Origin of the sequence: Roseburia sp. AF12-17LB (assembly GCF_003479605.1) — a bacterium.
In the GTDB taxonomy this organism is placed as follows: Bacteria; Bacillota; Clostridia; order Lachnospirales; family Lachnospiraceae; genus Roseburia_C; species Roseburia_C amylophila.
Genome location: NZ_QUHR01000001.1, coordinates 288079 through 518764, shown reverse-complemented (window position 1 = coordinate 518764; position 230686 = coordinate 288079). Strand labels below are relative to the sequence as shown.

General features: G+C 39.6%; 192 protein-coding genes and 2 pseudogenes (2 of these 194 running past the window's edge). 23 read left to right on the top strand and 171 right to left on the bottom strand.

Features of this window, described 5'->3' with window-relative positions:
* From fucO to DWV68_RS02270, 4 genes are all read right to left on the bottom strand, one after another.
* Positions 1 to 1079: the 5' portion of a lactaldehyde reductase gene (gene fucO, locus DWV68_RS02285; protein ID WP_022243917.1), read on the bottom strand. 67 nt of this gene lie to the left of the window's left edge; 1079 of the gene's 1146 nt are visible here — the first part of the coding sequence; its start codon is at positions 1077 to 1079; its stop codon lies off the left edge, out of view.
* 144 nt (positions 1080 to 1223) lie between these two features.
* Positions 1224 to 1793 carry a TetR/AcrR family transcriptional regulator C-terminal domain-containing protein gene (locus DWV68_RS02280; protein WP_118664926.1) on the bottom strand — a complete coding sequence of 190 codons (570 nt, stop codon included), beginning with the start codon at positions 1791 to 1793 and terminating at the stop codon, positions 1224 to 1226.
* A gap of 82 nt (positions 1794 to 1875) precedes the next feature.
* Positions 1876 to 3204: an MATE family efflux transporter gene (locus DWV68_RS02275; protein ID WP_117697641.1), complete on the bottom strand. Its 1329-nt coding sequence runs from the start codon at positions 3202 to 3204 to the stop codon at positions 1876 to 1878.
* A 73-nt stretch (positions 3205 to 3277) separates the two neighbouring features.
* Positions 3278 to 3694 carry a MarR family winged helix-turn-helix transcriptional regulator gene (locus DWV68_RS02270; protein WP_117840584.1) on the bottom strand — a complete coding sequence of 139 codons (417 nt, stop codon included), beginning with the start codon at positions 3692 to 3694 and terminating at the stop codon, positions 3278 to 3280.
* A 336-nt stretch (positions 3695 to 4030) separates the two neighbouring features.
* On the opposite strand from DWV68_RS02270, the gene hcp reads away from it, so the two are divergent.
* Positions 4031 to 5704 (top strand): hydroxylamine reductase, encoded by a 1674-nt coding sequence (gene hcp / locus DWV68_RS02265; protein ID WP_118664924.1) that lies wholly within the window; start codon positions 4031 to 4033, stop codon positions 5702 to 5704.
* 53 nt (positions 5705 to 5757) lie between these two features.
* Here the strand turns inward: hcp and DWV68_RS02260 are convergent, their stop codons facing one another.
* The 8 genes from DWV68_RS02260 to DWV68_RS02225 all read right to left on the bottom strand — a co-directional run bounded on the left by DWV68_RS02260 (position 5758) and on the right by DWV68_RS02225 (position 13707).
* Complete coding sequence (locus tag DWV68_RS02260) at positions 5758 to 6837, bottom strand: HD-GYP domain-containing protein (RefSeq protein WP_117946503.1); 1080 nt, start codon at positions 6835 to 6837, stop codon at positions 5758 to 5760.
* 15 nt (positions 6838 to 6852) lie between these two features.
* Entirely contained in the window at positions 6853 to 7422 is a 570-nt protein-coding gene (locus DWV68_RS02255; RefSeq protein ID WP_158551983.1) for a PilZ domain-containing protein, read from the bottom strand.
* Positions 7423 to 7519: 97 nt separating this feature from the next.
* Positions 7520 to 7789, bottom strand: a complete 270-nt coding sequence (locus DWV68_RS02250; protein WP_118056430.1) for a DUF1294 domain-containing protein — start codon at positions 7787 to 7789, stop codon at positions 7520 to 7522.
* A 624-nt stretch (positions 7790 to 8413) separates the two neighbouring features.
* Positions 8414 to 10564 (bottom strand): protein translocase subunit SecD, encoded by a 2151-nt coding sequence (gene secD / locus DWV68_RS02245; protein WP_117697530.1) that lies wholly within the window; start codon positions 10562 to 10564, stop codon positions 8414 to 8416.
* A gap of 22 nt (positions 10565 to 10586) precedes the next feature.
* A complete protein-coding gene (gene scfB, locus DWV68_RS02240; RefSeq protein WP_022244182.1) occupies positions 10587 to 11942 on the bottom strand; it encodes a thioether cross-link-forming SCIFF peptide maturase in 1356 nt (451 codons plus the stop codon).
* 92 nt (positions 11943 to 12034) lie between these two features.
* A complete protein-coding gene (scfA, locus tag DWV68_RS02235) occupies positions 12035 to 12178 on the bottom strand; it encodes a six-cysteine ranthipeptide SCIFF (protein ID WP_022244181.1) in 144 nt (47 codons plus the stop codon).
* Positions 12179 to 12250: 72 nt separating this feature from the next.
* A complete protein-coding gene (locus DWV68_RS02230) occupies positions 12251 to 12631 on the bottom strand; it encodes a TIGR04086 family membrane protein (RefSeq protein ID WP_117840576.1) in 381 nt (126 codons plus the stop codon).
* Positions 12632 to 12777: 146 nt separating this feature from the next.
* Entirely contained in the window at positions 12778 to 13707 is a 930-nt protein-coding gene (locus DWV68_RS02225; protein ID WP_118664922.1) for a GNAT family N-acetyltransferase, read from the bottom strand.
* A gap of 103 nt (positions 13708 to 13810) precedes the next feature.
* Here DWV68_RS02225 and DWV68_RS02220 point away from each other — a divergent pair, with 103 nt between their 5' ends.
* Positions 13811 to 14332 (top strand): peptidylprolyl isomerase, encoded by a 522-nt coding sequence (locus DWV68_RS02220; RefSeq protein ID WP_118664920.1) that lies wholly within the window; start codon positions 13811 to 13813, stop codon positions 14330 to 14332.
* A gap of 68 nt (positions 14333 to 14400) precedes the next feature.
* On the opposite strand, the gene DWV68_RS02215 is transcribed toward DWV68_RS02220, so the two are convergent.
* The 8 genes from DWV68_RS02215 to DWV68_RS02180 form a co-directional block, all read right to left on the bottom strand.
* Positions 14401 to 17091, bottom strand: a complete 2691-nt coding sequence (locus DWV68_RS02215; protein ID WP_118664918.1) for a transglutaminase-like domain-containing protein — start codon at positions 17089 to 17091, stop codon at positions 14401 to 14403.
* Entirely contained in the window at positions 17088 to 18158 is a 1071-nt protein-coding gene (locus tag DWV68_RS02210; protein WP_118541304.1) for a DUF58 domain-containing protein, read from the bottom strand. The genes DWV68_RS02215 and DWV68_RS02210 overlap by 4 nt, the downstream gene beginning before the upstream one ends.
* 3 nt (positions 18159 to 18161) lie before the next feature.
* Entirely contained in the window at positions 18162 to 19121 is a 960-nt protein-coding gene (locus DWV68_RS02205) for an AAA family ATPase (RefSeq protein WP_117840567.1), read from the bottom strand.
* A 67-nt stretch (positions 19122 to 19188) separates the two neighbouring features.
* Positions 19189 to 19740 carry a phosphatase PAP2 family protein gene (locus tag DWV68_RS02200; RefSeq protein WP_118664916.1) on the bottom strand — a complete coding sequence of 184 codons (552 nt, stop codon included), beginning with the start codon at positions 19738 to 19740 and terminating at the stop codon, positions 19189 to 19191.
* A 202-nt stretch (positions 19741 to 19942) separates the two neighbouring features.
* Positions 19943 to 21331 (bottom strand): uracil-xanthine permease family protein, encoded by a 1389-nt coding sequence (locus DWV68_RS02195; RefSeq protein WP_117946494.1) that lies wholly within the window; start codon positions 21329 to 21331, stop codon positions 19943 to 19945.
* A gap of 176 nt (positions 21332 to 21507) precedes the next feature.
* Complete coding sequence (locus tag DWV68_RS02190) at positions 21508 to 22278, bottom strand: Mrp/NBP35 family ATP-binding protein (protein ID WP_242988692.1); 771 nt, start codon at positions 22276 to 22278, stop codon at positions 21508 to 21510.
* Positions 22279 to 22414: 136 nt separating this feature from the next.
* Complete coding sequence (mtnA, locus tag DWV68_RS02185) at positions 22415 to 23503, bottom strand: S-methyl-5-thioribose-1-phosphate isomerase (RefSeq protein WP_118664914.1); 1089 nt, start codon at positions 23501 to 23503, stop codon at positions 22415 to 22417.
* An 11-nt stretch (positions 23504 to 23514) separates the two neighbouring features.
* Positions 23515 to 25413, bottom strand: a complete 1899-nt coding sequence (locus DWV68_RS02180; protein WP_118639119.1) for an ABC-F family ATP-binding cassette domain-containing protein — start codon at positions 25411 to 25413, stop codon at positions 23515 to 23517.
* Positions 25414 to 25536: 123 nt separating this feature from the next.
* Here DWV68_RS02180 and DWV68_RS02175 point away from each other — a divergent pair, with 123 nt between their 5' ends.
* The gene (locus DWV68_RS02175; RefSeq protein WP_118664912.1) at positions 25537 to 25890 is read left to right on the top strand and encodes a cupin domain-containing protein; all 354 of its coding nucleotides are present in this window, start codon (positions 25537 to 25539) and stop codon (positions 25888 to 25890) included.
* Here DWV68_RS02175 and DWV68_RS14635 read toward each other — a convergent pair.
* From DWV68_RS14635 to DWV68_RS02080, 18 genes are all read right to left on the bottom strand, one after another.
* A complete protein-coding gene (locus tag DWV68_RS14635; RefSeq protein ID WP_022244168.1) occupies positions 25887 to 27047 on the bottom strand; it encodes an N-acetylmuramoyl-L-alanine amidase in 1161 nt (386 codons plus the stop codon). The genes DWV68_RS02175 and DWV68_RS14635 overlap by 4 nt on opposite strands.
* 28 nt (positions 27048 to 27075) lie before the next feature.
* Entirely contained in the window at positions 27076 to 28008 is a 933-nt protein-coding gene (gene arcC, locus DWV68_RS02165) for a carbamate kinase (RefSeq protein WP_022244167.1), read from the bottom strand.
* Between the two features lie 17 nt (positions 28009 to 28025).
* The gene (locus DWV68_RS02160; RefSeq protein ID WP_117697503.1) at positions 28026 to 28946 is read right to left on the bottom strand and encodes a sugar phosphate nucleotidyltransferase; all 921 of its coding nucleotides are present in this window, start codon (positions 28944 to 28946) and stop codon (positions 28026 to 28028) included.
* 131 nt (positions 28947 to 29077) lie between these two features.
* Positions 29078 to 29584, bottom strand: a complete 507-nt coding sequence (purE, locus tag DWV68_RS02155; RefSeq protein WP_022244165.1) for a 5-(carboxyamino)imidazole ribonucleotide mutase — start codon at positions 29582 to 29584, stop codon at positions 29078 to 29080.
* A gap of 49 nt (positions 29585 to 29633) precedes the next feature.
* Positions 29634 to 31727, bottom strand: coding sequence for an aminopeptidase (locus tag DWV68_RS02150; RefSeq protein ID WP_118664910.1), 2094 nt, complete (start codon positions 31725 to 31727; stop codon positions 29634 to 29636).
* 30 nt (positions 31728 to 31757) lie between these two features.
* Positions 31758 to 32090: a DUF6142 family protein gene (locus DWV68_RS02145; RefSeq protein ID WP_117697499.1), complete on the bottom strand. Its 333-nt coding sequence runs from the start codon at positions 32088 to 32090 to the stop codon at positions 31758 to 31760.
* 33 nt (positions 32091 to 32123) lie between these two features.
* Positions 32124 to 32594, bottom strand: coding sequence for a VanZ family protein (locus tag DWV68_RS02140; RefSeq protein WP_117697497.1), 471 nt, complete (start codon positions 32592 to 32594; stop codon positions 32124 to 32126).
* Between the two features lie 28 nt (positions 32595 to 32622).
* On the bottom strand, positions 32623 to 33300 hold the full coding sequence (pyrE, locus tag DWV68_RS02135; protein WP_117697495.1) for an orotate phosphoribosyltransferase: 678 nt from the start codon (positions 33298 to 33300) through the stop codon (positions 32623 to 32625).
* Between the two features lie 101 nt (positions 33301 to 33401).
* Positions 33402 to 34736 carry a sensor domain-containing diguanylate cyclase gene (locus tag DWV68_RS02130; RefSeq protein WP_242986067.1) on the bottom strand — a complete coding sequence of 445 codons (1335 nt, stop codon included), beginning with the start codon at positions 34734 to 34736 and terminating at the stop codon, positions 33402 to 33404.
* Between the two features lie 545 nt (positions 34737 to 35281).
* Positions 35282 to 36187 carry a dihydroorotate dehydrogenase gene (locus tag DWV68_RS02120; RefSeq protein ID WP_117697493.1) on the bottom strand — a complete coding sequence of 302 codons (906 nt, stop codon included), beginning with the start codon at positions 36185 to 36187 and terminating at the stop codon, positions 35282 to 35284.
* Positions 36187 to 36954: a dihydroorotate dehydrogenase electron transfer subunit gene (locus DWV68_RS02115; protein WP_022244410.1), complete on the bottom strand. Its 768-nt coding sequence runs from the start codon at positions 36952 to 36954 to the stop codon at positions 36187 to 36189. Before DWV68_RS02115 ends, DWV68_RS02120 begins: the two co-directional genes overlap by 1 nt.
* Positions 36955 to 36963: 9 nt before the next feature.
* On the bottom strand, positions 36964 to 37890 hold the full coding sequence (gene pyrF, locus DWV68_RS02110; protein ID WP_118664908.1) for an orotidine-5'-phosphate decarboxylase: 927 nt from the start codon (positions 37888 to 37890) through the stop codon (positions 36964 to 36966).
* 21 nt (positions 37891 to 37911) lie between these two features.
* Complete coding sequence (locus DWV68_RS02105; protein WP_118664906.1) at positions 37912 to 39195, bottom strand: dihydroorotase; 1284 nt, start codon at positions 39193 to 39195, stop codon at positions 37912 to 37914.
* A 57-nt stretch (positions 39196 to 39252) separates the two neighbouring features.
* Positions 39253 to 40503, bottom strand: a complete 1251-nt coding sequence (gene hflX, locus DWV68_RS02100) for a GTPase HflX (protein ID WP_118664993.1) — start codon at positions 40501 to 40503, stop codon at positions 39253 to 39255.
* Between the two features lie 25 nt (positions 40504 to 40528).
* A complete protein-coding gene (locus DWV68_RS02095; protein ID WP_197420796.1) occupies positions 40529 to 41965 on the bottom strand; it encodes a methyl-accepting chemotaxis protein in 1437 nt (478 codons plus the stop codon).
* 127 nt (positions 41966 to 42092) lie between these two features.
* A complete protein-coding gene (locus DWV68_RS02090; RefSeq protein WP_118664902.1) occupies positions 42093 to 43367 on the bottom strand; it encodes a M18 family aminopeptidase in 1275 nt (424 codons plus the stop codon).
* 14 nt (positions 43368 to 43381) lie between these two features.
* Positions 43382 to 44191: a Cof-type HAD-IIB family hydrolase gene (locus tag DWV68_RS02085; RefSeq protein ID WP_118088247.1), complete on the bottom strand. Its 810-nt coding sequence runs from the start codon at positions 44189 to 44191 to the stop codon at positions 43382 to 43384.
* 65 nt (positions 44192 to 44256) lie between these two features.
* Positions 44257 to 45213: a tetratricopeptide repeat protein gene (locus tag DWV68_RS02080; protein WP_197420795.1), complete on the bottom strand. Its 957-nt coding sequence runs from the start codon at positions 45211 to 45213 to the stop codon at positions 44257 to 44259.
* Between the two features lie 687 nt (positions 45214 to 45900).
* Between DWV68_RS02080 and DWV68_RS02075 the strand changes: the two genes are divergently transcribed.
* Complete coding sequence (locus tag DWV68_RS02075) at positions 45901 to 46824, top strand: 30S ribosomal protein S1 (RefSeq protein WP_118664898.1); 924 nt, start codon at positions 45901 to 45903, stop codon at positions 46822 to 46824.
* Between the two features lie 87 nt (positions 46825 to 46911).
* Here DWV68_RS02075 and DWV68_RS02070 read toward each other — a convergent pair whose 3' ends face one another.
* Positions 46912 to 49167, bottom strand: a complete 2256-nt coding sequence (locus tag DWV68_RS02070; protein ID WP_118056451.1) for a glycogen/starch/alpha-glucan phosphorylase — start codon at positions 49165 to 49167, stop codon at positions 46912 to 46914.
* 171 nt (positions 49168 to 49338) lie between these two features.
* Here DWV68_RS02070 and DWV68_RS02065 point away from each other — a divergent pair, with 171 nt between their 5' ends.
* Complete coding sequence (locus DWV68_RS02065; RefSeq protein WP_118056452.1) at positions 49339 to 50220, top strand: AraC family transcriptional regulator; 882 nt, start codon at positions 49339 to 49341, stop codon at positions 50218 to 50220.
* On the opposite strand, the gene DWV68_RS02060 is transcribed toward DWV68_RS02065, so the two are convergent.
* The 9 genes from DWV68_RS02060 to DWV68_RS02025 form a co-directional block, all read right to left on the bottom strand.
* Positions 50183 to 50953, bottom strand: a complete 771-nt coding sequence (locus DWV68_RS02060) for an HAD family hydrolase (protein WP_242988688.1) — start codon at positions 50951 to 50953, stop codon at positions 50183 to 50185. The genes DWV68_RS02065 and DWV68_RS02060 overlap by 38 nt on opposite strands.
* Before the next feature lie 21 nt (positions 50954 to 50974).
* Complete coding sequence (locus DWV68_RS02055; protein ID WP_118664991.1) at positions 50975 to 51919, bottom strand: magnesium transporter CorA family protein; 945 nt, start codon at positions 51917 to 51919, stop codon at positions 50975 to 50977.
* A gap of 116 nt (positions 51920 to 52035) precedes the next feature.
* Complete coding sequence (locus tag DWV68_RS02050) at positions 52036 to 52758, bottom strand: SigF/SigG family RNA polymerase sporulation sigma factor (RefSeq protein ID WP_118056454.1); 723 nt, start codon at positions 52756 to 52758, stop codon at positions 52036 to 52038.
* 7 nt (positions 52759 to 52765) lie between these two features.
* Positions 52766 to 53197: an anti-sigma F factor gene (gene spoIIAB, locus DWV68_RS02045; RefSeq protein ID WP_117697634.1), complete on the bottom strand. Its 432-nt coding sequence runs from the start codon at positions 53195 to 53197 to the stop codon at positions 52766 to 52768.
* A gap of 17 nt (positions 53198 to 53214) precedes the next feature.
* Positions 53215 to 53541, bottom strand: a complete 327-nt coding sequence (locus tag DWV68_RS02040; protein ID WP_117840527.1) for an STAS domain-containing protein — start codon at positions 53539 to 53541, stop codon at positions 53215 to 53217.
* A 210-nt stretch (positions 53542 to 53751) separates the two neighbouring features.
* Positions 53752 to 55134, bottom strand: coding sequence for a tetratricopeptide repeat protein (locus tag DWV68_RS02035; RefSeq protein ID WP_118088242.1), 1383 nt, complete (start codon positions 55132 to 55134; stop codon positions 53752 to 53754).
* A gap of 22 nt (positions 55135 to 55156) precedes the next feature.
* Positions 55157 to 55297, bottom strand: coding sequence for a hypothetical protein (locus tag DWV68_RS14515; RefSeq protein ID WP_022244427.1), 141 nt, complete (start codon positions 55295 to 55297; stop codon positions 55157 to 55159).
* A complete protein-coding gene (locus DWV68_RS02030; RefSeq protein ID WP_118639108.1) occupies positions 55294 to 56583 on the bottom strand; it encodes a bifunctional folylpolyglutamate synthase/dihydrofolate synthase in 1290 nt (429 codons plus the stop codon). Before DWV68_RS02030 ends, DWV68_RS14515 begins: the two co-directional genes overlap by 4 nt.
* Positions 56584 to 56710: 127 nt before the next feature.
* A complete protein-coding gene (locus tag DWV68_RS02025) occupies positions 56711 to 59359 on the bottom strand; it encodes a valine--tRNA ligase (RefSeq protein ID WP_117697463.1) in 2649 nt (882 codons plus the stop codon).
* A gap of 605 nt (positions 59360 to 59964) precedes the next feature.
* Between DWV68_RS02025 and DWV68_RS02020 the strand changes: the two genes are divergently transcribed.
* Entirely contained in the window at positions 59965 to 60588 is a 624-nt protein-coding gene (locus tag DWV68_RS02020) for a chemotaxis protein CheC (protein WP_117840517.1), read from the top strand.
* Positions 60589 to 60654: 66 nt separating this feature from the next.
* Here DWV68_RS02020 and DWV68_RS14860 read toward each other — a convergent pair whose 3' ends face one another.
* The 5 genes from DWV68_RS14860 to DWV68_RS02000 all read right to left on the bottom strand — a co-directional run bounded on the left by DWV68_RS14860 (position 60655) and on the right by DWV68_RS02000 (position 67201).
* Positions 60655 to 60789 (bottom strand): hypothetical protein, encoded by a 135-nt coding sequence (locus DWV68_RS14860; RefSeq protein WP_022244432.1) that lies wholly within the window; start codon positions 60787 to 60789, stop codon positions 60655 to 60657.
* A 38-nt stretch (positions 60790 to 60827) separates the two neighbouring features.
* Positions 60828 to 61505, bottom strand: a complete 678-nt coding sequence (locus tag DWV68_RS02015; RefSeq protein WP_117840515.1) for a GTP pyrophosphokinase — start codon at positions 61503 to 61505, stop codon at positions 60828 to 60830.
* Positions 61506 to 61926: 421 nt separating this feature from the next.
* Positions 61927 to 63414 (bottom strand): S1C family serine protease, encoded by a 1488-nt coding sequence (locus tag DWV68_RS02010; RefSeq protein WP_118056457.1) that lies wholly within the window; start codon positions 63412 to 63414, stop codon positions 61927 to 61929.
* A gap of 505 nt (positions 63415 to 63919) precedes the next feature.
* Positions 63920 to 65746 carry a glutamine--fructose-6-phosphate transaminase (isomerizing) gene (gene glmS, locus DWV68_RS02005; protein ID WP_118056458.1) on the bottom strand — a complete coding sequence of 609 codons (1827 nt, stop codon included), beginning with the start codon at positions 65744 to 65746 and terminating at the stop codon, positions 63920 to 63922.
* A gap of 135 nt (positions 65747 to 65881) precedes the next feature.
* Complete coding sequence (locus tag DWV68_RS02000) at positions 65882 to 67201, bottom strand: ArnT family glycosyltransferase (RefSeq protein ID WP_158551977.1); 1320 nt, start codon at positions 67199 to 67201, stop codon at positions 65882 to 65884.
* Positions 67202 to 67394: 193 nt separating this feature from the next.
* Here DWV68_RS02000 and DWV68_RS01995 point away from each other — a divergent pair, with 193 nt between their 5' ends.
* Positions 67395 to 68369, top strand: coding sequence for a glycosyltransferase family 2 protein (locus DWV68_RS01995; protein ID WP_117697452.1), 975 nt, complete (start codon positions 67395 to 67397; stop codon positions 68367 to 68369).
* On the opposite strand, the gene DWV68_RS01990 is transcribed toward DWV68_RS01995, so the two are convergent.
* The 75 genes from DWV68_RS01990 to DWV68_RS01620 form a co-directional block, all read right to left on the bottom strand.
* Positions 68350 to 69801, bottom strand: coding sequence for an MBOAT family O-acyltransferase (locus tag DWV68_RS01990; RefSeq protein ID WP_118664896.1), 1452 nt, complete (start codon positions 69799 to 69801; stop codon positions 68350 to 68352). The two genes, DWV68_RS01995 and DWV68_RS01990, sit on opposite strands and share 20 nt — an antisense overlap.
* Positions 69798 to 70859, bottom strand: coding sequence for an SGNH/GDSL hydrolase family protein (locus DWV68_RS01985; protein WP_118664894.1), 1062 nt, complete (start codon positions 70857 to 70859; stop codon positions 69798 to 69800). The genes DWV68_RS01990 and DWV68_RS01985 overlap by 4 nt, the downstream gene beginning before the upstream one ends.
* Before the next feature lie 142 nt (positions 70860 to 71001).
* Positions 71002 to 72150 (bottom strand): LCP family protein, encoded by a 1149-nt coding sequence (locus DWV68_RS01980; RefSeq protein WP_118088235.1) that lies wholly within the window; start codon positions 72148 to 72150, stop codon positions 71002 to 71004.
* Between the two features lie 101 nt (positions 72151 to 72251).
* The gene (locus DWV68_RS01975) at positions 72252 to 72956 is read right to left on the bottom strand and encodes a glycosyltransferase family 2 protein (protein ID WP_118664892.1); all 705 of its coding nucleotides are present in this window, start codon (positions 72954 to 72956) and stop codon (positions 72252 to 72254) included.
* Entirely contained in the window at positions 72953 to 74119 is a 1167-nt protein-coding gene (gene cps2T / locus DWV68_RS01970) for a beta 1-4 rhamnosyltransferase Cps2T (RefSeq protein WP_117699310.1), read from the bottom strand. The genes DWV68_RS01975 and cps2T overlap by 4 nt, the downstream gene beginning before the upstream one ends.
* Before the next feature lie 3 nt (positions 74120 to 74122).
* A complete protein-coding gene (locus DWV68_RS01965; RefSeq protein WP_118664890.1) occupies positions 74123 to 75571 on the bottom strand; it encodes a glycosyltransferase family 2 protein in 1449 nt (482 codons plus the stop codon).
* Positions 75572 to 75574: 3 nt separating this feature from the next.
* Positions 75575 to 76981, bottom strand: coding sequence for a sugar transferase (locus tag DWV68_RS01960; RefSeq protein WP_118664888.1), 1407 nt, complete (start codon positions 76979 to 76981; stop codon positions 75575 to 75577).
* Positions 76982 to 77101: 120 nt separating this feature from the next.
* Entirely contained in the window at positions 77102 to 77299 is a 198-nt protein-coding gene (locus DWV68_RS01955) for a hypothetical protein (protein WP_022244445.1), read from the bottom strand.
* Positions 77300 to 77380: 81 nt separating this feature from the next.
* On the bottom strand, positions 77381 to 79024 hold the full coding sequence (locus DWV68_RS01950; RefSeq protein WP_118664886.1) for a glycosyltransferase family 2 protein: 1644 nt from the start codon (positions 79022 to 79024) through the stop codon (positions 77381 to 77383).
* A 77-nt stretch (positions 79025 to 79101) separates the two neighbouring features.
* A complete protein-coding gene (locus DWV68_RS01945) occupies positions 79102 to 80286 on the bottom strand; it encodes a nucleotide sugar dehydrogenase (RefSeq protein ID WP_118056466.1) in 1185 nt (394 codons plus the stop codon).
* A gap of 11 nt (positions 80287 to 80297) precedes the next feature.
* On the bottom strand, positions 80298 to 81770 hold the full coding sequence (locus DWV68_RS01940; protein ID WP_118172998.1) for a flippase: 1473 nt from the start codon (positions 81768 to 81770) through the stop codon (positions 80298 to 80300).
* A gap of 15 nt (positions 81771 to 81785) precedes the next feature.
* A complete protein-coding gene (locus tag DWV68_RS01935; protein WP_158564702.1) occupies positions 81786 to 82703 on the bottom strand; it encodes a glycosyltransferase family 2 protein in 918 nt (305 codons plus the stop codon).
* 26 nt (positions 82704 to 82729) lie between these two features.
* Positions 82730 to 83737 (bottom strand): glycosyltransferase family 2 protein, encoded by a 1008-nt coding sequence (locus DWV68_RS01930; RefSeq protein WP_118088230.1) that lies wholly within the window; start codon positions 83735 to 83737, stop codon positions 82730 to 82732.
* Between the two features lie 15 nt (positions 83738 to 83752).
* A complete protein-coding gene (locus DWV68_RS01925; RefSeq protein WP_118173000.1) occupies positions 83753 to 84742 on the bottom strand; it encodes a GNAT family N-acetyltransferase in 990 nt (329 codons plus the stop codon).
* Between the two features lie 13 nt (positions 84743 to 84755).
* Positions 84756 to 85853: a DegT/DnrJ/EryC1/StrS family aminotransferase gene (locus DWV68_RS01920; protein ID WP_118056467.1), complete on the bottom strand. Its 1098-nt coding sequence runs from the start codon at positions 85851 to 85853 to the stop codon at positions 84756 to 84758.
* Between the two features lie 12 nt (positions 85854 to 85865).
* The gene (locus DWV68_RS01915) at positions 85866 to 86279 is read right to left on the bottom strand and encodes a sugar 3,4-ketoisomerase (protein WP_022244453.1); all 414 of its coding nucleotides are present in this window, start codon (positions 86277 to 86279) and stop codon (positions 85866 to 85868) included.
* A 104-nt stretch (positions 86280 to 86383) separates the two neighbouring features.
* Positions 86384 to 87352 (bottom strand): glycosyltransferase family 2 protein, encoded by a 969-nt coding sequence (locus DWV68_RS01910; protein WP_118056468.1) that lies wholly within the window; start codon positions 87350 to 87352, stop codon positions 86384 to 86386.
* A 56-nt stretch (positions 87353 to 87408) separates the two neighbouring features.
* Positions 87409 to 88317, bottom strand: a complete 909-nt coding sequence (locus DWV68_RS01905; protein WP_118056469.1) for a glycosyltransferase family 2 protein — start codon at positions 88315 to 88317, stop codon at positions 87409 to 87411.
* Positions 88310 to 90088 (bottom strand): hypothetical protein, encoded by a 1779-nt coding sequence (locus DWV68_RS01900; RefSeq protein WP_118056470.1) that lies wholly within the window; start codon positions 90086 to 90088, stop codon positions 88310 to 88312. Before DWV68_RS01900 ends, DWV68_RS01905 begins: the two co-directional genes overlap by 8 nt.
* A 90-nt stretch (positions 90089 to 90178) precedes the next feature.
* The gene (locus DWV68_RS01895; RefSeq protein ID WP_118056471.1) at positions 90179 to 92131 is read right to left on the bottom strand and encodes a DUF2142 domain-containing protein; all 1953 of its coding nucleotides are present in this window, start codon (positions 92129 to 92131) and stop codon (positions 90179 to 90181) included.
* Between the two features lie 5 nt (positions 92132 to 92136).
* Entirely contained in the window at positions 92137 to 95073 is a 2937-nt protein-coding gene (locus DWV68_RS01890; RefSeq protein ID WP_197420794.1) for a YfhO family protein, read from the bottom strand.
* Complete coding sequence (locus DWV68_RS01885; RefSeq protein WP_118056473.1) at positions 95054 to 95998, bottom strand: glycosyltransferase family 2 protein; 945 nt, start codon at positions 95996 to 95998, stop codon at positions 95054 to 95056. The genes DWV68_RS01890 and DWV68_RS01885 overlap by 20 nt, the downstream gene beginning before the upstream one ends.
* Before the next feature lie 12 nt (positions 95999 to 96010).
* On the bottom strand, positions 96011 to 96343 hold the full coding sequence (locus DWV68_RS01880) for an EamA family transporter (protein WP_117698686.1): 333 nt from the start codon (positions 96341 to 96343) through the stop codon (positions 96011 to 96013).
* A 3-nt stretch (positions 96344 to 96346) separates the two neighbouring features.
* Entirely contained in the window at positions 96347 to 96703 is a 357-nt protein-coding gene (locus DWV68_RS01875) for a transporter (protein WP_117698685.1), read from the bottom strand.
* Positions 96700 to 97845 (bottom strand): ATP-grasp domain-containing protein, encoded by a 1146-nt coding sequence (locus tag DWV68_RS01870; protein ID WP_118056474.1) that lies wholly within the window; start codon positions 97843 to 97845, stop codon positions 96700 to 96702. The genes DWV68_RS01875 and DWV68_RS01870 overlap by 4 nt, the downstream gene beginning before the upstream one ends.
* Before the next feature lie 19 nt (positions 97846 to 97864).
* On the bottom strand, positions 97865 to 98881 hold the full coding sequence (locus DWV68_RS01865; protein WP_118056475.1) for an NAD-dependent epimerase/dehydratase family protein: 1017 nt from the start codon (positions 98879 to 98881) through the stop codon (positions 97865 to 97867).
* A gap of 29 nt (positions 98882 to 98910) precedes the next feature.
* Positions 98911 to 100044, bottom strand: coding sequence for a dTDP-4-amino-4,6-dideoxygalactose transaminase (gene rffA / locus DWV68_RS01860; protein ID WP_118056476.1), 1134 nt, complete (start codon positions 100042 to 100044; stop codon positions 98911 to 98913).
* Positions 100045 to 100109: 65 nt separating this feature from the next.
* On the bottom strand, positions 100110 to 102548 hold the full coding sequence (locus DWV68_RS01855; protein ID WP_118056477.1) for a glycosyltransferase family 2 protein: 2439 nt from the start codon (positions 102546 to 102548) through the stop codon (positions 100110 to 100112).
* A 102-nt stretch (positions 102549 to 102650) separates the two neighbouring features.
* Entirely contained in the window at positions 102651 to 105860 is a 3210-nt protein-coding gene (locus DWV68_RS01850) for an N-acetylmuramoyl-L-alanine amidase (protein ID WP_118056478.1), read from the bottom strand.
* 72 nt (positions 105861 to 105932) lie between these two features.
* Positions 105933 to 107798, bottom strand: coding sequence for a hypothetical protein (locus DWV68_RS01845; RefSeq protein ID WP_118056479.1), 1866 nt, complete (start codon positions 107796 to 107798; stop codon positions 105933 to 105935).
* Between the two features lie 185 nt (positions 107799 to 107983).
* Positions 107984 to 110236, bottom strand: coding sequence for a transglutaminase domain-containing protein (locus DWV68_RS01840; RefSeq protein ID WP_118664882.1), 2253 nt, complete (start codon positions 110234 to 110236; stop codon positions 107984 to 107986).
* Positions 110237 to 110308: 72 nt separating this feature from the next.
* Entirely contained in the window at positions 110309 to 111088 is a 780-nt protein-coding gene (locus DWV68_RS01835; RefSeq protein WP_118056481.1) for a hypothetical protein, read from the bottom strand.
* Positions 111078 to 112211, bottom strand: a complete 1134-nt coding sequence (locus DWV68_RS01830; protein ID WP_242988686.1) for an AAA family ATPase — start codon at positions 112209 to 112211, stop codon at positions 111078 to 111080. The genes DWV68_RS01835 and DWV68_RS01830 overlap by 11 nt, the downstream gene beginning before the upstream one ends.
* Before the next feature lie 98 nt (positions 112212 to 112309).
* Positions 112310 to 113377: an N-acetylneuraminate synthase family protein gene (locus tag DWV68_RS01825; protein WP_118056482.1), complete on the bottom strand. Its 1068-nt coding sequence runs from the start codon at positions 113375 to 113377 to the stop codon at positions 112310 to 112312.
* Positions 113378 to 113390: 13 nt separating this feature from the next.
* Positions 113391 to 114404 (bottom strand): acyltransferase family protein, encoded by a 1014-nt coding sequence (locus DWV68_RS01820; RefSeq protein WP_118056483.1) that lies wholly within the window; start codon positions 114402 to 114404, stop codon positions 113391 to 113393.
* Between the two features lie 79 nt (positions 114405 to 114483).
* Positions 114484 to 116115 (bottom strand): cytidylyltransferase domain-containing protein, encoded by a 1632-nt coding sequence (locus tag DWV68_RS01815; RefSeq protein ID WP_118056484.1) that lies wholly within the window; start codon positions 116113 to 116115, stop codon positions 114484 to 114486.
* 37 nt (positions 116116 to 116152) lie between these two features.
* Positions 116153 to 117868: a hypothetical protein gene (locus DWV68_RS01810; protein ID WP_118664880.1), complete on the bottom strand. Its 1716-nt coding sequence runs from the start codon at positions 117866 to 117868 to the stop codon at positions 116153 to 116155.
* 69 nt (positions 117869 to 117937) lie between these two features.
* Positions 117938 to 118591: a D-sedoheptulose-7-phosphate isomerase gene (locus tag DWV68_RS01805; RefSeq protein WP_118056486.1), complete on the bottom strand. Its 654-nt coding sequence runs from the start codon at positions 118589 to 118591 to the stop codon at positions 117938 to 117940.
* A gap of 19 nt (positions 118592 to 118610) precedes the next feature.
* Positions 118611 to 119966: a D-glycero-beta-D-manno-heptose 1,7-bisphosphate 7-phosphatase gene (gene gmhB, locus DWV68_RS01800; RefSeq protein WP_118056487.1), complete on the bottom strand. Its 1356-nt coding sequence runs from the start codon at positions 119964 to 119966 to the stop codon at positions 118611 to 118613.
* Between the two features lie 13 nt (positions 119967 to 119979).
* Complete coding sequence (locus DWV68_RS01795) at positions 119980 to 120804, bottom strand: SDR family NAD(P)-dependent oxidoreductase (RefSeq protein ID WP_118664878.1); 825 nt, start codon at positions 120802 to 120804, stop codon at positions 119980 to 119982.
* Complete coding sequence (locus DWV68_RS01790; RefSeq protein ID WP_118664876.1) at positions 120801 to 121763, bottom strand: hypothetical protein; 963 nt, start codon at positions 121761 to 121763, stop codon at positions 120801 to 120803. The genes DWV68_RS01795 and DWV68_RS01790 overlap by 4 nt, the downstream gene beginning before the upstream one ends.
* Positions 121764 to 121780: 17 nt before the next feature.
* Complete coding sequence (locus tag DWV68_RS01785) at positions 121781 to 123289, bottom strand: oligosaccharide flippase family protein (protein ID WP_197420793.1); 1509 nt, start codon at positions 123287 to 123289, stop codon at positions 121781 to 121783.
* The gene (locus DWV68_RS01780; protein ID WP_118056491.1) at positions 123279 to 124472 is read right to left on the bottom strand and encodes a Coenzyme F420 hydrogenase/dehydrogenase, beta subunit C-terminal domain; all 1194 of its coding nucleotides are present in this window, start codon (positions 124470 to 124472) and stop codon (positions 123279 to 123281) included. The genes DWV68_RS01785 and DWV68_RS01780 overlap by 11 nt, the downstream gene beginning before the upstream one ends.
* A gap of 24 nt (positions 124473 to 124496) precedes the next feature.
* Positions 124497 to 125255 (bottom strand): acyltransferase, encoded by a 759-nt coding sequence (locus DWV68_RS14630; protein ID WP_242988684.1) that lies wholly within the window; start codon positions 125253 to 125255, stop codon positions 124497 to 124499.
* Entirely contained in the window at positions 125252 to 126304 is a 1053-nt protein-coding gene (locus DWV68_RS01770) for a polysaccharide pyruvyl transferase family protein (protein WP_118056492.1), read from the bottom strand. Before DWV68_RS01770 ends, DWV68_RS14630 begins: the two co-directional genes overlap by 4 nt.
* Positions 126305 to 128125, bottom strand: a complete 1821-nt coding sequence (locus DWV68_RS01765) for a hypothetical protein (protein ID WP_118056493.1) — start codon at positions 128123 to 128125, stop codon at positions 126305 to 126307.
* 8 nt (positions 128126 to 128133) lie between these two features.
* The gene (locus DWV68_RS01760; protein ID WP_118056494.1) at positions 128134 to 129345 is read right to left on the bottom strand and encodes a glycosyltransferase; all 1212 of its coding nucleotides are present in this window, start codon (positions 129343 to 129345) and stop codon (positions 128134 to 128136) included.
* Between the two features lie 21 nt (positions 129346 to 129366).
* Complete coding sequence (locus tag DWV68_RS01755; RefSeq protein ID WP_118056495.1) at positions 129367 to 130236, bottom strand: glycosyltransferase; 870 nt, start codon at positions 130234 to 130236, stop codon at positions 129367 to 129369.
* A gap of 12 nt (positions 130237 to 130248) precedes the next feature.
* On the bottom strand, positions 130249 to 131286 hold the full coding sequence (locus tag DWV68_RS01750) for a GDP-mannose 4,6-dehydratase (RefSeq protein ID WP_118056496.1): 1038 nt from the start codon (positions 131284 to 131286) through the stop codon (positions 130249 to 130251).
* A gap of 2 nt (positions 131287 to 131288) precedes the next feature.
* Positions 131289 to 132146 carry an NAD-dependent epimerase/dehydratase family protein gene (locus tag DWV68_RS01745; RefSeq protein WP_118056497.1) on the bottom strand — a complete coding sequence of 286 codons (858 nt, stop codon included), beginning with the start codon at positions 132144 to 132146 and terminating at the stop codon, positions 131289 to 131291.
* A gap of 3 nt (positions 132147 to 132149) precedes the next feature.
* Positions 132150 to 133151 (bottom strand): GHMP family kinase ATP-binding protein, encoded by a 1002-nt coding sequence (locus tag DWV68_RS01740; RefSeq protein WP_118056498.1) that lies wholly within the window; start codon positions 133149 to 133151, stop codon positions 132150 to 132152.
* Positions 133151 to 134278: a glycosyltransferase gene (locus DWV68_RS01735; protein WP_118664872.1), complete on the bottom strand. Its 1128-nt coding sequence runs from the start codon at positions 134276 to 134278 to the stop codon at positions 133151 to 133153. Before DWV68_RS01735 ends, DWV68_RS01740 begins: the two co-directional genes overlap by 1 nt.
* 63 nt (positions 134279 to 134341) lie before the next feature.
* Positions 134342 to 135337 carry a glycosyltransferase family 2 protein gene (locus tag DWV68_RS01730; RefSeq protein WP_118056500.1) on the bottom strand — a complete coding sequence of 332 codons (996 nt, stop codon included), beginning with the start codon at positions 135335 to 135337 and terminating at the stop codon, positions 134342 to 134344.
* A 16-nt stretch (positions 135338 to 135353) separates the two neighbouring features.
* Complete coding sequence (locus DWV68_RS01725) at positions 135354 to 137105, bottom strand: hypothetical protein (RefSeq protein WP_147404526.1); 1752 nt, start codon at positions 137103 to 137105, stop codon at positions 135354 to 135356.
* A complete protein-coding gene (locus DWV68_RS01720) occupies positions 137098 to 138096 on the bottom strand; it encodes a metallophosphoesterase family protein (protein WP_197420792.1) in 999 nt (332 codons plus the stop codon). Before DWV68_RS01720 ends, DWV68_RS01725 begins: the two co-directional genes overlap by 8 nt.
* 27 nt (positions 138097 to 138123) lie before the next feature.
* Positions 138124 to 139683 (bottom strand): glucosaminidase domain-containing protein, encoded by a 1560-nt coding sequence (locus DWV68_RS01715; RefSeq protein ID WP_118664866.1) that lies wholly within the window; start codon positions 139681 to 139683, stop codon positions 138124 to 138126.
* Positions 139680 to 142037 carry a glycosyltransferase family 2 protein gene (locus tag DWV68_RS01710; protein WP_197420791.1) on the bottom strand — a complete coding sequence of 786 codons (2358 nt, stop codon included), beginning with the start codon at positions 142035 to 142037 and terminating at the stop codon, positions 139680 to 139682. Before DWV68_RS01710 ends, DWV68_RS01715 begins: the two co-directional genes overlap by 4 nt.
* A gap of 209 nt (positions 142038 to 142246) precedes the next feature.
* The gene (locus tag DWV68_RS01705; protein ID WP_118056505.1) at positions 142247 to 143680 is read right to left on the bottom strand and encodes a hypothetical protein; all 1434 of its coding nucleotides are present in this window, start codon (positions 143678 to 143680) and stop codon (positions 142247 to 142249) included.
* 6 nt (positions 143681 to 143686) lie between these two features.
* On the bottom strand, positions 143687 to 144586 hold the full coding sequence (locus tag DWV68_RS01700; protein ID WP_118056506.1) for a class I SAM-dependent methyltransferase: 900 nt from the start codon (positions 144584 to 144586) through the stop codon (positions 143687 to 143689).
* Positions 144587 to 144608: 22 nt separating this feature from the next.
* Positions 144609 to 145919: an ABC transporter ATP-binding protein gene (locus DWV68_RS01695; RefSeq protein ID WP_118177098.1), complete on the bottom strand. Its 1311-nt coding sequence runs from the start codon at positions 145917 to 145919 to the stop codon at positions 144609 to 144611.
* Positions 145920 to 145932: 13 nt separating this feature from the next.
* Positions 145933 to 147345: an ABC transporter permease gene (locus DWV68_RS01690; RefSeq protein ID WP_243089418.1), complete on the bottom strand. Its 1413-nt coding sequence runs from the start codon at positions 147343 to 147345 to the stop codon at positions 145933 to 145935.
* Positions 147346 to 147378: 33 nt separating this feature from the next.
* Positions 147379 to 147969, bottom strand: coding sequence for a dTDP-4-dehydrorhamnose 3,5-epimerase (gene rfbC / locus DWV68_RS01685; RefSeq protein WP_118639078.1), 591 nt, complete (start codon positions 147967 to 147969; stop codon positions 147379 to 147381).
* Positions 147970 to 148011: 42 nt separating this feature from the next.
* Positions 148012 to 148890 (bottom strand): glucose-1-phosphate thymidylyltransferase RfbA, encoded by an 879-nt coding sequence (gene rfbA, locus DWV68_RS01680; RefSeq protein ID WP_118639077.1) that lies wholly within the window; start codon positions 148888 to 148890, stop codon positions 148012 to 148014.
* Between the two features lie 207 nt (positions 148891 to 149097).
* Complete coding sequence (rfbB, locus tag DWV68_RS01675; RefSeq protein WP_022244503.1) at positions 149098 to 150183, bottom strand: dTDP-glucose 4,6-dehydratase; 1086 nt, start codon at positions 150181 to 150183, stop codon at positions 149098 to 149100.
* 105 nt (positions 150184 to 150288) lie between these two features.
* Entirely contained in the window at positions 150289 to 151230 is a 942-nt protein-coding gene (locus DWV68_RS01670; RefSeq protein WP_118639076.1) for a glycosyltransferase family 2 protein, read from the bottom strand.
* A gap of 16 nt (positions 151231 to 151246) precedes the next feature.
* Positions 151247 to 152077 (bottom strand): glycosyltransferase family 2 protein, encoded by an 831-nt coding sequence (locus tag DWV68_RS01665; RefSeq protein WP_117842153.1) that lies wholly within the window; start codon positions 152075 to 152077, stop codon positions 151247 to 151249.
* An 11-nt stretch (positions 152078 to 152088) separates the two neighbouring features.
* Positions 152089 to 152964: a dTDP-4-dehydrorhamnose reductase gene (rfbD, locus tag DWV68_RS01660; protein WP_117842152.1), complete on the bottom strand. Its 876-nt coding sequence runs from the start codon at positions 152962 to 152964 to the stop codon at positions 152089 to 152091.
* Positions 152965 to 152967: 3 nt separating this feature from the next.
* The gene (locus DWV68_RS01655; RefSeq protein ID WP_022244507.1) at positions 152968 to 153231 is read right to left on the bottom strand and encodes an HPr family phosphocarrier protein; all 264 of its coding nucleotides are present in this window, start codon (positions 153229 to 153231) and stop codon (positions 152968 to 152970) included.
* Between the two features lie 17 nt (positions 153232 to 153248).
* Positions 153249 to 154598 (bottom strand): phosphoglucosamine mutase, encoded by a 1350-nt coding sequence (glmM, locus tag DWV68_RS01650; RefSeq protein WP_022244508.1) that lies wholly within the window; start codon positions 154596 to 154598, stop codon positions 153249 to 153251.
* A 3-nt stretch (positions 154599 to 154601) separates the two neighbouring features.
* Positions 154602 to 155984 (bottom strand): CdaR family protein, encoded by a 1383-nt coding sequence (locus tag DWV68_RS01645; protein WP_118664862.1) that lies wholly within the window; start codon positions 155982 to 155984, stop codon positions 154602 to 154604.
* Entirely contained in the window at positions 155950 to 156861 is a 912-nt protein-coding gene (cdaA, locus tag DWV68_RS01640) for a diadenylate cyclase CdaA (RefSeq protein WP_330414758.1), read from the bottom strand. Before cdaA ends, DWV68_RS01645 begins: the two co-directional genes overlap by 35 nt.
* Before the next feature lie 21 nt (positions 156862 to 156882).
* Positions 156883 to 157884, bottom strand: coding sequence for a hypothetical protein (locus DWV68_RS01635; RefSeq protein WP_117698437.1), 1002 nt, complete (start codon positions 157882 to 157884; stop codon positions 156883 to 156885).
* 1 nt (position 157885) lies between these two features.
* Positions 157886 to 158308 (bottom strand): hypothetical protein, encoded by a 423-nt coding sequence (locus tag DWV68_RS01630; RefSeq protein WP_118173021.1) that lies wholly within the window; start codon positions 158306 to 158308, stop codon positions 157886 to 157888.
* 97 nt (positions 158309 to 158405) lie between these two features.
* Positions 158406 to 158807 carry a flagellar protein gene (locus DWV68_RS01625; protein WP_117698439.1) on the bottom strand — a complete coding sequence of 134 codons (402 nt, stop codon included), beginning with the start codon at positions 158805 to 158807 and terminating at the stop codon, positions 158406 to 158408.
* 11 nt (positions 158808 to 158818) lie between these two features.
* A complete protein-coding gene (locus DWV68_RS01620; protein WP_227700511.1) occupies positions 158819 to 159517 on the bottom strand; it encodes a ComF family protein in 699 nt (232 codons plus the stop codon).
* Positions 159518 to 159742: 225 nt separating this feature from the next.
* Between DWV68_RS01620 and DWV68_RS01615 the strand changes: the two genes are divergently transcribed.
* The 3 genes from DWV68_RS01615 to DWV68_RS01605 are packed head-to-tail and all read left to right on the top strand — an operon-like array spanning position 159743 to position 162523.
* Positions 159743 to 160753, top strand: coding sequence for an ABC transporter substrate-binding protein (locus DWV68_RS01615; protein ID WP_330414759.1), 1011 nt, complete (start codon positions 159743 to 159745; stop codon positions 160751 to 160753).
* A gap of 50 nt (positions 160754 to 160803) precedes the next feature.
* On the top strand, positions 160804 to 161733 hold the full coding sequence (locus DWV68_RS01610; RefSeq protein ID WP_117698468.1) for an ABC transporter permease: 930 nt from the start codon (positions 160804 to 160806) through the stop codon (positions 161731 to 161733).
* Positions 161726 to 162523 carry an ABC transporter ATP-binding protein gene (locus DWV68_RS01605; RefSeq protein WP_022244517.1) on the top strand — a complete coding sequence of 266 codons (798 nt, stop codon included), beginning with the start codon at positions 161726 to 161728 and terminating at the stop codon, positions 162521 to 162523. Before DWV68_RS01610 ends, DWV68_RS01605 begins: the two co-directional genes overlap by 8 nt.
* Before the next feature lie 180 nt (positions 162524 to 162703).
* Here DWV68_RS01605 and recD2 read toward each other — a convergent pair whose 3' ends face one another.
* From recD2 to secA, 9 genes are all read right to left on the bottom strand, one after another.
* Entirely contained in the window at positions 162704 to 164908 is a 2205-nt protein-coding gene (gene recD2, locus DWV68_RS01600) for an SF1B family DNA helicase RecD2 (RefSeq protein ID WP_118664858.1), read from the bottom strand.
* A 197-nt stretch (positions 164909 to 165105) separates the two neighbouring features.
* Positions 165106 to 165465 (bottom strand): rod-binding protein, encoded by a 360-nt coding sequence (locus DWV68_RS01595; RefSeq protein ID WP_118664856.1) that lies wholly within the window; start codon positions 165463 to 165465, stop codon positions 165106 to 165108.
* Positions 165466 to 165485: 20 nt separating this feature from the next.
* On the bottom strand, positions 165486 to 166301 hold the full coding sequence (locus DWV68_RS01590) for a flagellar hook-basal body protein (protein ID WP_117698443.1): 816 nt from the start codon (positions 166299 to 166301) through the stop codon (positions 165486 to 165488).
* Positions 166302 to 166412: 111 nt separating this feature from the next.
* Positions 166413 to 167213, bottom strand: coding sequence for a flagellar hook-basal body protein (locus DWV68_RS01585; protein WP_117698444.1), 801 nt, complete (start codon positions 167211 to 167213; stop codon positions 166413 to 166415).
* A gap of 19 nt (positions 167214 to 167232) precedes the next feature.
* Complete coding sequence (locus DWV68_RS01580; RefSeq protein WP_022244522.1) at positions 167233 to 168228, bottom strand: rod shape-determining protein; 996 nt, start codon at positions 168226 to 168228, stop codon at positions 167233 to 167235.
* Between the two features lie 481 nt (positions 168229 to 168709).
* Positions 168710 to 171544, bottom strand: a complete 2835-nt coding sequence (uvrA, locus tag DWV68_RS01575) for an excinuclease ABC subunit UvrA (protein ID WP_117698445.1) — start codon at positions 171542 to 171544, stop codon at positions 168710 to 168712.
* A gap of 22 nt (positions 171545 to 171566) precedes the next feature.
* Complete coding sequence (uvrB, locus tag DWV68_RS01570) at positions 171567 to 173549, bottom strand: excinuclease ABC subunit UvrB (RefSeq protein WP_022244524.1); 1983 nt, start codon at positions 173547 to 173549, stop codon at positions 171567 to 171569.
* A gap of 173 nt (positions 173550 to 173722) precedes the next feature.
* Positions 173723 to 174922, bottom strand: a complete 1200-nt coding sequence (locus tag DWV68_RS01565; protein WP_118664854.1) for an FprA family A-type flavoprotein — start codon at positions 174920 to 174922, stop codon at positions 173723 to 173725.
* An 82-nt stretch (positions 174923 to 175004) separates the two neighbouring features.
* Positions 175005 to 177575, bottom strand: a complete 2571-nt coding sequence (gene secA, locus DWV68_RS01560) for a preprotein translocase subunit SecA (protein WP_118664852.1) — start codon at positions 177573 to 177575, stop codon at positions 175005 to 175007.
* A 709-nt stretch (positions 177576 to 178284) separates the two neighbouring features.
* Between secA and DWV68_RS01555 the strand changes: the two genes are divergently transcribed.
* The gene (locus DWV68_RS01555; protein ID WP_118664850.1) at positions 178285 to 178548 is read left to right on the top strand and encodes a TIGR03905 family TSCPD domain-containing protein; all 264 of its coding nucleotides are present in this window, start codon (positions 178285 to 178287) and stop codon (positions 178546 to 178548) included.
* Positions 178549 to 179276: 728 nt separating this feature from the next.
* Here the strand turns inward: DWV68_RS01555 and DWV68_RS01550 are convergent.
* Together DWV68_RS01550 and DWV68_RS01545 are read right to left on the bottom strand one after the other, a co-directional pair.
* Positions 179277 to 179705, bottom strand: coding sequence for a hypothetical protein (locus tag DWV68_RS01550; protein ID WP_118664848.1), 429 nt, complete (start codon positions 179703 to 179705; stop codon positions 179277 to 179279).
* 180 nt (positions 179706 to 179885) lie between these two features.
* On the bottom strand, positions 179886 to 180647 hold the full coding sequence (locus tag DWV68_RS01545) for a LysM peptidoglycan-binding domain-containing protein (protein WP_118664846.1): 762 nt from the start codon (positions 180645 to 180647) through the stop codon (positions 179886 to 179888).
* 135 nt (positions 180648 to 180782) lie between these two features.
* Here DWV68_RS01545 and DWV68_RS01540 point away from each other — a divergent pair, with 135 nt between their 5' ends.
* A complete protein-coding gene (locus DWV68_RS01540) occupies positions 180783 to 181901 on the top strand; it encodes a DUF4422 domain-containing protein (RefSeq protein WP_118664844.1) in 1119 nt (372 codons plus the stop codon).
* A 50-nt stretch (positions 181902 to 181951) separates the two neighbouring features.
* Here the strand turns inward: DWV68_RS01540 and DWV68_RS01535 are convergent, their stop codons facing one another.
* A complete protein-coding gene (locus DWV68_RS01535) occupies positions 181952 to 182218 on the bottom strand; it encodes an RDAC family protein (protein ID WP_117698453.1) in 267 nt (88 codons plus the stop codon).
* Positions 182219 to 182898: 680 nt separating this feature from the next.
* On the opposite strand from DWV68_RS01535, the gene DWV68_RS01530 reads away from it, so the two are divergent.
* The gene (locus tag DWV68_RS01530) at positions 182899 to 184494 is read left to right on the top strand and encodes a zinc ribbon domain-containing protein (RefSeq protein ID WP_118664842.1); all 1596 of its coding nucleotides are present in this window, start codon (positions 182899 to 182901) and stop codon (positions 184492 to 184494) included.
* A complete protein-coding gene (locus DWV68_RS01525; protein ID WP_158561564.1) occupies positions 184487 to 185311 on the top strand; it encodes a TPM domain-containing protein in 825 nt (274 codons plus the stop codon). Before DWV68_RS01530 ends, DWV68_RS01525 begins: the two co-directional genes overlap by 8 nt.
* 159 nt (positions 185312 to 185470) lie before the next feature.
* Here DWV68_RS01525 and DWV68_RS01520 read toward each other — a convergent pair whose 3' ends face one another.
* Positions 185471 to 186856 (bottom strand): MATE family efflux transporter, encoded by a 1386-nt coding sequence (locus DWV68_RS01520; protein ID WP_330419922.1) that lies wholly within the window; start codon positions 186854 to 186856, stop codon positions 185471 to 185473.
* Between the two features lie 793 nt (positions 186857 to 187649).
* Between DWV68_RS01520 and DWV68_RS01515 the strand changes: the two genes are divergently transcribed.
* Both DWV68_RS01515 and DWV68_RS01510 read left to right on the top strand, forming a co-directional pair.
* On the top strand, positions 187650 to 189602 hold the full coding sequence (locus DWV68_RS01515; protein ID WP_118056527.1) for a helicase-related protein: 1953 nt from the start codon (positions 187650 to 187652) through the stop codon (positions 189600 to 189602).
* 18 nt (positions 189603 to 189620) lie between these two features.
* Positions 189621 to 190499, top strand: coding sequence for a YitT family protein (locus tag DWV68_RS01510; RefSeq protein WP_118056528.1), 879 nt, complete (start codon positions 189621 to 189623; stop codon positions 190497 to 190499).
* 21 nt (positions 190500 to 190520) lie between these two features.
* Here the strand turns inward: DWV68_RS01510 and thiM are convergent, their stop codons facing one another.
* The 5 genes from thiM to thiE form a co-directional block, all read right to left on the bottom strand.
* Positions 190521 to 191321 (bottom strand): hydroxyethylthiazole kinase, encoded by an 801-nt coding sequence (thiM, locus tag DWV68_RS01505; RefSeq protein ID WP_117946333.1) that lies wholly within the window; start codon positions 191319 to 191321, stop codon positions 190521 to 190523.
* 3 nt (positions 191322 to 191324) lie between these two features.
* Positions 191325 to 191840, bottom strand: a complete 516-nt coding sequence (thiW, locus tag DWV68_RS01500; RefSeq protein WP_118056529.1) for an energy coupling factor transporter S component ThiW — start codon at positions 191838 to 191840, stop codon at positions 191325 to 191327.
* A gap of 42 nt (positions 191841 to 191882) precedes the next feature.
* Positions 191883 to 193067 carry a putative hydroxymethylpyrimidine transporter CytX gene (cytX, locus tag DWV68_RS01495; RefSeq protein ID WP_117698459.1) on the bottom strand — a complete coding sequence of 395 codons (1185 nt, stop codon included), beginning with the start codon at positions 193065 to 193067 and terminating at the stop codon, positions 191883 to 191885.
* Positions 193060 to 193863 (bottom strand): bifunctional hydroxymethylpyrimidine kinase/phosphomethylpyrimidine kinase, encoded by an 804-nt coding sequence (gene thiD, locus DWV68_RS01490; RefSeq protein WP_117841259.1) that lies wholly within the window; start codon positions 193861 to 193863, stop codon positions 193060 to 193062. The genes cytX and thiD overlap by 8 nt, the downstream gene beginning before the upstream one ends.
* 400 nt (positions 193864 to 194263) lie before the next feature.
* On the bottom strand, positions 194264 to 194911 hold the full coding sequence (gene thiE, locus DWV68_RS01480; protein ID WP_118664838.1) for a thiamine phosphate synthase: 648 nt from the start codon (positions 194909 to 194911) through the stop codon (positions 194264 to 194266).
* 320 nt (positions 194912 to 195231) lie between these two features.
* On the opposite strand from thiE, the gene DWV68_RS01475 reads away from it, so the two are divergent.
* Positions 195232 to 197316, top strand: a complete 2085-nt coding sequence (locus DWV68_RS01475; protein ID WP_118664836.1) for a methyl-accepting chemotaxis protein — start codon at positions 195232 to 195234, stop codon at positions 197314 to 197316.
* 117 nt (positions 197317 to 197433) lie between these two features.
* Here DWV68_RS01475 and DWV68_RS01470 read toward each other — a convergent pair whose 3' ends face one another.
* The 17 genes and pseudogenes from DWV68_RS01470 to DWV68_RS14625 form a co-directional block, all read right to left on the bottom strand.
* Positions 197434 to 197970, bottom strand: coding sequence for a TIGR00730 family Rossman fold protein (locus DWV68_RS01470; RefSeq protein ID WP_118664834.1), 537 nt, complete (start codon positions 197968 to 197970; stop codon positions 197434 to 197436).
* A 13-nt stretch (positions 197971 to 197983) separates the two neighbouring features.
* Complete coding sequence (locus tag DWV68_RS01465) at positions 197984 to 199315, bottom strand: uracil-xanthine permease family protein (RefSeq protein ID WP_118664987.1); 1332 nt, start codon at positions 199313 to 199315, stop codon at positions 197984 to 197986.
* Positions 199316 to 199441: 126 nt separating this feature from the next.
* Positions 199442 to 201175 carry an ABC transporter ATP-binding protein gene (locus DWV68_RS01460; RefSeq protein ID WP_118664832.1) on the bottom strand — a complete coding sequence of 578 codons (1734 nt, stop codon included), beginning with the start codon at positions 201173 to 201175 and terminating at the stop codon, positions 199442 to 199444.
* A gap of 1 nt (position 201176) precedes the next feature.
* Entirely contained in the window at positions 201177 to 202943 is a 1767-nt protein-coding gene (locus tag DWV68_RS01455) for an ABC transporter ATP-binding protein (RefSeq protein WP_118664830.1), read from the bottom strand.
* Positions 202944 to 202982: 39 nt separating this feature from the next.
* Positions 202983 to 204527, bottom strand: coding sequence for an ABC transporter ATP-binding protein (locus DWV68_RS01450; protein ID WP_118056535.1), 1545 nt, complete (start codon positions 204525 to 204527; stop codon positions 202983 to 202985).
* A gap of 17 nt (positions 204528 to 204544) precedes the next feature.
* On the bottom strand, positions 204545 to 205276 hold the full coding sequence (locus tag DWV68_RS01445; RefSeq protein ID WP_118056536.1) for an energy-coupling factor transporter transmembrane component T: 732 nt from the start codon (positions 205274 to 205276) through the stop codon (positions 204545 to 204547).
* Positions 205276 to 205863 (bottom strand): MptD family putative ECF transporter S component, encoded by a 588-nt coding sequence (locus DWV68_RS01440; RefSeq protein WP_118056537.1) that lies wholly within the window; start codon positions 205861 to 205863, stop codon positions 205276 to 205278. The genes DWV68_RS01445 and DWV68_RS01440 overlap by 1 nt, the downstream gene beginning before the upstream one ends.
* Before the next feature lie 125 nt (positions 205864 to 205988).
* Positions 205989 to 206612, bottom strand: coding sequence for a TetR/AcrR family transcriptional regulator (locus DWV68_RS01435; RefSeq protein WP_118056538.1), 624 nt, complete (start codon positions 206610 to 206612; stop codon positions 205989 to 205991).
* 86 nt (positions 206613 to 206698) lie between these two features.
* Positions 206699 to 209710, bottom strand: coding sequence for an AAA domain-containing protein (locus DWV68_RS01430; RefSeq protein WP_118056539.1), 3012 nt, complete (start codon positions 209708 to 209710; stop codon positions 206699 to 206701).
* 158 nt (positions 209711 to 209868) lie between these two features.
* Positions 209869 to 211362 (bottom strand): DNA/RNA helicase domain-containing protein, encoded by a 1494-nt coding sequence (locus DWV68_RS01425; protein WP_118056540.1) that lies wholly within the window; start codon positions 211360 to 211362, stop codon positions 209869 to 209871.
* Between the two features lie 250 nt (positions 211363 to 211612).
* Positions 211613 to 212776 carry a DUF3800 domain-containing protein gene (locus DWV68_RS01420; RefSeq protein WP_118056541.1) on the bottom strand — a complete coding sequence of 388 codons (1164 nt, stop codon included), beginning with the start codon at positions 212774 to 212776 and terminating at the stop codon, positions 211613 to 211615.
* Positions 212777 to 212953: 177 nt separating this feature from the next.
* On the bottom strand, positions 212954 to 214906 hold the full coding sequence (locus DWV68_RS01415) for a DUF3732 domain-containing protein (RefSeq protein ID WP_118056542.1): 1953 nt from the start codon (positions 214904 to 214906) through the stop codon (positions 212954 to 212956).
* A gap of 1 nt (position 214907) precedes the next feature.
* Entirely contained in the window at positions 214908 to 215396 is a 489-nt protein-coding gene (locus DWV68_RS01410) for a three component ABC system middle component (RefSeq protein ID WP_118056543.1), read from the bottom strand.
* Entirely contained in the window at positions 215389 to 216594 is a 1206-nt protein-coding gene (locus tag DWV68_RS01405; protein ID WP_118056544.1) for an ABC-three component system protein, read from the bottom strand. Before DWV68_RS01405 ends, DWV68_RS01410 begins: the two co-directional genes overlap by 8 nt.
* A gap of 301 nt (positions 216595 to 216895) precedes the next feature.
* Positions 216896 to 217642: a nucleoside phosphorylase gene (locus tag DWV68_RS01400; RefSeq protein ID WP_118664828.1), complete on the bottom strand. Its 747-nt coding sequence runs from the start codon at positions 217640 to 217642 to the stop codon at positions 216896 to 216898.
* A 27-nt stretch (positions 217643 to 217669) separates the two neighbouring features.
* Complete coding sequence (locus DWV68_RS01395) at positions 217670 to 218161, bottom strand: GNAT family N-acetyltransferase (RefSeq protein WP_117841274.1); 492 nt, start codon at positions 218159 to 218161, stop codon at positions 217670 to 217672.
* Between the two features lie 433 nt (positions 218162 to 218594).
* A pseudogene (locus tag DWV68_RS14625) lies at positions 218595 to 218690 on the bottom strand (IS200/IS605 family transposase); the annotation flags it as partial.
* A 34-nt stretch (positions 218691 to 218724) separates the two neighbouring features.
* Between DWV68_RS14625 and DWV68_RS01390 the strand changes: the two are divergent.
* The 6 genes and pseudogenes from DWV68_RS01390 to DWV68_RS01365 form a co-directional block, all read left to right on the top strand.
* Positions 218725 to 218874, top strand: a pseudogene (locus DWV68_RS01390) (conjugal transfer protein); the annotation flags it as partial.
* 169 nt (positions 218875 to 219043) lie between these two features.
* Positions 219044 to 219730 (top strand): response regulator transcription factor, encoded by a 687-nt coding sequence (locus DWV68_RS01385; RefSeq protein ID WP_117828252.1) that lies wholly within the window; start codon positions 219044 to 219046, stop codon positions 219728 to 219730.
* Between the two features lie 101 nt (positions 219731 to 219831).
* Complete coding sequence (locus DWV68_RS01380; protein ID WP_118639049.1) at positions 219832 to 220770, top strand: ABC transporter ATP-binding protein; 939 nt, start codon at positions 219832 to 219834, stop codon at positions 220768 to 220770.
* The gene (locus DWV68_RS01375) at positions 220748 to 221443 is read left to right on the top strand and encodes an ABC transporter permease (protein ID WP_118639048.1); all 696 of its coding nucleotides are present in this window, start codon (positions 220748 to 220750) and stop codon (positions 221441 to 221443) included. The genes DWV68_RS01380 and DWV68_RS01375 overlap by 23 nt, the downstream gene beginning before the upstream one ends.
* Positions 221444 to 221458: 15 nt before the next feature.
* Positions 221459 to 222196 (top strand): ABC transporter permease, encoded by a 738-nt coding sequence (locus DWV68_RS01370; RefSeq protein ID WP_055303142.1) that lies wholly within the window; start codon positions 221459 to 221461, stop codon positions 222194 to 222196.
* Positions 222197 to 222205: 9 nt separating this feature from the next.
* Entirely contained in the window at positions 222206 to 223105 is a 900-nt protein-coding gene (locus DWV68_RS01365) for a sensor histidine kinase (protein WP_118639047.1), read from the top strand.
* 231 nt (positions 223106 to 223336) lie between these two features.
* Here DWV68_RS01365 and DWV68_RS01360 read toward each other — a convergent pair whose 3' ends face one another.
* The 8 genes from DWV68_RS01360 to DWV68_RS01330 all read right to left on the bottom strand — a co-directional run.
* Entirely contained in the window at positions 223337 to 223696 is a 360-nt protein-coding gene (locus tag DWV68_RS01360; protein ID WP_005342894.1) for a helix-turn-helix transcriptional regulator, read from the bottom strand.
* Between the two features lie 470 nt (positions 223697 to 224166).
* Positions 224167 to 225336: a hypothetical protein gene (locus DWV68_RS01355; protein WP_118664826.1), complete on the bottom strand. Its 1170-nt coding sequence runs from the start codon at positions 225334 to 225336 to the stop codon at positions 224167 to 224169.
* Between the two features lie 132 nt (positions 225337 to 225468).
* The gene (locus DWV68_RS01350) at positions 225469 to 226413 is read right to left on the bottom strand and encodes a hypothetical protein (RefSeq protein ID WP_118639045.1); all 945 of its coding nucleotides are present in this window, start codon (positions 226411 to 226413) and stop codon (positions 225469 to 225471) included.
* 29 nt (positions 226414 to 226442) lie between these two features.
* A complete protein-coding gene (locus DWV68_RS01345; protein WP_118664824.1) occupies positions 226443 to 227615 on the bottom strand; it encodes a hypothetical protein in 1173 nt (390 codons plus the stop codon).
* 234 nt (positions 227616 to 227849) lie between these two features.
* On the bottom strand, positions 227850 to 228815 hold the full coding sequence (locus DWV68_RS01340; protein WP_158577459.1) for an IS3 family transposase: 966 nt from the start codon (positions 228813 to 228815) through the stop codon (positions 227850 to 227852).
* On the bottom strand, positions 228812 to 229282 hold the full coding sequence (locus tag DWV68_RS01335) for a helix-turn-helix domain-containing protein (protein WP_330419805.1): 471 nt from the start codon (positions 229280 to 229282) through the stop codon (positions 228812 to 228814). The genes DWV68_RS01340 and DWV68_RS01335 overlap by 4 nt, the downstream gene beginning before the upstream one ends.
* The gene (locus tag DWV68_RS14940; RefSeq protein WP_330419804.1) at positions 229279 to 229488 is read right to left on the bottom strand and encodes a transposase; all 210 of its coding nucleotides are present in this window, start codon (positions 229486 to 229488) and stop codon (positions 229279 to 229281) included. Before DWV68_RS14940 ends, DWV68_RS01335 begins: the two co-directional genes overlap by 4 nt.
* A gap of 541 nt (positions 229489 to 230029) precedes the next feature.
* Positions 230030 to 230686, bottom strand: partial view of a hypothetical protein gene (locus tag DWV68_RS01330; protein ID WP_118639042.1) — the 3' portion only. 177 nt of this gene lie beyond the right edge of the window; only the last 657 of its 834 coding nucleotides appear in the window; the start codon falls outside the window, past its right edge; the stop codon is at positions 230030 to 230032.

The following is a 230686-nucleotide window of genomic DNA, read 5'->3' as shown; positions in this document are numbered from 1 at the left end:
CAGGCATCAGCAAAAGCGGATTCTGCAAGGAATTCTAAGTCTTCTTCCTTTAACGCCTCTAATTTTGTTGGAATTCCAACATCTACAGATAACTGCTGTACCGCATCAATGGCTGCCTTTCTGTATTCTTCTACAGACATGTCATCTACGCCTTTTACACCCATTGCTCTTGCAATCTCACGATATTTCTCACCAGTGCATTCTGCGTTATATTCCATTACGATTGGAAGCATCATTGCACAGGCAACTCCATGTGGAGTATCATATACAGCACCTAATGTATGTGCCATGGAATGTGCAATTCCAAGTCCTACATTAGAAAATCCCATTCCTGCAATATACTGTCCTAATGCCATTCCTTCACGGCCTTCTTTTTCATTTGCAACTGCACTTCTTAAAGATCTGCTGATAATTTCAATCGCTTTCAAATGGAACATATCAGTCATTTCCCATGCAGCCTTTGTAGTATATCCTTCAATGGCATGTGTCAGTGCATCCATTCCGGTGGAAGCTGTCAGTCCCTTTGGCATAGATGACATCATCTCCGGGTCAATTACTGCGATAACCGGCATATCATGCGGGTCTACACATACAAATTTTCTCTTACGCTCTACATCTGTAATTACATAGTTAATGGTAACTTCTGCTGCAGTTCCGGCTGTTGTCGGTACAGCAATAATCGGAACACAAGGCTTCTTTGTCGGAGCTACACCCTCTAAGCTTCTGACATCCTCAAATTCCGGATTTGCAATAATGATACCAATTGCTTTTGATGTATCCATAGATGAACCACCACCAATTGCAATGATATAATCTGCTTTTGATGCTTTAAATGCTTCCACACCATGCTGTACGTTCTGAATGGTAGGATTTGCCTTAATATCTGAATAGATTTCATAAGCAAGTCCTGCTTCATCCAATACATCGGTTACTTTGGATGTTACACCAAACTTAATCAGATCCGGGTCAGAACAGACAAATGCTTTCTTAAATGCTCTTGCCTTTGCCTCGTTTGCGATTTCTTTAATTGCTCCTGCGCCATGGTAGGAAGTCTCGTTTAACATAATTCTGTTTGCCATTTTATCTTCTCCTTTGTCCTTTATTGATACCTCTATTTTACCAATGAAAAAGACAAATAAAAAGTTACAAAAAGGCAACTCTGTCACTTGATTTTTCAATATCTGTCATGGGCAAATTCCACTCTCAATCATCATCCGTCACCACTATATCATCTGCAATTTTTCAAATACTGCTTTCAGTTCTGCCGGCACCGCTTCCGTCAGTGCCTTTGCCAGTTCCCTCGGTGTAGTCTTCTTTCTTCCAAGCACCCACTGAATTGTCATATAAACTGAACCCTGGCAATACATTTCCAGAAGGAAATGAAGATGCTCCGATAATTTCTGTCCTGATTTCTTTTCTATTTTATCCGTATAAAACCGGGTAATCAGTTCAAAATCATGGTCTCTTAAGCAGTTCTGGCTGTCTGATTTAAATGCAGCCCGGAAAAATAATTTTTCCTGCTCAATATATTCAAATTTCTTTACCAGCCCCTCACATACCGTCTTTCCCTCTCCCATATGTTCAAAGGATTCTGCTAAAATTTTGTCAAAATACCAGTTTATCAGATCATATTTATCCTGAAAATGACGGTAAAATGTCTGTCTTGTCGTTCCGCTCAGTTCCACAATCTGCCGGACTGTAATCCGTTCTATCGGCATCTTCGCCATACACTGCTTCATGGCATCTGCCAGCCGGTATTTCATCTGTTCTGCTTTCTGAACATTCTGCTCCATGCCTTCTCCTCCACTTACTCTGCCAATCTACTATCGTCAGCATAGCACCAACCTGTGAAAAAGGCAACCTGACCATTTTCGCCTATAAAGTTTTCCTGCGTTTCCAACGCCAGATTACAATAGAAAGGAGAACTGCCACATAATCCGTCAATGCCTGTCCGTAGATAACACCGTGCAGACCGAGCAATGCATTCAAGCCGTAAAGCACCGGAATCAAAAGTACGCCCTGTCTCAATATAGAAAGAATCGTTGCCGGAAGTGCATTTCCGGTAGACTGCATACAGTTCATATTCATAAATAAAATGCCAATGACCGGACCGGAAATCATATAAGCAATCAGCATTTCCACACCATAATTTATGACCTCTGTATCAGAAATAAACAGGCGGATAATCGGCTCCCGGAAAAAGAAAAACAGTGCTGTCGCCAATACACCTACAATCAGACAGCATTTCTTCGTATAACGTTCCACTGTAATAAAACGCTCCCTGTTCCCTGCACCGTAACTATAGCCTAATAACGGTTGTACTCCATTTGCCAGTCCCATCTGTAAAAATGTGATAAACATATTTGCCTTAAATACAATTCCAATAGCCGCTACCGGTGCATTTCCATATGCCACCAGAATCTGGTTTAAAATAATCGTAGAAATGCTCATCAATGCAGAAAAAATAGCTGTTGGAAGTCCTGCCGAGCATACCTGGGACAGAATTCTGTCCCCACATTTAAAATACCGGAATGCCATAGACATGTTCCTGCTCTTTCTACAGAAATACCAAAGATAATATACACTCGCCATTATATTTCCAATAGTCGTTGCAATGGCTGCGCCTGCTGCACCCATACCAAATCCACTGATAAATATCGGGTCTAAAATAATATTGGCCACGGTTCCTATCATACTTCCTGTCATAGCTTCCCGGCTGGCTCCGTCCGCACGCACAACAAAGCTTGCTGCCGCAGACCAGATAATAAACGGTGCACCATAAGAAATGTATGTTGTGTATCCTTTCGCCAGTTCATAAGTATCTGCATCTGCTCCAAACAATTGTAAAACCGGCTGCATTCCAACCAGTAAAATTGCAGCAAAAACAATTCCCACGATAAGTGATGCATAGGTAATAAAAGAAGAAACCTGCTTTACTCTTTTTTCCTTCTTTTCGCCCAATGCCATAGATGCCGCTGCGCTTCCGCCCATACCAAACATATTGGCAAATGCCATGAATAATATAAAAATCGGATTCGTCAGACTGACTGCTGCCACCTGCAACGGATCCCCTGTCTGCCCTACGAAAAATGTATCCGCCATATTATAAACGACAGTAACCAGACTGCTGATGACACTTGGAATTGCCATCTTTGCTACTGCCTTCGACACCTTCATGCTGCCCATTAATTCATTTTCGTCCATTGTAACCCTTCCTTTCTGCCGGTAAAATCTGCTTCCCAAAGACACTCATTGGCCTCTTGTAACTTTAAATTTCTCATTCCAGATTCCGAAGCATCTTCTCGGCAATTCTTAAAAATTCTTTTCTTTCTTCTTCCTTAATTCCCTGTAATAAAAGTTCTTCCGATTCCGTAATTTCCTTTCGCAGAATATGTTCAATCTTCCGCGCCTGTTCTGTAAAAACAATCTTCTTATATCTTCCATCCTCTGATTCCGGCACCCGACAGATTAGTTCTGCCTGCTCAAGATTCTTTAAAGTCTCTGTTGCAGTAGACGGACGCAAGCCAAATTCTTCCTCAATCTCTTTCTGGTATACCGGATGGTTTTCTGATTCCACCAGAATATAATTTAAGATGTTACCCTTTGCTCCGCTGATTCCGATAGATTCCTGTATTTTCTTAGAACGTCTGCGGAGCCGGTTGGATATTTTATTAATTACCTTTCCTGTTTCCATGGCAAATCTGTTCCTTTCTTTAAACTTATTACTATTTCTAATTAGTTCGGTTCCTAAGTATTTTAGTCAGATTTTATTCCATTGTCAACTTTCTATTTTATCTACTCTATTTCTTCATGCATAATATTCCTTTTCCCGGCTCATGCTAATGCCGATATATAAACTTTTCTTAGGCGATTATGAAAAAGAACGTAAGAATTTATTTCAAAAATTTTAAATATAGAAGGGCATTGGAAGTAATTTGTGCTGAAATGCCCTTCTATAGTAAAAATTTTGAAAGAAAAATATATCTTTTCGCAATCGTCCAAAAAATTTTCTATAAAAGGAGATTATCGTATGGGAAATAACATGGATTTAAATTATGAAATGTTCTGCTATCAGTGTGAACAGACAGCCGGTGGCAAAGGCTGTACAAAGCTTGGCGTATGCGGAAAGACACCGGAAATTGCCAACCTGCAGGATTTACTTATTTTTCAGATAAAGGGAATCAGCTGCTACGGAAAAGTGCTGGTGGAGCAGGGACAACATATGGACAAATCGATTGTAAGCTTTATTGAAAATGTACTTTTTACGACACTTACCAATGTAAATTTTGATGCAGATGTACATGTGGCACTGCTCCGGCAATCACAGCAAATCAAAGAAGAACTTCACAATTTGGTAGGTGAAATTTCGAATTCCACACTCCATGCCACCTATCATCTGCCGGATTCAAAAACGGATATGTTAAAGGATGCTCCTATGGCGGGCATTATGTATGACAAATCCTTAGACCCAGACATCCGCTCCCTCCGTCAGACTATTCTCTACGGTTTAAAAGGTATCAGTGCCTATGGTCATCAGGCAAGAGAATTAGGTTACTTCAGTGATGAAGTGGATGACTTTTATATACTGGCATTAGAAGCCATTACCGATGACCGGCTGACTGTCGAAGACCTGATCCGTCTGACCATGCGTACCGGTGAAATGGCTATTGAAGTCATGAAAAAACTGGACGATGCCAATACCACTATTTATGGCAATCCTTCCCCGCATAAGGTAAATGTTACTATTAAAAAGGGGCCATTTATCATTGTCTCCGGCCACGACTTAAAGGATTTGGAAATGCTGTTGAAGCAGACGGAAGGCACCGGCATCAACATCTATACCCATGGTGAAATGCTGCCCTGCCACGGTTATGATGGACTGAAAAAATATTCTCATCTTATAGGTAACTTCGGTGGAGCCTGGCAGGATCAGCAGAAACAGTTTGACAACATTCCAGGCTGTATCCTGATGACCACCAACTGCCTGATGCGCCCGAGAGATTCCTACAAAGACAGGATTTACAGCACGAATGTAGTGGGCTGGGATGGTGTGAAACATGTCGGTCGGAAAGAAAATGGAGACAAAGATTTCAGTGAAATCATAAAACAGGCAATTGAACTTGGCGGTTTTCAGGAAGACCAGCCGGCAAAAGAGATTCTGGTAGGTTTCGGACACCACGCTGCCTTAAGCTATGCCCCACAGCTTGTGGAAGCTGTTAAAAGCGGACAAATCCGCCATTTCTTCCTTATCGGCGGCTGTGACGGTGCCCGTCCGGGTCGAAATTACTACACTGACTTTGCCCAAATGGTTCCATCTGACTGTATGATTCTAACGCTTGCCTGCGGAAAATACCGTTTTAATAAACTAGATTTTGGTGAAGTAGCAGGGCTTCCACGCCTTTTAGATGTGGGACAGTGTAATGATGTCTACTCTGCCATCCGCATTGCTACTGCACTTGCAGATGCTTTTGAAACGGACGTAAACGGACTTCCACTGTCACTGATTATATCCTGGTATGAACAGAAAGCGGTTGCTGACCTGCTTGCCCTTTTAAGCCTTGGCATTCATGATATTTATTTAGGTCCAACGCTTCCTGCCTTCATCAGTCCAAATGTGCTGCAGTATCTTACCGATACCTTCCACCTGAAACCAATCAGCAATGCTTCCGATGATATCAAAACCTGTCTGAAACAGAGCCTGTAAACAAAAACCTCCTTACCAGTTTTCTGGTAAAGAGGTTTTTATTTATGCAAAATCTATTTTCCTGTCTGATTTGCAATGCAGACGCAATACCATTTATCATCTGTCTGACTGACATCATGATTACAGTTGATAATCGGATGATTCAGGTCATTTGGTGGAATGTAACGCACCACACCGATTCTTCCATCGGACATCTGTACCTTTACATCCCGGTAATTTTCCACCATATTTTTCACAAATAAGTCTACCAGGCGTTCATCCAGTCCCGGAAATTCACCCTTTTTAAATTTCTCCAACACATCAAAAGGAATCATGGATTCCTTATAACTTCTCTGGGAAATCATGGCATCATACACATCGGAAATGGCGGTAATCCTTGCCAGCAGAGAAATCTCATCTCCTGCAATCTGATCCGGATAACCCTTGCCATCCAGCCGCTCATGATGATGTCTTGCCGCTAACCGGATATCTTCATCTACATTATCCCAAAGCAGCTCATATGAATAAACGGGATGAGCTTTTATGATTTCAAATTCTTCTTCCGTAAGTCTTCTCGGTGCATTTAAGATTTCTTCCGGTATCTTCGTCTTTCCGATATCGTGCACTAATCCGGCGCATACCAGCTTTTTAATCACCGGTTCCGGAAGCTTCAGCCACTGCCCGATAACACCATTGGTAAATGCTACGTTCAGGGAATGGCGCTGCAAATTCTCATCCATCTCTCTCGGTGCATCAATACACTGAAATATTTTAGGAAAATCCAATACCTTAATCTTAGTAAAAATATCCTTTGTAACAGTCTCCGTTGCTTCCATATTAATTTCGGAAGCATTTCTGGTTACAGAAAAAATACTGTCTACATCGTTTTTTAATGCTGTATAGCCGATTGCTTCTTCGTATACTCTCTGCAATGCAGCTCTTGGTGCTTTTCCACTGTTGAGAATTTCCTGATAAGTTTCCTCACTGGTTGTAATATATCCACCACGTTCAAACTTGGAAAGTTTATCTAACCGGTCCTGTGTCAGGACTTCGCCCCGTTTCAAAAGCAGCACCGAACCTCTGTCATTATAAATATCTCCGGAAAGTTCCAGGCCTTCCCATAAAAAATCAATTGGAATTTTTCTAAGTCTCATTCTGTCACTCCGCCCTTATATATTCCTGTCACGAATCATCATGCAGCCATACTCTTCTGTCTTAAGATTTGCATTCTGTATCCGGACAATCCGATATGTCTTCTGTAACATTGTATCTCCAAGTTTCACGCAAATCCGCAGTTCCGTTCCAACTGTCCCGCTTCCTGCCATTGTCTGAATCAGAATTCCATTTCCACTGATATTACAGGTTTCCATTTCAATTGGCTTCTGCAATTCAATTAATGTTCCATCCACAATAACAGATTCTATATATCCCTTTTCTTTTAATGGATAACGGGCATGCTTCCGCTTCTCACCATTCTTACTCCTGCCCAGCTCGATTTCTACTTCATTGGCAATTATAACCTTCCGAAGATTACCGGTAGCTTCTACCAGGCTCCCATTCGGTCCAAATATGATAACCGTCACTGCATGCTCCATCCGGTTGTCCAGGCTTCCTGCACTAACCTTTACTACTTTACGGATCGGATCATAAGATTTAATTCTTGTATCTAATACCCTCTTCCCGCCGGCAATTTCCTTTACAATAATCCGGCAGCCATTTAACTCCATCATTCCTGCCATAATTTGCATTTCTCCCTGATACTGTTGTTCACCTATTATCCATATCTCATTTCTGTTTGATATATTTTATCACGCCTATCCCGGTTTGAAAATATTTTTACCAAAAATAATAGTATAAAACCAGTTGCACAATCAGTATAAATGGCATTCCTATTACAAAGTACCAATGTTTTGTCTTATGACGGAACAGATACATACCTGCCCATGTCCCAATGCTTCCTCCCAGTATGCTTACCAGAAATAATGTTTTTTCCGGAATACGCCATTTATGACAGATGGCTCTGCGTTTATCTATTCCCATGACGGATAGCCCGACAATATTTGCAATTATTGCATATGTAATTGCTATTTTCTGAATTGTAGTCATTCTTTTCTCCTTTTTCAAATATTAATTTTTGGCAATTGCAAACGGAAATAATCTTTGCTGGAAAATATTACGGAGATTTACAGCGGATTATCTTTATCCGTTATGAAATGCCAGCAGTTCTTAGAATGCGTGTTTTTCTTGCATATAAACTGTCTTTCCGGTTGCTTTGACTGAATAGCTGCACTGTCCGTCGAGAACAGATGCCGCATAACGCCTGCAAGGGGCACAGGGAATTTCGGCATAATTATACTTTCATCTGGCAACCGGCACAAATTCACGTCCATGTTCAAATGTGCCTCGCTGGTACATCCCTGTACCAGCGTTGCCTGTTGCCAGATGAAATTCCCAGTGCCCCTAACAGCCCTTATCAGGCATCTGTACTTCGACGAACCGTGTAGCTATTCTGGCAAACATTGGAAAGACTGTTTTCATAACCAAAAGAAAAACACGCATTTTAGAACTGTGGTATTTCATAACGAAAGATAATCTGCTGCGAATCAACGTAATATTATTGTAACAAATCTCTTCTATCCTTTTGCAATCCCCGGATATTAATTTTTAAACAACGCCCAAATGTAAAAATCCCCTCTTCCAAATCAGAAGAGGGGAAATCATTTCTGTTACTTATGCATTCTTCTTTGCAAAGCGTGTTTTGAATACAAACCACAGCTCTGTTGCAATACAGATAGAAGAATAAGTTCCACTCACAATACCTACCATAAGAGGAAGTGAGAAATCTTTAATGGATGCAACTCCAAGGATATAAAGCAGGAATACCATTACAAAGGTTGTAATTGAAGTATTTAAGCTTCGGGAAATTGTCTGGGAAATGGAGCGGTCAGCTATTTCGGTTAAGCTTTCCTTATCCACATTTCTTACCAGATGCATATTCTCACGGATTCGGTCAAAGATAACGATGGTATCATTGATGGAATATCCGATGATTGTCAGCATTACTGCAATAAATGTGCTTCCTACAGACAGCCGCAGCAGAGAGTAACAGGTTAAAATAACCAATACATCATGAATCAGTGCTAAAATAGCAGAGGTTGCAAAACGAATGTCTTTAAACCGGAACCAGATATAAACCAGCATACAGATTGTTGCAATTACTACTGCCCAGACTGCATCTTTTGTCATTTCACCACTGATAGTGGAACTGATATTAGTAGAGGAAACAGTTGAAGTATCTACACCAAGATTTTCTTCTAATGTAGTATTTAACTGCTCTCTTTCGTCCAAATCAAGGCTTCTGGTCTTAAATACAACCTGTGTACTTCCTTCTACCTTCTGAGCCTGTACACTGGAATCTCCAGTCACATCCTCAATCAGAGGAATTACTTCAGAATCTAATTCTGCAAGAGTATAATCTTTACCCATATCTACGGTTGTAGATGTACCACCGACAAATTCAAGGCTTAAGTTCAATGCGCCCTTGCCATTGGCTTTGTTTACGCCCATTCCCACAAATCCGGCAATGATAATTACTGCTGAAACAATAAAGAATACGTGGCGTTTTGCAATAAAATGCATTGGACGGCGGTCTTTCTGTCTTCCATAGAATTTTGCATCACGGAAACCAATTACATACAGTCCATGTAATACCAGTCTTGTTACAACTAATGCAGTAAACATAGATAATACGATACCGATTGCCAGTGTATAAGCAAATCCTTTTACGAAACCGCTTCCCTTAAATGCCAGCACTGCTGCAGCAATCAGGGTGGTGATATTTCCGTCTAAAATTGCAGATAACGCTTTCTGGAATCCGGTCTTAATCGCTGTCGAAACAGTCTTGCCGGATGCAATTTCTTCCCTGATACGGGCGAAGATAATAACATTTGCATCTACCGCCATACCAATGGAAAGGATGATACCTGCGATACCCGGAAGGGTAAGTGTAATTTCAAAAAGATAAATAACTGCAACTACCATTGTAGTATAAATTCCAAGTGCTATGGTTGCTGCCACACCTGAAATCCAGTAGTAAGCAATCATGAATACCGCAATCAGGGCAAGACCGATTGCTGCTGCCTTTAATGCCGTTGAAATTGCTTCTGTACCAAGCTGTGCTGCCACTATCTGGGACTGTAACTCAGATAACTCTAAGGAAAGAGAACCGATACGGATATTAGAAGCTAAAGTCTCTGCTTCTTCATAGGAACTCATTCCATCGATTACTGCGCTTCCGCCGGTAATTGCTTCTTTTACACGAGGTGTACTGATTGCCTCATCATCGTATACAATTGGGCAGACCTTTCCAACGTTGGCAGTGGTTGCATCTGCAAATTTCTGTGCGCCTTCATCGGTAAGTGTAAGCTGGACCACATACTGCTTGTTGCCAAGGTTGTCCTGCTGTGTTGCAGCCTGTGCATCCTTTACATCATTACCAGTCATGTAAACATTTCCGTCCGGATCCCGGAACTCTAAGGAACCCGGTTTTCCAAGTTCGTCCAGAATCTTGTTTGCATCCTTTACTCCTGGAATTTCAACGGTGATACGGTCATCACCTTCCTGATATACAGATGCTTCTGTACTGTAGCCTTCCACACGCTTCTGAAGCTTGTAAATAGTATCCTTCATCTGCTCGGAAGTCGGATTCTCGGATTCCACCTGATATGTGATGCTGACACCACCTGCCAAATCCAATCCAAGCTTAATGTTCTTATCTTCACCTTTTCCGGTTGAAGATAAGATGATAGACGCATAATACGACAGTCCTGCTAAAACCAAGAGAACTGCAAGTAATATGGCTACGCCCTTACTTTTCTTCATTTTCTTCTTCCTTTCTCCTGACTTAAATTTCCGCCTCTGCGGCTTTTATCATAATTGCGCATTCCACACGTTTCTTCTGCAATGCACAACCAATGTCATAGGTATTATGAATATCACCATGGAAATTATAAGAGTTCGCTGCACATCCACCGCTACAGTAGAATCTTGCAAAACACTCTCTGCATTTTTCCTTGGAATAAACATTACAGCTCTTAAAGGAATCCCGGATATCGGTACGTTTTAAGCCTTCAAAAACATTTCCCATCAGGAAATCTTCATTTCCAACAAACTGGTGACATGGATACAAGTCTCCCCAAGGTGTTACTGCCAGATACTCGGTTCCGGAACCACATCCGGAAAGTCTCTTGGCAACACAAGGACCGCCCTCCAAATCAATCATAAAATGGAAGAAGTTGAATGCTTTTCCCTCTTTTTTCCGTTTTACCATCTCTTTTGCCAGTGCATCATATTCTGCAAAAAGCTGTGGCAGGTCTTCCTCACGGATGGCATAATCATCTGTCTCCTGTGCCACAACCGGCTCTACGGAAATCTGCTTAAACCCAAGGTCTGCCAGATGCAGTACATCCTTGGAAAAATCTAAATTATGATGGGTATAGGTTCCACGCACGTAGTAGCGTTCCTGATTTCTGCTGTCTGCAAATTTCTGGAATTTCGGAACAATCACATCATAGCTTCCCTGACCACCACGGAACGGACGCATATAATCATTGACTTCTTTTCTTCCGTCAATACTTAATACAACATTGTCCATCTCTTTATTAGCGAACTCCATAATATCATCATTTAAAAGAACGCCATTTGTGGTCAGTGTAAACCGGAAATTCTTATTATGTATTTTTTCCTGCTCTCTTCCATATGCTACCAAATCTTTTACCACCTGGAAGTTTAAGGTAGGTTCTCCACCGAAGAAGTCCACCTCTAAGTTCCGGCGGTTGCCGGAATTGGCAATCAGGAAATCCAATGCAGCTTTTCCTACTTCATAGGACATTAACGCACGTCTGCCGTGATATTCTCCCTCTTCTGCAAAACAGTATCTGCAGGCAAGGTTACAATCATGGGCAATATGCAGACACAGTGCTTTTACTACAGTAGGACGTTTTGTTACATCACCGATGTATTCTTCATAATCATCCGGTGTGAACAAATCTCCGTTCTTCTGCAATTCCTCTATCTCTTCAATTGCTTCTTTTATCTCCGCCTCATCATAGGTCTTATTCAGTCTCTGTATGATTTCTTCACGGCTTGTCTCTTCCCACAATGCAATGACATCATAGGTTAAGTCATCCACAATATGGATGGCGCCGCTGTTTACATCCAGGACAATATTATAGCCGTTGTTTTTATACTGGTGAACCACTACAATATTTCCTCACTTTCTTACAACATTATAACGACCGTCCGCGCAGGCGTACGGTCGTTTCGTTCGTTCTCAATCTGAACTTTGGGTAATTATTTGCAATGCTCGCAAGTCTGGTTTCCTACAGTACAGGAAGTCTTGCATGCTGACTGACAAGATGTCTGGCACTCGCCGCATCCGCCCTTCTTTACTGTATTCTGTAACTTTCTTGTATTCAGGGTCTTAATATGTTTCATCTCGTTATCTCCTTTCGAAAAAATACCTCTAGTTAGTATAACACATAGTCTTTCATAAGAAAAGCACTTTTTTTAACTGAGCATTCCTCCCACAGTTCCCGAAGCAGTGCATAAAATCAGTGTTGTAAGGATGTGCTGCATTCCGGAATCCAGTCCCTTTTTCAATATCAGGGACACAATGAGCAGCACTGCAAAATATAATAGCCCCATCACGGCTCCCCACAGATATTTCCGGCTCTTCCTAATCTTTCCAATGATGAAGCCGCCGACAAATCCCACTACAATATAGCTTATGATAATGCTGATATTTACCGCAGCTTCGCTTAATTCCATTTTATATAAGACTGCCGCCAGAATAAAAAGCAGTATTCCCGTCAGAATATACATGACCAGCAACACTTTGCCCATTGTCGTAAAAAGATTTCCTTTTCCTGCCACCTTCTCTTTTCCCATATATCCTCCATCCATCTTCGTACCTTGTGCCTGCATCCGTAACTTATTTTTTATATCATGTTCCGGATACATTTTCGCTTTGTACTATATATGAAAAAAAGATTTATATTATGTATAAAAATGTCTCCTGCCGCTTAACTTTCCAATCACGGATAAAAATACCAGAAATGCCGGAATATTTTTCCATCCTGTTTTATCTTCTCTGTTTCCTGAAAGCCAAGTTTATGAAGCAGTCCCAACGATGCTTCATTCCCCGGCTCCACCAGACAGTCAATTCTTCGAAATTCAAGATTATTTTTTACCCATGCCATGATTGCCTGACAGACCTCATATGCATAACCCTGCCTCTGGTATTCCGGTGCAATGACATAGCCCATCTCAATAATTTCTTCTTCTCCTAGCATGCGATAGTCGATTCCGGCTCTTCCAATCAGCCGGTGGGTATCTTTTTCCCTTACCAGCCACATGCCATATCCATAGTAGCCATACATATTTTCAATATATGCTCTCTGGTACTCCTCCTCTTCCTGCCTTTCGTAAAGGGGCTCGATATAATCGGTGATTCCCTTCTTATTATATAAATCAAATAAATCGTCCATGTCATCTAACGTAATCTCTCTCAGATAGCACCGCTTTGTCTCTAGTATCCGCCACGGCAGGTGATGCTTCCGCTGAAATGTCCGAAGTAAAAATTCTGTGTCCACTTCTTCCAGTCCAAGAAGCAGCATATCCACATTGCTTAAAGGCATCTGTTTTGAAAAATCCGGTACTTCATAGCCAATGATGGTAAGCTGGTCTGAGTCTGAGTCTGCATCTGCATCCTTTTTCGCCCATGCCACTTCTTCCGGTTCTGTTGCAAGCAGCATACATTCCTCCGGCTTTACATGATGTCCGCTCAGGAAAAATGTGATATCTTTTTCCAAATCAGCATCTGTAAAAAGAAGTTCCACTTTTTTCTGCTCTGACAGTTCTTTTTGCAGGCGGCTTAATGCATGTTTCTCTTCTTCAGAAATTTTTTCTTCTAATGTTTCTTTTCGTATGATACAGTTCCAGTTTACAGTATTCCAGTGACACATATTTCCTTCTCTCTTTCTTTACAAAAAAGCCTTTTTCCGCTATAGTAGAACTACATTCTGTTATGCAGGATGAATTCAATGAACAGAAATGAGGTATCTTACAATGGCTCAGAATCCTATTATTACATTTGAAATGGAAAACGGAGATATTATGAAAGCGGAATTATATCCGCAGGTTGCTCCTAACACAGTAAATAACTTTATCAGCCTTGTCAACAAGGGATTTTATGATGGACTTATCTTCCATCGTGTCATCAACGGTTTTATGATTCAGGGTGGTGACCCGGAAGGAACCGGAATGGGCGGTCCAGGATATGGTATCAAGGGTGAATTTGCACAGAACGGCTTTGCAAATGACTTAAAGCATTCTGCAGGCGTTCTTTCCATGGCTCGTTCCATGATGCCAAACTCTGCCGGCTCCCAGTTCTTTATCATGCATAAGGATGCTCCACACTTAGATGGTGCTTACGCTGCTTTCGGTAAAATCATCGAAGGCATGGATGTGGTAAATAAAATTGCAGAAGTTGCAACCGACTACAGCGACCGTCCAATGGAAGACCAGCGAATGAAAACCGTTACCGTAGAAACCTTTGGTGTTGATTACGACGAACCGAAAACCGTATAATGCCATCGCAACAGCCGTATCAGTGTATACACTGGCACGGCTGTTGTTTTTTTGCAAAGCTTCTCTTTTTATTCTTTCAGTTTCCGGTAAAGCTTCTGTACAAACTGCACATCCTCTCTGGTAAGTTTCTTATGGCTATACGCTGCCACTTCAAGAATCTGAAGATAACGCTCCTTTTCTTCCATGCTCCAGCCCCCATAATTTAAAAGCTGTTCCCTGAATGTCCGGTCGGATTGTACTTTTGCATTTACAATGCCCTTCCGCCGTAAAATGCGATAAATCTGGTTTGAATTCCAAAGGATGATACGCTTGTAACTATGTGTTCCCTTCTTCCGTTTTCCTTCTATCTCTCTTAAATAATACCAGATACCTGCTGCAAGAAGCAGAATGATGATTACCACAGCAATCAAAATGACCTTTAAACTGTTTCCCTTTTGATTCTGTTTTCCTGCCTTATTGCCATCCTGCATGGAATTTTCTGTATTTTGATTTTCCGTATCCGGGTTTTCTGTGTTCTGACTTTCTGTATCCTGACTTTCTATGTTTTGATTTTTTGTATTCTGATTTTCCGTATTTTGCATTCCGCTGCCGGATAAATCCGACTGATTGTCATCTTTGGAACTGTCCTGATAATCACTTCGCTCCAGCGTAATTAGGTCTGCTGTTCTGCCATCATTCATCCGGATGGTAATGCTGTCACTTTCCTGCTGAATCTCCAGACGGTCAATGCCGGTTTTATTTCCCGGCGTCATCTCCACCGGCACCCAGCCAACACTGTCTATATAAATTTCCGTCCATGCATGTGCCTGATTATCAAGAACCTCTGCCGTATAATTCCCATCACTGTCCTTTTTAAACTCTGATGTACTTACAGCATAGCCGCTGACATACCGTGCCTTAATTCCCATCTGCCGCAGAAGCAGTGTTCCAGCACTGGCAAAATGCTGACAAAAGCCTTCCTTCGTATCAAACAGAAAATGTTCTGTTACATCCTGTCCCCATGGCACATTGTCCAAATCCAGATTATAGTTACACTTCGCCAGTTCCCGTTTCACCAGATAGACTGCATAGATTTCCTTAAAGTTATAAATATTATCATAATAAGTACCATTCTCAGTAAATCGGTTATCTACAAAATCCGAATAATCTCTTTCATACTCCGCTTCCAACTGATTTCCCAGTTCCCGGATTCTTGTGAGATTTTCCGGCACATACGTATATTTTTCCGTATACTCATTATATTTCTTTATAAATGCCCATTCGTCTTCCGGTAATTTGCTGTTAAACCCAGCCAAATCATACCGCCAGCTATTCATATTCTCTATAATTTCATTTACTTCCGATTCGCTCAGTGTCTCATTCCGGTCCACATAAGCACCATCTGCCAAATCTGCTGTAAACAAAGCATTCATATAAAGATGTGACATGCTGTTTCTTATGGTTCCGTCTACTTCCAGAACGTCATTGCCATTTCGGAGCACAGTACGGTCTCCATCCATAAGAACCCCGGCGGGCTGCCGTTCATCCTGATAATAGCTTGCCAACGTATAGTATGGCAAGTATGCATAGGGGTCTTTCTTATCAAAATACTGCACCCGGTAAATGGTATCCCAGTAATAGGTATAATAGCTCTGGGTATATGCCAGAATATTCTGTACCTGTTGTCCCGCGGTCTGTTCCTTAAGACTGCTGTCCGCTTCCTGCATGGCAGATACAAAATCACTGGAATCATAAGTCTTCCAGTTTCCATTTTTGTAATAATCGCCTACATAACCTCTTAAATATACCGTATCATCCGGTATCTGATAAGCAGTCACTTCCATAACCGGCTTGTCCTCAAATTCCGGTGCCATATTGCTGACCCGTCCCGGCTGATGGAAGGAGAAAATATCTTTACCAAAAGGAATTTCTGCCAAAAGATTGGCAGCTGTCATTGCCATTTCTGTTACCATATCCTGTGCCGTTTTTTCAATTTCACTTCTTCTTGCCACCATTTCTTTGGCTTTCGGTTCTGCCACTCTAAATACCAGCGAAGAAACAGCTACCGCCACCACCAGAAAAAGGCATACTGCTTTCTGCCTTAGATATTCCAACTGCTTTAATTCCACCCGGCCGGCAGCCCAGTAACCAAAGCTTCCTGCTGCAGCCAGTGAGAAACAAATCAATGCCCGCTTTGATGGTGCATAGCCCACCGCAAAATCCAGCATTATAAGAAGTAGCGGTGGAATCAACACTCCAGCCAGCCGTTTTCTTACCACCAGAAAATAAATCTGCAGAATAGACAAGATAACTAACAGCCATGCTGTTACTGCTACCACCGGATTTAAATCAAGATACCGTTCAAATCCGGATACAATCTGCACATTATAGTACATATTGATTTTCTGCACTACCAGCCGGATCAGTCCTGCCATCCCGGGATAAAGTTCCTTCCTGCCAAGCACCAGTCCCACCAGCAGTTCTCCCACAGGCAGCAGCCACTTGTCCGCCTTCTTAAAATAGGAAAAAGAAAACGTCAATGCTGCCGCAGAAACAGAAACCCATATCAATACAGGCTTTCCAAACCGGTTAGTCAGAAAGATGTCTCCAAATATAAAGAACATGGAAAGCTCCCAAAGTACAGCCAGCAGGCTCTGCATTCCCACACGCATGACCTGCGGCGGCAATGCAATTTTTCCTGCCCGCCGTCCTTTCTGCGAATACCGTATGTTTCCGGTCTTTTTCATAACCGATGCATATGTTTTCTTCTTTTTTCTCATACTCTAATCTCCGCTTTTGCGAAATCTTCTATTTCCGTTCCTGCCACAATAAGTTTTCCTGCAAGGTTCATTTCTATCTTTGTAACTGCTGTCTCACCCCGGTATTTCTCCTGATATAAAAGTGCAATATCCATCTTTTCCCGGCTCTGAACCGCTCCATACAAAAGCAGAATAAAATAATATACCTTCTCTTCCTTATCTACCCTTACCCGGATGAGGTCATGTTCCTTTTCATCATACCATGCGATATAATGAGGGCACTGTTTTTCCACCAGTCCAAAAGAAATCGAAATTACCATTTCAAAAAAGTGGTTTCTCTGCTTCTCCGTCTCTTTCTGTCCTCCGCTGATGTCAAGAAGAATCACCACCGGACAGCCCATCGGCTGGCTGTTTTCCCGCACCATCAGTTCATCTTCTTTTGCCGATAATTTCCAGTGAATATTCTGGATTTTATCTCCCGGCTGAAAGGAACGGATCTGAAATACCTCAGATACGTCATCTCCCCCGGTTTTATCATCATATACTTCCGATTCTCCCTGAAAATACCGGGAAGCTAATCCCACCTCTATCATTACCGGTGTTATCTTTGGCATAATGGAAAGCCGTTCCTCATAGCGCACATACCTGGTCAGATAGCCGATTCCAAGCAGGCCATAAAATCTTACCCGAACCAGCCGGAATGTATAATTTCCACTGCTTTTTGCTGCTACCTCCACGCTCATCCGGCTGCTGCTCTTTGCATCCGCCGCCGTCTGTATGGATAACTTTCTCTTTTTCCTGCCAAAGGAGTTCTGATAATCCATCCGGTATACCACCTTCGGCAATGGCAGCCTGCTCCGGTTTTCCGTCACCGCACAGATCATAACGCCTTCTTCCTGCTCTGCCATAACAATCGGAATCTGAATCCGGCATTTTACCCGAAGCATCATATATAAAATATAGCCATAGCCTAAAAACAGCATTACTCCGCAGCAAATCGACAAAAGCATCAATGCCGGGCTGGTATAAATGATTCCAAGATATCCTAATGCACCAACAATAAGTACAAGTATCAGTCCTGTTGCCATAGGCTACTCTTTTCCCTTAAATGAAGTTGGTTTTGTGGTATCTTCCATAATTTTTTCAAGAACTGCTTCCCCGGACACCCCGGTGACCCGTGCTTTGGTATTTAATACGATTCTATGCTTTGTGACATCATAAAAAACATCCTCTACATCAGCCGGAATCACATAATCTCTCTCATTTAAAAATGCATTGGCACGCACCATTTTCGTCAGAGCCACCATTCCACGCGGACTGACGCCCAGCTCAATATAAGGATTTTTTCTGGTGGCATGAATCAGCGCCATCATATATTCATAAATTCTGTCATGTATAAAAATATTTTCTACGGTTTCTTTCATTGCCTGCAGCTGCGCCCCTGTCATCACACCTTCTATGCTCTCATAGCTCTGTCCGATGCTCTTTCCTTTGGCAATCTCAATCTCACTTTTCAAATCCGGGTATCCCATGCTCATACAAATCATGAAACGGTCTAACTGGGATTCCGGCAGCATCTGTGTCCCGGCACTTCCCTTCGGATTCTGGGTTGCCATTACAAGAAATGGTTTCGGAACCGGATGACTGATGCCATCTACCGTCACTTTTCCCTCTTCCATAACCTCTAACAGGGCTGACTGGGTCTTTGGAGAAGTCCGGTTGATTTCATCTGCCAAAAACAGATTGCACATGACTGCACCCGGATGATAATAAAAGCCGCACTGCTCCTTATCATACATAGAAAATCCCAAAATATCTGCCGGCAGTACATCCGGTGTAAACTGTACCCTGTGATTTTCAAGGCACAATGCCCTCGAAAAAGCCAGTGCCAGCGTTGTCTTTCCCACTCCCGGTACATCTTCAATTAAAATATGTCCTCCTGCTAAAATTGCACAGAATGCCTTCCGGATACAATCATCTTTTCCTTTTACGCTTTTTTTGATTTCATTTTGAACCCGCTTTGATAATTCCACCGCCTGCTGTAATTCCATCCTTCTCCTCCTGCCTTGAGTCTGTTTCCTGACTCTACTTTTTTCTCATCCGGTTTAGAAACATTTTTTATTTCACAAGTTTCTTCTGTCCCTGAATCTTTTTTACCAGCCATACCGAAACTAACGCCAGTACGGTTCCAATCACCACTCCTGCCAACACATCCGACGGATAATGCACCCCTACATATAACCGTGAATATGCAATCAGAACAGCTACAATTAATGCCATTACTCCATATTTTTTAGGAAGCTCTTTCCATAATACAATTGCTGATGCAAAAGAACTTCCGGTATGTCCCGATGGGAAAGAATAATCTGGCTGCTTTTCAATTAAAAGCTTCAATCCATCAACCACTTCATAGGGTCTGGTTCTTGCCACCAGATTTTTAAGTAAAATATTGTCTACAATTAACGAACCAATTAAAGCCAGTGCCGACATATAGCCTACGTTCCTCGTCTTCTTGTCCAACAAAAGCACAATGGTTATCAGAATCCATAAGATTCCAGCATTTCCAAGATTTGTAATATCCTTCATCACGGAAGTCAGTGCCGGGAATCGCAGATACTCCTGTATCCATAATAAAATCTGCCCATCTATATGTAATAACTGTTCTAACATGATATGTTCCTCTTCTTTCCGTACGTTTTCATCACTTTTACTGCTGCTTATAGTATACCGTGTTTCCTTTGATTTCGAAACAACTTAATGAAATATTAAAAAACTAAACTCCAGCCATTCCCAAGCAACGCAAAACAGGTCATCCCAGCCCTCACAAGCTGAATATGACCTGTTTCTTTCTACATAAATTGCTTTTTATTACTTACTGAATATCTTCTTCCTGAATCGGATTCATGTCAAGTCCACGGTTGGCATCTGCCTTTGGATCATCTCCGAAATGATAATCTTTACCAGGTAAGATTGCATTTAAGATAATTCCGGCTAAAGCTGCGATTGCAAGTCCGGTTAAGGTAATGCTGGTTCCTGCAATGGTAAAGGTAAGTCCATTGGAAAATCCAAGTCCGCTGACTAAGATTACTGCTGCAATGATTAAGTTACGGGATTTGGTAAAATCAACGTGATTTTCTACTACGTTTCTGACACCGATTGCAGAGATCATACCATAAAGCATGAAGCTGACACCACCGATGATTGCAGATGGCATGGAGCCAATGATTTCAGCCATTTTCGGAATAAAGCTTAATATAACTGCAAATACAGCTGCAATACGGATCACTCTAGGGTCATGCACACGGCTTAATTCCAATACACCGGTATTCTCACCATATGTAGTATTTGCAGGACCACCAACCATACCTGCAAATGCGGTTGCAAGTCCGTCACCGATTAAGGTTCTGTGAAGTCCCGGATCTTCGATGAAGTTCTCACCAACAGTTGCAGAAATTGCAGACATATCTCCGATATGCTCCATCATAGTTGCCAGTGCGATTGGTGCCATAACCAGGATTGCAGTCAGGTTAAATTTGCATAACTGGAATGGAGGAAGTCCTACCCAGCTTGCAGATGCTACTTCGGTAAAGTTTAAGATAGCACTTCCATCCGGATTAGTCAGTCCTGCTGCCTGCATAATCAGTGCTGCTGCATAGGAAATGACAACACCTAAAAGAATCGGGATAATGCGGAACATTCCTTTTCCCCAGATGTTAAAGATAATGATAACTGCCAGTGCAATCAGTGCAAGAATCCAGTTGGTGGATGCATTGTTTACTGCAGATGGTGCAAGGGAAAGGCCGATACAGATGATGATTGGTCCTGTTACAACAGGTGGCAGGAAACGCATTACTTTCTTTACTCCTACGACCTTGATAACAAGTGCAAGAATCAGATATAAAGCTCCTGCAACAACAATACCACCACAGGCATATGGAAGCTTCTCTCCCATGGTCATGTCTGCAAAGACTCCGGTATCCAACTGTGCAATCGTAGAAAATCCTCCTAAGAATGCAAAGGATGAACCTAAGAATGCAGGTACTTTTAATTTGGTACAAAGGTGGAAGAATAAAGTTCCAAGACCGGCACAGATTAAAGTAACCTGTACGGAAAGGCCTTCTCCCTCAAAATAGCTGTTCACCAGAATCGGCACAAGAATGGTTGCGCCAAACATTGCGAACATGTGCTGAAGTCCTAACAACAGCATCTTCGGAACACCAAGTGTCCGTGCGTCGCGAATTGCGTCTTTTCGTTCGTTCATAACGAAAGCTCCTCCTTAAAATATAATGTGTGATATCCGTGGAATTTTATTTTCCACTTCTGCGGTGCTTTTCATGCATTTTTCTGTTGCTATGCTGCATCCGCTTTAACTACGGGAAACATATTTTCCCGCATAAAACAGGTAACCCACCGAAATGGCAGATTACCTGTTATTATCTAAATTTGTTCCAACGTCTCAATTGCTTTGGCAATATATGGGTTGTCCATAGTATAAAATTGTCCTGCATCGGCAGCTTTTGCATATGCCGGATCCAATGGAAGTTTTCCAAGAACGGACAAATCAAGGTCTGCTGCGATTTCATCAATATGGCTTTCTCCAAATAAGGAAATCTCTTTTCCACAATCCGGACATTTTAAATAGCTGTAATTTTCAACGATTCCAAGGACAGGAACATTCATCATCCCTGCCATGTTATATGCTTTCTTTACAATCATCTGAACCAGTTCCTGCGGAGAAGTTACGATAATGATTCCTTCTACCGGAAGAGACTGGAATACAGTCAGTGGAACATCTCCGGTTCCCGGTGGCATATCTACGAAAAGGTAATCAATGTCACCCCATACCACGTCACTCCAGAACTGCTTTACTACGCCGGCAACGACTGGTCCACGCCATACAACCGGTGTTTCTTCTGTATCAACCAATAAATTTACAGACATAATCCTGGTTCCGTCTTCTGCCACTGCCGGAAGAATCTCTTTTCCATCTCCGACTGCTTTTCCGTGAATTCCATACATCTTTGGAATGGATGGTCCGGTAATGTCGGCATCCATAATACCTACTTCATAACCTTTCTTACGCATAGCGGCTGCCATGGATGCTGTGACAAAAGATTTTCCAACACCACCTTTACCGCTGACTACGCCGATTACATGCTTTATGGATGAATGTGCATTCATTGGCTCTTTCTGAAACTTTATTGCCATTTCTATTCCCTCTTTTCGCTAAACAGGCGGTGTACGTGATCGACACCGCCTATATTTTTATTTAAACCTCATTATTACTATCATACCTTACTGATAGATACTTTTCAAGATATCAGTTTGCACAAAAATTGATACCTTATGCATTTCTCTTCGAAAGGATTTCTTTTAAGCTCTCCGTATATGGCTCTCTTGCGATTCCATACTCTGTTACAATTCCGCTTATTAAATCGTGATCTGTCACATCAAATGCCGGATTGTATACTTTGACGCCTTCCGGTGCCATCCGCTCCTGATACCACATCTCCGTCACTTCCTCTGCCGGACGCTCTTCAATGCAGATATCATCTCCGGTTGCTGTATTTAAGTCAATGGTAGAGGTCGGTGCACAGACATAAAAAGGTACATGATACCGCTTTGCTACCGTTGCCACAACGGAGGTTCCGATTTTATTTGCGGTGTCTCCATTGGCTGCCACCCGGTCGCAGCCTACAAATACTGCCTGTACCAGTCCCTGTTTCATAACGGTGCCAGACATATTATCACAAATCAGAGTCACATCCACCCCTGCTGCATGCAGTTCAAAAGAAGTAAGTCTCGCCCCCTGCAAAAGAGGTCTTGTCTCATCTGCAAATACATGAAAATGATAACCTCTTTCCTCCCCCAGATAAATCGGTGCTGTAGCAGTCCCATATTTACTGGTGGCAAGCTGTCCGGCATTGCAATGGGTCAAAATACCATCACCCGGCTTCACCAATGTCAGCCCGTGTTCTCCGATGCTTTTGCAGACCCTGATATCTTCTTCCTGAATCTCAAGGGCTTCTTTATGAAGCAATTCTTTTATCTCTGCAACCGGCTTATTTTTATTTGCAATGCAGACTCTCTCCATCCGGTTTAATGCCCAGGAAAGATTGACTGCGGTCGGGCGGGAAGAATTCAAATATTCTTTCTGTTTCTGAAAAGTTTCATAAAAGACTTCATAATCCTCTGTTTCAATTTCTTTTGCCAGAAGATAAATGCCAAAGCCTGCTACTACACCAATTGCCGGTGCGCCACGGACTTTTAATAAATAAATGGCATCCCAGATTTCCTGTGCACTCTTTAACCGGATCAGTTCTATCGTTCCCGGCAGCTTTGTCTGGTCGATGATTTCAATGGCATTCTCTGCATCTAAGAGTGTAACCGTTGCATAATCCATAATATTCTTACTGTTTTTTTCCTTCTCCATAGCCTTATCTCCTACTTGTCCTGAGCCTTTATTCTGGCATTCAGTTCTTCTAAATACTCCCAGCGTTCCATCTTATGCTCTAATTCATCTTCCACTTTTATCTTCTCCTGGGTCAGCTCATTTAACTTTACAAAATCACTGGCAAAGCTTCCCATCTTCTCATCCAGTTCTTCTAACTTTGCTTCCAAAGCTGCAATATCGTCCTCAATGGTCTCATAATCCTTCTGCTCCTGCCAGGTAAATTTCAACTTCCTGCCGCTCTTCCAGGTCGCCCTGGAATCCTTCTTTTCGGTATTCTCTATGGTGTCCGCATTTTCCTCCTGATCTGCTTTTTTCCTGGAAGTCTCTGTGCCTGCATTTCCTGCTGCAGTCTCTTCCTCCGGCCGCTTGGCAAGATAATCCGTATAACCGCCCTCATACTGTCTTATGTTTCCCTGTTCAAATGCAAAAATCCGCTTTGCGATACGGTCAAGGAAATACCGGTCATGGGATACCGTAATGACGATTCCATCATAATTATCAAGATAATCCTCTAAGATTGCCAGTGTGGTAATATCAAGATCATTGGTCGGCTCGTCTAAAATCAGTACATTCGGTGCTTCCATCAATACACGAAGCAGATTCAGTCTCCGCTTTTCTCCACCGGAAAGTTTTCCGATAACGCCATACTGTTCTTCCGGTGGAAATAAGAAACGCTCCAACATGGCTGATGCGGACACCAGTCCATCCTCTGTCCGGACATATTCTGCAGTATTGCGGATATATTCAATAACCTTTAAAGACGGATCCATATAGGCAACTCCCGCCGATGCATCCTTTTCAATCTCCTGGGAATAATAGCCTATCTTTATGGTCTGTCCGATAACCAGTTCTCCGGCATCCGGCTTTACCCTGCCATCGATAATCTTCATCAAAGTGGTCTTACCGCATCCATTATGTCCCACAAATCCGACTCTGTCATTCTTAAGAAAGATATAGGAAAAATCCTCAATCAGCTTTTTTTCTCCATAGGATTTACTGATATGATGAAGCTCTACCGTCGTCTTTCCCATACGGCTGGAAACCGAGCTTAATTCCACCTGCTTATCAAACTGTGGTCCCGCCTGGTCTCTAAGATTCTCATAGCGCCTGATATGTGCTTTCTGCTTGGTAGACCTTGCCCTTGCGCCCCGCTGCATCCAGGCGATCTCCTTGCGAAGGATGGACTGCCGCTTCCGTTCCCCGGCAACTGCCATATCCATACGCTCCTGCTTCAAATTCAGATAACCGGAATAATTTTCCTGATAACTGTAAATGGAGCCTTTATCAATTTCTGCAATACGGTTACATACGCTGTCCAGAAAATACCGGTCATGGGTTACCATAATCAGTGTTCCCTTAAAGCCCTTTAAGTATCCTTCCAGCCACTCTGCCATATCTGCATCCAGGTGGTTGGTAGGCTCGTCTAACAGCAGAATATCGCAGGGTGTTAAAAGCACTGCCACAAGAGCCAGACGTTTTCTTTCTCCACCGGATAAGTTTTTCGTCTTTTCCTCAAAATTATATACGCCAAGTCTTGTGAGCATGGATTTTGCCTTGCTCTCTAAATTCCACATCTGATAATCTTCCCCGGAAGCATCTGCCTGATTTTTCCGGTGTGCCGTTACCAGTACACTTTCTAAAACAGTCTCTTCTTCTCCAAATTCCGGCATCTGCGGAAGATAGCGGATTACCGCATGATTTGCCTTGGTGATTTCTCCAGCATCCGGTTCTTCTAAGCCTGCCAGCATTTTCAGTAAAGTGGATTTTCCGGTTCCGTTAATTCCCACAATTCCGACTTTCTCTCCTTCCTGCAAATAAAAGGAGGCATTGGAAAATAACTTTCTTCCGGTAAATGTCTTGGTTATATTCTCTGCTGATAATAAATTCATAAAGGTCTCCTGTATTTCTTTTTCATTCTTATTGGCAATAATTTTCTATCACAATACATATTTACATTTGACTGCTCACTGACTATACTGTAATGCATAGCACAACTATTCAGGAGGTAATATATGTATCATAGAACATCTGAATTAAAACATATTTTTAACGAAAATATGAAAGGCGGAACCGGCACCGTTGAGATTATCCGTTCCGTCAATCCTATAGACTATGAAAGCCCAGCCAAGATGATTGCAAAACTCATCTTAAGACCGGGCTGTTCTCTCGGAAAGCATATGCATGAAGGGGAAGAAGAAATCATCACCATTCTCTCCGGTCATGCAGCCTATGACGATAACGGAACCATCGTTGCTTTAGAAGCCGGTGATACCTGCGTCTGCAAAAGCGGAGAGTCCCACAGCATTGCAAATGCTTCTCCAAAAGAAGATCTCATTCTCTTTGCTGTCATTAACTATCTTGCCTAATTACCGGCAAAATAAGCATCAATCCCATTGGCGATTCCCTGTGCAATCTGAGTCTGATAAGAGTCCGTTGCCATGTTGGAATCTTCGGTGGGATTTGTCATATATCCCATTTCTACAATCGTTACCGGCACGGTACTCCAGTTAATTCCACTCATGGTATCCGTCTCCCACACATATTCCTTCTTTGCACCTGTCTGGGCACACAAACTATCCAGTATATTCTGGGAAAGGGATCGGCTCTGACTGTAAAAGCTTCCTACATATGGATTGGATGCGGTCTGACAGATTGTCATAGCCCCATTGGCTCCGCTGTTGGTAGATCCGTTGGCATGTATACGGACAAATGCTTCTGCTCCCGCATTGGTTGCAATGGCTGCCCGCTCGCTGTTACTGAGATTCACATCATTGGTTTCTCTTGTCATGACTACGGTATAACCTCTTGCTACCAGTTCATCCCGCAATTTTAAGCTGACGGATAAGTTAAGCTGATATTCTGTCTGTCCGGTTGCAACGCCGGATGTTCCTCCTGTTACTCTTGCCTTGGTCTCAGAAGATCCCGGTGCTACCGGCTCCGGTGTACTGTCTCCTCTGCTCTGATGTCCCGGGTCAATGCAGATGACATGTCCACCGCTTCCGGATGTAATTCCGGTTCCCGCACTTCCAGTCAATGCTACCGGCTCCTGCGGCTTCTCTGTGGTCAGATAATCGGATGCTATATAATAAGTTCCTTCATCCAATGAAACCTGGCTCCAGCTTCCATCATTTGCAGTGCGGGTAAGTTCTTTTCCCGCAGATAATTTCTTATAAACCTCTGCATCGGTAGAAGGTTCTACCCTCACATTGACTCTTGTTGTCGTATAAACAGTCTCTTCTGCATAAACTACCGTATCCGGATTCAATACTGCCGGAACATGCTCTGTTTCCGTCTCTGTTTCTGTTTCCGTATCTACAACTTCTTCGGTGTCAATTACATTTTCTGTTGTTGGTACCTCTGTATTTGTTAATGTTTCTTCGGTATTCACATTCGCAACTGTATCGTCTTTTTTATCCTTCCCGCAAGCGGTCAGAAATACCAGACACATAACAAGCAACAGGCATACGGTAACTGCCGAGTGCCTGCTGCCCTTATGGAATGTGCTTCTTTCTGATGTTCTCATAGATTCCCTCACATTTCCCTATATCATCTTACTTATGAATCAAAGTTCCCTTTAATCCGCTGACACCATCTAATGCTTCCTCCAAGTTGGCAATCAGTACGGAACGGACTGCAGAATTGCCGATGTAATCGATTGCTGCCTGAATCTTCGGAAGCATGGTTCCTTCTTCAAACTGACCCTCGTCCATATACTGTTTTGCTTCTTCTACGGTCATCTCATCCAATGGCTGTTCATTGGCTGTACCATAATTTAAGCATACCCGCTCTACACTAGTTAAGATAATGAGCTGGTCAGCATCTAAAAGCTCTGCAAGTCTGCCTGCTGCAAGGTCTTTTTCAATGACTGCGCTGGCACCTTTTAGATTATTATCCTGCTCTAATACAGGAATACCGCCACCACCACAGGCAATTACTACCTGGTCTGCATCGGAAAGTGCACGGATGGCATCAATTTCTACGATGTCCATTGGCTTTGGAGCTGCTACGATACGGCGGTATCCATCGCCCTGTTTTACCGTATGGTTACCTTTCTTCTCTTCTGCTTCTGCCTCTTCCTCTGTCATGACACGGCCGATAATTTTGGTTGGATGATAAAATGCTTCATCGTATGGGTCTACGGTTACCTGTGTTAAAACAGTAGATACCGGTTTGTAAATTCCACGGTTTAATAATTCGGTACGAATGGCATTCTGCAAATCGTATCCGATATAGCCCTGACTCATAGCAGAGCAGACAGACATCGGAGTAGCAGTATATTCCGGATAAATTCTTGCGAATTCAGCCATTGCAGTATGTATCATTCCCACCTGTGGTCCATTGCTGTGGGAAAGAACTACCTGACAGTCATCCTTAATATAATCTCCGATTGCTTTTGCGGTAAGCTTGGTTGCTTTCTTCTGTTCCGGAAGTGTTGTTCCCAATGCTTCATGTCCTAATGCAATCACAATTCTCTTCTTTTTCATGTTACAATCCTCCAATTCTATGCCCAAAGATTTTCCGGATAGACACCGTCTTTAATCAGTCCGCGGATGGAATCCACAACAAATGGTTTGTCCTCTAAATAAGTAACTCCAAACCAGCGGTCTGCTGTCTCATAAACTTTTACGGTTGCCTTATCCTGATTCAAAAGCAATTCCACAATATTTGGCAGCAGATACTCTTTCTTCATCGGATTGTCTTCAATATGTGCTAAGAACTCACGGAAGCCCTCTTCCAGATAATCAATAAAATCCGGATAGCCAGCCCACATGTTCATAGATACATTTACATCCGGGTGAATCCATTCTGCCACATCAGCTTCTTCACAATGTACTTTTCCTTTTTCATCGGCATAGATGCTGTGTGTCTCTAAAATTTTTTCAAGATAGCCACTCTTTTCATCTACCACACAGACACCACGGGTAACGGTTCCGTTATCACTCAGTGTGTTCTTCAGGATATATCCAGCCATTCCAAGGCGGAATCTTTCCTTATCCTCTTCATGATTTACCAGAAAATCATGCATCTTTACAAATGCTTCTTTTCCGTAATAATCATCTGCATTGATGACTAAAAATGGTTCCTTCACTACGCCTTTGCAGCATAATACTGCCTGACCGGTTCCCCATGGTTTTGTTCTGCCTTCCGGCACTGTAAAGCCTTCCGGTATATCATTGATATCCTGGAATACATAATCTACTTCTACCTGTTTTCCGATTCTGTTTCCAATGATTTCTTTAAAATCCGCCTCAATATCCTTGCGAATGATAAATACAACCTTATCAAAACCTGCGTCCACCGCGTCATAAATGGAATAGTCCATAATAATCTCGCCATTTGGTCCCATTTTCTCAAGCTGCTTAATTCCGCCGCCAAAACGGGAGCCAATGCCTGCCGCCATAATAATCAGTGTTGTTTTCATTCGTATTCTCCTCAACCTTATTTTTAAAACTTTTTTCTCTCTACCCTTTTCTTTTTCCTCTATTTCACTATTCTTATCTAATGATTTCGCCGCTCGTCAACGATAAAGGCATACTGACTCACTTACGCCTGCTATTTCATGTATTCTTTGTAGCCGACTTCCTGAAGCTTCTTATCCTTTGCTTCTACCTGCTCTTTTAAATTCTTAGAATATTCTTTTAATCGTGCCAATAATGCATCATCTGATGTTGCAAGAATCTTTGCTGCAAGAATTCCTGCATTTGCGCCACCATTGATTGCAACGGTTGCTACCGGAATACCGGTCGGCATCTGTACGATAGAATAAAGAGAATCTCTTCCGCCTAAAGATGTGGTATGCATTGGAATTCCGATTACCGGCATAGGGAAGATTGCTGCACACATTCCCGGAAGATGTGCTGCCATTCCTGCTCCTGCGATAATTACTTTAAATCCTTTGCTCTCTGCGCTCTTTGCATATTCAAAAAATACATCCGGCTCACGATGTGCGGAAATAATTGTCATCTCATACTCGATTCCAAGCTGTTCCAAAATATCTGCTGCTTTTGCCATTACAGGCATATCTGAATCACTGCCCATTACAATTCCTACTTTTGCCATTTTCTTTCTCCTTTTCTCATAGATACTTGTCCTTTTAGTATACACTGTTTTACGCCGGAAATGAAGTCTTATTTTCCAACGGCTCATTCAGTTTTTCTGTGCCCGGTACTACAAACCTGCCATCTCTTATAATATCCCCGGTACTGCCATCTGCCCGTTCAATATAAATGCAGTCTAATTCATCATACGGTATCGTAATATCCGTATGGCAGTTAAAGTATGCCTTACTTTCGTCTTCTTTCCGAAGAATTGAGATTTCATTATCCCTTGCCACAATTTCTTTGCCATCCGGATTATAAACCGGCGTATCCTCTGCCTGGGAATAACAGGTATCTCCCACTGCAAAATGTGGACCTGTCTTCTCTGCAATCAGAATCGGCAATTTATCTGCAATATCAAAGTCCTTTGCCATCCGGTATGCCGTGGTGTTGGTTCCAATAGCAAACTCCCCTAACGGCAGCGTATCATGGTGCATCAGCACATTATCATAAATATATTTATGGTTCTCTTCTTCACTGTCAAAATTACTGCAGCTGTAATCCACAACTGTTCCATCTTTAAACGTCATTTTCAGGTTCTCATACCGGAGTCCGTTAAGATAGACATAAGATACATGCAGTACTCCGTGGGTTCCGGTCAGCACCGGTGAAGTAAACACTTCCCCTACCGGAATATTGACATCTGCCACGCAATTTTCAAAGATAGTCTCTTTCTGTGGATTCTTAAGGTGGTATAATTCCACGGTCATATCTGTTTCGTTATCGCCTTTTCCTCTGATATGTGCCCTGACTCCCTGGTCTAATACTTCAATAATTTTCGCCTGCATATCCCGGTACAGGGTATAATCCAGTGTATTTAATTCTACCGTCTTATCAAAGATTTCTTCAAAGTTGCTGCCAATCTGCGGGAGCGGATAAGCAATAATCGTAAAGCTTCTTTCCTCTCCCTTAATATACTGATTGGTAATCTGCCCAGCCTGTGACGCATAATAGACATTTAATTCATTCTGCTTGTCGCTGTAATGGCAGGCAGTTTTTTTATTTTCCGGTTCAAATAACGGTTCTCCAAACACTTCGATTACTGCCGGGCCTGCGTAGCCTGCTGCAAGATTTTTCTTATCTTCATATACGGTCCGGAGTGTCTCTAATCGGCGTTCCACAAAGGCTTTATCTAAATATACTGCTTTATCTGCTTTATGGTCATAATCAAACTGACGGTTCACAGAAACCGCATAGCAGCCCCGCTTGGAATTGCCGCGGTTACGGAAGGAAGAAAACGCATCCCGGTAAATCGTCGGTTTTAATCCCATCTTCTCAAAATTTACAATCGCTGCCCGCACCATGCGTTCCATTCCGATGGCATATTCCACATTTACGGTAGATTTTATGGATAAGTCTTTTCCAGTGGTAACAAAGCCAATCCGGTAGCCTTCCGTATAAGTATCTGCCATTGCCTGAATCTTCTCCTGCGGAAGCTGGTTCATATACTCTGCCATACGGATTTCATTTTCTCCGACTGGTTCTCCATAATAATAAAGGTATTTTAAATCCTGTAAATCAGAATCCATTACAATCCGGGTAAAGAAATCCCGGCTGGCATCTACCATTTCACAGACGCTGCGCTCTGTAAATAATTCACTGTAATCGTGGAAGAACCAGTAAATTGCCTGCTGCACTTCTTTCGGGGTTGTTCCCTCTTCGTCATTAAAACAGGTATAAACCTGGATAAACAATTCACAGAAGCAGGTATAGGCTTCCACATCGCCCTCATAAGCATAAGGAATCAGGCTCCGAAGCTCTGCGTAAAGCATACTAAGCAGTGTACCGTATTCCTCTCCCAATGTTTCACAGGCATAATCCGGGTTGGCATAGCTTTCTTTATAATGCTCCGGCAAAATATCCTCATACAATGCTTCATTTATCTTCTGTAATGTTTCCCTGCTCTGGCTGCAGAAGCTGTCATTTAATACCTGCCGCAATACTTCTTCCGTTTTTACAATAAATGCTGCCGTTCCTTTAAAATAAGCACGGAACGGCTCACAAACCTCCGGTTCTGCCGCAAGTTCATGTATCCGTTCCGTTACCAAATCCAGTCGTTCTGTAATTGCTTCTCTTTCTTCTGCGTTTAAATTCTGATATTCCATACTTTATATCCTTTATATTTCTAATTTTGCCTACAACAGAATACCGCCTGCATAGACAGCTATCCAGATAAGCAGTGAAAAAATCGAGAAAAATGTAGCAGCATACGGAATGCTGCGAAATGAATTTTCCTCCTTCAGGCTTATAATTGCAAGAATCACTGCGGCTAATGCTGCAAAAAAAGCGAGGATTCCATAGCAGGCTATGTATATGCTTAAATTACCGGCACTTCTGAATGCAAGAACTACCATCACCACAAAACTGACCAGTGACAGTAATGCCAGAACAAGTGCTGTAATTCCTCTTTTCGAAAGTGTTTTTTCTGTAAATTTATATTTTCTGTATCCTCTTCGTCTTTTTCTCATGTTCTTTCTCCCGATACCATATTGTACCGAAGTCTATTCTTTCTGCTCAAATTTGTGACACCGGATATGATTTGCCAGCAAAAATCCAACATATCCAATTGCCCCGCCGATGGTATTTAAAATCAGATCATCTACATCAAAGCTTCCTACCTTGGATACAAGCTGTACCAGTTCCACCAGCAGGCTGAAGTCAAAACTCAAAAGCACTATCCGGTAGAACTTTCTCTGATTATGTGCCAGTAATGGCAGCAGCATTCCATAAGGAATAAAAGCGACAATATTTCCCAGAAGGTTAAAGCAGACTGCTTTCGTCCCCAGTACCTTCCGGTAAATAATAAACCGCTTGATTTCTTTTAAGGGCATAAGATTATAATGGTAGCTTCTTTCGGAATAGGTTCTTCCCATCATTTCTGAGAAGAACAGGAAATAGCAAAGCAGACCCAGATATATTACGAATAAAATCCATGCTCCGATACGAAGCAGTTTTCTCGTCTTCTGACTCAATTCCTTTTCCCCATTTCATTTTTGCTGTTTATTTTGCCCCATACTGCTCATAATATTTATCAATTGCTTCTTTCATCTTATCATCAATGATAAGCCTGCCCTGACAAGGACGGTTGTATAAACACTCTACCACATCTGCCATGCTGACAATTGCATTTGCAGGAAAACCATATTTCTCCTGAATCTCATCCAATGCGCATTTGTCTGTCTCAAGTCCTTTTTCCATACGGTTTAAGGATACCATCAGTCCAAGAATGGTTACATCTCCCTGTGCCTGAATGATTGGGAATGTCTCCTGAATAGATTTTCCGGATGTCGTTACATCCTCAATAATAACAACACGGTCACCATCTTTGATTTTGCTTCCAAGCAAAATTCCGGTATCGCCATGGTCTTTTACTTCTTTACGGTTAGAACAGTAACGAATCTCTTTGCCATAAAGACGGCTGAATGCGATTGTTGTTGCAACAGAAAGCGGAATTCCCTTATATGCCGGTCCAAACAGCACATCAAAATCGGTACCATAGTGGTTGTGAATTGCTTTTGCATAATATTCTCCAAGGCGGGATAACTGTGAACCGGTTACATATGCACCTGCATTCATAAAGAATGGAGACTTTCTTCCACTCTTTAATGTGAAGTCACCAAATTTCAAAACCTCACTCTCCACCATAAATTCAATAAACTCTTTCTTATATGCTTCCATGTATGAAACCTCCTGAATATGTCAACAGTGAAATATCACTTTTTTCTTTTACCTAATTTTTTATGCTACCATACTTCCCTGAAAACCTCAATGCATTTTTCTTAATGGCGCCGGTCTATACCTGCATTATTATAATAAGCTGCTTTTTCCTGATACATTCTGCGTTCAGCTTCCATCAGCAAGAGGTCAAATCCACGCTCCCAGCTTTCCTGCCATACTGATCCGACTGCCATTACTACATCCTTTTTCTTCATGCCAGCCTTCATACGTTCTATCCGCTGCTTCAGTTCCTCTTCTCCGATACCTGCACACAGTGCCAGAAGTTCATCCCCTCCAATACGGAACAGTCCATAGTCTGAAAATTCCTCACGGAGTAATTCGCCGGCACGCAGAATGAGCTGGTCACCTGCCTGATGACCTAAAGTATCATTTACCCTTTTCAGTCCTGTAATATCGCAATACACCACACCAAAGCATGAAGTCCCTGATGCATCTGTAACATACTGTTCCATGGCGAACCGGTTTCCAAGTTTCGTAAGCTGGTCACTATAGCTCATCCGTTCCAATTCCCGCACCAGATTACGCCTTCTGATGCTGGAGACAATAAAATATCCCATAATCTGAAGCATATTAGAAGTATAATCCAACATTTTTTCGGGAGGATTATCAACTCCATAAAAACCGATGATTTTCTGACCTTCATACAGTGGAACTACTACCAGCGTTGAAATATTCTGTTGTTTCAGATTCTCATACTGCAGTGGATCACTCTCACGTATATTTTCCAGATTACCAATGATAATATTTTTGCCTTCCCTAAAATTGCGGTACCAGTTCTCGCATACTTCAGCCGGAACATTCTGCAAATTATCTTTCTCAGGCCTGATACCATTCGCTACCCATTCATAGGTGTTATCGTCATTTCCCAATAAGTTTTTTTCAAAAATATAGGTACGTTCTCCATTCAATGCCTTTCCAAGATATTCCAGGATAATTTCCAGCGACTGTTCTGATGTAGGGGCATTTAACGAAATTCTTATGCCCTCATTTATAATAGCCTCCATATTTTCATAGTTTTGAATCAGACTTCCCTGTTTTTCTTCGTTGCTGACATCCAGTGCAATTTCTACCCGGTAACGTCGACCATCCTGTTCCAGCATAGTATCCTTCAACAACAGATGTTTGCCAAGAACCGGATTATAATACTTCCATTCTTTAAACTCACCTTCTACCAGTTCCTGATTATTGCACATACTACAAGGGGCGGCATTATGCTGCATCACCTCATAACATTTCTTTCCTTTTATTTCCTCCTGGGTCTGAAATCCAAAGTTTTCCCGTGTTTTCCGGTTCATATACACAAGCTCATATGTATCAACATCTGAGACATATACAAGTTCATCAAGATTTTCAAAGAAATTCCAAATCTTTTCCACTGTTTCTATCCTTTCTGGCAATTACATTCCTTTAGGCGGTTGCGAAAGGGGACAAAAAGATGATTGCCCCAATAATATCACGGGATTACAGGAGATTTATCTTTATCCGGTATGAAATGCCAACAGTTCTTATAATGCGTGTTTTTCTTGATTATAAACTGTCTTTCCGGTTGCTTTGGCTGAATATCGACGCTGTCCGCCGGGTACAGATGCCACATAATGCCTGCAAGGGGCACAGGGGATTTCGGTATGCGTTGCTTTTTGTCTGGCAACCGGCACAAATTCACATCCATGTTCAATTGTGCCTCGCTGGTACATCCCTGTACCAGCGTTGCCTGTTGCCAGACGAAATTCCCAGTGCCCCTAACAGCCCTTATCAAGCATCTGTGTTTCGGCGAACTGTGTCGATATTCTGACAAACATTGGAAAGACTGTTTTCATAACAAAAAGAAAAACACGCATTTTAGAACTGCGGTATTTCGTAGCAAAAGATAATCCCCTGTGAATCCCGTGATATTCTTCCGGCAGCATCAAAAACAGTCCCATTAATCAGTGACTGCACCAATCAGTTCATTGATATCTTCAACTCCATTATTTTCCATATAATCCTGTATACCATTGATAATATCAATCGTTGCGGTAGGATTGGTAAAGTTTGCAGTTCCCACAGATACTGCGGTTGCTCCTGCCAGTATCAGTTCCAATGCATCTTCCGTGCTCTGTACACCTCCCATTCCGATAATCGGAATATTCACTGCCTGAGCTGCCTGATATACCATACGCACTGCAATTGGATGCACTGCCGGTCCGGACATCCCACCAGTTCTGTTTGCCAAAGCAAATTTTCTGCGGTTTACATCAATCTTCATTCCAGTCAGTGTATTAATCAGGGAAATTACATCTGCTCCGCCTGCTTCTGCCGCTTTTGCCATCTCTGTAATATCCGTTACATTCGGGCTCAATTTCATAATAACCGGCTGTCTTGCATATTTTTTCACTTCTTTTGTAATTTCTTCTACAGAAGCTGCATTCTGTCCAAAGGCAATACCGCCTTCTTTGACATTTGGACAGGAAATATTGATTTCCAGCATATCTACCGGCTGATCGGAGAGTCTTTCCACAACTTCTATATAATCGGAGGTTGTTTTACCACATACATTTACAATAATGCGTGTGTCATAGTGGGTAAGAAACGGAATATCACGCTGTACAAATACATCAATACCAGGATTCTGTAAACCGATAGCATTTAACATTCCACCATACACCTCTGCCACACGAGGGGTCGGATTCCCCGGCCATGGTACATTGGCAACACCTTTCGTCACTACTGCACCCAGTTTATTCAAATCTACAAATTCACTGTATTCCTGACCGGAGCCAAAGGTTCCGGATGCTGTCATAATCGGGTTCTTCAATAATACTCCTGCCAGATTCACTCTTGTATTCATTAAAGTTCCACCTCCTCAGCCCGGAAAACCGGTCCTTCTTTACATACACGTTTATTATTGACATTGGAATGTTCGTCCTTGTCCTTAGACTGGCACACGCAGGCTAAGCAGGCTCCGATTCCACAAGCCATACGTTCTTCCATGGAAATCCAGCACTCAATCTGTTTCTCTTTTGCATATTCCTTAATAGCTGCCAGCATCGGCTTTGGTCCGCAGGCATAGATAATATCTGCTGTCAGCCCATTTTCACGGATGGCATCCAATACATTTCCTTCTGTCCCGGCACTTCCGTCCTCAGTTGCCACATAGACTTCTCCTTCTTCACGGAATTCATCCATCAGGAAAAGCTCATCCCGGAAACCAAGTACCATCTGCTTTTCACAGTCCAATTCTTTTGCCAGCTCTAACATTGGTGGAATACCAATTCCACCACCAATTAAGAACGCTTTCTTTTCTTTCTTCGGAAATCCATTTCCCAGCGGTCCTGTTATATTAAGAATTCCGCCGGTATGCATACCGGAAAACTCTTCTGTTCCCTTTCCAACTTTACGGTATACCAGACGGATGGCATTATCCTTTTTATCAATTTCACAGATACTGATTGGTCTTGGAAGCAGTCTGCTTCCTTCATTACAATATACAGATACAAACTGACCTGCTTTTGCATGTGCTGCAATCTCTTCCGTACGCAGCCACATACTGTAAATGTCATCCGCAATTTCTTCCTGGCGGATAATAATCGCCTGTTCCTTAAACTTCTCTGCCATCTTCTTCTCCTATCTTGCCTGTAAAGCTCCATCGATATCTTTTATCATTGCCTCTACTGCTGCTCTGGATGCATCTGCAAAATGTTCTGCTCCAAAAGATGCATATGCTTCCTGCTTATATGCGGCAATGATTCCACGGGATGAATTGACAATTGCACCCAGTCCGTTTTCGTCGAAGTAATGTACTAAGTCCGCTCCTTTTCCACCCTGGGCACCGTATCCCGGAACCAGGATAAAGCTCTTTGGCATTACTTTACGAAGGACTTTTCCGATCTCCGGATAGGTTGCTCCTACTACTGCTCCCACATAGCTGTAGTTATCTCCCATGACTTCTTCGCCCCACTGCGCTACCTTTTCACCGACATATTCATACAGTGGTCTGCCATCAATTAATCTGTCCTGGAATTCTCCACTGGATGGATTGCTGGTCTTAACTAAAATGAAGATACCTTTTTTCTCTTCTTTACATACTTCCAGGAAAGGCTTGATTCCGTCTGAACCCAGATATGGATTAACGGTTGCAAAGTCTTCATCAAAAGCAGAAAGCTTTTTGCTTCCCACCTGGACTTTACCAAGATGTCCCACTGCATAAGCTGCGGATGTAGAACCGATATCGCCACGTTTTACATCTCCAATTACCACAAGGTCTTTGGAGTGGCAGTAATCTACTGTCTTCTGATATGCTTTCACACCCTCTGTTCCAAACTGCTCATACATGGCAATCTGTGGTTTTACAGCAGGAATCAGATCATAAGTGGCATCTACAATTGCTTTGTTAAACTGCCAGATTGCTTCTGCTGCACCCTCTAAAGTCTCACCATGCTCCTTAAATGCTGCTGCCTTAATATGTTCCGGAACATAATCTAACATCGGGTCTAAGCCGACAACGATTGGTGCATGGGTTTTCTCGATTTTTTTAATTAATTTGTTAATCATATCTTTAAGCCTTTCTTTTTCTTATTCTTCTGCTGCATCATATACAATTCTGCCTTCACAGATAGTCATCATTACTTTACCAGTTACTTTTCTGCCGTGGAATGGTGTATTCTTTGCTTTCGACCAGAACTTGTTCTTATCAATGGCATAAGTGCATTCCGGATCAAAAAGCATGACATCTGCCATACTTCCCTCTTCCAAAGTTCCTTTCTTCAAATGAAGAATCTGTGCCGGGTTATAGCTCATCTTCTCTACCATCTGCATCGGTGTTAAGTATCCCCCCAGCACAAGTTCTGTATAAGTCAGTGCTGCTGCAGTTTCCATTCCAACAATTCCGAATGGAGCCTTTACCATGCTGTTATTTTTTTCATCTGCTGTATGCGGTGCATGGTCTGTAGAAATGACTTCCATGGTTCCGTCGGAAAGTCCCTTTTTCAATGCCTCCACATCCTCTTTACGGCGAAGTGGCGGATTCATCTTATAATTGGTATCTCCCTCTACCATATCATCTGATGTCAGTGTGAAATGATGCGGACATACCTCTGCGGATACCGGAATATGCTCTAACTTGGCATATTTTACCATGTTTACACTGTTCTTTGTGGAGCAGTGGCAAAGATGCAGGTGTGCACCGGTATCTTTGGATAACAGGATATTTCTTGCAATCATGATATCTTCTACGGAATTGGTAATTCCAGCCAGTCCCCACCGTTTTGCATTCTCATCCTCGTTGACCACGCCGGAGCCAACCAGATTCTTATCTTCGCAATGTGACAGTACCGGAATGTTACAGTCTCTTGCTACCAGCATGGCATCTCTTGCAAGAAGTGAATTCATGACTGATTTGCCATCTTCACTGATTGCAGGGCTTCCTGCCTCCGCCATCTCTTTGATGTCAGCTAATTCCTCTCCCTGCTGTCCTTTTGTTATAGCGCCAACCTGTAATACATGCACCAGTCCGACACTTTCTGCCTTATGATGTACATAACGTACCACATCAGCATTATCTACCACCGGCTTGGTATTTGGCATTGCAAGTACCGTGGTATATCCGCCTCTTGCTGCGGAACGGGTTTCTGTTTCAACATCGCCCTTATGGGTAAATCCTGGATCCCGCAAATGCACGTGCATATCAACGAGTCCCGGCATTACATACAGTCCTTTGGCATCAATAGTCTTCTCTGCCTTTTTTTTAATATTTTTCCCTCTTTTGGTAATGACTCCATCTTCTATGAAAAGGTCCATTACATCATCTGTTTTCGTAGCCGGATCTAAAATGCGGCCACCTTTTATTAAGATTGTCATGTGGAATACCTCCTGTTGCTCCTATTTTAGCATACAAGCAGTTCTGGGGCAATCTGCTCATGCATGTATTTTCTCAAATAGCGCCGGAGGTACATATGCTTCTATACGGATTCCCTCCGGCAGATATTCTTCTGCTATTAATTCTCCTGTTTCTCTTATCTGCTGCAGCAATCCACCCTTGTCATATGGCAGCACTGTCTCAAGATAGCGCTTGTTCTCCCGCAGTATCCGGGCGAGGCAGTCTTTCAGTTCTTCTAGTCCATCACCTCTTGCTGCAGATACCCGTAAAGTAATATCTGCCCTGCCATCCCGCAATGGTTCCCGGTCTGTAATAGCATCCTGCTTATTAAACAATGTCAATATCTTTTTATCTGTAACCTCTAACTGGTGCAATGTCTCATATACAATATGCATCTGCTTGGCAGCCTGTGGATTGGATGCATCCACCACATGAATGATAAAATCTGCATACTTAGCTTCCTCTAAAGTACTACGGAAGGCATCAATCAGATGATGCGGCAGTTTCCGGATAAACCCTACCGTATCCGTAAGCAAAAGCTTCTGGCTTCCCGGAAGTTCTAACATTCTGGTAGTCGGGTCTAAGGTTGCAAAAAGTTTATCTTCTGCAAGAATTCCAGCTCCGGTCAGAGCATTTAAAAGGGTTGATTTACCGGCATTGGTATACCCTACAATCGCTGCCACCGGAACATGATTCCGCTGTCTTGCCACACGATTCACTTCCCGGTGCCTTTTCACTTCCTCTAACTCCCGTTTGAGCTGGCTGATTCTTGATGCAATCAGACGACGGTCTACCTCTAACTTTTTCTCTCCCGGACCTCTCGTTCCAATTCCTCCTCCCAGCCTTGACATACTCTTTCCTATGCCGGAAAGACGACTCATGCGGTAACGAAGCTGTGCCAGTTCCACCTGTATCTTTCCTTCACTGGTAGATGCTCTGGCAGCAAAAATATCAAGGATAATTAAGGTTCTGTCCATCACTTTTACGTTCAGGGCATCTGAAAGATTCCGAAGCTGTGCCGGGCTTAGTTCGTCATCGCAGACAATTCCTGTTGCATTGGTCCATGCAATTTCATCCAGCAGCTCTTCTACTTTTCCGCTACCAATATAAAGCCCCGGATGTATTGTCTGACGGTTCTGGATTACCCTGCCCACCGTTACTGCTCCGGCAGTCTTCACCAGCTCCTCCAATTCATCCAGGGAGTCTTCTGTATCATCGCCATCCTGGCTGCTTACGCCAACCAGGATGACTCTTTCTTCCATTTCATTGTTTTCAAAAAATTCAGGCATAAAATATCCTTTTCTTACTTTCTGTTTATGCAAACACACTCTGTCCGTTCTGGGATAATCCTGCAGAAATATTTAAAATTGCAGCAAAATCATTCTGTAATTCATTTGAGCATTTCTCTGCTTCCAGATAAATTTCTTCTGCTTTTTCAGCGTTCTCATCAAACAGTGCCTGCTGCACTTCTTTTCCATATCCATGGAATCTTCTGTGTTTCTCTGCCAGTGCATTCCAGGCCGGTGCAATTGCCGGATTTTCCGGATGCATGGAATAGTAAAAATGACCAAAGCCGCATTTTGTATCATCAAATTGTAACGTAAGGACATTCTTCTCAGTTACCATGGTATGTAAAGTCTCAAGCCATGCCCTATGTGCTTCCATTGCTTTTTGTACATAAGCATCAAAAACTGCATTATCCATACGGTAAAATGCATCACGGCTCATTTCTCCTATAACCTTCGCCACATTATCCATACCCGTTTCAACCTGGGTTAATGGTTCTACCGAACCTTTTAAATTTCCATTTATAACGGTCAGCAATTCTGCATCATTGCTGAGATTACTGCACTGGTCCTCAATACAGGACACCTGGGTTTCCAGCACATTCATGGAGCTGCTGATTTCTTCACTGATACCAGCAAGGGAACCAATCGATTCGCTGATGGTTCCAACATTTTTCTTGTTCTCGTCATTAATATTCCATACAGCATTAATCTTCTGATCAATATTGTCAAGAGATGTAATTGCAACATCCACACTCTTAGAACTCTTCTCAGAAGCATCGCGGATTCCTTCTACGAATTCACCCATATTTCCGGTTAACTGCTTGGTTCCCTCTGCCAGCTGACGGATTTCTTCCGCTACAACGGCAAATCCCTTTCCTGCTTCTCCTGCTCTTGCTGCCTCAATTGATGCGTTCAATGCCAGCAGGTTGGTCTGTTCGGAAATTGCATTGATGCCTTCAATGACTTCATTCATATGATTGATAACATCCATCAATGCATCCATATTCTTCTTCATTTCTGTGGATTCTGAGATTGCATCTTTGGATAAATCACGGATAGCGGTCAGTTCTTCCTGGCCATTCTCTATCTTCTTATAAATATCCGTAGTTTTCTCTGATACATCAATAATTGTATTGGTCAGACCCTCATGGGCATTTCTTACTTCCTCTGCAATACTGGATGTTTCTGTTGTTGCATCATGGATTGCCTTTGTTGCTGTATTGACATCCTCTGCTGCCGTTGTCATCTTTACGGTATCATGTTCAACTTTCAGACCTAAGGCACTCATTGTCATAACTGCCTGCATATCTTCCCCATATACCTGTGCAAGCTGACGTCTGCCAGCGTTCATTCGCTCATACATATTCTGCAGTTCCGGTGAACCTGCAGCATAATTCTCTTCTTTCATCTCACTGATTGACTGAACCAGATTTACAATTTTTTTGTTCTTTCCCAACGCCATATATTTCCTCCAATCAATGCACTTTCTGTGCATTACGTTATACTACTAATTTTGTACTGAATCCTGCCGATTGTCAACGACATTTTGTGATATTTTTCCAAAAAGTCCAACCTTTTTTGCAATTTCTTTATGCAGAAAATATTTTCAAAAACATTACCAATGCCTGATAATCTCTCATATCTGCCAGTTCTCTTGCTGAATGCATGGCAAGCATTGGAATTCCAATATCCGCCCCCTGCATTGGCAGGTAGGAAACCGCAATTGGTCCAAGGGTCTGTCCACCCGGCATTCCAGAACGGTTTACCTGCACCTGATATGGAATATCTGTCTTTTTACAAAGCTGCATCACCACCGCTGTTGCCTCACTGTCAGAAAGATACCGCTGGCTGGCAGAAGTCTTTACGGTAATTCCTTTTCCCAATATCACATCATTCGTAATATCTGATTTATTTGTGTAATTCGGGTGTACGGCATGAGCTCCGTCTATAGACAAGAGAAAGCCTCCCCGGAGCATATCATTTACCTCTGTTTCTGCCATTCCAAAGGCTGCACCAATCTTCATTATGATATCCTTAAGAAGACTGCTGTCTGCTCCCTGCTTGGAGCGGCTGCCGATTTCCTCATTATCAAATAATCCTGCCACAACCAGTGAATCTCCGGTCGTTTTTTCACACATTGTCTCCACAATTGCTGCTACCGATGCCAGATTATCGATTCTCGGAGAAGAAAGAAGCTTCTTATCACTTCCTATTAATTCCGGTTCATCCATATTGACCAGGAATAAATCATAGCTTAAAATCTCATTTGCCTCTGCCCCAAGATGTTCTTTTAAGTAATCCGCAAAAAAATTCTCTGTAACGTCTCCGTCCTGCCCTATTCCAAGCAGTGGAAGCAGTTCTCTTTGCACATCATATTCCTGTTTTCCGCCTGCCTCACGGTTCAGGTGTGGTGCCAAAGACGGAATCACTGCTGATGGTTCCTCACTTCCGAAAAGCTTTACTTCCGGTGCAAATGGATGTTCCGATTCTAATACCACTTTCCCATAAATTCCAAGTGGACGGTCAAACCATGTATTTTTGAGCATACCGCCATATGGCTCCACATTTAACTGCCTGTAATCCTTCGTCTTCACCTCAGGATTCGGTTTTATTTTAAAACATGGGAAATCTGTATGGGCCAGCATCAGGCGGAGCGCCGTCTTTCTATCCAGCTGTTCTGGAACAGCAAATGCCGCTACCATACCGGAATACGGTCTTACATAGTATTTACCGCCTGCATGAAGCTGCCAGGATTCCTGCAGCTTTAATTCTTCATACCCTGCCTCCTGTAACTGCTTTCCTGTCCATTCTGTCACATGATATGGTGATTTTCCCTTTGACAATAGTTCTGTTATTTTCTGCATGCCATACGCCTTCCTTACATGAATCTGTCTATTACAAGCGCCACTCCGTCTTCATCATTGGAAGTGGTAATATAATCTGCGACCTCTTTTACCTCCGGCTGTGCGTTTGCCATTGCCACACCAAGCCCGGCAAATGCAATCATAGACTTGTCATTAAAGCCATCTCCACAGCAGATCATCTGCTCCTTCTTTTCTCCCAGATATTCTAACAGTTTTCCAAGAGAATATGCCTTATCAATGGATGGTGGAACAATTTCTAAGAAAAACGGTTCTGAGCGAAAAATGTTTAATTGTTCTCCAAAGGTCTGCCGCATCACATCCTGTGCTTTTGCAATCTTTTCCGGTTCTCCTGTCATCAGGAATTTATTTACCGGATAATCTACATATTCTGCGAAATTATCTACCTCTTCCATCGGCATTCCATTAATTTTTGCCTCGATACTGCTGTATTCATTCACTCCGTTTCCATGGATGATGGTATTTCCTTTATAAGTAAGCACGCCCACACCCAGTCTGCATGCCTGCTCATACACTGCCGGCACCAGTTCTACCGGTATTGTCTTATTGTATACAATCTCTCCGGTCTCATAATTAATAATCTTTCCACCATTAAATGCCAGTACAAATCCGCCATAGCTCTTCAAATCCAGTTCGTCTGCCAGCTTTACGATGCCCCCGGTAGGACGGCCGGATGCCAGCACTACTTTTTTCCCTTCCTTTTGAATCCGCATCAGTGCGTCTTTCGTCTTTGGTGTAATGACTTTCTTTGAATTAGTTAAGGTGCCATCTAAATCCAGCACGATAATCTCATAGGTTTCGCTCATTTTCGTATTGTTCCTCTCTGCCTTTTTCCCTCGTTTTCCTGTCCCATACATTTTGCCCTTTTTGCTTAACGTGTCATCAAAAACAAGTATTCCCGGGCAGCTTCTTCGTCATTCGGATAATTCTTTGTATAATCCTCCATCTCGCTTTTTGCAGATGCGAAATCTCCGCTCTGTTCATATGCCAGTATCAGATTACGCTGCGCCTCCTGCTTCTGTGAGCCTGCATCTAAATCCAGTGCCATCTTAAGATAGTTTATTGCACTGTCATAATTACCTTTTTCTAATTCCATTCCTCCCAGACAAATCAATGCTGTCGGATTATCCTGATTTTCATCAATATATTCTTTATATAATCCGGCTGCCTTCTCATCTTCGCCTTTCACTTCATAGAGCTGTGCCATATACAAAGAAGCTTCCGTGCTCTTTTTATGAATAGCTGTCGTAAGCTCTGTTTCCGCATTATCATAATCTCCCAGTAATAGATAAATTCTGCCTCTCTGGGCATAGTCCTCCGCTGATTTACCACCTGCTTCAATACCTTTTTTCAGATACTCCTGACCTTCGGTCTGCATTCCTGCGGCATAACACTCCTGGTACAAAGCAATATACATTTCATAGTCACTGCCGGCATACTGTGCTGCCAGATTAAAATTTTCTTTTGCTTTATCCATGTCATTTTCTTTCCGGTACAGTTCTCCTAACAGGAAATATGCCTGGGCATTTTTCTTGTCATAATTGATTAATGCCTGATAGGTCTCAATGGCATCCTCTTTCTTTCCTGCGTCATACTGTGCTGCTGCTTTATAATAACAGGTATCTATTTCTTCTTCTCCCACAACTGCCAGCGACTGGTCCAGTGCATTCTGAAATGCATCAATGGCGCCTTCATAGTCACCCTCCTGCATACAGTTGATGCCTATCTGCCGATATGCATCTTTATTATTCTGTGTCTCATCCTCCTCACAGCCGGCCAACAGTAGTCCTGTGGCAAGTACAACTGCCATATATTTTATTTTCTTCATAATTGCCTCGCTTTCATCCGCTTTAGTATAGCAAATTAAGGTTCTTCTTTCAACCTCGCCCCGGCTTGTTTTTCTTCGTTTCCTGTGATACACTGCAAGAAAAATCATGAGTTATTCTCATGCATATGGTTAGGCGATTGCGAAGCGGGACAGAAAGGATTCCGGCAAAAAAATTTTGCGGCATTCCAAGGGAATCTGATTTTCTTTGATGTGAAATGCCAACCGTTCTTAGTGGTTTATTTTTCTTGATTATAAACTGTCTTTTCACTTGCTTTGACAGAATCGGGGCACTGTCCATCAAGGGCGGATGCCACATAATGTCTGCAAGGGGCACTGGGAATTTCGGCATACTTTTTCTTTCATCTGGCAACCGGCACAAATTCACATCCATGTTCAATTGTGCCTCGCTGGTACATCCCTGTACCAGCGTTGCCTGTTGCCAGGCGAAATTCCGGTGCCCCTAACAGCCCTTATCAGGCATCCGTACTTTGACGGACAGTGTCCCGATTCTGCTCAAACATGGAAAAGACTGTTTTTATCGTAAAAAGAAAAACGAACCACTTAGAACGGTGGTATTTCATCATCTGAAAATCAGTGTCTTGGAATACCGTAAAACTTCTTTACTGGCAGCTCCTGTCCCCTTTCGCAATCGCCCAACCAGAATCAGATAAGAAAAGAGGTTTTACTATGTCAGAAAACGAAGCAAAAGAAACCATGCAGGACTTTGAAGCAGAGCTTGAGGCTTCCTTCCGGAAAATCAACGAAGGAGACATCTTAACCGGAACCGTTATCTCTGTGGATGAAGACGCCATCACATTGGACTTAAAGTATTATGCCCCGGGAATCATCAAAGCAGATGAAGTCAGCAACGACCCATCCTTTGTCATTGACGAACACATTCATCCGGGAGATATCTTAGAAGCAACGGTCATCCGCCGGGATGATGGAGAAGGCAACATTTTACTTTCCATGAAAGAAGCCAACGAAGTGCTTGCCTGGGATAAGTTAAAAGAGCTGTTGGAAAACGAAACCGTTGTTACCGTAAAGGTCAGTGAAGCGGTAAAAGCCGGTGTGGTTGCATACCTTTATGGCATTCGCGGATTTATTCCGGCTTCACAGATTACCACAGCCTATGTAGAAGATACCGAAAGCTATGTTGGAAAGGAATTAGAAGTCCGTGTCATTACTGTAGATGAGGAAGATGACCGTCTGGTGCTCTCCGGTAAATCCGTTGCTCTTGAAAAAGAAGCAGAAGAGAGGAATCACAAGATTGCCATGTTAGTTCCGGGCAGTATTGTAGAAGGAACCGTGGAAAGCCTGATGCCATATGGTGCATTTATCAACCTTGGGGACGGACTTACGGGACTTGTCCACATTTCCCAGATTTGTGAACGCCGTATCAACAAACCATCCGAAGTATTAAAGGAAGGCCAGCATGTAAAGGCTAAACTTTTAAATACCAACGACGGCAAAATCAGCTTAAGCATGCGCGCATTGGAAGAAGAAATGATAGATACTTCTGCAGAAGAAAAAGAAGACTTATCCGCCTACACCTCTGATGAAAGTGCTTCTACCAGCCTTGGCGCACTGTTAAAAGGATTGAAGCTCTAAGTCGTATTTCATAAAACGCAACAAGGGACAGATATTTCTATCTGTCCCTCATTGTTTTTAAAGGTTGGAGAATACTTTTATCAAAATTTAGTCTAATTTCCAAATATCTTTGTTGTACTGCTCAATTGTACGGTCAGATGAGAAGAAGCCGGCTTTGCTGATGTTTGTCAGCATCATTTTTGCCCATGCTTTTCTATCTTCATAATCTGCAAGCATTTCATCTTTCTTTGCACGATAAGATTCGAAATCCGGAAGAGTCATGAACCAGTCTTTATTGATTAACTCATTGAAAAGTCTCTCTAAGTTCTCTGCATTTCCGATTGCTTTCATTTCATCACTTACGATGAAGTCGATTGCACGTTTGATATCTGCATCATTATCATAATACTTGCGTGATACATAATCAGCTTTTGCGTAATGCTCAATTACTTCGTCAGAAGACTCTCCGAAGATGTAGATGTTATCATCTCCTACTAACTGATGCATTTCTACGTTTGCTCCGTCCATGGTTCCGATTGCTACTGCACCATTTAACATGAACTTCATGTTAGATGTTCCGGATGCCTCTTTAGAAGCTAAGGAAATCTGCTCATGGATATCTGCTGCCGGGATTAATTTCTCAGCTAAAGTAACATTGTAGTTCTCTACCATAACAACCTGTAAGTATGGGCTTACTTCCGGGTCATTTGCAATTAACTGCTGTAAGCAGAGAATTAAATGGATAATGTCTTTTGCAATAATGTAAGCCGGAGCTGCCTTTGCGCCAAAGATTGCAGTAATCTTTCTTGCCGGTTTCTTTCCTGCTTTGATTTCAAAATATTTGTTAATTACATAGAGTGCATTCATCTGCTGTCTCTTGTACTCATGTAATCTCTTAATCTGAATATCAAATACTGAGTTCTCATCTAAGTCGATGTTCTGTGTTGCCTTTAAGTAGTTCTTAAGAACAACTTTGTTCTCAGTCTTGATTGCAAGTAATTTATCTAATACTGCATCATCATTTACGAACTGTCCTAATTTTTCCAGTTCCATTGCATCTTTCTTGAATCCTGGTCCAATCAGTTCTTCGATTAAGGATGTCAATCCCTTATCACAGTGTAATAACCAACGACGGAATGTGATACCGTTTGTCTTGTTATTGAACTTCTCAGGATAAATCTTGTAGAAGTTATTTAACTCAGAATCTTTTAAGATTTCTGTATGAAGGTATGCAACACCATTTACGCTGAATCCGTAGTGGATATCCATATGAGCCATGTGTACACGTTTTTCATCATCAATGATGTATACAGACTTGTCATCATATTTAGCAACTACACGGTTGTTTAATTCGTAGATGATTGGCATTAACTGTGGAACAACTTTCTCTAAGAAAGAGATTGGCCATTTCTCTAATGCTTCTGCTAAGATGGTGTGATTGGTATATGCACAACACTTGGAAACGATTGCAATAGCCTCGTCCATGCCGATTCCTCTTTCCATTAACAGACGAATCATCTCCGGGATTACCATAGATGGATGGGTATCATTAATCTGGATTACTGCATAATCAGCAAGATCATGCAAGTTACATCCTCTTTCTACTGCCTCATCTAAGATTAACTGTGCAGCGTTGCTTACCATGAAGTACTGCTGGTAAACACGAAGGAGACGTCCCTTGTCATCGCTGTCATCCGGATATAAGAATAATGTCAGGTTTTTCCTGATATCCTCTTTGTCAAAGTCAATTCCATCCCCAACGATGCTCTCATCTACTGTTTCGATATCGAATAAATGAAGCTTGTTGGTTGTGTTTTCATATCCGGTAACATCAATATCATATAATTTTGAAGTTACATTAAATCCACCAAACTGTACCTGATAGCTCTTATCTGTCTTTGTCAGCCAGCTTTCATCCTGAATCCAAGGATTCTTGGTTTCTTTCTGAAGGTTGTTTTCAAATACCTGTTTGAATAATCCGTAATGATAGTTAAGTCCAACTCCATCACCGTTTAATCCTAATGTTGCAATAGAATCAAGGAAGCATGCTGCAAGTCTTCCAAGACCACCGTTACCAAGTGATGGTTCCGGTTCAACCTCTTCAATTGCACAGATGTCTTTGCCATTTGCTGCAAGTACATCTCTCACTTCATCATATACGCCTAAATTAATCAGGTTGTTGGAGAGAAGTTTTCCAATTAAGAACTCTGCGGAAATATAATATAATTTTTTCTTTCCGTTGTGGTTTTCTTTCTTCTCAGCCATTGCTTTTGTCATCTCTAATAATGCGAAGTATAATTCTTCATTAGAGCAATCAGCAATTCCCTTGTTATATTTCTTTGTTACGATTTCCTGTAAATTCATTTTTGACCCTCCGTAAAATTTGAATTCAGTTCGTTCTCTTATGTATGCATTATCTAACATTTCTTTTACATTTTCTTGTAATATACCGGTCAAAAGTGGTACAATACTATCATATTTCGATATTTTTAGAAAAAATCACTTTTTTGTACATTTTGACGAAAGGCGTTTCCCATGAATATTCTCGAATATGAAAATTACCAGGAAAAAAAATCACATGGTTCAGAAAGTTTCCCATATATCACCTATCCCTGTTCAATTCCCTTAGATTTTGAGCGGGTGCCTGCCCACTGGCATGATGAAACGGAAATTATCTACATCAAAAAAGGCTGCGGACTGATTACCGTAGATTTGGAAGAATACCCGGTTCAGGAAGGAAGTATTCTTCTGATTCTTCCGGGACAGGTTCATTCCATTGAACAGTATCTCGATTACAAAATGGAATATATTAATATTATTTTTAAACTGGAAATGCTCCTTGCCAAACAGACAGACATCTGTAACAGCCGCTACTTTACACCGCTTTTAGACGGCACACTGCGGCTTACCACACATTTTACACCGGGTATGCCATTCTATAACGAGGTTGCCGGTTGTATCAATGCTGCGGATGCAGTCTGCAGGACCAATCCCCCGGCCTTCCAGCTTGTGATTAAAGGACAGCTTTTCCTGCTCTTTTCCATTCTGATCTCTAACTGCTGCGAAACAAGCGTCTCCCGCAAGAACCAGAAATCCCTGGAAAAGATGAAACGCATCATTAAATATATTGAGACAAATTATGCCAGTAAAATTTCCATTGAAGAAATGGCAGATGCGCTGGACTTAAGCCAGTCTCATTTTATGAAGTTTTTCAAAAATACCATGGGAACTACTTTTACAGAATATTTAAATGATTACCGGCTGACCATGGCCAGCCGGCTGCTTATTTCGTCTGAAGCTTCTATATTAGACATTGCCGCTGAAGTAGGCTTTGACAACCTCTCTTACTTCAACCGGCTGTTTAAGAAACGCTTTTATGTTACACCCCGTGAGTACCGAAAGCGTTTTGCAGGATAAGTTCTTTTACTTTTTTCATATCCATTGCAGGCAGGTAATAGGTACTGTCCGGCTTTTGGTCATCTTTTGGAGAAATATTCGAATGAATGTAAAAAGTGTCAAGGCCTGCCTCTTTGGCCCCGTTGATGTCACAGCGCACATCATTTCCTATCATCAGTGTTTTCTTCACATCCAGATGATACTTCTCTATCAGTTGTTCAAAAAAGCGGATGTCTGGTTTCTTGGTTCCATAATCGGATGAAATTAAAATATCGTCAAAATATTTTGTAATATCCAAATAATTCATCTCATATTCCGTAAAGATTCTCTGGGCATTGGATAAAAGATATACCTTTTTACCACATTTTTTCAATGCTTTTAATAATTCTCTTACGCCATCATAAATCCGCACATACTCCATGGTCAGTACCCGGAAGAACTGTCCGGTATGAACTGCCAGCGCATCCTCAGCCTTTATCCCCTTCTTCGCATAAAGCTCTTTGAATACTTCTTCAATGCGAATCTCCGGAAATGCCTCATGGGCATAGTGTGGCTCCTTTTCCAACTCTCCCTTTAAATCTGTCTCTTTGCTTTGAATCAATGCCAGATAAGATTCCTGTAATTCCTGCGGGGCATATAAAGCTCCATGAAATCCGTAAAACAGACTCAGTTTTTCCCATACCTTAGCATCGTTTTCCTCTGTATGGATATCTACCAGTGTTCCATACAGGTCAAACACATAATTGTCGTACATATTACCTTCCATTTCCTGCTTTTATTTAAACATCTTTGTCTTAGCAAAGATTAATGCAACAATAAGACTGCATACCACTGCAATTAATACGATAACAACAAATCCATAAGGACTCTCTGCGAACGGCATTCCCTTTGCAGCCACATTCATGCCATACGCTGAGAATATCATAGTCGGAACAGAAAGTACAGCTGTTATTATGGCAAGCACCTTCATTACCACATTCAGATTGTTGGAAATAACTGATGCAAAAGCATCCATCATTCCGCTCAAAATGCCGCTGTAAATATTTGCCATCTCAATTGCCTGCTTGTTTTCAACAATAACATCCTCAAGAAGTTCTTCATCTTCCTGATATTTTTTAATATTGTCATTTTTAAATAATTTTTCCAGTACCACCTCATTGGAGCGGAGTGCTGTCGTAAAGTAAACCAGACTCTTTTCCAGTTTCAAAAGCTCGATTAACTCCCGGTTCTGTGTGGACTTGTGCAGCTTGTTTTCCACAATTTCACTCTGGCGGTCAATACTTCTTAAGTACTGTAAGAAAAGAGAGGATGTCCGGTACAAAATCTGAAGCACAAAGCGGGAACGCATGGCAGGATTAAAATCCCGCACCGTGCCATTGGCAAATGCTTCTAATATCGGAGTCTTCTCAAGACTTACTGTAATGACTGCTTTTTTTACCACAAAAATAGAAAGTGGAATGGTATCATAAAGTTCCTTATCATTATGGGTTTCAATATTCGGGATATTAACCAATACCATGGTATAATTCTCGTCTGTTTCAATACGCGAGCGCTCGTCCGTATCCAGTGCAGAACGCATGGCATCTGCATCAATTCCATACTGATTTACCATTGCTGCGACTTCTGCCTCTGTTGGATTTACAAGGGAAATCCAGCAATCCTCCCCTGGTGATTCAATTTCGGTGATACGGTTCTGTTCACTGCAATAGTACTTAATCATCTTTCCACTTCCTTTCTCTTCATTTCCTGTAAAAAAAATCCCCATCAAAGCCGGAACACTTTGACAAGGGAATCTCACTTAATCCTTTTTTAGTATATTTCCACCCCCTTTGTTTGTCAACCCTGACTCATGTATTTTCTCATCTGCAGTAATATTTTCTTCTCCATGCGGCTGACCTGCACCTGACTGGTGCCAAGCTTTGCTGCAATCTGGCTTTGCGTGGCATTTTCAAAATAACGCATCTTAATCAGCTGCTGCTCCCTTCCGGATAACTGTTGCAGCAATTCTTCTATCAGAAGCTTATTTTCCAGTTCTTCCTGCGCATTTTTCTTATCCTTTAACCGGTCCAATAGATAGATTTCACTGCCATCTGACTGATAGACGCTCTGGTAAATGGATTCTACTTCTCCATTGGCTTCCACTGCAAGGACAATCTCTTCCTCCGAAAGCCCGGTTTTTTCTGCCAGTTCCTTTAACTCCGGCTCCCTTCCAAGCATGTCTGTCAGTTCCTTTCTTGCATTGCTGATAAGATAGCCTTTTTCTTTCATGCTCCTGCTGACCTTCACCATGCCATCATCCCTCAGGAAGCGGCGGATTTCTCCCATAATCACCGGCACTGCATAAGTGGAAAAGCATACCTCATAACTTACATCAAATTTATCCACTGCCTTCATCAGTCCAATGCATCCGATCTGAAACAGTTCTTCTTTATCATGTCCTCTTCCTAAAAATCTTTGTACCACACTCCAGACCAGTCCCTGATTTCCAAGCACCAGCGTATCTCTTGCCTGCTTATCCCCTTTGTGTGCCCGTTTGATATAAGCAATTGTCTGTTCCATTCTCCACTTAACTTTCCCGCACCAGATTTTTTTTCATTTTTATAACAGTTCCTTCTCCGACCTTTGAACGTACTTCTACTTCATCCATGAAAGCCTCCATAAAAGAAAAGCCCATACCGGACCGTTCCAGCTCCGGCCTTGTCGTAAAAAACGGCTCCTTTGCCCGTTCAATATCCGCAATTCCCTTCCCGCTGTCTTTTACGGTAATATGTACGGTACTTCCGGAAAGACAGCACTGCATCACTACCGTTCCTTCCTTTTCTTCATAGCCATGGATAATGGCATTGGTTACCGCCTCCGATACCGCAGTTTTAATATCCTCTAACTCATCCAGTGTGGGATTCATCTGGGCGCAAAATGCTGCTACCGCTACTCTGGCAAATCCTTCATTTACGGATAATGCCTCAAATTCCAGTTTCATCTCATTTCTTCTTTCCATATTTACAGCCTCCATTTTCATACCTCCTTCTTCTCCCCTTCTTTCATCTGAACCAGTTTATGCAGACCTGATACCACAAAAATTTTCCGGATCCGCTCATTCATATTCTCTGCCACCACTTTTCCGCCGCTGTAATTCATGTTCCGGCACCTTCCGATTACCACGCCAATCCCTGAGCTGTCCATAAATTCTGTACCGGCAAAATCAAAAACCAGTTTGTTAACCCGGTAAGAATCAATCAGTAAATCTGCCTCTGCCCGCAGCTGTGTGGCGCAATGATGATCCAACTCCTTTGGTACCCGGATGGTAAGACATCCATTTTCTAATTCATACTTAAATTCCATTCTTCTATCCTCCATATACATTACGAAAAAAGAATCTGCCCTGGCACATTCCCGCGCCTGCGGCGGTCGCTTGCGACATCTACCTTATACGCCGCAGTGTGCATCCTCGCGGTGCGTTTTGTAGTTTACAGGAAAGCAATTTCCTGTAAACTACAAAAGACGCCCGGCAATCTGCCTGACGTCTTTTGTAAACTGTTTTTCTTTATTCTGTTACTGTTCTGCATTCTGTAATTCTTCCAGATAGCGGGAAGAATTGGCTGCACGTTCCGTATTCGGATAACCATCAATCACTTTCTGATAGTATTCGATGGCTTTTTCATTCTCGCCCAAATTCCGGTAGGTCTGTGCCAGATAATAAATCGCATTGCCATCCTGGTATGCCTCATCCATCTCTACTACCTTTTCAAATCCGTTCTTCGCTTCTTCATAGTTATAATTACTGTATGCCTGATAACTGTCTGCATAAGTCACCTGAAGATACTGGTCATTTACAGTTGCGTTGATATTCTGATAAATTTCCTTTGCGGTATCGGAAAGGTTTTCTTCCTTCACACCGGAAAGTGCATCTCCTGCTGCTGTAATATCTCCCTCCTGGAAGGATTTATATGCTGAAAGCAGCTGGTCATAGCTGTTAATCTTATTGGAAGTCTCCTCGGAATCGCTTTTTGCAGAAGACACCTGCTGGTTCAGGTCATCAATCTGATTTTCCAGATTGGTAATCTGCTGATTCTTCGTGGTTATGGTATCATTTGCCTGAACCACTGATGTATTGGCATCACTCTTTGCCTTCTGTCTTACACTTGGCACTACAAGGAAACAGGTGACTGCAACACCAATTGCCACCCCAAGCAAAATGGTCAGTATCGTGGCAAAACCTGAAGTATCTTTGAATTTTGTCGGCTGGATAATGAGGTCATTTCCACTCTTATAGGAAATAAGGTCATCTTCTTTCTTTTTCTTCTTACCGCTGTTGGCACTGCGCAGCATCTGATTGGTCTCTTTCATGTAACGCAGTGTAATCGTATTGCTGGAATCAATTTTCATAGCTGCCCGCAATGACTTCTTTGCCTGCTCGAATTTATTCTCTTTCATGTACAAAAGAGCCAGCAGCTGATGTCCCTTTACCAGTCTCGGGTTTAAGGACAATACCTTCTTCAACTGGATAATTGCAAGATCTGTACTATTCTGTCTGCAATATAACAATGCCTGATTGTATTTCTTAATGGTCTGATTTACCGTTTCTAACTGTGCCGGATTCTTCTGCACAGCGTCCAGATAACGTCCTGCATCATTATCCTTTGGCTGAAGGCTCTTACTAATTACCCATTCACCCATGGCAGATACCGCCTCACCGGTCTCAAAAAGTACCAGTCCCAGGAGATTTCTTGCCTGAATGTTCGTCTTATCAAACCGAAGACTCTTCTTAAGACTTTCAATCGCTCCGGATAAATCACGGACATTGCTTCGCTCTAATCCCTGATTATAATAATAATTAGAGGTCATCACAATTTTCTTATATACTTTTACATCAATTCCACAGTTCGGACAACGGTTGTCCCCTGTCAGATCTGCTCCGCAATTATAACATTTCATACTTTACCTCACTTAACGAATTCTACTGTCGTCTTGCTTCTTTCATCATTTCTCTTAAAATGTCTGTCATATCCGTTAAGTCCTGATTGTAAATAGCTTCCTCTGCCTCTTCTACTTCCAGGCTTGGTTTGAATTTCTTTAATTCTTCTTCAAAATCTATCATGCTTCATTTCCTCCTGCTATCTTTTCCAATTCTCCAATCAAATACAGGGAACCCGCACAGAATACCATCTGGTTGTCCTTCCTGTATTCCTTTACATATCTGTATGCCTGTGCACAGTCTTCTATTACTACTGTTTCCCGGCCGTTTGCCATAAATTCATCCTGCAATTTCAATGGGTCAATTCCACGGCTGTCCGGGATGCGGGTCAGTACAATACTATCCCACGAAACTTCCTTGCACAGTACTTTTACTGCTTCTTTATGATTCTTCTCTTCCATCATGGAAAAAAGAAGAACTGGCTTTTCTTCCGCAATCTTCTGCACATTTTTCACAAAGTGGGCAATACCATCTGCATTATGTGCTCCATCAAAATAGATAAATGGCTCTGCCTGCTGCATTCTGCCCATCCATCTGGTATGTTCCATTGCAGAGATAATCTCTGCTTTTCCAATTCCGGTTTCCACCTGAAGGACAGATAACGCCCGATATGCCAGTGACGCATTCATCATCTGATATTCTGCCGGAAACGGGATTTTCAAATCAACAACATCATACCCATTGGTATAACAAAAATCAATAGTTTTCCCGGTTATTTTATGAATTTTAAGACTTTCTAAAGAAATACAGTAATAAGGTGCTCTTTTTGCCCTTGCAGTCTGCCTTATCACTTCTGCCGCTGTTTCATTACTTCCATCAAAGATAACAGGAACGCCTTCTTTGATAATCCCTGCCTTTTCTCCTGCAATTGCTTCAATGGAATCTCCTAAAATCTGTGTATGCTCGAGACTGATAGATGTAATAATCGTAAGCAACGGTTCCTCAAATACATTCGTTGCATCTAACCTTCCGCCAAGTCCGGTCTCTAAAATAAGATAATGTACTTTCCGCTTCTGAAAAAGATACATGCCCATGGCAAAAAGATATTCAAAAAATGCTGGATGCGGCAGTCCTTCTGCTTCCATCTGCTCTACCACCTTCTGCACTGCCTCAAAGCTTTCTACAAATTCTTCCTGGCTGCACTTTTCGCCATTGATTACGAAACGTTCTTCCATGCATACAAGGTGCGGAGAAGTAAAGAGTCCCACTTCACATCCATGTTCCACCAGCACCTGATTGATAAATGCACAGACACTTCCTTTGCCATTGCTTCCTGCCACATGGATGATTTCAAACTGATGCTCTCTGATAGAAAGTCTCTGCAGCATTTCTTTCGTATGCTCTAAACTGTTTTTCTTTGTGAACTTTGGTATTTCATATATATAATTGCAAATCTCTTCATAAGTCATTTTTGTCACCACTTTTCTAAGTATAATATAGTGGAAAATTTTTTCAAGAGGTTATCCTGTTTCCATAAAAAGTTTTCGCCGCAGAAACTGCGGCGAATCGACAATACCTGTCTTTTAACTTTTGTAACTATTTCATCTGAGCCAGACGCTCCTGTACGGTAGCCATCATCTGCTCATATTTTGCAAGCTTATCTTTCTCTTCCTGAATCTTTGCAGCAGGTGCCTTGCTTACAAACTTCTCATTATTTAACATGCCATGGGAGCGGGCAAGTTCTTTCTTAAGACGCTCTTCTTCTTTCAAAAGACGCTCTTTTTCTTTTTCCATATCTACCAAGTCTTCCAACGGCATGTATACAACAGCTCCCGGAATAACTACGGATACTGCATCTTCTCCGATTCCTGCCTTATCGGACTGGACATCAATCTCGCTGGCACTGATAAGATTCTGGTATGTTTTCTTCATGCTCTCGAAGGTCTCACAAAGTGCTTTGTCTTCAGATACGATAAATACCTTTGCCTTTCTGGATGGTGGAACATCCATCTCTGTTCTTAAGTTACGGATGCCTTTTACCAGCTCTTTTACATGAGCAAGCATCTCTTCTTCTGCCGAGAAATTCCACTCTTCTTTGTAAACCGGCCAGTCAGCCAGCATAATGGTCTCTTCCTGCGGATTTAAGGTACAGTAGATTTCTTCTGTGATAAATGGCATATATGGATGTAATAATTTTAATGCCTGTCCTAATACAGTACGAAGTGTCCAGAGTGCACTGTTGGCAGCCCTGGCATCCTCGTCTTTCTTATAAGTACGAACTTTGGCAATCTCGATATACCAGTCACAGAATTCATCCCAGATAAAGTCATATACTTTCTGTACTGCAATACCAAGTTCGAATTTATCCATATTTTCTGTTACATCTTTGGTCAATGTATTAACTGCTGAAAGAATCCATTTATCTTCCGGTGCCAGGTCAGAAATTGCAGGCTCTGTTACCTCCATGCCCTCTAAGTTCATCATAATGAAACGGGATGCATTCCACACTTTATTGGCAAAGTTACGGGATGCTTCTACACGCTCCCAGTAGAAACGCATATCATTTCCCGGTGCATTTCCGGTAATCAGCGTCAGTCTCAAGGCATCTGCACCATATTTATCAATAACCTCTAACGGGTCAATTCCATTTCCAAGAGATTTGCTCATTTTACGGCCCTGGGAATCACGAACCAGTCCGTGGAATAATACAGTATGGAATGGTGCTTTGCCCATCTGCTCATATCCTGAGAAAATCATACGGATTACCCAGAAGAAAATAATATCGTATCCGGTTACTAATACATCATTCGGATAGAAATAATCTAAGTCTTCTGTTTTCTCCGGCCAGCCTAAGGTTGAGAATGGCCATAATGCAGAAGAGAACCAGGTATCCAGAGTATCCGGATCCTGTGTCATATGGGTGCAGCCGCACTTCGGGCATTTCTCCGGTGCGTTCTTAGATACTACCATTTCTCCGCATTCATCACAGTAATATGCAGGAATACGATGTCCCCACCAGAGCTGTCTGGAAATACACCAGTCACGGATATTATCCGTCCAGTTGAAGTAGGTTTTCTCCATACGTTTTGGAAGGAGCTTGATATCTCCATTCTTTACACCTTCTACTGCCGGTTTGATTAAATCATCCATTTTTACAAACCACTGCTGTTTAATCATTGGCTCTACGGTTGTGCCACAGCGGTCATGGGTTCCTACGTTATGGGAATGCGGAACAACTTTTACCAAAAGTCCTTCCTTCTCTAAATCCTCTACCAGTGCTTTCCGGCATTCGTATCTGTCCATGCCCGCATATTTGCCGGCTTTGCTGTTCATGGTTGCATCATCATTGATAACAACGATTTCTTCCAGATTATGACGTTTTCCAACTTCAAAGTCGTTCGGGTCATGAGCCGGTGTAATCTTTACACATCCGGTTCCAAATTCTTTATCTACATAGGAGTCTGCAATAACCGGAATCTCACGGTCTGTCATCGGAAGCTTTAACATTTTTCCGATAATATCCTGATAACGTTCATCATCCGGATTTACTGCTACTGCAGTATCACCAAATAAAGTCTCCGGACGGGTGGTTGCGATTTCTACGAATCTTCCCGCTTCTCCTACTACCGGATAATTGATATGCCAGAAGAAGCCATCCTGTTCTTCATGTTCTACCTCGGCATCGGAAATAGATGTCTTGCAGACAGGACACCAGTTTACAATACGGGAGCCTTTATAAATAAGACCTTTTTCATATAATTTTATAAATACTTCAAGAACTGCATCAGAGCATCCTTTATCCATGGTAAAACGTTCTCTGCTCCAGTCTGCGGAAGAACCCATTTTCTTTAACTGGTTGATGATGCGGCTGCCATACTCATCCTTCCACTCCCAGCATTTTTCTAAGAAGCCTTCTCTTCCGAGGTCATTCTTGTCAATTCCCTGCTTCTTTAAGGAATCAATAACCTTTACCTCTGTTGCAATGGCTGCATGGTCTGTTCCCGGCTGCCATAATGCATTATATCCCTGCATTCTCTTGTAACGGATTAATATATCCTGCATGGTATTATCCAATGCATGTCCCATATGAAGCTGTCCGGTAATATTTGGCGGCGGCATTACAATGGTAAACGGTTTCTTGCTGCGGTCAGCCTGTGCATGGAAATATCCATTGTCTTCCCATTTCTTATAAAGTCGGTCTTCAATCCCTTTTGGGTCGTAGGTTTTTGCAAGTTCTTTGCTCATAATTGTTCTCCTTTTTCTAAATTGGACGTTTCGTAATTTATAAAAGTGCTATCTTTATTAGTAGACATTTCAGTTATCTGAAAGGTATAGGACTTGGTGCATCCTCGCGGAGCGTTTTTAACTTTACAGAAAAGCAATTTTCTGTAAAGTTAAAAAGCCCTCCCTATCCAGCTGGATAAGAAGGGCGAATCAGCGCGGTACCACCTTCGTTATACATAGTATCTATGCATATCTCTTCTCCGTAACGTGGAGTGCCGGGAAAACTTATGCCTTGTTGAAATTCTTTATATGATTCCGGTTACAGGCTTTCTGGGTCTTCCGGTTCGAAAGCTACCTTCCATCTGTCGTATTCAGACAACCTTTCAGCCGATGAGCCGTCCTCTCTTAGAACCGTACCGATGTACTCCTCTTTCTCATTACCTTTATCTCTAGGCATTATATTAAATTTGCCAGGCACTTTTGTCAAGGGTGAGTTTTTTATTCTTCAAAATTCTTTATAATTCCTTTCGAAATGCCATAAAAATCCATTCTCATTGCCTGTATCCTATGTTATAATAAACGAAAACGAGAAAAATTTATACTGTAATGACAAAGGGAGAGTTTTTATGTCTATGCTAAATTTAAAAGAACTGGATTCTATGCATTTAAGCGTTCTAGCTGAAATTGGAAACATCGGTTCCGGTAATGCTGCTACTGCACTGGCAGGCCTCTTAAATACACCGGTAGATATTGAAGTGCCAAATATCTGCCTGATGGATTATACCAAAGCTGCAGATTATCTTGGTGGGGCAGATAAAACTGCTATTGGTATGACTGTAAATGTAAAAGGTGATATGAATGGTGTTATGCTTCAGATTGTGGAGAAAGAATTTGCCAGCCGGCTTATCAACACCTTTTATAAAAAAAATGTCGCTTCCATTGATTCACTGGATGATATGGATTTATCCGTATTGCGCGAAATGGCAAACATCACAACTGCTGCTTATGTAAATTCTATTGCAAAAATGACAAATACCTTTATTGATATTGAACCACCGCAGAACCATCTTGGTACCATTGGTGAAATTCTGGCTGTCCCGGAAAAAGAATTTACAAAACTGGATTATCAGGTTCTCTTTATTGATGAACGGTTAAGTTTTGCCCATACCCAGATTAAAAGTGCCATGATTCTGATTCTTGAAATAGACTCTATGAAAGTGCTTTTTGAAGGACTTGGTATCGATTTATAACATTGTAAAAGACAAAAAAGGACGTTCCCGTCTGGAATAATTTCCATTCAGGAACGTTCTTTTTCTCTACTCTTCTTCTTTGTCCTCATCTGCAATTGCCGCTGCGGCCCCGGATACTGCGGCTACTACCGCTATTACAGCTACAATTATTACAAATAAGATTAAAATTCCAAGGAAAATCAGAAGTCCACCCTCTGTCATCTTATTACCTCCTCCTTGTGCCAGATATCTATAGTATACTACGATTCTGTATTATCGTCTATAAATTCTATCATATGACGGATATCCTGCATCTCGCAGTCCATTTCTGTAATTACATCTGCAACATGCTTTAATTTATCTGCTATTTCTTCTGAATTATTAATATGTTTCTTATAGCGAAGCTTGTGCTCAAGACTCGCCCAGAAATCCATGGCAATGGTCCGGAGCTGCACCTCCACTTTCATATGGCGCTTCTCGTTCGATAAAAATATCGGCACATCTACAATCAGATGCAGACTACGGTATCCGTTATCCTTCGGATGTGCAATATAATCTTTCTTCTCTACCAGAATGATATCATCCTGCTGCAGCAGCAAATCTGCCATAGTATAAATATCTTCCTGAAAAGAACAGATGACACGCACTCCCGCAATATCAAACATATTCTCCTCAATTGCTTTCATGGAAAATCCAATGTTCTTCCGTTTGATTTTTTCAATAATACTTGCCGGTTTCTTCAGTCTTGTTTTTATGGACTCAATCGGATTCCTGTTATATTGTGTGGAAAACTGCTCATTTAATACCTTAAACTTTGTTTCCACTTCCATCATGGCACATCGGTAATACATCATCAAATCCCCAAAGGGTTTCATCTCACTTAAAAAATCCTCCGGATGTGCCTCGTCTTTTATTCTGCTAAAATCTAATGGATTCATCTTTTACTTTCCTCATAAGTTTATTTTTCTTACTTTTCTATCATATCAGAAAATACCCGAAACAACTATTAATTTTTTCTAAAGTTATCGCAGCGCTTACCAAAGTCTGGCAGAAAAGAAGTTCGCTCAAACAAACCTGGCTCCTTCTTTTCTGCTAGATTTTTTCTCGCTACTTGCGTAACAAAGAATGTGCCTTGGCACATTCTCGCGCCTGCGGCGGTCGCTTGCGACATCTACCTTATACGCCGCAGTGTGCATCCTCGCGGAGCGTTTTTTACTTTACAGGAAAGCAATTTCCTGTAAAGTAAAAAAACAGCAGTGTCCATGTTTTCTTCAACATATTTAAGACACTGCTGTTTTATCTGCCTTATCGGTAGCTTTGCTTTATAGATGACTAAGGATTACATTTCGTTATCCGTTTTTAGTTTTTCTGCCCTAAAGTTACGGTTACCGTCTGTTCCTGATACTGTCCATCTGTCTGACGTTCAAATACAACTTCTACAGAATCACCTGCTGCACAATACTTAATCGCATCATTTAATTCTGTTGTAGATGAAACCTTGCTTCCATCAAAGGATGTGATAATATCTCCTGCCTGTAAGCCTGCCTGCTCTGCCGGTGAACCTTCCTTTACCTGATAGAGATATATTCCTTCCGGCATATTATAGGTCTGTGCAACGGTGGAGGATACATCTACACCTGAGATTCCAAGATATGCGGAACGGGATTCATCCACCTGTTCCCGGTTGATTAATTTTTCAATAATCGGAGACGCTGTATTAATCGGGATAGCATAGCCCATACCTTCTACACTGGTATCAGAATATTTTACAGAACTGATACCGATTACTTCACCCTTGGCATTCAGTAATGCGCCACCACTATTACCAGGGTTAATAGCCGCATCAGTCTGTATCAGTTCATTGGTGGTGGTAGAACCGTCATCATTTTCTACGGACACCTCTCGGTTCAATGCACTGATAACACCGGTTGTAACAGACTGCCCATAACCTAACGCATTTCCGATTGCGACTGCTGCCTGACCTACACTTAAGTCATCAGAATTGCCAAGGGTTGCAACCTTAATGGTACTTAAGGTGTCTGCGCTGATATCGGAAATCGGAACTGCAACGACTGCTAAGTCACTTCCTGCATCTGTTCCTTTTACTTCTGCGGCTACTGTGCTGTCATCTGAGAACTGCACGGTAATACTTTGGGCACCGGATACCACATGATTATTCGTTGCTACATAGATGTACTGGTCATCCTGGCTTACTATGATTCCGGAACCACAGCTTTCCTGTGGCTGTGATGCAGTATATCCATACCAGGTGCTTACCTGTTTTTCACTCATATTCGTAATTGCAACAATAGATGGCATTACATTATCTGCAATATCTGAGACATCCGTCAAATCGGTTACTGCTTTGGATGAAGTATTTGCTGCCTTAACGGTATCTCCGCTGCTGCTCTTATTCAGGGAAGCCTCTGTCTTAGCAGATTCAGAGTTGCTCCACTTCGTTCCAAGCAGCTGATTTGTTCCCGCAAATACGCTTCCTGAAATCAATCCAAAGACTAATGCAATAGCTGCACATTTTGCAAGTTTTACACCAAATCCACCTTTACCATGTTCTTTCTTTACTTTTTCTTTCCGTTTTTTCTTCTGCTGATTCTGTCCATATGGCTGTGTTCCCTGACTATAATAGGCATTTCCCTGTCCATACTGGGTTCCCTGACTATAATAGGCATTTCCCTGTCCATACTGGGTTCCCTGACTGTAGCCCTGTGAAGTATTTCCGTTCACCTGACTGCTCCATGAAGTATTTGTTCCGTCTCCTGTCTGCTGGTTCGTCTGATTATATGAATAAGGAGAGCTGGAGTTAAAATTGTTGTTATAATTGTTTTCCATAAAGATTACTCCTTTCATCTCTTTGTTACTTTCTGATTATGATAATATCCATAAATTGTGTCAGTTCTGTGTTTATTTATTGAGAAAAATATGTTTCTTTTATGTTTAATTTGTAAAAAGCTCTGCAAAAGAGGATATATTTTACATTAGAATTTTTTCTATAAAAAAGGACATTTTATTTTCACACCGAAATACCACCGTTCTTAATATTTCGTTTTGCTTTTTGCTATAAAAACAGTCTTTCCAATGTTTGACATAGATAGCTCCACCGTTCGTCGAAGTACGGATGCCTGATAAGGACTGTTAGGGGCACTTAGGATTTCGTCTGGCACCCGGCAACGCTGGCACAGGACGTGCCAGCGAGGCGCATCTGAACATGGATGTGAATATGCGCCGGTTGCCAGATGAATTAAACTTTATCCGAAATCCTTAGTGCCCCTTGCAGGCATTATGTGGCATCCGTATTCAACGGACGGTGGAGCTATCTTAAGTCAAAGCACTGGAATTACTCAACCGTAACAGATTTTGCAAGATTTCTTGGTTTATCCACATCACAGCCCTTTCCAACTGCTACATAGTAGCTGAACAGCTGTAATGGAATAATTGCCAGTGAATTGGCAAAATATGCATTGGTCTGTGGAATATAGATGACATAATCTGCTGTCTTTTCAATCTCTGTATTGCCTTCATTGGTGACTGCCATGACAAATGCGCCTCTGGTCTTCACTTCTACAATATTGCTGATGGTCTTTTTCAGCAGTGCATCCTGTGTTGCCACTGCAACGACCGGTGTACCATCTTCAATCAGAGAAATGGTTCCATGCTTTAACTCACCTGCTGCATATGCCTCAGAATGAATATAGGAAATCTCCTTTAATTTTAAAGAGCCTTCCATGGAAATCGCATAATCAATTCCTCTTCCGATAAAGAAAATATCCTTAGCTGCAATGAAACGGTTGGCAAATTTCTGGATCTTCTCTTTATGGCTCAGTAACATTTCTACCTGATCCGGCAGTTTCTTAAGGTCACGAAGCATTTCTCCTACTTCTGCTTCTGAAACTTTACCACGAACCTGTGCAAATTTAATTGCCAGAAGATATTGTGCCACAAGCTGTGCACTGTATGCCTTTGTAGTTGCAACTGCAATTTCCGGTCCAGCCCAGGTATACATTACTTTATCTGCCTCTCTTGCAATGGAGCTTCCAACTACATTTACAATACCAAGGGTCTTAACGCCACGCTCTTTTGCCATACGGAGTGCCGCCAGGGAATCTGCTGTCTCTCCGGACTGACTGATAATAATGACAAGGGCTCCGTCCTCTAAAATCGGATTCCGGTAGCGGAACTCAGATGCCACATCTACTTCTACCGGAATTCTTGCCATTCCCTCGAAAATATACTTACTGGTAAATCCGGTATGATAAGCAGAACCGCAGGCAACAATGTGAATTCTGCTGATATTTCTGATTTCTTCGTCACTCATTCCAAGCTCATCGATGACAATTCTGCCATCCTTGATACGCGGACTGATGGTATCTCTTATGGTCTTTGGCTGTTCATTCATTTCTTTTAACATGAAATGCTCATAGCCGCCTTTTTCTGCTGCATGAATATCCCACTCGATATGTTTGCATTCTTTTTCGATAGATTCCCCGTCTACATTAAAGAATTCTATTTTTTCCTCGGAGAGGCAGGCAATTTCTTCATTTTCAATAAAATATACATCTCTGGTATATTTTAAAATTGCCGGGACATCGGATGCAATCAGATTCTCCCCCTCACCTCTTCCTACAATCAGAGGACTGTCCTTACGGACTGCATAGATAACATCCGGATTCTCTGCAAAGATAATTCCCAGTGCATAAGAACCTTCCACACGATGCATGACCTTGGTAATGGTCTCCAATGGATTCCCGGTATAGTAATAATCCAGCAGCTGGGCCACAACCTCAGTGTCCGTGTCTGACTGGAACTTATAGCCTTTTTCTAATAACTTTTTCTTTAATTTCATATAGTTTTCAATGATACCATTGTGTACCACAGCAATCGTACCGGCTTCATTGAAATGTGGATGCGCATTGATATCACTCGGTGCACCATGGGTTGCCCAGCGTGTGTGACCGATTCCAACCGTTCCCGGCAAGGTAGCACCCTCATGGGTCAGCTCAGATAATACCTTTAATCTTCCGGTCGCCTTAGCCATGTTAATCTTCTTCCCATCAAAGATTGCCATACCTGCCGAATCATAACCACGGTACTCCAGTTTTGAAAGTCCATCCAACAAAATTGGTGCAGCCTGTTTCTTCCCTATATATCCAACAATTCCGCACATAATTCTTCCTCCTGCTTTTCTTTTACATTCTATTCCAATTGCTGTTGTTTCATCCTATCTTTTATAGAACTGTCTTTATCGTCCTTTTGACATTATATAAGAATAACCGGGGATTATCCAGCCCTTTTTTGAAATCTATATCAGCGCATGAACATAATAAAAACTTGCTGCAGATATCAATATGAAAAACATATAAATTCCACCGTATAACATACGATTTACTTTTTGTGGTATCTTTTCAAGTACCAAAGTCAGTCCTGTCGTGACAAAATAAAGAAACGGAATCAGCATCGGCATCAGATACCGCCCCTGTGGCTGATAGTCACTATAAAAAGAATAATAAATACTCAATCCGCATGGAATTACCATGCATATCAGAAATGTGATATGCAGCAGTCTGTCTGACGAAAATATTTTTCTTTTCCACCCGCCTGCCAGATAGCCAATGATTCCAGCAAGAAAAAGTATTCCAATCCCCAGATAGCCCCTGCCCATCAGATTCCAGTCGCAGGTCCTTAATATTCCAATAAAGCTGATCAGTGATGTTCTCAGCCAGCCGGAAGTAAATAACATCTGGTACCATGACCAGCCCTGATGATATGGCGTCGGCCGTTCTGACGGACGGAATCCCGGCTGTGCATACATTTCCCCATATTTATCCGTTGTTCGAAGTCCAAGGAAATCACCATCATATAATATTGCACTCCGGATAAACCACCAGCCAGCTAAAAGTATTGCTACAATAGCAATTACTGCTGCCATCCTGAACATCCGATGCATGTCAGTTCTTTTTCCTTCACCTTCTATTTGCCTTTCCTTCCAGTAGGAAATAAAGAAAAACGGTATACTCATCAAAAGATAACCGTAGGCATTATAATAAGATAATGCACATAACCCTATTCCAGTTCCTAATAGGATACAGCTTTTCCAGTCCCAGTGTCTGTCCCTGCCCCTAAGCCAGGCATAAATAATCCATGCAATTGTAAATAATGCAAAGGAATCATTATTCAGATAACTTCCAAGATACATTACCTGGGGCAGCAGGGTTCCAGACATTACGAACAAAAATCTGCTTCTATTGGTTTGAAATAAGTACTCTCCTATCTGAAACATCAAATATGCCATTCCGGTTATGGAAAGTACACTGGTGAATCTGACTGCCACATACAGCCAATACGCATTTGTGGTAAATAAAAAAGCTATTTTCAAAAAAACTCCGCTTATCATATATGACAGAATCGGAGTAAATCCATATGATATTCCCCAGATTGGATTTCTTAGCGCCGGGTCCGTTCCATCAGGAAGCTTTCCATGGGACGCTATATAATTACAGATATCATATTTCATTGCTTCATCCGGCCCGCTTCCGGAAGTAGTTGCCATACTCCAAATTGTCAATGCCAGAAATAAACATATTAAATACCCTCTTTTCAGAGTCTGATTTGTCTTTTCCATTCTCATTTCCTTTTCATTATTAATTTCTTCTTCATGATGAATCGTTGGTATTATACTCCTGAAAACTTATCCAGACAACTAAGAGTTCTCTTACTATTTTCTTAAGACTTTCTTTACCCTATTGATTTTACAAAAACATACGTTATCATAATAAAGAATCAAGAAGTAATACTTTATGAAAGGAGCCAATGTTATGAAACTATCCATTGTAATACCAGTGTATTTTAACCATGATAACCTTCTTCCACTTTACAATGATCTGCGGGAAAAGGTTTTATGTAAACTAGATTGTGACTATGAAATTCTCATGGTTGATGATGGTTCCAAAGATAAATCCTATGATGTCATCTGCGAGCTTGCCCGCCTGGATACACATATTATCCCATTAAAATTATCCCGTAATTTTGGTGAACATGCTGCCATTCTTGCAGGACTCTCCCGCTGCAGTGGCGATTGTGCTGTCCGCAAAGCTGCAGACTTACAGGAACCGTCAGAATTAATCTTAAGTATGTTAGAAAAATACAGGGATGGTAATAAAGTAGTACTTGCTACCCGTGCTGACCGTGAAGAACCTCTTACACAGAAAGCTGTTTCTTCCCTTTATGCCTATATTATGAAGGAGGTTGCACTTCCCACCATGCCCAAAGGTGGATTTGACAGTTTTCTGATTGACCGCCAAATCATTGACCTGCTGGTCGCAATGAAGGAAAAAAATACCTCTCTTATGGGACAGGTCCTGTGGAGTGGCTTTCAGACTGCAACTGTTCCTTATATCCGGAAAAAAAGAACCATCGGACATTCCCGATGGACTCTTCACAAAAAAATAAAACTTGCCACGGATTCCCTGATAGGATTCTCCAGCTTTCCGATTACCATGGTCACTGCAGCCGGTGCCGGAGTATTTCTCTTTGCACTCATTCTGTTCTTTATTACAATTTACCGGAAAATGACCGGAATTATAACTGCAGAAGGCTATACCTCATTATTAATCGTACTTTTAATGGGTATGGGAATTATTATGCTTTCCATCGGTATTATTGGTTCCTACATCTGGCGTATTTATGATGCCACCAGAAACCGTCCACCATTCATTATTGATGAACCGATGACACCAAAGACCTCCATGGCAGACACACAAACTGCCTTACCTAAAACTGAAAATAAATAAACGGACTGCCCTTCACATAAGCCAGACCAAGGATAAGGCCTATCTCAACAAAGAAAATCACAAGAGACCAGAAATGATTTAAATCCATAACCGGATAAAAACCATTGACGGTCTTTTCTTTTTTCTTTGCTGCCCTAAGATATGCAGCCACTGTTGCAATGCAAAGAATAATAATTGCTGCAATGGCAAAGCTGTACGGATGTGTAATGCCCGCCCGGAAGCCAAATAACTGTTTTAATACCAGCCATGCCTTCGGCACATTTTCTGCCCGGAAGAATATCCAGCAGATGCAGACAAAAATGTCCGTTCCGAGGATGGATAAGGTATCCACCAGAACATTTTTCTTTCTCTCCTGCCCTTTCTGATACCCAGCCAGTTTCCGGAAGCCCTTATGGATACAAAGAGCCAGTCCATGGAGACCACCCCACAATACAAAGCTCCATTCTGCACCGTGCCAGAGTCCCCCTAAAAGCATCGTTATCATCAGGTTTACATAAGTACGAATACGTCCCTTGCGGTTACCACCCAGCGGAATATAAAGATACTGCATCAGCCAGCTTGAAAGGCTGATATGCCACCGTTTCCAGAACTCGCTGACATTATGGGATATATATGGAAGGTTAAAGTTCACCGGTAATTCATAGCCCATACATTTTGCACAACCGATTGCCATATCCGAATAACCGGAAAAATCCATATAAATCTGAATGGAATAGGCTGCTACTGCCAGTGCAACCGTTCCGGAACCAAATATCTGAGGACTACGATATACTTCATCCACAAATACAGAAATATTGTCCGCCAGTACCACTTTCTTAAACATACCAAATACAAATATCTGTATTCCACTTTCCAGTCCCACAAGTGTAACCTTCCGGTTCTCCTTAAGCTGTGGCAGAAACTCCGATGCTTTTACAATCGGTCCCGCTACAAGCTGTGGAAAAAAACTTAAGTACAATGCAAACTGCAAAAAGCTTTTTTCTTTTTCTATCTTCCCGGTATAGACATCAATGGTATAGCTCAATGCCTGAAAGGTATAAAAGGAAATTCCTACCGGAAGAATCAGATTCAGTACTCCCGGTGTCAGATGAAACACATCACAAAAGGAAGTCACAAAGAAATCATAATATTTAAAAATTCCAAGGACCGCCAAAGGCGTGCCTACTCCAATCAGAAGAGAAATCCGGCTCTGCCGCAGATGCTTTTCATCTTTTTTTACCGCGGTAAAAAAGGAAATCCATGTAATTCCCATTAAAAGCAGGCAAAGCCGCATATTCCACCAGCCATAAAAAACATAACTGGCTATCAGAAGGATTCCCTGGCATATGATGCGGCACTTTATTTCCGCAAAAGGCAGCACCCTCTGTACAAGAAGTAAAAGAAGAAGCACTACAAGAAAAAACAGTAAAAAGCTTACACTTGCAAAACTCATCTCTGCTCCTCCTCTCCGATTGCATCATAAATGCACTGTGCCAGAAGCTCATGTCCATATGCATTAAGATGCCCATAGCCAACTGTTGTATTATCAAATCCACTGGCTACAATATGCTCTTTCACATAAGCTTCCTCTACGGAATCTGTCATGTCCGCAAAAATAATATTATATTTTCCACATAATTCTGCAAAAGTATCTCTGGTGTCCACACTTGCAGAGCATTCATAACTGCCATCCTCTGTCAATGTCATATCCGGAATATAATAAATCACCGCCTGAACATCTGCTTCTTCCGCTGTCCTGCTGATATAAGAAAGCAGTTCCTCCGTGGCCGCATAGGTGTCATCACCAAATACATCATATCCGGCATTTTCCGTAATTGTTACATCTGCTTCTCCATTGTTCTGGCTCTGCAGATTCTTATACTGCTGATACAATAGCTTGATATAAGGATTCTTTTCTAATACTTCCAGTGCCGGTATTCCGCTTCCCGCTGTCAGCTCCGGCATTTCATGATTTAATGCCTGAGCAGCTTCTACCGGATTCATTGCCAGTGTTCCGGTCTCTAACGCAACATATTCAGCAGGCTGATAAACCTTAAGGGCATTTTCCAAATTACTGATATTACGGTAAATGGTATGGGCTGACATTCCCACATTGTATACATAGCGGCTGCTTCCATCTTCGTCGTATTTCTCATTTAGCAAATAAGATACACAATCATCCTCGTTGACATACAGTCCTTCCGTCTGGGAAGAACCCATCATTAAAATAGCAGTCTTTCTTCCCTCAGAAGGATAACTGTTGTTATAACCATTGTTATCGGTAGTTCCCATGGCAAAACCTTCCGTTCCTCTCGCCCAGAACGTATCTGCCTGTCTTACATAGCTGGTCACTCCATTTCCACATGGTTCATGTACCGGAGGGTTGTAATAAAATACGCAAAAAAGCGCCAGAATTGCAAATGCTGTAATTCCGGCTCCTATCACCTTTCCGATAAAGCAGAATATTGTTTTTCCTGTTGTATTCCCTTTTTCCGATGTTCTTCCCGCCATGGAGAACCTCCTGTCATGATATAAGAAACAACTTTTCTGAATTCATTTTCCGTCTCTTTTTCGTCTCTTCCTTATTTCCTGCGAAAGAAAAGCTGTCCTATTCCAGACAGCTTTTCTTATGAATATTTTTATTTATCTTTCTTTACTGTGTCTGGGTATCCGCCTCTGTGTCCTCTGCCGTAAACGGATTTGTATCCCTTACTGTATCCGAAGCAGTCTTTCCAGTCTCATTGATTACGGATTTACTGATATTCTTTACGGTCTGTGTTGTCTCATAATCTTCTACATCAAATAAATACTGATGCAGTAAATTTACATTAGTTTCCAGATCTGTAGGAACTACTACATCGCCAAGCTTTCCTCCCATACGCTCTGTGGTAAGCTGGAATGGCCATCCCTGTGTATCTGCCAGTTCGTAGTCTTTGATGCCTGCTGCCAGTCCCAATATTTCAGAACTGCTAAGACTTGTGGAAATATCCGGGAATAATTTATCAATCACCTTATTTAATGTAGGAAGACTGGCTGCTTTTGCCTTCTCGACTATTTTACTGATAACAGTTCTCTGACGCTCGGTACGGCCGTAGTCATCACCACCGCTGTAACGGTCACGGCAATAAGCCAATGCCTGGATTCCGTTCACTGTCTGAAGTCCAGGTCCGGAAACTGCTGTTCCATTGGTTCCCATTACCTCATTCATCTCATTGATATATATTTTCATGGTTTCTGCTTCTTTGGAACTAATATCAAGTTCAATTCCACCCAGTGCATCTACCACTTCCATAACTGCATTAAAGTCCACAGCTACATACTCTTTAATATCCAGATCAAGATTCTTATTCAATGCTGCAACTGCACCGGTCGGACCGCCTTTTGCATATGCTGCATTGAGTTTTCTTAAATCGTCATCATCATCTACTGCCAGGAAAGAATCACGGTAAACCGATATCAGTCTCACTTCCTTCGTATCATTATTAATACTTGCAATCATGATACAGTCACTGTTTCCGGACTCATATTTACCGGTACTGCGGTTATCAATACCAAATAATGCAATGTTCGTATAACCATCTAACAATTCCTGGGTTTTGGCATCAATATTAATATTCAGCTTATCTTCATCCAAATCACCTGTATTATTGAGTTTATTTAATTTAATAATTACAAATAATGCTGCCAGAAGAATTAAGATAACCAGTACTTCTACTATAAAAAGCATCAATTTTCTCTTTCTTCTCTGACGTCTGGTCATTTTCTTTCTTTTACGGTTTCTATTATTACTACTTGTACTCATAAGTCATCTCCATTATCTTATTTTCCTGATGTTAAACAGTTTTTATTCATTTTTCAAAACAATTGAAATTAATATATAACAAAACACTTTTTGTGTCAATATTATCCATGATAGCTTAAGATCCGTTTCAGAAAAATTAAGCGATTCTTAATCATTACACCCACGCTGTTATGGGAAAAATCGGATACATTCTTTTCATGCCTCCGGTAAAGAATCAATGGTTCCTTTAAAAATACCGTGCGGTGATATTTCAAATCACATTTCACACCAATCCACTGATCATGCATGGTAACATCCTTCGGAATCGGAAGTACTGCATCCAATACCTCTTTCCGAAATGCCATGCAGCAGCCCATATAGGTATTCTTAATCATATTTTTAATCGCACCTCTTCCACTGTGGCGGTAAACAAAAAAGGACGGCATCAGTGTCTCTTTGCATGCAGCATCTGTCACTCTGGCATCATGAACCACAACCATGGCTTTCTTCCTCCGGAATACTTCCATGACTTTCTCTACTTTATCCGGCATCCAGACATCATCCTGGTCTGCAAGGAAAATATAATCGCCCCGGCACGCCCTAAGTCCTGCTTCCACATTGGCAATAACGCCTTCACCCGGTCCTTCCATAACACGGATTCTGGCATCCTGTTCCTGATAGGACATAAGGATTTCCCTCGTAGTATCCAGTGAACCATCATCCGATACCACCAGTTCATCACCCAGTCCGATATTTTTAAGTATGCTGTCTATCTGTTCTCTGATATAGGTTTCTCCGTTATAGGTTACTACTAAGACCGATATCATTCTCTCTCTTCCTCTCCTGTAAGAAACAGTGTTTCATACTGCTGTACAATTGCTTCCCAGCTATACCATTTCTTCATTCTGTCCTTCGCTTTCCGGCCAAGCTCCTCCCGCTCTGCTTCATCCATAGTATCCGCCTTCTGAATCAGTGTGGCAAGATTTCCGTTTTCCTTATTCCAGTACAGTGCGGCATCTTCTCCCACTTCTTTATTAAAACCCACATCTAAAAGCAGGTTCAGTTTTGTGGTGCTGAGTGCCTCAAGAAGGGATGGATTGGTTCCTCCCACCTCATGTCCATGGAAATATCCATAAGCAAAGTAGCGGATTTCTGCCAGCAATGCAGCATCATACACGGTTCCTGCAAATTTAATCCGCTTATCATTTAAAAAGCCGGTTTTTTCTTTTAAGCTTTCATAAAAAGCATTTTCTTCCACATTTGTAATAATTACAAGATCTTTTGTGGAATCAGATGCCATAAATTCCCGAATCATTGTCTCGTAATTATTTTCCGGAACAAATCTCCCGACGATAAGATAATAATTTTCCTTTCTGATATCAAACTTCTGATACCATACAAGTAAATCCTCTGTTGGTTCACCTGCTTTATAAGATAGTGTTCCATATGCGATAAATGTGGTCTTCGGCTGATATTTATGATATTCATCCCTGATATACTGTTCAATATTCTTTGAATCACAGACTAATAAATCTGCGTGCTTTACCATTCCCTTTTCCGAATATTTCCAGTATTTACGAATCCATTTATTCCATTTTGCCCGCATAAATTCATGTCCATCCGGGTTTACATAAAGTGTACCAGACAACCGGTGCAGCTGCCTTTTAAAGTGCCCCACAAATGGTCCGATTCTGCATGCCAGCACATAGACAACGGCATCCTCTATCTTTTCTTTTTTAATTTTCTGAATGCAGTAACGAAATGCTGCCAAATCATAATACACGGCTCTCGCTGGTCCGATATCCGGCACCTTCACCCGGAAGCATTTCGCATTATGATAAGTAAATTCTTCATTATGGTCGGACATACACGCCACATGGTACTGAATGTCTTCACTGACTGCCTGTCCGGTCAGATTCTCTACAAATGTCTCGAACCCGCCGTAAGCCGCAGGAATTCCTTTACTGCCTATAATAAATACATGTTTCATTTTCTATCCCTTATAAACTGCTGTAAGTTTTGCATCCAGCATAATCTGATATCCCACTTTTTTCAGACGTCCGGCAAAATCTATTGCTCTCTCTAACGGTTCTTTATCCAGCACAATTCCGCCAGCCTTAAGATATGCTTCTTTCTTTATGATACACTGTTCCAGCGGAACGGCGCTGACATTCTGCGGAAGCACTGCCCGGTTGAAATATCCCTTGAAGCAGACCGGAAGTTTTTCAAAAAGATATCCCATCTTTCCATCCGGTAATACGCCAATGCCTGCCGAAACTAACTTCCGGTGTTTTTTAAACCGGACACCTGTCAGTCCCACTTTATTTAAGCAGGCATATTGTGCCAGTTCTTTTCGTTCTCTCTCCCCAAGCAATCTGGTGCGACGGCTGTCATAAATGAAAAGATATTCCCTTGTGCTGTTTTCTACCAATTCATTTAAAGCATCTTTTTCCTTTATTTCCGCAAGATTAATAAGCTCCGGCTCCGGAACTTCCTGTTCATAAATCACTTCATAAGAATTATGCCCCTGGGCTTCTTTAATCTCTGCCGGGATTTTCCGCCTCTGCACGTAAGCTTCCAATGCCCGCTTTCCCGCATCATAGGCATAATCCTTTGACAGGGAACTGCCTGCCGTGGAACCACTGTGTATTCTCCAATGATAAAGAATCTTTCGAATATGATAAATGGCATCCGTCTGCTCCGTCAGGCGGAGCACCAGTTCATAGTCCTGGGCACCATCATAGCAGGGATTGAAATCCCCCACCTTCTCTAACATGGTCTTCTTTACCACCAGAAAATGGCAGATATAATTATAATGCATCAGCAATTCCGGATTATAATCCGTCTTAAAATGTGGCCGGCTGTGTATCCCGGATTCTGCATCAATCTTATCTTCATCGGAATAAATCACCTGTGCATCCGGATGGGCATTTAACATCCGCACCACTTCATAAAGGGCATTGGGAGCCAGCACATCATCATGATCCAATAATCCGATATATTCGCCCATTGCCATCGCAACTGCCTCATTGGTATTCTCTGAAATCCCACCATTTTCCAACAGTCTGCGGTAACGTATTCTTGCATCCTCTTTATAATTTTCCGCAAGAAAACGTTCGATTTTATCGGTAGGGCTTCCATCTGCAAGACACAGTTCCCAGTTTTCATAGGACTGTCCCAGCATGCCCTCTATCAGTTCCCGTAAGAAGCATTCCGGTGTCTCATATAATGGTACTACAACAGAAACCAGCGGCATATGTTCAAACAACGTATTCCGCTGCACCTTCCATTCTTCTTTTGTCACCATATAATTCTGCCAGTTTTTCGTATATTCATGGTCTATGGGCTCATATTTTGTTTCCATTACTTTAATCGCCAGTCCCCGGAGTCCATGCTTGCGTATCATTCCAACTGCATATGCAGCCTTTTTCGTTAATCCCATTGCTTACTTCGATCCTTTTCCTGTTATAACAACCTGAATGGTCTTAAACAAGATTTTAATATCCAATGCCAGTGACCAGTTTGTAATATAGTAGGTATCCAGCTGTACCACTTCTTCAAAATCCGTAATGTCACTTCTTCCACTGACCTGCCACATTCCGGTAAGCCCCGGCTTAATTCCGAGTCTTGCCCGGTGCCTTGCCTCATATCCGGCAAATTCTTCCTCCGTTGGCGGTCTTGTGCCTACCAGACTCATATCCCCTTTTAAAATATTCCAGAACTGTGGCAGTTCATCAATGGAAAACTTCCGCATGAACCTGCCAACCGGAAATACTCTCGGATCATCTTCCATCTTAAACATCAGCCCTGACATCTCATTCTGCCCCATCAGCTCTTTTTTCTGTTCTTCTGCATTTACATTCATGGAACGGAATTTATAAAAGCGGAATTTCCTGCCATTTTTCCCCACACGAATCTGGGAAAAGAAAATCGGTCCCGGTGACTGTTTCTTAATAATCGGTGCAAAAATAATGGTAGCAATACCGGCAATCACCAATCCCACAAAACCGCCTACAATGTCCATCAGACGTTTAAAAAACAACTGACGTGGTGTTGCAATACACATACTGGAAGTTAAAACCATATAATTTCCACACTGCTCGATTACTTTATTCGGCATCAGCTTGGAAGCATGTACCAGATTAAAATGTACCGTAACGCCCATTTCCAGCAGATCATCTGCCAGTGCCTGGCTGCTGGCTATCGTATTGCCATTGATAAATACTTCATCTACCACATTATTTTTTACATATTCAAAGAAATCATCTGCATTTGCCACCACCGGAATGCCCCGTATAGTTTCTCCCTTACGCATTGCATCCACTACAACAACTCCACGCACGGCAAATTCCCGGTATGGCAGATTTTCAAATTCCTTAAGACAACTCTCCACCAGTTCATCCGTCGTTACCACTATCATGGCAGACAGATTTCTGTCATTCATCATCTTTTTCTTAATAAAATTCTTAAGCCCGGAACGGCCGACAAATTCAAAAATCATAGACAGTCCCCAGAACATCAGGAAAATCTGTCTGGAAAAGTCAGACTGTCTGGTCCAGTATCCATATACCATCATTCCGGCAACAATGATTGTTGTATGAACAACAACATGCTTAAATTCCTGCGTATTCTTTCTCCGCAGAATGCTCTTATAGGATTCGCCGAAAAATACCACGCAGATATCAATCAAAATAAGGACTACCGCTAATCGCTGATATTCCTCATTTAAAAACTCATTTTTTCTTCCAAAACGCATAAAATAGGATAAGGCATATGCAAGTTCCAGACAAATAATATCCAGAATCGTAAAGTCAAGATGCTTCATCCAGCTTTTTCGTTCTTTTTTATACATAATCTATTCCCTCTTATGCAATACAAGCCATCTTTTTAGGAATATTATACCAGTCCTACCCTGGCAGGTACAACCGAATTCTTTCTTAATTTTCTGTGAAAAAAGTATGTTCTTCTTCTGTCAAATGCTGTTTCTGTGAATATACAGCCAGCTTTCCGAATAGTCTTTCCGTTCTTTCTCACTCATCTTCCCATATTTCTCATAAGGAATCTTTGCCAGAACCATCTTTTCATTTCCACATTTAAAACATTCCACTTCATTTCTTCTTGAAACCGTCCGTATCCAGCCACATTTCGGACAAATATAAACTTTCATCATGTGTAACTCTACCTCCCTGTTACTTGTTTTTCTCTATACTCAGTTACAAAGTTACCACTTTCTTACAAATTCTGCAATGCCTTAGTGCTTTTGTCCCAAGGAATAATCTGTCCGGTAACGGGTCAGTCCGGGATGATAATAGGGATCTCCCTGCTTTAAAATATCAATCCAGCGGGTTCTCATATATTCAATCTCTTCCTGAAAACGGCGTACTTTCTCCTCTGTATCCTCCTGTCCTCTGGACTTTGATTCATAATGGTACGCTTCTACGAATGGTTCATATATAATAAGATAACCCTTCTTCCGGATTTTAAGACACAAATCCACATCATTAAATGCTACTGATAAAGCTTCGCAGAATCCGTCCACCTCACGGAACACCTTTGCCGGCACCATAAGAAATGCTGCTGTTGCTGCACTTAAATTCTGCCGCAGGCTGGCTCTATACATATACCCACTATCGCTGCGTACCTGTCCTACACACATATTGGCTGCAATTCCTCTGGCATGTCCACCGATGCCTATGACAATTCCGGCATGCTGTATCGTATCATCCGGGTAATAAAGCTTTGCTCCCACTGCTCCGGTATTTTCTTTTCCGCACAGGGTAAGCATCCGTTCCATGTAATCCTTTGTTATAATCTCAATATCATTATTTAAGAATAAAAGATATTCTCCTTTTGCATAGGATGCTCCATAGTTATTAATGGCTGAATAATTAAAAGTACCCGGTATCTCAGGTTTCCATTCTACCACGCGGATATCCGGATACTGCATCTGCAGCTCTTTATAATAATCAAAGATTTCTTCGCTTTTACTGTTATTTTCTATAATGATAATCTCATAATTCCGGTAGCTGCCCTGCCGAATGGATGTGATGCATTTTTCCAAAGAAGCTTTTTCGTCTTTATTCGGTATCAGAATGGATACCAATGGCTGCTTCTTTTTGTGACTGCCTGCTGCCATAGATGCATGCTCTACTCTCGGTGCATGCTCCGCCTTTGTATGATAAAGCACTTTGGGAATATGGATGATACTATCGGACTGCTTTGCCGCCCGGCAGATCAGTTCTTCTATTGCAGGATTTCCGTCATTTTCTTTTAGTGCCTGCAGGAATACCGTTTTTCTGATGCAGCATAAATGTCTGATATAACAGTAGTTTTCCAGATAATCCGGGCTGAAGTCCGGCTTTAAAAGAGGCTCTGCTGTCTCCGTTGTCTTTGATTCATCCGGACATCTGACATCTTCATCCGTATAAACCAAATCCGGCTTTCCGATTTCTTCCCAGTGAATTCCTGACTGCTTTGTCTCTTTTGGAAAAGCAATGGCATGGGCAAGCTCGTATAAAGCATCCGGTTCTATGGTGTCACCCGCCTCAATAAGCGCTGTATATTCCCCGGAAAGTTCTATTTCTTTTCCGGTACAAAGCTTATCGATACAGGTTAGATTCCAGTTGGTATAGCTCTGCTGTTCTAACATAGCCAACGCATCTTCTCTATTTTCTCCCATATAAACACAACTGATAAGCGGTCGATAAGACCACTTATCAGATTCTTTTGTCTGTATCTTAAGTTGTGCTTCTGTTACCTTATGGCCTACTGCATATTCCGCATAGGAAATCTGCTCCGGTTCTCCTTTTTCTTTCAGGCGGATGAAGAATTCCTTTAAACCATAATTTTTTAAATATCGGAAACCTTTTCTGAGGTTATAAAGGCTCAGTTTCATCTTGTCTCCTTTTTTCACTGCTCTAATCTCACTGCGCTAATCTCGTCGTTCTAATCAGGCAGCTTTATTTTCTAAAATTAATCTCTGTCATAAATATCTCTGGTATATACCTTGTCCTGCACGTCCTCTAAGTCTGCACTGTTACGGTTGGATACAATAACATCGGACATCTTCTTGAACTCATCTAAGTCACGGATTACTTTGGAATTATAGAAGCTGTCATCCTTTAAGGTTGGCTCATAAATCACTACTTCAATGCCCTTTGCTTTCAGACGTTTCATAACGCCCTGAATAGAAGACTGGCGGAAGTTATCGGAATTGGTCTTCATGGTCAGACGATAAATACCTACTACAGAAGGATTTCTATCTAAAATCTGCTGTGCAATGAAATCTTTTCTTGTCGTATTGGCTGCAACGATTGCTCCGATAATATCATTTGGAACGTCCGCATAATTTGCCAGTAACTGCTTGGTATCCTTTGGCAGGCAGTATCCGCCATATCCGAAGGATGGATTGTTATAATAATTACCGATTCGTGGGTCTAAGCCTACGCCTTCGATAATCTGTCTGGTATTTAATCCTCTTACCTCTGCATAGGTATCCAGCTCATTAAAATAGGAAACACGCAGTGCAAGATAAGTATTTGCAAATAATTTGATTGCTTCTGCCTCGGTGAGGTGTGCTAATAATACCGGAATATCCTCTTTGATAGCACCCTGTTTTAATAAGCCGGCAAACTCTTCTGCCTTTGCCCTTAAGCTTTCATCCTCTTTCGGATATCCCACTACGATACGGGATGGATAGAGGTTATCATATAATGCTCTTCCTTCTCTTAAGAATTCCGGAGAGAAGATGATATTTTTGCTGCCAAACTGCGCTCTTACTTTTTCGGTATAGCCAACCGGAACTGTAGATTTGATAACCATAATTGCATCCGGTGCATATTCCATAACCAGCTTGATTACGGCTTCTACGGATGATGTATCAAAGTAATTCTTCTTCTCATCATAGTTGGTCGGAGTGGAAATGATAATAAAATCTGCTCCTTCATATGCTGCCTTTGCATCTGTGGTAGCCCGCAGATTCAATGGTTTCTCTGCTAAATATTCTTCAATCTCCTTATCGACGATTGGAGATTTCTTATGATTAATCAGATCGACCTTCTCTTCAACAATGTCGACTGCCCATACCTCATTATTCTGTGCTAATAAAATGGAATTTGACAATCCCACATAACCGGTTCCTGCTACTGCAATTTTCATGTGTATCCTCCTTATTTTTCATTGTGTTTCAATTTTCCAAATATCATGCGTACTTCTTCACGCACCAGTTCATCCCCTAAGATTAAAAGCATAATGCCATAGGTTACTACTCCAATTATAATCATCAGTAACATATAAATCAAATAACTGCTGAAAGTTACCTTCTGAAACAGCACATATGCAATGACCATCGGAACGGATGCGATGACATATTTCCAGACACCCTGCATCATTCCCTTAAACGGTATCATCTTATGTCCTAAGATAATGCAGATTAACATTACCATTGCCTCTGCCAGTACGGTAGCAATTGCTGCTCCATCGTAGCTTAATACCGGAATCAGCAGGTAGTTAATGATAAGGTTACTGATTGCGCCACCCAAGGTTGCCCAGAAAATAATCTTCTCTTTCTTCTTTGGCATAAATATCTGATATGCAATAAAGCCGTTAATCGGCGAGAAGAACAAATTGATGGCAAGAATTCTCGATGTTGTAACACTCGGGAAAAACTCGCTGTAATTCTTACCGGATATCAGATGAATGACTTCCGGCGAAATCAAAAGCATACCCACCATACATGGTACAATTAACATCATCATAAAACGGAATGCCTGTTTTAACAGTCGGTCAAAGTTATCCTTCTGGTCATTTTCAAGATAATATGCCATCCGGGGCATGATAACCGTACTCAGAGATTTAATCAGCGTACACAAAACCTGATTCATCTTCGATGCCGTTGTATAGATTCCCGCATCCTTATCTCCCTTCATCCATCCCAACATTGTAATATCGGAATTGAGATAAATAACAGATGCAATCGAAACGCCAAACATATATACCATCGGTTTCATATGAACCTTGATATCAGCCCAATGGACTCTTGTTTCAAATAAATGGATGTAATGTCTGCTGTGAATAAAATTCAGCACACCGGAGCCAACGGTAGATACCGCAGTCAATGCCACATACCATGCCACATCACCTTCATTCCGTACCAGCACAAATAGCATTACAAGTGCTACTACCTGGAAAATGACAGAACGAATCGTAATATACTCATACTCTTCCAACAGTTCATAGAGCCATTCCATACCAAGGGTGGTAAATAGAACCGTAGAACTGCTGATTAACAGCAGCATTTCATAGCCGTCAAACTTCGGCAGGAACAACGCACCTGCAAATCCGATATAAGCAAGCACCGTAAATACCAGATTGATGAAAAACATCTCCGAAGCAAATTTATTTAATTTTGCCTTATCGTCACGGATTTTTGCACCCTCTGTAATGGCATAATTATTAACACCAAAGGATGCTACCAGCTGAAAATAGCTGACAATGGATGCTACATAGGCAGCCCGTCCCACTCCGGCAGAATTCAGTACCCGCGTTGCATATGGATAGGTAATCAGCGGGAATACTATTGTCATCAAAACCCGAATCAGATTCATTATAAAGTTAAATTTGATTGATTTTACTTCTTTCACAATATGTCCTCGCTGTTACTTCTGCATTGCCTCTAAATGTTCCAAGAGAATTCCAAGCGATTTAATCTGATTCTCCAGATTAAAGATTTCTTTTTTGCGCTCGGTCTTATAAATATAATCCGTAGAGATATCCTCAAGATGAAGAATTCTTACCTCCGGACAGTATACCATCGGTATTCCCGCTTCTTTACATCTTAAATATAAAAGTTCCTCTTCCCGGAACATAAAGGTATCCGGTACGAATGCATCTTTATATTTTGTAAGATAAATCGGCGAGAAAATCAGACAGCAGCCATGCAGTACCAGCTCATCCTGATATTCCAAGGAGCCTTCTGTGCAGTCTTCATGTTTCTTTAATTCCGGCATGACATGAATCTTTCCAAGGAAGATGCGAAGCAGCAGCTTTGCTCTGTCCCAAAGATTCCAAAGCGGATAAATGGAAGAGGTAATGTGTTTTAATCTCGTCTCATATACATGGCGTTCTTTTTTCAAACCCTCAATGGATGCAATTTCATAATACATGGCATTTTCCCTGCCATCCTTTAATTCAATATGCGGTCCCATTACTGCAAACTGATGTGCTTCATAGGCTGCCTCCACCAGCTGTGCAAAGTTATCCTGCAATAAAATCACATCATTATTCATCACGCAGATAAAATCACAGTGCAGATCTTCTCTTGCATATACATAGCCAAGATTGTTGCCTTTGGCAAAGCCGAGATTTTCCTTACTCAAAAGAACACTTACATGCTCTGTGTCTTTATAGCACTCTGCTAAATCTTTACCGGTTCCGTTGCCGGACGCATTATCTACTACCACAATTTCATAATCAGCCTGTGCCATTTTCTCCTGAATTGCCGCAATACACTTCTTTGTCATATCAAGAGTGCAATAATGCAATACCACAAAGCCAAATTTTTTCTTCTCACTCATCTTTGATTCCATCCATTCCAGATATCCTAATTGTGTAATAATAAACTGTCAATGAACAGCCATTTTACATGGCATACAAAATACCAAAGCATTGCCTTCCGGTATAATTTTAATGCCTTTTTATCAGACATCTTTCCGGTCTTGCAATATTCTAACCACGCCTCGGATACTGTAAGTCCGTCTTTTTTTATCTTTTCCTCATAGAAAGCCACCTTTTCTCCGGCTGGCTGTTCCTTACATTTATGCATGAAACTCATATCTGCCCGGTGACGTACGAGACTGTAGCGGATAAATTCCGGTGCAATCTTCTGCTCCAAGTCATAGTCCATCAAATTTCTAAGATAGTTGATAAACCTGGAATTTCCCGTCCAGATGCCGTCTCCGGTCTGACGATAGCTCGCCATAATATCCGGCATATAATATACATCCCCATGCTTGATAAAACAGAACGTAATGGTATTATCATTAAAATAATCTGCTACCACATCCATCGGAATATCCTTGATATAGGCACTTCGCATCAGAATAGAATCCGGATGGAAATAGAAACGTCCCCAATAGGTTGTTCCCTTTAATTTCATCGTATGATTGCAGTTTAAAAATGGTGTATTTTCTTTCGTCTTCTCATCATAGGCATAGACATTGTGGGCACAGACTGCATATTTTGCATTTTCCGGCTGATCCATAATCTCTACCTGCTTCTGCAGTTTATGGTCATCGATATAGAAATCATCCCCATCGAGATAAGCAAAATACTCTCCCTTTACATACTGCAAAAGATTCAGACGGTTTCTTGATGCCCGCTGGCTGCTGTTGTATTTCACACCAGGTTCCCGGTCCATCACATAGATTTCCATTCTGTCCGGATATTTCTGCTTCCATTTCTGTAATTTTGCCATGGTGCCATCGGTAGAACCATCGTCACCAATCAGCACCTCAAAATCAAAATCACATTTCTGGTCAAAGACACTCTGCAATGCCTCATCCACATAATCTTCCTGATTATAAAAAGTCACAAGGACGCTTACTTTCATACTATCCTCCAGTGCCTACAATGTAATGGAGTAGGTCAGGTTATTACAATAGGAGCTTCCGAAGTCTTCTTTGCTGGTAATCAGTCCCATATTCAGATAATTACCTAAATCTTCGGTTGCTGTTCCCCAGGAAATCCGTTTATAGCCACGATTCTTCATTTCCACAATCATGGAATAATACATAAAGGTCATCGGGCTTAATTTATTAAACGCCTGTCTTGCAGCAAGATACTGTGTATGGGCACAGCCTACTTTATCGAAATAAAACATCATGGAGCCAGCTAACATTTCATCCTCTTTGAAAATGCCAAAGAAGCCACATTCCTTCGGAAAACGGTCATTCTTGAAATCTAAGAGCTCTGCTAAAGTATGTACCGGTCTGGTATCATACTTGGAAAGGTTCTCACAGAGAATATCATAGAATTCTTTAATCTCATCATCTGTCGTCAGCGGTCTGCATTCCAGACCTTCCTTCTCACAGTTGTGTACATTGGTACGTTTTCCCTGTGCAAAGTTAGATAGAATTGCCTCTTTATAGGTAGCATAGTTTACATAAGTGCTCAGTTCCTTATGCTCCGTATAGCCTGCATGCTGGAATGCATACTGGAATAAATCACTTTCTACTTCTGAGAAAATATCGGAAGTCATCTTAAGATAAGCCTCGTTATAGCCCTGCTCCTTAAGATAATCTTTTAATTCTTCTACTAATACCACTACATGTTTGGCATTGTGATGCTTCTTGTCGATAATGATACCGCCAAAGGTGGTTCCTTTGTGGGAGAAAAATACCTTTTTTCCATCCTGCTCCAATTCACATGCAGGAATCAGGGCTGCGATATTATTTTTCTCATTATATACTACCAAAGATACATCTTTAAATCTGCCTGCCGGATGATAATTGAAGAACCGGCGGCTCTGTAAAAAGGTTCCGTTTATGGATTTTTCTGTGATAAATTTATCCCACTGTTCCTCTAAACTGTCCTCATATTTTTCAAATCGAAACATAGTCTCTCCTCTTCTATTTGAATGCATTGATTGCATCAATGACATATCCGGTTTCTTCCTCTGTCATTCCATAGTACATCGGAATGCTAAGCTCTGTTGCAGAAATCTCTTCTGCCAGTGGAAGCTCTCCCTTTTTGATGCCAAGGCTTTCATATGCGCCCTGCAGATGCATTGGAATCGGATAATGTTTATTGGTTCCAATTCCCTTTTCATTTAAGAACTTCTCTAATTCATCCCTGCGTGCACAGCGGATTGCAAAGATGTGGAATACATGCTTCGTATCCGGCATTATAGTTGGCAGAGCGATTTCCGGATTCTTAATTCCGGCAAGATATTTCTCTGCTGTCTCAATACGGTTTGCATTCCAGCGGTCTAAGTTCTTTAATTTAATTCTTAAGAAAGCTGCCTGCATCTCATCCAGTCTGGAGTTATTTCCCTGATAGATATGATGATATTTATAATCAGAACCGTAGTTGCCAAGGGCACGTACTTTATCTGCCAGCTCTTTATCATTGGTTACAAAAGCTCCTGCATCTCCTAATGCGCCTAAGTTCTTGCCCGGATAAAAGCTGAATCCGGCTCCGTCTCCAAGACTTCCCACATGTTTTCCCTTATAGAGTGCACCATGTGCCTGTGCAGAATCTTCAATTACTTTCAGATTGTGACGTTTTGCAATCTCCATGATTTCATCCATTGGTGCCGGCTGTCCATAAAGATGTACTGCCATAATTGCTTTGGTCTTATCGGTAATCTTCTCTTCGATTCTTGCCGGGTCAATGTCAAAGGACTCTAAAGTCGGCTCTACAAATACCGGAGTTGCACCTGTATAAGAAACTGCCAGTGCAGTTGCAATAAAGGTATTGGATGGAACAATGACTTCATCGCCTGTCCCGATTCCATATGCTTTCAGTGGAAGGAACAGTGCATCCAGTCCGTTGCCTACACCGACACAGTATTTCACGCCACAATATGCGGCATACTCTTCTTCAAACTTTGCTAATTCTTCTCCCTGGATAAACCAGTTTTTCGCTAAAACCTGCTGAAATTTTCCGGTAAGTTCGTCCTTAATTTCATCATGCATTTTCTCAAATGACACAAATGGTATTTTCATGGCAATTCTCCTTTACTTATCCTTATTTTCCTCTTTTACAAATGCAAGGAATTTATCGTAATCCCTGATATAATCATTTTCATCATAATATTCTGATGCCAGTACCATCAGCACTGCATCCTCGGAGAAATCATACATTTCCCGCCACATATTATTTGCAATATATAAGCCTTCATATGGCTTGTCCAATAAGACCTCTGCCGTCTCACTGCCGTTATCCAGATGAATCTTACAGGTTCCATGAATCGGAATCAGAATCTGTTCTAAACACCGGTGTGCATGATAGCCTCTTCGTACACCATCGACGGTATCATACATATAGTAAACACGCTTAATTTCAAATGGAATATCACGCATCTCTTCCAATGCTACCAGCTGACCGCGTTCATCCCCATGCTGCTGAAATCTGTACTTAATCACTTCCATGGACATTCTCCTTCTTCCACATTCCTGTGTTCTGCTTTTCTCGTTTCTTTTCTATGTTACTTTCTATTTTCGCTCTTATTTTAGTTCCTGTTTCAATTCTCTTCTTACTCTGCTTTTTCTTTGCCGAATTCCGGATTATCTAAAAATCCCTTCTGCTGATGTAATGGCCGGTATGCGCCTTTTCGTGCCTGCAGCATATGGCTTATAAGATAACGGATGGCATCCGGATTGCGGAACAGCCGTAACAAAGTACGAAGATAAAGGTTTCTGATTTTATATAATCCCAATACCTTTTTCTGCTTCTTCACATATGGATTATCGCTGTACTGCTCCTGAATCATGGCATAGAAACGGTCTACATCCTGTGCAAGAAGCTCCGAGAAGCTGCTTTTCTTCTTAGTGGATACTCCGGTATCGGCTTCATACCATACCAGATAATCCGGGAAGAAATGCATCGGTCTGCCATCTAAGCCTGCCATCATCTGAAAAATATCTTCTGCATAAATGACCGTTCCCTCTATCTTCTTAAGATAAGTCATATAATAGTCTACGGTATAACAGGTACATGCACCGGAAGCATTGTCCCGATACAGCACCAGATTCTTTACAATCTTATCCTCATTCCAGTTCTTATACGGAGATAAATCAAAGGGATGCGGAAATTCCACATAATCTACACCGTCATCTTTCCTGCGGCAATACCCCCGCATCAGACCAAAGCAGGACTCATACCGGTTCTCTTCCATAAAGTCATACACCTGCTGCAGGGTATGTTCATTATAGAATGCATCTCCCGGGCCAAAATCCCGGACATATTTTCCTTTTGCTTTTGCCAGACCATCTATGAGATTTTTTACCGTTCCCTGATTCTTCTCATGAGGAACAAGGGTATAATCTGCAAACTGATGTGCTGCAAAATATGCTTCTATCTTATCAAAACAGTTTTCTTCTGAACCATCATCTGAGACTACGATTTCATAATCCTTAAAGGTCTGTGCCATGACAGAATCCAGAGTTACTAACAATTTCGTCCAGTCTGGATGATAAGTTACAATTAAAACAGTAAATTTCATCGTTGCTCCTTCTTGTTAACTTATACAGTTTACTATGTTTTCTTAAAATTTGCAACTTACAGTCTGCCGATGAGGAATACCAGACGTACAAATATCTCATCTACTACCTTCTGTCTTAACTTTTTCGGATAAAAAACCTTGCGCAGTGCAATCAGCGGATGAAAGCCGTCTTTGGTAAAAAGGTCTAAGATTTTCTGATTCTCCGGTGTCATCCTGTCCTTATAAAGCTTGCCATATTCCTTAATCTGCTCATGAATATGATGGAAATAATGATTCAGGAAAAAACGTTTAAAACGCCAGATCTGAAACTTAATAAAGCTGTCCCCACCATCACTGACATTATTATTGTGTCTGCGGTATTTTACCGTCGGACGCTCATCATAGATTACTTCGCCCATTCCAGCACAGACCATATACATCCACCAGTCATGTCCGGTAGATTTCTCCGGCATCTGCTCTGTTACCATGTCCTTTGCTTTGCGGTTAAATACACTGTTAAAGCCAAGAGACACACAATCCACCAATGAATTCACAAAAGAAATATTCGGCGTCTTCCCATCCCGGTGCGCCATGAAATTTAAATCTCCGTCATAGAAATCATAATTGGAAAAATACAATACCGGCACATCTTCCCTTGCATGTTCTAATTTTTCCACTGCCATCTTAATCTTGTCTTCAAACCAGACATCATCCTGGTCACTGAAAGCATAATAATCTGCTTCGCCGCCATTTGCAATGAGCCATTCAAAGCTTTTTACGAAGCCCACATTCTCTCCTGCTTCCAAATGAAGCAGTCCTTTTTCTTCATATTCCCTTACAATTGCAAGGGTTCCATCTTTAGAGCCGTCATCCCTGACATAAAGTTCCACATTGGTATAGGACTGATTTAAAATACTGTCAATCTGTGCCTTAATATACTTTTCTCCATTATAAGCAGACAGTAATACATTTACTTTTTTACTCATACAATTCCTTTCTTGCCACAAAACCTATCCCGGTATCATATATTCTCTCTAATGAATCAAAATAAGCCTGTTCATCCGCATAAATCTGGCTGTCTTTTAATACCAGAATATAGCTGGCATCAGATGCATTCAGGTGATTGAAATAATCTGTATGATCCGGGTCACTCTGTCCCCAGCCATAATACCGCTGGTCTGAAATTGCCTGATACCATAAATCATCTTCCCAGTATCCTGCCATCGGCACAATTTCTTCACCCTTGCTGATTAATTCATTATATACCCAGTGATAAAGTTCTTCCTTTTCCTTAGAATAGCCCGGCATGCCAAATGACACATAATTATAACGCAAAATATCATTAAAATCCTCTGCCTTATAAGTAGAAATCATCAAATCATTATGGATTGCAATTTTCTCCTCTATCTTGCCAAGGTACATTCCTGTTAAAAATGCCCACATCACAAAGCTTCCGGTTATCAGTACCTTTGTCTGCTTTTCTGCATAGACAACTGCATAATAGACCAATACCAACGCAATCAGCCACAACAGGAAATGAATCTTGTAAAAATAATAGGTAGATGCTTGTCCATTTACTGTCTTCATGAAAAGATATAAAGCAAACAGTAGCGTATACGGTGCTAAAAACAATACCAGATTATTCTCCTTCTTCCTACACATCCCATAGAATCCAAAGAGCATCAATGGAATAAACAGTACAAAGTTTGAAAACAAATCCCGGTAGCAGGCTCCCTCATTTACCAGTGCAGAAGATACCGTCACGCCATTGGTAAAGATACCTGCATACGTATAATAAAAGCCTACGATGCATGGGAACAGGAATACCGTCAGACAGATTGCCACGGTATCTTTGGATACCAGTTTCTTTACTTTAAACTGTTTTACAAAAATGCAGGTAATCAAAGCAAAGAAGGTAACCGGCATAAACATCACATAACATTCAAAGATAGCCAGACAGCCTAACATCAGACATACAATATTCTGCCATTTTGGCATATCATCCTTTAAATAAACGTCTGTCAAAATAATAATCATTCCGATAACCGTTACGCCCATGCCAAGGTAAACAAAGCCATAGAGCATAGAACACATCGGATAGCCTATCATATAGATAAAGGACAGGACATAAGCTGCCACTCTGCCAAACCGGTCTTTGCTTAACCTTCTTGCAATTCCATAGAAGATAAATGCCGACATCAATAGCTGAATCAGTTCACTTAAGACGAAGAATCGATAGAAATAATCCACCGGTGCAAATGGAGCTAAGAATTCAAAAAGCAGTCCATTTAACACCGTCTCATAAAACATACTGGTTACGGTTCCGGTCTCTACTAAATCCATCGCTGCCCGGAAATGGTTTGCCGGGTCAATGGTCAGGAAATTGATATTTAATGCCATTCCGCCATATCTTACCTTGGCAAATACTGCAATAATTGCCACTGCGGTTACAAGAAATGCTGCATCTGCTATGGCAAATTCATACCTCTGCCATTTCTTTTTCTTTACGATAAAGAACCAGAGCAATCCGCCGGTAAGCAAGTCAATGATTCCCATTGAAATAATATTAACCGGAATATGAATTACATTCAGGATTGCTGCCCAGAATGTGTGATAACAGTTCATCAGAATCAACAACAATGCAATCCATGTCATTCCTGCCTGCTTCCGCTCTGACTTATAGCTAAAGAATGCACCACTTAAAAGTGAAATCACTGCTATTCCATAAAAAATTGTAGTTCCAAAGTTCCATCCCATCGTATGTTTTCTCCCTTTTCCTTAAGTCTTCCTTTGTTTTTCTTTGTTCCAACTTTTCTTTATTCTAGCTTTTCTTTATTCTATCTTCCTTTAGTAACAGGTGTTCACCAGCATAAATACTGCATATAAAAGCATGATGCCCATGATTCCGGAACATTTTACCGTAAAATGTCTGATGTCCTGTTTCACATGGTCACTTCCCAGCGCCAGAAACGGTAATATCAGCATCAGAATAAAATATCTTCCCTGAATACCATTGATGACAGAAGAACCTACCGGATTGGCAATGCCATCCCCGATATAAAGTCCCATCATAATTGCTGCAAAAGTGATTATAAAAGCAAGCAGCATAATAATCCGGTGTCGTATCTTAATCCGTCCTCTTACTTCCTGACCGTCTAATAGACCAACACCTAAAAGGAAGCAAGGTCCTATTACCGCAAGCAAAGTTAATGGATAATTCATGCTTCCAAGCATATTCAACTGCTGTAAATAGTCATTCAGGTTTACTATTAATGTTGAAATAATTACCTTTATCGCAGCAATTGGATATGCTTTCAGATACTGCATCTGTGTCATGGTGTCTGCACCGCCACCAGCACCGGCCTGTAACCCGCTGATTCCGGAGGATACCCGGAACATGACATAGCCGCCTAAGATGACGAACGGAAGTAATGCGATTATAAAGGATTTCCAGTAATCTTTTCTGCTGTTAAACTTATCTTTCGGTATCATAAATACCAAAAGGCCAAGACACGCATAGACATATTTACTTAAGAACATAGTCAATAATAACAGTCCAAGCACCAGTGTCTTCTTCCAGTTCAGCTTCACTTTTTCATCAAAAGCATAGTAACAGCACAGTGCTACAAATAAGAAGCCCACACCATTTAATACTGCATCCTGGGAAAGAGAGGATGCCTGATAAATGCTTAAAGGCATCACTGCAAACATTGCCATAAGATTCTTATAAAACGGCATTAACCGTACCGCCGCATATGCCAAACCCATATATGCCAGCAAATTGAAGATACGTCCCATCAATATTACACCATAAATACTGAAATTGAACGTCCTTCCAAGGAAGATTCCAAGTCCCTGTGGCCAGTACACTACTGAAGTTACACTGTCATAATAAGTCATCTTTATCTTATTTTTAGAAAACTTATGTGTCTGTAAATACTCCAGATACCCTGTTCCTTCACTGCCATTTGGTGTCAGCTTACGATAAGCAATTTCCTGTACATTTTCCGGCACATAAATCACACCATCTTCATGTGTGAGATTAGCAAAGGAACCAAGTATATTTCCATAGGACACGTCCATACTCCGGTAGAAATGGGAAGGTCCGTCACATTCCTGAAATGCCGGATTGATTACTGCCATGCTAAGTCCCATCACAAAAACCAGTATCAGTACCATATTTTCCGGCTTTGCCCATTTTACCGGCATTACAAAGATTCCGATTACCACTGCCATTCCCAGCGCAAACAGAATGAAAAATGTCTTATTGAGTCCACCACCATAGACTACCGACATACGAAGTCTTGCAGCCGTTGCCTCTTCATTAACAAGAAGTGTCTGTTCATAATCTCCGGCCAAGGCACAATAATATACCTCCGATGCCTTGGTCTCCTCTTCTAACGTCAGATAAACACTACGTGTTCCCTCTACCCCATCTAAGGTCAGTTCCATGCTTACTACTTCTTCTGTTCCAGTAGACTTTGGCACATTACATTTTACTGCACTTAATACCTCATCCGTCTCTGCATCCCTAAGCATCGCCTGAATCGTAACGTCTTCTCCTGAATCATTCGTCATAAGAAGCGCAATATTCTGCATGTTACCGGAAACAGTAAAATACTGAGAAATCACAGCATTCTCTGCTGCAATATTTTCCTCTTCACCACTCATGTCATTGTAATTGTCCTGCCTTGAATTATAGAAAATACTGCGATGTTTTATCAATAGCAATAACATAACAATGAGGATTACCCCTGCCACGATATATTTTGGTGGTATCTTCTTTAACTTTTCCTTCATTTACCTTACCCCTGTTTTTTCTTTCTATCTCTACGATATAACCATAAGCAATATCCTACCAGCAGCAATACACCAAATACGCTCATTACCGCTCCCTGTTTCATATATGGAATATGATAAACTGCTTTAATATCATGATTGCCAGCAGTAAGTTTTACTGCCATGAAACCATAATCTCCATTGATAGTCTCCGTTTTCTTACCATCAACATAAACTTCCCATCCATCCTGGTCTGGAATTGTAAGAAGCAGAAAGCCTTCCTTTTCATTCGAAATAGTTCCGGTAAAATATTTTCCATCTGCCACAAAATCTCCAAGCTTTACTTCTCCACGTTCTGTTTCATGTAAAGCAGCCTGCTCATCCGGCACAATCAAGGTATCTTTTAACAGCATACGCCGGTCTGTCTCATCCATTGCAGCACATTCACTCTGAGAAATTGTATTGGTGTAAAAGGATGCCGCAGAATCAGCATACTTATTTCTGTAAATATAAACACTGCCAATTTTCCTAATCAATTTTCCCCATGGATATCCCACTTCTTCTGTTGTCAATACATATTTTAAATTAATCAAACTCATTGGATATACTTCAGACTCATCAGAGTATATGAAGAAGCGTTGTGCATCCAACACAATGGCTCCTGTATATAACATATTATAAAATTCTGACAGATTGCGATTAATCGTACTGTTATAGTCTGTCACAGCAGAATAACCTGCTACCTGAGAATCCCCAAAAGTTGATAAAAATGTATATGTTTTGTCCATTCTAAAAAAGGTGTTGTCATTCTCTTTTAAATATCTGATTGCTTCTATAGTATCATTCGTCATTGTTTTACCATCATAGCCAATTGCCTCTGTCGTTGTATAAGCAGTACCTCTCTGGCTAGTTGTCATATAGGTTTCTGTGCATGTTGAAAGCAGCACGCACACTATTAGTAAGCTTTCTACAATCTTACGCCCCTGCTTATTTTTCCAAAGAAACATTACCAGCAAAAGAAGTGCAAAACATATTTGCAGCATTATGATTTCTGCATCATAACTCCTTACCTCTAATGATGCCTTGTTATACGCTTTTATAGCAATATACAAACTGCTTATCAGTCCTAGACCAAGACCAATAAAACTAAATTCCTTTTTTCTTGTCAGTCTATCCCATTCTACTGCTACAAGTAATGCTGCAACCGGCATAAGTACGAATGTATACCTTGCCTGTGCATAAGCAAATCCATTAAATGCAATTGCCATTCCCGGATTAAACACCAGTAGAATTCCAACAAAAGTTATAAGAATACCGTATAATGCATTCTTATAACTCTTACATTTTTTTATACTCTGTACTAATAACTGCCCAAGGAAAAAATAAATAAAAATTGTAATGCATATATTAGGCATTTCATAATAATTTCCCCAGCCACTACTAGCATTTATGTCATTGATGTAATATAGATTATTTGATATCATCCGCCCCGCTATTTCTGAATTCTGTTCTATAGAGTATACGGAGAATAATCCATGAAAGAATTTTGTCAACGCCGACATATCTGAATCTAATCTTGATGAACTGGATGTAAGATATGATGCTGCCGGAAGTAATGATACTGCCCCTGCCAGTACCCCACAAATAATACTTCCCAAAATTGTAAATGCACGTTTTATACGCTCTTTTAAAGGCCAATTCAAGTTTGGGTTTAAAAGGCGCAAGACACAATAAATGCCAACAAACAGCAACGCCATATAAGTATTGTAATAACTGTAAATTATTGATGCTGCAACAGAAATACCCAGTCCCATAACATACCTTACTTTGAATTCCTGTATCAGCTTCTCTAAAAAAATCAATATTAACAAAAGATAAATGCAGATTGTTCCCAGGAGATAATGCTGTCCCCAAAGCATCAAATATCCATTAAATGCATATAAATATCCACCAATACAAGCAGCCCTCTCACTTACATGAAAGAGTTTTAAGAAGTACCGGCACAACAATGCCGAGAGAATAATTTTCAATATCTGTGCAACTACTAAAAGTCGTTTTACTTTTCCTATTCCGAAAACAACTCCACCTAAAATTACAAATAAACCAAAAGAATCCAATGTCTGAGAAATATTATTGATTAAACTGGTTCCTAATCCATAATCCCAGTTCCAGATAGAAAATGAACCTTCCGATATTCTTCTTACACAGTTCATATAATATGGATAATATTGTTGTATCGTATCCGAACCTATATCCATATATAAGAACAATTTCTCTCCCCAGATAAAATCATGAAATACATATGCTATAGTTATTCCAACAAAACCAGTGTATAATACTATATGCAAAAAATTGCGACCCTTTTTGCAATTTTTGAATACTAATTGCATAACTTGTAAAAGAATACATAACCCCCATAATGCAAAGGCTGTTGTTATAATTGAACTTTTATTTATTCTTGCAAAAACAGAAAATGGATTTCGATAAGATATCCTTGACAGATTATAATGAACTCCGGGTTGTGAAGAAATCTTAACCCGGATATACTTTGTTGTTTTCTTTACCTGAACCGGGTTGTGCCCCAGTTCAAAAGTATACGGAGACGATTCTTCTGCAAAGGTCTCGTTTTCCGACTGCCAGATTTCTCCTAAGATTCCCTCGCCCTCAATACGACTCATCTCAAGATCAATTAACTTATCCGAATCCACCGGAATTACAAAATAAGTATCTTTCCCTGTCACATAACCATTTCCATCCTCCGATGGAATCAGGTCGTTAGCCCCTGCTAACACTTCATCCATATCCTGATACTGTGGGAAGATGGTGGTATATACATTCAGATTGTCAAAACCTCTTGCTCCAACTGTTCCCACCAGAACCAGCCCTGCAAGAATCAGAACCAGTTCTGCAAACAATACTGCTGCATTTTTTAACCATTTCTTCCTATCGACTTGAATCTGCATCTTCCTTCTCCTCATTCAGCATCTGGCGCACCACATATAATGGTCTTTGTTTTGACTGCATAAAGATATTTCCTACATAAATGCCTACCAGACCGACTACCATAATAATAATTCCTCCGATGAGACAGTTGGTTGCTACGATACTAGTCCAGCCTGCTGCCACATGACCGGTAAAATAATAGATAATCAGTCCGATAATTATCATTGCTGAAATGATGGACATCAGGAATCCAAAGCCCATGGTGAATTTCAAAAGTTTATCTGACTGGGAAGTTAAAATCTCTCCCGCCATCTTAAAACGCTTCTTCATGTTATAAGAAGATTTTCCCTCAAAACGCTGATCATGCTCTACATCAATGGCTGTCTGTTTAAAGCCAAGCCATTTTACATAGATAACAAAGGCACGGTGCATTTCCCGCATTTTACAATAATTATCGATTACCACACGTTTGCTGATACTGAAATTACAGATTGCCGGATCATAGTGTCCATCCGATGCAAAGGAATAAATCTTATAGAATATTTTAGATACCAATACCTTTAAGAAAGAATCTTTTCTATGTGCTCGTCTGGCAAAGACCACATCATAACCTTCCTGAGCCTTGCGATAAAGATTCGGGATTTCTTCCGGTCGGTCCTGTAAATCACAGTCCATCACCACTACCCAGTCTCCCTTTGAGGCATCCAGTCCTGCAGTAATTGCCATAATCTGTCCAAAATTCCGGGATAATTCAATCCCTTTTACGCGGCTGTCCTCCTTACAGATTTCTTCGATTACTTCCCATGAATTCTGCGGGCAGGCATCATTTACCAGAATAATTTCAAAATCATCGGTGATGGTGCTTACTGATTCCACCAGACGTCTATGCAATTCATGCAGTGCTGCCCGGCATCCATAGACCGGAACTACAACTGATATATCCATTTTCATACCCTCCTATAAGTAAAACACGATAATGCCAAGCAGTATCAGTGCATTTCCAAATACTTTACGTTTTGTAATCGGCTCTTTAAAAAAGAAAAAGCTTAAAATCATAATTAAGATATAGCCCAGGGATTCAATGACCGGGCCATTCTTATATTCAATTCCATGATATGCCAGAATCGTCAATACGGTAGTTCCTACCATCATGGCATATCCGATGATGACATATGGATTTAAGTATTCCTTTATTACATTATCATATTTTTTTGCAGCACTTTTCTTTAACAAAATCTGCGAAAAGGAAGCTACTACTACGGATGCCACCAGAAAAAGCCAGTATATCATCTTTTAACCCTCCTTATTCACAATCATGGTGCCGGCAATTACCAGAAGGACACCAATAATATTCTGTACCGAAATATGTTCTCCAAAAATCAGCGCTGCCCAGATCATAGACCATAGAATCGCAATGCTCCGGTTTGCATATGCTACCGACAAATCAACCCTTTTGATAATCTGCTGCCAGAAAATGGCATACAATCCAAGGATGCAGATTTCCACTCCGTAACACAGAATAAATCCCATGGATAAAAACTCATATCCTGCTGCAAACTTCGCTGCCACACCGGATAATGTGTATATCATAATTACCAGCTGCAGTAAAATCAGCAGTATCCACTTTTTCTTTCCTTCTACTTTACTCATCGTTCCAACCAATCCTTAATCTCTGCCTGATTTTTTCCAGCCAGAATGTAATAACCAAAACGGCTTCCACTGTCTACTACCTGATGTTCTCCTACCGGCTCCATTTCACTGACCATCTGAAGCAGTTCCGGACTTTTGCTCTTAATCTCTTCCAAGACATCCAGATCCTTCTTTGTAAACACAAAGCGGATTCCCGCGCACATTGGCTCATGTGCCGGTGTCAGTTCCGGTTCCTGTCCCAAAGCAGTCTCAATTACCATGCGGACAAAGTCATATCCGGAAGATAAATATACCAGATGGGAGCCAATACAGTCGCCACCCATACGGGAACCGATTTCAATGATTCGTACATTACCATCGGCATCCAGTTTAAATTCTGAATGAGAAGCACCATTTTCAATCTCAAGGGCTGTCAGTGCCTTCGGAATAAATTCCTTCACCCGGTTCATTTCGATTTCAGAAAGCTCCGGCGGCTCCATATGTCCGGTCTCAATAAAATGAGGATATCCTGTGGTATATTTCTTTGTCACCGCCAGTACATGATGTCTGCCCTGATAAGAAATACATTCACAGCTATATTCATTGCCTTCGATATATTCCTCAATAATTGCCTTCTTTTCAAAGGAATTACGCACTGCCTCTTCCACTGCCGGAGCAATCTCTTCAAGACGTTCCACCCTCATAATACCGCGGCTTCCGGAACGGTCGGTCGGTTTTACAATCATTGGAAACTGCATATCTGCTACAGCCGCCGCATAATCATCCCCTTCACATACACTGACAAAGCCCGGTGTAGGCACACCATGCTTCGAAAAAGCTTCCCGCATAGCAAATTTATTGGTAGATATATAGATACAGTTGTCAGAATTATGTGGTAATCCAAGCTGCTCTGCCAGATACTGCACGGTAATATTGGCAAGATCAGATGCTATTGTTGCAACTGCATCCGGCTGAATCCTCCGGCATTCTTCTAAGATTGCTTCCTTTTCCACAATGCTGATAGGATAAAAATAATCTGCTGTCCTCTCTCCGATAGAGCCATCTTTCCATGCAAATACATGTGTCTCATATCCCATCTCTTTTGCCTTTAAAATGAGCGGATTCTGAAAAGAATTCGCTCCTATAATTACAATTTTCTTCATATTGCCATCCTCCCGGCACTTATTTATCCTTGCGGCGGCTTGCGATGAACTTATCCCATCTTCCGCTTTCTAATTCTTTTTTATAATCTTCCATTATTGCACGATAAGAAAGATATTCCGGTACAAAGCCGAAATCTTCCTTCGCCTTTGTCATGTCAAACAAAAAGGATGGTGTATTATTTGGCTTGTCCGGGCGATAGACAATCTTAGAACCCTTACCCGGTCCAAATACATCAATAACGGTCTGCACCTGCTCCTCTAAAGTAAGTTCTGTACCGGATGTCATATTATAAAGACCATAGGTCTTATCACTGCGTAATGCCAGCACAAATGCTCTCGCAACATCCTTTACATAAATAATGTCTCTGGAAATCTGTGGGTCACCCCAGATTTCAATATCTTTTCCGGCTTCTGCATTCTCAATAAAGGTCTGGATTCCGGTCTTATAATATTTACCATTCACATAAATCTCAGAATGAGGTCCTACTCCGTATACCGGTGGCAGGCGGAAAGATGCACACTGCATGCCATGCTGCTCATTATAATATTCCATCACATCATTGGCGGCATTTTTGGAAATCACATATACCGCATGGTCTCCAGTATACATGAAATCTCTCGGCTCTGTCTCTTTTAAGGCAACGCCTTTTTTCCATGCATTTCTTACATCTGCATAGCTGCTGGTAGCAATCACTTTCTTAATGCCATTCTTCCGGCAGTATTCCAGCACATTAATGGTTCCCTCTACATTGATACGGATATAGTCTGCGGCATTCTCATCTGCACTGATATCCACCGGTGCATTTGCCGGAAGCAGACCTGCCAGTAAAATGACACCCTCTACACCTTCTGTCGGTAATTTATCAAAATCTTCTTTTTTCGAAATATCCAATGACACACAGGTAACGCCTTTTGCTTCCAGTTCCTGCTTCATGATTGCATTTCTTCCAGTTGCCAGCACCTCATAGCCTTCTTCTAAAAAGCGGTCTACCGTATACATTCCAATAAATCCTGTTGCCCCAATAATAACAACCATATCCTTAATCCTCTTTCCTGTATTTTCATTTATCTCTCTTTGTAAAATGCATTGACCTTATCAATTACATAATCTGCCTGCTCCAATGACAGATTATAATACAACGGTAATCGAACCAGCTTCTCGCTTTCCACTGTTGTATAACGGTCTTCTCCAGCAAATACACCATAACGCTGACCTGCCGGTGCTGTATGTAATGGTATATAATGAAATACCGCCTGTACACCCTGTTCCTTTAAATAACTGATTAAAGCTGTTCTTTCTTCTAAATCTCTGGCCTTGAGATAAAACATATGTGCATTATGTACACAACCATCCGGTATCGTTGGGCGGGCAATTTTACCCTCATCAGATAATTTTTCCAATCCATCCCAATAGCGGTTCCAGATAGACAGACGTTTTTCATTAATCTTATCCGCTACTTCAAGTTGTGCATAAAGATATGCTGCATTCAATTCACTTGGCAGATAAGAAGACCCCGCTTCTACCCAGGTATACTTATCAATCTGCCCCCGGAAGAATTTACTACGGTTTGTTCCTTTCTCCCGGACAATTTCTGCATTCTCTACATTTTTCTCATCCCGGATTAAAAGTGCTCCGCCTTCTCCCATACTGTAATTCTTCGTCTCATGAAAACTGTAACATCCGTAATCTCCCATGGTTCCAAGTGCTTTTCCCTTATAAGAAGACATCACACCCTGGGCTGCATCTTCAATCACCAGAAGATTATATTTCTTTGCTATTGCAAGAATAGTATCCATTTCACAGGATACCCCGGCATAATGTACCGGAACAATTGCTCTTGTCTTATCCGTAATTGCATGTTCAATCAGTTTTTCGTCGATATTCATGGTATCCGGCCGGATATCTACAAATACTGCCTTTGCCCCTCTTAGTACAAAAGCATCTGCTGTTGACACAAAGGTATAAGCCGGCATAATTACTTCGTCTCCCGGCTTAATTTCTGACAGAATTGCTGCAAGCTCTGTTGCATGGGTACAGGATGTTGTCAGTAATGCCTTTTTTGTTCCTGTATGTTCTTCTAACCAGGCATTACACTTCTTTGTGTATTCTCCATCCCCACATATTTTCTTATTTTCTACCGCCTTACGGATATAGTCCATGCTTTTTTCCATATAAGGTGGTTCGTTGAAATTAATCATTTTTCATCCTCCATTGTATATTAACGTCATTATATGACTTTTTGTTCTTTAACACAATAAATACGCTACTCTTTCAAAGAAAAATCTGCTTTATCCAGTGTTAAATTCGGATTATAGTACGGATCTCCATTTTCTAAAAGTTCTCCCCATCGTTCTCCAAATAAACCTATCTCCTGCTGGAATCTTGCTACTTTATCTGCGGAATCCTCCTGCCCTCTGGATTTTGACTCATAATGATAGAACTGGGCATATGGATTATATACTACAAGATAGCCCGCTTTTCTTACCTTCAGGCAAAAATCAATATCATTAAAGGCTACCTTAAATTCTTCATTTAAGCCCTCTACTTCATCAAATACACTTCGTCTTACCATCAGGCAGGCTGCCGTTACTGCTGACAAGTCCTGAACACTTATAATTCTTGAAAAATATCCATTATCATCTCTGTCCTGTCCGATAAAGGCATGTCCTGCAACACCGCCAAATCCAATGATAACTCCGGCATGCTGAATGGTATTATCTTCAAATATTAACTTTGCTCCCACAATTCCAACATCAGGACGCATGCATACATCCAGCATTTCTTTGATGCTGTCCGGTTCAATCATTTCTGTATCATTGTTCAGAAGCAGGACATATTCCCCATTTGCCTCTTTTGCGCCAAAATTATTAATTCTTGAATAGTTAAACTCTTCCTTGTAATATAAAACTCTGACATTATCCCTTTTCTCAATCTCTTTATAATAAGCGAAGGTCTCTTCTTCTGTACTGTTATTCTCTACAATGATAAATTCAAAATTCCGGTATGAGGATTTCTCTTCAATGGAATCCATACATTTTTTTAAATCCGCAACATGATCCTTATTTGGAATCAAAATAGATACTAGCGGCTGCTCCTTCCAGAGATAATGGGTACGGTACATCCCATAGAAGGGTCCCTGCTCCACTTCTGCTGGAATTCCGATTCTGTCATAATGTGCTTTTACCGCTTTGCATCCGTTTTCGAAGGCATATAACTTGCTTTCCGGATTCTCGGAGGTTGACTGTGCATGACACCGCCAATGATACAGCACCTTGGGAATATGCACGATATGCTCCGCCTTCTCGGTACAGCGTAAAATAAAATCATGATCCTGTGCACCATCATAACAGCTTTCAAATAGCCCCGCCCGCTCCATCACATCTTTGCGAACAACAAAGAGATGACAGATATAATTCATGGTACACAACAAATCAATATTATAATCGGATTTAAAATGTGGCTCAAAAAACTTCTTTCCACTCATATCCACTTTATCTTCGTCCGAATAAATCACATCTGTCTGCGGCTCCTTCTGTACCGCTTTTGCACACTGATACAGTGCTTCCGGAGAAAGTAAATCATCATGGTCTGTCAGCACAACAAAATCACCGTCTGCCATTTTCAATGCTTCATTGGTATTGCCGGCAATTCCCTCGTTGCTGTCTAAAAGGCAATATTTAATCCGTTTATCTTTTGCAATATATTCCCCGACAACAGGCTGGAGGCTGTGCTCCCTGCCACTTCCATCCGCAAGGCAAAGCTCCCAATTCGTATAAGTCTGTGCCTGTACCGATTCTATCATTTCCCGCAGATATTTTTCTTTTGTCTGGTACAGCGGAACTGCAATGGAGAAACATGGACCATTTTCAAATACTTCCTGTCTCTGACGAGCCAGTTCTTCTTCCTTCACACCATATTTTTTCAGAAAATCCTCGTATGATACAGTATCCTTTTTTCCCTGCATTTTTCTAATTATTTTACGTATTGTACGTTTCACACCATACTGTTTCCAATAACATATCCCTTTTTGAAACAGGCTTACTGTATCATGCCCACTTTCACCATGTCTCACTTTATCCAGAGACACGATATACTTATTTTCTTTTTCATTTGCATATAAATGTAAACTGAGTTTTCTGCCATTTTGTTCCGGTACATAAATTTCAAATCCGCATTTTACCGTTTCTTCTAACTCAGGAAATACATCCATAACATCTTTTCGATATTTCCACTGAACATCTATCGGAACATTTTTTCCATCTACCTGTGCCTGGCACTTTGTCTGTTCTCCAGCCACACACCATCCTGTCAGTACAAATTGCCCATCTTCCAGGCGTTCCATCTCCAAATTTCCATCCAGATGATTTATCATCTTCTCGAACTGTTTTTTATTAACATGATATACTTCTGTCTCTTCTGTTCCAAGGCAACTACATATTTTAAAATCTACTACAGTTTCTTCCGGTAACAATAATTTTCCAGTGATTTCTTCTCCTACATTCATCCGGTATTGCAAGTGTCTTCGTCTTACCTCTGCACCACTGGTAATCGTATATTCCACTGGAATTTCTTTTTGATTCAGATACACTTTTAATGTTCGGTTTTCCGGATTATCTTCCGGGAAAAATCCCCGAATAATCAATGTTCTTTCCTCCCGGGCATATAATCTGATACATTCTACTATAAAGTTTACTTCTGCCATAGTTGCCTCCATTTTAAAAGAAATCATAGCTTTCTATATTGTACCAAAAATAAACCGGATGGTCAAATAACGACCATCCGGTTCCTATCTTCTTTATTCTTATTAATATTTATATAACTGATTCATATAATCATTTAAAATACTATAACCATATCCTTTTTCTGTAGCCCAACCAAATCCAGATGGATTTTCTGATATACCAAGCCATTCGATGTATGGAGCTGTACCAGAGCGGTTTGCTGCAAACCAGGAACTGTAACGTTTATCTACAACAGGATTCGCAAAGGTTGGATTCTTTACTGCATACGCTTTTAAATGCTGCACATGCGCCCGGATTCCTTCTCTTACATTCTGATAAGAATCTCCATTCGTGCTTGCATCTGTTACACCCATTCCTGCGAAATTAAACTGATCAATTTTTACCTGTCCGGTAAATTTTAAGAAACCAGTCTCCTTCATTGCCTGGGTGAATGCCAATGCCGGATCCACTCCTTCTGCCGTTGCTTCATCATAATAAACCTGGCAAAAGCTTCTGATATCAGGAACATTGGCATTTCCGTAGTATGCCGGATAAGAAGCTTTGGCATTATAATAATTTACCATCTGATTTACTGTTGTAGTTGATTTTGTTATTACAGAATGATATATCTGTGATTCTGCATTTCTGCCCTCTGCCTTACCATTCTGGATATAATGCATATAATATGGCTTTAAATCATTGCCAAACGCTTGCTGCAAATCCATGTAATTGTTTTTATATATCTGAACGTTAAACTTCTTGCTTGCCTGACGTCCCTCTTTCATTCCATTATTTACAAAATGGGCTAAAAGGTCAATGTCATCTCCCTTGAAAGCAGATTTCAAATCACTGTATTTACTGTTGTAATAGTTGTAATCATATACCGCAGAATAATCCGTTCCATTGTAAATTGTTACCGGATTCTGAAGTACCTTGACACCGGCAGCAGTCCGCCTTTCTTTTTTGCCACTATTCATATAATGAAAATAATAACTCTTTAAGTCCTTACCAAATGCCAGTCTTAAATCCTGATACTGATTCCGGTAAGAGAAAACATCAAAATCAGCCTTTGCCTGACGTCCCTCAGCCATCCCACAGTTTACAAAATGGGCAAGCAATCCTACTTCATCATTTGTATATATTCTTGCTAAATCACTATATTTTTTGATATAAAAATTGTAATCATATACCGCAGAATAATCTACTCCATTATATGTTGTTATTGGATTCTGAATAGATTTCACACCTGTAGCTTTTCTTCCTTCTGCTTTACCATTACTAATATAATGCATATAATAGCTCTTTAAATTATTTCCAAAAGCTACTCTCAAATCCTGATATTGATTACGATAAGAGAAAACATCAAAGCTGTCTTTGGCCTGACGGCCTTCACTCATTCCACAATTCACAAAATGAGCAAGTAATCCTATATCATCATTCGTATATATCTTCGCCAAATCGCTATGCTTTTTCAGATAATAATTATAATCGTATACGGCAGAATAATCTATTCCATTGTACGTCGTTATCGGCTTTTGTAATGTATTTACACCTGTGGCTTTTCTGCCTTCTGACTTTCCACTACTAATATAGTGCATATAATAACTCTTTAAATTATTACCAAATGCTGCCCTCAAATCAGGGTACAGATTCTTATATGAATATACATCAAACTGGGAACTTCCCTGGCGTCCTTCTGCCATACCATACTGTATAAAATGCTGTAATAATGCACTGTCATCATTGCCAAATGCTGTCTTTAAATCAGGATAGCGGTCTGCATAATATGCAGCATCAAATACTGCTGAATATTCTTCCGGTTTCTCTTTCTTTAACCCAAAATACTGTGCAATTCCGGTTGCATCTGCCACACCAAGTTTTTTTAATCCTTCATCATTGGAAAGAAAGTTAGCAGCATCTGAAGAATTAGACATAAAAGCATGCTCTACAATAATTCCAGGGATACCATATTCCTTACAGTGTCTGATTACTGCATAATAATCTGCTGCCGAACCATCCGGATATTTATCCTCATTTGCATTTCTTATCTGTGTCCCTCTGCCTTTTAATCCGAGGCTGGTCAACTGTTCTAATATACAGGATGCTGCAGAGCCACCCACCTGACTGGTCCATGGGTTATAATTCTGGTTCGGATACCAGATTTCTGCACCGGATGCACTGGATGCACTGGAATAATTATTATGTAGAGAGACAAAAAGATTTGCTCCCATATCTCTTGCTATATCAGCTCTCCGCTGGAGGCAGGATTTATTATCTCCCCCACCATTCGGGCAGGAGGCAGAATCTCTCGTCATATATACAGTCACACCATAGTATTCTTCCAGTTCCGCTTTACAATACTGTGCAATTTTCAGATTCAGCTGTGCTTCCACGAATCCATTTGCAGAACTTCCGCCATGGGTTCCATCGTGCCCCGGGTCTAAGACAACAACCACATTTCCATTATAACGTGCTGTGCTTATTCCGGATTCTGCTGCTTCTGCTTTCTGGGTTGCAATGGCATCTGCAATCGAATCTTCTGATGTCTGATTGCCATTTTCATCAAAGCTTACTACATCCATATCTACATCTGTGGTCGCTTCATCTACTACTTCTGCATCCGGATTGGTCTCTACTTCTGTATTGACACCAAACCTAACGTCCATTCCTGCATCAGATAAATTAATCTGATATTCCTGACCATCTTTTTCATAAATGATAGCATCCAGTGCATATTCACCGGTACGGCTCTCATCTGCAAAAGTCTCTGAAAATCTGAGACCGTTTCCATCTGTCTCTGTAGCTGCCATCTCATAAGCTGCTCCATCAGATACTCTGTGATACAGTAATCTGCCACCACCAATAGCTAAATCTTCATTTCCGATATTGGCAACTACATTCTGTGTACCGCCAACTGCTATGTACGCATTATCTAATACCAGATAATTCAGTAAATCTTCTGCTGCCAATATATCTGCTGTCACTGCATTTTGTGTGTCCGCACTCTGTGTTTCTATTTCTGACTTTCCGGCAGTTTCTGTTCCATCAGCAGTTTCTTCTGTAGCGGTTGTTCCTTCTACTGCCTCTGTCGTTTCCTGCTCAGTGTCTGTAATACTCTCTTGTCCGGTAAGGGCTGTGTCTATTACTGTTTCCTCATTGCTCTGCTCTTCTGGCGTTACAGTATCCTGTGTTTCCTGCGTTTGTGCTGCATACAGATATTCTGTAGGCAGACTGGTAAGAATTGTTACTGCTGCCAGCAAAAGGGCTGCTTTTCTGCTCCATTTCTTTTTCATTTTGTCTTTGCTCCTTTGCTGCTTTACTACTTGTTTCTTTTTACTAACTATCTATTTTAACACTTTATCTGATTATGGCAACCACTTTTCCCATGAAAGACTGCCTGCCGGCTGGCTTGCTGCTGATGGAAAATACTGTCTGATACAGTCGGCAATAATCTGCTGTTTCTTTGGGATAGGATAGTCTGCCCTTATCATATAGTCCTTCTTATAGGCACGGAACATATAATCTGTGAATGTTTCTGCCCGGTCTTCCCTTCCATTGGTCTTGGCATAAGCAGAAATATAATATTGTTCTTCACACCCTCTGTTATAGTCCGATGTGGTATAATCATTATTTGTACTATTCACTTCTGCATCCGGTTTGATTGCTTCCGTTGCTTTTAATGGTGATTCATACTGCTGTGTAGAAGCATTCCATGATTTTGCTTCTATATAATATTCTATCAGATGCATCATTTCATGATTAAAGGTTCTATCAGACAATAAAAAGGACTGAGATGTATTTAGTGCAATAAACATCTGATCTCCATACTCCCTGCTTGTCACTCCTGCAAAAGAACCTCCACCGGCATCCAAATTATGTACCAGCTTTATGGTTACTGTAGTAATATCCTGCATGTCTGTAAAAAAACCTTTTGGATATCTTGCCATCTGTTCATCCACCATTGTAATCCATGTAAGCGTTGTCTCCGGGTCTGTCTCTCCGGAACAATAAGTATCCGTCCAATAGAAGCCTGCCGAATCTCCAGTCAGGACTGTCACGCCATAATCGTTACTGATTTTTGCAACCTTTGCTTTAATCTTATCCTCCGTTGTTGCCGGCTCTTCCGGTTCCGGATTTGGTTCTGGCTTCGGCGGTGTACCAATCTTCGTTACTGCATTTCTGCCTTCCTTTTTACCACAATCTATGTAATGAAGATAATAGCTCTTATTATCATTGCCAAATGCAGCTCTTAAATCACTGTAATTGCTCTTATACACGCCTAATACAAAATCTTTGCTTGCCTGTCTGCCCTCTGCCATTCCGCATTCCACGAAATGGCGGATTGCTGCTCTGTCGTCTCCGGCAAATGCTTTCTTTAAATCACTATATTTTGAAATATAATAATTATAGTTATATACGGCTGCATAATCTTTCCCATTATATGTTGTAACCGGATTCTGCAATGAAGTGACACCGGTTGTCTTTCTTCCTTCCCTCTTACCACAATTCATATAATGCAGATAATAGCTTTTCCAATCATTTCCAAATGCCTGTCTCAAATCTGCATACGCATTCCGGTATGATGCTACATCAAAATTCTGTGCTCCCCGGCGTCCTTCTGCCATTCCATAATTCACAAAATGTGCCAGAGTACTGATATCATCATCCGGAAATGCCCTTGCAACATCCGGATTTCTGCTGATATAGTAGTTGTAATTATATACAGACGAATAATTTACGCCATTATATACTGTAACCGGGTTCTGCAAGGTTGCAACACCGGCTGCCTTCCGTCCTTCCCTCTTACCACAATTCATATAATGCAGATAATAACTCTTTAAATCATTTCCAAATGCCTGTCGTAAATCTGCATAAGCATTCCGATAAGACCTTACATTAAATTCCGCACTTGCCTGACGGCCTTCTGACATTCCGTAATTTAAGAAATGTTGAAAAAGTGCATTTTCATCATTTCCAAATGCTATTTTTAAATCCTTATTATTCTTTGCATAATAGGACGCATCAAAAACAGGTGCATACGCACTTTTCTTCAACTGATAATTGACTTTATCCAGATTGATTTTCTGTTCTGTATCTGTCAGCCTCTCTGTACTGATTGCCAAAGTCTCACAATTTTTCTGCCCCGCATAGAAATGTTCTGCATTTCCACCCGTCCATATTGTTACCACTGCCAGCCCCAAGGCAAGCTGTCGTCTCCATGTTTTTCTCATAAGTATTTTCTCCATATTTTTCTATCTGCACAACTGTTTGTATTGTAACACGATATGAATCTACTTTAAAGAATTACTACTTGTCATTATGAAAATCTTAAGAATTTTGTCACAAAATGGAAAAAGCTGCTGCACCGCCGAATTTCATCTGCCTGTGCAACAGCCTTTCTTATCTGCATTCCAATCTATGCTGCTTTTCTTCCTTCATTTTTACCATAGTTTATATAATGGATATAATACTGTTTCAAGTCATCGCCAAATGCGGCTTTTAAGTCTCCATTTTTCTCACGGTAGGTCAACACATTAAATGCTTCACAACCACGGCGGCCTTCCTTCATTCCATAATTCACGAAGTGTGACAATACAGCCAGATCGTCATTTCCAAATGCTGCCTTGATATCCGGATTTGCGTCCACATAATAATTAAAATTATAAACTGCAGCATAATCCACTCCATTATATACTGTAACCCCGTCAATATCTGTTACTTTTCCGGTTGCCTGACGACCTTCTGCTTTACCGGAACTCATATAATGGTAATAATAACTTGCCAAATCATAACCAAATGCACTTCTCAAATCTTTATAGCGCATACGATAAGAATTCACATCAAATTTACTGCTTGCCTGACGTCCTTCTTTCATTCCATAATTCACAAAATGAGCAATCGCAGCAAGGTCATCCCCACCAACAGCTTTCTTCACATCTGTATTCTTGTTCAGATAATCACTCATATTATAAACTGCAGAATAATCTACTCCATTGTATACAGTAGTTCCCTGCATAGTTTTAGTTCCGGTTCCTTTCCGACCCTCTGCCTTGCCATTCTGTATATAATGAAGATAATAAGCTCTCCAGTTTGTACCAAACGCACTCCGTAAATCTGCATATTGATTGTAATAAGAATTCACATCAAAGTTCATATTTCCCTGACGTTTTTCATTCATGCCGCATGTCACAAAATGAGCCAGTGTACTGATATCATCATTTGGAAACGCCTTTGCAATATCTGGATACTTCTTAATATAATAGCTGTAATTATATACTGCGGAATAGTCTACTCCATTATATACAAAGACACCATCCGTAATCGCCACATCACCAGTCGCCTTACGTCCTTCTGCTTTACCATTTGATATGTAATGCAAATAATAAGAGCGTAAATTATTGCCAAATGCCATCCTTAAATCCTTATACCTGTTCTTATAAGAGATTACATTAAAGCTTGATTTTCCCTGACGTCCTTCTGCCATTCCGCAGTTAATAAAATGCATAAATGCCTGATTCTCATCTGCACCGAAAGCTGCTTTAATATCCGGGTAGGTTTTCAAATAATAATCCACATCAAATACTGACGAATAATCCACTCCCTGATAGTTATAGTCTCTATCTGTAATTACTTTGTCATTCTCACAGACCGGAACACTATAGCTGCTCCACCAGCTTTCTGCTGTATGCGACCACTTGCCATATTCATCACTGAAATTATCGGATACATTAAAACACCAATAACTATAGGCAGTTCCGGTTGTATCATCTGCATCATCATCCCAGGTACAGTCCACCACATACCATCTGCCATATAATTTTACTTTGTTCCACTCATGACTGCTGCTGGTAACGCATACCGTCTGAATACCAACTGCATTGCAAAGCATTTCAAAGGTTTCCGCATAACCGGCACATACTGCTTTACCTTCTAACAGAACTCCGGCACTGCTCTGATGATAGCTTCCCTTCTCAGAGTACCAGCAATTCTGCATAATAATGTCATGTGCTTCCTGCTCCATATCAAGAATTGTCGCTTTGCTCTTAATCGATGCTATCCATGAATCCAGCTTGTTTTTAATTCCATTCGTCTTATCCGCTCTTGCACTTCCATTTGAGCAGGTATTGTAAACGCCTAATGCCAGTTGATATTTACCATCTGAATTCACACCATAAAGCATCTCATCATTTACAAAATAGAACTGCGGATTGGACATCTGGAGAATTTTTGCTACTTCCAGTGCAGTATCCAAATCCAGACTGCCGATTGAAACAAAGCCCGAATGATAATGTCTCGTAGAATCAAAGGTCTTATAGCCGGCGCTCTTATTTCCTGTAAGGAATGACATATTCACATCATAAAGTGCCTGATAGAACTGCTTCTCTGCACCAGACATCTTACTATAATAATAGTCGGAGCCATATACTGCCCAGTAAGATGCATCTGCTGCATTATACTGTGCCCTGACTATTGGTAAATCTTCTGCTTCATCCTCATCAAGTTCTCCGACATTGATGGCCTTTGGCTGCTCATAGCCACACTTCTGTGCTTCATCAGCCACCCCATTGTCTGTCTCTTCTGCCCCAACCACCATATCCGGCATCATGGTTACTGCCATAAATAATGCCAGTAACAAGGCAATTAATCTGTTTCCCACTTTTTTCTTCATTGGTGCCCTCCTTAATTTTTTATTTGTTTACACATTTATATAATCTCATGTTACTTGTTTTGATGACTTTTTTCAACACAATGCTTGCTCTAATATCTTTTCATAAAAGGTTCCCGGAAAGTATTCCAGCAAAAATAACGGAACCGAACTTAAAATTGCTATTTCCCCTTTGCTTACAAAATTTTTCTGCTGACTCTGATAAATATCCTTCTGTGACAAATATTGAAACAATTCCTTATAAGATGCAGTTTCATATTTTCCCTGAACAATACAGTTTGCTTTCTTTATTGCCTGCTGGCACAGATACTGCCAGTCTTCATATGTATACTTCCGAAAATCCTGAAACTCTTTCATATCTGAAACTATATTCTTATATTTTCCTGCTTCTTCCAAAGATACGCTGCACCTTCTGTAACAGCAGTCTTCTTTTTTATTATCCCGTATTGCTTCTACCATCGGATAATTGATATACAACTTTCCTAATTCTGTCTCGTTATCAAAGGTCTCTAACATCTCCCCCAGTACAGCAGTTCCATCCGGATCTGTTGCACTCAAATTACAATTATGTCCATCATAGTCGAAAAAGAGATATATCTCCGAGAAATCATCCCGGCTATATCCCTTTAGTTTTTCTGCTGCATCCTTATTATATTCACGAATCAGCTCTATTAAATCTGTTTCGTACTCATCTTTCTGGATTTGTTTCCACAGCATATAAATATTCTGACCTGCAGGAAATCCAACAAAAACAATATTGGCTCTGTTTAAAAAGAAAATCTTCTTCAAATTCTCAATCAATATCCGTTCTGTCTTATTCCCCTCATAGATAACTGCAATACAATTATTTTCCATCAAACGCCCCCGCCTGGTACATCTTTCTCAGATTATGTGCCTTGCGTAACTCCTTCTCCGTTGAATCTGCAAAAGAACGAATCTGTCCATCGACAATCTGCATATAGCAGTCCGGTCTTAACAAATCATTCGTCATAATTGCAGTATTGTGTGTTGTAAATAATGCCTGAGTATGTTCCATTGCCAACAACTCCCGCACTACCTGCTCTGCTAATGTATCATGATAAAATGCATCAAACTCATCAATAAATACAAAGGATGCTTCTTTCATCTGAATCAGCCAATAGTAGAACAATGCCAGTGAACTGGTTCCTCTTGATGCAATCCGAAAGAAGCTTACATCCCTTTTTCCAAACCGGCAGAATAACCGCTTGCTTCCATCACTCTCTTTTGCCACCAATTCATATTTAATTCCCACTGATGCTAGGAATTCCTGAAATTCTTTCACATAGCCTCTCTCAATAATTCCTTCTCCAATATTTTCACTTCCTACTGTAAATCCCTGGTAACTATTCTTTGCCAAAGAACTGAACATCAGCATATGCTCAACAAAATCAATAAAAGTTTCAAACGTATTATTCTCATCATTATCATCTAAAACCGTATTGCGGGCAATATATTTCACAAAGGAAATGTTTTTCTCTGCCAAATCTGTATTAAGATTCTCTGCACCTTTCAGCAGAACTTCTCCCTTATTTGCTCTATAATCAAAAAAGATGACTCTCTTTCCATCTATCTCTACATCTTCTTTCACAAGAAGCATTGTTGGGCTTTTTCTGTAACTGTACTCAAGAATATGCTCACCAAACCGAAATTTGTAATAAAATTCCACGTATCCTCGATGCTCTAAATTCGCATATGGAGAATAATCTTCACTTGCTTTTTCCTTATCTGTCAAATGAAGAATCAAGTCAAAAATGGCATAACCAAGATTTGTCTTTCCGCTGGCATTCTCACCGTAAATCAAAGCGGTCTTAACAACACCATCCTGGACAGCCTCTTCACTGAATTCATAATTGTTTGTTCTGCTTAAATCTAAAATCAATTCGTCTTTAAAATTTTTAAAATTCTTTACGTGAAATTCTAATAACATAGATTCCTCGCTTTCTCTCATTACATCCATAATAACTTACTTCTCAGTCCTTTTCAATAGCTGCCGTAAAAAAAATACGGCAACTGTCAAATTGTTACTATGATGTAGTTTATGCATTTCAGAATTTTCTATCCTAACATTTCATCCTTCAAAATCGTATCCTCTGCCACATCCACCTTCAGCGTGCATCCGATAATTTCTTCCATCCGTTCCGGAGAAATTCCAGTTCCCGGTCTCTTGAAGGTCAGCATTTCTCTTGTGATTACGGTTCCTTTTGCAATATCGCAGGTTGTTACCAACGAACGTCTCGCATTCTTTCTGGCAGTCTGCTCTGTCTCTAAGCAGCATAAATCACCTTTGCCACGAATGGTATCAATAAATTCCAGTCCAGCAAGAATCTTTCTTGCATCATCCGGATCCATAGCATGATAGTGGTCATTTCCCTTTAAGGTCTTGTCCAGGGTAAAATGCTTCTCTATCACTACTGCGCCCAGATTGTACGCTGTTTTGATTACATCTGCGCAGGCATCTGGCTTCGTATGGTCTGAATATCCGATAATCAGATCCTTATACTTTTCTTTCAGGCTTGCTATCTTATTTAAGTTGGCATGCTCATACGGAGTCGGATATTCCAGTACGCAATGCAGGATGCAAAGCGGTTGGTTATTTACCTTACGGACTGTTGCTATCATGCGGTCAATCTCATCCTCATTGGCTGCGCCTACAGAAATAAGCATTGGTTTATTTTTCTTTGCCTGATATTCCACAAACGGAAGGTTGTTCATATCTGATGAAGATATTTTATAGACATCCATCATCTTATCGAGATAATCTGCAGATTCGATGTCAAATGCAGTGGATAAAAATTCAATGCCGATTTCGTCGCTGTAATCCTTCAGCTCCTGATATTCTTTTTCGCCAAACTGGTCAAATTTCTGAAATAACTCATGCTGGGATGTTGTTGTCTCTTCCGTGGTATCCCAGTAAGAAGGAGAATCCTTTGCTGCCAGCGTATCAGCTTTATAGGTCTGGAATTTTACTGCATGGATTCCGGCATCCTTGGCTTTCTTGATCATTAACTTCGCAGCTTCCATATTGGAAATGTTCATTTTCTTTGCAATGTCATAATAATTTACACCAATCTCTGCAATCAGTACTGCTTTATGTGTCAGAGCACGTTCTATAATTTTACTCATATTCATTTCTCCTTTACTTCTCTGACTTTTTATATTCTGTCAGTTTCTTTGCCAATGTGATGCATGGCTTTTCCACGCCCCAATGGAGAATTGCCGCCAGTAAAATACTTGTAACCAATACAATAATCACTTTTTTCGTCCATCCCATTTCCGTAGTATTTAACCGCATTAAGATTGGGAAATGAATGAGGTACAGCGGAAAGCTGATTTCTCCAATCCATTGCAGGATGCGGCTCTTATTAAGCCATGCTTTCCATATTTTTCCTTTTACGATTCCAAGAATAATAAGGCACCACAATCCCCCCATCAGCAGATATTTATTCTGCAGATAAGCAGATGGCTCGATTCCCCACAGTTTCTGCCGGAACCATGGTGTAAAGGAAAATAATATTACTGCCAACACCAGTACAATTACATCTGCTCCTACGCTGTTTTCCTTCCAGTTATTCCAGAAGTCCCAGATAATTGCAAGAAGCATTCCCATTAAAAATACCGGAACATACCACCGCAACTGCGTGGAATTTTCTGTGTATGTGGTAAACGGAAATACTACTGACAGTGCAATGCCAATTCCTGCGATTATTGCAAACAGCCATTTTTTATTCCTTATCATCTGCTGCAACAGCCAGAACAGCGGTGCAATCAGGAAAAATTTCATAATAACCGGCATATACCAGAAATGCCCAAATCCATCTATCAGCAACAAATGCCGCACCAGTTCCTTTCCATCCGGAATAAATCCCAGTCCCATGGAAATCAACAGAACTGCCAGATATGGTATCATAATCCGGATGATTTTCTTGCCATAATAGCCCATAAGATTCCGCCCCTTCAAAGCCTGCTGCCTCTGGCAGAGCGGATACAGAAACCAGAATCCACTGAAAATCATAAACAGCCAGACACCTATTTTGCCACAGCCGTTAAAATACATTCCATAATTTGTCGAGCTTGCGCCAAGATGTGCCGCCAGTACGAAGAGGCAGCCTATTCCACGCAGGCTCGAAAGCCATGCTATGTTCTTCTGCATATTTGTTCTCCAATTAGTCTCACTTTGGTCTCAATGGTCTCATTTTTAGTCTCAATGGTCTCACTCTTGCTACCAAAATCTATTCTTCGTCCTCCAAAATCAATCCAATTACCCTCTTAATACCGGACTTCAGGTCATGACGCATCATCAGGCTTTGCATTTCCTTTCGAATCTGCGGTGTCTCAACCAGCCAGCGAAAGGTTGTCTCAATGGTTTCATCTGCCACGTTGATTCCAAGTCCAAGATTTAAGAAACCGTTGTTCATCTGTGCAAAGGTGTGCTTCATCTCACGCTCATTCTGAGCCATAACCACTGCAGGTACGCCCATGGTGGCAAGCTCATAGACGGTTCTGCCCTGAGAAGTAAATGCCAGGTCTGCCTTGCCAAAAAGGTCGCTGATGTGTTTTAAATTCTGCTCTACATAGATGCCTGCTGTCTCATCTGTCTCAATCTGATTTGCTTTCTGGTCATACCCTACGCCCAGTGCAAAATGGAATTTAATCTCCGGATAATCCTTATGGATCCGCTTTGCCATCTCATAGATTCTCTTGGTAAAGTTCGAAGGGTCTGTTCCACCGAAGATAACCACTATATTCTGCACCTGTTCATGAAATACGGATGGTGTGGCACAGAAAAATTCATCCCGAAGACATACATAATTGGATCCCCAGTAATAATTATCTCCTCTGGTATGATCTTCATACAGAGCATTAATCACTGCATCCGCATAATCGGCTCCCTCACCAAGATCTTCTATCGTTACGACACGTTTTACATATTTCTTTAATTCTTTGATATAATCTGCTTTGGTATTCAGGCAGTCATTTACTACTACATCCGGCTTCCATTCCTGCACGAATTCCAAGAATTCTTCGTCACTCTTAATGGTATGTACCGGCATATTTGCTTCCTGCAGTTTCTTCAGTCCCGGCTCATGCTGCTCTTTTGTTACAAAGAGAAGCTCCTGTCCGGTCAGATTATATGCCAGTGTCAGGCAGTGATAAATATGTCCCATTCCTAGCTCTTTGTATCCGTCTGCCCGAAGAATAATCCGTTTCTTTTTTAGTTCATGCTCACACAATACCCAGTCGGAAGCTGCATCAATATCCACCGCCTCACGCTCCGGCATCTCATAGACAGAAACCTTCTTTCCAATACGGCTGTTTACCTCCATACATTCTCTTCTTGTAATCAGAAATGCACCTGTCTCAAGATAGTTCGGCGGTAACTGCTGACGGTTCAGACGTTTCTCATAATTCGGTACATAGCAGCCATCCTTCTTCGTCCATGATAAATGCGGCTTATTTACCACACTGATATAAGTATCATCGGAAGAAGCCAAAAAGCTTTCCAAAGCCTTGTCCAAGGTATCAGAAGAAAGTAACGGTGATGTTACCTGTAAGGTAATTACCACATCATACTGAATCCCTTTCTTCTTTTCCATGGTGCAGACTGCATCATAGATAACCGGGTCTAATGTCACGGCATCCTTTGCCAGTTCACTATCTCTGGTCATGGTCTCTACACCATAAGAAGAAGCTATTTTCAAAATCTCTTCATCATCAGATGAAACTACAACATCATCAATGCTTGGACAATTCTTTGCATTATGAATTGCATAATAAATAAGTGGTTTTCCATTCATCAAACGGACATTTTTCCGTGGTATTCCTTTTGAGCCGCCACGAGCCGGTATTACTGCCAAGACCATTATCTTATCCTCTCTGTTGTTATTGTTATACTTCTGATTATTGTTCAATCGCTGGGATTAAATAGTCACTTCCTATTATAATATTTGGGTCTTCCTGTTCAAATGTCCCATATATATGAAAATTAATCCTTTCATTTTCCTTATATTTTTTCAAATTTACATTAACTTGAAACTGTCCATCTCCATGATCCACAAAATTATACCATATTGGCTCCTCATTACCTTTCCAGACTGCCACAGATAGGTCATGATACCCTTCCGTTACATTTGAGACTGTTACTTCTGCCATGTGTGTTTTCTGCTTATAGTCTATATTCAATTGAGCATCACATTCTTTCTTCGAATATTTTCCTCCCATATTTTGATAATTTTCCGCTAAACTTTCATCGTTAAAGCAAACAATAAATTGATTGTCTTCTAACACAACATATTTATGTATAATATATTTTTCTGGAATAGCGGCATCAAATATAATCACTCCACTTTCCGTTATATTATCGCAGGTTGTTGAATTAAATGTTATATCTCCATCTTTTAACATCTTTATCATATGAGAATCTTCTCCCACATAAAACATGTCAACATCCACTTTTTCATTGATATCATAGCAAGTATTAATTACTTCATCATATTCTTTCATTGGTGTTATATATTTATAATCAAACAACACCTGACCACATATTATCAATATAATGCATAAAATAATTAAATAACATTCCTTCTTTTTAAATATCTTTCCCAAAAGAATCCCGATGCCAACATTTATGAAAGGGATAATATAATAACCATTTACAACCAAAAAAGCAACCGCACAAATCGCCAAAACTGTAGCAATTATCCAACTCCATTTCTTATTCTTTATAAACTTGAAACAGCAATACCAAATTGCAAACGCTGAACAATATATAAGAGACATTTTCAAACTGTAATTTTTACAATTAATATATGGCAAGCAAACCGTAATTACTGCTATAAACAGATTGACTGTTCTGCCTAGGTCACTGCATATCTTGTCATATAAAAAATACACAATTACAATTTGTAGTATCATCATCAATGATAATATAAATATTCTCGAAATATCTTTATTAATGACAAAAGAATTATACGTATGTAATCCCAATAATAACCCAATAAGTATTACTCCAACATATGTCATCCTCTTCTGCCAAAGTGTTTCCTCATTAAAATTCACACTATTATAATTTGTCATTCTTTCAATTGCCGGTAATTTTGCCATCCATGTAAATATCTTGTCTGAATATATATACATCAATACTGATATTACTGTCAAAATATCTACTGCCAGCGAGCTATTCAGCATTTTTGCGCCATGTCTATATTCGCAATCATACATTATATCAATAACGCTAATGATTTCCATGCCAAAACATGCCACCATAAATGTAAACGAAAAATCAAATTTTCTTCTTTTTTCATTGGATATATAAAGCCAAAATAGCAATGAAACAGCAAATAATATTGCCAATATTTTTACATTACATACACAGGCTGTTATCGTCCATATACATCCTCTTATTATTTTATTTTCTGCATAATTTATTTTATATGTATCAAGTGCATACATTACATAATCTACAATTACAATAGCTGACATTAGATACATTAACAGGTCCAGTGAAACACATATATATATATTTCTATATACTAATGAACTGACAAAGTATACTGATACAAGAACAGACAATATTTTTACAATAAAGTCTGCACTATTCACAACTTTTTCCCTCATGTCATATTTCCTTCCTTACAAACTTACTTTTTAATTTCGTACTTGAACCCTTTTTTATAACAAACATAACTATCCAAAAAAATGTTCCTCCAACATCAAGCACCAGCAATGGTATACCGGTAAATGCAGTTCTTGAATCATATAGGTTTCTGTCTCTGGAACTTTTACTACCACATCCGAAACACTTGCAAGTTCTCCACCTTTTGCCCCCGTAAGTCCAACAATCTTAATTCCCAATGCTCTTGCAACAACAGTTGCACTTATAATATTTTTACTATTCCCTGATGTAGAAATTCCAAGAAAAACATCCCCTTCTCTTCCATATCCGAATAATTGCTGTGCAAATACACCAAGTCCATCCACATCATTAATATACGCAGTAGTAAGTGCTTCATGTGCAACAAGTGGAATAGCCATCAGACCACATTCCAGATTTTCAGCTAAAGATGGTCCTCTCTCTGAATCCACCTCACAAAGTTTCTTGGCAAATTCTGCTGATACTTTTCGCGGAGTTTTAAAACGTTTCATAAGCTCTCCCGCAATATGTTCTGAATCAGCAGCCGAGCCACCATTGCCTGCAATCAAAAGCTTATGGTTATTTTCATAAGCCTCCTCCATAACTAAATAACCATCTATTATATCCTGCCTGCACAACTCTAAAACAGGATATCGCTGTATTAACAAATCAATATGTTTCCCTAATTTTTTTTCTAAATGTCTCATATTTCTCCTTCATAAAATTCTAATTAAGAATTTCCGTAATTACCTCAAGCAAAGATTCACCTGTTATATCAGCTTCTATCAGCTTATTTTCACGTTTTATATATCCAGTCTTACACCTAGCATTTTTTCCAGCCAATACATCATTTTCTCCATCACCAATCATCCATGATTTTGACAAATCAACATTAAAATCAGTTGCTGCCTTCCACAACATCCCAGGTTTTGGTTTTCTGCAATCACATTCAAACTTCAACTCTGGTATTTCACCATCATATCCCTTGTCTGGATGATGTGGGCAATAGTAAATTGCATCTATATATGCACCTTTCTCTCCTAAAAGTGTTTCCATCTTATTATGAATCTCTTCCAGTTCTCCATAAGACACTTCGCCTCGTGCAATTACCGGTTGATTAGTCACTACAATAGTCAGATAACCTGATGCATTAATTTTTTTGATTGCTTCTATCACGCCTGGTAACAATTCAAATTCATCAATATTTCTCAAAAATCCTACATATTTATTTATTGTACCATCCCGATCCAAAAAAATAGCCTTCTGTTTATTTGACAAATTTTTTGCCTGAACAATTCCTTTTTCATAATCTTTGCATACACCATAATACCTTTCTGGTGTCCCCATATCTTTTACATATTCCGGACTATCGTATACATACATCTTTCCTGTTCCAGATAATGGTTTCAAAATCTGACGATCAAGGTCAATTTTTCCAATAGGTACGATTGCCGTCTTATCACTATGCACCCCTGCATCTGAGACAACCATCTTCTCATCATCTGCCAATAATTTCAAATATTCATCAATAACCCTATTCGCAATAACATGTAAACCCGCATTCACTCTATTCTGATACCACCTAGGTCTCTTATCCTCTTTTGCCAACCATTTGTCCACCTGTTCGTTGCGATTAACAATAATAAGTCCACTATCATAAGGATGTGCATTCGGATGAGTAAATAAAGTCACTTCAGCCTTCTTTTCTCTGTGAAATGTTACCATTCTATTAAAATCAACGTCAAATATAGCATCTGCATTTAATAGTAAAAACGAATCATCTCCAGATTCTTCTATTTCCTGTCTCAACCGGAATAATGCCCCAGCATTGCCCAGCGGCTCTTTTTCAAAGTAATAATTAATATGCACTCCTAACTGACTTCCATCCTTGAAGTAATCCATAATTACTTCTCCCATATGACTCACAGTAAGGATAATATCTGTAAATCCCTGATTTCTAAGACAGACTATTTCTCTCTCCAATACCGGCACTCCACATATTGGAATCATTGGTTTTGGTATATCTTGGGCAATAGCTGAAATACGAGTTCCTCTACCACCTGCCATTATGATTGCTAACATTTATTCTTTTCTCCTAATAAATATTTCCACTTGGTATAACAATAGTATTACCTTCGTTAGCATAAATCACTTGTCCATTAATGCATGAACTTAAAGGTGCTACTAAAAACAATGCTAACTCCGCAATTTCTTCACATGTAATTAATCTTCCACCTAATGCAGGAAATGATAATTCGTCACCTGTTGTCCTTCCCGCAATCTTTGTAGCAACTCCACCTGGGGCAATTGCATTCGAACGAATTCCATATTTCCCTAATTCTACCGCAAGCCCCTCTGTATATTGCATAATTATATTTTTCGAAAAACCATATGGATTTGTGCCTGCTACTTTTCCTGTCTCAGACGAAATATTTAATATAACCCCTTTGATTTTTTCTTCTATAAAATAATTAACCACTCTGTTTGTCGCGAAATATGGTCCTCTGATATTGGTCGACATTATCTCATCCCAATCCCGTAACCTGCATGAACTGTAATTAACATCCCTATATATTCCGGCATTATTAATCCAAATATCAACTTGTCCCAATTCATTAAGTACTTGTTTGAATTTTTCTTCTATAACTGTGCAATCGGATATATCCCAATTCAAAACGCTGACTTTATCTCTATCCACTGCATCTGCAAAGTTATGTAATTTTACCTCATCTCTCCCTGTTATCAAAACTCTTGCCCCTTGACTAATACACTTGCGGGCAATAGCTGCTCCAATCCCTTCAGAACCGCCAGTAATAACCACGCATTTATCTCTTAGCAAATTTCCACTTTGAGTTGTTGAAATATCTACATAAACCTTTTTACCAAACATTTTTTTTAAAGTACGGCTAATTTTATTCATGGCTGGTCTCCTTTCCAATATCCATTTTTATATAAATCATTCTCTAATTTTTCCATAAAAACTCGTCTTCCAGTCTCAGATAACCAATCAACTCCATTCCAAAACAAATTATTATCATCTTGAAATGTATCATCCAGTCTATAATCTAAATGTAAAACATTATTTTTTTCTGCTATATCCCGAAAATTCGAATAGTAAAAATTGTGTAAAAATTTTTCAGAAAACATTTCATTCATCTGCCGTGCCATAGGGCCCGTCACAAAAACAAGTTTCCATCCCTGTGCTTTACATTTATCCACCAATCTTTCTAATAACTTTCGATTATATTCAAAGCATGGTATTAAATGAGTTGTATCTGCATCCGTCAAATTCTCTAATTGAAACTGTTTCTTCCATACATCACAATGTTCCTGTGCTATTTTTTTCAATCTGTCTTCAGATACAACACAATTTTGATATGACCATTCGGAGTCAATTTTTCTATTTACAATGCTATATATTGCTTTTTTCCCTGCATACAAAATTGGATATTTTACCGCAATTATATACTTGAGAAGCGAATATTTTTCTATTCTATCTTTGGGCAGCTCATAATAATACTTTGCAATTTGATTCAATGATGTATAATTTTTTAAAGCAAATAAACCAATAGGAAAAAAAGCAACCACAATTGTATCTCGTGGAATATGCTTCGAATAATTTTCCAGTAACTGAATATCATAATATAAAGATTGTGGTGCACGGGCCAGACTAACTCCCTCATTTTTAAAGTACTGAAATGCAAATCTGGCATGTACACTTCCCAAATTAACCATTTTGATTTTGTCGGACCAATATATTTTTCTCACAGGACGATTCTCAAATTCAACTAAATTTTGATAATAAAACGAATTCTTATATCTATAATTCAATAACATGAATACCATTATTATCAAACATAATATTCCTAAAACTATCATTTATTTACTTCCTTCATCTATATGGATTTTAATGCCTTTTTTTCCTCATCAGAACTTACCATATAAGCAAGTGCTATATATAACACTGTATAAATTATTCCCCATATAATCATTTCAAACTTATTTGTAATACCAATTCTATTAGAAATAGCATATAATACTATGCTCATACATACCATTGAAGCAACAATTGGCACAATATTTTGGAAATATCTTTTTACATCCAAGCCAATCGTTTTCTTGAGATATGGGACTATAAATACACACATTCCTATAACATACGCTGCTGTTGTAGAATAGGCTGCGCCTTTTATTCCTAATGGTTTAACTAATACATATGTTGTCACAACATTAGCCAAAAATATCACAAACTCACACACCAAAAAATATGTCTGTTTATTTATAGCTCTTAAAATCAAGTGTCCGCTTCCCATTAATGAGCTAAATAATGTTCCTACCATCACTATCATGCTAGTAGTCCATGCCAATTCATACCTAGAATCAAGCCAGATATCTGTTACAAAAAACTTCCCTACCACTAAATATCCACCCAGTATATAGAACGCAATAAATGCTTGTAACCGGCTTATCTTTATCATCACTTCTGTAGATTTTTCTTTCGGGTTGTTCTCACTAAATTTCATAACTATCTTTGGAAATATCATTGTACTAACAATTTGTGTCATACTGTTAAAAGCTGCTGAAATAATGGCTCCTGATGAAAAAATAGAAACCATTGATGCATTTAAGCGCATACCAATTATTATCGAATCGGTATTCCATATCAGCTGTTCAATAATAAGATTTAAAAAAAACAATAGTGAATACGAAAAGAATTTTTTAGGTGAAATAGGCATCCTTTTATTTAGATTGCAGAAACCAATTTTCATTTTTCCTTTACAAATCGCATATAAAAAGTTTGCACCAAATGTAAATATTGAAACATACAAATCTATATACGCTATAAGTGTAGCCGACTTTCCTTTGTTTATCAACGAAAAAATCAATGCTACCCTCAACAGATATTTCAACAAATCCACTGTTTTTACATATGTATATTTCTCATATACAAACAGATAAGACATATATAAATCTGTTAGAATTGAAAAAACAGCGCTAATTAACAATATAATAAAAATATTTCTGGCAAGCTGCAAATCTCTCGTTGATAAGCTGGTAGAAAAAAAATTAGGGATAAAACGGAATATCAGACATCCAACTAAAACAGCAAATAATCCCGCCCCAAAATTCAATGCTGTTGAAAATGAAACTAATGCTTTTGCTGCATCTCCTTTATCTTCACCCTTCGCTCTTAATTCTGACAAAAAACGTATCAATGTGTTTCCTACGCCAAAATTTAAAATAATCAAATATGCCGCTAACGACACTATAATTTTATATATTCCATAATCATTATCGCCAAATATTTTTATCAAATAGGGTGTTACTACAACTGTACTGATCATTTGCACAAAAACTGTAGCATAGTTAATGACTGTTCCATATACTATCTGTTTATTCTTCATTTTTTCCACAACCTTTATAGCCATTAATTTTATTTGCCAATACCGTTGGTAAGTAATATTTTACCTTTTGCTTCCATGACAAGGTTTTCTTAATTGCTCTTTTTAAGCCTTCTTTCTTATAAGTATCCAAGAAAATTTTATCCGATTCATCTCTTACCCTTGGTTCGGTCAAACGCTTATTATGTCTTTCAACCTTTGAATATTCTACTTTTTCCAGATAAACCTGCTCTTTAACAAGATTTAGCAATGTCTTTCCCTTAACTGTATTTATACATAAAATTGATGTTCCTTTAGCGTTATAGTATGGTTCTTGCGGCGATACCCCATGATAATCTCCTAATGTAATATCTGAATACCTATTTTTTCCTCGTACATTACAAGAAAAACATGACTCCCGTTGCATATAATGAACCGCTATCCCCAAATCAGTTTCATAAAATACCCTGACATATCTCTTCTCATTATCAAATCTAATATCACTCCATTGAGGTATCCAATTTGTTCCTGCAGGCAATCTTAAATTAATAGATTTTACAGAAGACTTGTATTTTTTTTCTAAATTTTCTATATAGTTTTCTAGAACTGAAGGTGCCGTTGGTCCCTGACACACAAGATCAATCTTATACAAAATGTCATATTCTTTTCCCAAAAATGTTGATAAAGCTGCAACTTCACAAGGACATCCCACAAATAATACAGGAGTCTCTCTTTCTAAACATTCTTTTATTCTTTTATATATCAGGTTCTTCCTGCTTTGCACATACTTCGAGCGTTGCATCCTTTCTAGAAGTTCTTCTCCGCCCAATTCATGATGAACTCCCTTAAAATCTTCATCCCAAATAACGGCACATACCTTTCCATTGGGATACATTTTCATGAATTCATCTGCAAAAATTCTAAATAACCCACCTGAAGAACTACTATATACTATCTGTTTCTTTTTTGAGTATCCTGCATAAGTTTCAATTTCATCTATGTTATTCTCCTGCTTATCTTTTGCCCTATGGCATACACTAGTACATTTTCCACATGCAATACATTTCTTATAATTTGTATATGGATAGAAAAAACCACTTTCATCTTTTCGCATCTCCATAGCTCCAACAGGGCATATATTCGCACATGCTTCACATCCAGTGCATTCTATTTTTTTTATATAATTAAAAGTAAATGCTTCTTCCAAAATACACCTTCCTTATGATTATGCTTAATTAAAATGCCAATGCGGTTTTCCTGACAAAACATATGTCAAATTTCTTGTCCTATCAGATATTTTTTTTGCCGGTACTCCTCCGTATATGCCATATGGTTCACAGTTTTTACAGACTAATGCCTTTGCTGCTATTACAGCGCCTTCTCCTATTTTTACCCCTGGCAATATGGTAGAATCCGAACACACCCACGCCCGTTCACCAATTACAACTTCACCTCTATGTTCAGGTGTAACTGCAAAGCTTGGGCTATTGACATCATGCTCTTGCGTCCAAATATGTACATTCATGCCTAAAACAACATTGTCTTCTATTATAATTCCTGATCTTCCATCAATTATGCAGTTGCCCGCAATTATGCAATTTCCCATGTGCACATTCCACGGAGAACGAATCTCACAGCCTGCACTTATAACAGTTTTTTTGTCTATATCCATGCAAAAAACTCTTTTATATAATATCTTTCTAATTCTATTACTCGGATATTTACTCATGCGCATCTGACAATACCGCATCCATCCATAAAAATAATGATCCGCATTTTTATAAAAAGTTTTTAATGCATTCACAAGTTTTCTTTCTTTCAAAGAAGACTTGCTATTTTTTATTTCTTCTGTTTTTTGATTAGAATTTTTAGTTTTTTGTTTTACCATGCTATCTATTTTTCGTTCTATTCTGCAATAAACCGATAAAAACAAAATGTTTAATAGATATATTAACAAAACAACTATTATTATCTTTAATATTATATTCATAAATTTTCCAATGCCTCACTTAAATACTTTTCAGATTCAATTTTTCTTTTTTTTATGTTTTCATTTATTATTGAATAATCAAGAGTCTCAGTGTGTAAATATCTATCAATACTGCCTTTTTTATAATAACTCATTTGTATTCCTAAAAATTCCAGTAATCCATTATTCTTATTTAATTTGTCTTCTCTCGATATTAAAACAACTTTCTTTTTATTTTTCAAAGCAAAAACTAAGCCATGGTACGAATCCGTAATAACAACTTCACAATTACGAAAACACGTTATCCACTCTTGCTCGGTTGCTGCTGGCAAATTAATATTTGCCCATCTATATTCTCTTGCAAGAGAAACAATTTCATATTCATGTTTATTTGCATAATCAATTATTTCGTCTGCATAATCAGCGATTGAATCAAATGAATATAATACAATACTTTTTTCCCCTAGCTTTGTTTTACATGTAATTTCATTAAATTCCCATAAAAATGTAGGATCCAATACAACAGTAACTTCTTGATGTTCATTATTTTCAATAAATTTTTTTGTAACTACATCTCTAGCGGAATAATTTTTAAATTTTTGAAACCACGTTATCTGTTCATCTGATAACACATAATCAACTGATAAAGCTCCTGTACTTGGAGCATAATAAATCAATGCAGTTTTATCTATATCTTTTCCTATATATATGTCATCATAAAAAGGATGTTTGCAATTTAAAATCTCATCGCTGCCTGCTATCACTAAATCTAAATCCAAACCATCTACTTCTTTTCCGTCTTTCACCTCTATTTGATTAGGAATATTTTTTATCCAATTATTAAATGCTTTCATTCTTTTTATTGATTGCATAATATGCTTTGGATGCCTCTGCCAATTTGGTTCTACCCTCAATGCAATTTTTATATTTTTTACAAAATAATATTTGGGTTTAAACATTAATACTGTAATATTGTGTCCTTTTTCCTTCAAATAATTTGTCATCGCATACAGTTGTGCCTGTGCACCATAATTCAATCCACCTGCATATGTTAAAATTCCTATATTCATTTATCCTTCCTCTATCTGTGCTATTATCATATTTATATCTTTATATACCTTATATGTATCTGTATAAAGATATTCATTTGTATCTAATTTAACGCAATATAACTTTTTATCCAAAAAAGTAGTTAAATCTTCGTTAGAAAATACTATTTTTACTTCATTATCATCCTCATAGTTCTCTTCATATCGCTTAACTTGTATTTCCGGAATAATTAATTGTATATAGTATTCTAATTTATATACTTTATTTGAATGTACATAAATCTTGCCGAAATTATCCAAATATGTTCTTAATGTTTCATTTTCGCTATATGCCACAAATTTGTCAGTATATTCTTGTGTTGTTTCAGAAATATTTCCCCTGAAAAATATACACTGATACAACTGTTGATAAAAAAGCAAGCTGACTATTAATGTAAAATAAATATAAATACTGTTCGATTTTTTACAAACCATTATCAAAATAATACTTATCAGCAAGCTTATCTTAAATGCTAAAGAATAAGAAATTACTTTGCCCATTGAAAATGCTTCAAAGAATTTTCCAACATCAAATTCTTCCATTCCATTTATATCAAAAGTTCTTAAAAATACCACTCTAAATAATAAATATAAAATTAATGCAAGCAATATAGCTTTTGTAAGTAATTTTTTTGTGTCATTTTCTTTCATGTATACATATAAAGATATAACCATTGGCGGTAAAAAATTAATATAATACCTTAAATAGAAAAAAAATCTTCCATCATTGTAAACATCACCTTGCATTAAATTTATTCCATGCCAGCAATTTATAACTCCCATTGCCAAAATACTAACGCCCAGACCGATCATGCAAAACATACTAACAATATTCGCCATTTCCTCTGTGTTTTTTCTTTTTTTCAAGAAAAAGAAAAAACATACAATTGAAGCTGCAAAACCAAAACCAGTAAAAATTAAGATTGCATATGCATTAGTAGCGGATACGGTTAATATTCCTTTTAAAGTATCTCGTATTCCAAACGTTTTAATCGTCAGAATAAAATTTTTTACTAATCCCACATTACCACTCTGACCGATTGCTGCCGAAGCCAATTCATTAAGAGCTTGTTCATTTCTATACAGTTGCATTCCAACATATCGGTTAATTTTCCATGCAATAAGCAGAAAAGCACTACCAATAATAATTGCTCGATAATCAAGAAAACTTTTCTTCTTTTTTAAAGACAAAAAAAATACAACCACCAAGATTGAAGGTAAATAAATCAATGTCCTTGCATGGCAGATACAACAATATGAAAATACGCCTATCAATATAAGAGAATATTTTAAATTGCTTCCATATTTATAAATTTTTAGGATAAAATAAATAAATAACCATGTGCTAAGTGTTAATATGGCTTCGTTACAGAAAATATCAGCAGTAGCATTTGAAAAAAAAGAACCCGCTAATGAAACCACAGCTATTTCAAGTTCATTATCATATTCAAAAATTTTTTTCAAGATTAACCAACAAACGACCGACTGTAACGCCAGTATGAAAGCCAATACAGTTCTTGCAAGATTATATATAATTTTCCCATTTGTTATAAAATAAAATAATGGTGCTAAATACCAGGCACTGCCGCATCCATATTTTGTGCCAAATTTTGTAACTAAATAGCTCCAGTCATATCCTGCCAGTTTTGCGGCTGATGCTAAAGAAAGCACCTCATCTGGTCCTGATGTTGGAGTCTTAACAATAAAAATCGGAATTAAATGTAATAAAAAGCTCAGAATTAATACCATTAAAACTCCACTATATTTTTTTTCTTTAACTTTTAAGCCATTTATTATCTTCATCCTCTCTCCTACAAACCTAAGATTTGTTCTATGAATTTTTTTGCATCATTATCATAATTAAATTTACTAATTATTTTCTGTTTTGCATTGCACCCAATGTAACTTGCATCTTCTCTTTTTTTACATATTCTATTAATAGTATCTATATAATCTTGAGGTTTTTCACAATGGTAATAGTCAACTTGATCAATCATTGGAATTCCCTCTATACCAATATCATTAGTCAATACGGGGAGTCCCAAACTCATTGCTTCTAATATTTTCACCTTTATTCCCGCTCCCATAACCAATGGTGCCACCAGGCACATGGATTGCGCTAGTTCTTTACCTACATCCTCAACAAATCCTTTGATTACGACCCGGTCACCAGCATATGATAATAGTTTAGCCTTTGGTCCGCTTCCAACAATAACAAATTTAATTTCTTTGTCTTCAATTCCAGGCAAAACATTCTTTATAAACCATACGCAGCTTTTCCAATTTTCCTCCCGTGCCATTGCTCCATAAAAAACTACTTCGTTACTACCGTTATTGCATAATTTTCTGTCAGACAAATTTTGGTAAAAAACAGACCATACCATGCTCTTTCCCACATATCCATCGCCACAAGATAATTTATAATCTTTTTCATTATTAAAAACCACAAGATTACATTGATTTAAATACCGTATTTCTAATTTTTTTACTCGTCTAGCTTTGCATGCAAAAAATGCCTTCTGAAACACATTTTTATAGAAATCACGTTTCCGCTGCATTCCCAGATAAGAAACATCTTCTTCTATAGCAACAAATTTCGCGTTTACCCATTTTTTTTTGAAAATCGGCAAAAAGAATAGTATTTCTGTCCATTGCATTATTATTATATCCGGTTCATAATTTTCGTTCTCCAATTCCCGGAGCATTCTTCGCATTCCAATTCTATAATCAATTGTTGTCAATCCCGCATATTTATTGCAAATTTCCAGTTTCGATATCCATGCCAATCCTCTTTTTAATTCATTAACAATTCCACCTCTAGGTCTGACATACATATTATAATTTATTCCATACAAATCCAAATCTATTTTACCTATCTCATCTGGTTTGCAGAAAGTAGCTAACCTTAAGTTAATGTTTTTTTCTTTTGCCATCTGTTTTAAGTACCAATTTTGTGTTTTACCGCTTGCATGTGATACCGAATCATATGGAACCATTAGCGAAACCCATAAGACTTTTTTCATACTTACACTAACCTCCGTAACTTACTTTCTAACTTTCATATATATATCATACATATATCTTTCAATGTATCCCAGACCAAAACATATCTCAAATATTATTCGTTCAACAATGCCTCCGTCTAAATAGTCTTGCAAATATATAAGCATACTTTTATGAAAATTTTTAAATGCCTTTACCTTTCCACCGTAATGTTTTTTTATTGATACCGAATGAAAATGGTCATACCTGCATTTTGGCAAAACGGCCTCTTTATAGCCGTTCCACAGAAGCCGTCTTGCCAAAATATTTTCTTCGCAATAAAGAAATGTTTTTTCATCGAATCCATCAATCTTATCATATGCCTCACGCGAAATAGCAAAAAAAGAGCCTTCAACTACACCAACTGTTTCAAAATGATTTTTACTACCTAGCATTTTGCTTTTTATCTTTCTTTTGTCCAGATTGAACCAAACCAAAAAAATAGATTCTATCAGCCCCCAAAACTTCGGTAAATTCCAAATATTATATCCTTGATTTACTATCGGTGCAACAACCCCTATATCTTTGTGGTTATTAGATAGCTTATCCATTTCTTGCAATACATGATTCTCAAACCGAACATCTGGGTTTGATATAAAGAACAACTTGGGATTATAATTTTTTTCAGCATATCTGCATCCAAAATTGTTTCCATATGCATATCCACCATTTTTATCAGTCTGTATAACATCTATTTTGTCTGATTTCAAACAGGTTAATTTAGAAAATGAACAATCCGTCGAGCAGTTATCTACAACAACAATTTTATCAATTGCATTACACGTTTTTGCCATTTCTACAAACTCCAACGTTGTCTCCGCATCGTTATAATTCAGTACTATCAAAAAATTCTTCAAGATTATGATCTCCATTAATAATACATATTATCTTGTCAAAAAATTTTCTCCATTGCTGATTCTTTTTCTCCAATAATTTAGCAAATCTTGCATTGTCTGTTCAAATGGAATCTGAGGTTCCCATCCAGTATGCTCTTTAAATTTTCTACAATCAGGCACCTGTAAATCAGCATCTATCGGTCTTAATCTTTCCGGATCAGTAACAACTTCTATTTTATCCTTCATTGTCGAGTATGAAATCAAAGTATTCAATGTGTCACCAACTTCACATGTATATGATCCACCTATATTGTAATATTCTCCTGCAATAGGATTGACAGTAACTAACATATAGTAAGCCCTTACAGCATCTCTGACATCAGCATATGTCCTAAGTGATTGCAAATTTCCTACCATAACTTTTGGTTCTATTAATCCAGCCTCAATCATAGCAATCTGCTTTGCAAATGTGGACTCATGAAATACATCGCCTCTTCGTGGTCCTGTATGAGTAAACATGCGAGTAGTCATAACTGTCATCCCATAAGCCTCTGCATAATATCTTCCTAACAAATCTGTTCCAACTTTTGATATTGCATATGGCGAAGCTGGATGAAATGGACATTCCTCATTAATTCCTGCTTCTGGTTTTTTTTCTTTTGGAATTTTTCCAAACACTTCTGAAGATGCACATACATGAATAATCGGCTTATATGAAGAATCTTCTTCCATTGCCAAATGTATTGATTCTAACAGTCTGGCAGTCCCCAGTATATTAGTATTAAGTGTATCAATTGGTGCTGTAAAACTGGTTAATGGATAACTCTGTGCAGCTAAATGGAACACATAGTCAGGCTTTATTTTATTTACTACAGTAATTAATGATACCTGATCATTCAAATCGGCATACTCAAAAAATAATCTGTCTTTCTCATTTACCCTTTCTAACAAATGACTAACATTGTCTAATGGGCTTCTCCATCTGCAGACACCATAAACATCCCAATCCGTATTTTCTAATAGAAAATCTGCCAAATGTGAACCTACCATTCCTGTAATTCCTGTTATTAACGCCTTCTTTTTCATTTTTATTCATTCTCCATTTCTCTTTGTATTTTTGTTGTAAAACTTTCTCTTTTTAATATATTCATATCATATAGATATAAACTTTCCATCTGAGTTATGCTTGGCCTATTTTGATAAAAACTTTCATCTGGTACAGATATTGTGTATTTTAGCTTACCTTTCTTAATTCTATTGATTTCATCTGCAATTCTCACTCTGCTTACCAGCTCATTTCCAGCAACATTCAACACAAAATCCGTAAATTTCTCCCAGTTATTAATCATCCACTCTACAACCTTGACAACATCCGATACCACAATACAATTTCTGTAAAAAGGATGATAAACATCTGCTATCTCTCCTTTCTCCATACATGACATACAATACGATACAAATCTATCCTTGCCCGAAGCTACATATGATAATCTAATAGCCTTAAAATAAGCTGATTGTTTAAATTCATCCTCAACCGCTTTTTTCATTCTACCATATGGAGTCTTTGCCATTGTTTCACTTTTTTCATTATAGATGAATCCATCAATATCTCCAAATACTGCATCACTTGAGAAAAATAGTACTCTTATATTTCTTTTTATTGCTTCACTTATAAATTTTGTTGTTCCAATCACATTTATATTCCAGCACATTTCATATTCCTTTGCACACATATCCGGTCCAGAAATTGCTGCTGTAAAAATAAGGTATGATAATCCATCCAATAAATCAAAATTAAATTTTTCGCAATCTTGTAAATCTAAATATATATCAGCCAAATCGCTTTTATCAAATTTTACCACCTTGGCAATATTGCTACAAGTCTCAAAATGTTCAATTAAGAATTGTGCGATATATCCTGTGCTCCCAACTATTCCTATGTTCACTTTTTATCCCTCATAATCTTCTGCTGTATACTGTATAATTCTCGAGCCACCATTTTCAAATTCGAACGGAACATGCAATAAACCACTCATTGCATTAATTAAATTCTGTTTATTTTCTGGCTTAACATAAAAAATCAAAAAACCTCCTCCACCAGCGCCAAGTAGTTTCCCTCCTAATGCACCTGCTTCGATTCCTTTCTTATATAATGCATCAATGCTTTCTGTACTAACCTTTTCCCCGGTAGTTCTTTTGAGTTTCCATGTGTAATCAAGCAGTCTGCCAAATTCATCTAAATCGCTATTCTTTTCCACCAAAATCTTTTCAGCTTCATCTACTAAAGAATACATTTCTTTTAACTTTTTTATTTTATTTTCATTCGACTCTCCTGCATTATTCGCTTTTTGTATATCAGATGAAAATCTCGTAAATCCAGTAAAAAACATAACTAAATTATAATTCAACATACTTTTTCGCTCTGGTGAAATAATAACCGGACTTACTTTATATCCATCCTCATTAAAATCTATTCTATTAAAGCCTCCAAATGCTGCCGCTATCTGATCCTGCCAGCCTCCAGCTTCCGCACATAATTCTCTTTCTAAGTAAATGGCTTCATCTGCCAATTTTTTCTTATCTACATATTTTCCTTTTAATGCATAAAAGGCATTTAACATTCCCACCGCAAATGAACTACTTGTACCTAATCCTGACTGTGCTGGTAAATCAGCTTCATATGTCAATCGTAATTCATGCATATCCAACATTTTCATTGCATTTCTAATTGCAGGATGTTGAATTTCATCATATGTATTAACATATTCCATTCTAGAATATGTTAAATGGGTTTTATAATCAAAAAATCTCGGCAGATGTCTAACAGTAACGTAACAATATTTATCGAATGTTGTTGACAAAACTGCCCCTCCATACTTTCTAAAATAATTTTCCATATCCGTTCCCCCGCCAAAAAATGACATTCTAAACGGAGTTTGTGATATAACCATTAATTGCCTCCTTCTACGATTTCATCTAATATTTCGTTCATTCTATCCCAGCTAAATTTGTACGCTTCGTTTTCTATTTCCTTTTCAAAATGCCGTTTATCATTGCATTCATAAAATTTAACTATCGCTTGTCCAAGTTCTTCTGCATTAAATGGCGGAACAACATAGCCTGTCTTTCCATCCGCAACAACTTCTGGCAATCCCCCTACATTTGTAACAACTACAGGTTTTAAAAACTCATATGCAATTTGAACAATTCCGCTTTGTGTTGCAGATTCATATGGTAGAATAACCATGTCTGTTGCTGTAAAGTACTTTTCTACATCATCATCCGAGACATATGCATCTTCTATTAATATATAATTCTCTATGTTTAAATCTTTTATTATTTTTAAATAATGATCCTTTTCTCCTCCAAAATCACCTACAATATATAACTTAACATTAGGTATTTTATTTTTTATAATACTCAATGCTTTTAATAAGTACTTCAATCCCTTATATTCTCTAATCAATCCAAAAAATAATAACACAAATTCATTTTGAGCAACATTTAATATTTTTCTTGCATCATCTTTTTCCAGTTGACTCTTATTAAAAACATTATATGTGGGTATTACAGCCTTTTTATAACGTGCATCTTTTTTTACCGAAAGTAAGTCCACTTCATCTAACTTGGAATGAACAATATAATACTTTCCTTTCTTCAGAGTAGCTTGAGTTAGCAGTCTATCCATAGGAAATCTTTCATGTGGAAAAACATTATGACACACAAATAAAATTTCCTTTGTCTTTAATAAGCTACATATTATTTGATAACAAGGTGCAAAATACGGATGCCACCACTGAAAAACCACTAAGTCCGGAGATAACTTATTTATCTTTTTTGCAACATGAACCCAGTTAAAAGGGTTTGCTGTATTTATACAATAGTTCGTACCGTCAACTTTAAATGTATCGCTTTCATAATCCTTTTGTTCTTTTTTATACATAAATTTAGGATATTGCATCTTATATGATAACGCAATCACTTCATGCTTTTTCGCAAAAGTCTTGCACATCATTCCCATGTAGTGTGCTATCCCGCCTTTATAAGGATACACAGGGCCAACCATTACTATTTTCATTTTATTTTTCCTTCCTACTTTCTTAGATTAAATACATAATCCTATGCATAAATAAAATTTTCTTTATGATAATGGAGCCTCATCTTTTGCCTCATCAAATGTATTATCCATGCATGCATCAGAAGAATAGTACATTTTTCTTACCTTATATTGTACATCCTGCATTATTTTTCTATTTGCAGATATTACATCAGCAAGCATACCCATTACAAAAGTTTGTACCCCTATAATGATAAGCATAGCACATAAAATCAACGATTGTACATTTCCTCCTCCTACACCGTTCACTAATCTAACAATATATCTGATTCCCAATATAATTCCACCTAAAATAGGAATTGTAGAAAGTGTAGTAAATGCCATCAATGGTTTATACATCATATAAGCTCTGATTATTGTAAGCATGGATTTCTTTATATAACCAAACATACTGCTGAACAGTCTTGACGGTCTCAGTTCAGCATTCGTACGTATCGGCACTGATGTCATGGCAATCTTACCACGCCCAGCCTGTACAATTGTTTCCAGTGTATATGTATATTCATTCACTACATTCATCTTAAGCGCTGCTTCTCTGCTATATGCCCTGAATCCAGATGGTGCATCTGGTATATCTGAATTAGAAGCCTTACGCACAACCCAGCTGCCAAAATGCTGTAATTTCTTTTTAAGCGGCGAAAAATGTTTTGTCTGATCAATAGGTCTTTCCCCTATGACTATATCTGCTTTTTTATCAATAATAGGTCTTACGAGTTTCTCTATATCTTCACCGCAATACTGATTATCCGCATCCGTATTCACTATTATGTCTGCTCCATGTTTCAGGCATTCGTTAAGACCTGCCATAAACCCCTTTGCAAGTCCTTTATTTCTCTTAAAGCTCACAATATAATGCACGCCCCAATTTCTTGCTACTTCAACGGTGTTGTCTTTACTTCCATCATTGATAATCAGATACTCTATTTTATCAATTCCATCAATATGTTTTGGTAAATCATTTAATGCTACCTCAAGTGTCTCTGCTTCATTATAACAGGGAATCTGTATAATCAGTTTCATCTTTTAGTTCCTCACTTTATTTTTTTCTTATAATGTAATAATTTTCATTTTCATATAACACGGTACCTTCCATTGGTTCTGCCCACGCCATTTTATCCACAACATATGTCTTTCCACTTTCTATTTCATCCAGCTCACCTTCCGTGATTCCAGTAACTTTTGCTTCCATAAATTTTATCTGGAAAGCAACTGCACGATAACCATCTGTTGCACACACAGCAAACTCTTCTATTCCATTCTCATTCAAATAATCACACGCTACTTGAAACTGAGTCTCATAAAGCGGCATATTAATGACATTTGGTGTATCCTTATACAATTCCGCTACATGATAATTTGCATTATATCCACTAAATACACACATACCAGTCCATATGCCTATCAAAGCGATTTTTCCCATTTTTTTATAATTATAATATATGACTGCAATAAATATCATAAACGTAATTCCAACAATACTGCTTTGCATTACTGTAAAGCGATTCTGTGTCGAGAAATATGGCAATAACACTGCTGGGATTGCCCAATAATTAAATGCATTATTCTGATATATCCTCGTCATATATTCTACAAAAACAGACAATACAACGCTACCTGAAATAATCGCTATCCAGGTTTTTCTTTCAATGCCTCTACAACATTCTATCATTCCTAGCAGCAAAAAGAAAGCAAATACTGTTTCCCAGTATCTTCCATATATGTAAACATCATATCTCAATGTATCAAGCGGTACCTTTGCTAATGCCAAATCTAAAACTGAAACCATCTCTGTTCCGACCAATGCCAGTCCAACAAATACATAGAAATATTTCAAATCATTCTTTTCTTTTTTTTCTTTAATGTACGTTTTTATTCCACTGCAAATTCCAATCAAAACAATGCCAAATGACCCTATTATTGCATACCAAATTTCTCCCAATATACATTGTATTCCGGAAATCAAAAAATAAAAATTAACTTTGCTTCCAACATTTTGTGCTTGACTTGCATATGTATTATATGTATAAGAACGTCCTTGTTTCTCATGCACATTCAGGTACTGCAATACTCCCTGATTCAGTGCAAGCATAAATGCCAGCGGCAACAGAAGAATCAGCAAGCTCTTCCAATCTTTCTGCCGGATACTTCGTGCCAGCACAACTATTGCATAAGCAATCACAACTGCCAATGAACGGTTATGAATAATATAAGTGTATCCAACTGCCAACCCTGCGCAGATTCCCCACCGTATAGCATATGTTTTTAAATATTTAAGCACAAAATAAATACTTAATAGTACAAAGAAATAAAGCCACATCTCCGATAGCATAACTGCTCCCTGGAAAATATAACTGGTATAAAGTGATACTGCTGTTGCACATAAGAGTAACAGGTACTTATTTACATCCTGCGCCAACATTTTTGCAATACTATAACACAAAAGCAGTACTCCACAGCTTATCAGCACATTGAAAAGCATTGCCACCCGATAGACTGTTATTATATTGCTGCTAAATGCCATCGGAATTGCCAGCAAGGCACTATATCCCCATGAATAAAAAGAACTTGCATTTCTCAATACGCCTGACCAGTTTCTTCCAGTGAACGTTGCTGCATGGGAAAGATACCCATATACATCACCTGAGAACCAGCCAGTAAACTGTGTGCTTGTAAGGAGATGTACAATAAAGCAGAGCAGAACCGCCAGACCAACTGCAACTTTCTCTTTCTTTTTATCTGTCCATTGTATCATCCATTCCATAAATCTATCCCAATCCTTTCTACTCACTTCCTTGTACCTTAACTAATGCCCCTTGATTTAAAAAAGCAGGCTGTCCAACATACTCATATATCTTATCTGTCAGATTTCCACTCCATCCGGCATGCAGATGTCCCGCCAGAACTGCTACCACCGGACTGTTATCTGCAGTCAGCAGGTTTAAAAATTCTTCTGTTTCCGGCGTTAATTCATAGCCACAATCTTCTCCTAAAAGAAGCGATTTATTTACTGTTCCAAAATCACCGGCATCATACTGCACAACCAGTTCTCCATACTCATTTTGAAGTGTCTTCCTCAAATCTTCTGCCCCGGCTGTATAAATTGGAACATGACAGATTAAAATAATCGGTTTTCCCTTTTTATATAAGCTTTGAAAGCCCTCTAGAGCTTCTGCTGAAATCTGTGCAATTCCATCTACCTGATAATTCCGGATAGAAGCAACATAGAACTCTCCCATATCAAGGCTCTGGAACTCGCAGTTGTTATCTTTAAATACTTTAAGGAATGTTTCATCCGTATCCGCAAAGGTATTCTCCCACGGAATATAGGAATCATGATTTCCGTAGGTATATAAGTATGGCATCGTAAGCTCTGACATTTTTTTCTGAACGGTCTGTATGTTTTCTGCAGAACCATAATCAATCATGTCTCCGCCGGTAAGAAATGCATCGACTTTACTGTCATTGGCATACTGTATCCAATGTTCTATATTTTCTCCAGATGGTATCCCATTCTCATCACGAAAAGCCCTCGTTTCTGTATTTCCAAACCAACCTAAGTCTTCTCTATCTTCAAAGATTGCCTGGTCATCTGTCATATAAAGAAAAACATAACTTCCCTTTACTCCATCTATAGAAATAGGAACTGTCTCCATTTCCAAGCCATAATCTTCCGGTGCAATACTGTCTGTAAATGCAGTTTCATGTACTTCTTTTCCACATCCACTTAAGCATAATGCACTTATCAAAATAAGAATTGCTGCTCGTTTTCTACTCTTCATATTGCCCATTTCATCTACATCGCTTTCTTATCTGCCTTCTGCTCTTCCATATTGAACATAATGTCCATAATACCCCTTCCAGTCATTTCCGAATGCCTGCTGCAGATCCGCATACTTATTACGATAAGCGGCTACATCAAAGGCTGCGTTTCCTCTTCTTCCTTCTGTCATTCCATAATTTATAAAATGTGCAAGGACTGCTCTGTCATCATTTCCAAAGGCTGCTCTTATATCCGGATATAAATTGATATAATAATTATAATCATATACAGAAGAATAATCTACCCCATTATATACAGTCAACGGATTAACCAGTTCTGTTACGCCACTGGTTACACGTTTTTCCGATTTGCCGGCATATAGATAATGCAGATAATACTGCTTTAAATCCATTCCAAAAGCTGCCCTAAGATCAGAATACGCATTCCGATAAGAATTTATATCAAATGCCTCATTACCCTGCCGTCCTTCGCTCATTCCATAATTTACAAAGTGAGCAAGAACTGCCATATCATCATCTCCAAAGGCTGCCCGGATATCCGGATACTTATTTACATAATAATTATAATCATAGACAGGAGAATAATCCACTCCATTATAAACCGTTACCGCATCAAAGTTGTCAACCGGTCCGGATGCAATTCTGTGTTCACTCTGTCCATAATATACATAATGAAGATAATATGATTTGAGGTCATTCCCAAAAGCCATTCGAAGATCCTTGTACCGGCGTTTATAAGAATTTACATCAAAATATACAATTCCCTGCCGTCCTTCCTTCATTCCATAATTCAGAAAATGGGAAAGCAGACTGTCGGAACTTCCGCCACAGGCTGCTGCCACATCCGGATTATGTAACATATAATAATCCGGATTGTATACTGCCTCATAGTTCACTCCCTGATACCAGGTGGAATAGGTAGAATAATTCCGCATTCTTGCAATATAATCATTGACAATACTGTTTCCGTAGCCCCATGCAGTTGCCCAGCCGATTCCCGTTGGATTCTCATGTTTGCCAAGCCATTCTACATATGGTGCACTGCCTTTATTTACAAGGCTGTAACGCGGGTCTACGACTTCCTGATTCAATGGTTCTGATGTCGCATATGCTTTTAAATGCTGCACCTGGGCACGGATTCCCATACGAACGGTTGGAAAGCTGTTACCCGGATTGCCATTACCGGTAGCACCAAGTCCTGCAAAGTTAAACTGCTCAATATGGACATCTCCTCTGTAACGGAGAAATCCTGTTTCCTTCATTGCCTGCGCGAATGCCACCTCGGCACGGACGCCCTCGGCATTACATTCTTCCATATACATCATGCAGAATACATAAATATTTGGTGCATCCGTATTGGCGTAAAATGCCGGATAAGCCTGATTTGCCTGATAATAATTAATCATCTGTCCAATGGTAACCGTTGTCGGTCCCATAATACTGTATCCACCGTCATAATATGTATTTATGGTAGAATTGACTCCATTTACTACCTGCGTAGCTTCTGTCGGTTGTGCCATCATGAAACATGCTGCCAGCACTAATGTTAATAACCTTTGCACTCTTTTCTTTACTTTTCTCTTCATTGCATCTCCGATTCTTTCTTCAGTTCAAAATTTCCGGATAACAAGCTTAAATTAGGATTGTAATACTCGTCACCTTTTTCTAAAACATCTTTCCATTTTTTCGCCATATAATCTACTTCTCCCTCAAAACGATTACGTTTTTCCAAAGTATCTTCCTTTCCTCTGGAAATAGACTCATGGTGATACAATAACGCTTCTGGATCATATACGATTAAATAGCCCGCTTTTCTTACTTTCAGGCATAAATCGATATCATTAAAAGCCACTGCCAGCTTTTCTTCAAATCCCTTCACTTTCTCATAAACTTCTTTTTTCGTGAGCATACACGCTGCTGTTACAGCATTCAGATTCTGCTGGATAATTCCTCTTGCGAAATAACCACAATCATCTGCCGGATGTCTGGATAAAGGATGCCCGGCAATTCCACCCATGCCAATAATAACACCGGCATGCTGCACCATATTGTCCGGATAAAGCAATTTTGCTCCTACGATTCCAACTTCTTTACGTTGAACATTTGCAAGCATTTCACTCAACCAGTTTTCCCTGATTACTTCTATATCATTATTCAAAAACAGAAGGTACTCTCCATTCGCATACCTTACTCCAAAATTATTTATTGCAGAATAATTAAACTTGTCCTTCCATATTACAACCCGAATATTTTCACGCTGCTCTATTGTTTTATAATATTCAAATATTTCATTTGTTGTACTATTATTCTCTACAATAATAATCTCGTAATTTTTGTAATCTGTTTTCTGTATAACCGACTCTATGCAACGCTCCAGTATTTCTTTCTGGTCTTTATTCGGTATAATAATTGATACTTTCTTCTGTTCACGTATTGGATATATCACATGATAAAATCCTAGGTGCTCTGTCATTACAACCTGACAGTCATCCTCTCCCATGCGTTTTAAGTGGTCTTCTATTGCTCTTTTTCCAGCTTCATAACAATACATTTTGCTTTCCTGATTTGCTGCTGTTGAGCCCGGATGACAACGCCAATGATACAATACTTTCGGAACATGTTCTACATGCTTGCTTTGTTCTATACAACGCAATATAAAATCATAATCCTGTGAACCGTCATATTCTTTTCGGAAACCACCCACCTGGTCCACAATACTTTTTCTAGCCACAAATAAATGGCAGATATAGTTATTACTCCGAATCAAATCCAAATTATAATCTGATTTGAAATGAGGTTCAAAATAATCCTTTAAATCAAAAGAAACTTTATCTTCATCGGTATAAATGACATCTGTTTCATCTTTATAATGCTCATTCATCCATTTTACGACTTCATAAAGTGCATCTGGTGCCAGTATATCATCATGATCCAGTAATGCCATATAATCTCCCGTTGCGATAGACAACGCCGCATTGGTATTTCCTGCTATTCCGAGATTTTCTGAAAGGCAAAGCATCTTTATCCGCTTATCCTTTTTCTGATAACTTTCAACAACATTTTTAACGGTATCCTCTGTAACGCTGCCATCTCCAATGCACAATTCCCAGTTTTCATAGCTCTGATTTCTTACGGAATCAATCATCTCTTTCAAGAATTTTTCCGGTGTTTTATATGTAGGCACTATAATACTGATACATGGTTCATAATCCAGCTTTTCTGCCCTCTGCTTTTTCAATTTTCTGGCATTCGGGATATATTTTTTTCTCCAGACATTATAAACCTCTTCTGTATCCTGAAACCGCTTTTTTATTCTGTCACAATACTTCTTCCATCCAAAGTTTACCAGATAATGCCAATCATCTATGAACAATTCTTCATCTCTATTCTTTAACATATCGAAAAAATTTTCATATTTTCTGTTTTCTTCCCTGGCCTGATCTACTAATTTATTGCATTCCACAATAAATTTTTCAGAAGTTTTTCCGCCTTTTAAAACAACAGTATAAATGCCTTTATTTTTTTGCGTATTTTTCCACTTTACCTCAAATCCAAATTCTTTTTTACTTTTCTCTAACCCAAAATTTTCATTTACATCAGCCCGATACTTTCTTTTCAACATAATCGTTTCCTGCTGACCATCTTCATTTATAACGCTCAACTCTACTGGTACACTGTCTATTTTCTGCATATCAATAACTGATGTGGTAAATCCCCAGCCATCAATAGATATAATTTCATTATTATATACGGTTTGCTCGATATAATACTTGATTTCAGGCTCTACCTCGAATTCCATATATTCCTTTAAATTTGCCTCAAACAATATTTGTCCACTTTCATATCCAATACCTATATTGCACTCGTTCTGATTCTCCACCTCAAATTCCACATCTATTACAAAGCCGGAATTTAAGTTAATATTATAGTCTTTATACATTTTTTGGACATCTGCTCTGTCTATATATTTCATATACATTTCAGTTTGCTTATTATTTATATAAACCTGCAAATTTTTGTTTTTGCCACTTTTAAGAAATGCCCAACCTACAATTTGTAAATATGCCCTATTATCATCATTGACATAGCAACAAATTTTATCAATACTATAAATATATTCTTTTTCTTCAATTGCAACATGTTCTCTTATCATTTTTTCTTAACCCTTTTCATTTTATCTGCCATATCACGGATAGGTTTTGTTATTTTCCATGACCTTGAATTTATGATTGCTTCATACATTTCTTTATATTGTTCTATCTGGGAATTTAAATTTTCCTTTTCAAGTTTTAAATTCTCATTGTTTTTTGACAGTTCATTATTTATCTCTATTTGGTTCTTCAATAAAGCTTCTTTGTTCTTTCTTTCTTCTACTTCTAATTGTAATGCAGCTTGTCCCAGTCGATTCTTTTCTCTCTCATTCCTAATGATAAAATCTATATTATGAACGATATCTTTTGAAAAAGCATTTAAATTTATTTTTCTATAAACGATATTTAAGCATCCATCTTCTTCTCTTGCCTGCAATAAAATCTGCGGATCACTCGTTTCAAAGAAAAAAATCTTATTGGAGAGTTCAACACCATTTGTTTCTATCTTTTCTTTTTCTTCGCCCTGTGCATTATAAATATGTTCTATGCTAATGATACATGGCTCCTCAACCGGATCTAGTCGGAGTTGCTGCATTCCCTCTGGAATTTCTACTTTCACCTTCAGGTTTCCATCTTCTAATTCCTGCACTTTTTTAAAGTAAGAATTTTCTTCTTTAAAATTTCTATCCTTTCCATAGAATACCTGCATAGTTTCTTCAAGTTCAACTGCGGAAAGGATGTGATTTAAATCTACAGTTTTATGGTTCATCATTTTCGGCATATCGCGTAATGGAATATTATCATCCATGATATACTGTTGAAATTTCTTTTCCATTTTTGCAAATTGAATCTGTTCTTGTGTAGTTATTCCAACCATTTCCATCAAAAAATCCTGTTCCATATTTCTTCTATTTTCCAGGCGGGCATACCAATAAGCCAATGTACGATATACAACAAATTTTACCGGTATAGGAAATTGAAAGCTCCACTCATAATCAATAACTGTCCAGTTATTATCCTTTACGATAATATTATCAAACAGCATATCAATATCTGTTATTTTTAAAGCATACTGTGTTTCTTCAAAATGCACCATACCAAAAACTTTTTCAAAAGAGGGTGTAATTGTAAATACATCCTTATCTTTTAATCCATATATTTTTTGAGCAAACTCTGATATGATTTGAAAAACTTTGTCCATCTCATTTTTTTCAAAATATGAGTCAATAATTTTATCTAATCCATTCCCCTCTACCATCTCAAAGTTTATTTCATTATACTCTTTTTGGCATCCGGCAACATTAAGGGCTCCTTCAAATTGTCTTTTTAAAGGTGCATAATATGATGCTATATTTTTTATATGTTCTCTTGCGCTCTCCGTTGTCGCTCTTTTTTTTAAAAGCTTCTTATCCCCATTTGCAAAAATCTCTGTACAAATGGCGAATTGATTGGCTCTATCATTAGAATATTTAACAAAAAGAATTTTATCCATTCTCTTTTAGTCTCCTTTTTTTATCCTAAGCAAAAAAGAATTGGAAAACTCCGGGAAAAGTCCGGCACCAATAATTCCATCGAATGCTTTTGTCTCATCAAATAAAAGCAGACGGCTTCTGTCAAAATTTCTTATATTCATACTTAATTCCGCCTTCTTAGGCAGATATTCATCAGAATATATTGCCATCGGAAACTTATAATCCGGATATGGATAATAAAATTTATATTCCAGATTGCTTATTTCCTGTAATATATTCTCTATTTCTTTTTTTGAAAAGTTTCTCATCTTATGGTTATCAAAACCTATATAGTCCTGTATTCCAATAAAATAATCAGAATATAATTCTTCCTGACAACCTGACCAATACTTCATTCCTATACGATTATCACACGCTATTAGTATTTCTCCACCGTCTTTCAGATGATTAAATGCACTTTTTATAAATGTATGATATGGTTTTTCATCAGCAAAATAATCAGGTGCTTTCGAAAATGAGCCGACCATTACAATATAATCATAATCTCTCTCTAACTCATTTTCCATTTTATCATATGTTCCTGTAAACACTCTGAGATTTTCTTTTTTACTATTTCTGCATTCATTTATCTGTCTTTGCAAATCATTGTTTTCAAGACTTGTCACCTGTAATACTTTATCAGCAATACATCCTGTAACAGCCCCGCATTCTGCATCTATTTCTAATACTTTTGCATCTTTCTTAAAAGGATACCATTCCAGAATATTTCTTCGCATAGGCGAAAGATGATATAGAAAAAAGAAGTCCTTCTTTTCAGATATAATTTTCTGAAAATCATCCTCAGTATATTGCTGCACTATTTTGAGCAGTTCTTTCATTTTCTGGTTTTCAGTATTATTTTTTCCTACCTTTTCTACTATATTCAAATCCTGACCCTACAACTTTCTCTTACTCTTCTATCTTCTCCACTGTTGTAACAGAATTCATATCATAAAAACCTACGGTATTTTTATCTGAAACCACCGTCACATTGCATACATCATATAATCTGTGGTATACCTGGAACTCACCGTCACGATATCCGGTACAGCTCATGGACAATAAGTATTCGCCTCCCTGCAGGAACATATCCTGCTCAAAGGTTGCAACATAAGTCTCCCCTTCTTTTGCCAATGGAACATCCTTCTTCTCATACATGGTATTGGTTCCGGTTATTGCCACACCCTGTATATTTTTAAAGGTATAGGTAAATATCGGATCATGAACATCCTGTTTAAATTTTACTTTGGATTTCAGCCGGAATCGTGTTCCTTTTACAATTGCATTGGTATAATTACCATTCTCATCTATTATGGCAAAGTCTTCAATTTCAGCGGCACCATTGCCATATTCATCCACATCCGGATTCAGATTGTAATGATTCTTCCACTGTCCTTCGCAGGCAGCCTCTTTGATTTCCTTTTCATCATCTTCTTCCAAGGAGCTCATGTCCATCTGGTGTGCTGCGATTTCCTCCGCCTTATCCTGATTGACCATGATTCGCTTATACATGCTTACCATTTCTTTTGGTGTACCCTCTGCCAGCTTCTTTCCTCTGTTTAAAAGTACAACACGGTCACAGTATTTGCTGATGCTGCCCAGATCATGGCTGACAAAAAGGATGGTTTTTCCCATTTTCTTAAAATCTTCAAATTTCTTGTAGCATTTTGCCTGAAAGAATACGTCTCCTACCGACAACGCCTCATCGACAATCAGAATTTCCGGGTCAATATTAATCGCTACCGCAAATGCCAGCCGCACAAACATACCACTGGAATATGTCTTGACCGGCTGATGCACAAAGTCACCGATATCTGCAAAATCAAGAATATCCTGCATCTTTGCATCAATCTCTTCCCTGGAAAAACCAATCATGGTTCCATTAAGGTAGATATTCTCAATTCCGGTATATTCCATATTGAAGCCTGCACCCAGCTCCAACAGTGCAGAAATTCTTCCATCAATCTCTACATGACCACCGGATGGATTCAAGACTCCGGTAATAATCTTAAGAATCGTAGATTTTCCGGAGCCGTTGGTTCCGATTATGCCAACGGTTTCTCCTCTTTTTACATCAAAAGAAACATTATGCAGTGCATAATGTTCCTTATATAATTTCTTTCGTGTCAAGCCTAACGATTCCTTCAGTCTGTCTGAAGGTTTATCGTAAAGCTTATATAATTTACTTACATCATCTACTCTAATTGCTACTTCGCTCATATCCTATGCCTTCCTATAATACATCTGCAAAATGAATCTTCAACCGCTTAAATATCATGGTTCCGATACCGAATAATACTGCTGTCAGAAGCCAGAAGTATAAAGTCAGTGGGGCATTTTCCCAGAACCACGCCTTATTAATCAACGCATCCCGGTATCCTGCCACAATATAGTACATCGGATTCAGTTTGAATATGGTAATCAGCACTGGAGATAATTCCATGGTATCAATGTTCCACATAATCGGTGTCATCCACATCCCAACCTGCAGAACAATGTTAATCACCTGTGTTAAATCACGGAAAAAGATTACAATCGCACAGGTTGCATACACGATTCCCAATACCATAATAAACATGGCAAAGGTATAATACACAATCTGCAATGTATATAAATCCGGATAATAGTGATATGCACTATACAGCACCAGCGTAAATACTACGAAGAATACATGTACAAACAGTGCAGATACTACTTTCACAATTGGGAGAATACTTATCTTAAATACAACCTTCTTAACCAGATAGCTGTATTCAATCAGTGCATTGGTTCCACCATTTAATGCATCCTGGAAGAAGAACCAAGGCACCAGACCTGCAACCAGCCAGAGTACAAACGGAACATCAATTCCGGCTCTGGTGTTGATTCCGCCAGCCTTTAATCCCTTTTCAAATACGAACCAGTATACCACTACCGTTACAATCGGCTGTATAAATGCCCAGATAATACCAAGGTAGGAACCTGCAAATTTAGTTTTAAAATCATTCTTTGACAAATTCCAGAGCAGCTTTCTGTTCTGATACACTTCTTTCGGAAGAACAATCAGCTTTTTACCTGCTTTTAATGCAACAATAAGAATGATATCTAATACAACACACGCAAGGATTTTAACCAGAAGATACCGAAGCCACAGGCTGTCCTTTACCAGCTTCGCAATTCCCCAGTTCTCTGTATTCCATACCAGATAAGGATCCTCTTTTTCTGCTGTCAGGGCAATACCGTCCGAAACATTATTCTGTTTTACTTCCTGCAGACGCACTGTTTCTGAAAAAACATTCTGATCTATTACCGCAGTTTTTCCATTACTTTCAACGGTTATGCCGGAAATAGTTGTCTCGGATGCTCCGCTTCCCAAATCAAAGCGAAGATATGAAGCATCTGCCGACACGGTATATTCTAACGTTTTCTCTGTTCCAGCTTTTTTATAATTCACTCCGCTGCTTTGTTCTGCCTTGAAATCATCCGGCATTTTCTGTCCGTCTGTCAGATAGAACATCTCCATATAATTTTCTTCATCGGATGTAAGTGTTACCTTTACCGTAACCTTCTTCTCACTTAAAGCCGGTTCATATCTGAAAACCAGGATGTTCGCCAATATACCAAACAGTACCACCAGCAGGCTGGCTGCGAGTCTCTTCTTAGACATATCATTTACTCCTTATGTTACTTCAACTGTCTATCAGTCTTTCCTGCAGTTATTCTTATTCTCTGCATATGCCTTGATGCCATGCCATACTTTATCTTTGTCGGATAAAATCAAATCTGCCTCTGTCATTCCTTCCGGCATTGGCCATTCTACTCCGATGTCAGGGTCATTCCACAGAAGTCCGCCCTCATCGTTTGGATGATAGAAATCAGTAACTTTATAGCAGAATTCTGCATAATCACTTAATACGATAAATCCGTGTGCAAAATCCTTTGGAATGAAGAACTGTTTCTTGTTCTCAGCAGACAAAGTAACTCCAAACCATTTTCCAAAGGTTTCAGAACCTTCTCTTAAGTCAACTGCGACGTCAAATACTTCACCGTTTACTACACGCACCAGCTTGTCCTGTGGATAGTTTAACTGGAAATGAAGTCCACGAAGTACACCTTTCTTGGATGCAGACTGGTTATCCTGTACGAATTCGCAGTCAATTCCCGCTTCCTTGAAATCATTATAGTTATAGGTCTCCATAAAGTATCCTCTTGCATCTCCGAATACTGCAGGTTCAATTACTTTTAATCCTTTGATTCCATTACAGTCGTTTGTTACTTTAATTTTTCCCATTTTTCTCTTCCTCGCTTTTCTACAATAATACCCAACTCTATTTTATAATCCGTTAGCAACATCCATCAGATACTGACCATATGCAGTCTTAAGTAATGGCTGCGCCAGCTTCTCTAACTGTGCTTTATCGATGAATCCTCTCTTGTATGCAATCTCTTCGATACAGGAAATATATAATCCCTGACGTTTCTGGAATGCTGCTACGAAGTCCGCTGCATCAAGAAGCATGTCATGGTTTCCGGTATCTAACCATGCAAATCCTCTTCCTAAGGTCTCAACCTGAAGGGTTCCGCGGTTCAGATATTCATTATTAACACTTGTAATTTCAATTTCACCTCTTGCAGATGGTTTTACATTCTTGGCAATCTCTACTACATCATTGTCATAGAAATAGAGTCCCGGAACTGCATAATTGGATTTTGGCTGAGCCGGTTTTTCTTCAATTGACAATGCTTTACCATTCTCATCAAATTCTACTACACCGTATTCTCTTGGATCTTTTACATAATATCCGAAAATGGTTGCTCCCGGCTGGCTCTCTGTACGCTCTGCTGCACTGCGAAGCACTTTAGAGAAACTCTGTCCATAGAAAATATTATCGCCTAATACCAATGCCACTGCATCATTGCCAATGAATTTCTCACCGATGATAAATGCATCTGCAAGTCCTCTTGGCTGTTCCTGCACTGCATAAGAGAAAGACATTCCCAGCTGGCTTCCATCTCCTAATAACTCCTCAAATACCGGAAGGTCTCTTGGTGTAGAGATAACCAGTACCTCACGGATTCCTGCCAGCATCAGTGTGGATAATGGATAATAAATCATTGGTTTGTCATATACCGGCATAATCTGCTTGGATACTGCCTTGGTTAATGGATAAAGTCTTGTTCCGGAACCTCCGGCTAAAATAATACCTTTCATGGAAAAATCCTCCTTAATCATATTGTTTACGTTCTCCAACGCATTCTTTCACCTAATAAATCATTTAATTATAACATATTACATCGTATTTTTCATCCATATTTTCCTTAATAATTTCTGTAGTACCCATGGAAATACTGGCGAAAACGCACAAAAAAGCGGACAGGTCTTGTATTTTCCTATCCGCTTCTCTTTCTATACTTCTATTTATTTATCTTTATACATATCTGCATAATATTTCTGGTAGTCACCACTGGTTACATTGTTCATCCAGTCTTCATGCTCAAGATACCAAGCGATTGTCTTCTTGATACCATCTTTGAACATGGTCTCCGGCTCCCAGCCAATCTCAGCTTTGATTTTGTCCGGAGCGATTGCATAACGTCTGTCATGTCCTTTACGGTCTTCTACGTAAGTGATTAAATCTTTGCTTACATTTGCTTTTCTTGGATCATCATCCGGAAGAATCTCCTGTAAAGTTTCAATAATAATGTTGATGATTTCGATGTTACGTTTCTCATTGTGCCCACCGATGTTATAAGTCTGTCCAAGACGTCCCTGCTCCTGAACCATATCGATTCCCTTTGCATGGTCATCTACATATAACCAGTCACGGATGTTCATTCCATCACCATATACCGGGAGTTTCTTTCCGTGTAAAGCATTGTTGATGATTAACGGAATCAGTTTCTCCGGGAACTGGTAAGGTCCGTAGTTATTGGATGTATTGGTAATATTTGCTGGGAAATGATAAGTATCAATATAAGATTTTACTAACATATCAGAAGATGCCTTACTTGCAGAGTATGGGCTGTGTGGCTGATATGGTGTTGTCTCATAGAAGAAGCTCTTTCCATCATCCGGAAGGGAACCATATACTTCGTCTGTGGATACGTGAAGGAATTTCTTACCTTCCTTGAAGCTTCCATCCGGAAGTTCCCATGCTTCTTTTGCACAGTTTAACATAACTGCAGTACCCATTACATTTGTATGAACGAATACTTCAGGGTTTTTGATACTACGGTCAACATGACTCTCTGCCGCGAAATGTACCACGCGGTCAATGTCATTTTCTGCAAACACTTTGCGGATTGCTTCTTTGTCTGTAATATCTGCTTTTACAAATGTATAGTTGTCTCTGTTCTCGATGTCTTTTAAATTTTCCAAGTTTCCTGCATAAGTTAATGCGTCTACATTGATAATACGAATCTCATTGTCGTATTTACGAAACATGTAGTGAATGTAGTTTGAACCAATAAATCCGGCTCCTCCAGTTACTAAATAAGTTCTCATCTTATTCTCCTCCTGATTTAAAAATCGTTTTATTATGACACAGTCCTCATTTATTTGTCAACTTTTTAGAAGTTTGTGCACATTTTTGTACATAATTTAACAGTTCTATTCTTTATCCAGTCTTTTCTTTCTCTCTTCGATTGCCTGCAGTTCCATTTCAAAATCCTGCCGGTTCTTCTGTCCAATGGTCTGCAGGATAAGTCCCGAGAAGAATGCCTGGGTTGCTGCCAATATCGTAAAACAGCAAGCAAATAAAGTCGGGAAGTTCGGCACCATTCCGGTCTTTGCATATACTACCAATACCGGTATCAGGAAACCAACTCCAAGAGCAGCCAGTATAAATGCAATAATGCCAAAGAATGACATTGGCTTATAGGTCCGGTACAGTCTTGCAATGGTACGCAGTACCTTAAATCCATCTGAATAGGTATTCAGCTTGGATACACTTCCCTCCGGTCTGTCACGGTACTCAATAATCACATTGTCTACCTGCATATTCTTATCTGCTGCATGAATGCTCATTTCTGTTTCAATTTCAAATCCCTTGGATAATACCGGGAATGATTTTACAAACTGATAACTGAACGCTCGATAACCTGTCATAATATCTTTAATATCCGTGTGGAAGAAAAGATTGATAGATTTACGCACCAGGGAATTACCAAAATTGTGGAATGGTCTGGTATTTTCCTGGAAATAAGTAGAAGAAAGTCTGTCTCCTACTACCATGTCTGCTCCATGCTCTAGCACCTGTTTAATCATCTCCGGTGCTGATTCTGCCGGATAGGTATCATCTCCATCTGTCATGATATAACATTCCGCATCAATTTCACGGAACATTCTTCGAATAACATTTCCTTTTCCCTGCTGATATTCATAACGTACGACCGCACCGGCACTTCTTGCGAGCTCGTCCGTTCCATCATTGGAATTATTATCATATACATAAATAACAGCTTCCGGAATTACCCGTTTAAAATCCTCTACTACCTTTACGATTGTTTTACTCTCGTTATAGCAGGGAATCAATACTGCAATTTTATCCATTTTAGTCCCCTTTCGCTTATTTATGCACAAACAGTTTCAGATATACAGATGCCGCAAAACAGCGGAACTTGCGAATCATAACACTGCGTCTGATATCTTTCGGTGTCAGTTTCAAGCGTTCTTTGTTTTTCTCCAGTAAATGCAGATGTTCCTCTACATATACTTTTGTTTTTTCCTTGTTGCCCCCCATAACTTCTCCAGTATTTGAACCTTTTCGCACACGGAAGAAATTCAGTGGTTCGTGTATGATATAAACATCGCCTTCACATGCCAGGGAAACAAAGAAATCATAGTCTAAGATATAGGTATAATCTGTATCAAATCCTCCGATTTTCTCTGCCACATCTCTCCGGAAAGTATTTGCCTGTGGTGCTCCGAAATAATCCTGTGAAAAGAAGCCCTTCCGGCAGATTTCTTTTCCATCTACCAGTCCGCTCTTCTTATAGCGTTTATAAAAGCCTTTTCCTTTTCCATTTAAATCAATCAGCTTGGTATCACTTTCTGCAATCACTGCTGTAGGATTTGCCTCTAAAGCATCTACTTCCCGCTTCAATGCATCCGGTGATAAAATATCATCTGCACAGACAAGCTTTGCATATTTACCGGTGCATAAGGAAAGACAGCGGTTCCAGTTTCCTGACATTCCAAGATTCTTATCATTATGATAAAGCTTAATCCTCTCATCCCCGATTTCCTGAATCAGTTCATAAGTATTATCTTTTGAATTATCATCCACAATTACAAGCTCTATATTCTGATATGTCTGATTTAAAATTGAATCAATCGTATCTTTAATGTATTCCGCATTATTATATGCCGGAATACATACGCTTACTAATGGTTCCATTTTTTCACCTATTATCCCAACAGTTCTTTCATATAGACATCCAGTGCATCCTGCCAGTCTGCCATTACAAAGTCACTGGTAAGCTTAATCATATAATCCTCCAAGATAGAGTATGCCGGTCTGTTAGCGGATGCCGGATTCATCTCTTTGTACTGCTTACTGGTTACATGATTTACTTTTACATTCTTTCCTGCTCTTTTGAAGATTGCTTCTGCGAAATCCGCCCAGTTGGTATCTCCTTCACAGGTTGCATGGAAGGTTCCATAATTCTCTGTGCTTTCCAGATAATGAATCATTTTTGCTAATTCCACTGCACTGGTAGGTGTTCCCACCTGATCACAGACTACATTTAATTCATCATGGTTCTCTGCCAATGCCAGCATTGTCTTGACAAAGTTCTTTCCATCCCCATAAAGCCATGCTGTTCTTAAGATAAAATGTTTCTTTGCAAATTCCTTTACAAAGTTTTCACCCTCTAACTTAGTCTTTCCATAAGCACTTACCGGATTTGGTGCATCAAACTCTGTGTATGGTCTTGTCCCATTTCCTTCAAAAACATAATCCGTAGATACATGAATCATTTTTGCATCTGCTTCGGTTGCTGCAATACTTAAGTTTCTTGGTCCGATTGCATTAATCTTATATGCAAGATCCCACTGTTCCTCACACTTGTCTACATTGGTATGTGCGGCGCAGTTGATGATAACATCCGGTTTCTCTGCACGTACCAGCTTCAGTACTGCATCTACATCAGTAATATCAAGAGAGACAACTCCTTCTCCTTCTACTACATCTGTGTTGATAAATTCCACATCACTTGCTGCATATTCCTTACGAATAGCTCTTCCTAACTGTCCATTGCATCCAGTTACCAATATCTTCTTCATCTTTTATTCTCCTAATCCACTTTCTACGGCTTCTACCATTGCCTTTAATGCTTCGTCCTCATCATCACCTTCGCAGACGAATTCGATTTCATCTCCAAATTTGATGCACGCACCCAGTACGCTTAAAACACTTTTGGCATTAGCAGTATTTCCGCGATAATGAAATGTTACTAACGATTTATACTGCATTGCTTCCTTGCAGAGTATTCCTGCCGGACGCAAATGTAATCCTGTTGGATTCTTTATTTTAACTTTCTGACTTACCATTTCTATTCCCCTCCTGATTACAGCATTGTGTTGGTAATTAATTCAGCCAGCTTCTGTGCTTCTTCTTCAATCTCGCTCTGGTTCTTTCCCTCAATCATAACTCTTACCAGCGGCTCGGTTCCGGATGGACGAATCAGTACCCTTCCTTCCCCATTGAATTTCTCTTCCAATGCCTTGATTGCCTCTGCAATCTCAGTATATTCCATGAATTTTTCTTTCTTGTGATTCGGCACTTTGGCATTCACAAGTGCCTGCGGCAATACTTCCATCACCTCTGCCAGCTCAGATAATTTCCTGCCGGTTTCCTTCATTACCTGTAATAAATGAAGTCCGGAAAGAAGTCCGTCACCGGTTGTATTATCATCTAAAAATATAATATGTCCGGACTGCTCACCCCCGATATTATAGCCATTCTCCAGCATATTTTCAAGGACATATCTGTCTCCGACCTTGGTTTTCTCTACATGGATGCCTTCCCGCTCTCCCATCAGACTGAAGCCAAGATTGGTCATAACGGTTACTACAATGGTATTTTTCTTCAAAGTTCCTTTCTTCTTCATATGGCATCCACAGATTGCCATAAGCTGGTCGCCATCCACCAGGTTACCTTTTTCATCTACCGCAAGCATACGGTCAGCATCGCCATCAAATGCAAGACCAACGTCTGCTTTTTCATAAACAACCCTTGCCTGAAGTTCTTCCATATGGGTGGAACCGCAGTTGGCATTGATATTGGTTCCATCCGGCTTCGTATGGATAGCAACCAGATCTGCACCCAGGTCTTTTAATGTCTTAACCGATGTATAGTAGGATGCACCCTCTGCACAGTCTATCACAATCTTCATACCGGTCAAATCAACCGGCACACATTTCTTCATAAATTTCACATATTCATCACGCAAATCAAAACGATAGTCAATTCTTCCCACACCGGATCCAATCGGCAGTACAACATCTTTCATATTATTGCGGATCAGCTCTTCGATTTCATCCTCCAACGCATCAGACAGCTTATATCCGTCTCCATTAAAGAATTTGATTCCGTTAAATTCCATCGGATTATGGGATGCGGAAATCACAACGCCTGCATCTACTTTATGTTTTCTGGTCAGATAGGCAATCGCCGGTGTCGGCATTACCCCTACATAGATTGCATTGGCTCCTACAGAACAGATTCCTGCCATCAGTGCATTGGCAAGCATTCCACCTGAAATTCTTGTATCACATCCTACAATTAATGTCGGCTGATGTTCCTGCTCTTTCGTCAGCACATAGGCACCTGCCTGCCCAAGCTTTGTTGCCAGTTCAATGGTCAGCTCCGCTCCTGCAACACCTCTTACACCATCTGTTCCAAACATTCTGCTCATTTTCTAATCTTCCTCCGAATTTCCATTATTCGTATTATTTCCATTGGTACTGCCCGTTCCCGTTTCTGTACCACCATTCGAACCCGTATGGGTTCCATTGTCATTTCCAGTATTTGTAGTATCTGATGTGTCTTCTGATTTCTTTGTTATGGTTATCACTGCAGTCTGTGTTCCATTTACCGAATATAAGCTGTCATCCAGCTCCAGGGTAACTGTTACGGTATGATTGCCTTCTGCCAGTCCTGCTGCATTTACATTTCCCTTAATACTGTCTGCCATAAGTTTATCCAGATCATTACGCAGTCCCTTTAAAGTTATCGTAACTGTACTCTCTGCAAAGGCTGCTTCATAACCCTCTTTCAGATTCTGAATTGCAATGTTTTCAACCGGTACGCTATAAGATTCTGACACAATCTGCTCCACCACTGCGGTTACTTCAACATTCAGATTGTCAGCATCGACCACCTCTACATCATCCGGCAGATAAGAAGAAATATTAATTGTCTTCACTACATTGCCAGTTGCATCGCTGATATCCAGCTGGTCTGACGGAATCACAATACTTCCGGCTGCGTTCAGTGCTTCCGGTGTTCCCTTTATCGCTATCTTATTCGGATTAATCGTCACTCCGGTGCATACAAATCCATCTGCAACCGTTCCACTCGGTTCAATTTCTACTGAAAGGTTACGGATATTAAGTATCGTAGCCGAAATTGTCACTTTATCAATATTAAAATTCAGCTTTGAGGTGTCTACCGCCTCACCGTTTGCATTATATACAACCGGAACTACACTATCCGTCAAGTCTGCGGATGCACCTGTTACATCAATGGTTGCTTCTACATGATCAATCTGATTCACCACCGATTCCGGTCCGGTTACTTTTAAGATGTTCGGAGATACCCGCACATCTCCCACTGCATAATTCTCAGCTGCATCTCCTACTGTTTTTGCCTTAATAGAAAACTGTGACAGCATCAGATCTTCTACATTTACTTCCATATACTGTGTTTTGCCCTGGAAGTTCACCGCAGACGCATATCGTGTTGCAGTTATCTCAATCGGTACCCGGTATACACCGTCTACCTGCTCAACATTTTCCATATCTGCTACTGCCCGGAAGTCAGTATTGCTCAAGTTCTTCATAACAGAACGCACAGTAGAAACCTTAAAGGTTACCTGCAGATTACTGTCCTTTGCTTCAAAGTATTTGCCCTGCTGTGTCATATAATCCGAATTGGTTATCGTAATAGACGTGGTAAAGTTCTTCGCCTGTGTCGGATCATCAATGTTGACAACAACGAGCCACAGCACAACAGAGAAGAATAATGCTGCAACCTTCAGTCCAAAATTATTCGTCACCAGTTTTGTCAGCTTTTTTAACATTGCGTAACCTCCTCTTCAGTAATTGGAAGCGCTTTGGTTCGATATTGCTGCTCTGGAGAAATTTCAGTTTGCTGCGCAGAAACTCCGCATCCACATTACGGTACAGCTGTCCACCCATCGCAATAGAAACCTTTCCGGTTTCCTCTGATACCACAATTGTAAGAGAATCACTCACTTCACTAATTCCAACTGCCGCACGATGTCTGGTTCCCAGATCCTTGCTCAGTTCCAGGCTGTCAGACAGTGGCAGATAACAGGTTGCAGAGACAACCCTGTCCCCACGTACAATAATAGCTCCGTCATGTAACGGAGTGTTCTTTTCAAATATATTAATCAGAAGCTGGCTTGATACCAGGGAATCCAGTGCAATACCGGTTCTTTCGTATTCTGTCAGCATAATTTCATTTTCCACTACAATTAGGGCTCCGGTCTTCACCTTACCCATCTCATAGCTTGCCTTTACCAGTTCTCCAATCGTATGGTCATTGAAACGTTCCACTCCGTTTTTTCCAAAATCAAAAGAAAAGAGGGATGAAATAAATTTCTTTCGTCCCAATTCTTCCAGTGCTTTCCGGAGCTCCGGCTGGAAGATAACAACGATTGCAATAATCGCTACATTAATCGTCTTCTCTGCTATCCAGAGAATTGTATTCATCTGGAAGATTGCTGCCACAAGTACAAACGCTAAAATCACAAGAATTCCTTTTAACAGCATCCATGCCCGTGTATCCTTAATCCATTTCAGGACGTGATAAAACAGGAACGCAATAATAAGCATTTCTACAATATCAGTCTTTGATACCGTAATGTTCAAAACGCTTACCCACGCCAGATAATTTTCTTTAAAATTTTCCAACACTGTCAAAAATGACTGCACCTGTTCCACTTCCTCTCTGTCTTATTTCAGCAAATCTTCGTCTATATCCATTTCCTCTGCCAATGCTTTGCGGGAAATACGTTCTTTTTCCTCATCCTTGGCTGCGATACGTTTTACCTTTTTCTCCTTGGTTGTAACATAAATCTTCGGTACCGCTTTTACATAATAGTAATATTCATCATCCTCAAACTGTACCCGTTCTGTCCTGCTATAATCCAGGTTAAAGAACAGGAACTGCTGTATCAATGCAATCACCGTAGAAATTACGCTTCCTACAATAATCCAGACGATTCGTCCCTTGATGCCCAGCATTACAAAACCGCTGATCAGCACAGTAAGTCCAATCAGAATGCCAGCCAGTGACGCCACTGTCCATGCATGATCTATGGACAGGCGGCGCACTACATAAACCACCAGTAAAATCACAATAAAAGTTGCCAGTACCAGATACATTTCCTTATTACCCAGCAGCTGGTTGATTGCTACCACCATTTTTGAAGCCGCATTGCTGTCCTCTTCCACCGCACTTAATACTGCCTCATTTTCCTTTATTCCCTTCAGGAAATAAAACATCACAGTTCCGCTCACAATAGATGCAGCAGATGCCGGTGTCCGTAACAGTCCTGCTGAAATCGGCATGATATACGGGATATGTAATGTAAATGTTATCGGTGTCAGCACTGCATAATAACCATCTTTTGGTGAAAACCGTAAATACAGCAGTGCGATAACCAGCATAAGAATCAGTCCTACCACGCATACATCCATAGACAGTGCAAATAAATGTGCAGCAATCAGAATGAACGCAAACAACAGGATAGCGTTGACCGGAAGAACCGCACATAACAGTGCCAGTACCAGTGTTACCGGAAGTCCGGCCAGTCTGGTCATATAGCCAATATTTTGATTGATCAGTAGAAATACCACTGTTGCCAGAATAAACTTAAGTACCGGCACCACATATATTTCATTTTTTCCAAAAAAGCGGATTAACCGCTCCTTCAGTTCGAGTAAACCCGTCATCCTAAACCTCCCAGTCATCCGTATTAGATATATTTTCTTCCTCACGATACAGACTGCTCACCCTCTTCAGTCTGTTATAATACTCCTTCACCTGTTTTCTCCCCTTTGTATATCTACGATTATAGATAATATAAGTAATAAGCAGATAAGCAGCCAGAAATACCAGATACACCATTACAATCTGGATGCCAAATCCAATCATATCCATATCATTAATTTTCTTTACCAGATTCTCCATGTCGTAAAAAAGCCACAGCACAAAAAGAAGTCCAAACGCAATGGTTCCGGCAAAAAAGCTTTTTATCAACTCCATGGCAACATAATCTCTTCTAAAATACTGTGTTGCTTTCTGGCAGGCTTTACTTTCTTCATTTTCGAATTCTGACAGCTTTGTCATATGTCTGACGCGTTCTTTACTAATCATACTCTGCTCCTAAACAAACTCTCTTTAGTATAACATAGATATTATCTTCTGAAAAGAAAAAACTGCCACCAGTCACTGCGGCAGTTCTTATCTACAGTTACAGATATCTCATCTTATCTCTTTCCTTCGGTCTCTTATCCAACTGAGGCTCCACCGGTTTTTTCTTTATTACACTCTGGAAGTCCGTTTCCATTTTACGTTTGCATTTTTCACAGAAACGTCCTGTTTTGATAATTGTTCCACAGCCTTCACATTCCAGACCAAGTGGTGAATCTTCTGAAAAGACAAGTCTTTCTTCACGCACCCACTGTTTAATCTGTTTTACAGAAACATCATTATCTTCCGATACAACCTGTATCGGAGTATTCGGGTTCTGCCGCAAATATTCTTTTACCTCCTGGAACTTCTCTTCCAGCTTATCTTTGCAGGCTTTACATAACGGTACGCCCCCATAATAATTAAATAATCTTCCGCATCCTTTGCAGTTTCTTACGTCCATTCTTTCTCCTCCTAATGTCCCCTGCCAATGCTAATGCAAAGCACATAAACCTCTTGTATTCCTGATACCTTCAAACATTCTGCTGCTGCATCCACGGTACTTCCAGTTGTGTAAATGTCATCTACAAGCAGAACTTTTCTTAATTGTACTATATTTTGTGCGATTGTAAAAGCCTTTTTCAGATTTTTCTTGCGTTCCTGGTCATTAAGTTCCTTCTGGGGTCTGGTATTTATACACCGATATAGCAATTTCGTTTCTACCGGAATTCCGGTACGTTTTCCTATTTCCTTTGCAAAGAGTTCTGCCTGATTATACCCTCTCTCCCTCCTGCGTTTCCGATGCAGCGGAACCGGTATGATTGCATCTATCCCCAGTCTTGAAATCCACCGGGCATACTGTATACATGCCATTTTTCCATAAAAAGCTGCATATTCACGCCGATTGGCATATTTAAAACGATACAGCGAGTGTTGCACTGCCCCCTGATAAACAAATACTGCCTTTCCCGAATCAAAAAAATGTTTTTTCCGGTCACAGTCACCGCAGTATTCCTTCCTGGCATTCCCAATGGGTTTTCCGCACCGTTTACAGACCGGTTCCTGCACCAGTTCTGCCTTTCCGATGCACTCCGGGCAGATTTTTCCATCCGGCGGTATCACCTCATCACACAGCGGGCATCTTCTTGGGAATATAATATCCAGTATATTCATTATTTCCTTTCCAAAACTCTCTTTGCACATATTAGCACAGTCCCTTTTACAAAAACATTAACATTCTCTTAATTTTTCCTGATAAAAATAGGATTTAATTTATTGACTTATTTTTCTCTACTTATTATAATTAGTCTATTCGAATTAACGCTTTAATGCATAAACGCACAGACGCACGAACGCGTTAAATCAAAAAAATATTACATATTTCAGGAGGAAATTATTATGAAAAAAATGAAGAAATTTCTCTCTCTTTCAGTTGCAGCAGTTCTTGCGCTCAGCATGACCGCCTGTGGCTCCAAAGCAGGAGATACCCAAAACGCTGACGCTACAGAGAAAAGTTCATCCAACGCAAAGTACACCGTTGGTATCTGTCAGCTCGTACAGCATGAGGCATTAGATGCTGCAACAAAAGGATTCAAAGACTATCTTACCGAGAAATTAGGTGATGACGTTGTTTTTGACGAGCAGAACGCCCAGGGTGATTCTGCCACATGTGCAACTATCGTCAACTCCTTCGTTTCCAAAAATGAAGACCTGATTCTTGCAAATGCAACTGCTCCTCTTCAGTCTGCAGCTGCTGCAACTACAGATATTCCTATTCTTGGAACTTCCGTAACAGATTACGCAACCGCTCTTGACATTTCCGGCTGGTCAGGCACAACAGGACGTAACATTTCAGGAACTTCTGACTTAGCTCCTCTGTCCGAGCAGGCAGCTATGTTAAATGAATTATTCCCGGACGCTAAAAATGTCGGACTGCTTTACTGCTCCGCAGAAGCAAACTCACAGTATCAGATTGATGTTATCAAAGAAGAATTAGAGAAATTAAATTACACCTGTACTGCATATTCTTTCGTTGATTCCAACGATATTGCAAGTGTTGTCCAGAGTGCTGTAAATGATAACGATGTTCTTTACGTTCCTACCGACAACACTGCAGCTTCCAATACAGAAGTTATCAATAACATTGCAGGGGAAGCCGGTGTTCCAATTATTGCAGGGGAAGCCGGTATCTGTAAAGGATGTGGTGTTGCTACCTTATCCATCAGCTACTATGACCTTGGATATCAGACAGGTAAAATGGCATACGAAATCTTAGTAAATGGTGCAGACCCATCCACTATGGAAGTTGAATTTGCTCCAGCAGTTACCAAACAGTACAACCCTGACATCTGCGAGAAGCTTGGCATCACTGTTCCAGACGATTACGAAGCTTTAGACATGTCTGAGTAATTTTTACTTTTGAATTATTTATTTAGAAACCGGAGGAACTTATTGTGGAATTGCAAATTGCTGATTTATTAAACGCTATGCCCGGTGCTGTAGCCCAGGGATTAATCTGGGGTATTATGGCAATCGGTGTATACATCACTTTTAAAATACAGGATGTGGCAGACTTAACCGTGGATGGAACCATGAGTCTTGGCGGTGCTGTCTGTGTTACTCTGATTGCTTCTGGACAGAATATCTGGGTAGCAATCCTTGCCGCTACCATATCCGGTATGCTGGCAGGATTAATTACCGGAATCTTCCATACGAAAATGGGAATCCCGGTAATCCTTGCAGGTATTTTAACCCAGCTTGGATTATACTCCATTAACTTAAAGATTCTTGGCGGCAAATCCAACCAGGCAATCAGCGCTGACAAATACGATTTAATTGTATCTTTACGATATGTAAAAAATGTGGCTTTTTATAAAAACACCATATTTATCGTTGCTATCTTTGTCATCGCCATTATAGCTATCCTGTACTGGTTCTTCGGAACTGCAAGAGGCTGTTCTATCCGTGCTACCGGATGCAACCCGAATATGAGCCGTGCCCAGGGTATCAACACAAATTTCAATACCGTAATCGGTTTAATGATTTCCAACGGTCTTGTTGGTCTTGCCAGCGCTCTTTACTCACAGTATCAGGGATTTGCTGATGTTAATGCAGGACGTGGTGCTATCGTAATCGGTCTTGCTGCCGTTATTATCGGCACTGTATTGTTCGAAAAGATTTTCCACAACTTTGCGTTGAAGCTTTTATCTGTCGCTATCGGCGCTGTTATTTACTACGCTGTACTTCAGATTGTTATCTGGCTTGGTCTTGATACTAACTACTTAAAGCTGTTATCTGCGCTTGTGGTTGCTTTCTTCCTTGCAGTTCCTTACTGGAAGAAGAAATATTTTACAAAACCAGTAAAGAAAGGAGCCAAAACCAATGCTTAAAGTTGATCATATTTACAAAACATTTAATCCGGGAACCATTAACGAAAAAACCGCTCTTAACGGCACTACCCTTACTTTAAACGAAGGTGATTTCGTTACTGTCATCGGTGGAAATGGTGCCGGAAAATCCACTTTATTAAATGCCATTGCAGGAGTCTTTCTTGTAGATGAAGGTTCCATTTCTATTGATGACGTAGATGTTACAAGAATGTCCGAGCACAGACGTGCCAGTTTCTTAGGACGCGTATTCCAGGACCCTATGATGGGAACCGCTGCTACCATGGGAATCGATGAGAATCTTGCCCTCGCTGCCCGTCGTGGCAAAAGCAGAGGTCTTGGAAGCGGTATTACCAAGGCAGAAAGAGCACATTACAAAGAATTGTTAAAAGAGCTGGATTTAGGACTTGAGAACCGTCTTACCTCTAAAGTCGGACTGCTTTCCGGTGGTCAGCGTCAGGCACTGACTCTTCTTATGGCTACTTTAAACCGTCCAAAGCTGCTTCTCTTAGATGAGCACACCGCTGCTTTGGATCCAAAGACTGCTGCAAAGGTTCTTACTCTTTCGGATAAAATAGTTGCAGAGCAGAACCTTACCACTCTGATGGTAACACACAACATGCGTGATGCAATTGTTCATGGCAACCGTCTGATTATGATGAATGAAGGTCAGGTTATCTTAGATATTTCCGGAGAAGAGAAAAAGAATCTTACCGTAGAAGATTTATTAGAGAAATTCGAAGAAATCAGTGGCGAAGAATTTGCCAATGACAAAGCTTTATTATCCAAGTAATTGGTATCTGCCGGTTTTTAAACGAAAATTGACAAATGACTTGCTTTGCAAGTTGTCAGACACGCAAAAACCAGCCGGAATTCTGCAAAATACAGAATTTCGGCTGGTTTTTCTTTCTTTCCAGACACCCGTAAGAAGCGGTCGGTGGAAGGTTCTGCATGTCTGTACAGCCAACCACCTCTACACATTTTCTTCCAGTCTTGCCCGTAGACCGCTGTATCTGGTCTGCTCTGTAATATTCTGTTCCATCTCATAGAAGCACATTTCATTTCCCACAAGAGTTACACACTTTCTTGCACGGGTTACCGCTGTATACAAAAGGTTTCTGTTCATCAGCATTCTCGGTCCCCCAAGAAGCGGAATTACAACTGCCGGATATTCACTACCCTGGGATTTATGTATTGTAATGGCATATGCCAGTTCCAGTTCCTCTAATATTTTAAAGGAATACTCCACCACCTTGTCTTCATCATAGACCACGGTCATTGTCTCTTTATAATCATTGATTTCACGGATAATTCCCGTATCCCCATTAAACACACCGGTTCCACGGTCAATGGCAAATCCATATTTACTCAAGACCTCCCACTCCAGCTGATAATTATTTTTTATCTGCATGACCTTGTCCCCTTCGCGGAACACTTTATCGCCATACTCTTTTTCTTTCTTATCCGGAGCGGGAGGATTTAAGTATCGCTGCAGGATGGCATTCAATCGTTCTACGCCCAGATTTCCTTTTTTCATCGGAGTCAGCACCTGTATATCATAAGGCTGTGCATTTACAAATTTAGGCAGTTTCTGCATAATCAGCTGCAGTACCACATTGATAATCACATCTGCATCATATCGTTTCAAAAAAAAGAAATCCATGCTCTTGTTATCTAACACTACTTCTTCTCCCCGGTTGATTTTATGGGCATTGACAATGATATCACTCTGGGATGCCTGTCGGAAAATCTTGGTAAGCTGTACCACATGGAACTGTCCGCTGTCGATAATATCCTTTAATACGCTTCCCGGTCCTACGCTCGGAAGCTGGTTTACGTCTCCTACAAGAATCAGTCTTGTTCCGGCTACCATTGCTTTCAGAAGGGACTGCATCAGGCTGATGTCCACCATGGACATCTCATCGATAATTACAACATCCGTTTCCAGCGGATTACTTTCATTTCGTTCGAATCCTACCGCTCCTTCCATTCCACCGTTTAATTCCAGCATCCGGTGTATGGTTTTGGCTTCATATCCGGTCATTTCGCTCATTCGCTTTGCAGCTCTTCCGGTAGGTGCTGCCAGAAAAATGTCCAGACCTTCCAGTTCAAAATATTTGATAATACTGTTAATTGTCGTCGTCTTACCAGTTCCGGGTCCACCGGTGATTACCAAAAGTCCGTTTCTTACTGCCTCCGAAACAGCCTCTTTCTGGTGTTCATCCAGTTCCATGCCTGTCTGCTTCTCAATCTTATGGATTCGCTGGGTAATCTCTGCATCTGACACATCATAGGCAATATCCAGATTCTTAAGCATCATGGCTGTATTTACTTCCGTATAATAGAGTGGTGCGCCATAAACCTGAACCTGTTCACCCTCCTGTTTCATAATGATTTTCCGCTCTATCGACAAATCCATATACTGCTTTTCGATTGCTTCTTCTGTTACACCCAGAAGTTCTCCTGCCCGCTTTGTCAGTTCTTCCTCCGGCAGAAAGGTATGACCCTCCCCGGATGCCTGTAAAAGTGTATACAATATACCGCTTCGGATTCGAAAATCAGAATCTGTATGAATACCGACTTTCTTAGCAATTTCATCTGCAATCCGAAATCCCACACCACTGATATCATCCGCCAGACGATATGGATTCTCCTGAATGATGCCGTATACTTCCTGTCCGTATTCTTTATAGATTTTCACCGCAAGATTCAGTGTAATGCCATACTGCTGCAAAAATATCATTGCCTGACGCAGATCTCGTTTTTCAGAGACCTGGTCTGATATTTCCATTGCTTTCCGTTCACTGATTCCTTTCACTTCCGCTAACCGCTCCGGTTCTTCTTCGATAATCCGGAAGGTATCGCCTTTAAATCTTCTTACAATTCTTGCTGCAAGTGCCGCACCAATCCCTTTAATTGCTCCGGAGCCAAGATAACGCTCAATGGACAGTTCATCGGTTGGTTCTTTCTCCACATAACTTTCAGCTTTAAACTGCTTTCCATAGGTCGGATGTGCCGTATATTCACCGGTCACTTCGATATTCTCTCCCTCACTGATTCCCGAAAAGATTCCCACGCAGGTAATCTCTTCTTCTTCGCAAACCAGCACCAGTACCGTATAGCCATTGTCAGCATTTCGATATATGATATGATCTACATAACCGGTTATCGTCTCCATCGTCTTTCCTTTCCAACAGAATAAAGAATGTGCCTTGGCACAGTCTTGCGCCTGCGGCGGTCGCTTGCGACATCTGCCTTATACGCCGCAGTGTGCATCCTTGCGGAGCATTTTTTACTTTACAGGAAAGCAATTTCCTGTAAAGTAAGAGAAGGCTGTCATCATATGACAGCCCCTTTTATCGTCTTTTTTAAATTCTATTCCATATTATAATTACGCTTCATCTGCTCATACAGCTGCTGTGCCAGACTGTTACTTCCGCCACTCTGTTCTACTGACTGGCTTGCCAGCTTCTGTATCATCTCGTCTTCAAAATAATCCGTCATCTGACTCATACTGACATCCTGGTCTTCGTTCTCCGGAATGGTTTTCTTCATTTCCTTATAAACCTGTTCTAAGAAATATGCCTCAAATTCCTTGCAGACATCCATCAGTTCGTCATCCGTTGCACCTGATAAATCTGAATTCAATGTCTTCTCCAGTCCATTGGAACTGTTACTTGCCTGTGATGAAGTTGTATTCAGCAATGTCGAAATATTATCCATCGATATACTCATACTTTACCCTGCCTTTAGAACTATCTTCTTAATGAATTTGCCTGTCCAAGCATCTCATCTGCTGCCTGAATCGCCTTAGAGTTTAATTCATATGCACGCTGTGCAATAATCATATTAACCATCTCGTCTGCCACCTGGACATTGGATGCTTCCAGATAATTCTGGCATACCTTGCTTCTGGTCAGTCCCGGAGTAGTCAGCTCATTCATCGGATTACCGGATGCTGCTGTTGCAACCAAAAGGCTTCCAGAATCCTTTTCCAGTCCAGCCGGATTGGTAAACTGATATACGCCAATCTGTCTGTTCATATCTATGGTATTGCCTGCCGCATCTTTATAATAGAACTTTCCATCATTTGATACTTCGATAGATGATGCAGTCACGCCATCCGGCAGAACAATTTCATTTCCATTACTATCTAATACCGGAAGTCCGGCTTCATTGCAAAGTGTCGTTCCATTAGTTCCGATTGCCCAGCCAAATTTACCATTTCTGGTATAGTATGTCTGTCCATCTTCTCCACGTACCGAGAAAAATCCTTTTCCTTCCAACGCAAATGCTGTATTGCTGGAATTGGCAATTAATGCTCCATTGGTAAAATCAGATGTAATAGAGGCTACTCTGGTTCCCAGTCCCACCTGAACCGGAACCGGTTTTTCATCACCATTTGCAGAAGTTGTTTTAGACTGCAGTGTCTGATACAGCAGTGATTTAAACTCTGCCTGTTCGGATTTGTAACCTGTTGTATTTACATTCGATAAGTTATTAGAAATCGAATCAATATTTGTCTGCTGTGCAATCATTCCTGATGCAGCAGTCCACAATGCTCTCATCATAAGCCCTGCGCTCCTTATCTCTCTTGCGCCATCCGTGGCCAGCCTTTTATGAAACGTACCTGTTTCCTACTTATTTATATCGGCTTCTTTTGCACTTTTCTTTAGTTCTTTTTATACTTTACCTACATTATTTACGGCTTTATCCAGTGTTGAATCCATCGTCTGGATAATCTTCTGTCCAGCCTCGTAAGCTCTGGTGATTGTAATCATATCTACCATTTCGGATACTACATTAATGTTGGAAGCTTCCAATGCACCCTGCTCTACTCTCGCATTCGATGCTACAAGCTGTCCGCCATTTACTACATCATAGAGATTCTCACCATATTTACTGATATAGTCATAATTATCTACATCTACCACACCAAGTCTTGCAACCACCTGATTATTCTGCATAATACTTCCATCGGAAAGCACTTCAAAATCCAGATTCGGATTAATCCGGATATAATTCTCTGCACCAGGATTGCCAGTGGAAGCTCCATTCTGGTTCAGCACATAATCACCGTCTTTGGTCACCAGATAGCCTTCTCTGGTCAGTGTAAATGCTCCATCCCGGGTAAGCTTCATAGATGTTTCACCATTCTTATTGGTAAATGATACCGTAAAAAAACCATTTCCATCCAATGCCATATCGGTACTTCTGTCTGTCACTTTAAAGCTGCCCTGGCTGAAATCGGTATATACTTCGCCAATATGCACACCCATACTGATATTTCCCAGTACCCGCGGCTGCCCATAATCAGAAGTATCCTTAATCTTAATTGCCAGTGTATCAGCAAATGTATGGTTTGTGGTACCTTCCTTCTTATATCCGGTTGTGTCGGCATTTGCCAGATTATTTGTCAGAATATCCAGACGGTTCTGTTCGTCTAGCATTCCGGTCCATGCGGTATATAATCCTTTTACCATCTACAGTCCTCCCGAAATCTTAATCGTCGTCTCTCTTACCAGCTAAGAATTCTACGAATTTACCTGTACCAATTGCTACACAAGTCATTGGTTCTTCTGCTGTCATTGTATTAATTCCTGTCTTATCTTCAATCAGCTCTTCCAGTCCTCTAAGTAATGAACCGCCACCTGTCAGCACAATTCCTCTGTCTGCAACATCTGCTGCCAGCTCTGGTGGTGTTTTTTCCAGAACACTGTGTACCGCTTCTACAATCTGTAAAGTCGGTTCTCTTAATGCTTCCTCAGTCTCTTCTGAAGAAACAGTTACTGTCTTAGGAAGTCCTGTTACCAGATTACGTCCACGGACATCCATAGTTTCCGGCTGTGCCAGCGGGAAACAGGTTCCAATCTTAATCTTAATATCTTCTGCAGTTCTTTCTCCGATCAGAAGATTATGTTTCTTTCTCATATAACGGACAATTGCCTCATCAAAATCATCTCCGGCAATTTTAATTGATGTACTTACTACCGAACCGCCCAGTGAAATTACTGCAATATCTGCGGTTCCTCCTCCGATATCTACAATCATATTTCCACAAGGTCTTGCAATATCGATGCCTGCTCCAATTGCTGCTGCAATTGGTTCTTCAATAATTGCAACTTCTCTTGCTCCTGCCTGATAAGTTGCATCCTCTACCGCCTTCTTCTCAACCTCTGTTACACCACTTGGTACACAGACACTGATTCTTGGCTTACGGAATGTTTTCTTTCCCAGTGCCTTCTGAATAAAGTACTTAATCATCTTCTCTGTTACGGTATAATCAGAAATAACACCCTGACGGAGTGGTCTTACTGCTACAATGTTGCCCGGTGTTCTACCAAGCATCAGTCTTGCTTCTTCACCAATCGCCTTAATCTTGTTTGTATCTCTGTCAAACGCTACTACGGACGGCTCTTTTAAAACTACGCCTTTTCCTTTAATATAAACCAATATGCTGGCTGTTCCTAAATCAATTCCAATATCTGTTGAAACCATGTCAATGTTTCCCCTTTCATCTGTTTCATTATATGTGGAGTAATCTATCTCAAAAAAAGACAGACTACGCATTCAATCATATTCTTACATATATAATCACATTATATACAATAAATGGCATTTTTCAAAGGTTTTTTTCTGTTTTTACTTATTTTTAATGAAATCGCAACATCTTCTTAACTTTCTTTTGCTTTCTAATTGTCTTAACTTTTTGTTCACATAATAGTCACACGTCTTCTATAGTATCATATATGTACTAGCTATTAAGCTAATATAATTTTTCATAACTCAGCCCTTCGGATGTCCTTCGGGATGTCCGGAGGGTACTCCCCAAGATAGTAACTGCTGAATGTTTCAGCAGTTTTTTTGTGCACATAACAGGAACAAAGAATGTGCCTATAGAAAATAGCACCTGCCGAACCCGCCACTGGCAGTTTCTAGCAGATGCCATTTTTCATTGTCTTATGCTTATCCGGTATTACTATTCCAGATATTTCTTTACATATTGTCCGGTATAGGATTCCGGTACTTTGGCAATCTCTTCCGGCGTTCCCTGGGCAACCACAGTTCCGCCACCGTCTCCGCCTTCCGGCCCCATATCAATAATATAATCTGCCGTCTTGATTACATCCAGATTATGTTCAATTACAACTACTGTATTGCCACCATCAGACAATCTCCTCAGAATTTCAATTAATTTATGGACATCTGCAAAATGAAGTCCTGTTGTCGGCTCATCCAGAATATAAATAGTCTTTCCTGTACTGCGTTTGCTCAATTCTGTTGCAAGCTTAATTCTCTGTGCTTCTCCACCAGACAGTTCAGTAGATGGCTGGCCCAGACGGATATAAGATAAGCCCACATCATAAAGGGTCTGTATCTTTCTTGCAATAGAAGGCACATTCTGAAAGAATTCCAGTGCCTCTTCCACTGTCATATTCAGCACATCATAGATACTCTTGCCCTTATATTTTACTTCCAGTGTTTCACGGTTATATCGTTTGCCCTGACACACTTCACACGGAACATATACATCCGGCAGGAAATGCATTTCTATCTTAAGAATACCATCACCGGAGCAGGCTTCACACCGGCCACCCTTCACATTAAAGCTGAATCTTCCCTTCTGGTATCCTCTTGCCTTGGCATCCGGAGTGGATGCAAACAAATCTCTTATCATATCAAACACACCGGTATAAGTAGCCGGATTGGAACGGGGTGTTCTTCCGATTGGAGACTGGTCAATATCAATTACCTTATCTAACTGTTCCAGACCTTCAATATCATCATGGGCACCCGGAATACACCTTGCCCGGTTTAAATCCCTTGCCAGACGTTTATAGAGGATTTCATTAGTCAGTGAACTCTTTCCGGAGCCGGACACTCCGGTAATGCAGGTCATTATACCCAGTGGAATCTTCACATCAATATTCTTCAGGTTATTCTCTCTTGCACCCTTTACAGTAATGAATCCGGTTGGTTTCCGTCTTTCTTTCGGTACCGGAATCTTGATTCTTCCGCTTAAATAAGCACCGGTGATAGAGTTCTTATTTTTCATAATCTCCTCTGCTGTTCCGGTAGCAATGACTTCTCCGCCATGTTCACCGGCTCCCGGTCCGATATCCACAATATAATCTGCTGCACGCATAGTATCTTCATCATGTTCTACTACAATCAGTGTATTTCCAAGGTCTTTTAACCCCTTTAAAGAATTCAAAAGTTTATCATTATCCCGCTGATGCAGACCGATACTAGGCTCGTCCAGAATATAAGCCACGCCTACAAGTCCGGAACCAATCTGGGTTGCAAGTCTGATTCGCTGTGCTTCTCCACCGGATAAGCTTCCGGTCGCGCGGGAAAGGGACAGATAATCCAGTCCCACATCCATCAGAAAGCCTACCCGCGCTCTGATTTCTTTTAAAACCTGGTCACCAATCAGATGCTGCTGCTCCGTCAGTTCCATTTCTTTTAAATAGGCATCCAGATTACGGATGGACATCGCTGTTATTTCATATATATTTTTACCGGAAACCGTTACTGCCAGTGACTCCTTCTTCAACCTCTGCCCGCCACAGCATTTGCATGGCGTAATCCGCATAAACTCTTCATACTGCTGTTTCATGGTATCAGAGCCGGTCTCACGGTAACGACGCTCCACATTCTTAATCAGTCCCTCAAAGGCAATGTCATATACACCTTCTCCACGCTGACCTTTATAATATACCTTTACAGACCTTCCATTGGTTCCATGAATCAGCATATTCCGGACTTCTGCCGGCAATTCCTTATATGGTGTATCAAGACTGAAGCCATATTCTTCAGAAAGTGCCTTAAGGATTGCATAAGTAAAGCTCTTCTTATCGGTAGAAGACTGCCAGCCCATTACCTGAATTGCGCCCTCTGCAAGACTCAGTCTTTTATCCGGTATCATCAGTTCTTCATCAAATTCCATCTTATAGCCCAGGCCAAAGCATTCCGGGCAGGCTCCGAATGGATTGTTAAAGGAAAAGCTTCTCGGTTCGATTTCATCAATACTGATTCCACAATCCGGACAGGAAAAGCTCTGGGAAAACTGCATGGTCTCTCCATCAATGATATCCACCATCAGAAGTCCGTTTGAAAGTTCTAACACATTTTCAATAGAATCCGTCAGACGCTTTTCAATACCTTCCTTTACCACCAGACGATCCACTACGATTTCGATATTATGTTTCTTGTTCTTATCCAGCTTTATCTCTTCCGTCAGTTCATAGGTATTTCCGTCCACCTGTACTCTCACATAGCCGCTTCGCTTTGCCTGTTCAAAGAGCTTCTGGTGTTCACCCTTTCTTCCACGGACTACCGGTGCTAAAAGCTGTATCCTGGTACGCTCCGGCAGCTTCATAATCTGGTCTACCATCTGGTCTACGGTCTGTTTCTTAATCTCCTTGCCGCAGTTCGGACAGTGCGGAATTCCAATCCGCGCATAGAGCAGACGGAAATAATCATAAATCTCCGTTACCGTTCCTACAGTAGATCTCGGGTTACGGTTTGTGGATTTCTGGTCAATGGAAATTGCCGGAGACAAACCTTCTATTTTCTCTACATTCGGTTTCTCCATCTGTCCCAAGAACTGCCTTGCATAAGATGACAGGCTCTCCATATAACGCCGCTGTCCCTCTGCATAAATCGTATCAAATGCCAGTGAGGATTTACCGGAGCCGCTGAGTCCCGTCAGTACCACAAATTCATCTCTTGGTATATCCACATCAATATGCTTCAAATTATGTTCGCTTGCGCCACGAATCCTGATATATTTTCTCTCTTTCTTTGCCACTTTTTCTTCCTCTTTCTCTACCTTACAAATCGCGAAGCATCTTCTTTAACTCAATTAACTTATCACGATATTCTGCCGCAGCCTCAAAGTTCAACTCTGCAGCAGCATGGTTCATCTTCTTCTGAATATCTGCAATCAGCTTCTCCAATTCCTTCTTATCCATGGATTCCGGATCTTTCTTGAATTCCATTTCATTCTTGGCTACCTTCTTGGAAATACTGATTAACTCACGGACAGATTTCTGAATGGTAGTCGGCGTAATGCCATGCTCTTCATTGTATTTCTGCTGAATCTCACGGCGGCGCTTTGTCTCATCAATCGCAACCCGCATGGAGTCTGTAATCTTATCTGCATACATGATAACATGACCTTCACTGTTTCTTGCCGCTCGTCCGATAGTCTGAATCAGTGAAGTCTCGGAACGCAAGAAACCTTCCTTGTCCGCATCAATAATTGCCACTAATGTAATTTCCGGTATATCAAGTCCTTCCCGCAAAAGGTTAATTCCCACCAGCACATCAAATACATCCAGCCGTAAATCCCGGATAATCTCTGCCCTTTCCAAAGTATCAATATCCGAATGCAGGTATTTCACACGAATACCCACTTCACGCATATATTCTGTCAAATCCTCTGCCATTTTCTTGGTCAGTGTCGTTACCAGCACCTTATGTCCTGCCGCAGTCTCTTTATTGACCTCTCCAATCAAATCGTCAATCTGGCCTTCTACCGGACGCACTTCCACGTCAGGGTCTAAAAGTCCTGTCGGTCTGATGATCTGCTCTACCCGCAAAAGTTCATGTTCTTCTTCATAATCATTTGGCGTTGCAGATACAAACAGCATCTGGTCTATCTGGCTTTCAAACTCTTCGAAGTTCATTGGCCGGTTGTCTTTTGCCGAAGGCAGACGGAAACCATAATCCACAAGCGTTGTCTTTCTGGACTGGTCTCCCGCATACATTCCACGAATCTGCGGAATCGTAATATGGGACTCATCTACCATAATCAGGAAGTCATCTGGAAAATAATCAATCAGTGTTAACGGTCTCGAACCTGCCGGCTGTCCGGATAAGTGCCTGGAATAGTTTTCAATTCCACTACAGAAGCCTGTCTCTTTTAACATTTCAATATCAAAATTCGTCCGCTCGGCAATCCGCTGTGCCTCTAAGAGCTTATCTTCCCCCTTAAAGTATTTCACACGCTCTTCCAGCTCTGCTTCAATGGTATCGCATGCACGCAGGATTTTCTCTCTTGGCACTACATAATGGGATGCCGGAAAAATACTGATATGATTCAGACTATTCTTAATCTCGCCGGTCAATACATCGATTTCTGTAATCCGGTCTATTTCATCGCCAAAGAATTCTACCCGGATAGCAGTCTCTCCACGGTCTGCCGGAAAGATTTCCAAAACGTCTCCCCGTACCCGGAAGGTGCCTCGCTGGAAATCCATATCATTTCTTGTATATTGTATATCAATCAACTGCCGGATAACATCATCACGATCCCGTTCCATGCCCGGCCGCAGAGATACCATCATCTTCTGGAAGTTCTCCGGTTCACCTAGTCCATAGATACAGGATACACTGGAAACGACAATAACATCCCGCCGTTCCGTCAATGCTGCTGTAGCAGACAGACGCAGTTTATCAATCTCATCATTCACAGAAGAATCCTTTGCGATATAAGTATCCGTGGATGGCACATATGCCTCCGGCTGGTAGTAATCGTAATAGGAGACAAAGTACTCTACTGCATTTTCGGGAAAAAATTCCTTGAATTCTCCATAGAGCTGCGCCGCCAGCGTCTTATTATGCGAAATAATCAATGTCGGTTTATTCATCTGGGCAATGACATTTGCCATGGTAAATGTCTTACCGGAACCAGTTACACCCAGTAGTGTTTCAAACTGATTGCCCTCTTTAAATCCCTTCACCAGCTTCTCAATTGCCTGCGGCTGGTCTCCGGTGGGTTGATATTTGGAAACTAATTTAAAATGATCCACTCAATTTCTCCTCTGTTCATTTACTCTTCCTTTAGTATTACCACGTTTCTCCGCTCATTATAGCACCCCATAGTAAAAAAGTACAGAACAAAATCGAATGTTTGTTCTGTACTCATTTTTACTCTGTTCGTTTTTATTTTATTTCATTTTATCTTCTGATAACTGCCAGTGCTTTAGAAATCTTTCTTAATCTCTGCCACCAGCTCATCCAGCTGTTCCAGCTGTTCGTTATTTAATGAAGATTTAATACTTACCTTTGGTTCAATAATCTTCATATCTTTCATTTCTGTAATCTTATCTGCCATCTGTTTTCCAGCTGTTGCTGCCCAGGTACCATTATCCAGAATCGCAACGGTACGCTTCTGAACTGCAAGTGCTTTCATGTCATTTAAGAAATTCTCCATAACCGGATAAACGTTTCCATTATAAGTCGGAGCTGCCAGTACAATATGGCTGCAACGGAATGCTTCTGAAATCAAAGTGGAAACATGTGTATTGGATACATCATATACTACAATATTATGGATATCTGCTTCTGCCAGCTTTGCTGCGAGTACATTTGCAAGATTTTCTGTATTTCCATACATGGACGCATAAGCAATCATAACTGCTTTCTCTTCCGGCTCATAGCTGCTCCAGGTATTGTATTTATCCAGAATGTAACCAAGATTGGAACGCCAGATTGGTCCATGCAGCGGACAGATAATAGAAATATCCAGTCCTGCCGCTTTCTTCAAGGTTGTCTGAACCGGTCCGCCGTATTTTCCAACAATATTGGTATAATAACGTCTTGCGTCATCCAGCCAGTCACGGTCAAAATCAATTTCATCATTAAAAATATTTCCGTTCAATGCGCCAAAAGTTCCGAATGCATCTGCTGAAAATAATACTTTGTCCGTTTCATCATATGTTACCATTACTTCCGGCCAGTGTACCATCGGTGCCATCACAAAGTGAAGGGTATGTTTTCCGGTATTTAATGTCTCGCCTTCTTTCACAGTAACGGAACGTTCTGCAACATCAAAGGTATAGAACTGCTGTATCATGCCAAAGGTCTTGGCATTTCCCACAACCTTTACTTCCGGATATCTTCTTACGATTTCTTCAATTAATGCACAGTGATCCGGTTCCATATGATTCACAATCATGTAATCCAGTTTTCTTCCATCCAGTGCAAATGCCAGATTTTCTAAAAACTGTCCTGCAATGGAACGGTCTACGGTATCTAATAATACTGTTTTTTCATCTTTTAAAAGATAGGAATTATAGGATACGCCTCTTGGAATCGGGAATACGTTTTCAAATAAAGCAAGTCTCCTGTCACTTCCACCAATCCAGATTATATCTTCTGTTACTTTTCTTGTGCAATGCATCTATTTTCCTCCTTTTGTCATATTTACTGTTATAATGTAATTTAATTATTATAAGTCGATTTAATTTTTAGTATTTTTATTCTTAAGCTTTTCTTCCGCAGCACTGTTTGTATTTCTTGCCACTTCCGCATGGGCACGGATCATTCGGATAAACCTTTGCTGCCGCACGTTTCTTCGGTACGCCCTGTGCAGTCTCATCCTTATTGGTTCCGGTTACTTTTGCAACCTGCTCTCTTTCTACCTTCTGCTCTACTCTGACATGGAATAACAGACGGACGGTATCTTCCTGAATACTGTTAATCATCTCTTCGAACATATCATAACCGCTCATCTTATACTCTACCAGCGGGTCTCTCTGTCCATAAGCCTGTAAACCGATTCCCTGACGCAGCTGATCCATATCATCAATATGATCCATCCACTTACGGTCAATAACTTTCAGTAAAATAACGCGCTCTAATTCACGGACAGCTTCCGGCTCCGGGAACTCTGCTTCCTTCTCCTCGTAGAGTTTTACAGCCTGTTCTTTTAAAGCATGTTTTAACTTCTTCTGATCCTTGTATTCTTTTGCCTGCTCCGGTGTCACCTGCTGAAGTGGAATAATTGGAATCAATAACTGGTTCAGTTCATTAATGTCCCATTCTTCCGGTGGTAAATCCGGCGAAATACAGGTATCTACTGTATTTTCCACTCTGTCGGTAATCATCTTATAGATAACATCACGCATGCTCTCGCCATTCAATACGCGGAGACGTTCTGCATAAATAATCTCTCTCTGGTCATTCATAACCTGATCATATTCCAACAGATTCTTACGGATTCCAAAGTTATTTCCCTCAATCTTCTTCTGTGCCTTTTCAATTGCACTGGTCAGCATCTTATGCTGAATCTGCTCGCCTTCCGGCACACCCAAAGTATTAAACATGCTAAGCAGTTTCTCAGAACCAAACAGACGCATCAAATCATCTTCCAGCGAAATGAAGAACTGGGATTCTCCCGGGTCTCCCTGACGGCCGGAACGTCCTCGCAGCTGATTATCAATACGTCTGGATTCATGACGCTCAGTACCGATGATTTTCAGACCGCCGGCTTCCTTTGCTTCATCATCCAGCTTAATATCAGTACCACGACCAGCCATGTTGGTTGCGATGGTAACCGCACCATGTACACCGGCCTGTGCTACAATTTCAGCCTCTAACTCATGGAATTTTGCATTCAAGACTTTGTGTGGTATACCACGCTTATTCAACATGGTGCTTACCAGCTCAGAAGTATCGATATTAATGGTACCAACCAGAACCGGCTGTCCCTTCTTGTATGCTTCTTCTACTTCATCCACAACAGCATGGAATTTTTCCTTCTTGGTCTTATAAACAGCATCCTCTTTATCCACACGGATAACCGGTCTGTTGGTAGGAATCTCGATAACGTCCATTCCATAGATGTCACGGAACTCTTTTTCCTCTGTCAAAGCGGTACCGGTCATACCTGCTTTCTTATCATACTTATTGAAGAAGTTCTGGAACGTAATATTGGCAAGGGTCTTGCTCTCACGTTTTACTTTTACATGCTCTTTTGCTTCAATTGCCTGATGTAATCCATCAGAATAACGCCGGCCCGGCATAATACGTCCGGTAAATTCATCTACGATTAATACCTGATCGTCTTTTACCACATAATCCTGATCACGGAACATCAAATTGTGTGCACGCAGTGCTAAAATGATATTGTGCTGAATCTCAAGATTATCCGGATCTGCAAGGTTATCAATGTGGAAGAACTGTTCCACCTTCTTTACACCTTCTAATGTCAAATTGACTACTTTATCCTTCTCATTTACCACGAAGTCTCCATCTTCTTCGATTTCCACTCCCATGATAGCATCCATCTTGGTGTATTCCTTCTGGTCTTCACCACGTTTCATCTGTCTTGCCAGAATATCGCATGCCTCATAAATACTGGTGGATTTGCCACTCTGTCCGGAAATGATAAGCGGTGTTCTTGCCTCATCAATCAATACAGAGTCGACCTCATCGATAATTGCAAAATGAAGTCCACGCTGTACTAACTGTTCCTTGTAAATTACCATGTTATCACGCAGGTAATCGAATCCCAATTCATTATTGGTAATATAGGTAATGTCGCAGTTATATGCATCCTGACGTTCCTTAGTGTCCATGCCGTTAAACACAACGCCAACAGTCAGTCCTAAGAATTCATGAACCTGTCCCATCCACTCAGCATCACGTTTTGCCAGATATTCGTTGACAGTTACAACATGTACGCCCTTTCCCTCCAATGCATTTAAGTATGCCGGCAGGGTAGATACCAGTGTTTTTCCTTCACCAGTCTTCATCTCAGCGATACGTCCCTGATGCAGGATAATACCACCAATCAGCTGAACACGGTAATGTTCCATTCCAAGCACTCTCTTTGCTGCCTCACGAACGGTTGCATATGCTTCCGGAAGCAGATCGTCCAATGTCTCACCATCAGCAAGTCTCTTTTTGAATTCTTTTGTCTTATCCTTTAACTGCTCATCAGTCAGTTCCTGCATGGCAGGCCGATAAGACTCTATCTTATCTATAAGCGGATAAATTCTTTTTAATTCTCTTTCGCTATGTGTTCCAAAGATTTTTTCTATTGCTTTCATATAATGCTCCTATCCATAATTTTGCTTACGCAACTATGAAATATTGTACCACTATCTGCCTTTCTTCACAATATCTAATCCCATGAACGTTTTATAAACTTTTTGTTAAATCAGTGGACTTTTTACAAACAGATGCTATAATAGGCAAAGATTGAACAGGCGATTGCAAAATGGAAAAACAGAATAAGATATTTTTATAGGTGAAAGACTTCACTTCTTTTTAATAGATATGAAATATCCCGTAATTCTTAGCACTTTATTTTTCTTGATTGCAGACTGTCTTTCCGGTTGCTTTGACATAGGATTCCAGAACTGTCCGCCGGTTGCGGATACAACGCCAAACCCGCAAGGGGCACTAGGAATTTCGATGAAATCATGATTATGTCCGGCAACCGGTGTATATTCACATCCATGTTCAGATACACCTCACTGGCACATCCCTGTGCCAGTGTTGCCGGTTGCCAGTGAAATTCCAAGTGCCCCTAGCAGCTTTGCCAAGGTATCCGCACTCCGGCGGACAGTTCCGGAATTTCTTGTCAAACATTGGAAAGACAGTTGATATAACAGAAAGAAAAATAAAGTGCTTAGAGTTACAATATTTCATATCTGAAAAGAAGAGGAGCCTTTCACCTCATAAAAAATATATCATACACTATTTTTCATTTTGCAATCGCCTGGCAACAAGTCCAGGTATAGAAAGGAGTTTCTTATGCATTACACATACAAAACCAAAGGAACCTGTTCCACCCAGATTGATTTGGATTTAGAGGGAAATGTTTTAAAACATGTTACCTTTACCAACGGATGTAACGGCAACTTAAAGGCTATCTCTTCTTTGGTAGAAGGATTAACGGTAGAAGAAGTAGAAGAGAAATTAAGGGGCATCACCTGTGGATTCAAATCCACTTCCTGTGGTGACCAGCTTGCCCAGGCATGCTTAGCAGCCCTTGAAGTACAGAAAAAAGAATCATAACAGAGCAAAGAATGTGCCTTGGCACATTCCCGCGGAGTGTTTTTTCTTTACAGGAAAGCAATTTCCTGTAAAGTGAAAAAGGGCATCATCTAAATTCTCTTAAGATGATGCCCTTTCATACTATTTCGTCCATTGGACTTTTACCTCATTTCGTATATTTCGTCTTCAATCCCTGAACCCTTCCTCCTGAATCCGTTCGCTTCTGAGTCCTGTTGGACTGGAACCATATCTTTACGTTGCCGTTCTGATTCTCCATCCACTTTTCTTTTGTATTTACCTCAGGTTTTCCTTCCGATTCTGAATCCATGAACTGAATCTGATTTTATTATTTATTATGTTAGGTTTCATAATATCTCTCAACTCTGCATTGGACCATACCTTCCTTTCTTACTATTGCGTTTTCCTTCATCTAAACGCTTGTCCGATTCTGATTTAATATCCTGGTGGTATCGACCTCCTCGTACATTATTATGAGTTTGTTCCTTCTCTTTCTGGTGGAATCTCCTCCTTACTTTGTTTCCGTTCATTTGTTTCTTTTGATGATTTGATTATATCTAACTATAGTTCATTTGTCAACACTATTTTTAGAATTTTCTTAATTATTTTTCGTATTTACTTTATTATATTACATGTATTGTATAAATTATCTGAATTTTCAGTTTTATTCCAATTGTTAAAACAAATATTAGGAAACGAGTATATTTGCAGTCTGCTGATAATGCCATTTCCTATTCGCTGATTTTCCACTCTACCTGGACACTTTCTTCTTTCTGAAGAGAAAGCAGAAGAGTAAATAACTGATGAATGGTCTCCATCAATTTCTGGCTTGGAAGAATTGCATACTGGGCCAGCCGTTCCAAATCAAAATAGCGGACATTCGGATCCGGCAGGAATACCATGTTGGTACTCCGCACTTCTTCTCCACAAGTCTCAATATTTTCATAAGTAATCATTACAAATTCATTTCCATGCTCTTCGCAGGAATAGGCTGTATAACACTCATCTACTACCCACTGCTTTCCGTCGGCTTCTACAACCGGCTTTTCGGATTTCTCTTTATATTCGCTGGTCTTCATCTCAACATTCCAGTGCTGCTTTCCTTCTTTGGTTCTCTCATATAAATGCTCTAATGTACTGTTTAAAAATTCTGGTGTCATTTTTTGCTGTCTCCTTCTATTTTCTTCTATTTTCTATTCTTTTTGTACTGGTACTTTTATGTTGTGGCTGTCCGCAGTTGCATTCGGACAGCCCCGGTTATTTTTGTCCTGTTTTTCTATTATAACACAGCCGCTTCTGCTGTGAAACCATAAGAAATAATACTTTTTAATGCCTTTTCTTTAACGAAGCCCGGATTCCTTTGCCTCTGTTTCCAGTCCGCTGGCAAGATAATCTGCCATGGCAATAATCTGCCGCTGGATATTCCAGAATGTCTGTAAATCTTTTTCATAATTACCGGCAAGCCGCTCACTGATTTCCTGTCCAATCAGTTCTACATGCATACGGAACATTTCTTTTAATGCACTTTCTTCATATTCCGGTGTTGCAGATGCTAAAAGTTCTGCGATGCGGTCTGCATTTTCGTTTAACCGGCGTACCTGCTCCACCGTATCCTTCGTTCTCCCTTCTTTTTTCTGGGTAATCAGTCCACCGGTAAGTTCTACATGGCGCACCAGTAAATCTCTGAGGCTGTGCACCGTATTTTCCGGATAATATCTGCCGAAAAGGTCTGCTATTTCCTCTGCATTATCAATTAATGCAGTAACCAGCTCCTGCTGATCCGGCAAATCCGCCGCCATGCTGACCAAAAGCATCCGGAGCAGGTAAGTATGATTCAGCCATGCCATCCGCATCAGTTCTTTTAAATTTCCTTTTCCGTTGTTATTGGAAATCCCGGAATTTCCTGTATTTCCCGACATTTCCGGTCTTGTGTATTCTCTGCCCGGACATATTTCTATCTTCATTCCAATCTGTAAATTGTAAGGATTTATCCTTGGATTGCTTAAAATAATAGAGGATACCGTTGTCTTATACTGCCGGGAAAGTTTGTATAATGTATCCCCGGCTTCCACGGTATGTTCGATTGAATTGCTGCAGTTCACGCTGACCTCTTTCCATTCTTTCTTACTTTCGTATTAGTTTATGTCAAAAATGTTGATTGGTTCCCCGATTTGCTCTTGCCAGGGAATGCGATTGCGTATACAGTAAAGGAAAAGCATGTTTTTGCGAGGTGTATTATGTCCATTAAAATATTCGTTATGACCCACAAACAATTTAAAGCTCCCACTGATTCCATGTATGTTCCCCTGCAGGTCGGACATGCAATTTCTCCGGGATTGGGCTGTCTTGCGGATGATACCGGAAACAATATTTCCCGGAAAAACAAAAGTTTCTGCGAGCTGACCGGCATTTACTGGCTCTGGAAAAATTACCATGCCTGCGATTATATCGGCATCTGTCATTACCGCCGTTATCTCATAAATAAGCAGGGGCTTATTTTCACGGAAAAAGAGCTGATGCGGCTGCTTCAGAATCATGACATGATCACACCAAAGCTTCTGACTTTAAATACTTCGTATTTTAATGGTTTCAGCCAGAACCATCACCAGAAGGATCTGCTGATTACTGAGCAGGTCATTTCTGAAAAATACCCGGACTATGTGCCTGTTTTTCACCATATGGTTCATGATGTACATACTTATTTTGGGAATATTTTCATCACTTCAAAGGAACGATTTGATGCCTACTGTGAATGGCTGTTTGACATTCTCTTTGAAGTGGAGTGCCGAGTCGATATCAGCAGCTATGATAATTACTGCAAGCGGTTGTTTGGATTCCTGTCGGAATTTCTGTTAACAGTTTACATTGCGAAGCAGAATCTCTCCACTTATGAATGTATGGTGGGGATGTCCGGCGAAAAACATGAAACAAGAGTTCTCCGGGAATCTCTGGCAAAATGTTTTGCGAATGGCGACTACCAGAAAGCCCAGTCCATTTTCATGGAAAGCTATGCGAAACGCCCGGACATTCTGATGGAAGCTTCTGATATTACCGGTGAACTGCACCTTTGCATGCAGGTAATTTCTACCTGTTCCTTTGAACAGGAACTTTATGGGCACAACCTTTTAGATATGATTCATGATTATCATTCCCTGATGGAATTCTGCCACCGGTTAAATGAAATTGTAAATCATTTTCTTACAGGGACAGAGTCTGCCGCTGATATTTCATGGCTCAAAAAATCCACTGCTCTCTCTCCGAAAGCAGTGGATATAGCGATTCAAATGTTCTGTTCTGATGAGGACTTAAAAGAGAACGTATTTTCAAAAATCTGTTCCCATCTCAAAGATTTTTGAATTCCGGCTTCTTCCTTCTAATCTGCCCATCTTTCCGGTTTCACCTGTTTCTACTGGCAGGCTGCCACAGAAACGGTCCGGCATCCCGGTGAAATAATTTCGCAATGGTCAGAGAATGTTACGGTCATTCCCTCTTTTTCAAAAAATGCTTCAATTGCCGCTTTGAGCATACCCTCTTTACCATCACATGCACAAAATCCTAACGGTTCTACAACGGCTGTCTCCGCATCATGAAAGCTAATACGGTATGGCAGGCGTTGTTCATGTAACGCTGCATTCAGGTGTGCAATCTGGTTATAAGTAAATTCCTGTCTCATAAGCACCCCTCCTCTACGGTCGTATGACAACTCTCTCGTATTACTTCTAGATATATATATTATAACTCAATTTTCTGAAAATATAAAGTAAAATGTATTTACTTTCTGTTATATTTCTATTACCATATTAGTATATTACATTAGGTCATTGTCAACGAGATAAGTTGATACCGGAAAACTTTGGTATCGAAGAACCTTTTGTTTTTATAATATGAAATACCTGCATTTCTTATATGTGTGTTTCGCTTGATGGTAAACTGTCTTTCCGTTGCTTTGACGGAATCGCTGCACTGTCCGTCGATTGTAGATGCCACCTAACGGCTGCAAGGGGCACCGGAAATTTCGGACAATATATCACTTTATCCGGCAACCGGTGCAAATTCACATCCGTGCTCATATGCACCTCTCTGGCACATCCCTGTGCCAGTGTTGCCGGTTTTCAGGCGAAATTCCAAGTGCCCCTAGCAGTCGTTATAAGGCATCTGCATTTCGACGAACCGTACAGTGATTTTGTCAAACATTGGAAAGATAGTTTTTATAACCAAAAGTGAAACACACACATTAGAAATTCGGTATTTTTATATCTAAAACAAAGGTCTTCGATACCAGAAGTTTTCCGGGGACAACGTATCCTTGTGCGGTCAATACCTGAGTATATTAAATCAAAAGAGGAGAATGTTATGTATGAATGTCCCAATTGTGGCGGAAATCTGAGGTTTGATATTCCAACACAATCACTTTTCTGTGACTACTGTCACACACAGCTGAATCCTTACAGCTATCAGAAGGATCACGATGCTGTGGAGACATCTACTTATGATGTCAACATTTTCACCTGTCCGCAATGCGGCGGTGAAATCTTAAGTACTGAGAATGCTGCAACCGGATTCTGTAGTTTCTGTGGTGCTTCTACGATTCTTGACAGCCGGATTGCCAGGGAAAAACGTCCTGACTACATTGTTCCTTTCCAGATTACCAAGGAGGACTGCAAGAAGGCTTATGGCAAAATGATGCACCATGCCATTTTTGCCCCTAAGGAACTGAAAGACCCGCGCAATGTAGACAATTTCCGTGGGATTTATATGCCTTACTGGGTATATAACATTACCCACGAAGGTACGGTACAGCTGCCGGCCGAAAAAAGCCACCGGGAAGGTAACTATATTGTAACCGACCACTATAATCTGCTCTGCCAGACGGATGCCTATTATAAAGGGCTCTCTTATGATGCGTCTTCTTCTTTTTCGGATGTTATCAGCGAGAATATTGCTCCCTTTGATGTGCGCGGCATGAAAAGTTTTACTCCGTCCATTCTGTGTGGTTTCTATGCTGATACTGCCGATGTGGACAGTGATATTTATCTGGAGGACGCAAAAGCCATTGCCAATGAACAGACTTATTCCAAAGTCAAAAAAATACCTGCCTTCCAGGAATTTAGTTTTATTTATCCGGAAACAAACCATTATATGAGTTATGCATTAAATACGGAATGCAAGGAAGCTGCCAGCGCCATGCTTCCGGTATGGTTCTTATCCTACCGTAACAAAGACCGCGTTGCCTACGCTACGGTCAATGGACAGACCGGAAAGGTTGCTGCTGATATCCCGGTAGATAGACGTAAATTTTTACTCGGTTCCTTTCTACTGGCTATCCCGGTTTTTCTGCTTTTAAATCTTTTCTTTACCATACGGCCTGCTTCAACCCTGATACTTTCTGCGGCACTGGCACTTTTTGCCTCCATTATTTATTTTGTGGAGCTGAGCGAAATCCATAGTCAGGAAACCTATGAGCATGACAGGGGATATCAGTCCAAACAGGGAAATGTCAAGAAAGAAGCCAAAGTAAAAGTAAACTTAAAGCCCCATAAAAGCATGAAATCTAAATTCGAAAACATAATTCCTTATCTGTTTTTAGGTGTATTTGCAATTCAGGTTCTAATGGGAATCTTTAGTTCCGGCGGTTTTTCATTTTCTAAAATTGTCATGCTTATTGTTATCGGCGGTGGGGTTCTGACTTCGCTGTTTGGATTTTCCCAGTTCAGCGAAACAACCACCCGTGGAAAAATTCCGGGATTCCTAGGAGCTTTAATTTCCATTGCTGCTGCTGGAATGATTACTTTCCTGCATCCGGTTTCCGACCTTTATTACTATGGTGGTGCAATTGTATCTTTTGCCGGTATTATTTTTACGCTTCTTAGCATTTTAAAGGAATACAATATGCTTACCATGCGGAAACTGCCGCAGTTTAACCGACAGGGAGGTGATGACCGTGCCTGATACATATAAGAAGAAATACAGCTCTTTTTCTGCAAAAATAATTCTTGGCTGCCTGCTTGCATGTTTCTTCCTCTTACTTAACGGAAGTATTACCTGCAAAGCCGAAACCAAGACCTATACCAATAAAAGCACCGGTTATCAGGTTATCGTTGAGGACGATGCCAACCTTTTAACAGACGAGGAAGAAACCACCCTTGGAAAAGAGATGGCTCCGATTACCACTTACGGAAGTGTTGCTTTTAAATCCATCGATTACAATCCTTACTATTCTACTGAGGATTATATCCGAAGCTATTACCGCGACACCTTCGGTTCCACCAGTGCAACCGTATTTCTCATTGATATGGACAATCGGAACATCTGGATTCACAGCAACGGAACCATTTATGAAACCATTACGAAAAGTTATGCCAACACTATCACCGATAATGTATACAAATATGCCTCTGATGGTGATTATTACACCTGTGCATTTACCGCTTTTGGTCAGATTAATACATTGCTCGAAGGGCGAAAAATTGCGCAGCCGATGAAATATATCAGTAATGCCTTTTTAGCAGTTATCATTGCTTTGTTGTTAAATTATTTTCTGGTACGTTCCTTCTCCCGTGCGAAGAGACCATCGAAAACAGATCTTTTAGGAAAGGTATTTACACAGTGCAATATTGTCAATCCAAATGTCCGTTTTATCCGGCAATCCCGTGTCTACAGTCCGCCTTCCAGCAGCGGCAGCGGTGGCAGCAGCGGTGGCAGCAGCGGTGGCGGCGGTGGCAGCAGCAGTGGCGGTGGAGGCGGTGGCGGCGGCCACAGCTTCTAATCCCAAAGACCTGCCTTTTGCCGTTTTATACCGCTATTTCATAACCTGTAGGACCTGCCACCGGCAAATTCTTACAAATGTCCGGCAATAGCAAAAATCCCATGGAGAATATTTCTGTTTTCCATGGGATTCTTTTGACGTTTTTTATATTGATATTTTTTATACTGCTTTCTTTTCTAAATTTTTCATGATATTTAATTCACGCAGTGCATAGAAAATGGCAACGACAGCTGCAGCGGCATCTGCGATTGGTCCTGCATACATTACTCCGTCGATTCCCATAAACAAAGGGAAAATAAGAATCAGCGGCAGTAAAAACAGCACCTGCCTGGTCAGTGATACAACAATACCAAGTCTGGCTTTTCCAATGGATGTAAAGAAACTAGAAGACATTGGCTGGATTCCATTGATAAATGTCATAAACATAAAAATTCTGAAATACCGCTCTGCGAACTGGAAATATTCTGTACTTCCATCACCAAATACCGTCACCAGCTGATGTGGAAATATCTGAAATACAATAAAAAATGCAACACCCACCAGCACGGATATCTCAAAGGCACGCCAGAATGTTTTTCTTACTCTCCCAAAACTTCCCGCTCCATAATTAAAGCCCCAGATTGGCTGACAGCCCTGGGAAATTCCAATACAGATTGCCATAAATACCATATTTACTTTTGAGATAATTCCAACGCAGGCAAGGGGGATATCTGTTCCATATACAGACATTTCTCCGTAATGACGCAGCGTATTATTCATGGTAATCTGCACGATTGCCATGGCTATCTGGTTGATGCAGGAAGCCATTCCCAATGCTGCAATCACTTTCATATATTTTACCCTTGGACGAAGCATGGAAAACCGAAGTTCCATTTTTCGGAATTTTACAAAATATATAATAACAAGCAGACCTGATACAAACTGTCCGATTACAGTCGCCCATGCGGCTCCTTTGATTCCCCAGTTAAATGTAAAAATAAATAACGGGTCTAAAATCGTGTTGATAATTGCGCCCACAAGCATGCAGGTCATGGAATAGGTCGGGCTTCTGTCCGCACGAATCAGATGCGTTCCACCGGTTGTGGATACCAGAAACGGGATTCCAAAGGCTGTAATAAATGTATAATCCTGTGCATATGGCAGCACATCCGGTGTTACACCAAATAAATACAGCAGCGGATTTAAAAACAGCAATACGATTGCTGCAATTATCACTCCACAGATAAACAGAAGACCCAGTCCTGTTCCTGCAATCTTATTTGCTTCTTCTACATTTCCTTTTCCGGTCTCCAGATTATAATTGGATGCACTTCCGATTCCAAGTAACAATGCCGTTGCCGTGCAGATAATTGATACCGGAAATGCAATATTTGTTGCAGCATTTCCAAGCATGCCAACGCCCTGTCCGATAAATATCTGATCTACTATATTATAAAGGGAACTTACCAGCATGCTGATGATTGCCGGTATTGCAAAGCGGGCAATCAGTTTCCCGATTTTTTCTTCCGCCAGCGGATTCTTCGTAGTTTCTACTGTGTGTTCCATCATGGTCTCCTTTCTTTCTCAGGCGAGGGGGAAAGACAATAAGTTAAAAGAAATATCCTTGGTATTCATAGCTTGTCTGACCTGACCATAAAATACCACAGTTCTATTACATATGTTTTTCTTTCTGCTATGAAAACCGTCTTTTTCATGTTTGACAGTAATACTGCACCGTTCGCTGAAATGCGGATGCATTTCAAGGACTGTTAGGGGCACTTGGAATTTCGTCTGGCAACAGGCAACGCTGGTACAGGGATGTACCAGCGAGGCACAGATGAACATGGATGTGAATTTGTGCCGGTTGCCAGACAAAGCAGGCTGTAAATCGAAATTCCTAGTGCCCCTTGCAGGACTTATGTGGCATCCGTATCCAGCGGACAGTACAGTATTCCAGTCAAAGCAGGCAAAAGACAGTTTACAATCAAGAAAAACATATGTGTAAGAACTGTAGGCATTTTAGGTCAAAGCCAGTCAATCTCTAAATACCAATGATATTTATTGTATCTTATAAGCTTTCCCCATCGCCTGCATAAAGCATTTCATACCGAACGATTGTAACACCCATTTTCTCCGAAGTCAAACCAGCGGTGGAAGAGATTTCATAGAACATAGAATGTGCCTTGGCACATTCTCGCGCCTGCGGCGGTCGCTTGCGACATCTACCTTATACGCCGCAGTGCGCATCCTCGCGGAGCGTTTCTTACTTTACAGGAAAGCAATTTCCTGTAAAGTGAAAAATATGTCTTTTGCAACCATACCCAAAGAATGGTATACTTAGCATAGATATGGAGGTCGTATGATACAGACAGATAAATTAGTACAATTCTATTGTGCCCAGTATAAAACCTTTGCAAAAAAGAAGCATAAAAAAACGATACCGGAAACAGGCCCTTATCCGAAGCGGATGCAGCGGCTTTCCAAGGAACTGCTGACTATCCATTCTCCGAAGATAAAACAGCCGCAGCTGGAGAATTATCACCGTCAGCTCCGTAATCTTTCCTATTTTGTTTATCGGGATGCCAATCCCATTTATATTATGCAGTTTGAGACTTATCTTGTTGCTGAGCTGGTCCGTCTTGATATCAGTTCCCTGCGGGACGAGGAACCGGAATTAATTACAGAGCGTTTCTTAAACTTTTTATATCAGGAAATGCCCCTTGCAATCTGCCGGCGCACCTTAAAGGATTTGTGCCATCAGTATGGACAATTTGGAATGCGTCATCAGATTGTCGGGATGGTTCCGTTGAAACCGGAAACAGAATTTCCACAGACCAGAGGCATGCAGCGGCATTTTATCCTGCATGTTGGTCCTACCAACTGTGGCAAAACTTATCACGCATTAGAGCGTTTAAAAGAGGCTTCGTGCGGAGTCTATCTTGGTCCTTTGCGTCTTCTGGCGCTGGAAATCTATGAAAAAATGAAAGATGCCGGCATTGCCTGTACAATGCTTACCGGAGAAGAATGCATTCCGGAGGAAAACAGCCGGATTACTTCTTCTACCATTGAAATGTTGGACATGGAACAGCACTATGATATTGCCGTTATTGATGAAGCACAGATGATTGCAGACCGTGACCGTGGGCACTCCTGGACCCGCGCTATTCTGGGGGTAAAAGCAGATGAAATCCATATCTGCATGAGTCCTGCTGCCGAGGAAGTTGTTACCCACCTCATAGCCCTTTGTGAGGATACCTTTGAGGTTCGCCACTATGAACGGAAAACTGCACTGGTCTGTGAGCAAGAGGCATTTGTTTTTCCGGATGATGTCACAGAAGGTGATGCACTAATCACTTTTACCAAGCGTGCTGTCTTAGACATTGCCGGACGATTAGAACGTGAGGGAATTCGTGCCAGTGTCATCTACGGCAGTCTTCCACCGGAAATCCGCAGAAGACAGATTCGTCTTTTCTTAAGCCACAAAACAAAAGTAGTGGTTTCCACCGATGCCATCGGTATGGGACTGAATCTTCCGGTACGAAGAATTGTTTTTATCCAGACAGAAAAGTATGACGGCATTTCCACCCGCCCGCTTAATATTCCGGAGATACGGCAGATTGCCGGACGTGCCGGACGGTTTGGCATGTATGACACCGGTTATGTCAATGCCATGGGCGAGGATGCCAGAAATTATATTGCCAAACGTTTTGACCAGCCGGAACCGGTTATTAAGAAGGTAAGCCTTGGTTTCCCACATGTCCTTTTAGATATGGACGAGCCATTAAATGCCATTTTAAAAATATGGAAATCCGTAGAGCCCTCTGCTCCTTTTGAGAAAATCAGCATTGACGAAATTCTCTTTCTATATGATAAGGCATATAAAGCCCGTAAAGAAATCGATGGATTTGAGGATAAACATACCCTCTACCGGATGCTGACCTGCTCCATTGATATCAAAAACCGGGATATCGTTGATTTGTGGCTCTATTACTGTAAAACCTATACTGCTGATGTCTCCCTTCATTTTCCATCACTGATTATGTGTAATGACAAGGGACTGATGCGTTACGAAACTTTTTATAAAATGTTGGACTTGTACCATCAGTTTTCCACCAGAATGGGAAAAATTTCTGATAGCGAGCGATTAAACCGGGAACGGGAAAAGACAGAAGATACAATTATGAAGCTTCTTGCCAAAGATAAGAAGGATTATATCCGCACCTGTAAATACTGCGGCGTAACGCTGCCGGTAGGTTATCCGTTCCGGGTCTGTGAGAAGTGTTATGGACACAGTCCCTATAAAAAAATCTGATAACAGGAGGTAATCATTATGTTTCTTTCCATTGAGTCCAAACATCCAAAATTTTATCAGGTCTTCCGGATTTTCGTCGTATTTTTTGCATCGATTCTGTATGCATGGAACCTGCGTTGTTTTGCGAAAACTGCCGGATTATTTCCGGGTGGCTTTTCCGGAGTATCCCTGCTCTTGCAGGAAATCGGACTGACCTTTTTCCATATTGATATTCCATATACCTTTTTCAACGTGGCTTTAAATATTTTCCCAATCTATATCGGTTTCCGGTTCCTTGGGAAAAAATTTACCTGGTACTCGATTCTTACGATTTTCTTATCCAGTATTTTCGTAGACCTGCTGCCGGCTTATGTATTTACACAGGATGTTCTTTTAATCAGTGTGTTCGGTGGTCTTTTAAACGGATTTGCCATCTGCCTGTGCTTAAACGTTGGAACTACTACCGGTGGAACCGATTTTATCAGTATTTATCTTTCTTCCCAGAAGGGAATTGATGCATGGAATTATATTCTCCTTGGCAATGTCATTATCCTTGCCATTGCAGGTGCTCTCTTTGGCTGGTCTATTGCACTTTATTCCATTATTTACCAGTTCTGCAGCACACAGGTAATTCAGATGCTTTATAAGCGTTACAAGAAAGAGACTCTGTTTATTATTTCTGATAAATCCAATGAAATTTATCATGCGATCCGGGAAACCACCAACCACGATGCCACCCTCTTTCAGGGCATTGGCTGTTATGAAGAAAAAGAAAAGACGCTTATCTACTCCGTCATTAATACGGAGGCTAAGCGCCAGTTAATTCCTATGATACGTTCCATCGACCCACATGCCTTTATCAATATTGTAAAGACAGAAGAATTGGAAGGCCGGTTCCACAATACGCCAAATGATTAATGCATCATCTGGTATACAAAACTACTTTTCCTGATACCGGTCATAAATTTTCTCCGGTGTCATCAGTGAAACTTCATCGATGAAAACATTTCGGAATGTCATGGTACCGCCCTGACATTCCTTTGTTTTTTCTGCGGCTGCCTCGCCGCACAATCCAATAAAACTGCAGCAGGCTGCTGCCGCTTCTATGGTTGCTTCTGTTCCAAGAAATGCACCCAGCATAACCGATGACATACAACCGCTTCCGGTAATATGCGCCATCATTTCATGGCCTCTTCTGCATTCAAAGACTTCTACGCCATCCGTAATCACATCCACTGCACCGGATGCAATCAGTATGGTCTTCTGTACCTTCGCATATTGTTTCATGCTTTCCACATCAACAGACTTATCCGATGCATCCACACCGGTTACGGTATTGCAGTCCTTTAACAGTGCACGAATCTCAGAATAATTTCCCCGAATGCAGGTCGGGTGAATTTCTTTTATCAAAGTCTGGCATTTCATCCGCCGGTAAGTAGAACCGGAAATTCCTACCGGGTCTAATACAATGGCATGTCCCATTTCATCCGCTTTCTTTCCGGCTTTTTCCATAGCTTCAAAATCCGCAATAGCTCCAAGATTGCAGACTAAGGCTGCTGCCCCTTCTGTTATCTCTTCCACTTCCAGCGGATGATGTGCCATGGTCGGAGATGCGCCTGCTGCCAGCAGAATATTGGCACAGTCATTGACGGTCACCGCATTGGTTATACAGTGAATGACCGGACGTTTCTTTTTTATCTCATGATGCAGTTCTGCAATTTTTCCGGCTTCTAATTCCATATTCTAGTTCTCCAGACTGTCTTTCATCTTTGCTAACATTCCTGATTTCTTTAAAGGAATGGTAATAATCATTGCAATAATGGTTCCGCCACAGGTACTGATTAAGAATGGTACTACAAAAGTAAATAATGCAGCTGCTGTATTTCCCATTACCAGATAAGCAACCGGATAAGAAAGCATTCCACCGATAATTCCGGTTCCTACTACCTCACCGATATATGCAAATGGGAGTTTCTTTCCATATTTATAAAGAAGTCCGCCAAGAAGTGCTCCACACATACTTCCCGGAAATGCCAGTGGACTTCCCAATGCTAAAAGGTTACGGATTAAGGATGCAATAAATGCCTGGGCTAGTCCCCACCAAGGTCCTACCAGAACAGCACACAGTACGTTTACAAGATGCTGTACCGGGGCACATTTTGAGCCGAATACCGGAAATGAAAACAGGCTTCCTACGACTGCGATTGCTGCAAAAATTGCGGTTACGGTTAATTTCTTTAAGTTTGATCTGTGATTCATTTTGTCCTCTCTTCTGTTCCCATCCGAGAGGATGGGAACCTCTTAGTTTTTCTTTACTGCTTCTGCAACTTTTTCCACAATCACGCAGAGAATGACGGTAACCACCATATCCGGAAGTGTATTTCCAACCGGAGTATCAATGTGCATCAGCACACGGTAAAGCACAAATCCGATAAGCCAGACACCAAGATTACGCCACTGAAATGCCATGTCTTTTGCATTGGCTTTCTTTAAAATAAAGTAATCTGCAATCTGTACGGCAATCATCGGAGCAAAGACAGAACCGATAAGATATAAGAAATTTGTAATGTTATCCATTGGATATACAATTGCTGCAACAGTTCCGATTACCGTTACAATAATTGCTGCCCATTTCTCATTGATTTTCTCAGAAATGGATACACTGGAAACACCTGCAGAATAAGCATCCAAGAAAGTCGTTGTTACTGTTGAGAAAATGATAATCACAAGTCCTACGATACCAAATCCGGTCTTTAACATAATCTGTGCAATATCATATTCACCGGTAATAAGTGCTGCACCCATACCAATGACATACATGAAAATACTGACCAGACTGTATACAACAACGCTGACTGCGGTTGCTGCAAATGGTTTTTCTGCTTCTCTTGTATAATCACTGATTAATGGCAGCCAGGAAAGTGGCATTGCTACCGCAAGCTCTACGGCTGCGCCAAAGGTAAGGCTTCCATCATCCACGATTGCCGGAATGGCTCCATTTCCAATAAAAATCACTTTAAATAATACCAGTGACAGGATAAATAATGCGGTCATTGCAACGGTATTGAGCTTTCCAAGATTGGTAAGTCCAATCAGGATCCAAAGGATAATGAGGACTCCGATAATGGCTGCCCAGAACCAGTTTGCTACCGGAATGACACCGTTGGCTGCCAGTGCGCCATCATAAATCATTATGGCAGTCCAGCCTACCAGCTGCAATACATTCAACGCTGCAAAAAGAAGACTTCCCTTCTCTCCAAAGCTCATTTTTACGGTTTCCATGGCACTTCTTCGTTCTCTTGCACCAATCATTCCTGCTGCAAACATCATCAGTCCACCGATTAAGTGTCCCAATAAGATAGCTGCCATGGCTTTGCCAAATCCAAGTGGTGCAAAATAAGTTCCGGTTAAAATTTCAGCTATGGATACACCGGCTCCAAACCAGATTAATCCGTTACTGAATACAGATGTCTTCTTCTCATTCATTGGTATATTCTCCTTCTATTGCAAATGCGTGATTCATCGGGCCGCTTCCCTTTCCAAGGTCTAACATGGCTGCCAGTGCGCCGGATATGTAATTCTTTGCATACTGCACGGATGTTTCCAGGCTGCGTCCCTTGGCAAGATTAGATGCTATGGCAGATGATAAGGTACAACCGGTTCCGTGGGTGTTTGGATTGTCAATTCTCTTTCCGTGGAACCATACCGGCTCTTTGTCCTTCTGCCAGAGCAAATCATTGGCATCATTTAACTGATGTCCGCCTTTTAACAGCACGGCACAACCGAAGGTTTTACAAATGATTTCTGCTGCTTTTTCCATATCTGCTTCTGTCTTTATCTCCATACCGGAAAGCACTTCCGCTTCCGGGATATTTGGGGTTATAACAGTTGCCAGAGGCAATAATTTAGTTTTCAATGTACCGATAGCGTCATCGCTGATGAGCTTTGCTCCGCTGGTCGCTACCATAACAGGATCCACGACTATATTTTTTGCGTGGTACGCTGTCAGTTTGTCCGCAATTGTCTCTATCAGAGCACTGGAAGAGACCATTCCGGTCTTCACTGCATCCGGATATATATCCGTAAAAATACGATCCAGCTCCTCTGCCAAAAATTCTGGAGTTACCTCCATAATGTCTGTTACGCCGGTTGTATTCTGGGCAGTAAGTGCCGTGATCGCACTCATGGCGTATACGCCATTGGCGGTCATCGTCTTAATATCTGCCTGGATGCCGGCGCCTCCACTGGAATCACTTCCAGCGATTGTTAATGCTGTGTTCATACATTTGTCTCCTTTGCATTAATTTTGTATAGCGACCTAAGGTGGTGCCCCCAATCTGCCGCTGTGGTTTGTTATTACATTGCAGGCGATGATATATCTTACTATATTTCCAATGAGCAATCCCGCTGCCCTTGCATACCTTCTTTGTCTTTCAGGGTCACTAGAATTTCCCGTAAGTATATCTTTTTTCCGGCAAACGGCGAAAAGTTGCATCCATGCTCCATTCCGCCTCGCCGGCACATCCATGATGCCGGCGTTGCCTGTTGAATAGGGGAAATCCAAGTGTCCCAGGAAAGACAAAGAAATGGTATTCCAAGGACAGCGTGTTTCCTCATTCAAAATAAGACTCATCTTATCATCATCTGCACTTTATATAAGTAAGACTTTTTTATGTCCTATCTTATTCATGATTTTTTACTACCATATTTACTTTTTGCAACAGTTCTTTCGTTCCCTCTTCGATGTCTTCACATGCGAAGATCCCACTTACAACTGCTGCTCCTGCAATTTCGCATCCTTTTAATTTCAGGATGTTATCGTGGTTGATGCCGCCAATTGCGACTACGGGGATGGTGACACTCTGGCAGATTTCCTGCAGGAGGCTTAGTTCCATCGGCTTTGCATCAGTCTTGGTGCTGCTGCCAAATACGGCTCCGCTTCCTAAGTAATCTGCACCGGCTTTTTCTGCTGCCTGTGCCTGTTCTATTGTTTTCGCAGTCACTCCGATGATTTTATCTGTTCCAAGAATTTCTCTTGCACGGGTCAGCTCCATATCGGACTGTCCCACATGCACGCCATCGGCTCCTATCCTTTCTGCCAGTTCCACATTATCATTGATGATCAATGGTACCCTATAACGGTGGCAGAGTTCCAAAAGGCTTCTGCCTTCTGCTTCAAATTCCGGCTCAGATAATTCTTTTTCCCGAAGCTGCACTAAAGTAACTCCGCCCTTCAATGCTTTTTCTACCTGCTCATATAAGGTCTCTCCCTTAAGCCAGCTACGGTCGGTAATGGCATAAAGAAGAAGCTGTTCTCTTGTAATATTCATATGTGATTTCTCCTCACCACCTGCAAAAACAAAAGTGCAGGACCCCTGTAAAAAAGATTCCTGCACACTAAGTAATCGCACCTGCGTTTCGTTATCTCCCTACGTTGGCATTATCCAAATCAGGTTCTGGGTTAAAGCTTCTGCTTACTCTCAGCCCGCCTATGCGAGCACCCCGTTTTTCAACGATTTTCATTATACACATTCCCCACAAAAAAGCAAGCTATGTTTTCCATAAAATACCTTGAAAACCACAAAAAAATGGCTTAGAATTAGTTTAGCTTATTATATCATTGTACGAAAGAGAAGGATTAAGAATATCTATGAATTATGATGAAAATGTTTTTAAAGCCAAGGCCAATATCAAAGCCCGCAGAATCTGGCTTGTATTTTCCCTGCTGCTGACCGCTAACTATGGTGCCGATATGTCCAACGGTCTCTATCCATCGAAGCAGTATCTCTATTTTGTTCTGCTCTGCTGGATTCCATTTTTTATTGGAGAATTATTTCTAAAAATCAAAGGCAAAACTACTGACATCTATCGCTATATACTGGTGCTTGGTTACGGTATCTTTTATACTTATCTTTTATGTACCACAGCATCCCCAATTGCATTTACCTACATTCTGCCGGTAACCAGTCTTTTAATTATTTTTAAAGACCGGAAATTCATGCTGCAGTGCGGTATTGCAAATACTATCAGCGTAGTGATCAGTATTATTTACCGCTATATTGTATTAAGCTGCACCACTGCTACTGATGTAAAGAATTATCAGCTGCAGATATCCTGCCTGATTCTGTGCTATATCTGTTATATCATGTCCATCCGCCATTTAAATGAGGCTGACGGTGCACTGACAGACAGTATCAAGGATGATTTACACCGTGTGGTAAATACCGTAGAAAAAGTAAAAACTGCCAGCAATAACGTTATGGACGGTATCACCGTTGTCCGGGAACTGGCTAATGAAAATAAACACGGTTCTGACGTTGTCTTAAAAGGAATGAATAATCTGACCAACAACAATCAGGAATTACAAAACCGTACGACTTCTTCCCTTGATATGACAACTGACATCAATTTCCAGGTTGAGCATGTTGTATCCATGATTCACGAAATGGTATCTTTGACGGATGAATCCATTCACCATGCACAGATTAGTTCTGCCGACTTAGAGGGTCTGGTTACAACTGCCGGCACTATGTCAAAGCTTTCCAGCGAAGTAGAACAGGTTCTTACGGAATTTACTTCTGAATTTGAAAAAGTAAAATCTGAAACCGGAACCATTGATAATATTTCCGGTCAGACAAACCTTTTGGCATTAAATGCTTCCATCGAAGCTGCAAGAGCCGGAGAAGCAGGAAAAGGATTTGCTGTTGTTGCTGAAGAAATCCGTACCTTGAGCACTGAAACCAAGGCTTCATCCAAACAGATCCAGGATGCGCTGATGCGTTTGGATGAAATCTCCGGCAAGATGACAAAATCCATTGAAGAGACCTTAAAACTTATTCAGCTTACTCTTGAGAAAGTCACACTGACCGGCGAAAACGTAAATAAAATTACCGCTGACTCATCTCAGATGGGTGAGCATATACAGGTCATTGACAATGCAATCAAAGAAGTGGAAACATCAAACCGACAGTTAGTAGAAAATATGAAGTATATTTCTGAAATTGTCGATACCATGACACTCTGCATTCATGATTCTGATGATATCAGTCAGCGTATGGTAAGTAAATATGATGAAAGTGCTAACAATATTAACAGCATAGAAAATGAAATCCAGGCGTTGATGTGCAAGCTTGGAATCGGCGGCTTCATGGGTATTGAGGATATCAATCCTGGTATGAAAGCAACCATCCGCCTGACGGAGAACCCTGACCATGTTTTCCATGGTGAAGTTCTGAAACAGTATTCCAACCAGATCATACTTTCCCTGGAAGAAAAGCTTTCTCTTCGTAACAGTGAATCCTGTTCCATCCAGATTACTGTTGGAAATGTACTATACTGCTGGGATAATGCTTCCATCCATGTAGATAAAATAACCTCTGATTTCGTCGTAGAAATCACCGGCAGTCCAAATATTTTAAACAGACGGAAATATCCTCGTGCCGACCTTTCCAATTTCTGTAATATTACAGTTAAGAACACCGGAGAAACCTTCCATGGACGTATGGAAAATATCAGTGCCAACGGATTTGCTTTCCTTTGCGATGCACCGTTCTTTGCAGATAGCAAAGGGACTGATATTCTCTTAAATATCCTTTCCTTTGATTTACCAGATCAGGCTGCTTTGGAAGGTCATATTATCCGAAGTTCCGACGACGAAGGCATGTATATCGTCGGCTGCCAGATGCCGGAAGACAATATGGCAATTAAAGATTATGTAGAACAGTTGCTAGGATAAAAGAAAACTCATAGCAGATTCCCAGTCGGAATTTACTATGAGTTTTTTTCTATAAGTTTTCTTTTCTGTCTGTTTTTTATATTGCTGACCTCTGCCCTGACTTTCCAGAATCTTCTTTCAACGACTCTGAATAAATGTCTCAATTTCCGATAAGTCCTTTGAAATCAGTACCCGGTTAAAATCTTCTTTTGCTGCAAAGCCTGAGGTCTGCATTTCTTCGAAAAATGCTTTCAGTGGCTGATAGAAGCCATCAATATCATAAAGAATACATGGATTCTCATTGATGTGAAGACGCTGCAGGGATATGATATCCGATAACTCGTCTAAGGTTCCCGGCCCGCCCGGCAGTGCAATGTAAGCATCCGCTAATTCTATCATTTTCGCTTTCCGCTCTGCCATGTCTTTCGTATCTATGTACTCTGTTAAAAACTGGTGTCTGCGGTTTTGAATGGATTCCACCTGCGGCAGTACACCGATTACTTTCCCACCATTGGATAAGACGGAATTGGCTATGGTTCCCATCAATCCGCCCCGAGCTCCACCATATACCAGCGTGTGTCCGTTCTCTGCAATCCACATACCAAGGGCTACTGCACCGATGGTATATGCTTCTTTACTTCCTGCGGATGAACCGCAATATACTGCTATATTCATATGCTCTCCTCTGCTACTTTTCCTGACGTTCTACTTCCATATTTTTAGGCAATACAAGATTCAAAATAATGGCAGTAAGGAATACAACTGCTACACAGTTTTCTGCAAAGATAGAACGGATAATGCCTGGGAAGATTGCAAATAACTCCGGCAGCTGGGTAAAGCCTAATCCGATACTTAAGGACAGTGCCGATATGGTAATATTTCTCTGGGAAAATCCACATTTTCCAATCATCTGCAGTCCACTGATTACGATAGTTCCGAACATCATAATTGTACATCCGCCCAAAACTGCACTTGGCAGTGTAGCAAGTACTGCGCCCACTACCGGAAAAATTCCTGCCAGAATCATAATTATGGCCCCCGTTGCAATGACAAAACGGTTTACGACCTTGGTCATGGCAACCAGACCTACGTTCTGGCTGAAGGATGTAATCGGCATACAGCCAAATACCGAAGATAATGCACTGACAAATCCGTCACAGGCAAGCGAGCCCGCAGTTTCTTTTGTAGTAACGTCACGGTTTAAGCCGGATGATGCCAGTGCCGAAGTATCTCCGATTGTCTCGGTTGCCGATACTAAAAATATCAGAACAAATGCGATAATGGCATCTGCATGAAACTCCATTTTAAATGGCATCAGATGTGGCAGCGCCAGAAGACTTGTATCGGAAAGTGCAGAAAAATCAACTACCCCCATACACAGTGCCACGATATATCCTACAATCAGTCCGAACAGTACGGATAACTGTTTGAAATAGGATTTTGCTACAATATTAAATACGATACAACATACCAGCGTCACGGTTCCAAGTATCCAGTTGGTTGCAGAGCCGAAATCTGCACTGCTGCTGCCACCACCAAAGGAATCTGCACCTACTTCAAGCAGGGAAAATCCAATTGCTGTTACAACGGTAGCTGCTACAATCGGTGTTACCAGTTTCATCCAGTATTTGGATAAAAGTCCAAGGACACCTTCTACGATACCTCCAACAAGAACCGCTCCCATGATTGCTCCATAGCCATACTGTCCGCCAATGACACAGGCAATGGATACAAAGGTAAAGGAAATTCCCATGACAATCGGAAGTCTCGAACCGATTCTCCAGATTGGGAATAACTGAATCAATGTTCCGATTCCAGCAATCATCATTGCACTCTGAATAATCATTGCCGTATTCTTTGCATCCATTCCGCAGGCCCCTGCCACAATCAGAATCGGTGCAATATTGGCTACAAACATAGCTAAAATATGCTGCAAGCCAAATGGAATTGCATTTAAAACCGGCACTTTGCCATCCAGCGCATAAATATTATCTACGCTGGCTTTCTGACCTGCTGCCATACCATCTTTTGTGTTTTTTCTTTCTGAAAAACTCATTTTCTTTTTTCCTCCGTTATCTGTTTCCGCAATAGCATGCCCGCTATCCTTTTTATCTTATGACGGAATACGGGGGAGGTCAACTGCTTTTTATAATTTCCAGCCTGCTGCCTGAAGCTGTGTCTTTGCCATATGCCGATAAACACCATCCTTTGCTGTAAGTTCTTCCGGCGCACCCTCTTCGGCTACCACTCCATCTTTTAATACCACAATCTTATCTGCATCTGCCACTGTACGCATACGATGTGCAATAATCATAACCGTCTTATCCTGAATCAGCCGGGACAGTGCCTCCTGAATCAGTGTTTCATTATCTACGTCCAAGGATGCAGTTGCTTCATCTAAGAAAATAATTGGTGCATTCTTTAAAAATGCTCTTGCAATGGAAATTCTCTGACGTTCTCCGCCGGATAATTCAGAACCGTTTTCCCCAATCATGGTATGCCAGCCCTCCGGCAGTTTATCTGCAAATTCATCACAGTGTGCCAATTTTGCTGCCGCAATGACTTCCTCATCTGTTGCATCGGAACGTCCAATACGGATATTTTCCATAATCGTATTGTTAAAAAGTGTAACATCCTGAAAGACAATGGAATAAAGAGACATCAGTGTTTCCGGGTCAATCTTTGAAATGTCCATGCCGCCTACCGTAATCGTTCCCTTATCGATATCCCAGAATCTTGAGGCAAGTCTTGAGACCGTGGTCTTACCGCCGCCGGATGGTCCGATTAATGCTGTGACTTCGCCCTGTTTTGCAGTAAAAGTAACATCTTTCAGCACACTTTCCTTACTGTCATAGGAAAATCCCACATGTAAAAATGCAATATCATATCCATCATATTTCATCTCGGTGCTTCCACTCTGTACCGGATGGGATAAAATTTCATCCAGCCGCTCGCACTGCACATCCACACTGATTATGGCAGCAAGGTTCTGCAGGGAAATCTGCATCGGGTCATAAAGTCTTGATACCAGTAATAAGAACATAAAGAAAGTCAGTAAATCAATACTTCCTTTCGAAAGTAAAATTCCGCCAACCAGTGCTACCGTCGCAATTCCAAGCTTTAAAATCATCTGGGCACCGGATACAAAAACAGCATTTCCAAGTTCTGCCGCCATTGCATGTTTTTCTACTGCTTTAATTTTCTTCTCAAGTCCAACCATATAATTTTCCTGTGCATCATTTGCCCGTAAATCCCGGACCGTCTCTAAGCATTCCTGAATGCCACCTGCGCAGGCCATTTTTAGTTTCATCTGTTTTCTGCTAAGATATCTTAAAAATTTTCCGGCACTCAGCACAATGAGGAATGATACCGGAAGCACCCACAGCGCAGCCAGTGCCATCCGCCAGTCAAAGAAAAATAAGCTGATAGCAATAATTGCCGTGGATACACAGGCTCCAAAAAGTTCCGGAATATAGTGGGAGGATGCCGTTTCTATCGTGGCACAGTCCGCCATAATGGTGCTGGTCAAATCGGATAAATCCTTTTTGCCAAAAAAAGATAATGGAATCTTTCTTAATTTTTCTGCCAGCGTAATTCTTCGCACACCGCTCTCCACATAGGTGGCAAGGAAAGTACAGTTATACTGGATATACGTTGTCACTGCAATCAGAGCCAGACAGAGAATACTTCCAATCAGATAGAACATGCCTCTGCCGCTCAGATTATCATTCAGATAATCCTCTACCAGAAAATACAGCAGTCCCACCGGAAACATCAACACGATATTTGAAACGGTTGCTGTCAGAAATGCCTTTATCATGTCATTTGCACCCTGCTCTGAAAGTGCATATTTATGTTGTAATTTTTCTTTCCAGCTCATGTTATGCACCTACCTTCCACTGTACCGATTTGTTGTATTCTTCCCACATATGGGCATATACACCACTTTCACCAAGTAACGTCTCATGAGTTCCCTCTTCTGCAATACTGCCATCCTTTAAAACGCAAATCCGGTCTGCGTCTACAATAGAGGACAGACGATGGGCAATCATAATTACGGTCTTGCCCTTAGACAGTCTGGAAAACGCTTCCTGCACCTTTGCTTCATTATCCGGGTCTGCAAAGGCTGTTGCTTCATCAAGAATCAGAATCGGTGCATTCTTTAACATAGCTCTTGCAATGGAAAGCCGCTGGGCTTCTCCACCAGATACATAGGTTCCGCTGCTTCCGATTACTGTATCAATTCCATCCGGAAGCTTCGCAATGATGTCTTCACACTGGGCTTCCTTTAATGCCTGCATGACTTCTTCCCTGGTAGCATCTTTCTTTCCCATGCGGACATTTTCCAAAATGGAAGTTTTTAATAATTTGCTGTCCTGGAATACAAAAGATACCATATCCATTAACTGCTTCGAAGAAATCTCCTTCACATCCTTATTTCCAATCAGAATGCGTCCTTCCGTGGTATCAAAGAATCGTGCCACAAGGCTTGCCAATGTTGTCTTTCCACCGCCGGACGGTCCTACAAATGCCACATGCTCGCCCTCTTTGATGGTAAGATTAATCTGATGCAGCGCATCTCTTCCGCCATCTTCATAGCGGAAGGATACATTTTCAAAGGTAATGGAGTTGTTCTCCGGCTCCTGTGCATGGGCGGTTTCCGGTAACGGTTTCTTTTCTAAAATGCTTTCGATACGGGAAATTGCATCTGCTACAATCAGCTGATTTTCACTGGAATACATAATTTTATTCATGGTCACAGTGATAATCGGCGTAATGATAATATAGAACAAAAGATTCAATAAAAAGGTATTATCTCCTCCTTTTCCGGTAAAGAAAAAGGTTGCTGCAATCAGCACTGCAAATACCGCATTGATTGCTGTTGTATACACCGTCATTGGTATCCGCATTTCCTTCGTGTATGCAATTGTCCATTTCTCATATTTCTGAATGGATGTTTGGAAACGTTTGAAGGAAAATACAGACTGTCCGAAAGTCTTTACTACCGGGATTCCACGGACATATTCCACTGCCTCACTGGACATTTCGTCCAATGCATTCTGATATTCTTCCATCTTATCTTTCATACGCTGTCCGGTCATGGTTCCCATAATTAAAAATGCTGCCACCACAGGAATCAGGCTCAAAAGTCCAAGCCGGAAATCAAATACCATAAGCAATACTAAAAGACCTGCCGGTGTTGCGATGGCTCCTGCCTGATCCGGTAACTGGTGTGCCAGATAGGTCTCTGTTGCTGCGCTGGATTCATTGACGATTTTACGGATTTTGCCGGTTCCGTCTTTATCTAAAAATCCCATTGGCAGCGTCAGGATATGCCGCATCAGGCTGGTGCGGATATTTGCCTGGACGCGGAATGCTGCCAGATGGGAACACATCAGCGCGCACACATAAACCAGCATGGATAAAATGGCAAATCCAACGGCTGCCCAGCCATATTCTTTTAAATGAGCTGCTTTGCCAAAATCCGGTGCCACAGAAAGCACTTCTTTCATAATTCTCCAGATGTAATAAAATGGTACCAAAGCCAGCCATGCGCTGATTACCGATAAAATCCAGGATGCTATGGTCAGATAGCGGAATTTACCGGCATAGACAAAAAGCTTTGATAAGGAACTTTCCTTTTTCACTTTTCTTCTCCTCCTTTAAAAATAATTGATTCTTTCTACTTATTGAAACGAAAACTGTTTTAAAAACCGCTCCCGGTGTGCTGCTGTCAGCGGATAATACTCTGCCACTTCTCCCTCTTCGATATGTAAAATGTGGGTACAGCACATTGCAATAAGCTCCGGGTCATGGGTAATAATAAATGTTGTTTTACCGTATTTCTTCAGATGTAAAAATAAGTCTGCCGTCTGCTTCATATGGCGGTAGTCCAGTCCGCTGGTAGGTTCGTCAAAAATCAGTACCGACTTATCCGCCAATAGTGCCGATGCAATCGCCACCCGCTGTTTCTGTCCGCCAGACAAAGACATGGGATGCCGTTCTGTAAGTTCTGATAAATCAAGTTCTTTTAATACCTGTGGCACTTTTGCTTCTTCTGCTTCATTCATGCCAAGGCGGATTTCATCCTCCACGGTCTCGCAGAACAACTGATGGTTCACATCCTGCATGACCATATAGCATTCCTTTAACATCTGTCCCGGTTTCTGCCATTTTCCATGCAGCTTTGTCTGTCCTTTAAACTTCTTCTCAAGACCGCACATACACCGTAAAAATGTGGATTTTCCTGCTCCATTATGTCCGGTAACTGCCACAATGCTTCCCTCCGGGAGCGAAAAATCTTTCACTTTAAGAACCGGCAGCTTTTCATAGGAAAAGTTGTAATTGTGGAATTCTATTGCCGGGAGAGTTGCCTGCTTCTGTACGCCCGGTTCTACTGCTTCTGTTATTGCCGATTTTTCTGTTGCTCCATGCAAGTTTGTTGTTTTCCATAAGTTTGCAGTTTTCGGCTCCTCCGGGAAATCTGCTGCAACCGTTGTCATGCGGCGCAGTCCCAATTCTTCTAACCGTTCCGGTGGAAATGTCCGGAATTCTTCCATGGATATGTCAAATAACACGCTGCCTTCTTTTAAATATATAACCCGGTCGCAGATTTCCTTCAGCCAGTAAAGCCGGTGTTCTGCAATCACGATGGTCTTTCCCTGCGCCTTCCACAGTTTTAGTGTTTCTTTTAAATCTTCAATGGCATCCAAATCAAGATTTGAGGTAGGCTCATCCAACACCAGCACTTCCGGCTGCATGGCTGCCACTGACGCACAGGCAACCTTCTGCTTTTCACCTCCGGATAATCGAAAGATATTGCGGTTCATTAACTTTTCCATGTTTAAATCACGGACTGCCTGTTCTCTCCGCTTTAGGATTTCCTGCTCCGGCAATCCCATATTTTCACATCCAAATGCCACCTCGCTGTTGGTATCCAGACAGAAGAACTGGCTTCTTGGATTCTGGAATACACTTCCGACCCTCGATGCAATGATATAAAGCTCTTCTTCTTTTACCTTAAGCCCGTTTACTGTTATCTCGCCCTCTAATGTACCTTCATAAAAATGTGGAGTCAGTCCGTTTAAAAGTCTTGTAATCGTAGTCTTGCCACAGCCGGATTCTCCGCACAATAAGACGCAGGAGCCGTCCGCAACAGACAGATTAATATTATGGAGTGCGCCTATGTCAGCGGTTCCATATTGAAAATTAACATTTGAAATCTCTATCATTCGTCCGTTCCACCTTTCTATGCTACAAGCCCTGCAATCCATGCCGCATACGGACTTAATGCAATGAGAAACAGCAATATATCCTGCATATGAAAACCGATTTTGCATACATTGGTGCGCCGCACTTCTCCGCCTAAGCCTCTGGTCAGCGCTGCCGCATTTAATTCTTCCCCTATTTTTGCAGAACAGACCATCAACGGAACCAGCCGGTACTCTATCATTTTCGTCACGTTTTTGCCGCCCAGCCGGATATCACGCATCCGCATGGCTGCATTGATGGATGAAAATTCATCTGCTACCGTTGGAAAAAAGCGGAACATGACGGACAGCGGAATCGTTATTTTATCTGTCACATGCATTTTCGACATAGCTGCCGTAAATTCGCTTACCGTTGTTGTCTCAATCAAATACATGCCCAGCATGATTCCTGGCAGGAACCGGGATAAGATGCCGCAGAGTGCCAGCAGCAGGAAATTTACAATGCCTGTGGTGCGTGGTCCGAAATACCAGAAACAAAGATACGCCGCCGCATAAATGAGGACATAGGTAAATGCCCGTTTCCATTTTCCAGCCAGTAAAAAAAGAACAACAGGCAGCACACACAACATCGGTGCCAGCAAATCCACATTTTTCCCTCCGGCGCCGCCTAAAACAAATACTGCTACCGTAAGAAGCAGAAACATTTTCGTCCGCGGGTCAAAGGTTATTCCTGTTCTTTTCTCATCGGGCTGTAATAAGCTACCCTGCATTATGCAATTCCTGCCTTTACGAAATGCTTTTTCAAAATTGCTTTACCGATGAAGCCGCCGATAATTCCGCAGACCAGACAGGAAACTGCCAGTAATGGAGCAAGCCAGGTATTTCCCATAATTTCAGTAAGGCTGGTGATGTATGCCTCACCAAAACTCTGGCGGGTCAGGAAATATTCTTCTGCATTGATTAAAAGCGGAACGAAGTTTCCAAAGATAATCAGCGAAAATACGGCATAGCTTGCAATGGTCTTCTTACTGCTCTTATAATTACCGCTCTTTGCAATCAGGTCTGCAATGAAACCGAATACAATTCCAAAGATAAACGGCCAGTATCCCATTCCGGTAACCCACAGGAACAGTCCTACGATTATGGAATAAATCGTAATCATTCCAAATTTTTTGACTTTGGTCATAAACAGCATCATTGGAATTCCGCCCAGTAACGGCACCAGAACACATAACATTGGCATCATAATCGGAATGAAGCCAAGCATGGCAACAGCTGTCATAATGACACAATAAATTGCTGCATAAATACCTACATTAATCAGATCTTTTCCTTTTAACTTTGCATTGTTTTTCATTTCTAATGCTCCTTTTGATATTTTTTATTATATAGCACTGTCTAACGAAAATTAGGTTTGACTAACCAATATTTTTAAGAAAAGACTGCTTCCTGCTGTTACAAGATAAGCAGTCTTACTATCTTTTACACTTCGAATTTTAAAATGGTATTCCAGCCTGCATAGTTGAATTTTTCCAGCATATGAACGTATTTCCGTGCAGTTTCTTTCTCCATCTTATGACGCACAACTTCAAACATGCTGTCAAATAATGCCCTTGTCATAATATGGATGAATTCTCCCGTCACTTCATTTTCCTCATCATTCTGAAAATGAATAACCTCCATGAACTTGTAGGTATATTCTGCCTCTACTTCTGCCAACTGTTCTACAAAATTCTGGAACTTCGTTCCATAGGACGCCTCTAATAACAGCTGAAATGCGGTAAAATTATCATAGATGTAATCCAGCATTTCATCCATTCCGGATATTACATAGTCATCCATTTCTTTCGGCTGCCGCTCCGGCTCTACTGCATGAAATTCTTCCTGCGTCTTCACAAAAAGATTCATCATATACTCTGCCACCGGTCCTACAATTGCTGCAAACAGCCCTTCTTTGTCTTTAAATCTGGAATAAATAGAACCTGTGGTTGTTCCCGCTTTCGCCGCAATGGTGCGAAGCGATGCATCGGAATAACCCTTTTCTAAAAATTCTTCCGTTGCGCAGGAAAGAATTCTTTCCGATACGCCTTCGATTGGTTTAGTCACTGATGCCTCCGTTTCATTTATAACAGTGTTATATAACACTGTTATAAATATAATTAGTTTTGTGGGAGATGTCAAGGGTTTTTTCGTTACCTTACACTCTTAAAATACTGTATCAGTATATTCTTAATGTAATTATACCTTCTGGCATAAGAATTTTCCACCCGGATTAACTCAAATCCATGTGCCCGGCAAATTGCATTTTTCTTCTCGTCTCTCGCCCGTACAATGGCATTTTCTTTATGTTCTTTTCCGTCTAACTCAATGGCGAGTATCGGCATGTCCTGTCCCCGGTATCCTTTTTCATATACCACAAAGTCAAATCTTCCGGTATAAAAAAGGTCGTCATAGGATTCATTTTCCTGAAATACGTGTGCAATGCTGACTTCTCTCTGCACAACGCAGCGGTTATTTGTATTCAGCACATTATCTAGTGCATGATTTAATGTGGTTAAAAATGCAGCCTCTGTCTGCGTGCTGTACGGCTTGATTCCCAATGCCCTGGAAGAGGTCTCTCTTGCTGTCACCTGCGCCTCACCGTTGGTCTGGACATAATCTACCAGCTCATAAATATCATCATCCCCAGCGGAATGCAGACGCTTCAGTTCCTTGATATCCGACAATATTACCAACTGGTCTTTTGCCCGGGAGGTTGCCACATTAATCAGTTCTTTATTATTTTTCAGCCAGTCATAAGTTCCCTGATAAGTCTGCTGGGTGATTGCCAGCGAAAAAAGCACAACATCTTTTTCATCTCCCTGAAATGCATGAACCGTTCCGCAGGGAATATTTTCCATCCCATTGTCTTTCAACGCCTTGTTAATCAGCTCTTTCTGATTGGTAAACGGAGTAATGATACCAATACTCTTATCCGGATGTTCTTTGATAAACGAAATAATCTCTTCCACTTCCTGCGGCGCTGTATTCTTATAGTTGGTGGTATTTGCTGGAATATTCTTAAAAATCAGCGGATTAGCTTCTTTATCCGGACTGTTGATAATCAGCTTGTTGTTATAATATTTTTTATTATTAAATGAAATAATTTTCTTATTGCAGCGGTAATGGTGGCTGAGCAGAATTTCCTCGCTGACTGCATCACATGCCAGATAGGTCTTATAAATGGAATTCTTTATATAATCATACTCATCTGTCACTCCATAAATCCGCTTAAGCTTCTCATTATCTATGGAATTCAGCAGAATTACCGGGCTCAACTGCTGCGGGTCACCTACTAACATAAGACTTCTGCCCCGGATAATCGGCACTAATGACATGGCAATATTTCCCTGGCTTGCCTCATCCATGATGACCATATCAAAATAAGTTCCCGGCTCACCAATCTTATGTGCCGATATGGATGTAGTTGCAATAATCGGGAAAATTCTCTGGAACTTCTTCAAATTTTCTTCCTGACGGATATAGGTATTAAACTGCTTGACTTTCTTTTCCTCATCCGGACAGTTTACAATCTCCATTAAATCCTGATTTTTCGGTTCCTTCAGACGCTGGATATATTTTGCAGACGTATAGTAGAGATATTTCTTAAACAGCTCCTCATCTTCCACTACAAGTTTCAATGCTTCTTCATCTGTAATCTCACCAATTTCTGCTAATTTTTTCCGTACCTCCTGAAGCTGAACACCCTGCAATTCTGTCTGAAAGGTCAGATGCTGATTAGTCTCTATCATTTTAAGAATCGCTTCTTCCCGCTCCTTTAATTCGATTCTCTCTTCATGCCTCTGTAAAAGCTTGGTCAGCTTCTCCGTCCTTCTCGTCTTATCGTCCTTGTTCTTCTCAAGGGTACTGTCAAATATGGAAATATCCTTTGTCCGCTTATACAAATCCCGAATATCATCCAGTGCCTGCAGCACACATTTATCATTCCCAAGGCGGATAATTGGAAATGGTATCATCCCCTTATTCCGATAAGGAATGGACTTTAATTTATCGCACACTCCATCAATGGGATGATTGTTATAAGACGCAAATAAGACCGTTTTCTCGTTAAAGAAAGCAGTCACCATAGTATTTACGATGGTATTTGTTTTGCCGGTTCCCGGCGGTCCCTGGATATATGCCAGCGGATATTTCATGGCATTATGAATTGCCAGAAGCTGATCCAGATTGATTTTCCGATCTAAAAGTGTTATCGGATAATTTTTTCTCCGGTCTACCTGTTTTAACAGTTCTCCGAAAAATGCTTTTATCGGAATGGTCACTTCATCTTTTTCATACATTTTATGAATTGCTTCATACTCCTGATGAAGATCCACCAGCAAATCCCTGCCGACTGCAATTACATATGGCATATCATCTACACCGTTTATCTGGGGATTGGACTTCGTTATTTTATCTTTTATCAGCTCCTGATTCTTTTCAAAATCATTTAAAAGTTCATAGTCATCTGCATCTAGGAATTTCCTTATTCCGAATTTTGCTTCCGGCTTATTCTTCTCCAACGCAAACTCCATACAGACGGTTATTTCTTCATCCTGCCTTAGGGTTCTCTTCAACACATCCAACCGCAGCTTTCTGTACGCCAGCACATAAATCCCCTTCGGCGTGTGTATACTTAATACATTTATTGCAAGCTGCTTCATTTTCTTGTTGGATGCAGCATCCTTTGCTCCATATTGGAACTTCGATACAATCTGCTTAAACTGCTCCGGTGCGAGCTTATAAGCTCCCTGCCATTCACCATCCAGATGCTCAATGAGTGCATAATCTGTTTTGTAAGGTACAGAATCCATTTTATTGCAGTCAACAAGATAATTGAGCACCTTCAGATTTGCAATATTATCAAAGATTCTCCGGTATTTTCCCTGGTTATATGTAATATCATCTATCAGCTCCTGCTTTGTTTCAAAATAAGAGCCTTCTATTACTGCCGATGACAGTATGGAATCAATATAAATGTAAAGGCTCATTGTGGTATACTGCCCCAAATGCAGTCCCATTACATGCATGGATTTCCGGATAGGGTCTATCTCCATAATTCCAATCCAATATTTTGTTACTTCATCTTTTCCGTTTCTGTACTCTATACTGAGCCATTTTCTCTCATGAATGGCCCGGAAGATATCTCTGCAAATTGTGTTCATGGTTTATAATTGTTTTTCCATTCCCTCTTCTGAATATGATTTTATCCACCCGCATCGTACTGCATCTGAAACTGTATATTTCACCCGTTCACTTTCTCCCTCACCAGACGTTTTCATAATAAAAAACTCTAGGTATTGTATCAACTGTTATTCTCAACCTAATTTTCAAATTGCAATTTAACACTTAAAATTTTTTCAAACAATTCTTCATTATCAATTATTAGAATACACAATTTTTCTCTTGCGCGAGAAACTCCCTGATACCATAGTTTATAAAATATATAGTCAGGATTCGGATGCTTCTTACCTTGCAATCTTCCTTCTGCTGTATATCGAAAATTTCTATCCATAGAAAAAATTACATTATCAAATTCTTGTCCAATTATATGGTGTGTATTAACATAATCTCTAAATTGATCTATATCCGACCTAATCCTTGAAGGTGTATATGATATAAACTTATAGTTTTTATCATTTACATAATGCCTTACTATTTCTTTTGCGGTTTCATAATTATCTGCATATAATACTTCTATATTGCTATAATCAATATATCGTTTGGGTTTATTTTTCAAATCAATAACATTTTTTATAAAAGATACTATCTCCGCATTCGTTCTGATTTTATCAGACAATTTATTTTCAACAAATTCCTCTTGTTGTTTTAATTGTTCTGGAATATTACGGTTTTGTTCCGTATATGAAAGAACCTGAAAAAAATCATACGAAAATATGCATTTGATTCCTTTTTCTTTAAAAGCTTTTATTAAACAATCAAAATCAATTTGATACAATCTTTGTGACTCATCAATTAAAACACATTCATAATTTGATACTACATCCTCATTACAATCCCTTACTGAAATAATATCAAATTTCTTCTGTCTAGACTTTAGTTCAATATGTCCTTGTGAAAGAATACCTGAATGTATAATACATACTTTCATTTCATCCCCTAAAGTTCTGGCTATATCATAAAGCAATAAAGTTTTTCCTGTTCCTGCAGTTCCACAAATTCCCCATATCTTTTGTTCTCCGCTTCTAATACCATTAATAATTTTATTCTTAATTTCTTCTTGTTGAGCAGTCAAATAATAACTTTCATGTAAAAATTTCACCGGCATATTTATTGGTGAGATTAAATAATCCTTTGCTGTAAATAACTTTTCTATATTATTTTGAATGCACCTTTTGCTACACTTTATCAATTTTACTATATTATCAATACTTACTTTCTCCAAGTTATTACCATCATATAAGTATACTTTTTGATGTTTTATATAACAAAAAGTATATATTTTTCTATTTAAATGAGAAAGATAATATCTATTTTTCTTTAACTGATATTCAATCCTTTCACTTTCTATCTCCCGACTTTTTAATTCAATATTTACAACCGGTCCGTCTTCATATATTTTTAGTAAATCAAATTCCTTAGAAATTTGAGGAATAGCAAAACCATAAAAGAAATTATCCAAATCAGACATTTCTAATCCTTTTAATGATAGTGCCTTTACAAAATCCATTAAAGTTTCAATTTCATCCTTTTTAACCCTTTTTTCCTTATAACACTCAGCCATCGAATTTTTATATTCACAAAAATTCTGTAAATTTCTTCCCAAACACAGTATTGCTAAATTAATTGCTTTCATTTCATAAACTCTCCTTTATCTACAATTTACTTCAAACAATATTATCATATGTTTTACCATATCCTTTTTTCTCCATGCAAACTAACAATTAGTATTAAATTTTCGCACTTCGAGCAAATTACATATATTGAAAGTCTTTTATTTTTCTTGGTTCTGTAATAAGAAAATCTGCAACATGTCTACTTTTCAAATTCATCCACTGAAATTTTCAATACCCTTCCTTTTTTCTATTGCAAAGGCATTCATACTATCAAGACTCCCTATTTAATCTACTTTTCCTTTCTACCTTTACCATTTCAAAAAATCTATCAAGTGTTCCTATCGCATCACATGGACCAATCGAACATAAAAACCCAGAATTTTCCCTGTTTGCCTCCGTACGCAACTTATCAATCAATAAAATATTATCAATCTGAAGCTTTGCCAAACTTTCAACGTCTTTTCTACGCTGATTTACACTTGTGGAATTTATATATTTAAACATTTTCCCTAAAATTCCAGCTATAACATCTGATAGCTGAACGAATACATCAGTCTCAGATTTCACAAACTCAAAATTATCTGCCATATTATCCCCCATTGCTATCTGTTTTTTTACCATGTCCTGCACTGTCGTTTCCTCATCAAATATATGCTTTGACTTCTGATATTTTCGGATAGGGTCAATATAGAATTCTACATAATTATCCTGCATAACATAATCATCATTTTCATGTAAAAATATTAATTCATCTAACTCGGCAGCCCTAGCAAGCATTCCAGCAAGAAATTTTTCCTCTTCTCTCATTTCTCTCCTTCTCCCAAGCAGAAACAGTAAGTCATTGCAAAATGATCCTATCTCTTCCTTCTGTATATTTGGATACTTATATTTAAACATCAATGCTTGTAATGTATCTGCTTTTCCTTCAAACATGTAATAAAATACACTCTTCAACTTAAAATAGTCATATCCAAATTCACTTATTTCATCAAATTCTACAATAGAATCGAATATTTCAACAAGTGTATAAAATAAATTGTTCACATTAGTGTAATGAATATAAAAGGGCGATTTATCTATCCATGATAAAGTTTCAAATAATCGTCTTTCCTTCACGCATTGCAAAAAATTACCTTTGGCATATAAGTTTTTAAACTTAATCTCCTCTACATTCGCTTGCAACATTAAAGGTTTTCGGAATGTTTCTATCGAAGCTTCTACTTTTTCTTCCTCTTTTCTAACTAATCCTCCCAGCACAAAATCAGCTTTGTAATCGCTATTAAACTGTTGCTTGCTATCATCAATCCAAAACTTTCTACAATTATTACTTTCATCATAATAGAAGACATACTTTTTTTGATTGTTAATTCTCCACATATCACACAATTCCTGTTGCATAGAAACAAATGGATCTATATCTTCTTCTTTTGCCATGGAACAAGCACCTCCAACCAAAAAAATTATTTAATTATTTTTTCTGCTTTTTAATCATTTATGTATTATTCACGCACTTTCAAAGTATATTGTAAATTTACAACTTTATTTTTCTGTTTCAATCAAAATTTTTAAATATACATTATTTATTTTCTCCCAACTCTACTACTTCAAGCTTTATTGAATCCACTCTGCAGGAATCAGTTTTTCACCATTTCTCCATACGCAAACTTCATTGACCCCTTTCACATCACCATATATTGACGCATCAGCATGTTCTAATACAAGAATCTGCATATTGTTGTTAACATTTGCTATACTCTGGGTCATAGTTATAAATATACTTTTCACAGCCTCTCTATCCAAATCTTTCCACTCCCTAACTTGGCTATCATCTGTTGCACCATGTGGAAAATACACCTGACTTGGTTGATCGAATACAACAAAATTAGGTACAGAAGACTGAAAAGTAGAAAAAAACTCTTGCAATCCAAGTATAGTGGAAACATGATAAGCTAACCAATTTGAACCACTACCAATTTCCCATAAATAATCTTTTCTATCATCTTCTCCATCTATCTCTATTGTCAAATTTTTATAATCTAATCTAAACGGATTATCTGGACGTTCTGTATCCATCAACTTCAATAATTCCATCTGTTTTTCTGATATCTTTGTAATTGCATTTTCAATTTTTCTTTTAATTACAACTTCATCTGCAATCTTTTTCAATTTATCAATTCTTTCCCTAAGCTTTAATATCTCTCCATTCAACTCACCATCAGCCTCCAAAGATGCTATAGTTTGGCTCGCATATTCGATTTTCCCTAAAAATCTTGATATACCATCCAATGTGTATCTATTTGGATTATGTTCATCAGCCTCTCTTAAATGTTTATTTTCCTCAATTCTAATTCTTCTTTGAGCCGCAGCAAGCTCATCAGTCAATTTTTGAATCTGTCCCTTTACCATATCATATTCTCTTTCAAATGCTGCCGGAATTTCTTCCATCTGTTTCTTTTTCTTCCTATTATCTTCTAGCCTGCTTAAATACATATTTCTTTGAATATTATCAGAACACTTTTGTTGACATATAGGACATATATGTTCCCTTTTTGCTCTTTCATCCAACCATTCTGTAATATTTAATCTCTCAACTTGTATTGAAAGTGCATCTCTATACTCAGATACACTTTTCATCAGTTGCGTCATTTCAATATAGCGATTTTTATATTTTGTAAGTTCTATGGCAAGTTCATTTTCTTTTTCTCTTAACTTCACCATTTCCTCTGAACTCTTTATTATTGCATTACCTCTGATTACTTTTTCTTCCGTATTATCTTTTACAAGTTCTTGAAGCAACCTCATTTGTGCTTCAAATCTCATATTTTTACTATTTTCTTCTAATAACCCTAATTCAACTGCAACTGAAATCCATGCTTTAATTTCATTTTCCCATTGAATAGTTAATTCACATATTTTTTTATAATCGCGCTCTCTCTTCTTTAATTTTCTCTGTAAATCCATCAATTCCTGACGTGCCGACAAAACCTCTGGAGTAACAGCCCCTAACACATACGGAAATATATTTATTAGTTTATTTCTATGCTCTGTCTTATCCGTTTTATAAAACAATATATTTGCATTTGCCACCACATTCTGAGGTTGAAAGCAGAACGACATCAAATCGCGAAACGCCGGTCTACTACTATAATAATTATCTTCTGTTTCTAAAAAACTCAGCTTTGCATACTCATCTAAAAATCTCTTTACTACTTGGCAATTTGAATTTTTCTCTGGTATATCAGGTATTTCGATTTTTTCACCTTGAATAAGCATCATATCGCTTGTTGACTTTTGTGCACCTGGTTCTCTCCTCGCCAATAAGACTTTATTCTTCTCAAGTTTTACAACTACACCAAACCAGCTACATGCATCCCTTATTGTCTGCGTGGGAATATAACATTCTCCACTTGCCAAACAATAATCTATTATAGGTATAATCGCTGATTTGCCAGTTCTCGAATCACCCGAAATTACATTAACTGAATTTTCATTTAACGCAATCTCTTTATATGCGTATTTTTGATTTTTAGGCCACAATAAAAGTTTTTCTATTTGAAATTGCATTCTAAAACCTCACTTTCAAAATTTCTTCAATCTGCATTAAATCCATTTCTGCACACCATTGCCCTATTTTTTCAGCATTTTTACCCATTTTTAAAATATTAGCAGATTCCTTGTTTCGTTTTCTCAATTCCAGTGGAAAAAATGTGTTATTTTCTATATCCATAGAAATCAATCCAGCTTTTATCGCTTCTGCTATTGACATTGCTGTTATATCTTTCATATTTTGTATATCATTATGAAGATTGCTAATTAAGTCATTTTTCAAAACATCTTTTTTCATAAATTTGTCAGACATAATGCGCATTCCAGACACCTTGTTTGTAGACTTAATCTGCTCTGCAATATCCTCTTTCATTGTCATCGGCAACACAATAAATAGTTCTTCAAGTGGTACTGCTTCATTCTTTTCTGAAAAATATCCTAATATAAAGTTCCACAAAAGGTATGCACCCAACATGGGATTTCGCACATTATCATATTCATCAAACATTTTTATCATCTTCTTTCAATTTTTGCTCATAATTTGGATGCCATCCAATTTGTTGCTGATCTGCCAATTCATGATAACAGCCATTCTTAAAGCTCCTTGGAATCACCATTATTCCCATATTTACATCTTCATCTTGGCACTTATAATATAAATATTTACCTCTTCTAGACTCTTCCCATTCATCCTTATCCAACTCTATAATATTTCTTTTTGTCTTCCAACGCTCTTCTAATTCTTTGTAATAGTCCTGTAATATTTCTTCATTTATATCCCCATTTACAGCCCACATTGTTCTATTTGTAAAAGCTTTCAAGTAATCATTTATTGCTACTAACTGTGCATCATAATCTAAATTAATTATCTGAAGTTGTCTAATATATGTCTTGCATTCATTTTGCTGCAATTCTATTTCTGCCTTTGTTGGACCTGGAGCCAATTCAATCAAAGCTTTATTTTGATTAATCAATGTTTGTGTTAATGTCAGCTCTTTATTAAACCTTTCTTTAGCTATTTGCATAACTTGTCCACTCTCAATCTGCAATGCTGTCGTTTTATCAATCCAGCCTAACATTTTATCAAAAACTAATTGTTGTATATCTGATGGCAAATAAGTCTTTGCTCTAAATTCATCATATATTTTATCGGTGTGCCCCTCACCTATTACAACTAATTTGAATTTCTCAATAATATCCAATGCATACTTCTTGTTTTCCTCTGCCAAAAATGTCATTATATAATTATTAATAGAATCATTTTGCTTAATATATTCTCCACTTTTTCCTATAAATTCTCCTCTTATCTTTTTGTATTCCACTTCTGCTTCTTTTTCATTACGTGCTTGATTTAACCATGTAACGATATTTCCACTTTTATTCACATTAATAACCAATGTAAATAATGTAAAACCTATAGGCAGTTCATTTTCCTTAAGTGCAAGAAGCCAATTATACAAGGTTTTCCACAAATCAATAGCCCTGTCTGAAACAGGATTTCTATTTGACAATGCACTTTTTGTTTGTATAGCTGTTTTTTCTTTTCCATTTTCAATACCTATATCATCGAATTTTTCGACACTTACCACGCTGTTAATTTCACAATTTAATAATTCAAATAACATCTGACGCACCTGCAATCCATAACCATATAATTTATCCGGTACATGTGTATTTGCGATAGAAATTTTTGTTTCATCCGACACGTTTATCACCTCTCTCACTTATAGTACTGTCTTTAATAATTACTCTATTATTTTTGCAAATTTTAAATACAAAAAAGCCCCCAAAAAAACCAATACCTTAAGCATTGTCTCTTTTGTGAACTTCTAAATTTTTTCTTATTATAATATCTGCTCTCATTTCTCATAACTCACTCTCCCAAATATGATATAGATATTATGCGACTATTTTTTACAAATTGCAACCCTTTTATTGACAAATTGTCTGATTTTTCTATCTATAAATAATATTTTACTACTGGATTCATCAATAAATATCAACGTGTCAAATTCTCTTGGCAAGTTCAATTGCGATATATAATTTGTCCACGTCATGATTTGCTGCCGCCAGCCCAGTTGCATCATAAATTGTCTGGTCCAGCACATCGCCTATAACCAGAAAATTATATAAATCCCAACCATAAAAATCACAGACTGCCTGAACTCCAGCCAGTTCCATCTCCACGGCAATACATCCTTCCTTTTTCCTTGCATCAAGCTTCGCTTTCGTTTTCCGATATATTGCATCCGTTGTCCAGACTTTTCCTGCCACATTAGGAAGTCCTAAATTATCAAATATGAATTTCACAATCTGATAATTTCTAATTTTCATATAATTTGATGGTTCTGCATAGTGATAACTCATTCCTTCTTCCCGGTAACTTTCTATTGGAATAACAAACTTTCCTGTTGTCTTGTCACTATCCAGCGAACCTGCTAAACCAAACATAATAAACCTGCTTGCGTCCGTCAGCCAATTTGCATCTATCACATCACTCCCTGCCATTGAAGAACCTATATGGCTTAAGTATGCCGCAATTTTCATATTATCTATTTCAAAAACATATACCTTTGTAATTCCATTGCAACACTTTATTGTACCAGCCTGCTCATGTGCATATGTTTTCAGTATATAGTCAAATATCTGCTCTGAAAAAACAATAATACACTTATCACACAACTGCCTTTTCTCCCCATAAAAATCCTTCGGTCTAATTATTGCCTCTGAATTATCAAATGCCTCTGTTATCATTTTTCTGGCTCCTTAGGTCACTCTGCCTCATGATTTTTTACAAGTTTTTGTATACTCAACTAAAGTCATTTTTTCGTTTATAACTGTTTCATCGCCGACTCTGACAAATCCACATTTTTCATATAAATAGCAATTTTTTTCTTCTTGCTTAATAGTATCTAACCGCCATTCTATTGTATCAGAAGAATACATTTCAAATAATCGTTCTATTACAGCACTTGCTATTCCTTTATTTTGAAATTGCGGAATAACAAAAATAGGGGAAATCCATTTTACATTTCTCCCATTATGCCATTTAACTCTTACACCACCTACTCTCTTACCATTAAACAAAATAAAATAGAAATCCGAATTGTCTTCAATTATCTTCTGTGTTATTTTTTCAAGACTTTCTTTTGCCGGGCTTGTAATATCATCCCGATATTTTTCATATAACGCTATAAATGCTTCTACCTGCAATTTACGCAAACCTTCTGCTTCTCCACTTGTTATGAGTTCCAATTCTATTACATCATTCATTTTTTATCTCTCCTTCTTGTAAACCTATTTCCAACAGTTCTTTACAAATGCTCTTTCACCTACAAAACCTGCCACCGGCAGCTCCTTCCAGATGCCTGGTAGCATAAAAAAAATCGCACTAAACCCTCAAAGTCCAGTGCGATATTTCCAATCTAAGATATAAAATGTGTTAAATCATCTCTTATATTCTGGTTTTATGCACTAGACTAAAAGACCTACACGCCATAAACTAATGCACTAACCTTGCATATTTATAGCTGTGTACGTCCGTAATACATGTACATATAACGTCTTGAATATAAGTTCTGATTCATGTGTATGTTCTCCTTTTTTTGTTGGTAAATATACCATTATTGGCAATTCATGTCAACAATAGGCAACAATATATTTTTAAATATTATTTCACCATACTCTGTTTTTCTTCCATGCATACTACTCTGCTGTATAGATATGACTTCTTGTATTTGGGCACAAATACAATATAATACTTACAATTCCACTTTGTATGTGCCAAACTATTAACATTCATTTATGATAGTCTCCTTTGTTTTTAATATAGTTGGCAACTGGTAAATCCTGTCTTTACCAAAGACGGCGACAACCTCAAAGTCAGCGTGTCCGTAAAGTATCTGGATAACAAGTCGAAAATGACGCAAATCTCACAGTATGAGCTTGTGCTTCATAAGGACGATAACTGGAAGATTGTAGAATAAATGTTACAGCAGAATAGTATGGTAATTGTTTATCCAATCTATACTATTCTGCTTACAATTAGATTGACAAAATAAGAATCCCTCTCATATAATTGGTTGCAATGGTATTGAGGAAATACAACCTTAAATGTATAATGGGAAAGTAGCATTGCAGGAATGAGGTAGGCTAATGAATAAAATATTGATTATTGAAGATGATTTAGAAATAAATGCGTTATTGGCTGATTTTCTAAAAGAAAAAGGATATGCTGTGCATTGCCAATATGATGGACTTCATGTTCTGGATTTTTTGAATAAAGAAAAAATTGATTTGATTATACTTGATATTATGCTTCCTTATCGGAGTGGTGATATTATTTTATCTGATGTACGCAAGAAATTTACGATACCTGTTATTATTATTTCAGCGAAAGAAACTACACAAAATAAAATCGACTTGCTTCGTCTGGGAGCAGACGATTATATCACAAAACCTTTTGATATGGAAGAAGTGCTTGCCAGAATTGAAAGTAATCTGCGAAGAGTACAATTTCAAAATAGCCAGACAGAATGTTTGCAACATAACAATCTGACTTTAGACCTAGAGAAAAATACAGCATTTTTGAATGGAATAGAATTATCCTTAACCGCTAAAGAATTTGGCATTTTAGAATTGTTGATGAAATATCCAGATAAAGTATTTTCAAAATCGAATCTTTTTCAAAGTGTTTGGGATACAGAATATATTGCTGAAGATAATACACTTAATGTTCATATCAGTAATTTACGCAATAAATTAAAAGCGATATGCTCTGATACAGAATTTATTGATACTGTTTGGGGCATTGGCTACCGCCTACATAAAGCTAAGGATTAAACGTTCCTTAGCTTTATTATTTTTTTAACTTTTCTCATTACGATTTAAGAAATTCTTTAAAATTGCCCGTTATACTGGTTTAAGTAAAGGAGGTTTGGGATATGAGTTCAATTATTTTAGAAGCAAAGTCTTTAACCAAAGAATATAAACAAACATTAGCATTAGACCACATAAATTTACAAATAAAAAAAGGAAAAATTTATGGATTTATTGGTCAAAACGGAGCAGGTAAGACTACTTTTTTAAGATTAGTCACAGGGCTTGCGTTTCCAACAAGTGGTACACTTTCTTTATGGGGAAATTCTGGAACAGAAGAATTGCAGAAACAGCGTAAACGAATTGGAAGTATGATTGAAACGCCTGCTCTATTCCCGTCAATGACTGCCTATCAAAATATGGAAGTACAGCGTATTCAACGAGGCATACCAGATAAATCAGTTATTAAAAGGACATTAGATATGGTTGGATTGCAAGATACAGGTAAAAAGAGTGTCCGCAATTTTTCATTAGGTATGCGTCAACGATTGGGGATAGCGGTTGCACTTTTAAATACACCAGAACTATTGATTTTAGACGAGCCTATCAATGGTCTTGACCCTGCTGGAATTGTAGAAATCAGAAATTTATTAAAAATTTTGAATAAAGAATATGGTATGACCATTTTGGTTTCAAGCCATATCTTAGAAGAATTGTATCAAACAGCATCAGAATTTATTCTGATTGACCATGGAAAAATTATAGAAGAGATTTCCGATTATGAATTAAATGAACGGTGTAAACGACATATAGCAATTAAAACAACAGATGTTCAGAAAACGGTTCTGGTTTTGGAAGAGAATCTTCATACAGATAACTTTAAACTAATGCCAGATGGCATAATTCGTTTGTATGATTATTTGAATGATTTAGAGACAGTTGCGTCTGCTTTGGCAGAATCGCACATTCTTGTAACAGGACTTTCTGTATCTGGCGATACTTTGGAGGACTATTTTTTGAGCAAAATAGGAGGAACAAAAGATGTCAAATCTCCTAAAAACTGAGTTATATAAGTTGTTTCACAGTTGGTATTTTTGGGGAATTGGAATATTCAATCTCCTTTTGAGTAGCATATTGCTGTTAGATAGTAAAGAACGCTCTTCAAACTTAATTATGGCATCATTATACAATATTCCGTTACTCTATTTTTTGAGTATAGTGTTTATAGCATTGTTCATTGGAAGTGATTTTAGTGGAAGAACTTTAAATACTTATATTACTGCCGGACATAAAAGAAGTTCTATATTTAGAGTAAAGTTAATTGTATCTCAAATAGGTTGTATTGTCATTCTGGTATTTCCATTATTTGTACATGGAATTATTAGTCAATTTTATATTGGAGAAAAACTTTTTTGGAATGATAGCACATATACTATGGTTTTACTAACTCTGTTTGCCATGATAACACTGTGTGCATTACCGATGTTTTTTGCTTTTATTTTTCGTGATATGGGGAAAACACTGACAGTTTCAATGGTTTTATTTTTTGTTATGATTTTTTTGCTGAACAGTGAATCTGCACAAATAATCAGCAGAATAATACCAATGGGACAACTTAGGTTAATTTCATTGCAAAAGGTCTATTCGACAAACTTTTGCTTGTTTGTAGATTTTTTATGGAATTTTATTTTATATTTCATTGCAGGTAGTGCTTTTTTACATACAGACTTGAAATAACCGGAGGTGTTTTTTATGGATAAATTATTAAAACTGGAAAAATATCAGTTGTTACATAATTCTATTTACTGGTGTGGTATGATTGGAATATTTATTTTAGGATTTTTTACAGCAGATACTTATGTTACAGAGGTCATGGGACCGACAGAAGAAATTGCTTCTTCTCTTGCTGATATTTTTAATGGAATGGTGTATGATTCTACGTTTCTTCTTATCATCATGTCGGCTATACTTGCATTGATTTTAGGACAGGAATTTTCTAAGAGAACAATAAACTTAGAGGTCAGTGCTGGACATTCCAGAAAACAAATTTTTACAAGTAAAATAATATCGTATTTAATTGCTTTTAATCTTATGGCTCTTGTCTATCCAGTTTCAGGGTGCATAAGGGAATTTGGACGCTTTGGTGTTGCAGACGTGGGAATGTTTTTTTACAATATTATAAAAGCAATCATTTATTCTTGTCTGCTTAATAGTGCGATATTTCTAATTGCAATACTTATTTGTTGCTATTTACAGGATGCTGTAAAAGCAACCTCGGTTACAGCAATTATTATTTTTGGTCTTAGCTTATATCTTGGCTATGGAATGATGTTGAGATTACCAGTCGGTTTTTTACCTACTTATCAAATCAGAATCGTTGTCAGCATGAAAACCTTTTTTCAACCGATAGCTATTTTAGTAGGATGTATATGGTCTGGTATATTGGTATTGCTTTCGTGGATAAAATTTTGTAAATGTGATTTTAAATAGGTGGAGAAAATGTCTAACATAGAATGGATTTTAATTATCATAACAATATTTTTAGTAATACTGCTATTTCGATATATTCAATTAAAAAAACAAATCCGTAATCTTGCGGATCAAGTTAATGAATTGAATTCTGGAAATTCACAGCAGATGTTAGACATTTCGTTGATTGATAAAGATTTAGAAAGACTGGCTGGTATATTGAATCAATATAATATCAGACAACGACAGGCTGTCGCAGGCGTATTACGCAATGAAGAGTATTTAAAAGAATCTGTTGCTAATATATCACATGATTTACGTACACCTCTTACAGTCATTCTTGGTCATTTACAATTATTGCAAAAAGAAAATTTGGAATCCAGTCAAGCACAGCGTGTAAAAGTGATTTTTAGCAAAGCCGAAAAAATGAAAGAATTGGTAGAAACATTCTATGACCTTTCTATTTTGGCAGAACAGCAGACAGTTCCAGAAAAAGAAAAGTTTAATATATCTAATATGTTAATAAATTTAATTACGGAAAATGCCGTTGCATTAGAAAAGGAGAATATTTTACCCGAAATAAATCTCCCAGATTATTCAATATACGTATATTCTGATAAAAATATGGTAGAACGAATTTTACAAAATCTGTTGACAAATGCAATTAAGTATTCTGTTGGAACGATAAAAATAACACTTATGGAGAAAGAAAATAATAATATTATATTTACCATTGAAAATCCAATGAGTGACAGTTCAGAAATTGATTGCAATCGACTTTTTGACCGTTTTTATACAGGCGATAAATCAAGACATAATGGAAGTACAGGATTGGGACTTGCGGTAGTAAAAACACTTGTTGCCATTCTTGGCGGAAATATTGTTGCAAAAGTACATGCCAATAGCCTTATTATTACTCTTGAATTATAAAGTATTGAAGATATATTCGTATGATAATTCATTGAAGAGTGGACATCAAAATGTAAAGTCAATAGTTTGTAAAGTCCAGTTACAAACTATTGGCTTTTTTCATTACTGTGTAACAAGTAAATTTACGATAAAGAAATAAGGATAGTCGGCTCTTATTTGTTGCCTGCGGAGCAGATCAACAAATAAATGTTGAAGAATCTGTATAGGAAAACAGAGAAAACAAGAAGCAAATCACTTCTTATTCTCTCTGCTGTTCAAGATACCGTCAATCGTACCTTGAATGATTTTTAATTCGTTATCACTCAATAAATCAAGTGACGAATCTATCTGACGGCGGGCTGTATTTTTTTCAACATTCTTCGCTGGATAGAAATACTCGTCAACAGATATATTGAACATGGTAACTAAATCATGGAATAACTGAAAGCTAGGGTGTTTTCCGATATTTTCAATATCTGCGATATGACGTTCTCCGTAAAAGACTTTATCGCCTAAATCATTTCTGGAAAGCCCTGCTTTCTCTCTGGCTTCTCTGATTGCCAGTCCTAAAGGACGAAAATCAAAGCTGTGTGTATCTTTCTTTTTTCTCATTTTTAATCACCTAGCATGAGTTTATACTTCATGTTGTGCGATTAGAATGTATTAAAGCTCATATTATATGCATTATAAATTCAAATAAAGTATTTATAAAGTTATACTTAAATATGTACAATAAGTATTAAATAAGAATGTACAAATGTTATGATATGTGAGTTACAAGGAGGAACTCATAATGATATTAAAAAATCAAATCATAACAAATATAATAATAGAAAATGTCAATGACCTATACAAATTAAAACCATTTTTGGAGGATGGCACATTGAGGATTAATAAAAGTCAAATAGCTAGAGAATTGGAGGTAGATAGACGAACTGTTGATAAATATATAAACGGATATACAAAACCAAAAACAAGGAACTGTGATGATTGTATTACACCTTTTTATGACACTATTACAGAGTTGTTATCAGATAAAAATCAGCAGGTATTCTACTACAGAAAAGTATTATGGCAACTATTCACAACGGAGTTGAAGAATCAAACAAATCTATATCATTACTTTCTTCCTCTTTGTCTTGAGAATCTTCTCCAAGATTTTTCTTAATAAGCTTTAAATCATACTCCTGATTAATTCTATCGCAATCCTTAATATTGGCAGCAATTATTTGTTGTACTAAAATAAATTCCTCATCCCCAAAATTCTTATTTCTCTCTATTTCCTTTTCACTTATACACATAAAACTATCGAAAAAATTACTTGCCACTTTAAATTGTTCCACTTTCTTTGGCTGAAACTCACCCTTCATTAATTTTTCCATCTGTTCTTCGCTTGCATCATACACAACACCAGCAAGTTTTTTTATTCTATCTGCTTCTCGTAAAAATCTATACAAACCAACCAATTGTCTTGTTCCTGCTCTACCAACATTTGAATTTAAGACAAAATACTTGGGATATAATTCATAGCATAATTCATCTCTTTTTCTTATAATACATGCGTGTCTTCTTCCTTCTACATCTCCAATAACAACAATAAATTTGCTGATGACTTTCAAATCTTCTCTTCGCAATATATCCATTGGGTTATCATATAAAAATTTAATATTTGATGCAAACGGAAATTCACCCCTGCCATGTACCATCCACTCTTCATTTACGCCAAATACATCAACAAATTTCTTCTTAAATTCATCCTCTGGCTCTTTCCCTTGATTTAAATAAACTTTTAATTCATCTACATTTTTTAATCCAATAAGAGAACTTACATATTCAACTGTATATTCTTTTTCAAAAAACCCCCTTGCATCATTTAAAAGCGAAAGTAGTACATTAAACCTTTCAGAAAACCATGAATCAGCATTTTCTTTCAAATTATTGTCATTGTTAGGATAAATAAAATTATTTGTAATATTATTTCCATTCCCAGCTACATTACCATTTTCTTTTACAGAAATCGCATTACTATTATCATTCTGAATAATTTGATTTTTCTTACCTGTAATATTGTTTCCACCTAAAACATTGTTATTATCGTGCATTTTAGATTTTACTGTATATGTATCTGAATTCTCACCAGACTTTTTTCCTATTATGCATTTTCCAATAAAGCCTAATGCCACTACACCAATTCCACTAAAAATCCATTCTTTTCCTTCCCAAATTGCACTAAAAATTTTATCTATATCCATTTACATCATTCCTCTCCTGAATTTTTATAAGGATTATTATACAATAGTCATTTACTTTTGTCCTTAGTTTTTATGATTCTTGCATTTCGCACAAACTTACACCTTATAATTCCCCTACTCTTTTAGTGTACCTTAGTTTTCTGCGTTATTCTCATTAATGTGCTTGAGGTTTTCTCCTAATCGAATCATCATATCTATAGTAAGTATACTTTTTAATGCATGCTCTCTTGTTCCAAAGTTTAATTGTATTCCATGACAAATCTTATTTCTACATGGATGACTACTTTGATTCATACTGTCCTCAGAGGTTAAAATAATGTTATATATGTATTCTATTGATTTAATCCAATACATAAGTCCTTCTTCAGCATCTGATATAAACCACAATAATTGTGTCTTTTCACTATCCTTCTTAATTCTTGCCGGAACTTTCTTTTGTGGATTAAAACTCTGATATGCCCTTTTCACATCTTCTAAATCAAACTCTTTCCCATATGCTCTTTGCATATTATATATGTCTGTGATAATTCCATTAAGCTGGCAAGCTAAAATTGACACACAGCCATAATATAATTCACTATTATATAAACTAATAGCCTCTTGCAATATAGGAATCCTTTTCCTATCCATTACAGTGGAATTATTCCAATCCACAAGCAGTCCATCTATAAATTCAGCAGTACAAAATTTGCAAACAATCGTACTTATTTCGTCTTCATTTTCTTCTGATATACTTGTATATGGAGCTAATTCTTTCATAAGGTCTTTGCTGACCCAAAAATATAGTGGCCATTGTAAACTTTCCAACTTATTCAAATAATGATAATTTTCCAGCCCTTCTTTTGCCTCTTCTGAAAGCTGTGGTAATTTAATATTACTTAGTTGCTCAGCTAATCTACCAAATGCTTTAACCGCTTCACTTTGAGAAATTGCCACGACCATATTTCCCAATACAGCTACCACTCTTTGCGTATTTTCTATTGCTTTTTTAAATTCAGGATTCTCCATATATTTAGGAATCCTATTTAATGCAGCCCTAATTTCACGCAGTTTCTCTTCATAATCATTACTATCCAATTTTAACCTCACTCCTTTACTTGATAATGCTAATAAATAATTTCCCTTATTGAATTTTCAACTGGCACAGCATCTTCTTTTCTGAATAACACCAGATTTTTACCAGAAATCGTATTGTCTCTCGTGCAAGGATAAATAATTCCTGTTACACCTTTGTTTTCCAAATATTCTGATAAAATGTGAAAAGATTTATATGCCTTTTCCTTTTTATCTTCACTACTTTCATCAACCTTTTTATATATACAATTACAAACCATTTTTAAATATTGCTTTGCATAGGATTCCTGAATAATGCTCTCATCTACCGGATTCTTCTTTTGCTTTTTCTTAATGTCTCGTTTGAGGTTTCGCTTGTTTCCTGCATATTTTTCTATCAAATTTGGGTCCGACATCATTTCGTCTATCATCTTTTGAGTCATCTCTTGTTGATAATCTGAAACAATACCTTTCAACTGTCCAAATGAAACATCATTATACGATAAATCCAAAATATTCCCTTTTGTTATAGGTTCAAATTTACAAAGCGAAAATTTTTTCCCTTTTTCAGCTCTTATTTCTTGTAAGCATACATATTCATTTAAGGATAACTTATCGGAATAAACACTCTCTTTTTCTGAAAAAGATAAATAGAGATATGTTTTTCCAGGCGGATTCCATCTGTTATTAGTCTTGTTAGACCATGGAATAAACCTATCCGTATCATGGTTCCAATCTCTTACAGCTCTGCATAGTACATCTGTGCTTTTCAATTCATGAAAGAACTTGTCTTTATATAAATTAATGCATTTAGTAAATATATCATCAAATATTTCAATAAATGTTTTCATCCCATCCTTTGAAGCATATATGTCTTTCCACTGCTCTTCAATAATTAGTCTGGCACTTTCCATCTGTATATCATCTATTAATTTCTGATAATATGTGGCATTTAAAGCCAAATTAATAAAAATACCATATTTAGATAAGCACAGCACATATTCTATAATGGTTCCTAAGCTAAATTCTCCTGTGATATTGTACATACATTCAAATACTAAATTGAAGGTCTTAAGCATCTTTGAAAGAATATAGTCATTTTTACCGCTAATCCAAATATCTCTTCTAATCTTTTTGCTTAAAAATTTTAATTCCCCACTATACTCCCCGCACATGTTTTCCAATTTTTGTAATTCATCTAAAACTCCTATATTTGAACAATTCATATATCTTCCCCTTTAATCTTTTTTGTATTTACAAGATATATTTTCAAGCAAGTCCAAAATATATCCTTTTTAATTTTATCATATTTTTACACTCCCGTCCGCTCTTATTCTACGAATATCTTTCATAATCATTACCACCCGTCAATGATATGCCCCTTGTCAAGTAGACAGGTAAAATATCTAAAATTGGATGTGGATGATGCCTGCATTTCCTTTTGAAGTGCAGGCATTTTTCTATGCACACCATTTCTCTTTACATTTGCTTATTCGTTTGTTTTCAGGAATCGGGTATTCTGTGGGTACATCAGATGACAATGCTTCCTGGCGCACTTCTGATGGGGTTTTACAGCCATATCTGTCCTGTGGACGTTCTTCACTGTAAAAACGCAAATAATCTTTGATTGCATATCTTAGTGAAACCTCATCAATGATTTCGTACATCTGATACATTTCAGATTTTATAATTCCCCAGAAACCCTCTATCGGTCCATTGTCGATACAATGTCCAACTCTGGACATAGATTGCTCCATTTCCTGGTTTTCAAGTTTTTTCCTGAATGTCTTGCTGGTATACTGAAATCCCCAGTCCGAATGAAAAATCGGTTTGGCATCCGGATTTGCTGCGATTGCTTTATCAAATGTCTTAAATATTAATCTGTTGTCGTTTCTTGCACTTACAACATATGCTACAGGATATCTGTCATATAAATCTATAATGGCACTTAAATACAGTTTCTTTTTCTCTCCAGGTACTTTGAATTCCGTTACATCTGTAGTCCATTTTTGATTGGGAACAGTAGCATAGAAATCTCTTTGAAGTATATTTTCTGCCGTTTCATCAGGCTTGGCATAAATATATTTTTTCTTCTTTTTACGGATTACAGAATGGATTCCCAGCTTTTTCATAATTCTGTGGACTCTGTTTTTACTGTACGATGTATGATTGAAATGGTTGATCCAGGATGTCATTCGACGGTATCCTAAGATATGGCAAAAACGTTCATCGTATTCTTTGACAAGTTCCGCAAGTCTGATATTTTCAAGTTCCTCATACGGTATTTCACGATGTAACCATTCATAATAAGCAGCCCTTGATATCTCAAGCTGTCTGCACATCCATTCTATACTCCAGTTTTTCTTTGTATAAAAATATCGGATTGCTAAATATTTTGATTCATGGCGTAACTTTCCAAGCTTCACATCCCTTCGAATTCTTTCACTTTTTTTAACAGTTCAACTACCATATCCTTTTCTTCCAACTGACGCTTCAAACGCAGATTTTCACGCTTTAATCGTTCTAGTTCATCCACTTCGGCATCTGTTTTGTGACATCCTCTCCGATCCGTTAATCCATCTGCACCATCGGTGTCATATTTTTTTACCCAGGAATAAACCTGGCTATAAGAAACGTCAAATTTTGCAGCAGTGTTTTTATAGTTACGATTATGATTGATACAGTAATCAACGATTTCTTTCCGCTCTTCCAATGTTGTTTTTCTTCGTGCTTCTGCCATATAGACCTCCTGTTTCGGATTGTAATCCTTAAGCTCTCTATTGGCATTATACATTCTAATCCACTTTCTTAAAAGACCGGAAGAGATATCATATTTTATTCCTAAATCAATGGAAGAGCCGTCACCTCTTACATATTCCTCAACCACTTTCATTTTAAATTCTTTCGAATAAGACCCATTTCGCATTTTTTTGAAAAACCGGCAAGTCCATGTTTGCTATAAATCAAGGCCCAGTCCTGAATGGTTCTTGAAGAAATACATAGTTCTCCACATATCTGTATTCTAGATTTATTTCCTTCAAGATAATCTATAACAGCCTGTTCTTTTTCTTCCGGTGTAAACTTTGCTTTTCTGGACATGAAAAATACCTCCAAAGTAACAGATTTTTATATTTAATCTGTCTACTTTAGAGGTATCATATCACAATAGCAGGTGGTTTATTGTTTCGCACATCTCCATTTCTCCGTTGGGAGAAACTCCGATGCACTCAACAGGCTAAAGCCCATAAGAAAAAGCTCCATAAATGGCTTGTTTACGCCATTTATGAAGCTCTGTTTTATATTCAGGCAACCCTCTTTATCCTCAAAAGGCAAACTCCTTTATCCTCACCTATTTTCTCTTTCAAGGCATCTTAGGACTTCCTTCAAGGTCTTGGCTTACTCTCTCTTTCTTCTCTCTTATCTCTCGATATTCCTCTATTTTCAAGGCTTTCTCCATGATTTTAAGTAAAAGAAAAAGACCTCATAGAACGGTTTTTCCGCCCTACAAGGTCTTTATTTTCTCGTTATTTTATTCATTCCCTAGGCTAAAGATTTTTGCCCCTTGAGGATAAAGGGCGTTGCCTTGGGATATGGAGAATTTGACCTTGTAAGGGTATTATAACGCTGCTTTTTCATGTTGTCAGCAAATATTCCAAGACATTATCAGCTCGTTCAAAATATTTCTTTCATATACTAAAATATCTACTATACTGTAATATGATATAGCTTCATTTTTCAAGCTTTGTTTCGAAAAAACATTACTCATAATCATAAATACAATACATATTAAAGTCATAAAAATAAGTTCTATTGTCGAAAAAAACTGTCCATTTGCTAAAGTTGTATCGATTTTTCCTAATATATAACCCCCAAATACAGATATAATAAGTTGCATCCACTCTTTTCCAATTATTCTAGCACTATTAATTGCTGGATTATTTATGGCATCAATTCTTTTTTCTATATATGCTTTTCTTTTTATAAAATCAGCTTTTTTCAAATTATGATACAAAAATCCATCATTTTTATTAAAACTGTTCTTAAAATAAAAATTGTCTATTACCTTCATTGCATTTTCAAATTGTGCTTCATGTTTTTCCAAATTTTCTTTCAATTCATTTTCAGTAATCTTTTTCCCTGTTTCAATAAGAGCTCCTACCTTATTTGCATTATCATACTTCTCTACTTGGTTCAAGACTTTATCAATACATTCAAATTCTTCTGCTAAAAATTCTTTCTTTATATATTCCTTTTTCTTTTCAACTATTCCCTGTTTTCGCTCTCTTCTATAAGTTAT

Bases quoted from the DNA above. Each gene is read 5' to 3' on its own strand.
- DWV68_RS01875 (WP_117698685.1), bottom strand. From the start codon at position 96,703: ATGAGTAAAGTAGAAGGAAAGAAAAAGTGGATACTGCTGATTTTACTG.
- DWV68_RS01750 (WP_118056496.1), bottom strand. From the start codon at position 131,286: ATGAAAAAGAAGGCGTTAATAACAGGAATTACAGGAATGGTAGGTTCA.
- DWV68_RS02085 (WP_118088247.1), bottom strand. From the start codon at position 44,191: ATGAGCGAAACCTATGAGATTATCGTGCTGGATTTAGATGGCACCTTA.
- spoIIAB (WP_117697634.1), bottom strand. From the start codon at position 53,197: ATGGAAAGAAGAAATGAGATGAAACTGGAATTTGAGGCATTATCCGTA.
- thiD (WP_117841259.1), bottom strand. From the start codon at position 193,863: ATGAACACAGCATTAACAATCGCTGGAAGTGATTCCAGTGGAGGCGCC.
- DWV68_RS01445 (WP_118056536.1), bottom strand. From the start codon at position 205,276: ATGCAGGGTAGCTTATTACAGCCCGATGAGAAAAGAACAGGAATAACC.
- DWV68_RS14515 (WP_022244427.1), bottom strand. From the start codon at position 55,297: ATGATAGATTTTGAAGAAGAATTAAAGAAATTCAAACCAAGCCTGGAA.
- DWV68_RS02175 (WP_118664912.1), top strand. From the start codon at position 25,537: ATGTATCATAGAACATCTGAATTAAAACATATTTTTAACGAAAATATG.
- DWV68_RS01360 (WP_005342894.1), bottom strand. From the start codon at position 223,696: ATGAGAAAAAAGAAAGATACACACAGCTTTGATTTTCGTCCTTTAGGA.
- DWV68_RS01955 (WP_022244445.1), bottom strand. From the start codon at position 77,299: ATGATGAAAGTTTATATTTGTCCGAAATGTGGCTGGATACGGACGGTT.
- DWV68_RS02255 (WP_158551983.1), bottom strand. From the start codon at position 7,422: ATGGCAGGAATGATGGAGTTAAATGGCTGCCGGATTATTGTAAAGGAA.
- DWV68_RS02025 (WP_117697463.1), bottom strand. From the start codon at position 59,359: ATGAGCAAAGAACTTGCAAAAACCTACGACCCAAAAGGGATTGAAGAC.
- DWV68_RS01905 (WP_118056469.1), bottom strand. From the start codon at position 88,317: ATGAGTAAAAAAGTAAATGTATTACTGTCTGCTTATAATGGAGAAAAG.
- DWV68_RS01920 (WP_118056467.1), bottom strand. From the start codon at position 85,853: ATGAAAATACCATTTGTGTCATTTGAGAAAATGCATGATGAAATTAAG.
- DWV68_RS01855 (WP_118056477.1), bottom strand. From the start codon at position 102,548: ATGGCAGAAGTAAACTTTATAGTAGAATGTATCAGATTATATGCCCGG.
- DWV68_RS01895 (WP_118056471.1), bottom strand. From the start codon at position 92,131: ATGAAGGAAAAGTTAAAGAAGATACCACCAAAATATATCGTGGCAGGG.
- DWV68_RS01850 (WP_118056478.1), bottom strand. From the start codon at position 105,860: ATGAAAAAGAAATGGAGCAGAAAAGCAGCCCTTTTGCTGGCAGCAGTA.
- DWV68_RS01935 (WP_158564702.1), bottom strand. From the start codon at position 82,703: ATGAGTGAGAAGAAAAAATTTGGCTTTGTGGTATTGCATTATTGCACT.
- rfbD (WP_117842152.1), bottom strand. From the start codon at position 152,964: ATGAAGAAGATATTGGTAACTGGATGCAATGGACAGTTAGGAAGAGCT.
- hcp (WP_118664924.1), top strand. From the start codon at position 4,031: ATGGGAAATAACATGGATTTAAATTATGAAATGTTCTGCTATCAGTGT.
- DWV68_RS02065 (WP_118056452.1), top strand. From the start codon at position 49,339: ATGAATATTCTCGAATATGAAAATTACCAGGAAAAAAAATCACATGGT.
- DWV68_RS01690 (WP_243089418.1), bottom strand. From the start codon at position 147,345: ATGTCTAAGAAGAGACTCGCAGCCAGCCTGCTGGTGGTACTGTTTGGT.
- DWV68_RS02225 (WP_118664922.1), bottom strand. From the start codon at position 13,707: ATGTGTCACTGGAATACTGTAAACTGGAACTGTATCATACGAAAAGAA.
- DWV68_RS02035 (WP_118088242.1), bottom strand. From the start codon at position 55,134: ATGAAATGTTATAATTGCGGAGCAGATCTGACAGGGGACAACCGTTGT.
- DWV68_RS01785 (WP_197420793.1), bottom strand. From the start codon at position 123,289: ATGAAGAATAAACAGATAGTATATGGAACAGTCATTAACTATGCTACA.
- DWV68_RS01665 (WP_117842153.1), bottom strand. From the start codon at position 152,077: ATGGAACCATTAGTAAGCGTATGTATTCCGGCATATAATAATGCGGAA.
- DWV68_RS01565 (WP_118664854.1), bottom strand. From the start codon at position 174,922: ATGCATTGCACAAGAAAAGTAACAGAAGATATAATCTGGATTGGTGGA.
- DWV68_RS01605 (WP_022244517.1), top strand. From the start codon at position 161,726: ATGCTTAAAGTTGATCATATTTACAAAACATTTAATCCGGGAACCATT.
- DWV68_RS02160 (WP_117697503.1), bottom strand. From the start codon at position 28,946: ATGAAAACAACACTGATTATTATGGCGGCAGGCATTGGCTCCCGTTTT.
- DWV68_RS01840 (WP_118664882.1), bottom strand. From the start codon at position 110,236: ATGAAGAAAAAAGTGGGAAACAGATTAATTGCCTTGTTACTGGCATTA.
- DWV68_RS01585 (WP_117698444.1), bottom strand. From the start codon at position 167,213: ATGGTAAAAGGATTATATACCGCATGGACCGGAATGCTAGACGAACAG.
- secA (WP_118664852.1), bottom strand. From the start codon at position 177,575: ATGAAAGCAATAGAAAAAATCTTTGGAACACATAGCGAAAGAGAATTA.
- DWV68_RS01980 (WP_118088235.1), bottom strand. From the start codon at position 72,150: ATGAGTACAAGTAGTAATAATAGAAACCGTAAAAGAAAGAAAATGACC.
- DWV68_RS02115 (WP_022244410.1), bottom strand. From the start codon at position 36,954: ATGGCAGAGAAGTTTAAGGAACAGGCGATTATTATCCGCCAGGAAGAA.
- DWV68_RS01965 (WP_118664890.1), bottom strand. From the start codon at position 75,571: ATGGGATTAACGAAAAAGGCTGCATATGCAGTTGGAATGATACGCAAG.
- DWV68_RS02090 (WP_118664902.1), bottom strand. From the start codon at position 43,367: ATGCAGAAAATAACAGAACTATTGTCAAAGGGAAAATCACCATATCAT.
- DWV68_RS01410 (WP_118056543.1), bottom strand. From the start codon at position 215,396: ATGTTTGATGAATATGATAATGTGCGAAATCCCATGTTGGGTGCATAC.
- DWV68_RS01365 (WP_118639047.1), top strand. From the start codon at position 222,206: ATGTCTAACATAGAATGGATTTTAATTATCATAACAATATTTTTAGTA.
- DWV68_RS01880 (WP_117698686.1), bottom strand. From the start codon at position 96,343: ATGATATACTGGCTTTTTCTGGTGGCATCCGTAGTAGTAGCTTCCTTT.
- DWV68_RS02030 (WP_118639108.1), bottom strand. From the start codon at position 56,583: ATGACTTATGAAGAGATTTGCAATTATATATATGAAATACCAAAGTTC.
- DWV68_RS01535 (WP_117698453.1), bottom strand. From the start codon at position 182,218: ATGAGACAGGAATTTACTTATAACCAGATTGCACACCTGAATGCAGCG.
- DWV68_RS02190 (WP_242988692.1), bottom strand. From the start codon at position 22,278: ATGGCAATAAAGTTTCAGAAAGAGCCAATGAATGCACATTCATCCATA.
- DWV68_RS01820 (WP_118056483.1), bottom strand. From the start codon at position 114,404: ATGCAGAAGAACATAGCATGGCTTTCGAGCCTGCGTGGAATAGGCTGC.
- DWV68_RS01595 (WP_118664856.1), bottom strand. From the start codon at position 165,465: ATGAGTATATCGATGGATAATATTTCGACATTGCTGAATACAACTTCA.
- glmS (WP_118056458.1), bottom strand. From the start codon at position 65,746: ATGTGCGGAATTGTTGGATATATAGGGAAGAAACAGGCTGCACCAATT.
- DWV68_RS01890 (WP_197420794.1), bottom strand. From the start codon at position 95,073: ATGCAGATTCAAGTCGATAGGAAGAAATGGTTAAAAAATGCAGCAGTA.
- DWV68_RS01760 (WP_118056494.1), bottom strand. From the start codon at position 129,345: ATGAAAAAAGTCTTATGGGTTTCGCTAATGGTTCCATATGATTCGGTA.
- DWV68_RS01460 (WP_118664832.1), bottom strand. From the start codon at position 201,175: ATGAGCTGGAAAGAAAAATTACAACATAAATATGCACTTTCAGAGCAG.
- arcC (WP_022244167.1), bottom strand. From the start codon at position 28,008: ATGAAAAAGAAGAGAATTGTGATTGCATTAGGACATGAAGCATTGGGA.
- rfbB (WP_022244503.1), bottom strand. From the start codon at position 150,183: ATGAGAACTTATTTAGTAACTGGAGGAGCCGGATTTATTGGTTCAAAC.
- DWV68_RS01415 (WP_118056542.1), bottom strand. From the start codon at position 214,906: ATGCAATTTCAAATAGAAAAACTTTTATTGTGGCCTAAAAATCAAAAA.
- DWV68_RS02250 (WP_118056430.1), bottom strand. From the start codon at position 7,789: ATGACTACAATTCAGAAAATAGCAATTACATATGCAATAATTGCAAAT.
- DWV68_RS01865 (WP_118056475.1), bottom strand. From the start codon at position 98,881: ATGGTTGTTATTATTGGGGCAACAGGATTTATTGGAATGTATACGGTA.
- DWV68_RS01645 (WP_118664862.1), bottom strand. From the start codon at position 155,984: ATGTTAAAAAAGCTGACAAAACTGGTGACGAATAATTTTGGACTGAAG.
- DWV68_RS01910 (WP_118056468.1), bottom strand. From the start codon at position 87,352: ATGAAATTTACTGTTTTAATTGTAACTTATCATCCAGACTGGACGAAA.
- DWV68_RS02220 (WP_118664920.1), top strand. From the start codon at position 13,811: ATGGCTCAGAATCCTATTATTACATTTGAAATGGAAAACGGAGATATT.
- DWV68_RS01805 (WP_118056486.1), bottom strand. From the start codon at position 118,591: ATGAGACATTTAGAAAAAAAATTAGGGAAACATATTGATTTGTTAATA.
- thiM (WP_117946333.1), bottom strand. From the start codon at position 191,321: ATGGAATTAGAAGCCGGAAAAATTGCAGAACTGCATCATGAGATAAAA.
- DWV68_RS01465 (WP_118664987.1), bottom strand. From the start codon at position 199,315: ATGGCAGCAGGTCAGAAAGCCAGCGTAGATAATATTTATGCGCTGGAT.
- DWV68_RS01995 (WP_117697452.1), top strand. From the start codon at position 67,395: ATGAAACTATCCATTGTAATACCAGTGTATTTTAACCATGATAACCTT.
- DWV68_RS01620 (WP_227700511.1), bottom strand. From the start codon at position 159,517: ATGAATATACTGGATATTATATTCCCAAGAAGATGCCCGCTGTGTGAT.
- rfbC (WP_118639078.1), bottom strand. From the start codon at position 147,969: ATGGGAAAAATTAAAGTAACAAACGACTGTAATGGAATCAAAGGATTA.
- DWV68_RS01380 (WP_118639049.1), top strand. From the start codon at position 219,832: ATGAGTTCAATTATTTTAGAAGCAAAGTCTTTAACCAAAGAATATAAA.
- DWV68_RS01735 (WP_118664872.1), bottom strand. From the start codon at position 134,278: ATGAAAATAGTAATGGTTGGCCCTGTGTATCCTTATAAAGGCGGGATA.
- DWV68_RS01670 (WP_118639076.1), bottom strand. From the start codon at position 151,230: ATGGATAAAATTGCAGTATTGATTCCCTGCTATAACGAGAGTAAAACA.
- DWV68_RS02260 (WP_117946503.1), bottom strand. From the start codon at position 6,837: ATGAGACTTAGAAAAATTCCAATTGATTTTTTATGGGAAGGCCTGGAA.
- DWV68_RS01900 (WP_118056470.1), bottom strand. From the start codon at position 90,088: ATGGGATGGAACTTTGGAACTACAATTTTTTATGGAATAGCAGTGATT.
- DWV68_RS01730 (WP_118056500.1), bottom strand. From the start codon at position 135,337: ATGAAACTGATTATACAGATTCCCTGTTATAATGAAGCAGAGACACTT.
- DWV68_RS01720 (WP_197420792.1), bottom strand. From the start codon at position 138,096: ATGAAGAGTAGAAAACGAGCAGCAATTCTTATTTTGATAAGTGCATTA.
- rffA (WP_118056476.1), bottom strand. From the start codon at position 100,044: ATGATTAATTTCAACGAACCACCTTATATGGAAAAAAGCATGGACTAT.
- DWV68_RS01395 (WP_117841274.1), bottom strand. From the start codon at position 218,161: ATGAATGATGTAATAGAATTGGAACTCATAACAAGTGGAGAAGCAGAA.
- DWV68_RS01990 (WP_118664896.1), bottom strand. From the start codon at position 69,801: ATGAGTTTTGCAAGTGTAAGCTTTTTACTGTTTTTTCTTGTAGTGCTT.
- DWV68_RS02195 (WP_117946494.1), bottom strand. From the start codon at position 21,331: ATGAACGAACGAAAAGACGCAATTCGCGACGCACGGACACTTGGTGTT.
- hflX (WP_118664993.1), bottom strand. From the start codon at position 40,503: ATGCCTGAATTTTTTGAAAACAATGAAATGGAAGAAAGAGTCATCCTG.
- DWV68_RS01440 (WP_118056537.1), bottom strand. From the start codon at position 205,863: ATGAAAAACAATGCAAAGTTAAAAGGAAAAGATCTGATTAATGTAGGT.
- DWV68_RS02150 (WP_118664910.1), bottom strand. From the start codon at position 31,727: ATGGAATATCAGAATTTAAACGCAGAAGAAAGAGAAGCAATTACAGAA.
- DWV68_RS01420 (WP_118056541.1), bottom strand. From the start codon at position 212,776: ATGGCAAAAGAAGAAGATATAGATCCATTTGTTTCTATGCAACAGGAA.
- DWV68_RS02180 (WP_118639119.1), bottom strand. From the start codon at position 25,413: ATGAATTTATTATCAGCAGAGAATATAACCAAGACATTTACCGGAAGA.
- glmM (WP_022244508.1), bottom strand. From the start codon at position 154,598: ATGAGCAGAATGTTTGGAACAGATGGTGTAAGAGGTGTTGCAGGAGCG.
- DWV68_RS02275 (WP_117697641.1), bottom strand. From the start codon at position 3,204: ATGGACGAAAATGAATTAATGGGCAGCATGAAGGTGTCGAAGGCAGTA.
- DWV68_RS14940 (WP_330419804.1), bottom strand. From the start codon at position 229,488: ATGTCCAGAAAAGCAAAGTTTACACCGGAAGAAAAAGAACAGGCTGTT.
- DWV68_RS01695 (WP_118177098.1), bottom strand. From the start codon at position 145,919: ATGAGCGAAGTAGCAATTAGAGTAGATGATGTAAGTAAATTATATAAG.
- DWV68_RS14635 (WP_022244168.1), bottom strand. From the start codon at position 27,047: ATGAGAACATCAGAAAGAAGCACATTCCATAAGGGCAGCAGGCACTCG.
- DWV68_RS01915 (WP_022244453.1), bottom strand. From the start codon at position 86,279: ATGGAAGTGATTAAGTACAGATTTCAGCAGCATGGGGATGAACGCGGT.
- mtnA (WP_118664914.1), bottom strand. From the start codon at position 23,503: ATGGAGAAGGAAAAAAACAGTAAGAATATTATGGATTATGCAACGGTT.
- DWV68_RS01555 (WP_118664850.1), top strand. From the start codon at position 178,285: ATGCATTACACATACAAAACCAAAGGAACCTGTTCCACCCAGATTGAT.
- DWV68_RS01590 (WP_117698443.1), bottom strand. From the start codon at position 166,301: ATGATGAGAGCATTGTGGACTGCTGCATCAGGAATGATTGCACAGCAG.
- DWV68_RS02120 (WP_117697493.1), bottom strand. From the start codon at position 36,187: ATGAATACAAGAGTGAATCTGGCAGGAGTATTATTGAAGAACCCGATT.
- DWV68_RS01655 (WP_022244507.1), bottom strand. From the start codon at position 153,231: ATGGTAAGTCAGAAAGTTAAAATAAAGAATCCAACAGGATTACATTTG.
- DWV68_RS01710 (WP_197420791.1), bottom strand. From the start codon at position 142,037: ATGTATAAAGACTATAATATTAACTTAAATTCCGGCTTTGTAATAGAT.
- DWV68_RS02060 (WP_242988688.1), bottom strand. From the start codon at position 50,953: ATGTACGACAATTATGTGTTTGACCTGTATGGAACACTGGTAGATATC.
- DWV68_RS01540 (WP_118664844.1), top strand. From the start codon at position 180,783: ATGTCCATTAAAATATTCGTTATGACCCACAAACAATTTAAAGCTCCC.
- DWV68_RS01470 (WP_118664834.1), bottom strand. From the start codon at position 197,970: ATGAATATAGCAGTATATTGCGGTTCATCCGCAGGAAGTAAAGAAGCA.
- DWV68_RS01385 (WP_117828252.1), top strand. From the start codon at position 219,044: ATGAATAAAATATTGATTATTGAAGATGATTTAGAAATAAATGCGTTA.
- DWV68_RS01795 (WP_118664878.1), bottom strand. From the start codon at position 120,804: ATGAATAAAATTAGCCGTACTTTAAAAAAAATGTTTGGTAAAAAGGTT.
- DWV68_RS01515 (WP_118056527.1), top strand. From the start codon at position 187,650: ATGATACAGACAGATAAATTAGTACAATTCTATTGTGCCCAGTATAAA.
- DWV68_RS02040 (WP_117840527.1), bottom strand. From the start codon at position 53,541: ATGGAATTTAAGTATGAATTAGAAAATGGATGTCTTACCATCCGGGTA.
- DWV68_RS01430 (WP_118056539.1), bottom strand. From the start codon at position 209,710: ATGAACACAATTTGCAGAGATATCTTCCGGGCCATTCATGAGAGAAAA.
- DWV68_RS01810 (WP_118664880.1), bottom strand. From the start codon at position 117,868: ATGAGGGAAAAAGTTGTGAATAGTGCAGACTTTATTGTAAAAATATTG.
- thiW (WP_118056529.1), bottom strand. From the start codon at position 191,840: ATGAATCACAGATCAAACTTAAAGAAATTAACCGTAACCGCAATTTTT.
- DWV68_RS01985 (WP_118664894.1), bottom strand. From the start codon at position 70,859: ATGGCGGGAAGAACATCGGAAAAAGGGAATACAACAGGAAAAACAATA.
- cps2T (WP_117699310.1), bottom strand. From the start codon at position 74,119: ATGAAACATGTATTTATTATAGGCAGTAAAGGAATTCCTGCGGCTTAC.
- secD (WP_117697530.1), bottom strand. From the start codon at position 10,564: ATGAAGAAAAGTAAGGGCGTAGCCATATTACTTGCAGTTCTCTTGGTT.
- DWV68_RS01450 (WP_118056535.1), bottom strand. From the start codon at position 204,527: ATGATAGAGATTTCAAATGTTAATTTTCAATATGGAACCGCTGACATA.
- DWV68_RS01950 (WP_118664886.1), bottom strand. From the start codon at position 79,024: ATGAAACTGAGCCTTTATAACCTCAGAAAAGGTTTCCGATATTTAAAA.
- recD2 (WP_118664858.1), bottom strand. From the start codon at position 164,908: ATGGAGACGATAACCGGTTATGTAGATCATATCATATATCGAAATGCT.
- DWV68_RS02080 (WP_197420795.1), bottom strand. From the start codon at position 45,213: ATGAAGAAAATAAAATATATGGCAGTTGTACTTGCCACAGGACTACTG.
- DWV68_RS14860 (WP_022244432.1), bottom strand. From the start codon at position 60,789: ATGACAGAGGGTGGACTTCTGATTTTCCTTGGAATTTTAATCTTATTT.
- DWV68_RS02095 (WP_197420796.1), bottom strand. From the start codon at position 41,965: ATGGCGTTGGGAAAGAACAAAAAAATTGTAAATCTGGTTCAGTCAATC.
- DWV68_RS01945 (WP_118056466.1), bottom strand. From the start codon at position 80,286: ATGAAAATTGCAGTAGCAGGAACCGGTTATGTGGGATTGTCAAATTCC.
- DWV68_RS14630 (WP_242988684.1), bottom strand. From the start codon at position 125,255: ATGAATATAATATTAAAGATAATAATAGTTGTTTTGTTAATATATCTA.
- DWV68_RS02020 (WP_117840517.1), top strand. From the start codon at position 59,965: ATGTCTATGCTAAATTTAAAAGAACTGGATTCTATGCATTTAAGCGTT.
- DWV68_RS01375 (WP_118639048.1), top strand. From the start codon at position 220,748: ATGTCAAATCTCCTAAAAACTGAGTTATATAAGTTGTTTCACAGTTGG.
- DWV68_RS01400 (WP_118664828.1), bottom strand. From the start codon at position 217,642: ATGATAACAGAGGCATTTGATAATTCAGAGGCAATAATTAGACCGAAG.
- DWV68_RS01520 (WP_330419922.1), bottom strand. From the start codon at position 186,856: ATGGAACACACAGTAGAAACTACGAAGAATCCGCTGGCGGAAGAAAAA.
- DWV68_RS01825 (WP_118056482.1), bottom strand. From the start codon at position 113,377: ATGAGTAAAATTATAGAACGTGCTCTGACACATAAAGCAGTACTGATT.
- DWV68_RS01765 (WP_118056493.1), bottom strand. From the start codon at position 128,125: ATGAAGATAATAAATGGCTTAAAAGTTAAAGAAAAAAAATATAGTGGA.
- DWV68_RS01550 (WP_118664848.1), bottom strand. From the start codon at position 179,705: ATGACACCAGAATTTTTAAACAGTACATTAGAGCATTTATATGAGAGA.
- DWV68_RS02205 (WP_117840567.1), bottom strand. From the start codon at position 19,121: ATGGAATTACAGCAGGCGGTGGAATTATCAAAGCGGGTTCAAAATGAA.
- DWV68_RS01830 (WP_242988686.1), bottom strand. From the start codon at position 112,211: ATGGATGTAATGAGAGAAAGCGAGGAATCTATGTTATTAGAATTTCAC.
- DWV68_RS01530 (WP_118664842.1), top strand. From the start codon at position 182,899: ATGTATGAATGTCCCAATTGTGGCGGAAATCTGAGGTTTGATATTCCA.
- DWV68_RS01370 (WP_055303142.1), top strand. From the start codon at position 221,459: ATGGATAAATTATTAAAACTGGAAAAATATCAGTTGTTACATAATTCT.
- DWV68_RS02055 (WP_118664991.1), bottom strand. From the start codon at position 51,919: ATGATTAAGTACTATTGCAGTGAACAGAACCGTATCACCGAAATTGAA.
- DWV68_RS01740 (WP_118056498.1), bottom strand. From the start codon at position 133,151: ATGGTTATATCACAAACTCCGTTTAGAATGTCATTTTTTGGCGGGGGA.
- DWV68_RS01975 (WP_118664892.1), bottom strand. From the start codon at position 72,956: ATGATATCGGTCTTAGTAGTAACCTATAACGGAGAAACCTATATCAGA.
- DWV68_RS02105 (WP_118664906.1), bottom strand. From the start codon at position 39,195: ATGACAATCTTAATAAAAGGTGGCCGCATTTTAGATCCGGCTACGAAA.
- pyrF (WP_118664908.1), bottom strand. From the start codon at position 37,890: ATGATTAACAAATTAATTAAAAAAATCGAGAAAACCCATGCACCAATC.
- DWV68_RS02280 (WP_118664926.1), bottom strand. From the start codon at position 1,793: ATGGAGCAGAATGTTCAGAAAGCAGAACAGATGAAATACCGGCTGGCA.
- DWV68_RS01815 (WP_118056484.1), bottom strand. From the start codon at position 116,115: ATGGTCTTGGCAGTAATACCGGCTCGTGGCGGCTCAAAAGGAATACCA.
- DWV68_RS02200 (WP_118664916.1), bottom strand. From the start codon at position 19,740: ATGTTAGAACAGTTATTACATATAGATGGGCAGATTTTATTATGGATA.
- DWV68_RS01715 (WP_118664866.1), bottom strand. From the start codon at position 139,683: ATGAAGAGAAAAGTAAAGAAAAGAGTGCAAAGGTTATTAACATTAGTG.
- DWV68_RS02015 (WP_117840515.1), bottom strand. From the start codon at position 61,505: ATGAATCCATTAGATTTTAGCAGAATAAAAGACGAGGCACATCCGGAG.
- pyrE (WP_117697495.1), bottom strand. From the start codon at position 33,300: ATGGAAGCATATAAGAAAGAGTTTATTGAATTTATGGTGGAGAGTGAG.
- DWV68_RS02010 (WP_118056457.1), bottom strand. From the start codon at position 63,414: ATGGAAAACAATTATAACAACAATTTTAACTCCAGCTCTCCTTATTCA.
- DWV68_RS01625 (WP_117698439.1), bottom strand. From the start codon at position 158,807: ATGGACGTAAGAAACTGCAAAGGATGCGGAAGATTATTTAATTATTAT.
- DWV68_RS01790 (WP_118664876.1), bottom strand. From the start codon at position 121,763: ATGATAGTTTTAGGAATATTATGTTTGATAATAATGGTATTCATGTTA.
- DWV68_RS01930 (WP_118088230.1), bottom strand. From the start codon at position 83,737: ATGAAAGTAAGCGTCCTTGTGACTTTTTATAATCAGGAAGATTATGTG.
- thiE (WP_118664838.1), bottom strand. From the start codon at position 194,911: ATGAATATTACAAGAGAACAGCTTCTTCTTTATGCCATTACCGACCGT.
- DWV68_RS01845 (WP_118056479.1), bottom strand. From the start codon at position 107,798: ATGAGAAAAACATGGAGACGACAGCTTGCCTTGGGGCTGGCAGTGGTA.
- rfbA (WP_118639077.1), bottom strand. From the start codon at position 148,890: ATGAAAGGTATTATTTTAGCCGGAGGTTCCGGAACAAGACTTTATCCA.
- DWV68_RS01630 (WP_118173021.1), bottom strand. From the start codon at position 158,308: ATGATTAGTAAAGAACGCGTCAGACATATGACAAAGCTGTCAGAATTC.
- DWV68_RS02145 (WP_117697499.1), bottom strand. From the start codon at position 32,090: ATGAGAAAAAGACGAAGAGGATACAGAAAATATAAATTTACAGAAAAA.
- DWV68_RS01355 (WP_118664826.1), bottom strand. From the start codon at position 225,336: ATGGATATAGATAAAATTTTTAGTGCAATTTGGGAAGGAAAAGAATGG.
- DWV68_RS02210 (WP_118541304.1), bottom strand. From the start codon at position 18,158: ATGGCAACAGGACTGATACTTGTACTTATTGTTGGTGCATTAGGATAT.
- DWV68_RS01870 (WP_118056474.1), bottom strand. From the start codon at position 97,845: ATGAAGAAAATTGTAATTATAGGAGCGAATTCTTTTCAGAATCCGCTC.
- DWV68_RS01925 (WP_118173000.1), bottom strand. From the start codon at position 84,742: ATGTTTCGATTTGAAAAATATGAGGACAGTTTAGAGGAACAGTGGGAT.
- DWV68_RS01510 (WP_118056528.1), top strand. From the start codon at position 189,621: ATGTTTCTTTCCATTGAGTCCAAACATCCAAAATTTTATCAGGTCTTC.
- DWV68_RS01635 (WP_117698437.1), bottom strand. From the start codon at position 157,884: ATGACGGGTTTACTCGAACTGAAGGAGCGGTTAATCCGCTTTTTTGGA.
- DWV68_RS02070 (WP_118056451.1), bottom strand. From the start codon at position 49,167: ATGAATTTACAGGAAATCGTAACAAAGAAATATAACAAGGGAATTGCT.
- DWV68_RS01770 (WP_118056492.1), bottom strand. From the start codon at position 126,304: ATGAATATAGGAATTTTAACATATGCAGGTGGATTGAATTATGGTGCA.
- DWV68_RS01580 (WP_022244522.1), bottom strand. From the start codon at position 168,228: ATGGTTTCAACAGATATTGGAATTGATTTAGGAACAGCCAGCATATTG.
- DWV68_RS02050 (WP_118056454.1), bottom strand. From the start codon at position 52,758: ATGGAACAGACAATTGCTTATATCAAACGGGCACACAAAGGGGATAAG.
- DWV68_RS01960 (WP_118664888.1), bottom strand. From the start codon at position 76,981: ATGTATAAAAAAGAACGAAAAAGCTGGATGAAGCATCTTGACTTTACG.
- DWV68_RS01835 (WP_118056481.1), bottom strand. From the start codon at position 111,088: ATGGAAAATAATTGTATTGCAGTTATCTATGAGGGGAATAAGACAGAA.
- DWV68_RS01615 (WP_330414759.1), top strand. From the start codon at position 159,743: ATGAAAAAAATGAAGAAATTTCTCTCTCTTTCAGTTGCAGCAGTTCTT.
- DWV68_RS02075 (WP_118664898.1), top strand. From the start codon at position 45,901: ATGTCAGAAAACGAAGCAAAAGAAACCATGCAGGACTTTGAAGCAGAG.
- gmhB (WP_118056487.1), bottom strand. From the start codon at position 119,966: ATGTTAGCAATCATAATGGCAGGTGGTAGAGGAACTCGTATTTCAGCT.
- cytX (WP_117698459.1), bottom strand. From the start codon at position 193,067: ATGAATGAGAAGAAGACATCTGTATTCAGTAACGGATTAATCTGGTTT.
- DWV68_RS02000 (WP_158551977.1), bottom strand. From the start codon at position 67,201: ATGGAAAAGACAAATCAGACTCTGAAAAGAGGGTATTTAATATGTTTA.
- scfA (WP_022244181.1), bottom strand. From the start codon at position 12,178: ATGAAACATATTAAGACCCTGAATACAAGAAAGTTACAGAATACAGTA.
- DWV68_RS01885 (WP_118056473.1), bottom strand. From the start codon at position 95,998: ATGGATATATCAGTTGTAGTTCCGGTCTATGGATGCCGGGCAGCACTG.
- DWV68_RS02215 (WP_118664918.1), bottom strand. From the start codon at position 17,091: ATGAGAAAAAAGAAGAAAACATATGCATCGGTTATGAAAAAGACCGGA.
- DWV68_RS02270 (WP_117840584.1), bottom strand. From the start codon at position 3,694: ATGGAAACAGGAAAGGTAATTAATAAAATATCCAACCGGCTCCGCAGA.
- DWV68_RS01345 (WP_118664824.1), bottom strand. From the start codon at position 227,615: ATGAATTGTTCAAATATAGGAGTTTTAGATGAATTACAAAAATTGGAA.
- purE (WP_022244165.1), bottom strand. From the start codon at position 29,584: ATGGCAAAAGTAGGAATTGTAATGGGCAGTGATTCAGATATGCCTGTA.
- DWV68_RS01705 (WP_118056505.1), bottom strand. From the start codon at position 143,680: ATGGATAAAATTCTTTTTGTTAAATATTCTAATGATAGAGCCAATCAA.
- DWV68_RS01755 (WP_118056495.1), bottom strand. From the start codon at position 130,236: ATGGAGATCATAATCTTGAAGAATTTTTTGATAGTACTGAATTATAAC.
- DWV68_RS01425 (WP_118056540.1), bottom strand. From the start codon at position 211,362: ATGAAAGCAATTAATTTAGCAATACTGTGTTTGGGAAGAAATTTACAG.
- DWV68_RS02230 (WP_117840576.1), bottom strand. From the start codon at position 12,631: ATGGGAAAAGAGAAGGTGGCAGGAAAAGGAAATCTTTTTACGACAATG.
- DWV68_RS01335 (WP_330419805.1), bottom strand. From the start codon at position 229,282: ATGAAAGTGGTTGAGGAATATGTAAGAGGTGACGGCTCTTCCATTGAT.
- DWV68_RS01475 (WP_118664836.1), top strand. From the start codon at position 195,232: ATGAATTATGATGAAAATGTTTTTAAAGCCAAGGCCAATATCAAAGCC.